Origin of the sequence: Pseudochelatococcus lubricantis (assembly GCF_042432495.1) — a bacterium.
GTDB lineage: Bacteria > Pseudomonadota > Alphaproteobacteria > Rhizobiales > Beijerinckiaceae > Pseudochelatococcus > Pseudochelatococcus lubricantis.
In genome coordinates, this window is sequence record NZ_JBHLXC010000007.1 from 56,222 (window position 1) to 284,457 (window position 228,236).

The window sequence follows — 228,236 nt, forward strand, 5'->3', positions numbered from 1 at the left end:
TCGCCGATGCGCTCAAGGAGGTGGGCGTGGCGATGGAGCGCGTGCCATCCAACCGCGGCTATCTGGGCGACCTCTATTCGCAGCTCGCGCGTCGCTACGAGAAGGCCGCCGTCTTCCACGGCGCCGGATCGGTGACGATCCTGACCGTTACCACGATGCCGGGCGGCGATGTCACCCATCCGGTGCCCGACAACACGGGCTATATCACGGAAGGCCAGTTCTACCTGCACGACGGTGTCATCGACCCGTTCGGCTCGCTGTCGCGCCTCAAGCAGCACGTCATCGGCAAGGAAACGCGCGAGGACCATTCGGCGGTGATGAACACCATGATCCGCCTCTATGCCGGTGCGCGGGAGGCCGAGCGCAAGCAGGCGATGGCGTTCGAACTTTCGGATTACGACGAGCGGCTGGTGCGGTTCGGCGGCCTGTTCAAGGAACGGTTCATGGACATCTCCGCCTCGCTCACGCTGGAGCAGGCGCTCGATCTCGGCTGGCGCACCATGGCCGAGTGCTTCTCGCCGGAAGAGCTGCTGATACGCCAGAATCTTCTTGACAAATACTATCCGCAAGCCGCCTGAGGGAGTCCCGGCCCATGGCGCAAATTCCCCTCAGCAAGGCGCAGCTGGCGCGTGAGAAGGACAGTCTCGCGGCGAGCCGCCGTTTCCTGCCCGCGCTCGATCTCAAGCGCCAGCAACTGATGGCCGAGCGCAACAAGGCGCGCGCCGCCAGCCGCGAGACGCGGGCGGCGGCCGAGCGGGCCGTGGTCGAGGCCGGCGCCGCCATCCCCATGCTGGCGGACCGGCGCATTGACCTGAAAGGGCTGGTGAAGGTCGAAGCCGTGCGCATCGGCGAAAGGAACGTCGCCGGCGTCCGGCTGCCCGTGGTCGAGGACATCACGATCACGATCCGCCCCTACGGCCGCTTCGCCCGTCCGCACTGGGTGGACGACGCGGTGCGCCGGCTGGCGGAGGCGGCGCGGCTGCGCATCGAGGCGGAGGTCGCCGAGCGCGGCGTCGCGCTGCTCGACAAGGCGGTGACACGCACAACGCAGCGCGTCAACCTTTTCGACAAGATATTGATACCGCAGGCGGAAAAGAACATCCGCCGCATTCTCGTGGCGGTGGGCGACAACGAGCGGGCCGCGGTCGTCGGCGCCAAGCTCGCCAAGAAAAAGCGCGAGGAACACAAGTTCGGGGGCGCGACTGGCGGCAGCGACGGGGAGGGCGGCGTATGAGCATCGTCCCCATGCGCCGTATCACCCTTTGCGGGCTGGTCGGCGAGAAGGAAGCGATCTTCGCCGGCTTGCAGGACCTCGGCGTCGTGCATCTCATTCCGCTGCGCCAGCCGGGCACGCTCGCGCCGGAGGACCCGGTGCTTCGCCGGCGTACGGAAACGGCGTTTCGCCATCTTGAGGAAGCGCCTTACAAGCTGCGCCCGTTCCGGCCCACGACCGATCTCGACCAGGCGGCGGTGGTCGAGGAGATCGTCGCCAACCGCGCCCGCCTGCGCCAGCTGCGCGACCGCCGCGACGCGCTGGAACAGCGGATCGCCACGCTGGAGCAATGGGGCGATTTCAGCCTGCCGCCGGTCGACGACATCGGCGGCCAGCGGCTGTGGTTCTATGCCCTTCCCATCAGCGAGCGGCCGGCGCTGAAGCAGGTGGAACTGCCGTGGCAAATCGTCGGCAAGGGGCCGACGACGCTTTTCGTCGCCGTCGTCTCGCCGGATGAGCCGCCCGTCGACGTGCTGCCGGTGCCGCGCTCGCGCACGGGCAGCGTGCCGCTGGGCGACCTGCGGGTGGGGCTTGAGGACACCGAGTTCGCGATCGAGGAAGCCGAGGTCAGGCGCGCGGAACTCACCCGCTGGCGCCTCGCGCTCGGCCTGCGTCTGGCGGACGCGGCGGACAGCGACGAGCGGCGCGCCGTCGCCGAACAGACCTACGACGACGAGCAGGTCTTCGCCCTGCAGGGCTGGGTGCCCGTGGACGCCGTGGAAAAGCTGGAGGAGTTCGCGCAGCGGCGGGGGCTCGCCCTCGTCGTCGAGGAACCGTCGCCGGCCGACCGGCCGCCGACGCTGCTGCGCCCGCCCGCGCAGGTGGCGAGCGGTGCCGACCTGACCATGTTCTACACAAGCCCGGCCTATCGTAGCTGGGACCCCAGCCTGATCGTCTTCGTGTCCTTCGCCGCCTTCTTCGCCATGATCGTGGCGGATGCGGGCTATTCCGCGATCATCGCGGTGCTCGTGGCCGTGTTCTGGAGCAGGCTCGGCAAGACCCCGGCGCTGAGGCGCGGCCGCGTGCTGCTGGCGACGCTTGCGTCCGTCTCCTTCGTCTACGGCCTGCTGGCCGGCTCCTGGTTCGGCCTGCATCCGCCCGCGGGCAGTCTGATGGCCCGGATCGCGGTGATCGACGTGCGCGATTTCGATGCGATGATGCACCTGTCGATCGGCATCGGCGTGCTTCATCTCACAGTGGCGCTCGGCACTGTCGCATGGGTGAATCGCGGCACGGGCAAGACGGTCACCGCGCTCGGCTGGATCGCGACCATCTGGGCGGGCTTTCTCATGTGGCTCGGCGAGGGGGAGACGGTGGCGACCTCGCTGACGTCGGTCGTGTTCCTCGGCGGTCTTGTCGCGGTTGCCGTCGGCGGGGCGATGGAGCAGCCCGGGAACGATGCTGCCGGCTGGGGCAAGCGTGCGCTCTCCGGCATTCTCGCGCTCACGGGCATCACCAAGATCTTCGGCGACATCCTCAGCTATCTGCGGCTGTTTGCGCTGGGGCTCGCGAGCGCGTCGCTCGCCGCCACGTTCAATTCGCTGGCGCTGGAAATGCGCGGCGACAACCCGGGAATCGGCACGCTGCTGGCGATCGTGGTGCTGGTGCTCGGCCATGGCGTCAACCTCCTGCTCGGCCTGATGAGCGGCGTGGTGCACGGCCTGCGGCTCAACTTCATCGAGTTCTTCAGTTGGGGGTTGACCGACGAAGGTTACCCCTTCCGTGCCTTCGCCAGACGGGCGGCCGCTGCGCCGTCCGTACACGCCAAATGAAAGAGGCAGTCAATGAACGAGTTCATCATCGCTCTCGGGTGGCTTGGCGTGTTCGCGCCGATGGGGCTTGGCGCGCTCGGCAGCGCCATCGGCGTGGCGCTGGCCGGGCAGGCGGCCATCGGCGCCATGCTGGAGACGGACAGCAACTACGGGCGCTATCTGGGTGTCTCCCTCATGCCGTCGTCGAACGTGATCTATGGCATCGTGGTGATGTTCTCGCTGCAGCAGCCGATCACGCCTGAAAACGGCGGGGCGCTGTTCGGCATCGGCTTCCTCACGGGTATCGTGCTGCTCTATTCCGGCATGTGGCAGGGGCGTGTGTGCGCCAGCGCCATCGCGGCCTCCAAGAACAAGCCGGAGATCTTCGGCCTGAGCCTTGCGCCGGCGGCGATCGTCGAGGGCTTCCAGGTGTTCGCTTTCGTCTTCGCGCTCGTGCTGGCGGGCAGCATCGCATCGTGATCCCGCAACGGGGAGGGGAGCCACATGGCTGAAAAGACAGGAGCGCAGCGCACGGCATCGGGCGTCGAGGCGCTGATCGCCCGCCTGCGGGATGAGGGCGTGGGTGCCGGCCGCACCGAGGCGGAGCGCATCGTCGGCGAGGCGCAGGTGCTGGCCCGCGCCACCGTCGAAGAGGCGGAGGAGCAGGCCGCCGGCATGCTGGAAAAGGCACGCCGCGAGGCCGCCAACCTTCAGCGCGCCGGCGAGGATGCGCTGAAGGCCGCCGCCCGCGATACCGTGCTGGACCTCAAGGACTATCTCTCGCGCCGTTTCGCGGGCGACGTCGCCAAGACGGTTTCCGCCGCCATGCGCGACGAGGAGCTGCTGAAACGCATGATCCTGGCCGTCGCCGGGCGCGTGCGGGAGGAGGCGGGCGTGGACCGCTCGCAGGAAGTGGTGTTCCAGCTGCCGCGCGCGGCCGTGGGGCTCGACGAATTGCGCCGCCGGCCCGAGGAGCTGAAGGAGGGATCGCTGACGCATTTCGCCGCCGCCTCCGCCGCCGCCATGCTGCGCGAGGGCGTGACCTTCGCGCGCGCGGACGACGATGCCGGCGGGCTGCGCATCCAGCTTCTGGACAGGGGCGTCTCCGTCGATCTCACGGATCAGGCGGTGGCGGACATGATCCTCGCCCATCTGCAGCCGCGATTCCGCGCGCTGCTGGAAGGCGTCGTGAAATGAACGGGTCGCGGGCGGACCCCTACGTCATGCTGGTGGCGAGCCTGCCCGATCTTGGCGGGTTCCTGGAGGCGCAATCCCCGCCGATAAACTGGCTTCAGATCGAGGAGCGGCTGGCGATGCTGACGCCGCAGGACCGGGCGCAGCTGGAGGCCATGGCCGGCATCATCGCGTGGGAGCGCATCCAGGCGGAGGACGAGGACGCGACCGTGCTTGCGCGCGCGGAGCAGGTGGTTGCCTCGCTGGAGAGCGACGTTCTGCGCGATCTGGTGCGTGACAGGCTGGAAATCCGCACCGTCATCGCCGCCCTGCGCCGCCGGCACGCCGGGGAGGATGCGCCCGCCGCCCATGTGCGCTGGGGCTACGGCCGCTTCGTGAACACGATCCGCGCCAACTGGAGCGACCCGGCTTTCGGCATCGCGCGCGCCTTTCCGTGGGTGGGGCTGGCGCGCGAGAAGCTGGAGAGCGGCGACACCGCCGGCCTCGAACGGGTGATCCTGCAGGCGGTATGGACCGCGGCCGGGCGTTACGCGGATGCGCATTCCTTCGATATCGAAGCCGTCGCCATCTATCTGCTGCGTTGGGCCATCGTGAACAACTGGGCGCAATACGACACCGCCGCCGCCACATCGCGCTTCACCCGCCTGCTCGACGAGGCGCTCGACGACGCCCTTCCCAACCGCGAGGCCGTGATATGACCGGACCAGTTTCCGCCGACAGCTCATCCCGCGTCGCGACGCCGACGGCGACCGTGGTCGCGGTGCAGGAGGACATCATCCGCCTGCGGCTGAACGACCCCGACGAGGGCCGCCTGGTGAAGAACGAGGTGATCTACATCCGTCCCGCCCGCGCGCCTGACCAGCGGCTGAAGGGCGAGGTGCTGCGCGTGCAGGGTGACACCGCCGACGCGCAGGTGTTCGAGAGCACGGTCGGCGTCGGCCTCGGCGACCCCGTTGAGCAGACTGGCCGCCAGTTGTCGATCCGCCTCGGCCCCGGCCTGCTGGGACAGGTCTACGACGGCCTCCAGAATCCGCTGGAAGGGCTGGCGGCAGGGCATGGCGTGTTCCTGCCGCGCGGCGTCGAGGTGCCGGGCCTCGACAGGGTAGCGAAATGGGCCTTCACCGCCACGCGGCGGGTCGGCGACAGGGTGAAGGCGGGCGACGTGCTCGGCCTCGTGCCGGAAGGGCCGATCACCCACAAGATCATGGTGCCGTTCGGTCTCGACGAGACGGTGACGATCGACTGGATCCGCGACGGCTCCATGACCATCGACGAACCGCTCGCGCGCCTCAAGGCGGATTCGGGCGCGAGCCGCACCATCACCATGGAGCAGGAGTGGCCCGTGCGCGAGGCGCTGCCGCGCCGGCTGCTGGCGAAGGGCTATTCCACCCGTCTCTATCCGCACGAGCCGATGGTGACGACCCAGCGCATCATCGACGCCTTCTTCCCCGTCGTGCAGGGCGGGGCGGCCTGCATCCCCGGCCCGTTCGGCGCGGGCAAGACGGTGCTGCTCAACCTCCTCGCCCGCCATTCCGATGTCGACGTGGTCATTCTCGTCGCCTGCGGCGAGCGCGCCGGCGAGGTCGTGGAGACGATCACCGAGTTTCCGCAGCTCACCGACCCGCGCACTGGCAACTCGCTGATGGACCGCACGGTGATCGTGTGCAACACGTCGTCGATGCCGGTCGCCTCGCGCGAGGCCTCGATCTACACAGGCATTACTATCGGCGAGTACTACCGCCAGATGGGCCTGCGCACCCTGATGATCGCCGACAGTTCGTCGCGCTGGGCGCAGGCCATGCGCGAGATTTCCGGGCGTCTGGAGGAAATCCCCGGCGAGGAAGCCTTCCCCGCCTATCTCGACAGCGCGATCAAGGGCGTCTATGAGCGCGCCGGCGTGCTCGCCACCAACGACGGCGACAAGGGGGCGCTGACCATCATCGGCGCGGTGTCGCCCGCGGGCGGCAATTTCGAGGAGCCGGTGACGCAGTCGACGCTCGCCGCCGTCAAGTGCTTTCTCGGCCTGTCCTACGACCGCGCCTACAAGCGCTTCTATCCGGCCATCGACCCGTTGCAGTCGTGGTCGCGCTACCGGCAGCAGCTCGAAGGCTGGTACACGGAGCACATGGGCGCCGGCTGGAGCGGGCAGGTGACCGAACTCATCGAACTGCTGCGGCGCGGCGACGAGATCGCCCGCATGGAGCAGGTGGCGGGCGAGGAGGGCATCAGCACCGACGACTTCGTCACCGCCGAGGCGGCGCGCTTCGTCGACATGGTATTCCTCCAGCAGGACGCCTTCGACCCGATTGACTCCTCGGCCTCGCCGGAGCGGCAGAAGGAGCTGTTCTCGCTCGTCTACTCCGTCGCCACCCGCCCCTACGGCTTCGAGGACAAGGACGCGGTGCGCCGCCATTTCACGAAGCTTACCGGCCTGTTCAAGAACTACAACTACGCCGCGCCCGGATCCAACGAGGCCACGCGCCTGCTCGACGAAATCGCGAAGCTCGACGCCGCCGCACCGGTTAGTTGACGCCTAAAGCGCGTTCCGATCAGATGCTTCCATCTGATCGGAACGCGCTTTAACATGAAGAAATTTTCCCGGCTCAATAACAAGAAAGGGGGAGAACCGTGTTCGATTCAGTCAGGCTGGAACACAAGCTGGGCAAGGAGGAGTTCAAGGAAATCGAGGCGCAGCTTCGTAACGAGCTGCTCGATGCCCAGCGGGAGATGCAGGAGCGCGGCACCCACAGCATCATGATCCTGATCAACGGCGCCGACGGCGCCGGGAAGGGCGAGGTGCTGAACCGGCTCTACGAGTGGCTCGACCCGCGCTATCTCGAAACGATCGGCATCGATATCCGCGACAAAACCAATAACGACTGGCCGAAGGAATGGTACTACTGGCGCGGCGTGCCGGCCAAGGGGCGCGTCGCCGCCGTGCTGGGCTCGTGGTATCATTTGATGTTGCGCGAGCGGGCGCTCGGCCATCTGAACCGCGAGGGTTTTCTCGGCTCCGTGGCGGTGGCGCGCGAGCATGAGACCATGCTGGGCCATGAAGGAGTCCGCGTGCTCAAGCTGTGGCTGCACCTCAATCCGGATGAGGCCGAGCGGCGCTATCGCAAGGCGCGCGGCAAAAGCGGCTTCGGCCACCCGCTGGTGCAGGAATGGGCGGACGTGCCGGCCGCCCACAACAAGAAGCGCCTGCATGAGGCCGCGAAGGAAGTGGCCCAGCTCGTCTCGCCGGATGCGGTGCCGTGGGTCGTCGTGCCCGCCGCCGACGCCCGCTACCGCGACGTTGCCGTCGGCCGGGCGCTGCTGGCCCTCATGCGCGCAACTTTCGCGGCTGCCGAACCGAAGGCTCCGGCCGAGGCGACGCCGGGGGCCGAGGTGCTCTCCCCGGTCGCCACACGGCCGCTGCCGCGCCCATCGATCGTCGGCGCCATCGATCTGACGAAGACCGTCGATCCGAAGGACTACAAGCACCGCCTCAGGGAGGATCAGCGCCGCATCTTCGAGCTGACCTCGTCCGAGGCGTTCCGCAAACGCGGCCTCGTCTGTGTGTTCGAGGGCAACGACGCTGCCGGCAAGGGCGGCTGCATCCGCCGCCTCCGGCAGGCGCTCGACCCGCGCGACTTCCGCGTGCACGCCGTCGCCGCTCCGTCCGACGAGGAACTCGCCCGTCCCTATCTCTGGCGATTCTGGCGCAACATCCCGCGCAGAGGCAGGACGGCTGTTTTCGACCGTAGCTGGTATGGCCGCGTGCTCGTGGAGCGCGTCGAGGGCTTTGCCTCGGTCGCGGACTGGACGCGCGCCTACGGGGAGATCAACGCCTTCGAGCGCCAGTTGACGCGCAACGGCTATATCGTCCTCAAGTTCTGGCTGGCGATCAGCCCGGAAGAGCAGCTTCGCCGCTTCGAGGAGCGTGCGGACACGCCCTACAAGCAGTTCAAGATCACGGATGAGGACTGGCGCAACCGCGAGAAGTGGGATCTTTACGAGGAAGCCGTCACCGACATGGTGGACCGCACATCCACGCCGTTCGCGCCATGGACGCTGGTGCCCGCCGTCGACAAGCGCTACGCACGTGTCACAGTGCTGAACACGGTCGCCGATCGCCTGGAACTCGCGCTGTCGTAGCGTTCCGGGTCAAAGAAGGACGGGTGGCAAGACGCGGTCACGGTCGGCCAGCAGGCGCGCCGTGGCGGCGTTCGCCTCGCCGGCCGCTTCCAGCAGGAGACCCATGTCGAGAGCCGAGCGCCCGGCGAGCGCGGCGACGAGGCCGGCGGCGAAGCAGTCGCCCGCGCCTGTCATGTCCGGCAGGTCGAGGCGGCGCGGCACGGGGGCGAGAGCTTCGCTCCGGCCGTCCGTGACCGTGACCGGGCCTGGCCCGTCCGTCAGCACGAGCCACTCCGCCCGCCCGCCGGTGACCCTCTCCGCCGCCGGCCACAGGTCGGGCGCGGCACGTGGCGCGAGGTCCGCCCGCGATCCCACCACGACGGTCGCGGGCATTGGCATGGCCTGTGACAGGGGAAACTGCGCCACGACCAGCGGCAGGCTTTCGAGCGCCGCGAGGCCGGCTTCGTCATAGGCCCGCGCGTTGATGTAGGCTGCGTCGAAATCCGCGTTCGCCGGCACCCGTATCGCGGGGCGGACGTGGCTGGCGGAGAAGACGATCGTCCGCTCGCCCTCTGGATCGAGAAGGATTTCCACAAGCTGCGTCTCACCCGCGACGAGCCGGACATGGCGCGTATCGATGCCCAGCCGGCGCAGCGCGGCGATGGCCGCGTGCCCGCCGGCGTCGTCCGTCAGCGCCGTGGCCAGTACGACGTCATGACCGAGGCTGCGCAGTGCGCTGGCTGTGTTGAAGCCGCCACCACCGAGCCGTGTTTCCCGCGTCTGCCAGTGGAGGCGCGCGCCGGACACGAGAGGCCTGTCGAGCCGCCACACCCGGTCGTGATGGACATGTCCCAAAACTAGTATTCTGGCCATTGCACGCCGCTCGCCGGTCGCATCGCGATTTTGCGTCCGGATGCCATGCCGGCAGGGCACCCGGGTGCAAGATACAGAACCCGGCGCGAGGAAGCGAGGGACCGGGAGGGCTTTTCGGCGAGGCACCCTCCCGATCCCGCTGTTTTCCGCCTCAGGCCGCGCCGCCCTTCGCGAGCGCCTGCTCGCGAATCTGGCTCAGGCTCTGGCGCGGTGTCAGCGCCTCGGGATCGATGCGGATTTCGATCAGCGCGGGCTTGCCGGACTGTTCGGCGCGTTCGAAAGCGGGGGCGAAGGCGGCGGTGTCCTCCACCGTTTCGCCGTGCAGGCCGTAGGCCCGGGCAAGGGCCGCGAAATCCGGGTTGGTGAGCTGCGTTCCGGAGACGCGCCCGGGATAGTGGCGCTCCTGATGCATGCGGATGGTGCCGTACATGCCGTTGTTGATGACGAGCACGATGATGCGCGCGTCGTACTGCGCCGCCGTCGCCAGCTCCTGCCCGTTCATCAGGAAGCAGCCGTCGCCGGCGAAGGCGACCACCGTCCGCGCGCGGTCGGTGAGCTTGGCGGCGATGGCCGCCGGCACGCCGTAGCCCATGGAGCCGTTCGTCGGCCCGAGCTGCGTGCGGTAGGTGCGGTACTGGTAGAAACGATGTGCCCAGGACGAGTAGTTCCCGGCGCCCGTCGTCAGGATGGCGTCGGCGGGCAGGTGCGCGCGCAGCCACGCCATGATGTCACCCATCTGCACGTTGCCGGGAACGCGCGGATGCGCGAGGTTGTCCAGATAGTCCGCGTTCGCCCCCCGCAGCCACGCCTCCCGGTATGACCAGTCGACGGGCGCGAGCGCCGCCGCGCGCCGGGCGAAGGCGCCGACGCTGGCGTTGATGGCAAGCGTCGGGTGATAGACGCGCCCCAGTTCCTCCGCGCCCGGATGCACGTGCACCAGCGGCTGGCGGGGCACCGGAATGTCGAGCAGCGTGTAGCCGCCCGTCGTCATCTCGCCGAGGCGGGCGCCGACCGCGATCAGCAGGTCGCTGTTCCTGACCCGCTCAAGAAGCCCGGGCCCGGCCGCGATGCCGAGGTCGCCCGCGTAGTGCGGATGCGTGTTGTCGAAGAGGTCCTGACAGCGGAAGGAGGCCGCGACCGGCAGGCCCGCCACCTCGCTGAAGGCGCGGATGTCGGCGACGGACTGCTGCGACCACCCGCCGCCGCCCACGACGACGAGGGGGCGCTGCGCCTGTTGCAGGTGTCCGTGCAACTCCTGCAACTGGTCGGGACCGGGATGGATTTCGGTGCGGACATAGGCGGGCGCGTCGCGCGCTTCCGCGAGATCCGTCAGCATGTCCTCGGGCAGCGCGACCACGACGGGGCCGGGGCGCCCGTTGACCGCGCGGTGGAACGCCTGGCTCACGAGTTCCGGAATCCGCTCGGCGGCGTCGATCTCCACCACCCATTTCGCCAGATGCCCGAACATGTGGCGGTAGTCGATCTCCTGAAACGCCTCCCGTTCGGCCTGATCGCGCGCGACCTGACCGATGAAGAGGATGAGCGGCGTCGAGTCCTGAAAGGCGGTGTGGACGCCGATGGAGGCGTTCGTCGCGCCCGGCCCGCGGGTGACGAAGCAGATGCCGGGCTTGCCCGTCAGCTTTCCGTAGGCCTCCGCCATGTAGCACGCGCCGCCCTCCTGCCGGCAGACGATCAGCTCGACGGCGTCGCGCGCGTCATGGAGGGCATCGAGCACGGCCAGATAGCTTTCCCCCGGCACGCAGAATGCGCGGTCCACCCCGTGAATGCGCAACGCATCGACGAGTATCTGCCCGCCGTTGCGCTTCCCTTTCGTTATGTTCATTGTACTGAAATCCCGAGATTGAGCGGAAACGACCTGGCCGTCCCGTCAGCGGTTGGCGTGAAAGCGGTTGAGAAAGCTCCGGAGCCGCTCGTTTTTCGGATGGTGCAGGATTTCGTCCGGCGTGCCAATTTCCGCCATGACGCCGTTGTTCATGAATCCGACGCGGGTGGAGACATCCGCCGCGAAGCCCATTTCGTGCGTGACGAGGATCATGGTCATGCCGTCGCGGGCGAGGTCGCTGATGACGCCCAGCACCTCTCCCACCAGTTCGGGGTCGAGCGCCGAGGTCGGCTCGTCGAACAGCATGATGTCGGGCTTCATGGCGAGGGCGCGGGCAATGGCCACGCGCTGCTTCTGCCCGCCCGAAAGCTTGGAGGGAAAGACGTCCGCCTTGTCGGCGAGCCCCACCTTCGACAGCAGGTCGAGCGCATGTTCGCGCGCCTCGCCGATCGGGATGCCCTTCGCCTGAACCGGCCCCTCGATGATGTTGTCGATCACCTTCATGTGCGGAAACAGGTTGAAGTGCTGGAAAACCATGCCGACATCGCGGCGCAGCGCGACGAGTTCGCGGTCGCGCGGCGGCGCGCCGGTCTGCGAAAAGCCGAAGCGGCGGCCGTTGATCTCCAGAAAGCCGTCCTGCGGCGTCTCCAGCAGGTTCATGCAGCGCAGGAACGTCGATTTGCCCGAGCCGCTCGCGCCGATGAGCGTGACCACCTCGCCGGGCGCGACCTTGAGCGACGCCCCCTTGAGAACGTGCAGGTTGCCGAAGGACTTGTGGATGCCCTCGGCGACGAGAATGGGCCGTTGCTGACCGTTCATTTGTGCGCTCCCATTCTGGCTTCGATGCGGTCCGCGACGAGCGTCAGCGGAAACAGGACGGCGAAGTAGAGCACGGCGATGACCGTATAGACCTCCAGCGGGCGGTAGCTCGCCGCCGTGATGACCGAGCCCTGATAGAGCAGGTCGCTCACCGCGACGACGGATACCAGCGATGTGTTCTTGAGCTGCAGGACCGTCTGGTTGATCAGGGAGGGGATCATCACCTGTACGGCCTGCGGCAGGATGATGCGCCGGAAAATTTTTCCCCGGCGCATGCCGATGGCCCTACCGGCCTCCCACTGTCCCTTGTCGACGGCCAGGATGCCGCCACGGAAGATTTCGGCATAGAACGAACCCGCATAGAGCGAGAGCGTGATGAAACAGGCCGTGGCCGCGGACATGTCCACGCCGATCAGCACCGGCAGCGCGTAATAGACCCACACGAGCTGCACCAGCAGCGGCGTGCAGCGGAACACCTCGATGTAGGCCCTCAGCAGGATGTCCAGCCAGCGCGCGGCGTTGAGGCGCAGTATCCCGACGACGAGGCCGATGGCCGCGCCCGCGGCGACCGTGACGAGCGTGTAGATGACCGTCGTGCCAAGCCCGTTCCAGATCAGCCCCCAATAGGGCTGAAGCGCCGAAAAATCCCATGAATACATATTGTGCGACCTGTCAGAACTGCACTTCAGGCGGCAAATCCGCAGCCGTCAGGCCAAGGATGGCGAAGCCTTCCAGCAGCCATTCCCGCGTCTGGCCGATGGAGCGGTTGTAGTCGGCCCATATGCTCAGGAAGCGGGCGAAGAACTGGTCCTTGTCCGCGCGCAGGGCGATATTCGTGGGCAGCGTGAGAACCGGTCGCGGGAGCGCGATACCGCCCAGGTTCGGGTTCTTCTTCAGCGTGGTGAGCGCGAGCACTGTCAGCGACACGTTGCAGTCCGCCCGGCCCGTGGCGACGGCGAGGATCGCCTCGTCGCGGTTCTTGAGGCTCGATATCGTGGCCTTGGGGGCGTAGCGGCGGGCGATCAGCTCGTGGGTCGAGCCCGTATCGACGGCGATCTTCACCTCCGGCTTGTTGAGGTCCTGCCACGTCTCCGGCTTGGCGAATTTCTTGCCGGTGATCACCATGAACGAGTGGACGAGAATCGGCGTGGTGAAGTCCACGACAAGCGCACGCTCCGGCGTGGGGTTCACCGCGAAGGCGAGGTCGATCTTGTTGCCTTGCAGGTCCAGCACCTGGCTGCCCCAGGTCGATTCCACGATCTCGATGCGCGCGTTGAGCTTGCTCGCGATGTCCTTCGCCATGCTGATGCAGGCGCCGGACCATTCTCCGCTGGCGAGGTCCTTGTGGAAGTAAGGCTCCTGCCCGACGATGGCGCCGACACGCAACACCCCCGTGCTCTTGATGCGTTCGAAGGTCGAGCCGCCGGACGCCGTCTGCGCCTCCGCCGGTTTCGATGCCACGGCGGCGGCGCCAGCACCCAGCGCCAGCGCGGTCAATATGTTTCTGCGATGCATGTGAACGGTCCCTCTGTTGCTTGTTGGCCCTGAAAGCGGCCGCGTCCGGGTTTGTCCGCGCGGAGGCGCCGCCGTTCGCCAGCAGGAAAATTATTCCTGCATTCAGGATGAAATTCAAGTCAGTATTTTAATCGCGGAGTGTTTTCCGCATGCGAAAGAATTATCGCGCTGCCTATTTTTCAGGCACGCAGTTCGCGTGCCGTTTTTAGCCTTGTCAATGAAATTCAGGAGTGTATACAAGTCTGAGCACTAAATGGACGCGCGATCGCCGATGCGAGGGAAGCCGGCCGCGCCGCCCCGGGCACCGGGGATGGAATCACAAGATGGAGAAGGTCTTGCAGAGGGAGAAGGTCTTGCGCGCTGTATTCGTGGATGCCAACGAAACCCTGTCGGCCGTCGTTGCGCGGCGCCTGCGTCCGGGGGATCTGTCGGTCGCGGTCAATCGTCAGCCCGCCATCACGCCCGCGGAGCTGCCCGGCGTGCTCGGCGATGCCGAAATCGCCATCATCGATCATACCCACCTGCCGACCGACGTCGCGCGCCAGTGTGCCGGTCTTCGCCATGTGGTGTTTCTCGGCACCGGGGCGCGCAGCTACATGAATGTGGAGGAGCTGGCGGAGGCCGGCATCGCGGTCCACACCATCAGCGGCTACGGCGACACGGCGGTGGCCGAATGCGCCATCGCGCTGATGTGGGCGGCTGCCAGAAGCTTCACGCTGATGGACCGTGAAATGCGCGCCGGCAACTGGTTGCGGACGGATGCCGTGCAGCTCACGGGCAAGACGCTGGGGCTCGTCGGCTTCGGCGGCATCGCCGCGGAGGTGGCGCGCATTGCCCTCGGCTCCGGCCTCCGGGTCGTGGCGTGGAACCGCTCGCCCAAGACCTTCCCCGGCGTCACCTTCCTGCCGCTCGACGAGGTGCTGGCACAGGCCGATGTGCTGTCGCTGCATCTGCTGCTGAACGACGAGACGCGCGGCCTCATCTCGCGCGAGAAGATCGCCGCTCTCAAGCCGGGCGTCATTCTCGTCAATACCGCGCGTGGCGCGCTGGTGGACGAGGAGGCGCTCGTCGATGCGCTGCGATCCGGCCATGTGCGCCATGCCGGCCTCGACGTGTTCACCGTGGAGCCGCTGCCGGCCGGGCATGTGTTCACCACGCTCGACAATGTCACCCTTTCCGCCCATTCCGCTTTCCGCACGCCGGAAGCGAGCGACAACCTCATCGACGCCGCGCTCGACCACTGCCGGCGCATCGTGGGCAGCGCGGCCGCAACAACCGGGGAACCATCATGACCGACATCGTCCGCATCGACGCCAACGCCCGGCGCAGCCGCGCCTCCGCCACCGACAGCCTCGTGTTTCTCGCCGGGCAGGTTGCTGACGACCGGGACGCCGACATTACCGCGCAGGCCCGGCAGGCGTTCGCCAAGGTCGACGCGCTGCTGGCGGCGGCCGGCACCGACAAGTCGCGGGTGCTGAGCGTCACCATCTGGCTGCAGTCGCTCGATGACTACGAGGCCTTCAACGCGGTGTGGGACGCCTGGGTGACGCCGGGCGCGCAACCCTGCCGCGCCTGCGCCGTCGTGGTGCTGGCGGACCCGGCCTGGCGCGTCGAGCTGATCGTGGTGGCGTCCCGCTGAAAGGCGCGGCGAAGGGAGTTGCTGTCATGAGCCTATCTGCTGCGGATGGTACGGCGCATTCCGCCACGGAGTTTCGGCGGGCGAAGCGCATTGGCGCCATCAGCGTGTCGGAAATCCTGCGCATCGGCGCTACCGCCGCTCAGCGCCGGCGCGAGGGGCGGCCGGTCATCGTGCTGGGTGCCGGTGAGCCGGACTTCGACACGCCCGACAACGTCAAGGCCGCCGCCGTGCGGGCCATCGGCGCGGGTGCGACGAAATACACCATCCTCGACGGTACGCCAGAACTCAAGGCCGCAATCGCCGCCAAGTTCCGCCGCGACAACGGTCTCGACTACGCGCTGGACGAGATCACCGTCGGCGCGGGCGGGAAGCAGGTCATCCACAACGCCTTCATGGCGACGCTCGATCCCGGCGACGAAGTGATTCTCGCTGCGCCCTACTGGACGTCCTACGCGGACATGGTGACCATCGCCGAAGGTGTGCCGGTCGCGGTGCCGGGACGGGAGGACAACGGCTTCCGCCTCGATGCCGCCGATCTGGAGCGGGCGATCACGCCGCGTACGCGCTGGCTGCTGCTGAACTCGCCATCCAACCCGAGCGGCGCGGCCTATAGCGAGGCGCAGTTGCGGCCGCTTCTGGAGGTGCTCCGGCGCCATCCGCATGTCTGGCTGTTGTCCGACGACATCTACGAGCATCTGGTCTACGATGACCTGCCGTTCGTCACCGGCGCCCAGCTCGAACCCGCCCTGCGGGAGCGGACGCTGACCGTGAACGGCGTGTCGAAGGCTTATGCGATGACGGGCTGGCGTATCGGATACGGCGGCGGCCCGCGGGAGCTGATTGCGGCGATGGCTGTGGTGCAGAGTCAGAGTACGTCCAACCCCTGTTCCATCAGCCAGGCGGCGGCCGTCGAGGCGCTGACCGGGCCGCAGGACGTCCTGGCGCAACGGCGCGAGGCGTTCCGCGTGCGGCGCGATCTGGTCGTCGAGCGGCTGAACGCCATCGAGGGCATCGCCTGCCGCCGGCCCGAGGGGGCGTTCTACACCTTCGCGAGCTGCGCCGGCCTGTTGGGCCGCCACACGCCGGACGGCACCGCGATCGACAGCGACAGCGCCTTCTGCCGTTATCTTCTCGACGCGGTGGACGTCGCGGTGGTGCCGGGGAGCTGCTTCGGCCTGGCGCCCTATTTCCGCATTTCCTACGCGGCGTCCGAGGCGAGCCTGCGCGAGGCCTGCGATCGTATCGCCGCCGCCTGCCGGGTGCTGTCATGACGCGGCATGTCGTCGTCATCGGCGCGGGCGCGATCGGCACGATCAGCGCGCTGGAACTGCTGCGGGCAGGGCACGCGGTGACGCTCGTCGATCCGGGCGCGGCGGGAGGCGAGCAGGCGGCAAGCTACGGCAACGCCGGCTGGCTCTCCGTGCAATCGGTCCTTCCGCCGGCCGAGCCCGGCGTGTGGAAGAAGGTGCCGTCCTATCTGGCGGACCCGCTGGGGCCGCTGTCGATTCGCTGGTCGTATTTTCCCCGCATCCTGCCGTGGCTGGTGAAGTACTTGCTGTCGGGCTGGACGCCGGCGCGCGTCCATGAAACCGCCCGGGCGCTGCGGCTGCTGCTGGCGGATGCGCCACAGCTGCATGGCATGCTGGCGGCGGAGGCGGGCGTCGGCCATCTCATCGAGCACAACGGCACCCTGCACGTCTATCCGTCGCGGGCCGCGTTCGAGGCGGACGGCTTCGCCTGGTCGGTGCGGCGCGCCAACGGCATCGCGTGGCAGGAACTGTCGGGCGATGCGCTGCGCGCCGAGGAGCCGGCCCTGCCGGCGCGTTACGGCTTCGCGGCGCTGGTGCCGGATGCCGGGCGCTGCCTCGATCCGGGCGCCTATATCGCCGCCCTCGCCACCCTCGCCGGGCAGCGCGGCGCGGTGCTGCGTCGGGCGAGCGCCTCGGGCTTTCGCTTCGAGGGCGAGCGGCTTGCCGCCGTGCGCACGGACGCCGGCGAAATTCCGTGCGACGCCGCGGTCGTCGCCGCCGGCATCCGCTCGAAGCCGCTCGCCGCCGCGCTTGGCGATTCGCTGCCGCTGGAGGCGGAGCGGGGTTATCACGTCACATTCGAGGGCGCGGCGACGGGCCTGCGGCGTTCGTTCATGGCCTCCGATGTGAAGATGGTCATCAACCCCATGGCCATGGGCCTGCGGGGTGCCGGGCAGGTGGAGTTCGCCGGCGTCGGCGCCGCGCCCGACTGGAAACGCGCCGGGATTCTGCGCGACCATCTCTCCCGCCTGTTTCCGGATGCCGATGCATCGAAGGCGAAGGTGTGGGTCGGCGACCGCCCGAGCATGCCGGACGGCCGGCCCTGCATCGGCCATGCCCGGCGTTGCAACGCCGTCGTCTACGCCTTCGGCCACGGCCATGTCGGCCTCGCCGGTTCCGCGCGCACGGGCCGGCTCGTCGCGCAACTCATCGATGGACGCGAGCCGGAAATTCCGGTCGGCCCCTTCTCGCCGGGCCGCTATCTCTGAGCGCGCCGCGCCGGGGGAGCCGGATGGCTCCCCGCAGTCACGAAAAGGATCATCGCGATGAATTCCCCTTCAACCACGCCGGCCGAGGCGCCGGGCGCACGGATTGCCCGGGGTGGCAAGGCCATTTATGGCGCGCCGCTGGGCATCCTGATGCTGGAAGCGCGCTTTCCCCGCATTTCCGGCGACATGGGCAACGGCACGACATGGCCGTTCCCGGTGCTCTACCGGGTGGTGCGCGGCGCGAGCCCGGAAAAGGTCGTGCTGAACGGCGCGGCGGGGCTGCTGCCCGATTTCGTCGAGGCGGCGCAGGACCTCGTCCGGCTGGGCGCGGAGGCGATCACCACCAACTGCGGCTTTCTCGCGCTGTTCCAGAAGGAACTGGCGGCGGCGGTCGGCGTGCCGGTCGCGACTTCCTCGCTGATGCAGGTGCCCTGGGTGCAGGCGACGCTGCCGCCGGGCAAGCGCGTCGGCGTCGTTACGGTCAGCGGATCGTCGCTGTCGCCAGCCCATCTCGCGGGCGCGGGCGTGCCGCTCGACACGCCGCTCGTCGGCACGGAGAACGGTCGCGAGTTCTTCCGGGTGCTCATCAAGGCCGAGAAGGATGATCTCGACATCGCGCTCGCCGAGGCCGACGTCGTGGACGCCGGGCGGCAGCTCGTCGCGAACAATCCGGATGTCGGTGCCATCGTTCTCGAATGCACCAACATGCCGCCCTACGCCGCCGCGTTGCAGGAGGCGGTGGGCCTCCCGGTCTATGACATCTATTCGATGATCACGTGGTTTCACGCCGGCCTGCGGCCCCGCCGCTTCTGATTCTCTCCCGCCACCTGCCGCCGCGCCGCCGTCAGCGCCGCGTGACGGCGGCGACGGGCATGTAGATCTGGGCGTAGCCTTCCTTGATGGAGGCGTTGATCTCGTCGAAGCGGCGGTCGATATGCGTTTGCAGCAAGGCCGCGCAGGCTTCCTCGTTACGCTCCTTGAGACTGAGGAGAACGGCGCGGTGTTCGGACTGCGTCTTGGAACGGTTGATGCGGTCCATGTCGATCCAGCGGACGAAGCGGATGCGCGCGTTGATGTTGCGCAGCACGCGCAGCATCTCCGCGTTGCCGGATGTCGCCATCAGCCCCTCGTGGAACTTTTCGTCGAGGGCGACGAGTTCCATCGTCGTCCGCTCCCCCGGATCGGGGCCGGTCGCATCCAGAAAGGCCAGCAGGTCGTCGATGTCCTCGTCGCGCGCCCGCTTCACCGCGAGCCGCACGGCCGCGACCTCGATCGCCTTGCGCAGTTCGTAGAGGTCGAAGATGTCGTGGGCGTCGAGTTCCCGACAGAAGAAGCCCTTGCCGGGCGAAAAGCGCAGGAAGCCTTCCGTCTTCAGCCGGTTGAGGGCCTCGCGCAGCGGGGTGCGGCTGACGCCGAGGCGTTTCGATATGTCGCCCTCGTTCAACCGCTCGCCGGGTTTGAACTCGAACTGGATCGCCATGGATTTAAGCTGCTCATAGACCCGGTCTACGATACTGTCCGAGCCAGGCTCGCCGGTTACCATACAGAATCTCCCTGCATTCAAGCCGGAATACCATACATCGTCCGGCCATGCGGGGGAAAGGACTAAAACGGATCGCAACTGGCGCCGGGCGGCGGCCGGCGGGCAGGGGAACGACGCAGGCAGGAGATATGCAGGAATGACCACGCAAACCGGGCGCACGGCGCTCGTCGATGAACTGATCGCCATCGCAGGGCCCGGCGCGGTGCTGACCGACGCGGCGGACATGGAACCCTACGCCGTCGACTGGCGGCGGATGTTCTTCGGCACGCCGCTTTGCGTCGTGCGTCCCGCCGCCACGCAGGAGGTGGCGGACATCGTCCGCGCCTGCGCCCGCCACGGCGCGGCCGTCGTGCCGCAAGGCGGCAACACGGGTCTCGCCGGCGGCGCCACGCCCGACGGCAGCGGCGGCGAGGTGGTCCTGTCGCTCCAGCGCATGGCGTGTATCCGCGCGCTCGATCCCGTCGGCATGACCATGGAGGTCGAGGCCGGCGCCATCCTGCAGACGGTGAGGGAGGCGGCGCTGGAGCAGGGCCGCATGTTCCCGACCGGCATCGGGGCGGAAGGCTCGGCAACCATCGGCGGCATCGTCTCCACCAACGCAGGGGGTGTGAACGTTCTGCGCTACGGCATGACGCGCGCGCTGGTCCTCGGCCTTGAGGTCGTGCTGGCGGATGGCACGGTGGTGAATGGCCTGCGGCGCCTGCGCAAGGACAACGCCGGCTACGACTGGAAGCAGCTTTTCATCGGCTCGGAAGGCACGCTCGGCATCGTGACGGCCGCCGTCCTGCGGCTCGTGCCGGCGCCGCAGCACAGCGTCACCGCGTTCATCGCCGTGCCGGACATCGACGCGGCGCTCGCCTTCTACAGTCTCGCCCAGAGCCGCATCGGCGACACGCTGTCGGCTTTCGAGCTGATTTCCGCCACGTCGGTCGGCCTGCAGGAAAAGCATTTCGGCCTCAAGAGCCCGGCCAGCGGCGGGCAATGGTTCATCCTGCTGGAAGGCGCATCCTCCCTCGCCGGGATCGGTGAGGCGGTCGAATCGCTGCTGGCGGAGGCGTTCGAGAGCGGCCTCGCCGTCGATGGCGTCGCGGCCGCCAGCCAGCAACAGGCGCGGGCGCTGTGGGAGATTCGTGAGCGCATCACCGAGGCCGAGGGCCGGGAAGGGCGCAGCGTCAAGCACGACATCTCCGTGCCTGTCACGGCCATTCCCGCCTTTCTGACCGACGCCGGCAAGGCGCTGGAGGAGCTCTCGCCGGCGCTGCGGCTCAACGTCTTCGGCCATCTCGGCGATGGCAATCTCCACTACAATGTCATCATGGCGGGGCCCGGCGACGACGGCGCGGCGATCAACCGCACCGTGCATGACGCCGTCCTGCGGCACGGCGGGTCCATCTCCGCCGAGCACGGGCTCGGGCAGTACCGCGTCGGCGAATGGCTGCGGACGAAGACGCCCGCCGAGCAGGCGCTCTCCGCCGCGCTGAAGCAGACGCTGGACCCGGCCGGGCTGCTCAATCCCGGCAAGGTCCTGCCGCGGCGGGATCGCGGCTGAGCGCTTTCCTGCGTTGGCCCGGGACGGTCCAAATTCTTCATGATATGGCGGTAAAGGCATCGCCGGGGCGCGGGTCATCCCGGGTTCCGGAATGCCGGGCGCCTGGAAGGGAGAAGACAATGGAAACAGCGCTGACCATCGCCGATCTGAAGGAACGGGCCCGCCGCAGGGTGCCGAAGATGTTCTTCGATTACGCCGATTCGGGCGCCTGGACGGAAAGCACCTACCGCGCGAACGAGGCGGACTTCGCCCGGATACGCCTGCGCCAGCGCGTGCTCGTGGACATGACGGACCGCTCGCTGGCTTCGGAAATGGCCGGCCAGCCCGTCGCCATGCCGTTGGCGCTGTCGCCCACGGGGCTGACGGGCATGCAGCACGCCGACGGCGAAATCCTCGCCGCGCAGGCGGCGGAGGCGTTCGGCGTGCCGTTCTGCCTCTCCACCATGAGCGTGTGTTCCATCGAGTCCGTCGCGGCTGCGACCACGAAGCCATTCTGGTTTCAGCTCTACGTGATGCGCGACCGCGATTTCATCGAGCGGCTGATCGACCGCGCGAAGGCCGCGAAATGCGGGGCGCTGGTGCTCACCCTCGACCTTCAGATTCTCGGCCAGCGGCACAAGGACGTGCGCAACGGCCTCTCAACGCCGCCGAAGTTCACCCCGAAGCACATCTGGCAGGTGGCGACCCGCCCGGCCTGGGCGTTCGAGATGCTGGGCACGAAGAACCGCACCTTCGGCAACATCGTCGGCCACGCGCGCAATGTCGGCGACATATCCTCGCTCTCGGCATGGACGGCGGAGCAGTTCGACCCACGGTTGTCGTGGGCGGACGTGGCGTGGATCAAGGAAAAATGGGGCGGCAAGCTCATCCTCAAGGGCATTCTCGACCCGGAGGACGCGCGGATGGCCGCTGATACCGGGGCCGACGCCATCATCGTGTCGAACCACGGTGGCCGCCAGCTCGACGGCGCGCGCTCCTCGATCTCCGCGCTGCCGGCGATCGTCGAGGCCGTGGGCGACCGTATCGAGGTGCACATGGACGGCGGCGTGCGCTCGGGGCAGGACGTGCTGAAGGCGGTCGCGCTCGGCGCGAAGGGCGCCTGGATCGGCCGGCCATTCCTCTACGGCCTCGGCGCCGGCGGACGGGCGGGCGTGACGCGGGCGCTGGAGATCATCCGGCACGAACTCGACGTCTCGATGGCGCTGTGCGGACGGCGGGACATCCGCACCGTCGACGCGGACATCATCGACCGCGCGCCGTGATGCCGTTGCCGGCTGCGCACTTTCCCGCAACAAGCAGCCGGCATTCATGACCGACAGTTAACCTGTTGTCACCGACGCATGCTAGTGACTCCCGACTCACCTTCGGGGGAATCCCCCGCTATTGCCTTCTCAAAATAAGGTTAGCGATATGTCGTTCTCTTCGTTTATCTCGTTTTTCCCGGCATTCCGTTTCGGCGACGCCGGCTCCAATGTCCTCACGGGTAGCTGGCGCAACGATCGGATATACGGCTTCGGCGGTGACGACGCTATCAGCGGGATGGAAGGCAACGACATTATTTCCGCCGGTCAGGGCAACGACATCATCGACGGCGGCGCGGGCAGCGACACGATCGACGGCGGCGGCGGCTTCGACATCGCCTACTACAGCGGCCATGTCGCCGACTACACCATCGCCCTCGGCCGCCAGCCCTTCCTGTTCGCGCGCCGCTACATCGTCACCGATCTCGCCAACGGCGATCAGGACACGCTCCAGAACGTCGAGGCGCTGCGCTTCGACGCGGACGACTACACGCTCTATCTCGACGGCCGCAACAACGCCGTGCTGGCGCGCGACGACGTGGGTGCGACCGGCGAGGACAGCGCGCTCACCATCCAGGCGGCCACGCTGCTCGCCAACGACTGGGACTACGAAGGCGACAAGCTCTCCGTCACCGCCGTCTCGTCGCAGAGCGCGGCGGGCGCCGCCGTGACGCTCGTCGGCGGCGTCGTCACGTACAACCCCGGCAACGTCTTCCAGTATCTCAACGTCGGCCAGACCGCGACGGATACCTTTACCTACACCGTCGATGACGGCAAGGGCGGCATCGACACCGCGACCGTGACGGTGACCGTCCATGGCGCGAACGACGCGGCTGTCGTGACGGGCGATCTCGCCGGCACCGTGACCGAGGCGTCGCCCGTCAACCCCGGCACGCCCTCGGCGTCGGGCCAGCTGACCTCCAACGACGTCGACAACGGCAGCGGCTTCCAGGCTGTCGCCGGCCGGGCGAGCGCCGCCGGCTACGGCGTCTACAGCATCACCGCGGACGGCAAGTGGACCTACACGCTCGACAACGCCAATGCCGCCGTGGACGCGCTGGACGACGGCGAGAGCCTGACCGACACCTTTACGGTGCTGACCGAGGACGGCACCGCGCAGCAGATCACCGTTACCATCAACGGCGTCGACGACGCCGTCGCCCCGCAGATCGCGCCCCGCATCAACGAGGTGCACTATGACAACGCCGGCACGGATACGGGCGAATTCATCGAGATCCGCGTTGCGGCGGGCGAGAGCGTGTCGAACCTGACGATCGAGCTTTACAACGGCAACGACGGTAAGGTCTACGATTCGGCCTCGGTCGCGAGCCTGACGAAGACCACCGACGGCACGTATGACTATTATGTCTGGTCGCTGCCGGCCAACGGCATCCAGAACGGCTCGCCGGACGGTTTCGCTCTGTCGCGCGGCAACCAGGTGATCGAGTTCCTGTCCTACGAGGGCAGCTTCAAGGCCGTGAACGGCATCGCCAACGGCCTGACCTCGATCGACATCGGTGTCGAGGAAGCATCCAACACGCCGGTCGGCCAGTCGCTGCAGCGCACGGGCGATGGCCCGACGGACTGGACCGGTCCGACGGAGAGCACCAAAGGCACCTCGAATGACGGCGTCGCGCCTCAGATCGCGCCCCGCATCAACGAGGTGCACTACGACAACGCCGGCTCGGACACGGGCGAGTTCATCGAGATCCGCGTCGCGGCGGGCGAGAGCGTGTCAGACCTGACGGTCGAGCTTTACAACGGCGCCAACGGCCGCGTTTACGGTTCGACGTCCGTTGCGGCTCTTACCAAGACCACTGACGGCACCTACGACTACTACGTCTGGAGCCTGCCCACCGATGGCATCCAGAACGGCTCGCCGGACGGTTTCGCGCTGTCGCGCGGCGGCAAGGTGATCGAGTTCCTGTCCTACGAAGGCACGCTCACCGCGACGGACGGCACCGCCAACGGGCAGACATCGACCGATATCGGCGTTCAGGAAGGTTCCAGCACGCCGGTCGGCCAGTCGCTGCAGCGCACGGGCGACGGCCCTACGGACTGGACCGGCCCGAAGGAGGCCACGAAGGGCGCGGCCAACGACGGCAACGGCGGTGAGCCCAACCCGGGCGAACCGCAGTCGCTGCTGATCTCGCAGATCCAGGGCACCGCGACCGCCAGCACCTATGAAGGCAAGTACGTGCTTGTCTCTGCCATTGTGACCTACACGACCGGCGACGGCTTCTTCCTTCAGGAGGAGGACTCCGACGCGGATGCCGACGTGCGCACGTCGGAAGGCATCTTCGTCTACACCGGCTCCGCGTCCGGCGTCGCCGTCGGCGATCACATCGATGTTTCCGGCACGGTCGCCGAGTACTACAACCTGACCCAGATCAAGGACGTGACGAAGATCGTCACGCTCTCGCAGCACAATGCCCAGCCGACCCCGGCGGTCATCGAGCTGTCGCCCGATTTCGTCGCCGACCTCGAACAGTACGAGGGCATGGCGGTCACGCTGAAAACCGGCACGAGCGAGCCGCTCACCATCATCGAGAACTACGATTTCGACCGTTACGGCGAGATCGTCGTCTCCGCCGGCGCGCAGGTGCAGCCGACGCAGATCTACAACCCGAACACGCAGCTCGACGAGATCAAGGCGCTGCAGCAGGACAACGCCAACAACCGCTTCAAGATCGACGACGGCAACTCCGCCCAGAACCCCACGCACTTCCCGTACGCGCCGGCCAGCACCGGCGACAACGGCAACGGTTACATCGATGCCGGTGATACGTTCACCGAAAACGGTCCCACGCTGCGCGTGGGCGCGGAACTGACCGGTTCCGTGTCCGGCGTGCTCACCTACAGCTTCGATGAGTTCAAGCTGCTGGTGAATGGTACCCTGCCGATCGATGAAGCCACCAACGGCGGCGCCCGCGAGCAAACGCCGGAGGACGTCGGCGGCAGGCTGACGGTGTCGAGCTTCAACCTGCTGAACTTCTTCACCACGCTCAACAACGGTTCCGGCAACGGCTCCGGCCCGAACAACCTCACGCCGCGCGGCGCGACGACCGAAGGCGACCTGCAGCGCCAGCTCGACAAGATCGTCGAGGCGATGCTGAAGATCGACGCCAGCGTCTTCGGTCTGCAGGAGCTGGAGAACAACGGCTTCGACAGCGACTCGGCCATCGTCGCGCTGGTCAACGGCCTCAACGCGAAGGCGCCGGCCGGTACGACCTACGCCTTCGTCAACCCGACCGCGCAGGGCTCCGATGGCTTCATCGGCACCGACGCCATCACCACCGGCCTCATCTACAAGACGAACGAGGTCAGCGTCGTGGCGAGCGACATCTACACCTTCGACGAAGGCGGCCAGCAGAGCACCCGTCCCGCCGTCACCGCCACCTTCGAGGAAGTCGGCACGGGTGAGCAGTTCACGGTCGCCGTTAACCACTTCAAGTCGAAGAGCGGCACCGGCACCGGCGCCGATGCCGACAAGGGCGACGGACAGGGCGCCTTCAACGCTACCCGTACCGCAACCGCCCACCAGCTCGCCGAGTGGCTCGATATCACCAACCCGGACGGTTACTTCGCGAAGCACGGCATCGTCGATCCGGACGCGCTCATCATCGGCGATCTCAACTCCTACGCGAAGGAAGATCCGGTCACCGCGCTGCGGAACGCCGGCTTCACGGATCTGATCGACGCCTTCATCGGGCAGGATCAGGCCTTCAGCTACCTGTTCAACGGCCAGCGCGGCACGCTGGATCAGGGGCTGGCGAACAACTCCCTCGCCGGGCAGGTCACGGGCGTGACCGAGTGGCACATCAACGCGCAGGAGCCCGACCTGCTGAGCTATTCCAGCCAGTACAAGGACCCGCGCTTCTACAACGACGACGTGTTCGCGACGTCGGACCACGATCCGCTGCTCATCGGCCTCGATCTCTCGGCGCCGTCGGTTTTCTACGCCTGATCGAAGGCGATCCGAACGTCCTGATCGCATAACCGCGGGGCGGCATCCGGCTGGAACGGATGCCGCCCCGCACCGTCTTCCACATGCGTTGCGGCATGGGCCGTTGCGTGCGGGCGGCGATGCTGCCAGAGTTGCGGCAATGCCATCGATCCATGGGCTTCGTCTCCGATGCGTCCAAGCAGCACCTTTCTGTTCAGCATTCTCCTGTCGGCCGCTGTCACCGCCGGCGGCTTACTCTCGCCCGCCATGGCGCAGGACAATGCCCGGCAGGAGGCAGCCCGCCGGCAGGCGGTTCTGAAAACGCTGCCCGGCGATGCCGCGCGGCGGCTGTTCGGGCAGGTGGAAACACCCTCGGGCGGTCCGGCGCAGGTCTACGGGTTTTACTCGAAGGGATGCGTCGCCGGTGCGGTCGAGCTGCCTGCCGACGGAGCGACGTGGCAGGTGATGCGGCCCTCGCGTAACCGCGCCTTCGGGCATCCTTCCCTGATCACCTTCATCGAGAAGATCGCGGCGGGTGCGCCGGCTGCTGCCGGCTGGTCGGGCCTGCTCGTCGGCGATATCGGCCAGCCGCGCGGCGGCCCCATGCTGACGGGCCACGCCTCGCACCAGATCGGCATCGATGCCGATATCTGGCTCACGCCGGCGCCCTCGCGCCGCCTCGCCGTCAGCGAGCGGGACAATCTGTCCGCGACCAATGTCGTCGCCGGTGACTGGAACGACATCGACCCCGGCCGCTGGACCGCCGCCCATCACAGGCTGCTGCGCTATGTGGCCGGCCGGCCGGAGGTGGCGCGCCTGTTTGTCAACCCGGCCATCAAGAAGGCGCTCTGCCGCGAGGCGGACGGCGATCGTCGCTGGTTGTCGAAGGTCCGGCCGGCGCCGGGCCACAACTACCATTTCCACATCCGGCTCGCCTGCCCGCGCGGCAGCGCCGCCTGCCGTAACCAGGACCCGCCGCCGGCCGACGACGGGTGCGGCAAGGAACTCGCCTGGTGGTTCTCGGATGAGGCGCGCCGGCCCAAGAAGCAGGCGCCGCCGCCTCCGCCGCTGCGGCTCGCCGACCTGCCGCCGCAGTGCCGCGCCGTGCTGGAGGCGCCCTGAACCCGGGCAGCTTGATCTCATTCAGGCCCTGTCCATAGTCACTGGAATCTGTCCTGTTTCAACGTAAACAGGACAGATTCTAGACGAAGTCGCTTCTCACCAGCCCGTGGCGCTGCAGCTTGTCGTAGAATGTCTTGCGCGGGATGCCGAGCGCGTCGATGGCGGCCTTCGCGTTGCCCTTGCTCTCCTTGAGCGCCTTGCGGATAAGCTCGGCCTCGTAAAGCTCCATCTGGCGGGGCAGGCTGAACTTCTCGTCGCTTTCCGCCTCGTCCCGCCACGCAGGGACGTCGAGCAGCCCGAGCGCGTACCGCTCGGCGGCGTGGGCGAGTTCCCGCACATTGCCGGGCCAGGGATGCGTGCTCAGAAACTCCCGCAATGCCGGCGTCACGTCGGGCGGCTCGATCCCGAAGCGCGCGGCGGCCCGGTTGAGGAAGTGCACGAAGAGCAGCGGGATGTCGTCGCGCCGCTCGCGCAGCGGCGGGATGGTCACGCTGACGACGTTGAGCCGGAAATAGAGATCTTCCCGAAAATCGCCGCGGACGGCGGGATCGCCGAGATCGATCTTGGCGGCCGCGATCACGCGCAGGTCGAGCTGGCGGCTTTCGTTGCCGCCGAGCGGCACGACCTCCCGCTTTTCGAGCACGCGCAGCAGCTTCGCCTGCGCGGCGAGGGGCATGCTCTCGATCTCGTCGAGGAACAGCGTCCCGCCGCTGGAATACTCGACGTGGCCGATGCGCTTCTTCAGCGCGCCGGTGAAGGCGCCTGCCTCGTGGCCGAAGAGTTCGCTCTCGATGACGTTTTCGGGCAGCGCGCCGCAGTTGAGGGCGACGAAGCGCCCCTCGCGCCGGCGGCTCCAGCGGTGCAGCAGTTCCGCCGCCACTTCCTTGCCGCTGCCCGTTTCGCCGTTGACGAGGACGTCGACATCGGCGATGGCGATCTGGCGCAGCGTCTGGCGCAGCCGCTCCATGACGGGTGTCTGGCCGATCAGCGGCACGTCCTCCTGCGCGTGGGCGGCGGCGTCGCGCAGCCGCCGGTTTTCGAGCACCAGCCGACGTTTCTCCACCGCGCGCTGCACGCTCTGCACGAGACGGTCGGCGGAATAAGGCTTGGCGATGAAGTCGTAGGCGCCCTTGTGCATGGCCTCCACCGCCATATCGATGTCGCCATGGCCGGTAATCAGGATGACCGGGATATCGGCGTCGATCTCGCGCAGGCGGCGGAACAGCTGGAAGCCGTCCATGCCCGGCATGCGGACATCGGTGACGACGGCGCCGGGAAAGCCGGCGTCGATGGCCGCCACCAGCTGCGCGCCCGTCTCGAACGGCCGGACGTCCAGCCCCGCCAGTTCGAGCGTCTGCACGTTCGCCCGCCTCACCTCGGCGTCGTCGTCGACGAAAGCCACGTCGATCCGCTCGCCCGCTTCCGCGTCACTCCGGCTCATGGTCTGTCCGTCCGCTCTGCTCCCGCGCGCTCTCGGCATCTTCGATACGCTTGAGATGAATGGTGAAACACGTTCCCCGCTCGGGGGAACTCTCGACATCGAGAGAACCGCCGAAAGCGGTAACGATGTCGTTGCAGATGACGTGGCCAAGGCCGAGCCCGTCCTGCTTGGTCGTGGTGAAGGGGGTGAACAGGCGCTGCATGACCTCGTCGGGGATGCCCGGGCCGTTGTCGCGGACGCTTAGCAGCACCTCGTTCTCCTGCGTGCGCCAGTCCAGCTCCAGCCGGCTTCCCGGCCTGCCTTCCATTGCCTCGATGGCGTTCTGCATGAGGTTGACGAGCACCTGCTCCAGCCGGATGCGGTTGCCGACGACCTTCACCTCCTGCGGCGGCATGTTGCACACCATCTCCACGCCCTGTTGCCGCAACCGGTTGTGCAGCAGCAGCAGCGCGCCCTCGATGGATTGCGTGACGGCGGTCGCCTCCAGGCCGCCGGTGCGCCGGCGCGCGAAGGCACGCAGGTCCTCCATGATGGTGCTGATGCGCTGCGTCAGCGAGGCGATGGCGGCGAGGTTCTCCCGCACGGCCTCGTTCCTGTTGCGCTGCAGCAGGACTTGCGCATTGTCGGCATAGCTGCGGATGGCGGCGGTCGGCTGGTTGATGTCGTGCGCGATGCCGGCCGACACCTGCCCGAGGATGGCGAGCCGGTTGGCCTGCGCCAGTTCTTCCCGCATCTCCTGCAGGCGGGTGACGGCCTCCTGCCGCTGCAGCACCTCCGACTGGAGCCTTTCGTTGGCCGTGCTGAGTTCGCGCGTGCGGTCGCGGACGCGCCGTTCCAGCTCGGCCCGCGCCGCCTCGCTCTCGGCGGCGCGCCGCTGGTTGCGGTTGTGGCGGTGCACGAGCCAGCCCGCCGCCGCCAGCAGCGGGGCGACGAGGGCGGTCGCGGTCAGGCGTCCTTCGTAGGCGGCGGCTTTCGCCTCCCGGTCCACGGCGGCGAGCAGGTGCAGCGTCCATTGCGTGGAGGGCACGGGAACGCGGGTCCGCAGGAATCGCGACGGCGCCGCCGCACCCGGCAGCAGCGCGGTAACGATGTCCGGCGTTCCGGCGGCGACGACCGGTGTGACCGGCACCGGCGTCAGCGGCGCATCGCCGAACTGCAGGCTCTTGCGCAGCGCCTGCTTGTCGCTCTCCGCAATCGTGGCGATCGTCCGGAAGCGCCACTCGGGAACCCGGGAAACCACGACCACGTCATGCGCGTCGCTGACGTAGGATATCTCGGGCGCGTTGCGCCAGTCCTCCTCCACCTGATCGAACTGCACCTTGACGACGACGACGCCCGTCACACCGCCAGGCCCCTCGATCCGGCGGGTGATGTAGAGGCCGGGCACGCGGCTGGCCGTGCCGAGCGCGTAATACTCGGCCGCGCCCCGGCCGAGGGCGTCGAGAAAATAGGGGCGGAAGCTGTAATCGTTGCCGACAAAGCTGATGGGCGTGCGCCAGTTGCTCGCCGCGAGCGTCAGGCCGCTCCTGTTCAGGAGATAGATGACGGATGCCCGCGTGCCTTCCGCGAGCGTCTCGAATTTGACATTGAGCGCCTGCAGCCGCGCGGGGTTCTCGTCGGCCAGCGCCGCCTGCACCTCGGCGTCCTGCGTCAGCACGAAGGGGAGGGACCGCTGCTTCTCCAGCACGGTGCGCAGGAGGGCGGCGTTGATCACCGCCGTGTGGCGGGCCCGGTCGCCGAGCGCGGCATAGGCGCGGGCACGGCCCCGCTCGCCGCCGACCGACAGCGCGGCGGCGAGCAGCAGGGCCGCCGCCACCGCGTAGACGACCCATACGAAACCCGGCCTGCCGCGCAGCAGGCCGAGCGGCCTGCGGGCCGCCTGCCGGAACGAGGTGACGAGCGAGCTGTCCATGGGCACTGTGCGAAATCTCGGACAATAGAACATCTACTGAGAGCGATTTTCCGCACAAATAGCAAGCGAATAATCGTGATTCTAGAAATTATATAACATTATCAGATACATAATACTCATTTTGTTTGTGGCGCGAAATTTGCTTTGGCCCTCCCGTGCCACGCAGGGACAGCGTTCTGCTCCGGTTGGAAGGAAGGGCAAGCTTTCTGTCGCTGTCACCCCAAGATAAAACAGGAGGAAATCTGTGAGTCCGATCCAGATTGCCGCGCCGGCCGCGCGCAAGACGAAAGTTCCGTTCTACGGCCATCTCTACGTTCAGGTTCTGGTCGCCATCGCCGTGGGCATCGCCCTGGGCCATTTCTCTCCCGAAATCGGCGCGGCGATGAAGCCGTTCGGCGATGCGTTCATCAAGCTCGTCAAGATGATCATCGCGCCGGTGATCTTCCTCACGGTTTCGACCGGTATCGCGGGCATGTCCGACCTCCAGAAGGTCGGCCGGGTCGCTGGCAAGGCGATGCTCTACTTCCTGACCTTCTCGACGCTGGCGCTCATCGTCGGCCTGGTCATCGCCAACGTCGTCCACCCCGGCAGCGGCATGCACATCGACCCGGCCTCGCTCGACGCCAAGGCCGTCGCGACCTATGCCGAGAAGGCCCATGAACAGAGCCTCGTCGGCTTCCTGATGGGCATCATTCCCTCGACGATCGTCGGCGCCTTCGCGTCTGGCGACATCCTGCAGGTGCTGTTCTTCTCCGTGCTGTTCGGCATCGCGCTCGGCATGGTCGGCAAGAAGGGCGAGCCGGTGCTGCACTTCCTGCAGTCGCTGACCTTCCCGATCTTCCGGCTGGTATCGCTCCTGATGAAGGCCGCGCCCATCGGCGCCTTCGGCGCCATGGCCTTCACCATCGGCAAGTACGGCATCGAGTCGGTCGTCAATCTGGCGATGCTCGTCGGCACCTTCTACCTGACCTCGCTGCTGTTCGTGCTGGTCGTCCTCGGGGCGGTGGCGCGCTACAACGGCTTCTCCATCCTCGCCCTCATCCGCTACATCAGGGAAGAGCTGCTGCTCGTGCTCGGCACGAGTTCGTCCGAGGCCGCGCTGCCGACGCTGATGGAAAAGCTCGAACGGGCGGGCTGCACGCGCTCCGTCGTGGGGCTCGTCATCCCCACCGGCTATTCCTTCAATCTGGACGGCACGAACATCTACATGACGCTCGCCGCCCTCTTCATCGCGCAGGCGATGGATATTCCGCTCTCGCTCAGCGACCAGATCCTGCTGCTGCTCGTGGCGATGCTCAGCTCCAAGGGTGCGGCAGGCATCACGGGCGCGGGCTTCATCACGCTGGCGGCGACGCTGTCCGTGGTGCCGGCGGTTCCCGTCGCCGGCATGGCGCTCATTCTGGGCGTCGACCGCTTCATGTCCGAATGCCGGGCGCTGACGAACCTCGTCGGCAATGCTGTCGCCTGCATCGTGGTCGCGCGCTGGGAGCGCGAGCTTGACCCCGAGAAGCTTGCGGCGGCGCTCGGCGGCGCGCCGGCTCCCGTTATTCAGGAGCAGCCCGCACCGGCCGTCCCGCGCGCCGGGGAGTGATCGTTCCGGCGGTCCGCCGGCTATTCCGCTGTAACCTGTGGCCTGCCGGCATCGGCAGGCCACTTGCTTTTGCGGGAGCGGTGGTGCCGGCCGTCACTGCTTCCGGAAGGCGTCCACCGCCGCGCGGGCGACGGCGGAGTCGTCCGAGAAGATCGCGTTGACGCCGGCCTTGAGATAGACGGTGATCTCGCCGATGCTGTCGCCGCGCGCCGTCTTGTCGTTGAGCGGCTCCTTCCGGAAGGCTGCGGGCAGGAAGTTGTTCTCCGGCCGCAGCGTCCAGATGACCACGGGCAGGCCCGCCGCGTGGGAGCGCTGCGCGAGGCCGGTCGGCTCGCCGTGCTTGCCGTCGACGACGGGAACGATCAGCGTCTTGTAGGGCGCCAGCATGTCGGCGTAGGTTTTGATTTCCTTCAGGCCGGCGTCGGTGATGAGGTCGTCGTAGGAGCGCTTTTCCTTGTCGCCCTGCGCGATGAAATCGTAGGGACGGCCCTCGCTGTCGATGAGCTGGGCGAGGCGCACGGGCGTCTGCGTCCGCAGGTCCTTCAGGTTGCCGACCTCGAACGACTGCACGATGACCGGCGCCGCCTTGTTGTTCAGGCCGTTCCTGTTCAGGATGTCGACGAGCGGCTTCTCCAGCGGCAGGCCGATGCTCCTGAAGAAGGTCGGGTGCTTCGTCTCCGGGGCGACGCCGATGGTGCGGCCGCGCTTCTGCGACTCGGTGCGGGCGAGATCGATGACCTCCTGGAAGGTCGGGACTTCGAACTGGTCGTTGAACTGCGTGTTGGCCGGACGGATCGCGGGGATGCGCTCACGGGCGCGCAGGGTCTTGAGTTCGGCGAGGGTGAAGTCCTCGACGAACCAGCCGGTGATCGCGGCGCCGTCGATGGTTTTGGTGGTCTTGCGGTCGGCGAACTGCGGCAGGTCGGCGACGTTGGTGGTCGCCTCCTTCACGCTGCCGTCGGCGTTGAGGATGGCGATGGCGTTCTCGTGGCGGGCAACGAGAACGCCGTCCTTCGTGATGACCAGATCGGGCTCGATGACGTCCGCGCCGTCCTCGATCGCCTTGAGATAGGCGGCGAGCGTGTGCTCCGGCCGCAGTGCGGATGCGCCGCGATGCGCGATCACCGTGGGCTGCGGCGGCCAGTCGGCGTCAGCCGCGCTTTCCCAGCGGTAGCCTTCGGCGGCGCTCGCAGCGCCCGGCAACCCGAACACGCTGTGCAGGCAGGCCGCGACCAGCGCAGCGGTTTTCAGATTGGCGGAAGTCTTCATCGTCTGTCCTCGTGATGGGGCGGATTGGCGGATCCATGCGGGCGACGATAAGCCTGGGCGACGTCCGGCTGATGACGTCGGGCCCGCAGGCGCAGCCGTTGTTCAAAGCATGGCAACCCGATGCATGTTCTACGTTTCGTTGAAACGCAAAATGGTCTATCTCTTTGTTTTGAAGCAATTTCGAACGCGAGAGCGGCGTCCGTCCATCTGAAGATATTGACCGGGGCGGGCTTCCTGCGTCCGCTGCGGGTCGGGAAATTCACCTATTTCAGGCGCGTCGAGACGGCCTTCGCCGCATTCGCGCGCGCCGTCGAGACCACCTGATACCGGCCGGATACAGGGCCGGGGGAGAGAAACGTCAATGAACAGCGAGACCGGCGCCGGCGCGGATGCAAGGGGCAGGAATGCGGATGCCTGGGGCGTCGTCGCCCTCGGCTTCATGACGCTCGCGCTGGCGTTCACCGTGCGGGGATCGCTGTCGCTCGCCATGCCGGTGTGGCAGGCCGAGTTCGGCTGGACGCGCGGCTTCATCTCCGGCATCGCCGCCGTGGCATTGCTGGTCATGGCGACGGTGGCGCCCTTCGCGGGCGGGCTGGTGGACCGCCGCGGTTCCCGCGCGCTCCTGATGGGCGGCCTGGCGGCGGTCGGCACCGGCGTCGTGCTCGTCGCTGCCGCCCGCCCGGATGCCGGGGCATGGCTGCTGCCCCTCGGCTTTGCCGGCGTCGCCTCCATCGGCTTCGGTACCATCGCCCAGCACGTCGTCGCCGCCGCCATCGCGCAGCGGGTCGTGCAGCGCCGAGGCCTCGCTGTCGGCATCGGCGCGGCCGGATCGACGGCTGGCCAGCTTCTGCTGATGCCCGTCCTTGCCTATTTCATGCAGAGCGGCGAATGGCGCCTGTCCTTCCAGTTGCTCGCGGTTGCCTGCTTCCTGCTCATTCCCGTGACGTGGTTCACCCTGCGCGCGCCCGGGGGTGCGGCGCCCCGCAATGCCTACAACGGCCGCGCGGGCGAGCACAGGAACATCCGCGACGATCTCGGCGCGCTCGTCCGAAGCCCGGTCTACCATGCCGTGTTCTGGAGCTTCGCCATCTGCGGCTTCACCACGACGGGCGTCATCGAAACCCACCTCATGCCCTATGCCGCGCTGTGTGGCTTCGGCCCGCTGCCGAGCGCCACCGCGTATGGCGTGCTCTCCGCGCTGAACCTCACCGGCATGATCGCCGCCGGCTGGCTGTCGGACCGCATGCACCGCCCGCAACTTCTGGCCATCATCTACATGGCGCGCGCCGCCGCCTTCGTCCTGCTGATGTTCGTGGCCGGCAACTATCCGATGCTCATCGTCTTCGCGGTCCTGTTCGGCCTGTTCGACTACTCGACCGTTCCGGTCACGGCGAGCTATCTCGCGAGCCGGCTGGGGATCGGCCGGCTCGGCCTGTCGATGGGCGTGCTCTCGGCGGGCCATGCGGTGGGCGCGGCGGCCGGCGCATGGGCAGGGGGCGCGGTCTTCGACGGAAGCGGCGGCTATGGCGTTCTCTGGATCGCCTCCGTCGCCCTCGCGGTTATCGCTTCGCTGCTGGTCGTCGCCCTCGGCGACAGCGAACGCGCCATGCGGCGAGCGCCGGCTGCCGCATAGCGCGTTCGCGCGGACATCCGGCGGGCACGGGCCTCTCCCCGTTTCCGCCGCGTCGCGCCTGCCGGCCTGCCGGCGTTTTCCTCTATCCCGGTGCGACGGTCACCCGGCGCTGGCGAGAGCGTCGCCGAGGACGGAGACGATTTCGCCGATCTGCTCACGCTCGACGATCAGCGGCGGCGACAGGGCGATGATGTCGCCTGTGACGCGGATCAGCAGGCCCTTGTGGAAGCAGTCCAGGAATACGTCATAGGCGCGCGCGCCTGCGGCGCCGGGCCGGGAGGCAAGCTCGATGCCCGCGACGAGGCCGATGGTGCGGATGTCGATGACGTTGGGCGCATCCTTCAGGGTGAAGATCGCGTCTTCCCATTCCTGCGCCAGCGCCGCGCCGCGCGTCAGCAGTCCCTCGCCGGCGTAGACGTCGAGCGTGGCGAGGCCGGCGGCGCAGGCGACGGGGTGGCCGGAGTAGGTGTAGCCGTGGAAAAGCTCGATGGCGGCTTCCGGGCCGGTCATGAGCGCGTCGTGCACGTCCCGCTTCACGAAGACGGCGCCCATCGGGATGGTGCCGTTGGTCAGGCCCTTGGCGGTCGTCACGATGTCCGGCGTCACGCCGAAATAGTCGGTGGCGAAGGGCGTGCCGAGCCGGCCGAAGCCGCTGATCACCTCGTCGAAGATGAGCAGGATGCCGTGCCGTGTCGCGATCTCGCGCAGCCGCTCCAGATAGCCCTTCGGCGGCAGCAGCACGCCGGTCGAGCCCGCGACCGGCTCGACGATGACGGCTGCGATGGTCTCGGCGCCGTGCAGCGCGACGAGCCGCTCCAGATCGTCGGCAAGCTCGGCGCCATGCTCGGGCAGGCCGCGGGTGAAGGCGTTGCGGTCGGGATCGTGCGTGTGGCGCAGGTGGTCGGTGCCCGGCAGCAGCGGGAACACGCGCCTGTTGTTGACCAGCCCGCCGACCGAGATGCCGCCGAAGCCGACGCCGTGATAGCCGCGCTCCCGGCCGATGACGCGCGTGCGCGTGCCCTGGCCGATGGCGCGCTGGTAGGCGATGGCGATCTTCAGCGCCGTATCGACCGATTCCGAGCCCGAGCCGGTGTAGAACACCCGGTCGAGCTTCGCTTCCGGTCCGCCGGGGGCGATGGCGGCGAGGCGTTCCGCGAATTCAAAGGCGATCGGGTGGCCCATCTGGAACGATGGCGCGTAGTCGAGCGTGGACAACTGCCGCTCCACCGCCGCCGTGATCTGCCGGCGGCCGTGCCCGGCGTTGACGCACCACAGACCGGCGGTGCCGTCCAGCACGCGGCGGCCGTCGTCCGTGGTGTAGTGCATTCCCTCGGCCGCGGCTAGAAGGCGCGGCGCCTTCTTGAACTGCCGGTTGGCGGTGAACGGCATCCAGTAGCTGTCAAGCGACGGCGTATTGGGGCGGGCGGTATCGCTCATGATGCTCTCCTCTTGCAGGTATCCCTCTGGCACCTGCGACCAGCGTAACCATGCCTGGAAATAGCCAACAAGTCCTTTTCTGTTGATTGCCAACATATTGAAATATATGGTCCGTTTCGGCGGACTGTTGCGATATGCGCAACGGCTGCAACACCTGGACGGGGATCGGACGTTGATCGAGGATCTCGGCGGCCGGCTGCGCTACGTGCGCCAGCTTCACAATCTGTCGCAGCGGGAACTCGCCAGGCGCGTGGGCGTGACGAATTCCACTATCTCGCTGATCGAATCGAATACGAGCAATCCGTCCGTGGGCGCCCTGAAGCGCATTCTCGACGGCATTCCGATCAGCCTCGCGGATTTCTTCGCCCTGCAGCCGGCAGCGCCGAAAAAGGCTTTCTACTGCGAGGACGAGATGGTCGAGATCGGCAAGGGGCCGATCTCCTACCGGCAGGTCGGCGAGAACCTGTTCGGCCGCGCCCTGCAGATCCTCAAGGAACGTTACCAGCCCGGCGCCGATACCGGCGTAATCCCGCTCGTACACGACGGCGAGGAAGGAGGGGTCATCCTGAGCGGGCGGCTTGAGGTGACGGTGGACGGCGAACGGCGGATTCTAGGCCCCGGCGACGCCTATTATTTCGAGAGCCGGCGCCCGCACCGCTTCCGCTGCGTTGGCCCGGTCCCCTGCGAGGTCGTGAGCGCCTGTACGCCGCCGACGTTCTGACGGAGTGGGACCGTGCGCTCCAGATTTTGTATTTTACCGCAACCTGCATTCAATTCGATGGATCGACTTGCAATTCGATGGATCGACTTGAATGCGAACCGCTCAAGGGCAACATGCAAGCCGGGCTGTGAGACCTTGCCGGGCGGATTGATCCCCGGCGGCTGCGCGCATCATGGAGGCGGCGATGGATGAAACGGCGACCCGGCAGGTGAGAACCTATGACGACTTCGACAGCATTCTCGACTTCGCGGCCTATGACGCGGTTCCCGACGACTGGCTGATCGGCATCACGGATGTGGTCGACTCGACTGCCGCCATCCGGCGGGGCGCGTATCAGGATGTCAACGTCGCCGGCGTATCGGTGATCGCCGCCATCGGCAACATACTGGGAAACTACGACTTCCCCTTCACGTTTTCCGGCGACGGCGCGGCCTTCGCCGTGCCGGACGGCGAGCGCGTGGCCGCCACCCGCGCGTTGGCGCAGGTCGTCGCCTCGGCACAATCGGATTTCGGCCTGCTCCTGAGGGGTGGGCTGATTCCCGTGAGCGATATCCGCGCCAACGGCCACGACGTCAGGATAGCGCGCTATGCGGCATCGGCCCGTGCGACCTATTCCATGTTCGCGGGCGGCGGGCTCAAATGGGCGGAAGCCGAGCTGAAGAGCGGGCACTATGCCATCGTCCCGGATGCGGCGACGCCAAGGCCGGACTTGACCGGACTGTCATGCGAGTGGACGCCGATTCCGAACCGGAACGGCACGATCCTGTCGCTGCTGGTGGAGCCGCTCGACAACACGGCCGGCGATGTATTCGCCGCTCTGGCGCGCCGCATCCTCGCCGTGTTCGCGGTGGACCCGCGTCGCGGCCATCCGCTGCCGGAAACGGTTCCCGCGTTGAAGGATGGGGACAGGCGCGTCGCCGCCGAGGAATGGCTGAGCATAGCCTCGAACTCCGACTTCAGGAAGTACGACGACCTCCTGCGTCTCACGCTCGACTGTTCGCAAGCGCAGGCGGACGCGGTGGAGGAGTTGCTTCGGGATGCAGCGGCGCGGGGGCAGGTGAGATACGGCGCGCACCGCCAGACGCACGCGCTGATGACCTGCCTGGTGCCGTCCACCGATCCGGCGGCGCACCGGCATTTTCTGGATGGCATGGATGGCGGATACGCCAGGGCAGCGGACATGCTGAAGGCCGGCAGGCGCCATTGAACGGAGAGACGGGTCGCCGCTACCGCCTGCTCCGCGCCCGCGCCCGGCATGACGTCGCGGCCGGGCCGTTCAGGCCACGCGGCCGAACCAGAGCAACGACAGGGTGCCGGCAAGCAAGGAGAACAGGGCGCCGATGCCGGCGAAGATGAACGAGATTTCTGTCAGTTTCTTCTCGCTGACGAGCTTGGCCGACAGCGATTTGTAGACCCGTGTCAGGTCGTCGGACGATTGCGCCTCGAAGAACTGCGCGTCGGTGGTGCGTGCTATGGTTTTCAGCGTCTCGATGTCGGGCTGGGTACGCATCCGGCGCCCTTCATAGTCCACCACATCGCCGGACGGCGAGCCGAAGCCCACGGTGAAGACCCGCACGCCATAGTCGGCTGCGGTCTGCCCGGCCTGGATCGGATCGGGGCCCGTGGTGGTGGCGCCGTCACTGAGAAGGATCACCACGGCGTTCCGGTACGACCCCGGCTCCACGGGAATGTGCTCGGGTTTTTCCTCGGCGGCGGTCTGCCCGTCCAGTGGCAGGCTCCGGTAGCCGGGCGGCCGGGCGTCGCCCGCCGGCGCGCCCGGCCGGGGATCGTTCTGGAGGGTTTCGAAGTCCTCGTCCGGGAAGATCGTGGCGAGCGATGTCAGCACGCCCGCCCCCACCGCCGTGCCGCGCCGCGTCTGGAAGCGATCGATGGCCTGATATAACGCCGTGCGATCGATGGTGGGCGTCTGCACCAGATAGGCCGCCGAGGCGAAGGCGACGACTCCGATCTGCACGTCCGCCGGCTGATCGGCGATGAACTGTCTTGCGGCATTCCGGGCTGCGACGATGCGCGACGGCGGGACATCCGCCGCGCGCATCGAGCCGGATACATCCACGGCCAGAATGATGGTGGCGCGCGAGGATGCGAGCGTCACCACCGCCGCGGGCCGCGCCACCGCCAGAATCAGCACGGCAATGGCGATGAGCAGCAGGGCGGGCGGCAGATGACGGCGCCAGCCCGGCCCCTTGCCCAGAGCCTGCTTGACCATGGCGAGGCTGGCATAGCGGACGGCTGTGCGTTTCCGCCGCCGCAGCATCAGGACATAGAGCCCGATCAGGATCGGAACCAGCAACAGCAGCCAGAGCATTTCCATCCAGATGAACGTCATGGCATCACCCCGTTCGGTTCGTTGCCCGCTTCGGTTCCCGTGCCGCGTGCAGCCGGATGCGCGGGCATCCCGCCGCCGAGCCGCGTCCGCGCCTTGCGCAGGTCGGCGAAACGCAGGATCGCGTCCGTCAGATCGTCGCCGGTGGAAAGCTCCAGAACGTCCGTCCCGGCATTCGAGAAGGCGTCGAGCAGGTCTTCTTCCGCCCGTGCCGCCTCGGCCGCGAAGCGCCTGCGAAAACCCCGGTCGCCGGTGTCGACGACCACCTGTTCGCCGCTTTCGGCATCCTGAAAAACCAGAATTCCGATGTCGGGCAGGGCCGTTTCCAGCGGATCGAGCAGCCGCACCGCCACCCCCTCGTGGCGCCGGCTCAGCTGATTCAACGCCGCTTCCCAGCCGGGCCGGGAAATGAAGTCGGACACGACGAAGATCAGCGACCGCCGCCCGATCGCCGCCAGCGCCCGGCCGAGGAACGCGCCGAGATCGGTCCCGGGCGCGCGCGGCAGGCGTGGATGGGCCAGAGTCCTGTCGAGCAGATGCAGCACGTGCCGCCTGCCGCTGCGCGGCGGGACGATGAAATCGTCGACGCCGTTGTAGAGGATCGCTCCGACCCTGTTGCCCTGCCGGGTGAAGAGCCGTGCGAGCACGGCCGTGAACTCGCACAGAACCTGCCGCTTGCTGACCTCGCCCGAGCCGAAATCCACCGAAGGGCTGAGGTCGAGCAGAAACCAGGCCGTGACCTCGCGGTCCTCGTTGAACACACGTACATGCGGCACCTGCGTGCGTGCCGTCACGTTCCAGTCGATGTGGCGCACGTCGTCATAGGCCTGATATTCGCGCAGGTCCGCCAGATCGAGCCCGAAGCCGCGGAACAGCGTGCGGTAATCGCCCTGCAGCAGCCCGTCGAGCCGCCGGATCACCGTCCATTCCAGCCGGCGCAGGACCGGTTCAGCTTGATGCGGCGACGCGGACATGGGCCTCCAACGGTTTTTCGGGAGCCGGAACGGCCTTCAGGATCCGGGAAACGATCTCGTCGGCGGAGACGGATTCGGAAAGCGCTTCGTAGGACAGAACGATGCGGTGGCGCAGCACGTCGGCCGTCACGTCGACCACGTCCTCGGGCAGCACGTAGTCGCGGCCGCGGAGAAAGGCGAGCGCCCGTCCCGCCGCGATCATGTTGATGGTCGCGCGCGGGGAGGCGCCGTAGAGGATCAGCCGGCCCAGGTCGCGGAGGCCGGCCTTACCCGGGTCGCGGGTCGCCGACACAACCCGCACCGCGAACTGGATGAGGGACGGATCGACATAGAGCGTGCGACAGCGGGCCTGCAGCGCGAGCAATTGCCGGGTGTCGGCGACCGGCGCCACGGCCTGCGCGGCGCCGGTGACGCGCGAGACGATGACGAACTCCTCCTCCTCGCTGGGATAGCCCACCAGAACCTTCATCATGAAGCGGTCGACCTGCGCCTCGGGCAGGGGATAGGTGCCCTCGGTCTCGATCGGGTTCTGCGTGGCCATGACCACGAACGGATCGGGTACCTTGCGGGTTTCGCCGGCGATCGTCACCTGCCGCTCCTGCATCACTTCGAGCAGGGCGCTCTGCACTTTCGCCGGGGCGCGGTTGATCTCGTCGGCCAGCAGCAGGTTGGCGAAGACCGGGCCGAGCGAGGTGGAGAAATCGCCCGTCTTCTGGTTATAGATGCGGGTCCCCACCAGATCGGCCGGCACGAGGTCCGGCGTGAACTGGATGCGCCTGAACGTGCCCTGGATCGCCTGCGCCAGCGTGTTGACGGTGAGCGTCTTGGCGAGGCCCGGCACGCCTTCGACCAGCAGGTGCCCCCCGGCCAGAAGGGCCACCAGCACGCGCTCCAGGAAATGGTCCTGGCCGACGACGACCTTTTTCACCTCGTACAGGATCTGCTCCATCTGGGAGGCGGCCTGCGGGGCGGAGGTCATGGCGGGTTGATGCAAGGCGGATTGATTCATGGTTCCTGCCGGTCCTGTTCTACAGCGGGGATTCTCCGAGTGCCGAGGCGGCGTTCTCGATAGGCACGGCAAAGCCGATGCCGACGAAGGTCCGCGCGCCGGAAGGGTTCAGAATGGCGGTGACGATACCCACCACCTCGCCGTCCGCGTTGACCAGCGGCCCGCCGGAGTTGCCGGGGTTGGCTGCGGCGTCGAACTGGATGAGATTGGTGATCGTTCGCCCGTCCCTCCCGGCGAACTGCCGCCTTAGGCCGGAGACCACCCCGGCGGAGGCCGACGGCCCGATGCCGAAGGGAAAGCCCACGGCCACCACATCGTCGCCGGGCCGCAGATTGGCGGTGGAGGCCAGCGTCGCCGGCATGAGATCGTCGGGCAGGGTGGAGGGGCGGATGACCGCCAGATCGTTTTCCGGCTGGGCGCCGACGATCGTCGCCTCCGATTCCGTGCCGTCCCGGAACGTGACCCGGAGCCGCGGGCCGCCGCGGGCAACGTGCAGATTGGTCAGGATCGTGCCCTGATCATCGATGACGACACCTGTGCCGATGGCGGTGAACTTCTCGTGGAAATCCCCGCCCGCGTCTTCCTTCGTGTCCGGAGCGGGCGGAGCGTCCGCCCGCGGAGCCTCGCCGCGCCCGGCCTCGTTCTTTGGCTTCTCGTCCTCCGGCTTCTCGTCTTCCGGATCGAAGCCGTTCACCTGCACCACCGCGCCGATGATCCTGGCATAGGCTACCGAACTCGCCGATGGCGGGCGCGGCCGCTCATCCAGCGCGAAATTGACTGCCGCATTCAGTTGCCGCTGGGTGAGACGTTGCGCCGGCGGTTGCAAGGCATGATAGAGGCCGACCAGCGCCAGCGTCGTCGCCACGCTGACAGTCACCAGCAGCTTGCCCTGATGGCGGCCGTAAAGCCTGGCCCACCACGCCGCCAGAAGCTGCCGCAGCGCCGGGCCTTCATCATCGGGAGGCGCGACATAGGCCGGCTCCACGTTTCCAGGCGCGGCCCACGGCATGCTGCCCACGCCGCGCGGCTTGCCGGATTTGCTATAGATCGGTCGCCTTTTCATGGCCGGGTCCCCTTATCGCTCTGAAAGTCGGGTGCCCTGAATGCGTCGTATGAGCGCAATACAAGTAAGCTAGAGTCGAAAGGCTCCTCTGCCAATAGAAAATACCGCAATTTGCGCAGTGCTCTCCTAAATGTGAGAGGCGCGTTACATGCGTGTTTTTTGAACAGCGTGCTGTTTATTCAATCATTTTCGGGCATGCTGTCGTCTCGTCGGAGAAGGCGGGTCTGAGCGATTGACCGGAGCCCGTCGCCGGGCCACATGACATGAAAGCGACCGCCGAATCCGGTTTGCCATCTTACTGTCAAAGAACGATCAAATTGACATAATCGGATCAAAAAAGCGCGGCCTCCAGCTTGTTCGGCCCGCCTTTTGTTGACAGGAGTTGCCCCTTCTTCAACTAGTGGCCGCTGTAGCGCTTGGCGGAGAAGGCTTTTTCTTCCTTCCATCCCCTGTTCCGGCGGGGGGCGCCCCCCGCAGCGAGATCGTAACCGATGTGAGGCGGCTATGGCGGATTTCAATCTGTTGGAGGGGAGTGACTGGGAGACGAAGCTCTCCAGCAGCCACGTGACCTACGCCCTCGTGCCGGAAAGCACGGCCGCCGGCAGCGCCGGGTATAAAACCGCCGAATGGAGCGCCTACCAGAAAAGCCGGGTCGCCGAGGCGCTGGCGCTGTTTTCGGCCGCGACCAATCTGACATTTGAACTCGTCGAGGACGACCAGAACGCAATCTTCCGTCTTGCGCTGACCGACGAAACGCACTTCACCGATCTGGAACCGTTCCACGTACCCGGCGGCGAGGACGACGGTCCCGGCATCCTTGGCAACGGCTTCCAGACCGATACACTGAACGACATCGCGCGCATGGCCTTCAGGGACTTTACCCCGGCACCCGATGCGATCGCCGGAATGGCGGAGCTGTACCCGGTTGCCTTCGGCAGGGCGTCCGAGCCCTCGGGACCGACCAGCCAGAGCAACACCGTCAACAAGGACGCGGCGTAGTTCGTCGCCTCCGGCGAGATCGCCGGCCGACCTTCCGCGCAGAAACAGGCGCGTTTTCGACAACACGATTGTTTCATGACAATGGGCTGCCGTTCATCCGGGCGGCCGACGGATCGCCTTTGTGCGGGAATCCTGACAAGTGATGTCAGAGCCGCAGGCTTTATCGGTTCCGGCTGGGCAGTATCCTCTTTCGCACGCGGATGGCCGGGAAACCGGGCTGCGCGGCCGGTAGACGGGGTGTCCGACGCCACGACTGCAACTGTCATTTTCTGACGATTATATACTGACAGTCAACCGGTGCGCTGACGTTCACATCGGGAAAGGGCGATCGGTGCGACTTCTGAACGACATGCCGGACGGGGAGTTCAACGAGGGCACCTTCGAGCTTCGTCTGCCCGGGCCAGGCCGCGCCGACGACCGGGCGCAGGCACTCGCCCGGCTGGTCGCCAGCGGGGTGGATAAGGACGATCCCGCCGGTGAAGCGTGCGCCGATTCGTTCATCGCCATCTTCTCCGTCCATCTGCTGCGCAAGCATCCGTCCGTGAAGGATCCGGGGCCTAGCCAGTTCAGCGGCGGGCTGTCGCCGGGCACGTGGCGGCGGGTCAATGACTTCATACACAGCCATCTGGGCGAGGCCCTGTCGCTGCAGCGCATGGCGGCCGTTGCCCGGCTGTCGTCCAGCCACTTCGCACGGGCGTTCAGGGAAAGCACGGGGAACTCTCCGCATCGGTATGTGGTCGCCTGCCGTCTGGCCCGCGCCCGCAAGTTGATCATCGACACGTTCATGCCGCTGGCCGAGGTGGCGAAGGCGTGCGGATTCTCCAGCAACAGCCATCTGACGGCGACGATGAGACAGGCCTGGGGCGTGACGCCGACGGACCTTCGAAGGCAGCGATAACATCGCTTCGCGATGCGCACGGCCCGCCGGGAAGCGGCCCGCCTGCGCGGCAGGTGTCAGATGCCGGCCGCCCCAATCTTCCGGCTGCCGGGAAGGCCGTTCCGCAGGTTGGCGCTCCAGACCTCGTCGGAGGAAAAATTCCACGGCGGCGGAACGCCGTCGCGCACCCGGTGCATGTCGCGCAGCTCCGCCGCCGGCATGCCGTCGTCCACCAGCCCCAGTTGCTGGAACAGGCTCAGCGCATAGCCGGGAACCCACCGCCGCACGTCATGCCACGGAACGGGCAGGAAGCTATCCGGAGCGAGGTTCATGAGCGTGGTCATGCAGCTTTCGCGGAGCGTCGAATAGAAGCGCGGGCGCTCGTGAAGCTCGTTGACGAACGTCAGCAGGCGGGTGAAATACGCGCGAATGGCCTCCGGGCTCGCGTGCATGGGGTAGATTTGAAGCTCGTCGGGAGGCGTCCGGGCGAGCCGCTGCCAGAGCAGATCGCGCTCGGTCGCGAGTTCGGCGAAGAGCTGTTCGTGCCGGAAAAGGCCGGCGAGCGGATCGAACCGGCCGCCTTTGACGCGCCGTGCCTCCATCGACACGACGACATGCCGTCCATCCGCAAAGCCGAAGGACAGCATGACGTGCGCCAGCGCCTTCACCGCGCCGAAGGGCTGGATGATCAGGTCAACGCCGTCGAGCTGCGAGAGATCGAAGGTGGCCGTGGTCCAGCGCACGTCCGACTCCTCGCCGGGACGATGGACCGCGTCCCTGAAATTGAAGATGGTCGCGCGGTTTCCCTCGATGACGGCGTGGGCGGTCCTGCTCTGGAGATCGACCCAGTCACGCTCGACGGGCTCCTTGGCGAGAAAGGCGGCCGTGAGAAGCGCGATGCTCCCCAGCGCAGCCGCCCGCCGGGACCGGCGCCACGCGCCGGGAGCGAACCACAGGGCGAGGATGGCGATGGGGAACAGCCAGCTACCCGCACTCCGCAGCCACTCAGGCCACGGAAGCCAGTAATGGATTGCCAGCGCGCCATAAAGGCTCGCTGCCGTGACGAGCACGCCGAGCGCGATATTGGCGGTTCGGGCCAGCAATCCCATCGGGTTCCCCTGTTGCTGCGCGCTGCGCCCCCGTCTCCCGGACGTCGGCACGGCTCATGCGGTGCAGACATTCGCCGTACAGACATTTGAAGCCATTTTCGTGACATGTCCATCGCCGGCGGATCCTTCCGGCAGATCCTTCCGGCAAGCGTCTCCGGCGAGTGCGGCTGTCCGCGTCCGAGGGGAAGCGGTTTTTCGGACGCCGCACCAGCCGGATGGCGGTCAGTACGAGGCGAACCTGACCGTCAGCGCGCCCTTGGCGGTCAGGCCGGCGCCTGCCTGGGAGTGGCGATACTCGGTGTATTGCTGGTCGAACAGGTTCTGGACGGAGAAGTCCGCCCGGACGTTCTCGTTGTACGCATAGGAGGCGAACACGTCGACGAGATGGTAGGCCTCGCTGGGCGTCGATCCGCTTTTCTTGGCCGCAAAGTATGTCCAGCGCGCGCCGACGGTGAGCTTGTCGTCGAAGAAGCGCAGGCCGACGGTGGAGCCGATCCGGGCGGGCGGTGCCGATGCGAGCGGGAGGTTTTCCGTGCGGTTCTTGCCGTTCGTCCGCGCGGCCGCGAGCGTGATGAAGCCGCCGCCCCAGTCGTAGGCCGCCTCCAGTTCCGCGCCCTCAAGCCTGGCCTTGGCGATGTTCTGGTACTGCTGGTCGTACAGCGGGATGCACAGCCGTGGCGAGTAGCGGCACACGCTTGCCGGCATGCCGGGAATCACGGGCGTGAGCTGCGGGGCGCCCACATCGACCATATCGATGTAATCGTCGACGTCGTTACGGTAGACGTTGATCTTGCCGCGCACCTTGTCGCCGGTCTTCAGCACGTCGTCATAGGAGATATTGACGCCGCCCTCGATATTGTGCGCCGTTTCGGGCTTCAGGTCCGGGTTGGGCAGGATGTCGAACGCCGGGAAGGGGTGCGTGCCGCTGATGAGCGTTTCGCTGATCGATGGCGCCCTGTAGCCTTCGGCGTAAGTGGCATAGAGTTCGATGCCCTGCACGGGCGTCACGCCGACGGTGATCTTGGGCGAAACCCTGTCGCCGCTGCTGCTGAACCCGTTCCCGTCGAGATCGTAGGAATCGAAACGCAGGGCACCGATGACGCGCAGCCAGTCGTTGTAGCGCAGCTCGTCCTGGATGAAGCCGCCGAAGAGGTTGCGCTTGCCGCCCGGCGTGAAGGCCGAACCGAAGCCGCCGGCCTGATCGGTGACCGTCACATCGTCCCACACGCCGTCGACGCCGAATGTCAGCGCGTGGTCGATCGGGCCGGTCGAGAAACGGGCGGTGTTGTGGATGTCGATGCCGTATGTCCCGAGGTCGAACGTGCGCCGCGATCCCGCATCCGCGTCGAACTGCTGGAAGGTGGAACTCGGCGAGAGGATCCGCTGCTCGTTCTTCGTCGCGGCGTAGTAGCCGCGCACGGACAGGTCGAGCCACGGAACGTCCGGGCGGGAGAACGTGTAGCCCAGCGTGTAGGTGCCGCTGGTGACGTGACTCCTGAACACCGTCGAGCTGCCGTTCTCGAACGTGTAATCCTGATAGAGCGCGGTGCCCGAGACGGTGTGGCCCTCCGCCGGGCGCACGTTGAACTTGAACAGGCCGGCGGAGAGGTCGGAGCCGGTCCTGTCGATGCGGTTGCCGTCGCCGTCGTTGTAGGGGCGCTTGTCGCGGAACACGAACTGGCCGTAGACATCCGCCGCCGTGCCGATGCGGAACCCGCCGGCTGTGCTGCTCAGGAAGCCCGAGCCGTTGGAGCCGTAGCCCGTCTTCTGCTCCGCGCCGTAGCGTTCGTTCTCGCGCAGAAGGTCGTCGATGCCGCGGGTGGTGAACGACGCCACACCGCCGATGGCGCCCGAACCGTAGATGTTTGAGACCGGTCCGCGGACGATATCCACGCTGCCGATCAGTTCCGGGTCCAGATAGAAAACACCGTTGGCGCCGTGGCCGCTGGTCTGGAAGTTCTGCCGCGCACCGTCGACGAGCACGTTCACGCGGCCGAAGTCCTGCAGGCCGCGGATGTTGATGGCCTGCGCCGGGTCGTCCTGGGAAAGCTGCACGGTGACGCCCGGCACGTTGCGCAGCAGCTCGCTGACCGAGCCGGACTGCTGCAGGGCGATGTCGTCGCGCGTCACCACGCTGGCACCGGCGAGCGTATCGACAAGGCGCTCGCGGGTGCGTGTCGCCACCACCGTCACGGTATCGAGCACGAGCGGCGTACCGACGTCCTGTTCGTCCACGGCGGCAGCGGGGGCGGCCGCTCCGGAGGTGTTGCGGGAGGCGTTCGTCTGCGCGTCGGCCCGCACGGACAGGGCGGCCATCGACACGGTCGCAAGCAGGGAAACTGCGGCAACGCGCAGCATGAAAACGGGTGAAGCCATCGGCAAGGCCTTCTTGATGAAGGGATTGTTGATTGAGGTTGTGCGGGGCGGCTGGCTGGCGGAGCGGAATCCACGCTGGCTTGCGATGACCTCGTCAAATATATCGTTTATTGTTATGCAATAGCTAAGTCAATTACACGCGATTTGTTTGGAATTCTTATAATAAAAATATCCAAACAAACATTGCAGAAGCTCGTAGAATGGAAATGTTATAGATAAAATGACCAGAGAAGAAGCCGGCATTAAGCTTGAGGCGGAGCATGAAGACGATGTTCTTGCGGCGCGGCAGCCGCACGGGCCGCAACCTGTGCCGCAGCCCGATCCGCCCGCCGAACGGGATTTGCGCGACATCATGGGAGATGCCCGGGAAGTTCTTCTGGTTCACAACGGAGAGCGGTACAGGCTGCGCATCACATCGCGCGGCAAGCTCATCCTGACGAAGTGAGCAGCGCACGCAGGCGCAAGCGTGTCTGCCGGGCGCCCGGCGCATCGCCGGCGGTTTCCGGGCCGGCGGCTATCCGGCCCTGTCTCACGGCATCGAGCGGCGGACGGAGAACCGGAGCCTCACCGCCGCCCTGTCTTGTTACCGACGCATGATCTTTTCGGGATCGTGCGTCAGAGTTCCTTCGCGATTTCCCGCAGCCGGTACTTCTGGATCTTGCCCGTCGAGGTTTTCGGGATCTCCGTGAAGATCACGGTGCGCGGGCACTTGAAGTGTGCCAGGTGCTTGCGGCAATGCGCGATGATGTCCTCTTCCGTCACCGTCTCGCCGGGCTTCAGGTCCACGTAGGCGATGGGCGTCTCGCCCCATTTCTCGTCGGGCCGGGCCACCACCGCGCAGGAGGAGACGGCGGGGTGCCTGTAGATCGCGTCCTCGACCTCGATGGAGGAGATGTTCTCGCCACCGGAGATGATGATGTCCTTCGAGCGGTCCTTGAGCTGGACATAGCCGTCCGGGTACATCACGCCGAGGTCGCCGGAATGGAACCAGCCACCTTCGAACGCTTCCTCGGTGGCGGGCCGGTTCTTGAGATAGCCCTTCATGACGATGTTGCCGCGGAACATCACCTCGCCGATGGTCTCGCCGTCGGCGGGCACCCTCTCCATCGTGACGGGGTCGATCACCGCAAGGTCTTCGAGGGCGGCGTAGCGCACGCCCTGGCGCGCCTTCTTCGCGGCGCGCGCTTCCTTGTCCAGTTCGTCCCATTCCGGCTGCCATTCGTTGACGACGGAGGGGCCGTAGGTTTCGGTCAGCCCGTAGAGATGGGTGACGGCGAAGCCGGCGTCCGCCATGCCGGCCAGCACCGATTCCGGCGGCGGCGCGGCGGCGGTGTTGAAAGTCACCGTCTGCGGGAATGTCCGCTTGTCAGCGGAGGGCACGTTGAGCAGCGCGGACATGACGATAGGCGCGCCGCACAAGTGCGTGACGCCGTGGTCGGCGATGGCTGCATAGATCGCCTTTGCCCGCACCCAGCGCAGGCATACGTGCGTGCCGGCCGTCAGCGCCAGCGTCCACGGGAAGCACCAGCCGTTGCAGTGGAACATCGGCAGCGTCCACAGATAGACGGAGTACCGCCCCATGCCAGCATGGATCGTGTTGGTATAGGCCATCAGCGCTGCGCCGCGGTGATGGTAGACCACACCCTTGGGATTGCCCGTGGTGCCCGAGGTATAATTGAGGGCGATGGCATCCCATTCGTCATCGGGCCGCGACCACACGAAATCCTCGTCGCCGGAGGCCACGAACTCTTCGTAGTCGAGGGTGCCGATGCGCTCGTGCCTGGGATAGGGCGCGTCGTCGCCGTATTCGGGATCGTCGAAGTCGATCACCAGCGGCTTCACGCTGGCGAGCGCGAGCGCCTCTTTCACCACGCGCGAGAACTCGCGGTCGACAATGAGCACCTTCGATTCGGCATGGTCGAGCTGGAAGGCGAGAATCGGCGCGTCGAGGCGCGTGTTGAGCGAGTGCAGCACGGCCTTGACCATCGGCACGCCGAAGTGCGCTTCCAGCATGGGCGGCGTGTTGGACAGCATCACCGACACGGTGTCACCCTTGCCGATGCCGAGCTTCGCGAGCGCCGAGGCGAGCCGGAGCGAACGGCGCCAGAACTCGCTGTACGTCCAGCGCGATGCGCCGTGGATGATCGCCACCTGGGAAGGGAACACCTTCGCTGCGCGTTCCAGATAGGAAATGGGCGTCAGCGGCTGGTAGTTGGCCGGGTTCTTGTCGAGGTCTGTCGCGTAGGGACTGGTCATGAAGTTTCCTCCTGATGGCCGCGATTATGCACATCGGCACGCCGGCGTCATTTGGCCGAAAGTTCGACAGCCGTATGCCGGATGCGTGCCGCGGACAGCCTTCCGGATCGTGCCATAAGTGGAGGAGCGCGCCATTATAAAAAATGGAGATTCCGGTTGCAGGCCGGCCGGTTGCGCCAGCCGCGCGAAGGGCCGCCATGCCGCGCGGGCCCGTCCGGGACGCCCGATTTTCGCGCCTGAACTTTCTGCGCTTGACTTGGAGTGCGCTCCAACCCGTAGCTTCCGTTGCGTCGTGACGAAGGCAGGGCTCATGAAGATCGGCGAACTGGCGAGGCGTTGCGGGCTGTCGGCCCATACGATCCGTTACTATGAGCGGATCGGGCTGCTGCCGCACGCCGACCGGGACCGGTCCGGGCAACGTGACTATGATGCCTCCATCCTGATCTGGATCGACTTTCTCGGCCGCCTGAAGGCGACGGGAATGCCGATTCGCGACATGCTGCGCTATGCGGCTCTGCGGGAGCGCGGCACCGGCACGGCGGCCGAGCGCCGTCTGCTGCTGGAGCAGCATCGCGAGCAGGTGCGCGCCAGGGTGGCCGAACTGCAGGACTGCCTTCTCGTCCTCGACACCAAGATCGCCGGCTATGCCGACACGGAACAAAGGATGCAGGAATATGACGCAACACCACCGGAGCGCCGGCGAAAGCCGGCTGGAACGCGGACAACGCGCGCTCGCTGAGATCGATGGCGAGGCGGGCGGCAAGGTCATTGCCGCCCTCGCCGATATCGCCCCTGACTTCGCCACCTACTTGCTGGAGTTCCCGTTCGGCGACATCTACAGCCGTCCGGGCCTCGACATCCGCGCCCGCGAGATCGCGACCATCGCCGCGCTCACGGCGATGGGGAACGCCGGTCCGCAATTGCGAGTCCATATCGAGGCCGGGCTGAACGTCGGCCTCAGCCGCTGAGAGATCACGGAGGTCATCATGCAGATGGCCGTCTACGCCGGTTTTCCGGCCGCGCTCAACGGCCTGTTCGCGGCGAAAGAAGTGTTCGCGCGTCAGGACGCGGAAAACGCGAAGCCGGGGGAGGCGGCCTGACGGCGGCATCGCGCCGCCAGTCGGCGCCGGTTGCTCCGGACGGAAGGGGCGGGATGGCGATGTCGTCCGATTGTTGTCGACAGGGAAGCGCGTTCTTCCAGTACTGAAGCTGCGTATTATTTCGTTTTCGATAGTGAACGACGGCAGCGCAGAATTGACGCCGTCGTCTTATCGCACGGCCCGGCGGCTGATGGACGGGCGGGTCTACCTCGCGCCCCCACGCGGGCGGACCGGAGGAAAATATCGTTGCCGGCGGGTAAAGAAAAAATGAGCCCGCGGCTTTCCGCAGGTGGGGGGTATTCCGGCTAGAGTTGCCCGATTCGGCGTCTCGGCGAGGAGACGGAGCGGCGGCATGGTCCCGATTCCTGTCGGCAGCTCCGGTTCCGTGCCGCGCACGCGGCAATCGCCTCATCGGCCCCCGGCATCCCGGAACCACACGGAACGATCATGACCGACAACCGCAACGCCCCGTCTTCCATCAGCCTCGAACACGACACGCCGGAACTGGCCGAGACCTACGACCGCACCAGCGACCGCCAGTTCGAGCACGGCAAGATCCTCGTCGCCAGCCTGAACCCGAAGCCGGGCGAGCATGTGCTCGACGTCGGCGCGGGCACCGGGCGCCTCGCCGAGCATGTCGTTTCCCTGACCGGTCCGTCCGGGCGCGTCGTCGCCGTCGACCCGCTGCCGCTGCGTGTCGAACTGGCGCGCAAACGCGGCCAGGGGCGGTTCGAGACGCAGGTCGCGCAGGCCGAGGACCTCTCCGCCTTCCCGGACGCCAGCTTCGATGTGGTCTATCTCAACAGCGTCTTCCATTGGGTGGAGGACAAGCCGCGCGCGCTGGCGGAAGCTCGTCGCGTGCTGAAACCGGGCGGGCGGCTGGGCCTGAATACCCAGAACCCTGACAGGCCGCACGAATTGCGTCAGTTCATCGCCGAGGCCATCGCCGCCACCGGCCTGCCGTTTTCCGCCGCCGAGGTGCAGCCGACTGTCGGCGTTCCGCAGGCGGAGCTGGAGCCGCTGATAACAGCCGCCGGCTTCAGCAATTATATCGGAACGCTATACAGCTTCACCGATTTTTACGACGGTGTGGATGCGCTGATCGCCTCGTCGACCAGCAGCTCCTTCGGCAACTTCCTCGCTGTGCTGTCGCCGGAGCAGCAAGCCCGTCTGCGCCGGGAGATCGAGCGGCTGATCGAGACGCGGCGCACGCCCGAGGGCTTCAGGTTCACCCGCCATCTGACCTTCGCCACCGCCCGGGCCTGATTCCCGGAGGCGGCGCCGGCGTGAACGGAGACTACGCCGCGGGGGCCTTCACCGCATAGGCGGCGAGGAAGACCCTCACGGCACTCGCCACCGTGGCGTCGATCGTGGCCGGCGCCGGCGCCGTGTCGCCGCCGAACATCAGTCCCTTGACGATGTTGCCCTGGCACAGGTTGAAGAACTGGAAGGCGGCCATCTCGCAGTCATCGATCCTGAGGCGGCCGTGCCGGGTCTGGTCGGCGAGCAGGTCGGCAAGGCGCCTGCCGCCCATGCAGGGGCCGGTCTCGAAAAAGGCCTGGCCGATGCGTGGAAATTTCTCGGCCGCGCCCATCACCAGACGCACCAGCCGGATGTGGTCGGGCCGCACCATCATGGTCATGAAGGACGTCCCGATCCGGCGCAGCAGGCCCTCGACATCCGGATCCCCGGGATCGAATTCGAACAGCCGCTCCGCGGACTGGCTGCGGTCCACCTTGACGAGGGCCTGGAACAGCTCTTCCTTGCTGTCGAAATAGGCGTAGATCGTCGCCTTGGAGACGCCCGCCGCGCGGGCGATCTCGTCCATGCTGGAGCCATCGAACCCCTTGTCGAAAAACACGCGCCGCGCGCCATCGATGATGTCGCGGCGTTTCTTCGATTCCGTGTCCGTGCGTCCGTCCGTTGCCGGAACATGACGAGCGGCGCTGTGGTCGGGTCTGTTCATGGATGCCTCTTCGTCCACTGAAATAAGGCGCCGGGAAGCCCCTGTCAAAATATTTGACTAAACCGTTCAGTTTGATATTGTCACCACCATCGTAGAACTGAACGGTTTAGTCAAGCTCCAGGCGGGAAGAGAACGGACAAATGGTGCAGGCAGACAAGGTGGAAGCGGTAGCGCGGCCGCAGGGGCGGGGGGCCGTGTCGCTGCGCGGCAGGCCGCAGGTCGATGCCGTTCCCGACGAAGTGCCGGACGCGGCGGCTGTCGCGCCGGTGAAGCGCCGCCCGCGCCGGCGGCTGGTGATCGCCGGCGTTCTCGTGGCGCTGCTGGCCGGCGGTGCCTGGTACGGGCGCGAGTGGTGGCAGGTTGGCCGTTTCCAGGTGTCGACCGACGATGCCTATGTCGGGGCCGATACTTCCGTGCTCGCGGCCAAGGTAGGCGGGCATGTCGTCAGCGTCGACGTCACCTCCAACCAGTGGGTGAAGGCGGGCGACGTGCTCGTGCGCATCGACGACGGCGACTACAGCCTCGCGCTGCGTGCGGCGCAGGACAAGATCGCCACGCAGGAGGCGGCGCTCGGCCGTTTCGACGAGCAGATCAGGGCGGGGCAGACCAATGTCGATCAGGCAAAGGCACAGCTCGCTGCCGCGAAGGCCGAGCTGACGCGCGCGAGCGTGGAATACGACCGCCAGAACCAGCTTGCCCGCTCCGACTTCGCGAGCCGCTCGGCGCTCGACAACGCGCGCGCCGCGCGCGACAAGGCGCAGGCGAATACGGATGCGGCGATCGCCGCCATCGCCTCGGCGCAGGCCGCCATCGCGGTGCTGGCGGCGCAGCGCACGGAGGCCGCCCGCCAGCTTGAGGAATATCGCACCGCGCGCGACAGGGCACAGCGCGACCTCGATTTCACCGTGGTGCGCGCGCCATTCGACGGCGTCGTCGGCAACCGGGCGGTGCAGGTGGGCCAGCTCGTGCAGCCCGGCACGCGCCTCGCGGCGCTGGTGCCGCTCGACGCCGTCTATGTCGACGCGAACTTCAAGGAAACCCAGCTCGGGCGCATCCAGCTGGGCCAGAAGGTGCATATCGTGGTCGACGCCTATCCGGATGAGGATTTCCAGGGCACGGTGCAGAGCATTTCCCCTGCTTCCGGCTCCGTGTTCAGCCTGTTGCCGCCGGAGAACGCCACCGGCAATTTCACCAAGATCGTGCAGCGTATTCCGGTGCGCGTGGCGCTCGATCCGGCGGCGACGGGCAAGCATGAACTGCGTCCGGGCATGTCGGTCACCGCGGTGGTCGATACCCGCACCGGTGGCCATTCGTGACGACGGGGAAGGGCGCTGTGTCCGGCGCCACGGCCCTCCCGGCCCAGCCGGCAGGATCGGCCCAGCTCGACGGAAGGCGGATGTTCGCCTTCTTTTGCATGGTGCTGGGCATGTTCATGGCGATTCTGGACATACAGATCGTCTCGGCCTCGCTCGCCGAAATCCAGGCGGGGCTCGCCGCCTCGTCGGACGAGATATCCTGGGTGCAGACATCCTATCTCATCGCCGAGGTGGTGATGATCCCGCTGTCCGGCTTCCTGTCGCGCGCGCTGTCCACGCGCTGGCTGTTCGTCGGTTCGGCCGCCGGCTTCACGGCCATGAGCTTCCTGTGCGCGACGGCGACGACGATCGACCAGATGATCATCTACCGCGCGCTTCAGGGGTTTCTCGGCGGCGGCATGATCCCGACCGTGTTCGCCTCGGCCTACGCGGTGTTCCCGCGTGAAAAGCAGCCCATCGTCGCGCCGATGATCGGCCTCGTCGCCACGCTTGCTCCCACCATCGGGCCGACGGTGGGCGGCTATCTGACCGACCTTTTCTCCTGGCACTGGCTGTTTCTGGTGAACGTGGTGCCGGGCATCTTCGTCATCATCGCCACGGCGACCCTGGTCGACTTCGACGAGCCGGACTTCGCACTGCTCGACCGCTTCGACTGGTGGGGCCTGCTGTTCATGGCCGGCTTTCTGGGCAGCCTCGAATTCGTGCTGGAGGAGGGCCCGACCAACGACTGGTTCGCGGATGAGGCGATCCTGTTCTTCACCGTCATCTGCGCCGTCTCGTCCATCGCATTCTTCGCCCGGGCGCTGACGGCGGCGGAGCCGGTGGTGGATCTGCGCGCATTCCTTAACCGCAACTTCGCCACGGGTTCGGCCTTCAGCTTCGTGATGGGCATCGGGCTCTACGGGCTGACCTATCTCTACCCCCTCTATCTCGGCCGCGTGCGGGGCTATTCGGCGCTCATGATCGGCGAGACCATGTTCGTGACGGGCATCTCGATGTTCCTCGCCGCGCCCCTCGTCGGGCGGCTGACGACGAAGCTCGACCCGCGCCTGATGATCGGCATCGGCTTCGCCGGGTTCGCGCTCGGCACCTGGCAGGTGACCGGGATCACCAAGGACTGGGACTTCTGGGAATTGCTCGTGCCCCAGATCCTGCGCGGCACTTCGCTGATGCTGGCCATGGTGCCCATCAACAATCTCTCTCTTGGCACGCTGCCCCCGGCCCAGCTCAAGAACGCCTCGGGCCTGTTCAACCTCACACGCAATCTGGGCGGCGCTGTCGGCCTCGCGCTCATCAACACGGTGCTGAACAACCGCTGGGATCTGCACCTCGTCCGCTTGCACGAGCATGTGCAATGGGCGAGCGCCACGGCCGTCGAGCGGCTGGGCAACATGGCGCAGGCCTTCGCCGGCCTCGGCTCGGACGCGCAGTCCGCCGCGCTGAAGCAGATGGCAGGGCTGGTGCGGCGGGAAGCGCTCGTCATGGCCTTCGCCGACGTCTTCTTCCTGCTCACCTTCCTGTTCCTCAGCCTCGTGATCGCCGTGCCGCTGATGCGCCGGCCGGCGCAGCCCGGTGCGGGCGGGGGCGGGCATTGACCGGCTTGGCGTGCCGTTCAGGCGTCCCGATCCGCGCCCCAATGCCGCGAGATGCGCGGCAGGCTGGTCTCGATCCAGTCCGCCAGATCGCGGACCTTCTCCGCCGCTTCCTCGCCGAGCGGCGTGAGGGTGTATTCCACATGCGGCGGCACGATCTTGTAGGCCTTGCGTTCGACCATGCCGTCGTTTTCCAGCCATTGCAGCGTCTGCGCCAGCATGCGCTCGCTGACGCCGCCGATCCGGCGGCGGAGATCGCCGAAGCGCAGCGTGCCCGACCGCAGCGCGATCAGGACCAGCACGCCCCAGCGGCTGGTGAGATGCCGGAGCACCTCCCGCGAGGGACAGGCCGCCGCCATCAGATCGCCGCGCACGAGCTTCTCGGACAGCGACAGCGGCCGTTGCGGCGCGGGGGTGAGACGATTGGCAGCGGAAGACATTCAAGCTAACCTTTTTGTGCGTACTTACGAAAAGTCACCGAAGGCGGTATATGACATGGATTACCCAACGCAACAAGGAGTTCGCCCATGACTATTGCCGTTACCGGAGCAACCGGCCATCTCGGCCGCCTCGTCATCGCGAAGCTGAAGGAGAAGGTCGCCCCTTCCGATATCGTCGCGCTGGTGCGCGATCCCGCCAGGGCCGCCGATCTCGGCGTCGAAGCCCGCGCGGCGGACTACGAGAAGCCCGAAACCCTGGAGAAGGCGCTCGCGGGCGTCGACAGGCTTCTGCTCGTTTCCTCGAACGCTATCGGCCAGCGTGCCGTGCAGCACCGCAACGTCATCGATGCGGCGAAGAAGGCGGGAGTGAAGGAGATCGTCTACACCAGCCTGCTGCATGCCGACACCTCGCCCCTGACCGTGCTGGCGGAGGAGCATGTCGCGACCGAGGCGGCGCTGAAGGCGTCGGGCATTCCCCACGTGATCCTGCGCAACGGCTGGTACACCGAAAACTACACCGGCTCTGTGCCCGGCGCGGTGCAGGCGGGCGTCTTCGCCGGCAGCGCGGGCGAGGGCCGGATATCGTCGGCGACGCGCGCCGACTACGCCGAGGCCGCGACCGTCGTTCTCGCGGGTGAGGGCCATGCCGGCAAGGTCTATGAACTCGCCGGCGACGACGCCTACACGCTCGCCGGCCTCGCCGCCGAAATCTCGAAGCAGACCGGCAAGGACATTCCCTACAGGAACCTGCCGCAAGCGGAATACGCCGCCGTTCTCAAGGGCGTCGGCCTGCCCGAAGGCCTCGCGGAGGCCATCGCGCTCTTCGACGTCGGCGCCTCCCAGGACGGGCTGTTCGACGACGGCCATCAGCTCTCGACGCTGATCGGCCGTCCGACGACGCCGCTCGCGGATGCTGTCGCGGCGGCCCTGAAGGCGTAGTACCGCGCGAAACATCGCGATGCCGGTCCCGGCCGTTCCGGCGGGGCCGGCATCGTCACACGGTTGTGAGATGTCCGGGGGGCGCGGCCAAGCTATCGGTCGGTGCGGAACGGACGCAACGGAGGCATGGTCCCATGAGCATCGTCGCCACGCGCAGGGCGCTTCTCGGGTTGGCTGGCGCCGCATCGCTGTCGGCGGCAATGGCCGGCGCCGTGCGGGCGGAGGGTGGAAGCTCCACCGCTTCCGCAGGGCCGGGCTTCGCGAACGGCACGCCTGTCAGCATTGGCGCGGCGGCGTTGCGGGTGCTCCGACGCGATACGATGACGGCCTTCTACCGCGATGCCATCGGCCTGTCGCTGCTGGCGGAGGCGGACGGCCGGTCGGTGCTGGGCGTCGACGGCATTCCCCTGCTGACGCTTATTGATGCACCGGATGCGTCGTTCGAGCCGCCGACGCAGGCGGGGCTTTTTCATATCGCCTTCCTGATGCCGGAGCGCCGTGATCTGGCGCAATGGCTGGTGCACGCGGCTTACACCCGCGTGCCGCTGTCCGGCTTCGCTGACCACAATGTCAGCGAAGCCGTCTATCTGGACGATCCCGAAGGCAACGGGCTCGAAATCTATGCCGATCGTCCCGCCGACCGCTGGGAGTGGAAGGACGGCGTCGTCACCATGGGCACGCATCAGCTCGACATGGACGCCATCCTCGACCTGACGACAACGGAACGGGACACCTACCGCGGTGCGCCCGCCGGCCTGCGCATCGGCCACATCCACCTGCGCGTCGGCGATATTCCCGCCGGGCGCGGGTTCTACGAAAAGGCGCTCGGCCTCGCGTCCACGCGGGGCGACCGGCGTGATGCGGCCTTCCTGTCCTCGGGCGGCTATCACCACCACGTGGCGCTCAATGTCTGGAACAGCGCGGGCGCCGGCAGGCGCGATCCGCGCAGCACCGGGCTCGACTGGTTTTCCCTGCGGGTACGGGAGGCCGCGATCGTCGAAGCACAGTCGGCGCGCCTCGCCGCTGGCGGTCTGGCCGTGACGCCGGTGGAAAACGGCGTGGAGGCGCTCGACCCCTGGGGAACGCGGGTGCGGCTGCTGTCCGGCGCGGCATGACCCGGCCCGCAATCCTCCTGATCCGGCCGACGGTCCCGGTCCGGCGAAGCGCGCCCCGGTGCATTCCCGTGCGGCCGCCGGCGGCGCGGCACGCCGGTGACGTCCGATGACGATGTCCTCCTCCCCGGTGTTGCCGTCTCACCTGACCTTGCGCAAGCTCCGGATCGCGACCGGGCTTGTCATGTTCGTCTTCATGACGACACACCTTCTCAACCATTCGCTGAACCTGATATCGCTGCCCGTGGCCGAGTCGGGGTTGCGATGGTTCGCGGCGTTCTGGGGTTCGGCGGCCGGCGGTGTGCTGCTCTACGGCGCGGTGCTGACCCACATCGGGCTGGTGCTCCATGCGCTTTACCGGCGCTGCAGCCTGCGCATGCGGCCGGAGGAAGCCTTTCAGCTCGTGCTCGGCCTGCTCATCCCGCTGTTCCTGATCGATCACGTGGTCGCCACGCGCGTCGCCCACGCCTTGCATGGCGAAAGGATCACCTATGAATCGGTGATCCGCTCGCTGTGGGTGACCACGCCGGTGTCGGGCGTGCGCCAGACGGTGGCGCTCGTCGTGGCATGGGCTCACGGCTGCATCGGCCTGCATTTCTGGCTGCGCTACCGCGACTGGTATCGGGATGCGTCGCCCTCGCTGCTCATGGGAGCGACGCTGTTGCCGGTGCTGGCGCTGCTCGGCTTTTCGGAAACCGGGCGCCTCCTCGCGCGGGCGCCGGCCCCCGTGTCGCCGCTGCCCGAACCGGGGGTGCTGGCGTCTGCGGACGCGGGCCTGCAGCTGGCGCGGTTGACGCTCTACGGCGCGTTCGGCGGCCTCCTCGCCGGCACGTTCGGGCTGCGTGGCCTGCGCCAATGGCGGGAGCGCGGCGCGACCATCGTGGTCCATTATCCGGGCAACCGCAATGTCAGGGTGCCGCGCGGTTTCACCGTGCTGGAGGCGAGCCGTGTCGGCCGCATTCCCCACTATGCCGTCTGCGGCGGCAAGGGCCGCTGTTCCACCTGCCGGGTGGAGGTGCTGGGCGATCCGGCCGCACTGCCGCCGCCGGACGAGCTGGAAAAGGCGACGCTGGAGCGGGTCGGCGCGCCGCCCGGCGTTCGCCTCGCCTGCCAGCTGCGGCCCGCGCACGACATCAGCGTAGCGCCCGTCCTCGTGCCGCACCGCAAGCGCAGCCGGCTGCTGGACGTCCGCGAGATGTCGCCGGGGCGGGAGCAGGAGATCGCGGTGATGTTCTGCGACATGCGCAACTTCACGGGCATGACCGAGAAACGCCTGCCTTACGACACGGTGTTCCTCCTCAACCGCTATTTCGCCCTCGTCGGGCAGGCGGTCGAGGAGAGCGGCGGGCGCATCGACAAGTTCATCGGCGACGGGGCGATGGCGCTGTTCGGCATCGACAGCACGCCGCGCGACGGCTGCCGCGCCGCCTTGCGGGCGGCACGCAAGATCGCGGAGGACATCGAGCGGCTGCATCGTGAACTCGGCCTCGAATTTCCCGCGCCGTTGCGCGTCGCCATCGGCATCCACGCCGGACCGGCCGTCATCGGCGTCATGGGCTATGGCCGCGCGCGCAGCCTTACCGCCGTCGGCGACACCGTGAACGTCGCGAGCCGGCTGGAATCCGTCGCCAAGGAGCGCAACGCCACGCTTGTCGTGTCCGAGCCCGTCATGCGCATGGCACAGGTCGACACCAACGGCCTTCCCGCCGATGTCATCCAGGTTCGCGGGCGCGCGAAGCAGCTGCGCGTCTTCGTCGATCCGCCTGTTTCGCCGCCCTGATGCGCCTTTTGGGCGGGCGGCTTCAGTTCCGCGAGAGCGCAACGACCGGGTCGAGCCGGGCGGCGCTGCGGGCGGGCAGGAAGCCGAAGGCGACGCCGATCGCGGTCGAGCACAGCAGCGAGGCGGCAATCGCCGTCGGAGAGTAGATGAGGCTGAAGCTCGAACCGAGGAGCTCGAACAGGACTCCGAAGCTCAGCGCGAGGCCGATGCCACCCAGACCGCCGATGAAGCAGACGACGATGGCCTCGATGAGGAACTGCTGCATGATATCGCTCTGGCGCGCGCCGACCGCCATGCGCACGCCGATCTCGCCCACCCGTTCGGAAACCGTGACCAGCATGATGTTCATCACGCCAATGCCGCCGACGAGAAGCGAGATCAGCGCGATGGCGGCGATCAGCAGGGTCAGCGTTTCCGTGGTGCTGGTGATCGTCTGGCGGATGTCGTCCGTGTTGAGGATGAAGAAGTCCCGGGTGCCGTGGCGGGCGGTGAGAAAGGCCGTCGCCGCCTGCTCGGCCACGGCGGTCGACACGTCGTCGCTGACGCGCACCGTGATGCTGCGCAGCGTCGTGTTCCCCAGGAGCCGCGTCTGCACGGTGGTGTAGGGCAGATAAACGGACGGGTTCTGGCTGGAGCCGAAGCCGCTCTGCTGCGGCAGCGTGACGCCGACGATGCGCGCCGGCATCTTGCCGACAAGGATGACCTGCCCCACCGGGCTGCCGGGGAAGTTCGCGAACAGGGCCTTGCGGGTGTTTTCGTCGATCACGGCGTCCTGCGCCATCTGGCGCACGCCGGCGGTGTCGAAGAACTGCCCTTCCGCCAGCTTCACGCCGCGGGCGTCGAAGTATTGCTCGCCGACGCCGTTGACCATCGCGTTGATGGAAACCGCGCCGAACTGCAGCAGGTCGTTCGTCGACACCGTCGGCGTGACGGCGGCGACGTAGGGCTGCGCGGCCAGCGCATGGGCATCCGCGACGACGAGCGTCGTGATCTTGCCTGAGCGCGTGTCGCCGAAATCCCTGCCCGCGAAAATCTCCAGCGTGTTGGTGCCGAGGCTGCTGATGTTGGCGAGCACCTGCTGCTGCGACCCCGTGCCGAGCGCCACCACGCAGACGACGGACGCGATACCGATGATGATGCCGAGCATGGTGAGGAAGGTGCGCAGCCGGTGTGCCCGCATCGACAGGAAGGCCATGCGGAACGCCTCGCGGAACCGGTCCGCGCCCGCCCGCCATGGCCGCCGCGGTCGGGCGCCGTCCTCCGGCGGGGCGGCAGGCGCCGGGCGCGCGTCCGTGTCCGGAGTGACTTCAGGCTGCGTCTGCCTGTCGGCGACGATGGCGCCGTCGCTGATCTCGATGATCCGTTGCGCGCGCGCGGCCACCGTCATGTCGTGGGTGACGATGATGACCGTCTTGCCGGTGGCGTTCAGCTCCTGCAGGATGCCGAGCACTTCCTCGCCGCTGCGCCGGTCGAGCGCGCCCGTCGGTTCGTCCGCCAGAATGACGTTGGCGCCGTTCATGAGCGCGCGGGCGATGGACACACGCTGCTGCTGTCCGCCCGACAGCTGCCCCGGCCGATGGTTCAGGCGGTCGGCCATGCCGAGGCGGCCGAGCAGTTGCGCCGCGTGCTTCCCGCGCTCCGCCGGTGACAGGCCCGCGTAGATCGCCGGGATTTCGACATTGCCCACCGCCGTCAGCTCCGGCAGCAGGTGGTAGCGCTGGAAGATGAAGCCGAAATGCTCGCGCCGCAGGGCTGCGAGCGCGTCGCTGTCGAGTTCGGACGTCTCCCGCCCGTCGATCCGGTAATGGCCTGCGGTCGGCCTGTCGAGGCAGCCGAGGATGTTCATCAGCGTCGATTTGCCCGAGCCGGAAGCGCCGACGATGGCCACCATCTCTCCGGCGCGGATCGTCAGGTCGATATCCTTCAGCACGACGAGCGTGCCGTCACCGGCCGGAAACTCGCGGCGCAGTTTTTCGAGGACGATGAGCGGCGCGCCGTCCGCTCCCGCGCTGCCGGGCCGTTGCGTGCTCATCGCGTCAGAACCCCATTGGCGAGGGCGGGCCGCGCCGGGCGGGCGTCGCGCTGGTGGCCGTCGCCGAATAGGTGCCCATCACGATCCGCTCACCCTCCTCAAGGCCGGAGAGTACCTCGGCCGTAATCTTGTTATTGAGGCCGATTTTCACCTGCCGCGTCGCGATCTGCCCGGAGGGCTCCAGCACCTGCACGCCATGAGTGCCGTCCCCGCCCGCGGCGCCGAGCGCCGTCGCGGGAATGGTGAGCGCGCCCTGCGCGCGCCCAAGCACGATGTGCACCTCCGCCGTCATGTAGGTGCGCAGCCGGCCGTCCGGGTTCGGGATGTCGAAGACGCCGTTGTAATAGATTGCCGTGGAGGCGGTCGAGGACGACGAGGACGCACTGCTGAGCGAGGTGCTGAGGCTGCTGTCGCTGGTGATGGATTCGGGGGCGGGCTCGATGCGCCGCAGGGTGGCGTCGTAGCGCCGGTCCGGCTCACCGAGGATGGTGAAGTAGACCGGCTGGCCCGGCGCGACCCGGACGACATCGGCTTCGGAAATCTCCGCCCGCACGGTCATTGTGTCGAGCTGCCCGAGAACGACGATGGTCGGGGCGGACTGGACGGCATTCACCGTCTGCCCCTCCTGCGATACGACGGCCAGCACCGTTCCGTCGATGGGCGCGGTGATGCGGGTGTAGCCGAGGTTGGCGCGCGCGTTCTCGACGGCGACTTCAGACTCGATAATCTGGGCGTCGAGGGCTTCGATCTGGGCGCGGATCACGCCGACGTCGGCCTGCGCCGTATCGAGATCCGCCTGCGAGGAGGCGCGCTGTGCCGCCATCCGGCGCTGGCGCTCCAGCGTGATCTCGGCGAGCTTGAGGCTCGCCTGTTTCTCGGTCCGCTGCGCGCGGACGTTCGCGAGCGCGGCCTGCGCGGTGCGTAGCGCGTTTTCCTGCGTGACCGAATCGATTTCCGCGATCAGGTCGCCCGCCTTCACCTGCTGCCCGAGTTCGACATGCAGCGTGGTGACCCGCCCGGACACCTGCGCGCCGACCGCGACCAGCCGCACGGGCTTGAGGATGCCGGTGGCGAGTACGGTCACCTCGATGTCCCCGCGCGTCACGGGCGCGGTCATCACGTTGGCGGATTGCGCGGCCGTCCGGTTTTTCTGCCAGAACCAGTATCCCGCGCCGGCGCCGGCGACGGTCAGCAGGAGGAGCAGGATTCTCGCGATCGTCCGCGCCCGGTTGCCAGCACTCATGAACGGCCCGGTTCCCACGAGGGGAAGGACGTGGCGGAGAAGGTCATGCGTGTGCTCCCGTTCCAGGCAAGTCGATGCGTGCGATCAGTCCGTGCGGCGTGTTTTCGTGCAGCGAGAGCCGCCCGCCGTGGGCGCGGGCGAGCGAGCGGGCGATGGCGAGGCCGAGCCCGAACCCCTGGCCGGAGCGCACGGGACGCTCCTCTTCCACTCGGCCGAACGGCTTCAGCGCGGCTTCCCGGCGGGCTACCGGGATGCCGGGCCCGTCGTCCTCCACCGTCAGCACGATGCCGTTGCCCTCGCCGTAGCGCAAGCGGACGACGACGTGGCGGGCGTAGCGCACGGCGTTGTCGACGAGGTTCGTCAGCACGCGGTGCATGTCGTCGAGCCGCCCGAGGCAGACGAGATGGTCCGGCCCCACATAGGTGACGGGATGGCCGAGATCCGAGAATTCGTCGGCGACGGTCTGCGCGATGCTGGCGAGATCGATGGTGGAGAGCGCGGCCTCCGCCCGCTCGTCACGGATGAACGACAGCGCCGAACGCAGCATGGCGTTCACCTGGTCGAGATCGCGCTCCATCTGTGCGCGCGCGGCCGCATCCTCGATGAACTCCGTCCGCAGCCGCAGGCGGGTGATGGGTGTCCGCAGGTCGTGGCTGACGGCGAGCAGCATCTGGGTGCGCTCGTCGACCAGTTCCTTGATGCGGTCGCGCATCCGGTTGAATGCGCGCGCGGCACGCTGAAGCTCTTCCGGTCCCTGTTCGGGCAGCGGCAGGTGCTCCCTGTTGACGTCGAAGCTCTCCGCCGCTTCCGTGAACCGGCGCAGCGGCGCCGTCACCGCCGTGATCGCCCAGACGGTCAGCAAGACGAGCACCGGCATGAGGAAGCCCAGCATCACCAGCAGACGGATCGAGACCGGCGGGGCCGACGGCCCTTCCGGCACGCCGGAGGCCGCCAGGACGATGCCGTTCGACAGCCGCAGCGCGATTTGTTCCGGCGCGTCGGGCGTCTCCGGACGGTGAAAGACGGCGACATCGGCGCCGAGGCGGTGGGCGATGACACGCGCAGGTGGCGTGTCCGGCGAAGCTGAGACCGCTGCCCACGGCGGCAACTGCATGGATACGATGAGCCAGGGATACTCCCGCGCCACAGCGACGGTGAGGGCGATGCGCGCCGCGCCGTCGGGAATGGTCTCGAACAGGCGGGCGATGGTGACGAGTTCCCATTCCCGGCGTTCGTTCTCATGCTCGGCGGGCGCGGGCACAAGAAGGAAGAAGGCCGCCGATATCACGATCTGCGACAGAATGACCGAGGCGATGATCAGCAGCGCGATCTGCCCGGCGATGCGGCGCGGATGGAAAACTTTCACAAAACCGGGAATCATTGCCGCTCCACCCTGGCGGCGAACATGTAGCCGCTGTTGCGCACGGTCTTGATGAAATGGGGGTCGCGCGGGTCCTGCTCCAGCTTCTGCCGCAGGCGGCTGATCAGGATATCGACGCTGCGGTCGAACGGCCCGGCTTCCCGTCCCCGCGTCAGGTCAAGCAACTGCTCGCGCGTCAGCACGCGCTGCGGACGCATGCAGAGCGCGAGCAGCAGGTCGAACTCCGCCCCGGTCACCGCAACCCGCGCGCCGTTCGGATCGGTGAGGTGATGCTGGCGCGCGTCCACCACCCAGCCATCGAACGTGTAGATGGCCATGTCCTTCCCGGCGAGCGCGCCGTCCTGCGCCGTGCGCCGCAGCACGGCGCGGATGCGTGCCATCAGTTCGCGAGGGTTGAACGGTTTGACGAGATAGTCGTCGGCGCCCATCTCCAGCCCGACGATGCGGTCTATCTCGTCGCCGCGCGCTGTCAGCATCAGCACCGGAACCGTGGAACCGCCGCGCAGGCGGCGGCAGATGCTGAGCCCGTCCTCGCCCGGCAGCATGAGATCGAGCACGATGAGGTCGATGCGGGCGTCGGCAAGGATGCGGTCCATGGCGCGACCGTTTGCGGCGACCGATGTCCTGAAGCCGTTCTTGTCCAGATAGCGGGCAATGAGCGTGCTGATATCCGGATCGTCCTCGACGACGAGGATATGAGGCTCGTCACTCATGTCCCGCACGGGCTCCTTCACTGCGAATGTTTGCACTGCGAATGCTTGCTTGCGGAACCAGTTAGCCCATTAGCGGAACCGAGGAAATCACAAATTTTTTTCCGGTTGTTTCCCGGCGCGCGGGGGAAACAACCGGAAACAATCGGAAACAAACACTCTTCCGGCCTGAATATGGGAGAAACAAACGCCGGCGATGGTGCGGCATCGCGAAGGAGTTTCGGATGCATGCACGTCTTCCGCTGCCGTCGTGGCGCGCCTGGAGCCAGATCGTGCCGCGCGGCCTGCCGCCCTATAACAGAACGACGAAAATGCTGATCGCGTTCGGCATACCGGGCCTTGCCGTCGTCGCCGTTGCCGGCGCTCTCTTCATGACGGCGAAGCGCGAGGCGCTCGACGGCTATACGCTCGTGCGGCTGCGGACCATCGAGGCGCAAGCCGAACAGATCGAGGGTGACTACATCCTGCTCGCAGGCGATTCCCACACCGAGCGGCTGTACCTGCCCACGCTCTGCGGCCTGCCGACGCTCAACGCCGGCCTCTCTGGCGCGACGCTCGACGACGTGTCGTCGGTGATCGCCGCAGCGAAGATCAGGCCGCCGAAGCTGACGCTGCTCACCATCGGCACGAACGAGGCCAATCTCAAGCGCAGGCCCGACGCCTACGATGCCGTCATCCGCTTCCGGCGGAATCTGGACAATCTGCTGTCCGTGCTGCGCTGGCGGTCGCGTCGGGTGGTCGTCTCGCAGATTCCGCCGTTGCAGGAGGGCGGGGCGGCGGCATTCTCCAGCTCCGCCATTGCCGCGTTCGACGCCGTCATCGGCAACACCTGCACGGGGGAGACATGCGCGCGCGTCGCGCTGTTTCCCCCCGCCGATGCCGGAAGCGAGGACGGCGCGCTCTATGCCATGGACGGCATCCACATCAACCGCCTTGCCGACAGGATCAACGTTCATGCTCGCGAGATATGCAGTAATTCAAATTAAATTTCGATTAAAACGAAATATTTAATAATGAAAATCAAATTCAGAAAAATATGAAAAATGACAAGGAGCAGCATATGTTGGATATACAGCTCATCAGCATCGCGGTCACATCGTTGATCGGATTCGTGAACGCGGTTCCGCCCCGCCTGATACTGCGGCGGCTAAGGATGGCGCGGGGCAAGGGAGAAGGCCGATGAAGACGGTGGTCGTCCTGATGCTGCTGGCCGGTTGCGATTGCGACGGCGTCGTGTGCAGGGACGTCCGCACGGTGTCGTCCGGCTGGTCGAGCGTCGAGGCCTGCCGGGCCGCGATCGGCAAACAGATCGCGTCGGAGCGCGCGTCCTATCCACTCGTGACAGCCCGCTGCACGGTGAAAACTCCCGGGAGCGCGCCGCTCCTGCTTTCGCATTACGGCGATCCGGCATCGCCTGCCGCCATCCCGCCCCTCGACGTTTCGCCGCCAGCCGGGCCCGCGCGGCCGTCGGGCACGCGGGAGCATGTCGTCGCCTTCCTTGACAGTTCCGTCGCGTCGGTCAGAGCCACGGTCGCGTCGGCCGGAGGCATCGCGGCGGGCGAACTGTTGAGCTGGCTACGCCTGCCGTTATAGGCGGCGGCACCTCCTACGGCGCGGCGAACTCCAGATCGAACCATGCACCGGGTTCGAGTGTGCGCGTGTCGAAGAGCTGCGCCCGTGCCGCGATCGTCGCCAGCGTTTCGGTATCGGGAACGCCCTCATAGGCACCCACGCGCGTCGAGACCACGGCGCGCCGTTGCCGTCCGTCGGGTGCGGTCTCGGGCAGCACCTTGTCGGTGACGACGGGCGGCGTGCCGTTCCTGCTGCCGTGATGGCTGACCTTGAGAAAATGCACGGGCCGCAAGAGCCCCCGACGGTCCATGATCTCCCAGCTTTTCTCTTCCGCATCGCCCGGAAACAGCAGGCGCCAGCCTTCCCATTCGAGTTCGATCACCACGCTCGAATTGTTGGCGGCCTTGTCGATGGTACGCAGATTGCCCGCCATGCCGTTCGAGCGGAAACGGACGAGATCGAAAAAATCGCCGGCGGAGACGCCGGCCGGCGGCGTGATCGTCTGCGCGGGAAAGGCGGTCGGCACGGCGTTGCCCGCCATGGCGCCGAACATGTCCGGCCCCAGCCGGCCGTAATAGATCGATGTATCCTCCTCCGGGGCGAGGATGCGCACCTGCGTGCGGCGGAACGGGTGGCTGCCGCCGACCGGCGCCTCACGATGAATATAGAGCGGATGGTCCGCGAGCTTGCGGATATGGTCGACGCAGTCCTTGCTGGCACGCGGGTTGTTGATGGCCAACAGCGCGGCGACGCCCGGCGGCACGGGCGCGGCGCTCTTGCGGAAGAACTTCGTCACGCTCCTGATGAGGGCGAGCGCGAGGGAACGTTTCTTCCGTGCCTCCGGAAAGCGCCGGTAATAGTCCTCCGCCGACGAGGCGGTCATCCATACCCGCGTCGCGCGCAGGGGAATATCGAGCTTCTCCGCACCGTACAGCAGCCCCTGGATATGGTCCATGTGCTCATGGGTCATCAGATAAAGGTCGACGGGCTTGCCGGCGAGTTCGTCCCGGATGTTTTCGAGCACCTTCCTGAAGACGGAATCGTCGCCGCCGGCGCCGGCGAGCGCGTTGCCGACGTCGATCAGCAGATGGACGACAGTCTCCTCGCCATTGCCGTCGATCTCGGGAATGCTGACCAGAATGGCGTCGCCGAACAGCACGTTGTAGATGCGGACCCTGAGCGCCTGCATGTCAATGGCCCCTCATATGCAGCATCTGCCCCATGGCGCGCAGCCGCAGCGTGCGGTTCTGGATCTGCACGTCCGGAGAGCCGATTTCCAGCAATCCCTTGTCGAAGCAGTCGGCCACGTAGGCCAGCCGCATGGCGTTGTTCGCCGCCGTCGCCTCCGCCTGCTGGGAGGGATGGCGCGGGCTCGTCGAGAGCAGCGCGCGAACCTCGCCGGTATCCCGGTCGATGACCAGCGTGCTGCCGTAGATGATGCTGATCTCATCGAAGAACCCGCCTCCCTGGTCGACCGTGCGGTTCTCCCGCCACGCCACCTTGAAGAGGCATTCGTGCGTCTCGGCCTCGCCGGTCGACCTGTAGACCGTCTTGACGACCGAGAGACGGGGGCGCACGTCGAAGGGCACGTTGGGCGGGATCATCAGCGCCTCGCGGTGCTTCTCGGCGAACTGGTAGGCCGACCAGTCACTGCGGACGAGCAGGTCGAGGTCGAGATCGGCGGGCAGCGCGAGCGTGGGCGGGGGCGAGACGAGTTCGCCGGCATCGGCCACGATGCCCCGGCGCACGAACTCCTTCCTGATGAAGGCGCGCGCATCGTCGTCATCGGGATTGGAGGCGGTATCGGCGGCGATCAGCGCCCGGCCGTAGTCGGCGAAGGAGATTTCGCCCGGCGGCAGATAATCCAGCCCGCGAAAGACGATGCGCTTGAACTTGTTGCCCGCGATGGCGAGCGCCCTGCCGGAGGCCTGGTAAAGCTCCTCGTCGCCGGGGCCGGCGGCCTGCCCGCCGTCCTCCTCTTCGAGGCCGCCCGCGCCCGCGGCGATCGCGCGCTTGATGTCGTCGTGCTCCTTCACCAGCAGCAGGTAGAGCGCACCCGACAGCACCTCGCTGATGTCGTGCGGGGCGTGCGACGCCGGTCGCCTTCCCGGGCCGCTGAAGGAGACGCCGCTGTTAAGATCGCGCAGCGGGCGCGCGTCGCCGGCGACCGCGGCGCCGAAATGGTTGGCGATCTCATTGAAGGCGCCGGCATTGCGCAGGTCGCCGCGCGACAACCTCAGCACTTCCAGCCGCAGCCGGCGCGTGCGGATGGCGAAGATGACGGCACTGAGATCGGCGATCGCCTCGTGCAGGCCCAGCGCCTGTGGCGACGTCGCGTCATAGAGATCGGGGGCGATGCCGTCGAGGATGGCGTGCGTCGTCTCGTGGGCGACGATGTCCGGCGACAGGCAGGTGTAGACGGTCGTGTCGGCGCCACTCACCGTCGCCTCGAAAAAGAAGAACTGCAGGCTGCGGGAATCGCGGTGGTAGAAGGCGTTCGCCATGCGGCCGGCGCGCGGCACGACGAGCAACTGCTCACCGTCGAACGCCCAGCGCAGCGGCCGGCCGAGCACGTCCGCCTCCTCGAACATCGCCATGGTCTTCATGACCGCCCCGAACACGCTGACCTGCTGGAAATCGGCGGCGTGCGGCCGCGTCGGATCCTTGATCCGGTAGCGGCCGAGCTTGGCGCCCTTCTTCGGCGGCACGAAGGGCGCACCGGCGTTGACCGCGCCCGTGTCGGGATCGATGTCGACGACGGCGACACGGCGGCAGACCGGTCCGTCGAGCATCGCCTCCGAGGCCTTGTAGTCCCATCCTTCCAGCAGGTCCCTGCCGTCGTCGGCGCTCACAGGGTCCCGCACCATGTATTGCAGCCGCACCTTGCCCGTTGCCGCGGTGTTTTCGGTCGCCATGTCCGTCTCCTGCCGATCCGGTCCTACTGGTCCGTGACGGCGAACTGGACCGCCGGCGAGTTGCCCGGCAGGCCCGTGAAAGCGGCCTGGAACAGCCCCGGCTGCCCGGCCGGCTCAAGGATCAGCCGAAGCTGGGGAACCGCCGGCCCCTTGTAGGCGACCGTGACCGGCGGGCCGAAGGGGGCGAAGGGCGTGGCGGGATCGTCGGTCCGCATGAGCGCGATTGTGCCGCTGATCTCGCCCGTGGGGGAGGGCGGCACGAGCAGCAGTTCGATCGTTTCCGATTTCTTCAGCGAGATGGCGTGCACCGACAGGTCGACGGCGGGCGCGACGCCCAGCGGCGGTGTGGGAGAGGCCGCGCCGAGCAGGCGATAGAACACCGGCTTGAAGGCGGTGGCGGTGAAGAAGCTCGCGTGCTCGCCCACCACTGCCTGCTTCTGCCCCAGCCGGGGGAACGCGCTCCACACCGGCACCGTGCCGTCGCCGGCGTCGTCCGATACGGTGATTTTCGGCTCGCCGTGGCCGAAGTTGATGCGCGTCGCCGTCTTGTGTCCCGTTCCCGCGAAATAGAAGTAGCGGACGTGCGCGGGCGCGGCCCCGCGGCCGAGTGTGTCGTGGACGTAGCGGGCCCGCTCCAGCAGCGCGGGATTGAGGCCGAGCGCCGCCGAGACCTGCGGGTCGTAGATATCGAGCGGGTCGAGCGTCTCGCTGGCGATGTTCCAGCACGCGGCTTCGCCGGGGGCCGGCAGAAGCTGGTAGCCGGACGGGTAGCGGGGGTCGTTCGCAAGGTCGCGGAAATCCGCCGCGCTGATGCCGAGCGTGCTGTCGAGGCCGAGAACGCGCGCCAGCGCCAGCGGCGCGCCGAGATGCGGCGTGGCGAGTGCCAGAAAGCTGCCGATCTTGCCGAACCAGGGCTCGGCATCATATTTTCCGGATTCGAGCACGAGGCGCGATATCAGCCCGCCCATACTGTGGGCGATGAGCGTGATTGACGTCGCGCCCTCGTCGTGGCGTTTCGCGATCGTCTCGGCCAGCTTGCCGGCCGTCGTTTCGAGGTCGAGGCGCCAGTCGTATGGAAAGATCGTCAGCTTCTTGTCGGCGCCGTCCTCCGGAAATCCGATTTCCGACAGCTGCCTGATCAGCGGACGGTAGAAATCGAAACACAGGACATTGCGGATGACGTCGCCGGCGACGAGATCGTCCCGCATCAGATCGGCCTTGCGTCTGTAGCCGAACTGGGTCTCCCACGCCGTCGGCGGCCATACCTCCTGTCCGTCCGGTGTGCTGAGGGCGGTTCCCATGATGCCGGGAACGAAAATGACGCTTTCCATGAGGTCCCCTGTTCCGTCTGCTCGCGTGACATTCTCTCGCCCGCGTGACCTGTCGGAGCCGGACAGGTGCCGCGCCCGGCCACTCACCCGCCGCATGCAGCGAGGCGCGCGCCCCGGCGCCGTCCGCGCGGGGTATAACAGCAGATATATACTGACAGTATGCCGATATGTATTATTACAAGGACCTGACTATCTTTTCACCGGAGGATGAAATTTATAAGACAGGGCGTCCCGTGCACTGTCGTTTGACAGAATTCCCATCCGGAAAAGCTTGGCCGCAAGTTTGATCTTGTCCCGACGCAAGCGCCAAGCGCTTTCTTGCGCCGGGACGATATTACCGGTCGAGCGACCGCGCCCGCTCCACCGGCGCAGCGGCGCGCGGCTGCGCTTTCGTGAGGATCATGCCGGCATAATGGAAGACGAAGGCCGCGATCGCGGTGGCTGGCGCGGAAACCTCCGCGTAGGGGCCGCCGGCCAGGTAAAGGGCGATGCCGAGCGCGGTCGCGGCAAACCAGGCAATCAGGCCGCAGGGCTCGAAGGCCGGCGCGTTGGCGACGCGGCCGGCCATAGCGTCGTCCGTCGCGCCCGTATGGCGTCGGCCGGCGATGTAGGCGAGGGCGACGGCAACCCAGGCGACCACGAAAATGCCCTGATAGGCGAGTGCCTGCAGCAGATAGCCGAAGACGTCCGCCAGCATCAGCACATAGACGACGGCGCCGACCGCCACGGCCCAGCCGATGCGCCCGAAGGGCAGCCTGCCGAGCGGCGACAGCAACGCTTCCATGTTGACGGCGGCGAGATAGTAGTTCGCCGTATTGATGCGCGTCTGCGTCACCCAGACGAAGACCAGCCCCCAGACGCCCATCAGCTTGAGCAGCGCCAGCAATACGGACACTTCCGAAATCGCCCCGTCGTTGGGGACGGAACCCACCATGAAGATGCCGAACAGGCCGCTGACCAGGAATGCCATCAGGTAGAACGGCACCCCGAAGTTGAAGAAGGCATGATAGTCTGCGTCTTCCTTGCGGCCGAAACGGGCATAATCGAAGGTGAACATCATGAGCACCCAGATGCCCATGTAATAGACGAAGCAGGACCACCAGCCGCCGGCGGGCGGACCACCGGCAGGGCCGAGGCGCAGCCAGTTGTCGCTGTAGCCGTATTCGGCGATGACAAGCCCCGTCGCCGTCACGAGACCGAGAAGGTAAACCGGCAGCAGCACGCCGTTGAACTTGTCGAGCCAGTTCTGGATGCTGCCAAAGATCAGCAACGCACTGTAGATAACGACGATGAGCGCCGCGACCTGATACGATATAGCAGGAAATACCGTATTGATCCCCACGGCGATGACCGAGCCCTCGAAAACCGCATAGTAGATGGCTGTCGCGCAGAAGATGAGCGTCGCGATGCTCGCGCCGATACTGCCGAAGAGGATGCGCGAGAACAGCGCCACCGACAGGCCGGTGCGGATGGCGAAGCGGCTCAGCACCGCGTTGATCGCGCCGTAGGTGATCACCGACAGCAGCATGCCGATTATGGCGTTCCATGTGCCGAAATTGAGCGCCATCGAGGCACCGACCACGATGTAGAAGACAGCGCTGCACACGGCCCACCAGGCCATGGTCAGCCCTGCCTTCGACATGCGTGCGTTCTCGGGCACGGCGACGGCCGAATAGTCGAGGGTGCCGGTCTCCCCTCTCTCCGTTGTTCCCTGATGTGCCATGATAGGTTCCCCTCGCATTTTGTCATGCGTCTGTTGTGTCGTTCCCGGTGGCGTATCGCCGTCTCGTGCGGGCCCTGCCGGGCGCCGCACGGTTGGCCGCCGTTCAGTGAGGAGCGCTCGCCGAATGGCGGGCGGACGCTATCAGCACGTAGCTGCCGCTTTCGTGCAGTTCTGCCGTCCAGCCGGGTTCGACGACGATGGTCGTCGTCTCCTCCTCGATGATGGCGGGGCCTTCGAGGCGGTCGCCGGCGCCGAGCAGGTTGCCGTCGTAGACGGGGGCGGGCCGGTATGCGCCGTCGCGCGAGAAGATGGCGTCGCGCACGCCCTTCTGCGCGTGCCCGGCGCCGCGCCCGGCGGCGAGCCTGTTCCTGCCCGGCTTGTCGACCACGCCGTACAGCGTGCTCTCGATGTTGACGACCTCGACGGTGTTGTTCGGCTCGCTGTAGGTGTAGAGTTGCTCGTGGCGGCGGTGGAAGGCGTCCTTCAGCCGGTCCACGGTGCTTGCATCGATGTCGAAGACGTCGACCTCGACCGTGCATTCGTGGACCTGTCCGACATAGCGCATGTCGAGGCTGCGGCTCATGCGGATGCGGCTGTCGTCGAAGCCGTCCTTGCGGAGCTGTTCCCGTCCGTTCGCTTCGAGTTCCTGGAACAGCCCGTTGATGCGGGCATAGGCGTCGCCGTTGTCGAGACGGGCGGGGCAGGTCGCCATGTGGTTGTATTTCATGTCGGAGATGATCTGGCCGAAGGCGCACAGGCCGGAGGCCAGTTTGGGGATCAGGATGCGATCGATGCCCATTTCGCGGCCGATCGCCGTGATGTGGGCGGCCGTCGCCCCGCCCGCGCACACGAGGACGAAGTCGCGCGGATCGTAGCCGCGCTCGATGGATACGCGCCGGATGCCGTTCACCATGTTGGCGTTGACGATGGTGAACATGCCGTAGGCGGCCTGCTCCAGGCTGATGCCGAGCGGCCCGGCGATGCGTGTCTCTATCGCAGCCCGCGCTCTGGCGACATCGAGCGGCAGCCGGCCGCCGACGAGGCCCTGCGTGTTGAGGTAGCCGAGGGCGAGATTGACGTCCGTGGTGGTCGGCTCCGTGCCGCCCCGGCCGTAGCAGGCCGGCCCCGGATCGGAACCCGCGCTTTGCGGGCCCATCTGCAGCAGGCCCATGTCGTCGATCCAGCCGATGGAACCGCCGCCGGCCCCCAGCGTCTCGACCTGGATCATGGGCACACCGATGCGGTAGCGCAGGAAATCGATGTTCTTGTTCAGGTTGGTGACGCCGTCGTAGGTCAGGGTGATGTCGAACGACGTGCCGCCCATGTCGACGGTGATGACGTTCCGGTAGCCGAAGGGCTCCGTCACGTGCAGCCCGGCGCGCGGCGCGGAGGCAGGGCCGGAGTTGATGGCGTAGACCGCGTGGTCGGCCACGAAGCCGCCCACCGCAAGGCCGCCGTTGGACTGGAAGTAGCGCACCGGCGCGCGGGCGCCGTGCGTGCGGAAATAGGCGTCTACCGCCGTCACGTAGCGTTTCAGGATCGGGGAGAGGTAGGCGTTGGTGACAGCTGTCGAGGTGCGGGTGTATTCGCGCACCTGCGGATAGAGATCGCTGCCGACGGTGAGCGCCACGCCCGGCATCATCTCGCGCACGATCGAGGCCGCCCGCCGCTCGTGTTCGGGCTGCAGCACCGACCAGACGAAGGAAATCGCCACCGATTCGATCCCCTCGCGCAGGAACAGCCGGCAGGCTTCGCGCACGTCCTCCTCCTCCAGCGGCACGCGGATATCGCCGTTCGAGAGCACGCGCTCCCGCACGCCCCGGCGCAGGTTGCGCGGCACCAGCATGACGGCCGGCGGGTATGTCGCGTCGTAGCGGTAGCCGTCTTCCTTGTGGCCGTTGCGGATTTCGATGGAATCCTCATGGCCCGCCGTGCAGATCAGCCCGGTGCGCGCGCCCCTGAACTGGATCAATGCATTGAGGCCGACCGTGGTGCCGTTGATGCACAGGTCGCTGTTCGAGATGATGTCCCGGATATCGGTGCCGAGGTCCTCGGCGATCAGCGCCAGCCCGTTCTCCATGGCGATGGTCGGGTCGGACGGGGTCGAGAGAGCCTTGTAGAGCCGCGTCTGGCCGGACTTTTCCGCCAGAACGAAATCCGTGAATGTGCCGCCGGCGTCAATGCCGAGCCTGTACTTGCTATCCATTGTCGCAATCCCTGCAAAAGTTCCGGTCACGCGCCGCGCAGGCGCTGCGTCGCCTCGATGTCGACGGCGAGCGTTTCGAGGTCGCTGATGACGACGCCGTAGTCCCGCTGCGCGCCCTCGACGGAAACGAGCCCAAGCCTGACGTCCTCCAGCACCCGGGTGACCGGCCGCTTCCGTGGATCGCCGTGGCCGCCGCCGCCGGGGTTGATGTTGGTGACGGTTTCGCCCGGCCCGATGACGCCGATGGTGTTGCGGCGCAGCGTCTCCACCTTGCCGCCGCGCTTCAGTTCGAGCCTGCCGACCTTCGTTTCCGTCATGGCGGAGGTGGCGCCGTCCGCCCCCAGCGCGGGGATGCGGCGGCCCTCGCCGAACATGATGAAGGTCATCTCGCCGTCGAGCGGCTCCACCTCCCAGGCCGTGCCGGAACCGCCGCGATGCAGCCCGGCGCCGCAACTGTCCGTCAGCAGCGAATAACGGTGAACGATGATGGGATAGGAGTGCTCCAGCAGCTCCACGTCGCCCGAGGTGAGCGCGCCGAAGCAGCATTCCGGCCCGCAGGCGTGCCAGCCGTCCTGATGCGGCGTCGCGCCTGCGCCGGAGATGATGGTGGCGAGCACCATCGTGACGTATTCCTCGTTGTGGCGCTTGTCCCAGCCGGCGATATTGAGGCCGTTGGCGTGGCCCCACGACGCGGCGACCTTGGAGGGCATCGCCTTCTCGAACGCGAGGCGGACGGCGTCCGTCAGCGTTTCCATCGGCGTCGTCGTGCAGTTCATGTGCGGCGCGGGCTCGCGGGCGTTGCAGAGCGTACCCTTCGGCCCCATGTCGACGCTGACGCAGCGGTAGAGGCCCTCGTTGTAGGGCGGCGGCAACTGGGCGAACATCATCAGGCCCAGATAGACGCCGGAATAGGAGTTGCCCTCGTAGGAATTGATGAAGTAGGGCACCTGCGGCGGGCTGTCGATGGCGATGCGGCAATTGTCGCCGTCGATCGTCACGGTGGCGGTGATGTCGAAATCGCCGAAGCCGTGGCCGGCGTCCTCCAGCACGGCCGTGCCGGTGTAGGTGCCGTCCGGCACGGCGCGGATGAGGCCGCGCATCTGCCGCTCGGCCATCGCCAGCAATTCGTCGATGCAGGCGTCGATCTGCTCCTCGCCGTATTTGTCGAGCATGCGGATGAGGCTGCGCTCGCCAACCTGGCAGGCGCCGATCAGCGCGTTGAAGTCCCCTTCCTGATCGCGCCGGGCGCGCAGGTTGGTGAGGATCAGGTTGATGACGTCCGTGCGCGGCTTGCCGCGATCCCAGATCTTGACCGGCGGGATACGCAGGCACTCGGCATAGATTTCCTTGGCATCGGGGTTGTAGCCGGCGGGAACCGGGCCGCCAATGTCCGTCAGATGCCCCTTGCAGACTGTCCAGTAGACGAGCTTGCCCTTGTAGAACACGGGCTTGTAGATACAGGTGTCGATGGCGTGGCTGCCGCCATAGGCGGGATCGTTGTGGATGATGAGATCGCCCTCGTGGATGTCGTCGCCGAAATAGGCGGCAATCACCTTCATGGCCGGGATCAGCGAGCCAAGGTGAATGGGAATGTCCTGCCCCTGCAGGATCATTTCCGGCCGGGCGTTGAAGAGCGCCGTCGAATAGTCGTGCGCCAGGTTGAACACGCTCGACCGCGCCGTCTTTTCCAGCGACAGTGTCATTTCGCGCTGGGTCGTTTCGAGAATCCCCCGGACGACGGAAAGCGTGATCGGATCCACGGCGCCGCCCTGTGCGGGCGGCTGTTTGTCAAATGATTGCTGCATTCTCCCACCTGTCGGAAAGGCGAGCGGAACCGTTGCCGCCGGTGCGGCTTTCCCCCGTTCCCGCTCTCGTTTGGTTCCCCGATCGTCAGGTTAGGAACAGTGGGGCGCCGCCGTCTTTGCGCGTCAGCGCATAAAATATTGTCGCCGGGCGCAACCGGGGCCTGCGTATTTGTCAGATCGGAAACTGATGCAATAATCAGGCATCAGGGGGAGGTCGTCGAATGGGAACACTCATCACGACAAACGGCGTGGACATGCGGAACAGAAGCGCCCACTGGCACCGGTCGGTGGCGCAGGCCTATTTTCCGCTCGATCTGAACTTCAAGGAACCGGATCGCTTCGGCGGCCGGCTGGACCAGTGGACACTCGGCAGCGTCTCGCTGTCCCGCCTGCGCTCGGAGGCGTTGTCCTATCACCGGCTGCCGCGTCACGTCGCCCGCGACGAGCTGGAGCATATCCTGATCACGATCCCGGCGAAGGCGGAGGTCTATTTCGCACAGGCGGGCCGGGAGGTGCACTGTCGCCCGGGCGGTTACATCCTCGAACGCAGCCACGAGCCCTACGAGTTCAGCTACGGCGAAAAGGCCGACCTGTGGGTGATGAAGGTGGAAGCGACCGCGCTCGCCGAGAAGGTGCCGGTGCCGGAGCGCTTTTGCGGGTTGCAGTTCAACGCCATCGACGGCGTTTCCGGGCTGTTCGTGGACATGATCCACCACATTCCGGAGCGTTTCGAGACCATGAACCTGGACTCGCGGCGCGCGGTGGGCTGCCAGCTCATCGATCTGCTGGCCCTGTCGGTCCATGCGGACGGGCGCACGCTGACGTCGGGCAGTTCGTCGGTGCGGGCGGCCCATGTCAGCCGGGCACAATACTTCATCCGCCAGAACCTCCACCGGCACGATCTGGGGCCGGAGTTCATCGCGCAGTGCTGCGGCATATCTGAGCGCTACCTGCATGAGCTGTTCCGTGATACGGACCGCAGCCTCGGGCAGTGGATCCGCGACACGCGCATCGAGGCCACCAAGAAAGACCTGTGCCTGCCGGGGCTGAAACTGTCGATCGCGGAAATCTGCTACCGCCGCGGCTTCAGCGATCTGGCGCATTTCTCCCGCACCTTCAAGCGCGCCGTCGGCTGTTCGCCGGGCGAGTACAGGAAGGCCGCGCTGGGCGTTTTCCCGCCGGACGGCCCAGCCTGACGCCATCATCTGATATCGTCTTCCGGCGCCCGTCCGGCGACGCGCCGGCGCGAGGCAGCGCGGTTCCGCCTCAAGGTCGCCTTCCAGCTTGTCAAGATCGGCGGCGTCGACTTTAACGGTGCAAGGTTCGCACGTGAGTCGTGGCGCGGCGTGTCCTTGAGGTCCGCGACGGAAACAGGCGGGGGCGCGATCCACCATGACGGCAAAGACCACCCAGCCGGGCGCCGGGCGCCAGCGCATTCCCGCCGGTATCTGGGCGCTCGGCCTGGTTTCGTTGCTGATGGACGTCTCCTCGGAGATGATCCATGCGCTGCTGCCCGTCTACATGGTCACCGTGCTCGGAACGTCGACCTTCGCCGTCGGCATCATCGAGGGTATCGCGGAAGCTACCGCCGCGATTACCAAGGTTTTTTCCGGCGCGCTCAGCGACTGGCTCGGCAAGCGCAAGTTCCTCGCCGCGTTAGGCTATGGCCTCGCGGCGATTACCAAGCCGGTGTTTCCGTTGGCGCCCTCGCTCGGCTGGCTCGTCGCCGCCCGCTTCGTCGACCGCGTGGGCAAGGGCATTCGCGGCGCCCCGCGCGATGCGCTCATCGCGGATATCGCGCCGCCGCACCTGCGCGGCGCCAGCTTCGGCCTGCGGCAGTCGCTCGACACGGTCGGCGCCTTCATCGGCCCGCTGCTTGCCATCGGCCTCATGTGGCTGACGGTGAACAATTTTCAGGCGGTGTTCTGGATCGCCGTCATTCCCGCCTTCCTGTCGGTTGCCGTCATGCTTTTCGGCGTGACGGAGCCGGAGCGGCCGCAGGCGCTGCGCAAGGTCCGCATGCCGCTGCGGCGCGACGAACTCGCCCGCCTCGGCGGGAGCTACTGGTGGGTGGTGGCGGTGGCGACGGTGTTCACGCTCGCCCGCTTCAGCGAGGCATTCCTCATCCTGCGGGCGCAGTCCATCGGCCTGTCGCCGGCCTTCGTTCCGATCGTGCTGGTGATCATGAGCCTCGCCTATTCGCTCTCGGCCTATCCGGTCGGCGTGCTGGCCGACCGCATGGACCGGGTGACGCTGCTGATCGTCGGCCTTCTGTGGCTCATCGTCGCCGACGGGGTGCTCGCCTTCACCGGCGGGCTTACGAGCCTCGTCATCGGCGTCGCGCTGTGGGGGCTGCACATGGGCTTCACACAGGGGCTGCTGGCCACGCTGATTGCCGATGCGGCGCCGGCGGAACTGCGCGGCACCGCGTTCGGCATGTTCAACCTCGTCACCGGCGCGGCACTGCTGGCAGCAAGCATCCTCGCGGGGGCGCTGTGGGAGGTGACCGGTCCGCAGGGCACCTTCCTCGCAGGGGCGGGCTTCGCCGCGCTGACCGTAGCCGGCCTGTTGTCCATCCGCGGCAGGCTTCGCGGGCCGAACCCCGCCTGACGCTGCCGCCGGCTCAGGCCGTTCGCCCGATATGATCCCTGAGGATAGCTTCGATTTCGGCGGTGTCGCCCGCCAGCAACCGCTCCCAGACGGGAGCGGCGATCTGCCGGACGTCGTATTCTATGACAACGGAAAGCGCCGCGACGTTGACCCGTATCGCATTCACGCCCTGAATCCGTTTCGTCAGCGCGATGAACGGTTCCGGATCGACGTCCGGCAGGCGCGCGAGCGCGGCGGCGGCGAGCTTCACCCTGATCCGCCCCGGCACGTGGTGGGCGATGGCGAGATGCCGGCGCAGCGCCATGAAGGGCGAGAGGTCGGGAAGCATGCGTCTGTGTCCTTGTTGCCGCGGCGGCGAAGGTTTTCGGTCCGGCTGCCGCCAGCGTATCGCCCGCCGGCCACGCCAACAAGGACGCAAATGCCGCAACGCTTCCGGCATCCGGATTCCGGCTTTGCTCATTGTTACAAAAATGATAGAAAAAACCTGTCGCAAAAAAGGCGGATTCTGCGTGGGCTTGAAACGACGAGAACGGGGATCGTGGGTTGCGCTGGTCGCGGCCTATCTGGTCGTCTTCCAGTCGCTTCTGAGTGCCTATGCCACCGGCGTCCTGGCCGCGCCTGCCGGGCCGGATGCCTTCGATCCCGTCATCTGCACCGCCCATGGCGCCGTGCAGGCTGCGGCGGACGACGACGGTTCGCCGGACGTCCACAAGGCGGCCAACTGCTGCCAGTGGGGTTGCGGCCTGCTCGCGGCGGCGCTGCCGCCACGCGAGGGAGCCGCCGGCGCGATTATCCGGGAGAGGCCCGGCGCGGCGGCATTCTTCCGTTCCCACATCCGTATTCCCGCATCCGGCCGGGAGGGCAGTCCCGGCAATCCGCGCGCGCCACCCGCGTCCGCCTGATCCCGGATCGCGCCGCCTCGCCGCAGCACATTCGCCCCTTCGCCGGGCGGTGCCGCGCGGGCGCGGCTGACTTCCTTTTCCGCGATAACGGCACCGCCCATCCATGCGGGCGGAGCGTGCGCCAGGGGACGATTGCGTCCTCGATCCAGAAATCCAGGAAACTGCCATGAACATCCTGAAATCCATCATCCCGGCCATCGCCTTGCTTGCCACCGGCGCAACGGCGGCCTCGGCCCACATCACGCTCGAAAACCAGCAGGCCCCGGTGCAGTCGACCTACAAGGCCGTGTTCCGCGTCGGGCACGGTTGCGAGGGCAAGCCGACGACCAAAGTGCGGGTGCGGATCCCCGAAGGCGTCATCGCCGTCAAGCCGCAGCCGAAGGCCGGCTGGACGGTCGAGAAGGTCAGGGGCGAGTACGCGAAGACCTACGACTATTACGGCACTCCCACGCGCGAGGGCGTGAAGGAGGTCGTCTGGAGCGGCGGCAGCCTGCCCGATGACGAGTACGACGAATTCGTCCTGCGTGCTTACCTGACCGGCGACCTCAAGCCCGACGCGACACTCTATTTCCCTGTCGTGCAGGAATGCCCGGACGGCGCCGCCGAGCGCTGGATCGAGATTCCCGCCGAGGGCAAGGGCGCCGACGACTACGAGCAGCCGGCGCCCGGCCTGAAACTCATCCAGAAGAAGTAGCGCCGCCGTAAGGGGGCGGGGGCGTTTCTTCGGAGGCGCCATCCCGCTCCCTCGCGCGGTTTCGCAACGACTTCTGACGGAGGCTCGAATGAACGGAAACGGCAGAACCGGAGCCGCCGGGCGGCGGCTCATGCTGCTCGTCCTGTCGGTGCTGTGCATCGCCGGGGCGCAGCTTGCGTCCATGGGCCATGCCCGGGCCCATGCCTCGCTGGTGCGCGTCGAGCCGGCGGACGGCGCGGTCATGGCGGAGGCGCCGAAGGCTTTCAGGCTGACCTTCAGCGAGCCCACGTCGCCGCTGGTGTTGAAGCTTATCCGGCCCGACGGCACCGGCGCCGTCCTCGACCGTTTCACGCTGCGGGATGCCACGCTCGATATCGACGCCCCCGCCGATCTCGGCCACGGCACCTATGTCCTGAGCTGGCGGATCGTGTCCGAGGACGGCCATCCGGTCGGCGGTTCGGCGGTATTCTCGATCGGCGCGCCCGGCACCTCGGCGGCTCCCGTGCCCGGCGACGCCGCCGACTGGCAGGTGCGCGCCGCTGTATGGGCAGCGAAAGTCGCGCTCTATGTCGGCCTGTTCATCGGCATCGGAGGAGTCTTCTTCGGCCGCTGGATCGGCGACGGCACCCACCGGGTGGCGCTGTGGAGCGTCTTCGCCGGCCTTGCCGCCGTGCCCCTCTCCGTCGGTTTTCAGGGGCTCGATGCGCTCGGTGTCCCGCTGGCGGACCTCGCCAGCCCGGTTGTCTGGGCAACGGGCTTCTCGACAAGCTACGGCAAGACGGCGTTCGTCGCCCTCGCGGCGCTCGTTCTCGCTGCCATGGCCGGCGTCGACCGGGGCGCGGCCGGCAAGGGGCTGTCCGTTACCGCGCTCGTCGTCGCCGGTCTGGCGCTCGCCGCCAGTGGCCACGCCAGCGCCGCTCATCCCCAATGGCTGACCCGTCCTGCCGTCTTCCTGCACGCCGTCGGCATCGCCTTCTGGGCGGGGGCGCTCGTGCCGCTGGGCGCCGCGCTGGCCTCGCCGATGCAGGGCGAGGGCAGCGCCGCGCTGCGCCGCTTCTCCCGCGCCATTCCCGTTGCCGTGCTGCCGCTCGTCGTGGCGGGCGCGCTGCTCGCCGCCGTCCAGCTGCGAACTCCGGAGGCCCTGTGGACCACGGCCTACGGCAAAGTGCTGCTGATCAAGCTCGGGCTGCTGGCTGCCCTCTTCCTGCTGGCGGCCGTCAACCGCTTCCGGCTCACCACCCCGGCCGCGCATGGCGACGGCAGGGCGACGGCGCGCCTGCGCCGCTCGATATACGCCGAACTCGCGCTCGTGCTGGCGATCTTCGCCGTGGCGGCCCTGTGGCGCTTCACGCCGCCGCCGCGCGCCCTCGCCGAGGCCGCCGCCGCGCCAGCCTCGGTCCATCTCCACGCGGACAAGGCCATGGCGGATGTCGCGATCGCGCCGGGCCGCGCCGGCCCCGTGCGCGCTTCCATCGCCGTCATGACGGGAGACTTCGGCCCGCTCGATCCCGCAGGCGTCACGCTCGTGTTGTCGAACCCCGCCGCCGGCATCGAGCAGATCAGGCGGCCGGCAACCCGTGACAGCGAGGGCGTCTGGCAAGTCGAGGGTCTCAACCTGCCTGTTGCGGGCCAATGGACCGTGCGCGTCGACATCCTCATCTCCGATTTCGAACTGGTGAAGGTCGAGGACAACATTGCGATCCGGCCCTGAGGCCGGCTGCATCCGATTTCGTGATCCGCCGCCGGCGGCGCTTGCGTATGCTCTGGTATATGCTGTGGCGACGAATCATGAGTCAGGGTCGTGTGATGAGCGAGTTTTCCTTCCATCAGGTCGATGTTTTCACCACGCAGCCGATGGCGGGCAACCCGCTGGCGGTTGTCGTCGGCGCGGACGGGCTGTCCGAGCGGCAGATGGCGGCCTTCGCGAACTGGACCAATCTCAGCGAGACGACCTTTCTGCTGCGGCCCGAGGATGAACGGGCGGACTATCGCGTCCGCATCTTCACGCCGCGGGGCGAGCTGCCGTTCGCGGGGCATCCCACGCTGGGCTCCTGCCATGTCTGGCTGGCATCCGGCGGCGTACCGAAGGGCGATCGGGAGATCGTGCAGGAATGCGCGGTGGGGCCGGTGCGCATCAGACGGGAAGACGACAGGCTGTTCTTCGCCGCGCCGCCCCTGCGGCGCTCGGGCGCGGTCGCCGCGGATGTCGTCGCGCACGCCGTTGCCGCGCTGCGTTTGCCGCCGGCGGCGGTCGCAGCCAGCAACTGGGTTGACAACGGGCCGGGCTGGCTGGGGCTGCTGCTGCGTTCGCGCGCGCAGGTGCTCGCCGTCACGCCCGACTATGCCGCCCTCGACGATCTCAAGATCGGGATCGCCGGGCCATGGGACCCGGCGCGCGACGGCGACGACGCGCAATACGAGGTACGCGCCTTTTACCCGCCGGCGGTCGAGGACCCCGTCACCGGCAGCCTGAACGCGGGTCTCGCGCAATGGCTGATTGGCGCCGGCATCGCGCCCGCGCGCTACGTCGCGAGCCAGGGCACGGCGCTCGGCCGGCAGGGGCGCGTGCATGTCGCGCAGGACGGCGCGGATATCTGGATCGGCGGCCACGTCGCGCCCTGCATCAGGGGTACTGTCGTACTGTGAGCGGAGCGGCTTTTCGGGCCGGACACGGAGACGCATCATGAAGAAGATCGGCTTTTTATCCTTCGGACACTGGCAGAATGCCAGGGGATCGCAGACACTGACGGGGCAGGACGCCCTGCTGCAGACGATCGAGCTTGCCGTGGCCGCCGAGGAGATCGGCATCGACGGCGCGTTCGTGCGCGTGCACCATTTCGCCCGGCAGCTCGCCTCGCCGTTTCCGCTGCTGGCCGCCATCGCCGCGCGCACCAGCCGTATCGAGTTCGGCACCGCCGTGGTCGACATGCGCTATGAAAATCCGCTCTACATGGCGGAGGAGGCGGCGATTGCGGACCTCATCGGCTCCGGCCGGCTGCAGCTGGGCATCAGCCGCGGCTCGCCGGAACCGGCGCTCAGGGGCTGGGAAGCCTTCGGCTATGCGTCGAGCGACGATTCGCGCAGCGCCGACATGGCGCGGGTGAAAACCGACACTTTCCTGCATGCGCTTTCCGGTGCGGGCGTCGTGCCGGCGGACCCGAAGATGACCGGCGGCAGCGGCAAGCTCGCCATCCAGCCCCAGTCGCCGGGCCTGCGGGAGCGCATCTGGTGGGGCGCAGGCACGCGCCAGTCCGCCGTCTGGGCGGCGGAGAAGGGCATGAACCTGATGAGTTCCACCCTGCTGACGGAGGACACCGGCGTGCCGTTCAGCCAGCTGCAGGCCGAGCAGATCAGGCTCTACCGTGAATCCTTCGCGGCAGCGGGCTGGGGGCGGGAGCCGAAGGTCTCGGTGTCGCGCTCGGTGCTGCCCATCATCGACGACACCGACCGGCTCTACTTCGGCGATGGCAGCGGCCGGGACACGCAGGATCAGGTCGGCTACATCGATGGCTATCTCAGCCGCTTCGGCAAGAGCTACATCGGAGCGCCGGACGCGGTTGCCCGCGAACTCGCGCGGGACGAGGCCGTGATGGCGGCCGACACGCTCCTGCTGACCGTGCCGAACCAGCTCGGCGTCGACTACAATGCCAAGCTGCTGCGGACGATTGCCGAGCATGTCGCCCCCGCCATCGGATGGCGGCCTCACGCCGCGTGAGGCCGGGTTCGTCCGTCACCACTGGCGACCTATCCGTCTCCCGGAGGCGCCCGGGCCCGACGTGGCGGCGTCAGGGTGTGCCGCCCTCCAGCATATCCTGGAACGTCTTGCGCAGATCACGCTTGAGAATCTTGCCCGCCGTGTTTCGGGGCAACTCGGGCAGGAAGATGACGCGCTTCGGCAGCTTGAACGGCGCGAGCAGCGGCCGCACATGGGCGATGAGGTCCTCCTCCGTCGTCTGGGCGCCCTGGCGCAGCACGACGAGCGCCGTTACCGCCTCGATCCACTTGGGGTCGGGGAGGCCGACGACGGCGACCTCCAGCACGGCCGGATGGGTGAACAGGGCTTCCTCGACCTCGCGGCTCGCCACGATGGTGCCGCCGGTCTTGATGATGTCCTTCACCCGGTCGACGACCGTGATGTAGCCTTCCTCGTCGCGGATGCCCACGTCGCCGGAGTGAAACCAGCCGCCCTCGAAGGCTTCCTTCGTTTCCTCCGGCTTGCCCCAGTAGCCGACCAGCAGCTGTGGCGAGCGGTGCACGATCTCGCCGGACACGCCGGGCGGCACGTCGTTCATGTCGGTGTCGACGATGCGGGTCTGCACGTTGTAGATCGGCCGTCCGGCGGAGGCCGGGCGTGCGTCGTGCTCCTCCGGACGCAGCACGGTCGCGAGCGGGCCGATCTCGCTCTGGCCGTAGCAGTTGAAGGTCTGAGTGCCGGGCAGGCGCTCGCGCAGCTCGTGCAGCACGGGCACCGGCATGATCGATGCGCCGTAGAAAACCTGCTTCAGCGACGACAGGTCCCGCTTGTCGAAGTCCGGCGCGCGCAGCAGGCTGATCCACACCGTCGGCGGCGCGAAGAACGAGGTGATGCGCTGTTCCTCGATGAGCTGCAGGCAAATCTCCGGCTTCGGCGCCTCGATCAGTACGGTGGTCGCGCCGACCAGCAGCTGCGGCATGGTGAAGACGTGCATCTGCGCGGAATGGTACAGCGGCAGCGCCGCGAGCGCGCGGTCCGCCGCCCGGAAACCGAGTTCGATGATGCAGCTTTCGTATTCGGACAGCAGCGAGCGATGGGTCATCATCGCGCCCTTGGGGGCGGCTGTCGTGCCGGATGTGTAAAGGAGTTGTACTACATCCGTGTCGTCGTTGGAGGCACCGATATCGGACGCGATCGCGACGTTCTCGTCGAGTGCGGTTGTGACGATGTCGAAATCGTCGCCGCCGGACAACGAGCCGATGACGGACAGTCCGACGATGTCGGCGACGGCCTCGCGGGCCTTATCCGCCAGGGCGGGATCGACGAAAAGGGCGCGCGCGCCCGATTGATGGACGATGTAGTGCAGTTCCCGCCCGACCAGCGCGTAGTTGATCGGCACATGGACCAGACCCGCGCGGGCACACGCCAGCCACAGGATAAGGAAGGCATCGGAGTTGCGGCCATAAGCGGCGACACGGTCGCCGGTTTCCAGGCCTGCCGCGAGAAGCCGCGTCGCCACCCGGTCGATCGCCCGGTCCAGCCCGGCAAAGCTCCATTGCCGGTCGCCGAAAATGAGCGCGGTCCGTTCCGGATAGCGGCCCGCCGCACGCTGGAATGCGTCGGAAATGGTGTTGCGTCGTGCGCGATCACCGATGTCCCGCACGGGCGACAATGCTGCACACATGGTTGGCGTCTCCCTGTCGTGGTTATCCCGCGCCATCCGGCCCGGGGCTTCCTTGTTCAAGCCGATATGATCGAAGGTGCCGGACATGTTCGGCGGTATTGCTGCAGGCCGTCCATGCCGCCACAGCGCGCGGCACCTCGCCTTTGTGTCCGGAGACTTGCGATTTCAGATGTTGCGCGAAATCAGTTCTTTCATGATTTCCGTCGTGCCGCCGTAAATGCGTTGCACGCGGCTGTCCGCGTAGAGGCGGGCGATCGGGTATTCCAGCATGTAGCCGTAGCCGCCGAAGAGCTGCAGGCAGGTGTCCACGATGGCGCACTGTTTCTCGGTGGTCCACCATTTCGCCATGGCGGCGGTGGTGACATCGAGCCCGCCATCGGCGAAACGGGCCACGCAGTCTTCGACGAAGACGCGGCCGATGGCGGCCTCCGTCGCGCATTCCGCCAGCCGGAAGGCCGTGTTCTGGAAGGCGCGCACAGGCCGGCCGAAGGCCTCGCGCTCCGCCGTATAGGCCTTCGTCAGCTCGATGGCGTAATCGATCGTGCCGATGGCGCCGATGGCGAGCATCAGGCGCTCATACGGCAGTTGCGCCATCAACTGGGCGAAGCCCGCGCCCTCCTGCGGGCCGAGGAGGTCGTGGCGGGGGACACGGCAATCCTCGTAGAACAGTTCCGCCGTGTCCTGCGCCTTCTGGCCGACCTTGTCCAGATTGCGCCCGCGCCGGAAGCCGGCGAGACCCTCCGTCTCCACGCCGAGCAACGACACGCCGCGCGCGCCGTCGTCGCCCGTCCGCACCACGGTGACGATGAAATTCGCGTTGATGCCGTTGGAGATGAAGATTTTCGAGCCGGAGACAACGTAGTCGCCGCCATCGGGCACGGCCCTCGTCCTGATTGCCTTCAGGTCCGATCCGGTGCCGGGTTCCGTCATGGCGATGGCGCCGATGAACTCGCCCGTCGCCAGCTTCGGCAGCCAGCGGGCCTTTTGTTCGGACGAACCGTAGGCCAGCACGTAATGGGCGGCGATCAGGTGGACATGCAGGCCGAAGCCCGTGATGCCCAGCCGGCCCAGCGCATCGAAGATGACGGTGTCGTGGAATATCGTCCCGCCGCTGCCGCCGTACTCCTCCGGCAGGGAGGAGCCGAGGATGCCGGCCTGCGCCGCCTTTTCCCAGAAGACGCGCGGCACGATGCCCGCCTTCTCCCATTCTTCCTGATGCGGCAGGTACTCCGCCGTCAGGAAGCGGATGACGCTTTCCTGAAGGAGGGCAAGTTCCTCGTTCCACCAGTCCGGTTTGCGTGTCATCGGCATTTCCTGCATGTCATCCGAAGCCGCAATCCGGTCACAGCCGCTCGAAAATGGCGGCGATGCCCTGCCCGCCGCCAATGCACATGGTCACCAGCGCGTAGCGGCCCTTGATGCGCTGCAACTCATAGATGGCCTTGGTGGTGATGATGGCGCCCGTCGCGCCCACCGGATGGCCGAGCGAGATGCCGGAGCCGTTGGGGTTGACCCTGGCGGGGTCGAAGCCGAGTTCCCGCGCCACCGCGCAGGCCTGGGCGGCGAAAGCCTCGTTCGATTCGATCACGTCGAGGTCGTCGACCGTGAGGCCCGTCCGCTCCAGCACCTTGCGGGTGGCGGGGATGGGGCCGATGCCCATCAGCTCCGGCTCGACGCCCGCATGCGCATAGCCGACGAGGCGGGCGAGCGGTTCGAGACCGTCGCGCTCGGCGCGGCCGGCCTCGGCCAGCACCACGGCTGCCGCCGCATCGTTGATGCCGGAGGAATTGCCGGCCGTCACCGTGCCGTCCTTCCGGAACACCGGCCGCAGGCCGGCGAGGCTGTCGGCGGTCGTGTCAGCGCGCACGTGCTCGTCCGTATCGAACACCGTGACGCCCTTGCGCGTGGCGATCTCGACCGGCACGATCTGCTCGCGGAAGTAACCGGACTCGATGGCCCGGGCCGCGCGCCGGTGGCTTTCGGCGGCCAGCGCATCCTGGTCCTGCCGGGTGACATGAAAACGTTCCGCGACGTTCTCGGCGGTGATGCCCATGTGGATCTTGTGCCAGGGATCGTGCAGGATGCCGAGCATGTAGTCGATGCTGCGGCTATCGCCCATTTTCGTGCCCCAGCGGACGTCGAGGGCGAAGTAGGGGCCGCGGCTCATCGATTCCGCGCCGCCGCCGATGGCAATATCGGCATCGCCGAGCCGGATGGCCTGCGCGGCGGAAACGATGGCCTGCAGCCCGGAGCCGCAGAGGCGGTTGACGTTGAAGGCCGGAACCTCCTTCGGCAGGCCGGCGTCGAGCGCCGCCACGCGGGCGAGGTAGGCGTCGTTGGGCTCGGTCGGGATGACGTTGCCGAACACGACGTGTCCGACCTGATCGGGCGCCACTTTCGAACGCTCCAGCGCCGCGCGCGTGACTTCGGTGGCGAGGCGCGTCATCGGAACGTCCTTCAGGCTGCCGCCGAATGTGCCGATGGCCGTACGGGCCGCGCCGACGACGACGATTTCGCGAGTCATATCCTTCCTCCAGTTGGTTCCGTTATGCCGATGCTAGAATCTTTCCTGTTTACGTTGAAACAGGACAGATTCTAGATTCCTTATTTTGAGCGAATTCTGATTGATCAGATGGAATCATCTGATCGGAACGCGCTCTAGGCCACTGCTACATTCCGTTGAAACGCAATTATGACCTATATAGTTGTTTTAAAAAAGCTTCTGACGCAAAGGCGGTGTCCGCTCCTGCTGAAATTGCTTTAGGCCGCGGCATGCATGCCGCCCCCATTTGCACGTCGTCTCAACGTGTGCACGTCGCTTCACCCGTGCAGCCGCACTGGCATTCACGTTGAAGCAGGCCCTTGATGCGATGCAGATCGGTGCGGGGACTTCATGCAACCTCCCTTGCCGCCTCCTCGTTCCATGGAAGGCGCCATGATGTGCAGCGGATATGCAGGGCTTGCCAGATGCAGGCCGTGTGGTGACGGGCACGATGCCCCGATCCCGACATGCCTGCGCATATCAGCGTTATTTTGACCGGCATATTAGCGAGCGGTGTCGACATCGCAGATGACAGACCTTGCCGAAATATATACATTTCCCGCCATATGGAACGTTACATGTCCGGCGGACGTCCCGCTGACCAGGCAATGATCGAGAACTGTCGCGACCCCGGCGCCGAAACGCGCACTATTCCCATCCGCTTCATGACGGAGATGCTGGCCTGCGCGTCTCAGCGCGGATCGGTGGATACGGCGCGTGCGCTGGCGACCGTCGGCCTTCCGCCGGACCTGCTGGGGCAGGAGGGCGCGCGCGTCACCGTGGCGCAGTTCGGGCAGCTCTACCGGTTTCTCGCCGGTGCGCTCGATGACGAATGTCCCGGTTTCTTCTCCCGCCCCCTCTATGGCGGCACGTTCAAGTTCCTCTGCCTCAACCTGCTGAACGCCGACAACCTGCGTGTCGCGCTCTACCGGTTCGGCCAGTATTTCCGGCTGATGCTGGACGACCTGCGCTTCGAACTAGGCCGCGAGGATCATCTGGGCAAGATAACCGTCGTCCAGCTCGCGCCGCCCGGTCCGCATCACGTGCTTGTGCACGAAGTGATGCTGATGCTGCTGCAGGGGGTGGCCTCCTGGCTCGTGGGGCGCCGGATCCCGTTCTGCCGGGCGGAGTTTGCTTTTCCCGCGCCCGAATACGCATCCGAATACGCCAACATTTATCCTGCGCCGGTATTCTTCGACTATCCGCGCACGGCTTACTATCTCGAACTCGGTTATCTGGACCTGCCGATCCGGCAGAGCAAGTCGACGCTGACGACCTTTCTGCGCAACGCGCCGATGGACTGGATTCAGGTCGCCGTCAACGAGAAGCGCATGACGCACCGCGTGCGCGACATCCTGAAGACGCAGCTCGGTTTCGCCGCCACAATAGAAAGCGCCGCGCAGGGGCTGCACCTTTCCATCCGCACGTTGGCGCGCCGCCTGGAGGAGGAGGGCACGCACTTCCAGGCGGTCAAGGACGCGCTGCGCCGGGATGTGGCGATCGCGCAGATCCTCAACACGAACATGTCCATCGCCAGTATCGGCGCGATGCTCGGCTTCGACGACCCTGCCGCCTTCAACCGCGCTTTCCGTAACTGGACGGGAAGCCCGCCGGGCAGCTACCGCAGGCGCGGCGTGAAACCGTCGCGGACGGACGAGGCGGCGGCGGGGCGCGACTGACATTCCTCGCCAAAATACCGGCATTTTCGGCCATCCCCTTTTCGGGGCCGGCGTCTTCGTTCTACCTTGCGGCAAATCGTGAGGCGCCCGCGTGACGATGCGCCGGCGCGAAACCTGTGCGACAAAAGCAGGATCGGGAGAAACGCATGACGGCCAGGGAGACGCCCGCCGACGGCGCGGGCGAACGCGACACGGCTGTGCTCTACGAAGCGCGTGACGGCGCGGCGTGGATCACGTTCAACCGCCCCGCGCAGCTCAACGCCTTCGACCTTGCGCTGGCGCAGGGCTTCCGCGAGGCGGTGACGCTGGCGCTTCGGGACGAGGACGTGCGCGTCATCGTGGTGCGCGCCGACGGGCGCAGCTTCAGCGCGGGCGGGGACCTCGGCTATCTGCAGGCGGCGCAGGACAAGCCCGGCGCCGCGCTCTCGCTGATCGAACCCTTCCACGCCACGCTGGGCGACCTCGCCCGCACACCGAAGATCGTGCTCGGCAGCCTCAAGGGAGCGGTCGCGGGCGGGGGCATGAGTCTGGCGCTCAATCTCGACCTGTTGATCGCGGCGGACGATTCCGTGTTCAATTTCGCCTATGGCCGCATCGGCACCTCGCCCGACTGCGGCGGCTCGTGGGCGCTGCCGCGCCTCGTGGGCCTGCGGCGCGCGCTCTCCATCGCGCTGCTGTCAGAGAGCATCGATGCGCAGGAGGCGCTTTCGCTCGGGCTCGTCAACAGCGTGGTGCCCCGCGAGGCGCTGGACGAGGAAACCGGCAAGCTCGCTGCCCGGCTTGCGCGTGGCGCGCCCGTCGCGCAAGGTCATATCAAGGCATTGCTGCGTGCCTCGCTCGATAACGGTTATGACGCCCAACTCGCCCGCGAGGCCGTGAGTTTCGCGGCCTGCGCGCGCACGCAGGATTTCGCGCAGGCGCTCGCCGCCTTCATCGACAAACGCAAGCCGGTCTTCCACGGCCGCTGAAGCGCCGCGCCGACATCGCGGACGACGGTATCACGAGAGGTTTCCATGGCCACGCAAATCGTATCTCCCTCCGTGTTCGGCGTGGATCGCGCCGGCATCCGCCGTGCCGCCGTGATCGGCGCGGGCTCGATGGGGGGCGGCATCGCCGCGCAGTTCGCCAACGCGGGCATCCCGGTCGATCTCCTCGACATCCCGGGCGGGGAGGGCGCCTCCCGCCACGCGCCGGCGCAGGCGGGCATCGAACGCCAGCTCAGGGCGGGCGGCTTCATGGACCCCGCCGTCGCCGCGCTGGTACGCCCCGGCAATACGGAGGACGATCTCGCCCGCCTCGCGGAGGCGGACTGGATCGTCGAGGCCATCATCGAGGATCCGGATGCCAAGCGCGCGCTTTATGCCCGCATCGATGCGGTGCGCAAGCCGGGCTCCATCGTCTCTTCCAATACGTCGACCATTCCGCGCGCCGCGCTGGTCGAGGGCACGGGCGACCGTTTTCGCGCGGATTTCGTCATCACGCACTTCTTCAACCCGCCGCGCGTGATGCGCCTCGTCGAACTGGTCTCGACCGCGGAGAACGATCCCGCCATCGTGGCCCGTGCGCGGCAGGCGTGCGAGATCGTGCTCGGCAAGACGGTGGTCGATTGCAACGACACGCCCGGCTTCATCGCCAACCGCATCGGCTGCTACTGGATGGCTGTCGGCGCGCTGGAGGCGCTGCGGCTCGGCGTGACGCCCGAGGAGGCGGACGCGGTGGCCGTGGCGCTGGGCGCGCCGAGAACCGGCGTATTCGGCTTGCTCGATCTCGTCGGCATCGATCTCGTGCCCCATGTCTGGGGCAGCCTGCTGAAGGCCTTGCCGCCGGGGGACGGTGCGCATGCCTTCGACCTGCCGGCCAGCGAGGTCATCCGCACGTTGATCGGGCGGGGGCTGTTTGGCCGCAAGGCGAAGGCCGGCTTTTACCGTCTCGCGGCCGACAGATCGCGCGAGGTGTTCGACCCCGCATCCGGTGACTATCGGCCGGAGCACCCCTGCGACCCGAAGAGCCTGCCCGGCGGCGGGCGCGATGTGGCGGCGCTGGTTGCGGACGACGGCAAGCTCGGCCGCTATGCCTGGAGCGTGCTGTCACACCTCATAGCCTATACCAGTGCCTGTGCCCCGGAGATCGCCGCCGACACGGCCGCCGTCGACACGGCCATCGCGCTCGGCTACGCATGGCGCGACGGTCCCTTCGCGCTGGCGCAGAAGGCGGGCCTCGTGGAAATCGTCGCGCGTCTGGAGCGGGAAGGGCGCGCCGCTCCCCCGCTGCTGCGGCGTGCGCGTGAGGCGGAAGGCTTCTTCAACGCCGCCGGCGCGCCGCTGCTGTCGGACGGGCAAGGTTACCGCGCGCAGGCGGATGCGGCAACCGGCATCGTCCGTCTCGCTGGCGTGAAGGCTGCGGGCCGCACGATCGCGGGCAACGAGGCGGCCTCCCTGCACGATCTCGGCGACGGCATCGCCTGTTTCGAGATTCACACCAAGCTCAACAGCCTCGCCCCCGGCGTGTTCGACCTCATCGAGGAGACGCTGGCGCGCGGGGGCAGGGATTTCAGCGCTCTCGTCATCGGCAATGACGATCCGCGCGCCTTCTCGGCGGGCGCGGACCTTGCATTCATCGCCTCGCTGGTGGAGGAGCAGGACTGGCGCGCGCTGGAGGCCTATATCGCGCGCGGGCAGTCGCTCTACCTGCAACTGAAATACGCGCCCTTCCCCGTGGTCGCCGCCACGCACGGTTTCGCGCTGGGTGGCGGGTGCGAGCTGACGCTGCATGCCGATACGGTCGTCTCCCATGCGGAACTCACCATCGGGCTGCCGGAGTTCAGGGTGGGCATCATCCCCGCCTGGGGCGGCACGACGCAGTTGCTCCTGCGTGCGCAGGCGGAGCACGCTGGCGACGCCGTATCGGCGGCGCGGCGGGCCTTCGACATCGTGACGGGCGCGGAAACGTCGCAATCCGCGCGCCATGCCTTCTCGCTCGGCCTGCTGCGGGCCGGCGACGGGATCGTGATGAACCGCGACCTGCTGCTCGCGGCAGCCATGCGCCGCGCGGCGGAACTGCGCGAGGCGGGCTATCGCGCGCCGGAGAGGGCGGCAATCGAAAGCGCGGGCAAGGCGGGCTATGACCGCCTTGTCGAAGCCGCCGGCGAGAAGCGCGACGGCAATGTCTTCACGCAGACCGATTTCACCATCGCCGAGGCGCTGGCGCGGGTGCTGACCGGCGGCGCCGACGCGCTTCTCGGCAGCGCGCAAACCGAGGAAACCCAGATGCGGCGTGAGCTTGAGGCCCTGCTGGACCTCGCCGCGAAACCGGCGGCGCGGGAGCGCATCCGGCACGTGCTCGCCACCGGAAAGCATTTGCGGAATTGACGATGACACGCCTACCGTGAGCCCGGCTCATCAAGGGGCGGTGAGGCGCCCGGGGTGTCCTGGCAAAACCAGCACGCGAGCGGTCGACGACCGGCAGCTTCGGTATCAGTCGATGTCCGTCACCGGACGGACGTCGACAGACTGGCGCGTCACCTGCCAGCCCGCGCTGCGCATGACGCCGCGCACGGGTGCGACATCCGCATAGTCGCGTCCTACGGCAACGGTTATGTGGTCCTCGCCGGCGGACGTGGCGTTGGTGGGGTCGTATTCCACGAACCCCGCCTCCCGCCCGCACCATGCGCGCACCCAGGCGTGCATGGCGTCCGCCCCTTCCAGGCGCGGCTGGCCCGGCGGCGGGTTGGTGCGCAGGAAGCCCGAAACGTAGCCCGCCGGAATGCCGAGCGACCGCAGGGCGATGATCATGATGTGGGAGAAATCCTGGCACACCCCTCGGCGCAGGGCAAAGGCGCCCGCGGCCGGCGTGTCGACGGCAGTCGCCTCCGGATCGTAGGCCATGGTCCGGTGCAGCGCCTCGCCCAGCGCGATCACGGCGGCGCTGGCGCTGGCGCAATGGCCGGTCACGTCGCGCGCGAAGGCGGCGATGGCTTCGTCCGGTGCGGCGCGGGCGGAGGGCGCGATGAAATGGTGCGGCGACAGCGGCCCGAGATCGCGGACGGCCGATAACTCGCCCGCGATATCCGCCAGCGCGGCCGGCGCACCGGGCGGCGAGGGCGCGGGCAGGCGTTCCACCCGGGCATCCATCTCGAACCGCATGTGGCTGACGGCGTCGCGGAAGGCGATCTCCACCATGTCGTTGCCGAAGAAATCCTGCCGGTTCAGCCATTCGTCCGGGCGCGGGACGACGGTGAGCCGACAAGCGCCGACGGATTGCCCGGCTGCGCCTCCCGGCGGCGTCAGGCACAGCACATGCCGGCCCGCCTCGACCGGGCGGGAGTAGTCGTAGCCGATCACGAGGCGTATGTCGTAGTGCATCGGTCCTATCCCAGATATGCGGTCGCCAGCAGGTCGGACAGGGCGCGGATGCGGGCGGCGACGTCGGCGAGCTGCGCGCTGTCGAGTTCGTCCGTCCCTGCGGTGGCGACATCGGCGCATAGCCGCACGACGGCCCGTTCCAGCGCCGTGAGCGGCGCGTCCGGCCCCGATCCCGGCAGCGCATCTATATGCGCGTCGAGCTGCCGAAGCTGGAACAGCACCGCCCGGGGGTTGAGCGGGTCGAGCGCCAGCAGGTCGATCACCGTGTCGCGGTTGGTAGCGACGGCGAAGCGGCGCCGGTGCGACATGACGCTGTCGCCGATCTCGACGAGCACGTCGAGCGCCCCTTCGGGTGCGGCAGGCTCGGCGAACCACGCCAGCGCGTCGACCATGGCCAGCGCCCGCTCCAGCGCGCGGCCCATGCTCAGGAAGCGCCAGCCCATCGACTGATACATGTTCTCGTGCACAAGGCCAGAGAAGCCGTTGATCTTGCGCAGCAGCACGCCCGTCATGCGCGCGGCGTCGGCGCCTGGCTCCGCGCGCGGCACGGCCTTGCGCAGGGTGCGGTCGAGGTCGTTGAGCGCCATCCAGCCATCAACGGAAAAGCGCTCGCGCACCTGCCCGGCGGCCGCGAGCGCGGAACCGACGGCGGCAGAGAGGCCCTGCGGAATGCCGCCGTCCGGCGGCGCGCCATAGATGCGCAGAAAGGCAGCCAGATGCCGCAGCAGCGCCGATTCCGGCAGGCCGGTCTCCACCAGGCGCACATGCCACGCGCGCAGCAGCCGGATGACGAACTCGGCCCGTTCGACATAGCGCCCCAGCCAGAACAGGTTTTCGGCGGCGCGTGAGGGCAGGTATGGCGTGGTGCGCTGCGCGCCGACCGTGGCCGAGGCGAGGAGCGTCTGCCTGTCGGCCGTGCCACGGCTCATCACCCACACATCCGCCGCCGCCCCGCCCCGCTGCATGGCGAGCGCCGCCGGATCGCCGGAGGCGCCGATGCGGGCGAAGCCGCCGGGCATCACGGCCCATCCCTCCTCCGTGCGCGCCAGAAACATGCGCAGCCCGAGCCGGCGCGGCCGCAGCCTGCCGTCGACGAACGCCGGCGTGGTCGACAGGGCCGCGGTCTCGTGCTCCAGGGTGCTGGCGAGCAGCAGCGGCTCGCCACGCAGCGTCTCGCAGATGCGCGGCAACAGCGCCGAAAAGCCGGGCATCTCGACAGCGCCCGAGCCCAGCGCGTTGACCATCGTCACACCGCCCCGCCGCACCGTGCTGACCAGGCCCGGCACGCCGATGCGCGATGCGTCGTTCAGCTCAAGCGGGTCCGTCCAGTCCGCATCGATGCGCCGCCACAGAACGGAGACGGGCTGCAGGCCGGAAATGGTGCGCACCATCACCCGCCCGTCGCGCACGGCGAGGTCCTCGCCCTCGACCAGCAGGAAGCCGAGGTAGCGGGCGATGTAGGCGTGCTCGAAGTAGGTTTCGTTGTGCCGCCCCGGCGTGAGGATGGCGATGCGGCCGCCATCGTTGCCCCGCTGCGCCTGCAACGCCTCGCGGAAGGCGCGGAAGAAGCCGGCCAGCCGATGCACGGGCGCGCGGGTGTAGATGTCCGAAAAGACGTGCGCCGTCGCTATGCGTGTCTCCAGCACGAAGCCGGCGCCTGATGGCGCCTGCGTGCGGTCCGCGAGCACGCGCCAGGCGCCGTCCGCCCCGCGTCCGAGATCGAAGGCCACGAAATGCAGGTAATGGCCGGACCGCGGCCGGACACCGGCGAGCGGGCGCAGCCATTCGGGGTTGCGCGCCACCAGCGTTGGCGGCAGCAGGCCTTCCGCGACGAGCCGGTTGCCGTCGTAAAGATCGGCCAGCACGGCTTCGAGCAGGTCGGCGCGCTGCTTCAGCCCCCGCGCGACGTGCTCCCATTCCGCCTCGTCGACCAGCACCGGGAAGTGGCTCAGCGGCCAGTCGCGCTCGACGGAGCCCTCGGCGCCGTACTGGCGGTGGAACATGCCAGTCTCGCGCACGTAGAGGTCGCCGCGCTCCATCCGCTGGGCGCGCTCCTGCGCGCTCATCCGCGCGATCCGGGACAGGAAGTCCCTCCAGATCGGACGCACCTCGCCGCGCCCGTCCAGCATCTCGTCCGGCACGCCCGGCTCGGGGCGGTAATGACGCAGCAGGCCGGCGAGGGGCTCCGGCGACGGATCGGTCAAAGCATCGGTCATGACGTCTTTCATGGGTTCCGGCAGACGTTTGCCGGCAAGTCTTGATCAGTCATGAGGCAGTCCTTCAGCGGGATGGAAACGATTACGCCCATTGAAGGAAAAGCAAGGTGCATGCCAGCGCCGGAGGCGCCCGTTTCCCGCCCTCACGAGCGCGGAAGGCGTGTTTCGCTGGCGCGCGAACGGGCAGAGGTCGGCCGATGCCTAGAAATAAGGCGGATCGGGAATGGCCATGTGCGCCGCCCTGAGCGCGGCAGACCAGCGGTCGCTGAGATCGCGGAAATAGGGATCGTCCGTCTCCACCCGGCGGGTCGTCTCGGGCGTGAGCGCGCCGCGCCGCACGGTGACGAGATCGAGCGGCAGTCCGACGCCGATGTTCGACCGTAAGGTCGAGTCCATCGAGATCAGGCCGAGCTTCAGCGCTTCGTGCAGGCCGGTGCCGAAAGTGATCGAGCGGTCGAGGATCGGCTTGCCGTATTTGTGCTCGCCGATTTGCAGGAAGGGAGTGTCCGGCCCGCATTCGATGAAGTTGCCGGCAGCGTAGACCATGAACAGGCGCATGTCCTCGCCGGCGACCTGACCGCCGAGCAGGAACGTGACATCGGCCGCGACATGGGCTCTGGCGAGCGCCGCGCCGAGTTCCGCGTTGAGCGTCTGGATAGCGCGGCCGACGAGCTGCGCGGCGCGGAACATGGATGGCGCGTCGATCAGGCGCTCGCGCTCACCCGTCTCGGGGTGGGGCAGGCCCTCTTCCAGCAGGCTGATCACCGACTGCGAAATGGACAGGTTGCCGGCGGTGGCGACCGCGATGACCTTCGCGCCCGGCACGGAGAACAGGCGCAGCTTGCGATAGGTGGAGACGTTGTCGAGGCCCGCGTTGGTGCGCGTGTCGGCGATCATCACCAGCCCGTCATCCACGCATATGCCGACGCAATAGGTCATCCCTGTCCGCTCCGAATCTGTCCCTGCGTTCTGATAGATGGCGGCGCACGTCATGCAAAGGGGTTTCCGTCCTGCGGGATGTTCAGGAGAGCAGATACTGGCGGGCGATGCCGTCGCCGAGCGCGTGGTTGCGGCCGATGAAACCGGTGACGAACTCGTGCAACCCCTCCTGGAAGACGCTCTCCATGCAGGAGGCCCGGAGATGGGTGAGCGTCGCCCCGGCAAGGCGCTGGCACTCTCCCTGCTGGCCATACGTCTCGGCGATCAGGTCGAAATGGCGCACGAGCGCTTCGTAGCAGCTCGCCAGCGAGCGCGGCATCTGGCGGTTGAGGATCAGGAGGTCGGCGATGAGCCACGGCTTGACGCTCTCCCGGTATACCCAGTGATAGGCCGTCAGCGCCGAGACCTCGCGCAGGATGGTGGTCCACTGGAAGTAGTCGAGCCCGCCGCCCACGGTTTCGTTGACGGGCAGCAACAGGTGATACTTGACGTCGAGAATGCGGGCGGTGTTGTCGGCGCGCTCGATGGCGCCGCCGATGCGGGTGAAGTAATAGGCGTCGTTGCGCAGCATGGTGCGATGCGCCGCGCCCTCGAACATCTGCGTGACGCCCTTCACCCAGGCGATGAAACGGGCGATCTCGTCGCGGTCCATGTCCTGCCGCGTGCTGCCCTTCAGCTCCAGCCACGCATCGTTGATCACCTCCCACATCTCGCTGGTCAGGGCGGTACGCACGGCGCGGGCGTTGTTGCGCGCTATCATCAGGCAATTGCTGATGGATGACGGATTGCCGGGGTTGAAGGCGATGAAATCCCGCACCGTCCATTCATCGACGCGGTCGTAGAGGCTCCTGAACAGGTTCGCGCCGCCTGTCGAGGCAATGGCGCCCTCCCACGCATTGCTGGCGCCGGCATAACTCGCGGGCAGCGACGTGAGCCGCGTGCAGGCGTCGAGAATACGGGCCTGAAAATCGGCCCGTTCGAGGTATCGGGCGCTCCAGTATATATTATCTGCCGTTCTCGATAGCATTATGACCCCCTGACGATGGAATTATTATATTATATAATAATTAAAAAATATACTTTTTTATAAAATAAAGGAGAAACGAATAATTATTTCTGATTATTTATTTTTAATTTAAGTTATTCATTCATCCGGCGCCGGTCAATTCTCCAGCACCCACGTATCCTTGGTGCCGCCGCCCTGGCTGGAATTCACGACGAGCGAGCCTTCCTTGAGCGCGACGCGCGTCAGGCCGCCCGGCACCACGCGGATGCCATCCGTTCCCGATAGCACGAATGGCCGCAGGTCGACGTGGCGCGGCGCGACACCCGAGGCGACGAAGGTTGGGCATGTGGACAGCGCCAGCGTCGGCTGGGCGATGAAGCCTTCCGGCGAGCGGCGCAGCTTCTTGCGGAACTGGTCGATCTCGCCCTGCGTCGCGCAGGGGCCGACCAGCATGCCGTAGCCGCCGGAGCCGTTCACTTCCTTCACGACGAGTTCCGACAGGTTGTCGAGCACGTAGGCAAGGGCTTCGGGCTCCCGGCAGCGCCAGGTCGGCACGTTCTTCAGCAGCGCCCCCTCGCCCGTGAAGAAGCGCACGATCTCCGGCATGTAGCTGTAGATCGCCTTGTCGTCCGCGATGCCCGTGCCGACAGCGTTCGTCAGGGTGACGTTGCCCGCGAGATAGGCGTCCATCAGCCCCGGCACGCCGAGCACCGAGTCCGGCCTGAAGGCGAGCGGGTCGAGGAAGTCGTCGTCGATGCGCCGGTAAATGACATCGACGCGCCTTGGCCCTTCCGTGGTGCGCATATAGACCGTGTCGTCGCGCACGATCAGGTCGCGCCCTTCCACGAGTTCGACGCCGAGCTTGTCGGCGAGGAACGAGTGCTCGTAGAAGGCGGAGTTGTATGGTCCCGGCGTCAGCAACGCGATGGTCGGGCAGGCCGGTGCCCCCGCCGGCGCCACGGATTGCAGCGTCGCCAGCAGCGCCTCGGGATAGACCTCCACCGGCGCGATCCGGTGGCAGGAGAAAAGCTCCGGAAACAGCCGCATCATCGCCTCGCGGTTCTCCAGCATGTAGGAGACGCCGGACGGCGTGCGGGCGTTGTCCTCCAGCACGTAGAACGCATCCTCGCCCACCCGCACGATGTCGATGCCCGCGATATGGACGTAGAGGTTGTGCGGCACCGTGCGGCCGGCCATCTTTGGCAAATAGGCGGGGTTGCTGTAGATGAGTTCGGCCGGCACGATGCCCGCCCGGATGCACTCGCCCGCGCCGTAAACATCCGCCAGAAAGGCGTTGAGCGCGGTGACCCGCTGCCGCAGCCCCCTGTCGAGCACCGCCCACTCGTCGCCTGTCAGGACGCGCGGGATGATATCGAAGGGGATGATGCGCTCGCCCGCCTCCGCCTCGCCGTAGACGGAGAAGGTGATGCCGATGCGCCTGAAGAACAGTTCCGCCTGGCTGCGGCGGATGGCGAACTGCTCGGGCGGCGTCGCGGCGAGCCAGCGCCGCAACTCGTCGTAGGGCGCGCGCGTATGGAGATCGTCACCGGGAAGGCCGTACATTTCATCGAACGCTGTCATGGCCATCGCATTCCCTCCGTTGTCGTCGCGCCGCCGAGCGCTGACGGAAGAGAGCGAAGCAAGAAGCGCGCCAGCCGTCCGGCTGCCTACCGGTCCGCAACGATCCTGACGACGGAGCCAAAAGGAACGCGGCACCTGCCCGGGATTTGGGCGGTCCGCCTGTTCAGGCAGCACCCGCGACTTTCGCGCCGCGCGGTCACTCGTCCCGAAGGGTTGGGAGGGGAGGCGGAATGTCGCTTTCCGTCTCAAGCGCGAGCAGCCATTTCTTGGTGTCGATCCCGCCGCCGAAGCCGGTGAGCGCGCCGCTGGCGCCGATGACACGATGGCACGGTACGACAATGGGCAACGGATTGGCGCCGTTGGCGGCGCCGACCGCGCGGCTCGCTGCCGGCCGGCCGATGCCTCGCGCTACTTCGCCGTAGCTGGCGGTGGTTCCCCACGGAATGCGCGTCAGTGCCTGCCAGACCTGTTTCTGAAACGGCGTGCCGACGGGTGCGAGCTGCAGGTCGAAGGCGTGCAGCTCCCTGCCGAAATAGGCGCGCAATTGCGCCCGTGCATCCATGAAGGCCGTATCGTCCCGCCGCCAGGACGCCTCCGGCGCGAACGAGCCCTTCCCGCGCGGGAAGCCGATCCGCGACAGCCTTTCCCCGTCTCCAACCAGAAGCAGGTTGCCGATGGGGCTTTCCAGAAAAGTGTAAAGGACGGTGGGCATCGGCTCGGTGGACATGGTTTGCTGAAATTGCTTTAGCGTGCGTTCTGATCGGCTGAAATCATATGATCGCCGAGCATTCGCTCAAAATCAGAAGCCAGGATCATGTCATCATTCTACAGAAACGATGACATGCCCGTCCAGGTAAATTCGCCCCCGCCGCGAAGCGGCGGGGGCGCGCATGCAAGGGCTCAGAGCGGGAAACGCAGAATGGCCGCAAGCGAGCCTTCGCCCGGGATGTCCGCGCGCCGCACGGCCAGCACCTTGCCGCCGCTGTTCAGCACCCGCACCGCGATCTCGTCGACGATACCGTAGGTGTCGGGGCCTTCCTCGCCGAACTGCACCTCGCCCGTGGCGTCGTCGACCGTGCCGTGCAGCACCTCGTCGATGTCCGCGAACAGTGTGTCGACCTGGCCGAAGGTTGCCGCCCGTGCCGCGTCGGCGACGTCGGTCGTGGCGCGCCGTTCCGCCTGACGGACGGCATAGAGCGCCTTTGCGGCCTCGATCTGCTCGGCATAATGCGCGTCGAGAATCGGGCGGGAGGCGTCCGCGAGCTGCGAGGGCGTCCAGCGGTCGGTGCTGTCGGCGATGCCCTGCGCCAGCAGGTGCGGGTAGGAGCTGACGGTGCGGTAGAGCGACGCCAGCGGCTCCGTGGCGGCGAGGATCAGCGGCTCGGAACTCCTCGACAGCAGCGGACGCAGCGCGGCATCCACCTTGCGGGAGTACTGCGTGAGCCGCGTCTTCTGCCCTTCCGAGCCATGGATGCGCTGGGAATGGGAGCGGTCGTTCAGGGTCGACTTGCCGGCGGCCGAGGCGGCGTCGCGCGGCAGGCCGTGCACGGAGACCGGCTGCGCGGGCAGGTCGGCGGACAGCTCGACCAGGCGCACGTCGTTTTCCGACAGCGACAGCACATAGGCCGCGTGCGGGAAAGTGATGGCGCGCAGAAGCGGCTTCAAATGCACGCGGTCGGAGACCTCAAGGATCTCGGAGAGCTTGTTGGCGAGGCGGAAGGTTTTCAACTGGTCGGGCGTCGCGATGACCGCAAGGCTGTTCGCCTGCTGCACCCAGAACTCGTCGTCGTCCTGCAGGTCGAGAAGCTGCTCCTCCAACGCGGCGAGGCGGCGCTTGTCGAACCCGGCGTCCCCAAGCTGGCGGCTCGCCGCCTTGATGAGATTGCCCAGCGCCACGCGGCTGGCGCCGACGTTCTGCGTCACCGGCGTCGTCGGCAGGTAGATCGAGACGACGGCATCGGCGCGCAGGGCGCTCAGGGTGCTGATGTCGGCAGGGGAGGGAATGTCGACGTAGAACAAGGTCAGTTCCTCTTGTTGGCTCATACGAGGTGGACAGCTTTTTCCGGGACGGGAAAACCAGTCAATGAGCATGAATATATTTTCCCGGATTATTTTCCAGATTTTTATTATTTTTCCTTCAACCGAATATATTGATCAGAATCAATTTTCTCGCGAACCTCTCAATATACCCGGATCGCTTTGATTCGTCTCCATTGTTTCAGCAGAATCGCGGCGTCATTGCCGATGAAATCTCCGTGGCCCCGGCGCAAGCTGGTGTCTGCACAACTGCACGCCGGTCGTTCAGATCCGTCCGTATTCAACAGTTAAGGTGGCTATATTCCAGCGTCATGATACCGTCGTTGCATGCTTTTAACTGCTCTCGACAGGCAGAATAGCCAGTCGAGGAGGATAACCCGTGCGATACATGCATAGCGTTTCTGTTCTGACAATTTCGTTGCTGATATCCGGTGCGTATCCTGCCATGGCGCAGACGGCGACCAACATCGGCGCCATCAACGCCCTGTCGCCCTTCAGCACCCTGCTGAACACACAGGCCGGGCGGGATGTGCTCGACCGCAATCTGGCGACGGCCATCGGCATCAACAACGCTTCGACCGATGCCGAGCGCGCGCAGGCGCTCAGTGACAACACCTTTGCCGGGCTGCTTCTGTCCGCCACCAACGGCCGTGTCGTTTCCGACAGCCTGGGAACGGCGTTGAACGGAGTCTTCAGCCAACAGGTCTACTTCTATCCTGATCCGAAATCGCCCTACATCGGCTACGGACTTCCCTACAACACCACGAACGTTTCGGCGGCCACGACAGGCCTGTTCTACGACGTTAACTACAACGCGGCCTTCTCCGATTCCGAAGCCGCCAAGACCTTCTTCGCGGACGGCACCGTCCATAACGAGCCCGCCCACGGTGTGACGCTGCCCGAAGGCGGGCGGTTCAACGTCTACGACCTCGCCTACAATCCGCCGGAAGAGACGCGGAACGCCATCGGCAACTCGCGTCCGTTCCAGGTGAGTTCCGGAAGCATCGAGCGCTTCAGCGGCGTCGACCTCCTCGGCCTGCCGGTCGATAGCGGCAAGGACATCCTCAACGCCAGCCTGAAGACGAGCCCCGCTTTCCCCAGCGGCCACACCACCTTCGGCTACTCGTCCGCGCTGCTGTTCGCCATGCTGGTTCCCGAGCGCTTTCAGGAAGCGCTGACGCGCGGCTCCGAGTTCGGCGACAGCCGTATCGTGCTCGGCGTCCATTATCCGCTCGACGTGATCGGCGGCCGCATCATCGCCCTGCAGAACGTCGCCCGCGCCATGCAGGAGAGCCCGGCGCTGTTCGTTGCCGCCAATGCCGATCTGCGCAAGCTGCTCGAAGGCGGCTGCGGCACTGACATCGCCACCTGCGCGGCGCGCGGCGCGCCCGACCGCTTCAGCGACAAGGCGGCGAACAAGGCCGACTTCACCTACCGCCTGACCTACGGCCTCGGCAGCGTCGGCCCCACCGATCGCGGGCCCGTGGTGCCGGAAGGCGCCGAAGTGCTGCTGTCCACGCGCTTCCCTTACCTCGATGACGGCCAGCGCCGCGACGTGCTGGCGACGACGGAACTGCCCTCTGGCGGCCCCCTCGACGACGGTTCGGGCTGGGCGCGCCTCGACCTCTTCTCCGCCGCCGACGGTTACGGCGCCTTCATGAGCAACGTGACGGTGACCATGGATGCCGCGAAGGGCGGCTTCAACGCCAGGGATTCATGGAACAACGATATCAGCGGCGCCGGCGGCCTCACCAAGGCGGGCACGGGCACGCTGGCGCTGACCGGGCAGAACACCTATAGCGGCCCGACCTACATCACCGGCGGTCTGCTGACGGTGGACGGCGCGCTTAAGAACTCGTCGGTGACCGTCGGGCGCGGCGCGGCCCTCAACGGCACGGGCTCGGCGGCGGGCCTCGCCGTCGGCAGCGGCGGCACCGTCGCGCCGGGTCATTCCATCGGCAGCTTCACCGTTTCCGGCAACGCGACGTTCTCCGCAGGCTCCTTCTATGTGGTGGACGTGAACGCGGCCGGGCTGTCGGATCATCTGGCGGTTGCCGGCAAGGCGACCATCGACGGCGGCCTGGTGCAGGTGCTGGCGGAAACCGGCAGCTACGACCCGCGCACCCGCTACACGATCCTGACGGCGAACGGCGGCGTGGCCGGCCGGTTCGAGGGCGTGACCTCGAACCTTGCCTTCCTGACGCCGTCGCTGTCCTATGGGGCGACGGATGCCTTCCTGACGCTGACGCGCAACGACATCTCCTTCGCCACCATCGCGCAGACCGCCAATCAGGCGGCGACCGCCGTGGGCGTGCAGAGCGCCGGGCCGGACAGCGCCATCTACAACGCGGTCGTCGGCCTCAGCACGCCGGAGGCGCTCGTCGCCTTCAACGCGCTCTCGGGCGAAATCCACAGCGCGGTGAAGACGGCCGCCATCGAGGACAGCCGCTTCGTACGCGATGCCGCGCTCGGCCGTCTGCGCGCGGCGCAAGACGGCGTCAACAGCGCGGCCGGCGTCGTGACCTACGATGCCAAGGACCAGCCGGTCGTCAAGGGCGCGCTGCCCGCGCCGACGCCGGCGTCCGCCAACGCGCCCTATGCGTTCTGGGGCCAGGGCTTCGGTTCGTGGGGCAAGACGGACGGCAACTTCAACGCCGGCGACATCGACCGCACGACGGGCGGCTTCTTCATCGGCGCCGACGCGCTTGTGAGCGACAACTGGCGCTTCGGCGCGCTCGCCGGCTACAGCCGCACCGAGGTCGATCTCGATGACCGCCTCTCGTCGGCGGACAGCGACAACTACCATCTCGGCCTCTACGGCGGCGGGCAGTGGAACGCTTTCTCGCTGCGCTTCGGCGGTGCCTATACGTGGCACGACGTGTCGGCGGACCGCTTCGCAACCTTCGCCGGCTTCAGCGATGGCCTGCGCGGCTCCTACGACGCTGCCACCGCGCAGGTGTTCGGCGAGGTGGGCTACCGGTTCGATGTCGGCGCTGTCTCGTTCGAGCCCTTCGCGGGTCTCGCCTATGTCAACCTGCACACGGACGGCTTCGTTGAGCGCGGTGGCGCGGCGGCGCTGTTCAGCAAGGGAGACGACACCGACGTGACCTATTCCACGCTGGGCCTGCGCCTGTCGGCGACGTTCGATCTGGGCAGTGTGAAGGCCACGGCGCGCGGCCTCGTCGGCTGGCGCCACGCCTTCGACGACATCACGCCGGAATCGACCTTCTGGTTCGGCCGGGGCAGTGCCTTCACCACGAGCAGCGTGCCCGTGGCGCGCGATGTCGCGGTGCTGGAAGCAGGCCTCGACGCCGCTGTCACCGACGCGGTGACGGTGGGCCTGTCCTATGCGGGCCAGCTTGGCGACGACACGCAGGACCACGGCTTCAAGGCCAATCTGAACTGGAAGTTCTGAGCCGACTCTCCTCCATCACTGTAACACAGAACCCCGCCCCCGGCCGCGATGGCCGGGGGCGTTGCGTATGGCGGGCAGCCGCCGATCTGTCCGCACCTGTTTTTATCAAGCAATTGCAATAATTGATGTCGACAGCCGCCGAGATGGTGCATCAACTAATTAACACAATAAGGATTCGATCCGAGGGAAGGATTAGACATTGCCGAAAATCACATATAAATTGAAACCATAAAAACGGGGCGAGGGGGAATCGGGACGTGGCAGAACGCCGGATGGCGCGCCTGTGCCCACAACAAGGGCAATGGCCTGTCATTTCATGGGGTGCCAGTTTTCGAGGCAGACGCACGGTGAGCGCAGCGCCGTTGGCGCGATTTTGCGAAGTACGAGCAGGGTGTCGGGCGCGGCCGGACCTACGGTCAGCAGCTGGCATCGCTTTTGCTTCGGAATTGGCTCCGGAGGACTGCGGCATCATCCGATCGCTGGTCACCCACGTCTGTTGAGCGTTTGAAACATGACCGGGCATTCCGGCTGGTCATGAAATGACAACAAAGGGGAACGAACCGATGGTACGTAAAACGGTGTTCGCGGCGGCTTCCGTCGCGGCGATGTTGCTTGCCGGCACGGCCTCCGCCAAGACCCTGATATACTGCTCTGAAGGGTCGCCGGAAGGCTTCGATCCCGCGCCCTACACGGCCGGCACGACGAACGACGCCTCCTCGAAGACGCTCTATAACCGTCTGGTGGAGTTCGAGAAAGGCGAGACGACCGTCGTGCCGGCGCTCGCCGAAAAGTGGGAGGTGTCGGACGACGGCCTTGAGTACACGTTTCACCTGCGCAAGGGCGTGAAGTTCCAGAAGACGTCCTTCTTCACGCCGACCCGCGAGTTCAACGCCGACGACGTGCTGTTCTCCTTCAACCGCCAGCGTCAGAAGGACAGCCCCTGGTATCAGTATACGTCCGGCGTCGCGTGGGACTATTTCGACAGCATGGACATGCCGAATCTCATCAAGGACATCGTCAAGGTGGACGATTACACGGTGAAGTTCGTTCTGACACGGCCGGATGCGCCTTTCGTCGCCAATCTGGCGATGGATTTTGCATCGATCCTGTCGAAGGAATATGCAGACAAGCTTGAGGCCGCCAACAAGAAGGCAGACATCAACCTCGCGCCGATCGGCACCGGGCCCTTCGCCTTCGTCGCCTACCAAAAGGACGCCGTCATCCGCTATGCGGCGCACCCCGATTACTGGGGCGGCAAGCAGCCGATCGACAATCTCGTCTTCGCCATCACCACCGATCCGGCCGTGCGCGTGCAGAAGTTGAAGGCAGGCGAGTGCCAGGCCGCACCCTATCCGCCGCCGGCCGACCTCGCGGGCCTGCGGGCCGATCCCAAGCTGAAGGTGGAGGAGCAGGCGGGGCTGAACATCGCCTATCTCGCCTATAACACCCGGATGGCGCCGTTCGACAGGCCCGAGGTGCGCCGTGCGCTTAACCAGGCGATCAACAAGCAGGCGATCATCGACGCCGTGTTCCAGGGTTCCGGGCAGGTGGCGAAGAACCCGATCCCGCCGACGATGTGGAGCTATAACGAAAGCACGGTGGACGACAAGTACGATCCCGAAGCCGCGAAGAAGGCGCTTGAGGCCGCCGGCGTCAAGGGCCTGAAGATGAAGGTCTGGGCGATGCCGGTGAGCCGCCCCTACATGCCCAACGCGCGCCGCACGGCCGAGCTGATCCAGGCCGATTTCGCCAAGGTGGGCGTCGGTGTCGAGATCGTCTCGATGGAATGGGGCGAATACCTCAAGAAGGCGGCGGAAGTGGACCGTGACGGCGCCGTGATCCTGGGCTGGACGGGCGACAACGGCGACCCCGACAACTTCCTCGGCGTGCTGCTGGGCTGCGCCGGCGTGGGCAACAACAACCGCGCGCAATGGTGCTACAAGCCTTTCGATGAGATCGTCCTGAAGGCCAAGACCCTTTCCGGTCAGGCCGAGCGCGCGAAGCTTTACGAGGAGGCGCAGGCGATCTTCAAGGAGCAGGCGCCGTGGGCGACGCTGGCGCATTCCACGGTCTTCCAGCCGTTGTCCACGAAGGTCAGCGGGTACAAGATGGATCCGCTCGGCTCGCACCGCTTCGACGGCGTCGATATCGCAGATTAAAGCAATTTGGGCATCAGAACCAAAAAGATGGGCCATTTCTACATCTCAACGAAGCATAGGAATGGTCTAGAGCGATTTCCGAGCACATGGAAACATCTGATCGATCAGAATTCGCTCAAAATCAGGAACCTGGAAGCTGCCCTGTTTCAACGTAAACAGGACAGATTCTAGAGCGCTTCCCGGCCAGGTGGAATTATCTGACCGGAAAGAAATCGCTTCACGGCCGGACGGCGGCATTCCGCCCGGGCCGCGTTCCGCGCGTGCTCCGTTGAGGTGTCTTCATGGTCCAGTTCATTGTCGGGCGTCTGCTTTATCTGGTGCCGACCCTGATCGGCATCACGATCGTGGCCTTCGGCTTCGTGCGGGTGCTGCCGGGCGATCCGGTGCTGCTGATGGCGGGCGAACACGGCGTCAGCCCCGAGCGCCACGCGGCACTGATGGCGCAATTCGGCTTCGACCGGCCGCTATGGGAGCAGTATCTCGATTACGTCACGGGGCTGCTGCAGGGCGACCTCGGCCAGTCCATCATCACCAAGGTGCCGATCGCCAACGAGTTTTTCTCGCTTTTCCCGGCCACGGTCGAATTGAGCGTCTGCGCGATCGTCGTCGCGATCGTCATCGGCATCCCGGCGGGGGTGCTTGCCGCCGTCAAGCGCGGATCGTGGTTCGACCAGACGTCGATGGGGATTGCCCTCGTCGGCTATTCAATGCCCATTTTCTGGTGGGGGCTGCTTCTGATCATCCTGTTTTCGGGCATTCTGCAGTGGACGCCGGTCTCCGGCCGCATCTCGCTGATCTACTTTTTCGAGCCCGTCACCGGTTTCATGCTGATCGATAGCCTGTTGTCGGGCGAGAAGGGCGCGTTTGCTTCCGCCGTCCAGCATCTCATCCTGCCGACCGTCGTGCTAGCGACGATTCCGCTCGCGGTGATCGCCCGTCAAACGCGCTCGGCGATGCTGGAGGTGCTGGGCGAGGACTACGTGCGCACGGCACGCGCCAAGGGGTTGTCGCCGCTCCGGGTGGTGGGCATGCATGCGCTGCGCAACGCCATGATTCCGGTTATCACGACCATCGGCCTGCAGGTGGGCGTGCTGCTCGCGGGCGCCATCCTGACGGAGACGATCTTCTCGTGGCCGGGGATCGGCAAGTGGCTGATCGATTCCATCTTCCGCCGCGATTATCCGGCCGTGCAGGGCGGGCTGCTGCTCGTCGCGCTGGTGGTCATGGCGGTCAACCTGACGGTCGATCTGCTCTACGGCCTTGTCAATCCCCGCATCCGTCATCGTTGAGGGCGCCGCCATGAACGACAGACCTTCCTTCGATACCGGCGCGGTTCCCGTGGCGGGAGAGGCGCCGAGGCAGCATGCGCTGGCCGGCTTCTGGTTCCATTTCAGCGAGAACCGCGGCGCCGTGGTCGGTCTCGCGATCATCGCCGCCCTCGTCCTGGTGGCGCTGTTCGCGCCGCTCATCGCCCCCCACGACCCGGGCGAACAGTTCCGGGACGCGCTGCTCGCGCCGCCGGCATGGCAGCAGGGGGGCAGTCCGCGCTTCCTGCTCGGCACCGACGCGGTGGGGCGCGACATCCTCTCCCGTCTGATCTACGGCTCGCAGTTCTCGCTCTTCGTGGGCGTGGTGGTGGTCGGCATCGCGCTTGCGGTGGGCGTGACGACCGGCCTGATCGCCGGCTATTTCGGCGGTTTCGCCGATGCGATGATCATGCGGGTGATGGATATCATCCTGTCGTTTCCCTCGCTGGTGCTGGCGATCGTCCTCGTCGCCGTGCTGGGGCCGGGGCTGACGAACGCCATGATCGCCATCGCGCTGATCCTGCAGCCGCATTTCGCGCGCCTCACCCGTGCGGCGGTGCTGGCCGAGAAGAGCCGCGAGTACGTCACGGCCGCGCGGCTCGCCGGCGCCGGGCGGTTGCGGCTGATGTTCGTCACCATCCTGCCGAACTGCCTTGCGCCGCTCATCGTGCAGGCGACGCTGTCCTTCTCCAACGCCATTCTCGATGCGGCGGCGCTCGGCTTCCTCGGCATGGGGGCGCAGCCGCCGACGCCGGAATGGGGCACGATGCTCGCGGAGGCGCGCGAGTTCATCCTGCGGGCATGGTGGGTCGTCACGTTTCCGGGCCTCGCCATCCTGATCACGGTGCTCGCCATCAACCTTGTCGGCGACGGGCTGCGCGACGCGCTCGACCCCAGACTGAAGAGGAGCTGACCGTGACGCTGCTCGAAATCAGGAATCTGACGGTTTCCTTCGATACGTCGAGAGGGCCTTTCCGCGCCGTCGACGGCATCGACCTGCATGTCGACCGCAGCGAGGTGCTCGCCATTGTCGGCGAGTCCGGCTCCGGCAAGTCGGTCGGCATGCTGGCGGTGATGGGGCTGCTGCCGCCCACCGCCACCGTGACGGCGGACCGCATGGCGTTCGACGGGCTCGACCTGCAGACGATCACGCCGAAGCAGCGGCGCCGGATCGTCGGGCGCGACATCGCCATGATCTTTCAGGAGCCGATCGCGAGCCTCAATCCGTGCTTCACCGTCGGCTTCCAGATCGGTGAGGTGCTGAGGCAGCATGCGGGCCTCGGCGGGCGGGCCAGCCGTGCGCGCACGGTGGAGCTGCTTGAGGCCGTTGGCCTCAACGACGCGCAGAAAAGGCTCGGCGCCTTTCCGCACCAGCTGTCCGGCGGGCAATGCCAGCGCGTCATGATCGCGATGGCGATCGCCTGCAATCCGCGGCTGCTGATTGCCGACGAGCCCACAACGGCGCTCGACGTCACCATCCAGAAGCAGATTCTCGACCTGCTGATGCGCCTGCAGGCCCAGCACGGCATGGGCTTGATCATGATCACCCACGACATGGGCGTCGTCGCCGAAACGGCGGACAGGGTCGTCGTGCAATACAAGGGACGCAAGATGGAGGAAGCGGACGTTCTGTCGCTGTTCGAGACGCCGAAAAATCCATATACGCGCGCCCTGCTGTCGGCCCTGCCGGAGAACGCGGCGGGCGACAGGCTGCCGACGGTCGGCAGCTTCCTCGACGGGCCGGCGGGAGGCGTATCATGACGGACGTTGCGCTCGAAGCGCGCGGCATCTGCCGCGACTATCATCTGAGCGGCGGCCTGTTCGGCGCGCCGCGCGTGCTGCACGCGGTGAAGAGCGTGAGTTTCCGACTGGCGAGAGGGAAGACGCTTGCCGTCGTCGGCGAGAGCGGTTGCGGCAAGTCGACGCTGGCGCGGATTCTCTCGCTGATCGATGCGCCGACGGCGGGTGAACTCTACATCGACGGCGCACGCATCGACATCGCGCGGGACGGGCTGACCCGCGACATGCGGCGCAAGGTGCAGATCGTGTTCCAGAACCCCTACGGTTCGCTCAACCCGCGCCAGAAGATCGGCGATGCGCTGATGGAGCCGCTGCTGCTCAACACGCCGCTGCCGGCGGCGGAGCGGCGCGAGCGCGCCATGCACATGCTGCGCAAGGTGGGCCTCGGGCCTGAGCACTTCAACCGCTATCCGCACATGTTCTCCGGCGGTCAGCGCCAGCGCGTCGCGATCGCCCGGGCGCTGATGCTGAGCCCCGGCCTTCTGGTGCTGGACGAGCCGGTGTCGGCGCTCGACCTTTCGGTACAGGCGCAGGTGCTGAACCTGCTGGCCGACCTGCAGGACGAGTTCAGCCTCACCTACGTCTTCATCAGCCACGATCTTTCGGTCGTGCGCTACATCGCCGACGAGGTGATGGTGATGTATTACGGCGAGGTCGTGGAGGCGGGCACGCGCGATGCCGTGTTTTCCGATCCGCAGCATGCCTACACGAAGAAGCTCTTCGCCGCGACGCCGCGCGCCGACGTCGCCTCGATCCGCGCTCGCGTCGAAGGCCGGCGCGGGGCGGCGGCGCAGGCGGTCTGACCGGCGGTTACGGGCTGGCGAAAGGCTCGGTCGGGCTTTTCGCGGGCTCAGTGAACCAGTCCGGGCCATCCTCGGTCATGCAGATGTGGTCTTCCAGCCGGATGCCGAAGGCGCCCGGCACCACGATCATCGGCTCCACGGAGAAGCACATCCCCGCTTCCAGCGCCATGCGGTTGCCGCGCACGATGTAGGGCGGCTCGTGAATGTCGAGACCGAGGCCGTGGCCCGCCCGGTGTGGCAGGCCGGGAAGCCGGTATCCGGGCCCGAGGCCGCCGGCCTCGATGACGCGCCGCGCGGCGGCGTCCAGCGCTTCAGCCGCCGCGCCGATCCGCGCGGCCGCGAACACGGCCTCCTGCGCCGCCCGCTCCAGCGCCCAGATGCGCGCCACGTCCGGCGTGGGCTCATCGAGCGTGTAAGTGCGCGTGAGGTCGGAATGGTAGCCATCGATGCGGCAGCCGGTGTCGACCAGAATGACGTCGCCGGCGTGGAGCGTCTGCTCGCCGTCCGCGCCATGGGGTAGCGCCGTCGCCTTGCCGAAGGAGACGATGCAGAACGACGAGCCCTCCGGCGCGCCAAGCGCGCGGTGCTGCTCGTCGATGAAGCGCACCGCCTCCGAAGCCCGGATGCCGGGTTTCATGAGGGCGTGTGCGCGGCGGTGGACTTCGAGCGTCAGCCCCATGGCGTGGCGGATGATCGCGATCTCTGCGGCGGACTTGCGCAGGCGCAGGCTCCGCAGCAGCGGCGCGCCTTCCACGATGCGCTCCGCTCCCAGCGCGGCGGCGAGCGGGTAAAAGGCGAACAGCGGCAGCGTGTCGTCCAGCGCCACCTTGCCGGCGGGTCCGGCCAGACTGGCAACGAGAGCGGCCGCGTCCTCGTGTTCCTCCCACGTCGCAATGTCACCCGCGACGTGTGGAAGGGTTTCGACGCGCGAACGCTCGAACCCCGGCACGATATAGACGAGGCGTGTCGGCAGCACCAGCGCGCCCAGCAGGCGCTCGCTGGGGTGCCAGACCAGCCCGGTGAAGTAGCGCATGCTCTCCGAGGCGCTGAGCAGCACCGCCTCCACGCCCGACGCCTGCATGAGGGTGCGCAGGCGTTCCAGACGCTGCGCGTATTCCGCCGGGGCGATGGGCGGCACGGGATGCGGCCAGTCCGCAGTCATGGTGTGTATCCTCACGTGGGCCGCAGGGCGACGAGTTCGTCGTGCAGCGGCTTTGGAATGCTCACCCCGCCGGCGAGGCTGCGCCGGCGCGCCTCGTAACGGCGCTGCGAGGGCAGGCGCGCGCCCTGTTCGACGATGGCGCCGAACATCTTTTCCGCCCGGTCGATGTGCCGGGGCGCATCCACGCCAAGGAACACTGCCGGATCGAGGGCGAGAATCAGTTCGCCGTGGCAGGGCGCGGCGCGCGCGCCGTCGTCGAAGGCCATGGATTCGGCGCTCGTCATGTCGCCGATGAGGGGGCCCGCCAGCAGCTCGATCATGGCAGCGAGGGCAGACCCCTTGTGCCCTCCGAAGGTGAGCATCGCCCCCGCGAGCGCGGCCTCCGCGTCGGTGGTGGGGTTGCCTTCGCCGTCGATCGCCCAGCCCTCCTGGAGCGGCTTGCCGGCGCGCCGGTGCAGCTCGATATCGCCGCGGGCGATGACGCTTGTCGCGAAATCGAACACGAATGGCGTGCCGTCGGGGCGCGGCCAGGCGAAGGCGATGGGGTTGGTGCCGAATACGGGTTTCGTTCCGCCGGCGGGCGCGACCCAGCTATGGCTCGGCGTGAGCGCCAGGGCGACGACGCCTTCCGCCGCGATGGCCTCCACCTCCGGCCACAGGGCGGAGAAATGGAAACAGTTGTTGATGGCGAGCGCCGCGATGCCCTGCCGGCGGGCCTTCTCCACGAGTTTCGGCCGGCCGAGCGCGAAGGCCAACGGCGAGAAGCCGAAATGCGCGTCGACCCGCACGACGCCCGGTGCGTGGTCGACCACGTCCGGCACGGCCTGCGGATCGACCTTGCCGGCGCGGATGGAGTGGACGACCCCGGGCAGCCGGTAAAGCCCGTGGGAATGGCACTCGTCACGCTGGCCGGCGATCACGACGTCGGCGATGGCCTGCGCGTGGGGTTCGGAAAGCCCGGCCGCGCGCAGGATGTCGAGCCCCAGCGCGCGGGCCTCGTCGAGCGAGAGGACGACGTGGTCGGTCATGGCGAGTTCTTCCTCCGGTCATTGTCGATGCATGGCTGCCGCGTCGGGCGTCATGCCGGCCGATTGTCGGCCAGATGTCGGACGGGCGTCAACCGGTACACGCCCGCCCCGCGGCGGCGGCGCCCTGCGCGGCGATTTTCAAGGCATCTTCACAGCACGGATTTGAGGAAGTCGATGGTCTCCGGCATCTGCGGGTTGCCGATGACCTCCCGCGCGGGGCCGATTTCGTGGATGACGCCCTTGTGGAAGAAGGCCACACGATCCGACACGTCGCGCGCGAAGCGGATTTCGTGGGTGACGAGGATCATGGTCATGCCTTCGTCGGACAGCATCCTGAGTGTATCGAGCACCTCACCCACGAGCTGGGGATCGAGCGCCGAGGTCACCTCGTCGAACAGCATGTAGTCGGGCGACATGGCCAGCGCCCGCGCGATCGCCATGCGCTGTTGCTGGCCACCCGACAGCTTCGAGGGATAGACGGAGAGCTTCTCGCCGAGGCCCACATGCCGGAGGTTCTTGGCGGCAATTTCCTCCGCCTCCCGCCGGCCCTTGCCGAGCACCTTGCGCGGCGCCAGCATCACGTTTTCCAGCACGGTGAGATGCGGGAAGGCGTTCCACTGCTGGAACACGATGCCGATCCTGCGTCGCAGCCTGTTGAGGTCGGTGCCGGGGGCATGCACGTCCGTGCCGTCGACGAGGATGCGCCCGCCCTGGATCGGCTCCAGCCCGTTGATGCACATCAGCAGCGTCGACTTGCCGGAACCCGATCCGCCGATGATGGACAGCACCTCGCCCTTCTGCACGGCGAGGCTGACACCCTTCAGCACCTCAAGCGGCCCGAAGGATTTGCGTACGTTTTCGATTTCAATCATTTTCGTGCCACCGCTTTTCAAGGCGCGCGCCGAGGCGGGCAACGGGAAAGCTCATCAGGAAGTAGATCAGGCCGGCGACGGAGAGCACGAGCAGCGGCTCCTGAAGGCGCGTCACCACGATCTGCGAGGCGCGCAGCAACTCGACGATGCCGATCCACAGCACCAGCGCCGTGTCCTTCATCACGCTGAGCACGAGGCCGATCCAGTTCGGCAGCGCCACGCGCAGCGCCATCGGAAAGACGATGTGCGCGAGATCCTGCCTGTAGGTCATGCCGAGGGAGCGCGCCGCGCGCCGGGTGGTGGCGGGAACGGCGAGGATGCCGCCGCGCACGATCTCCGAGCAGTACGAGGCCGTGTAAAGCGACAGCATCACGCAGGCCACCGTAAAGGCGGAGGCGTTCACCCCGATGATGGACTTGAACGAGTTCGCCAGCACGAACTGGATCAGCAGCGGCACGGAGCGCAGCACATCGAGCACGGCACCGAGCGGCGCGTTGAGCCACCACGGCAGCGTGGTGCGCGCCAGGCCGAACGCCATGCCGAGGATCGTGCCGCCCAGCATGGCCCAGGCCGTGATGGACAGCGTGACGCCCGCGCCCTTGAGCATGAAGAGGATGTCGTTCCATCCGAGGTTGGTTTCGAGCATCGCGTCCTCCCTCAGTAGCGGAACAGGCGCCAGGCCAGCAGGCGCGCCGAGAGGGTGATGAGTTTCGCCATCAGGTAGTAGATGACGGCGGCGAACAGGAAATATTCGAAGGTGCGGAAGGTGCGCACGTTCAGTTCCTGTGTCACGCCGGTGAGGTCGGTGTTGAGACCTACTGTCACGCCGAGCGATGTCATCAGCAATGCCCAGACCATCTGGTTCGTCAGCGGATAGAACACGATGCGGAACATCTGCGGAAGCACCACGAGGCGGAAGGCCTGCGTGGCGCCCATGCCGAGCGACCGGGCCGCGCGCGTCTGCGTCTCGGGAATGGCGTTGAGGCCGCCCCGGAACGATTCCGCCAGATAGCCGGCGTTGTTGAAGGAGATGCCGACGAGCAGTGAGGCGTAGGAGTCTAGGTGGATGCCGAGCGAGCCGAGGCCGAAGTAGGTCATGTAGACCTGAAACAGCGCCGGCGTGTTGCGGGCGAGTTCGACCCAGCCGGTGGCGAAACCGTAAAAGAGGCGGTTGTCCGACCGCCGTCCCAGCGCGAGCACGACGGCAATTGCCGTGCCGATCACGAGCGAGAGGACAGCTATCTGAAGCGAGACCAGAGCGCCTTCGAACATCCGGGGCAGCGCATTGAACGCCGGCCGCCAGTGAAAGGTATAGTTGAACATGGCGCGCTACCATTCCGTGGCCGCGTTTTCGGACCGGCCGGGCAAAACCGGTGCCCGGCCGGCGGCGATCGCATCAGTAGTAGACGCCGGGAACGGTCAGGCCGGGCAGGTCGCCGCCCACCCACTTGTCGAACAGTTCCTTATAGCGGCCCGTGCGCACCTGCTGATGCACGAACAGGTTGAGATAGTTGAGCAGGCCGTATTCCTGCCGCAGCGCGATCAGCGAAACGAAATCGGTGACGTAGCCGGAATCGCCGCCCACGACGAAGCCCTTGAATCGGCCGGACTTGACGGTGGCCTGCGCCACCGTGTTGGTGACGACTGTGGCCTCGATCTGGCCCTGCGAGAGCGCGAGGAAGACGTCGGCCTGCGTCTGGTAGCTGCGGAAGGATCCCTTGGAATCGTTCCACTTCTTGACATCGGCCTCAAGGGCGATGGCCTCGTAGGTGCCGGCGGTGGAGCCGACCTTGCGGCCCTTGAGCGATTCGTAGGAATCGATGTTGCTGCCCTCCTTCGTCAGCACCACCATCTTGAATGCGAAGTAGGGAATGGAGAAGCCGATGGTCTTGGCGCGCTCCAGCGTATCGGAGGTGGAGGCCACGCCGACATCCGCGCGTCCCGAAACGAGCGCGGGAACGCGGTCCGGGAAGGGCGTCTCGACGATCTCGGCCTCGACGCCGAGGATTTTCGCCAGATCGTTGCAGGTATCGACGTCGAAACCGATGGGGTTGTTGCTCTCGTCGCGCGAGCCCATGGGTGGGAAGTCGAGCGTAACGGCGCAGCGCAGTTTGCCCGATGCGATAATATCGTCAAGCTTATCGGCGTATGCCGGTGCGGCAATCGCGAGGCTTACGACGACGGCGAACAGTCCGGTCCTGAAATTCATCATATTTTTTCCCTTGCTCTGGAGTTTTTGAAGCTCCGGGAATGCGTGCCCCGGCGCCTGTTTGGCAGAATTTAGCATCTTTTATACTATTTCAACATCAAAATAGACCTTTCCACCAATGGTCTCGAACGCAGCCGAAGCCGCCGGGCGCGGTCTTCAGAAGCGTCCGGCCGAGAACGGCGCGATATCGATCGGCTGCGGATTGCCGTCGAGGAAGTTGGCGACGAGCTGCGCCGTCGCCGCCGCTTGCGTGAGGCCGAGGTGACCGTGCCCGAAGGCGTAGATCACCCGGCCGTCGCGGCTCGCCGTGCCGATGACGGGGAGCGAGTCCGGGATGGAGGGACGGAAGCCCATCCACCGCCGGGCCGGCGCGTCGGGGTTGAAGCCGGGCAGGAAGCGGCGCAGCCGCTGCGCGACGGCCAGCGTGCGCCTGTGGTCGGCCGGCGCGTCCAGCCCGGCGAACTCCACCGCCCCGCCGACCCGGTCGCCAATGGCGAGCGGCGTCGTGACGAAGCCTTCGCCCTCGAACATGACCGGCCGGCCGAGGCCGAATGTTCCCGGTTGATAGGTTGCGTTGTAGCCGCGTTCCGTGTCGAGCGGAACGGCATCGCCGAGTTGCGCCGCCAGCGGCCTGGACCACGCGCCGGCCGCGACAACCACCCGGTCGGCGCCGAGCGGCTCGGCGTCCGCAAGCCGCATGTCCACGCCATCCGGCGCAGGGACGATACCGTTGACCTGCCCCGATATGAAGCGCGCTCCCCGCCCGACGGCCTGGCGAAGCAGGTCTGCCGCCAATATCGCCGGATCGGAGACATGGCAGCCGGCCGGATAGAGGGCGGCGGCCTCCACGTTGCGCAGCGCCGGCTCGATCGCCGCGAGATCGCCCGGGCCGAGTTCTTGCACATCGATGCCAAGCGCACGCTGGCTGGCCAGAACGCCGCTCGCGCGGGCGAAATCCGCCCGGTTGCGCCAGACGGAGAGGATGCCCTGCTCGCGCAGGTGGTGGTCGAGACCGCGCTGCGCCAGCAATGTCTCCCACGCCGGCAGCGCGAGCGCGTTGAGGGAGCGGATGGCGTGCGATCCGGCCGCGATCCGGTCCGCGCCGGATGCCGCGAGAAAGCGCAGCAGCCACGGCACGAGCTGCGGCAGGTAGGCCGGCCGGATCGACAGCGGGCCGAGCGGGTCTGCCAGCCAGCGCGGCAACTGGCGCCACACCTTCGGCGACGCGAGGGGCATGATATCGAGATGGGCGATCCAGCCCGCGTTGGCGTCCGTCGCGCGGCCCTCGCGGCCTTCCTTGTCGACGATGGTGACATCGTGACCGCGGTCGAGCGCGGCGTGGGCGGCCGCAATGCCGACGATGCCGGCTCCGACAATGGTTACGCGCATGATCCCCCTTGCCTGCCTTCTGGCTCAACGAAGCAACGGATATGCCTGAAAGCGCTTCATTCCGATCGGTTACGACGAAACTTGCGCATCGACGACCTGGAACCCGTGGGCGAACGGGTCCCGCCCGTCGATCACGATTGTATTGAATCCCGTCACCCGCGCCCATCCTTCTATGGAGGGAATGATCGCATCGTGTTCGCCGACTTTCGCGCGTCCCTCGATGCGGCCGGTGAAGAGCGAGCCGATGATGCTTTCGTGCACGAAAGCCTCGCCCTCCCGCAAGGCACCGCGCGCCGCAAGATGCGCAATGCGTGCCGAGGTGCCGGTGCCGCAGGGCGACCGATCGATGGCCTTGTCGCCGTAGAACACCGCGTTGCGCGCCGTGCCGTTCGGCGTCTGCGGCCTGCCGGTCCACATCACATGGGTGAGGCGGTCGATGGCCGGGTTTTCCGGATGGGCGATCCGGTAGCGGGCGTTGAAGGCGCTGCGGATGCGCGGACTGAGGCGCAGGATATCGGAAGGCTCGATGTCCGCAACGTCCGTGTAGTTTTCCTGGGCCTCGATGATGGCGTAGAAATTGCCGCCGTAGGCGACGTCGACCGTGATCCGGCCGAGGCCTTCGATGTCGAGTTCGTAGCCGGTTCCGTAAAGGAACGATGGCACGTTGGTGATGCGCACGCTCTCGACGAAGGGGCCGTTCTGCTTGTAGCGCGCCTCGACGGGACCCGCCGGCGTGTCGAGCCGCAGCAGGCCCGGCGTGCGCGGCTGGATCAGCCCGTTTTCGAGGGCGATCGTCACCGTGCCGATTGTGCCGTGGCCGCACATCGGCAGGCAGCCCGAGGTTTCGATGAACAGCACGCCCGTATCGCAGTCCGGCCGGGTCGGCGGGTAGAGGATCGAGCCGGACATCATGTCATGCCCACGCGGCTCGAACATCAGGCCGGTGCGGATCCAGTCGTATGCGGCGAGGAAATGCTGGCGGCGCTCGAACATCGTCGCGCCTTCGAGCCGCGGTATGCTGCCGCCCGCGACGACCCGCACCGGATTGCCGCAGGTGTGACCGTCGATACAGAAGAAAGTGTGACGCGACATGGCTGCGCTCACTGTTCGAAAAAGGAACCATTCGGCGACAGGCGGGATGCGAACCCGCCGGTCTTCGGGATCGTTTCCGGCCGCGGCCGGTCTCGGCTCACAGGCCGGCGCCGGGCCATTCCGGATGGAACTGCCTTGTGACGGCCGGGGTGGCGCCTTGCTGGCCGGTCTGCGATGCCATTGTTTTTCTCCCTGGAAGTTTTCTTGAGCGACCATATTGTAGATTGTATAAAATATCCCGTGTCAAGCGAATCCGTCAATTCGTGGTATGCAGGCGTTTCCTCTCGCATCGGGCATATGATCGATGGCAGTCAAAAGCGGTTCGACAAAAAGCACTTCTGCGCGGACCAGCGCCCGCAACGCGGCGCAGCCGCCGCGGGCGTCCGCATCCCGGCTTTCCACACCTGAAGGGTCGCCTGCGGCCACCGCCGTGCCGGCAAGGCCGGTGCGCAAGACGCTGGAGCCACAGGACCATATCGGCCGCAGTGGCGGGCGAACTGCGCCAGCGCATCGTCGACGGCCAGTTTCCCGCCGGTTTCCAGTTGCGGCAGGATGCGCTGGCGGCGGAATTCGGGGTGAGCCGCATCCCGGTGCGCGAAGCGCTCATGCAGCTTGAGGCGGACGGGCTCGTCAAGATCCACCCGCATCGCGGCGCCATCGTCGTGGCGCTGTCTCCGGCGGAGATCCTCGAACTGTTCGAGCTGCGCGCCCTGTTGGAGCCGCGCCTGCTGCGCACGTCCGCGCCGCATCTCACACCCGCCGATTACGAGCGGTTGCGCGATATCCTGCACGAATACAGCGTGGAACTGCGCGCGAAGCGCGCCAGCCGTTGGGGCGAACTCAACTGCGCGTTTCACATGCTTCTCTACAGCCACGCCGGACAGCCGCGCGCCCTGGCGATCGTCGCCAATCTGCTGCAGGAATGCGACCGGCACACGCGCATCCAGCTTTCCTTCTCTGGCAATCCGGAGCGGGCGGAAGCCGAGCACGCCGGAATCCTGCGCCGGTGTGCCGACGGCGATATCGACGGCGCGTGCGCCCTGCTGGAGGAGCATATCGGGAGCGTCAGCCGGTCGCTGCTCGACCGGCTGGTGACGGATGCGGCAGCCGACGGCCGGCCGGCGGCGTAGCTCCCGTCGCCGATGCCGCCGTTACGCCGCACCCTGCAGGATATCGGCAAGGAGGGGCGCATCGATGTTGCCGCCCGACAGCACGACCCCGACTTTCCTGCCGCGCATCTTTTCCTTTTCCTGAAGCAGCGCGGCGAGGGCCGCCGCGCCCGCGCCCTCCGCCATGTTATGGGTGGCGGTGAACAGGATGCGGATGGCCTCGCGCACTTCGTCATCGCTGACGGCCACGATCCGGTCCGCGCCTCTCGCGTAGATGGCGAATGCCTCTTCCACGGGCGTCCGGACGGCGAGTCCGTCCGCAATGGTGTCGGCGGAGTCTGTCGCCGTGAGCCGCCCGCTCTCGAACGACAGCTTGGCCCCCGCGGCCTCGGTCGACACCACGCCCACCACCTTTGTCCGCAGGCCGAGCGCATCGCGCGCGGCGATCACGCCGCAGATGCCGGAGCCGCAGCCTACGGGCACGTAGACGGTATCGAGGTCAGTTGCGGCTGCGAACAGCTCCAGCGCATAGCTGGCGACGCCGCGCACGATCTCCCGGTGAAACGGCGGCACCGGGAAGAGATTTTCGCTTGATGCGAGCCGGGCGGCCGCGCCGCGCGCGGCATCGAAATCCGCACCGAAGGTGACGACATCCGCGCCGAACGCACGCATGGCCGCGTTCTTGCCGGGCGAGTTGCCGTGGGGCACGACGATGGTCGCCCGCAACCCGGCGGCGGTCGCGGCGCGCGCCTGGCTCTGGCCGTGGTTGCCGCGCGTGGCGGTGACGATGCCTTGCACGCCGGGCTGCGTGCGCTTCACCCAGTCGAGGAAGGTGATGCCGCCGCGCACCTTGAAGGCGCCCGTCGGCGTATGGTTCTCGTGCTTGACGATGACAGTCGCGCCGGTGCATTCGTCGAGGAGCGGCCAGCTATACTGCGGCGTGGGCGGCATGTGCCGGTAGACGAGGCTCGCCGCCTCGATGAGATCGTTTTTGCCAAACATGACGGTTTCCGGATAGGGTGTGTCTCGTGCCGAATGTGGCGTCGTGTCGTTGGCCGGTCTTTCAGAAAAATGACATCGAATGACAGGGCATCTCGTGGCGGGGCGGGCCGTCTCCCGGCGGGCGAGCCGGCGCGGTTGTTCGTCTGCGGCAGCGCGCGCCTCGAACTCCTGCCCGCCCGCCCCTACGAAGCCCGCTACGTGGCGGAGACGGACGGCGTCGGTTTCGCGTTCGATCTGCAGCGGGGTGTGCATGCTTTCGGCAGCGACCGGCCGAGCGCGTTCCACACGCGCCCCAACAGCGTGGCCTTCGTGCCGAGAGGCTGCGACGTCTATTCCCGTTCGCCCGAGGGCGGCGAATATCTCGTCGTGGCGCTGCAGTCGTCGCCTGAAACGCCGCTCGCGAACGCCGTACGTTTCACCGATGCCATTCTGCCCGCCGCTGTCGCGGCTGCGCATCGGCTGCGCGCCCGCCTGCTGGAGGAAGCCGTCGAGCCGCTGCTTGTTGAGGAGGGTGTGCACGACCTGCTGGAGCGAGTGGCGCTTCAGGCCTTTCCGGCGCCGTGCCGCCGCGCGGCAGAGCGCTGGATGACGCCGGCGCGGCTGCGCACCGTCAGCGACATGATCGAGGCGCGTCTCGACGGGCCGCTGGCGGTGGAAGACCTCGCATCCGCGCTCGGCCTTTCCGCCGGCTTCTTCACCCGCGCGTTCCGGGCGGCGACCGCGCGCAGCCCGCACAGCTATGTCATCGACCGCCGCATCGCGCGGGCGCGCCGGCTGTTGCTGACATCCCGCCAGGGGCTCGCCGGGATCGCCCTCGCGGCGGGCTTCTCGTCGCACGCGCACATGACGGCGACGTTCCGCGAGCGGCTTGGCATTTCGCCGGCAGAATTCCGGCGGCGGCACGCGCCGGATGGCGACGGGCGGCTCAGGTGATTTGCAGCGAGCCTCTGGCGTTCATCAGCAGATCGACCACGTCCGCAGCCGTGATGATGGTGTAGCACGGGTCCATTTGCGCGGCGTCGAGGCCGTTGTGAATCATGCAGGAACCGCAGATGGCGATGCGGCCGCCGCCGTCGAGGAACTTCCGCAGCAGGTCGCTGACGGGCTCGAAGGGCGCGCCGATGGCCATGCCCTGCGTCGCGTCGGGCTTGCCGAGTTGCACCGCCTCGACCATCAGGATGATGACGGCGCTGTGACCCTTCGTCAGCGCGTTCACCGCCATGGTGAAGGCGACGGTCACCTTCTCCGGGTTGCCTGCGCCATCGAAAATCGTGGCGACGAATTCGGCAGTTTTCATGATGCGTTGTCCTCGTCGGGCGTTGGAGCGCTGTCCGGCCGGTTATCTCCTGCATGGCCGGAATATTTGTTTCGTAATATATATTGCGTATTTTTGCAATCAAATATATGAAACAAAATCGGCAGTCACGCGAGGGAAGGAGCCACCATGTCAGCCGTCGAAAACCGCAATGTCGTTCTCGTGCAGGAAAGCGGTCACGGGCCTTATGGTCAGTTCGTCAGCATCGGTCAGCACATCATGGGTGCGGACGAGCCCGGCGCCGTGGGCGGGCACAATACGGGGCCGGACCCGTTCGAGTTCGTGCTCGCCGGCATCGGGGCCTGCACGGTGATGACGATCCGCATGTACGCGAACCGGAAGAAGTGGCCGCTCGACGACGTGCGTGTCTCGGTGCGTCACGTCCGCGCCGCCACGGGCGGCGAAGGCGGCGTGCGGCATGCGGTGGAGCGTACGATCTCCCTCACCGGCGCGCTGGACGACGAGCAACGCGCGGCGCTGATGGCGATCGCCGAAAGGTGTCCGGTCAGCCTGGCGCTGGAAACAGGCATGGAAATCACATCAATTGCAGGGTAAATAGGGAGGCGAACCGGGCCACAGCGTCATCGCTTGAGCGGTGCATCGAATTTTCCGGGAAACGGTATCCGTTTTCCGGTCTGATGTCCGGAGGGGATTTCTGGCGTTCCGTCAGCCGCTTCGATGGCCTCACGAACGCGCATCGGGTGAGAGAGACCATTATGGCGGCAGAGGCGCTGGCGCGCAGAAACATTCTTGTCCTTACGCTGGCGCAGTCACTCGGTGCGGCGGGGCCGCCGATTATCATCTCGCTCGGCGGTATCGTCGGCCAGATGTTGTCGCCCGACGCCGCGCTGGCGACGCTGCCGGTGAGCCTCTACAGCCTGGGCCTCGCCATGGGCACCATCCCGGCCGCCCTCATCATGCGCCGTTTCGGGCGGCGGAGCGGCTATCTGCTCGGCGCGGCCATCGGCGTGTTCTCGGGGCTGGTGGCGACGCTCGGCATCGTGCTGGCCGCCTTCGTGGTCTTCTGTCTCGGCACCTTCATGGCCGGTTTCTATGGCGCGTATGTGCAGAGCTACCGCTTCGCGGCGGCCGACGCGGCGACGGGCGCGCTCAAGGCCAAGGCCATCTCGTGGGTGATGATCGGCGGTCTCGCGGCGGCGGTGATCGGGCCGCAGCTCGTCATCTGGACGCGCGATGCCTTTCCCGCCGCGCCTTTCGCGGGAAGCTTCCTCAGCCAGTCGGCGCTGGCGCTGCTGGCACTGCCGGTGCTCACGCTGCTGCGCACGCCGCCGGCCTCGTCCGCGCCGGCGGGTGCCGCGCATGCCGCCAACGGCCGCTCGTTGCGCGAACTCCTGCTCTCGCCACGCCTGATGCTGGCTATCGCCGCGGGTATCGTATCCTATGCGCTGATGAGTTTCGTGATGACGGCGGCGCCGATCGCCATGGTCGGCTGCGGCTTCACGGTGGGGGAGGCGGCGCTCGGCATCCAGTGGCATGTGCTGGCGATGTTCGCGCCGAGTTTCGTCACCGGCAACCTCATGACCCGCTTCGGCAAGGAGCGGGTGACGGCACTCGGCCTGCTGCTTATCGCGGCTTCCGGCGCGGTGGCGCTGATGGGGCTGGAACTCGCCCACTTCTGGATTTCGCTCATCCTGCTCGGCGTGGGCTGGAACTTCGGCTTCATCGGCGCCACCGCCATGGTGACGGACTGCCACACACCGGAGGAACGCGGGCGGGTGCAGGGTGCCAACGATTTCCTGATCTTCGGCACGGTCGCCGCCGCCTCGTTCTCCGCCGGCACCCTGCTGACGGCCTCCGGATGGGAGATGATCAACTGGCTGGTGTTTCCGGCGGTCGCCCTCGTGCTCGTGCCGCTGCTGTGGCGGCTGCCCGCGGTGCGGGCGGCCTGACGGCCTATCTCACGACGGCGATGGCGAAGCCGTCCCATCCCTTGCCGCCGACGGTCTGGATCGCGCTCGCCACCAGACGGGGTTCGGCCGCGACCATGTCGAAGAACCGGCGAGTACCCTGCACGCGAGGGTCCGGGCTGTCTGGATCGGCGATTGCCCCGTCGCGCACGACATTGTCGCAGATGATGACGGTGCCGGGGCGGGAGAGCCTGAGCGCCCATTCGAGATAGGCCGGGTTGTTCTCCTTGTCAGCGTCGACGAAGACGAGGTCGAACGGCGCTTCCCCGGCGAGCTGCGGCAGGGTTTCGAGCGCCGGGCCGACGCGCAGGTCCACGACGTCCTGCAGGGCGGCCCTGCCGATATTCTCCCGCGCCACGGCGGCGTGCGCCGCATCGGCCTCCAGCGTCACCAGCCTGCCGCCCTCGCCGAGGGCGCGCGCCAGCCAGATCGTGCTGTAGGCACCGAGCGTGCCGATTTCCAGAATACGGCGCGCGCCGACCATCAGCGCGAAGATGTGCAGCAGCCTGCCCTGATTCGGCGCGACATCGATCGCCGGCAGACCGGCCGCCGCGTTGGCGCGCAGCACCTCGTCCAGAACCGGGTCGGTGGGAACGAGCCTGTCGATGAGGTAGTCGTCGACTTCGGTCCAGAGGTCCGTCATTGCGCCCATCCTGAATGCTGTGCCGCCGGCTGACGGCACGATAACGGATAGCATAATGCAGGTGCATCGTAGAGTGTTTCTGTCAAAGACAGAAACACTCCAGCATTTGCCCGTGGCAGAAATAGCTTCGCTTTTTCAACGCTTGAACGCCGCGCGGGCTCAAGAGTTTTTAGCTTTTTGATTCGATCAAAATGAGAAAAACTCTGACATATCTCGTCGTGAGGCCCGGTACTCTTGCGGCCCGATGCTCTTGCGGCCGGGCAGGCGAGGGGGCGGGCATCGCGCCGTCATCTCTCGCCGCCTTTCATGCAACCGTGCTCGTCAGGCAACCATGCTCGTCAGGCAACCATGCTCTTGCCGAATTCGCTGACCTGGCGGTCGAACAGCGCCTTGTAGGCGCCATCGGGCCGTGCCAGCAGGGCGGTGTGGCTACCTTCCTCAACCACGCGGCCGCGGTCGAAGACGAGGATGCGGTCCATCGCCCGCACGGTGGAGAGCCGGTGGGCGATGACGATTGTGGTGCGGCCCTGCATCAGCCGTTCGATCGCCTGCTGGATCAGCGCCTCCGATTCCGAGTCGAGGCTTGACGTTGCCTCGTCCAGAATGAGAATCGGCGCATCCGCCAGAAACGCGCGGGCGAGGGCGACACGCTGGCGTTCGCCGCCGGAGAGTTTCACGCCGCGTTCGCCCACCAGCGTGGCATAGCCCCGGGGCAGGCGGGCGATGAAGTCGTGGGCGTTGGCGAGCCCCGCCGCATGCGCGATCTCCGCCATCGACGCCCCCGGCCGGCCATAGGCGATGTTTTCGGCCAGCGAGCGGTGGAACAGCACCGGCTCCTGCTGGACGATGGCGATGTTCGCGCGCAAGCTCGACTGTGTCACCAACGCGATATCGATGCCGTCGATGGTGACGCGCCCGCCCGTGACGTCGTAGAGACGCTGGATCAGCTTGATGAACGTCGTCTTGCCCGAACCGGAGCGTCCGACGAGGCCGACTTTCTCGCCCGCCGCGATGGTGACGGAGAAGTCGCGGTAGAGCGGTTCGTCGTGGCCGGCGTAGTGGAAGGTGACGTCGTCGAAGACGATCCTGCCCGCGCCCACCCGTATCCCGCCCGCGCCGGCGCGGTCCTCGACGCCGTAGGGCAGCGCGTGCATGGCCACGAGTTCCTCCATGTCGTTGACCGAACGCTGGAGGTTGTGGACATGCTGTCCCACGTCGCGCAGATAGCCGTGCACCACGGTGTAGCTCGTCAGCACGAAGGTAACGTCGCCCGGCGTGGCGCGGCCCTGCGTCCACAGCCAGATGACGAAGCCGACAACGGACGCCTGCAGCGCGAGCAGCACGACATCCTGCGTGGAGCCCGACATGGTGCCGCGCACCCACGTGCGGCGGGTGCGTTTGCGCCATTTCATCAGCACCACGGCCAGCCGGTCGTCCTCGCGCCGTTCCGCGCCGAACGCCTTGACGACGGGATTGCAGGAGATGGCGTCCGCGAGCGCGCCGCCGAGGCGCGTGTCCCACGCATTCGCAAGCCGGGCCGCCGGGGCGACGAAACGCAGCGACAGGAACAGCGTCACGCCGACGTAGAGCACCGCGCCGGCGAGCACGACGAGCCCCATCGCCGGCCACCGCCACGCGAGCAGGATCGTCGTGCCGAACAGCACCACGAGCGAGGGCAGCAGCGCGATCAGGATGGTGTCGGTGAGCAGGTCGAGCGCCCACATGCCGCGCGTGATCTTGCGCACCGTGGAGCCGGCGAAGTTGTTGGCGTGCCAGTCCGTGGAGAAGCGCTGCAGGCGTGCGAAGGCATCCTGCGCCACCCGCTCCATCGTCGTCAGCGTCAGGCGGGTGATGGCGAGGAAGCCCAGATGACGGAATGCCACGGCCAGCACGCCCACAGCCACGATGGACGCCAGCGCCCCCGTGGCCACCTCTGTCGCATCCGGCCCGGCCCGCGCTATGGCATCGACGAGCTGCCCGGCGAAGACGGGCACGAACAGGTTGGCCGTCGTCATCAGCGTGATGGCCGCGACGATGGCGGAAACGGTGAGGGGCTGGCGTGCCCAGTGACCGAAAGTGAAGGCAAGGACGGCCCGGAACGGCTCCGGCCGCCTGGTGGAGGTTTGAACGGACATCGAATTCTTCGGCGCCGCGCGGTCGCCGACTCCAGATTGATCAGGGAAGCGTGGCGGGGCGGCGTACGACCGCCATCCGCGGAGGAAGCGTCTTGAAGGGATCAGGGGCCGGTACGCCCGCGCCTGCGGCGGGCCACGGCACGTTCCAACCTAGTGGAAGGACGGCCCGGGGAGGGCGACAACGGTCATGATTATCATCCAGCCCTCCCTGTCTCATCCGGAACCTGATGGCAGCAACAGGTGCCATATCATGCGCGCGCTGGCAAGCGGTTTGTTCGGCGCCGCTTGACATGAGCCGCTTGACACGGGAGCGGACGGGCGGACATATCGGATGTTGAAAACGGAAACGACGGCCATCCATTCATTCCGGATCGTGCATGAGCAAGCTTCCCGATCTCGAAGCCTGGGCGGTGTTCGCCCGCGTCGCCGAAGCCGGCTCGTTCGCCGGGGCGGCGAAGGCGCTCGGCATGTCACAGCCGACGGTATCGAAGGCCATCGCGCGCCTTGAGGCGCGCATCGGGACCGCGCTGCTGCACCGCACCTCCCGGCGCCTCGCTCTGACACGCACCGGTGAGGCGATGCGCGAGCGGGCTATGCGCCTCCTGGCAGAGGGCGAGGCGGCGGAGGCGGAGGCGGCGGACGCCGCCGTCAGCCCGCGCGGGCCGGTGCGGATTGCCGCGCCGATGTCTTTCGGCACGAAATATCTGGCGCCCCTCATTCCGGGTTTTCTGCGACGCTATCCGCAGGTGACGGTCGAACTGTCCCTCGACGACCATCAGGTCGATATCGTTTCCGGCGGTTTCGATGTCGCGCTGCGGATCGCGGCGCTGATGGACTCGTCCCTGCGGGCGCGCCGTCTGTGCACGGTGCGCCGGCCGCTCGTGGCGACGCCCGCCTATCTCGAAAAACACGGACGGCCCGGCCATCCGCGCGAGCTGGAGCAGCACGCCTGCCTGATCTACACCAACCTGCCCTCACCGGACGTCTGGCGCTTTCACCACGAGACGGAGGGCGACTGCGCGGTGGCCGTGCGCGGCCCCGTGAGGGCCAACAACGCGGACGCGCTCACCCCCGCCCTGCTGGCCGGGCAGGGGCTTGCGCTCCAGCCGGAGTTCATGGTCTGGGACGAGCTGGCGGAGGGGCGGCTGGAGGAAATCCTGCCCGGATGGGAGATCGGCGGTATCGCGCTCAACCTCGTCCTGCCGCCCGGCGGGCCGCGTGCCGCGCGCGTGACGGCGCTCACCGGCTATCTCGTCCAGTCGCTGGCCGTCGCGCCTTGGGCGCGGGGTGACTAGAATCTGTCCCGTTTACGTTGAAACAGAACAGATTCTCGTTTCCTTATTTTGAGCACGCTCTATCCGGATGTCGTCGCGCCGCCCCCGACTGTTGTCCGGAGGAAGGTTTCGACATCGCCAAGCTCGCTCTGCCGCACTTCGTGGCCGCCGGGGTGGATGCTGGTGGCGACGCTGCTGCCCTGCGCGCGGAAGAAATCGATCAGCGCCTGCGACAGTGGCCATGGGCAGATGGGATCGCGCTGGCCCGCCGTGATGAGGACGTCGAGCGGCGCGAGCCGCGCATCGGGCGCGGGCGTCCACGGAATGAGCGGGTGCATCAGCACCGCTCTGTTGAACAGCGCCGGCGCATGGAAGACGACCGACGCGAGGATGTTGGCGCCGTTGGAATAGCCGAGGCCGACCACGGGCGCATCCGGATGCGCGGCGCGATGGGCCGCGACGAATCCGGCCATCTTTTCCGTGCGCGCGGCGAGGTCCCGCATGTCGTAGACGCCTTCGCCGGTGCGTCGGAAGAAGCGGTTCGCGCCATGCTCTGAAACGTCGCCGCGGGGCGAGACGATGCCCGCCTCCGGCAGGATCTCTCGGATCAGGCCGAAGAACTGGTGCTCGTCCCCGCCGGTGCCGTGAAAGGCGAACACCAGCGGCGCGCCGGGGGCCGGGTCGTGACGCAGATGGGAATAGGCATCGAGGGACACGGTGGCCTCCATGGGATGCGAGACGGGGGCGGGGCCCGAAGGCCCCGCCAGTCAGTCTTCGAGAGGGGAGAGATGGGCTTCGATCTGCCCGCGCAGCTGCTCGTAGCGCACGGGCAGCTTCAGCGCCTCGCCGAGATGGGCCGTATCCTCGTCCCGGTCGAAGCCGGGTTCGTTGGTCGCCACCTCGAACAGCACACCGCCCGGCGTGCGGAAGTAGATCGCCCAGAAGTAGTCGCGGTCGATCACCGGCGTCACCTGATAGCCCGTATCCAGCAGCGCCTTGCGCACCTCCGCCTGTGCTGCCCGGTTCTCCACCGCGAAGGCGATGTGATGGACGGAGCCCGCCCCCAGATGTGCGCTGGAGGCCGAGGGCAATTCTTCCAGATCGATCCTGTCGGCGCCGTTGCCGCCGGGGATCGCGAAGCGGGTCAGGTTGCCCCGCGCGTCGACCTGCTCATAGCCCATGTAACGCAGCAGCTCGGCCGTGGCGCCGGCGTTGCGAAGGCGCAGGCGTGCGCCATGGAAGCCGCGGATCGCGGTATCCTCGGGCACCTCGCCGCCCGTCCAGGGCGCACGCGCATCGCCGTCCGTCTCGACGAGGGCGAAGGCGTCGTCATCGGGGCCGAGGAAGCGCAGGCGCCGGGCGCCGAACGCCTCGTCCCGCGCCAGTCCCGCCGCGCCGCTGTCCGTCAGCCGCTGCTGCCAGTAGCCGAGCGAGTCCCTCGGCACGGAAAACTCCGTTTCGCCGACCTCGCCGGTGCCGGGCCGTCCGGGCGCGATGTGCGGAAAGGGGAAGTAGGTCATCACCGTGCCGGGCGTGCCCACCTCGTCGCCATAATAGAGGTGGTAGACGCTGGGCTCGTCGAAGTTCACCGTCTTCTTGACGCGGCGCAGGCCGAGCGTCTTCGTGAAGAACGCATTGTTGCCGCTGGCGCTCGCAGCCATGGACGTGACATGGTGCAGCCCCCTGATCTGCTTAAGCATTCCGATCCTCCAGTCCCCGCGCCCCGCGCGGGCATCCCGGGCGCCCAATGCGCCGGTCTTTCGTTGACCGTGATTTGGGCATCAATCGGCATGTTTGAAACAGAAAGGATGGAAATGCATCGTTTCCGGAATTTGAGGGGTACTTGCGGGCCGTCCGCCGGCATACGGGCGGCCCGCCGCCTGTGACGCAGCTCAGATCCAGGTCATCAGTTCCCTGGTTTCGATGATCTCGAACTGTTCGGCACCGATCTTTTCGACCGCGCGGCCGTCCGAAAGGGCGTAGGTGACCTGCGTCTCGCCGGCCTCGCTGCCGGTGTGCGTCTCGACGACCGTATAGACGACGCCGGTGTCGCCCTGCGCGCGGAAAGTCTTGGTGCGTGTGGTCTCGCTCATGATATGGCTCCGGTTCTTATGGCGTCACGGGTTCCTGATCGTGATCGGCCCGATGGGCGCGACGTTGGGAAGCGTCAGCGTGACATTGGCCGCGTCGGCTGGCGGGGCGGCGAAGCGCGCCTTCCAGTCGCCGACTCGTGGATTCTTCGTCGGGTCGTAGTTGAACTTGAGCTTGAGTTCGTCGGGCGCCGCAGGCTTGTCGTTCTCGCGCAGAAGCGGAAAGCGCGTGTCGCCCGCCGACAGGTAGATGGCGCCGTCGGCCACCTTTTCATAGATGGTCTCGCCCGAATAGCCGGCGTAGTCGGTCTCGAAGCGCAGCTCCACCGCCACCGTGTCGCCCTGCCGGACGGCCTTGCGGACGGTGGCCCACGCCTTTCCGCTTGCGGTCAGGGGCCTGGCCTCCTCTGCAGCGTGGGCGGGCAGGCCGATGGCGAATGAAATCAGGACAGTGGCCAGAAGGCCTCGGCGGAAGGACATGATCGGTCTCCGGGGAAGGGGGAGGGCCGCTGCGGGCGGCCCTCGGCGGATGATGGACGCGCGGTTCAGCGCCGGAGGCGTCAGATACCCGCATCCTTCGCCGGCACCTCGATGCCGAAGGCATTCGCGGCGGCGCGGAACACGTCGGTGTTGTCGACGTAGACGCGGTTTTCCTCCGGCACGTTGTAGGCGGCGAGGCCCGCATCCTTCTTCGCGGCCTTCACGAAGTAGCCGGCGCCGACGCCGTGCGCGTAGAGCGGCACCAGTTCGCGCGTGTGGTTGTCCGTGTTCCAACGCACCAGCGGAAGCGCGCCCGCACCCTGGCTGATGATCGGGCTATAGGCGTTGACGTTGGAGTCGGGGCCCTGCAGCAGGCCGTTGCCGTGGTCGGTGGTGACGATGACCAGTGTCTCGTCCCACGAACTCTTGTTCTCGACCCAGTCGGCGACCGCCTTGACCGCATCGTTGAAGTCGATCTGCTCCTCGATCAGGCGCGGCAGGTTGTTGGCGTGCGCGGCCCAGTCCACGGCACCGCCCTCGACCATGAGGAAGAAGCCCTTGTCGTTCTTTTCGAGCATGTTGAGCGCACCTCTGGTCATCGTCGTGAGATCGGGGGTGTTCTCAAGCAGGTTGCCGGCGGTGACGCCCGGGCGGTTGAACTGCAGCGTCTGGATGTTCTGCGCCGTGCCGATCACCTTCGACTTGCCCTTGAGGTCGAGCTTGCCCTCGGCGAGCGCCTCGAAATCGGCCCTGGTCTCGATGTGGGCGTAGTCGGTCGTGCCGCCGGTCAGGCGCTCCCACGTGTCCTTTCCGCCGACGAAGCGGAAGGCCTTGTCGTCGGGGTTCTCTACGTGGGTGCCGTCGCCCTTGTAATACGGGTGGCCGCTGCCAAGGACCACGGTGGCCAGGCCGCTGTCGACGATTTCCTTGGCGATTCCGACGTAGTCGTTGCGGCTGACGTTGTGGGCGAGGAAGCCGGCGGGAGTGGCGTGCGACCACTCGACCGAGGAGATGACGCCGAGCGAACGGCCGGACCCGACCGCGTATTCGCCGATGTGCTTCAGCTTTTCGCCGGTGTTCGACCAGTTGATCGCGTTGTTGTAGGTCTTGGTTCCCGAAGCGAGCGCCGTGGCGGCGGCGGCGCTGTCGGTGAAGTCGGCGCGGGCGTAGTCATAACCGGCGAAGAAGCCGGGGAAGCTGCCCAGATTGCCCTCAAACACGCTGTCAACCTTTGTATTATCCCACAGCTTCTCCGGATTGAAGGTCACCGCCCCCTCGCGGGTGTTGGTCGGTGTGTTGGAGGTGTTGAGCGGATAGGTCGAGGCGAAGACCTTGACGTCGAAATCGTCATAGACCTCGTGGCCGAGCGCGCCGTGGCGGAAGAAGCTCGCCGCGCGCCACGTCTCGATGCCGGCGCCGTCCGTGATCATCACGATGACGTTCTTGGCCTGCGGGCCCTTGGCTTGCGTGCCCTGCGCAAGGGCCGGGGCCACCATGGCGGAGGCGAGGCAAAGGCCGAGCGCAATGTTCTTGAGAAGGGTCATGATCGGTCTCCAGAAGCGGGGATGGACAGTCCATCGCTGTGGTTTTCGTATCGTAATAACATTGCAGAACGAAGACGCCGGAGACGGATACTGAATATGCACTCCGCATCTTTATTGCAGTTAATTCGCAATTGCATTTTTGGAAGATGACGCTATCTTTGATGGAAGAGGAAGGCGGTGTGCGTCTTCCGGAGATTGAAGATCCGCACGATGAACGCCGTAACGCCCCAACTTGTCGCAAGGGATGGCCGCAAGCTGGCCCGTGAAAACGCCGAAAGCCCGTTCGCCATATCGGGGCTGACGGTGAGCTATGGGGGCCGGCCGGCAGTCCTGTCGGTCGATTTCGTGACGCCGCCTGGTGCGATGGTTGCAATTATCGGTCCCAACGGGGCCGGCAAGTCGACGCTGATCAAGGCCGCGCTCGGCATCGTGCCGCGCCTGTCGGGTGAGGTGACGGCGTTCGGCCTGCCACGCGAGAAGGCAATGGCGCGAATAGCCTATGTGCCGCAGCGCGCCAGCGTGGACTGGGACTTCCCCGCCACCGTCATCGACGTCGTCATGATGGGCTATTACCGCAGGCTCGGCCTGTTCCGGTTCGCGGGCACGCGCCTGCGCCGCAGCGCGCTCGCCTGTCTGGAGCGCGTGGGCATGGCGGCCTTCGCGGACCGGCAGATCGGTCAGCTCTCCGGCGGCCAGCAGCAGCGCGTGTTCATCGCGCGGGCACTTGCACAGGAGACCGATCTCTACATCATGGACGAGCCCTTCGCAGGCGTCGACGCGGTGACGGAGCGCGCCATCATCGCGGTTCTCAAGGATCTCAAGGCGGCCGGCAAGACCATCATCTGCGTGCACCACGATCTCGGCACCGTGACCGAATACTTCGACCACGTGCTGCTGATCAACGTGCGCCGTGTCGCCGCGGGCCCGGTCGACGAGGTCTTTACAATCGATAACCTTCAGGAAACCTACGGCGGACGGCTGCTGACGGTCGAGAACGCCGGTGGCGTGGCGCCGGCGTCGCCGCAGGCGCTGTGAACGGGGGAACGCAATGCTCGATGCCTTCGTTGCCGCGCTTCTTCTGCAAGCGGGCTACAACACGGCGCTGGTGACGGCGGGCGCCGCCGTGCTCGGCGCCAGCGCGGGCGCCATCGGCGCCTTCATGCTGCTGCGCAAGCGCTCGCTGGTGAGCGATGCCATCTCTCACGCCACGCTGCCCGGGCTGGCGCTCGCCTTCATCGTCATGGCGCTGGCGACCGGCGACGGGCGGTTCATGCCCGGCCTGCTCGCGGGCGCCGCACTCAGCGCCGGCCTTGGCCTCGTCGCCGTGGAATGGATCACGCGCCGCACGCGCCTCACCGAGGATGTCGCCATCGGCGCTGTGCTGTCGGTGTTCTTCGGCCTCGGCATCGTGCTGCTCACCGTCATCCAGGCGATGGACACCGGCCGGCAGGCGGGCATCAGCGGCTTCCTGCTCGGCTCGACGGCCGGCATGCTGCGCAGCGAGGCGGAGGTGATCGCCGTCGCCGCCACGCTCACCGGCCTCGCCATCTTCGTTCTGCGCCGGCCGCTGACGCTGGTGTGCTTCGATCAGGAATATGCCGCCACGCAGGGCGTCAACGTGCGGGCGACCGACCTTGCCACGATGGCGCTCGTGCTCGCCGTCACAGTCATTGGGCTCAAGGTGGCGGGGCTGGTGCTGATCGTGGCGCTCACCATCCTGCCGCCGGTCGCGGCGCGCTTCTGGACCAACCGCGTGGAGCGGATGGTGCTCATCGCCGCCGCCATCGGCGCTGTCGCGGCCTATCTCGGCGCGGTCGTCTCGTCGCTGGGGCCGGGGCTGCCGACGGGCGCGCTGATCGTGCTCGTATCGTTCGCGATCTTCCTGTTCTCGCTGGTGTTCTCGCCGCTGCGCGGGCTTCTCGCCGGGCAGATGACCACGCTCGCGCTGCGCAAGCGCGTGCACGAGCGTCAGGGCCTTCTGGCGTTGGCGCGCGACGAGCCGATCTACGATCCATTGACGCTCAAGGTGCTGCGACAGGCGGGCTATATCCGCGCGGACGGCGCGGCCACGCTCGAAGGGCGCTCGGCGGCGCTCGCGGCAACCCGCGAGGAAGCGCTGTGGGGCCTCTATCGCAAGCTGTTTCCCGACCAGGCCCTGAATGCCGACTACCACGGCCTCACCCCGATCAACGAGGCGCTGCCGCCGGATGTGGTGCGCGACCTCGAACAACGCTGCAACCTGAGGGCGGCCTGACATGGGCGCGGATTTCGTGATGCTGGGTCTGGTGCCGCTGGTGGTGGGCGTGCTCACCTCCGTGGCCTGCGCGCTGCTCGGCAATTTTCTCGTGTTGCGTCGGCAGGCGCTGATCGGTGATGCCGTGAGCCATGTGGTCCTGCCGGGCATCGTGCTGGCCTATCTCGCCACGGGCACGGTGGCTGCGGGCGCGATGCTTCTCGGGGCAGGGGCGGCGGCGATCGCCGCGCTGGTGCTGATCGAGATCGTCCGTCGCGCCGGGCGTATCGAGCCGGGGGCGGCGATGGGCGTGGTGTTCACGGCGCTGTTCGCGGCCGGCGTGCTGCTGCTCGAACAGACGGATACGGGCAAGGTGCATCTCGACGTGGAGCACGCGCTTTACGGCAATCTGGAGAGCATCGTCTGGTTCGCGGCGGACGGCTGGGGTTCCCTGCTCGACCCCGCTGCGCTGGCGGAGCTGCCGCCGCCCGTGTCGCGCCTGGCGCTGGCGCTCGCCGCCGTGATCGCCTTCATCGCCCTGTTCTGGAAGGAGCTGTTCATCGGCACTTTCGACCCCGGCTTCGCCGAGAGCGTGGGCGCACGCCCCGGCCTTACCGGTTTCGCGCTGGTGGTGATGGTGGCGGTTGTGGCGGTGATGGCGTTCGACGCCGTGGGCGCGATCATCGTCGTGGCCATGTTCATCTGCCCGGCGGGCGCCGCGCGCCTGATGACGGACCGGCTGCTGCCGCAGCTCGCATGGAGCGTCGCCTTCGCCACGGCTGCCGCCGTCGCCGGATACGTGCTTGCGGCCTACGGGCCGCTGTGGCTCGGCTTCGCGTCGAGCGTCAGCGCCGCCGGCATGATCGCCACGGTGAGCGGCGGGATTCTGGCGCTCGCCTGCCTTGTCGGCCCCAGGCGCCACCGCCGTGGTATGCAGGCGGCCGACGGCGGTGCTTGAAACCTGCGCGGAAGGGGCGTTATAGATCGAGCGGCGCGCGCGTGGGCGCGCCTCTTTCCCGGTGGGTCCCGTGATCGTCAGAACCTTCGATATCCGCGATGTCGCGCTCGTCATTCCCGACCGGTTCGGGGACGCGCGCGGCCATTTTTCCGAAACGTGGTCGGACCGGCGGTTTCGCGAGCAGGTGGCGGATGTCGGCTTCGTGCAGGACAACCAGTCGCTCTCCCGCCGCAAGGGCACGGTGCGCGGCCTGCACTTCCAGCGCCCGCCGGCGGGGCAGGGCAAGCTCGTGCGCGTGCTGGAGGGGGCGATCCTCGACGTTGCGGTGGACGTGCGCGCCGGCTCGCCCACCTACGGCCGGCACGTGGCCGCGCGGCTCGATGCGGCGGAGGGCGCGCAGCTCTGGGTGCCGGAAGGGTTCCTGCACGGTTTCTGCACGCTGGAGGACGACACGGTCGTCGCCTACAAGGTCACGCGCTATTACAGCGCCGAGCACGATGCCGGCGTCGCCTTCGACGATCCGGATATCGCCATCGACTGGCCGGTGACGCCGGCGGAAGCCATCCTTTCCGACAAGGACCGCAACCTGCCGCGCCTTGCCGATCTGCCGGCCCCTTTTGCGTGGACGGCGTGACATCATGACGCGCGCGCGCATCCTGGTGACGGGCGGGGCGGGCTTCATCGGCTCCGCCGTCTGCCGCCATCTTGTCCGCGAGACGCAGGCCGAGGTCGTCAACCTCGACAAGCTGACCTATGCCGGCAATCTCGCCTCGCTGCGGGAAATCGAGAACAGCCCCCGCTATCGCTTCATCCGCGCGGATATCTGCGACCGCGAGACGCTGGACGCGGTTTTCGCGCAGGTGCGGCCGGACGGTGTGATGCATCTGGCGGCGGAAAGCCATGTCGACCGCTCCATCGATGCCGCGCGCGACTTCATCGACACCAACATCGTCGGCACTTTCACCCTGCTGGAGGCCGCGCGGGCGTATCTGGCGAAGGCGGATGCCGCCACGCGCGACGCCTTCCGCTTCCTGCACGTGTCGACCGACGAGGTTTACGGTTCGCTCGGCGCGGAGGGGCTGTTCAGCGAGACGACACGCTACGACCCGTCCTCACCCTACTCGGCGTCCAAGGCGGCTTCCGACCATCTGGCGATCGCCTGGCAGCGCACCTACGGCCTGCCGGTGGTGCTGTCCAACTGCTCCAACAACTACGGGCCGTATCACTTCCCCGAAAAGCTCATTCCGCTGATGATCCTCAACGCGCTCGGCGGCAAGCCGCTGCCCGTCTACGGGGCCGGCGCGAACGTGCGCGACTGGCTCTTCGTGGAGGATCATGCGCGCGCACTGTGGCTGATTCTCAACGAGGGACAAGCCGGCGAGAAGTACAATGTCGGCGGGCGCAACGAGCGCACCAATCTTGAGGTCGTCCATGCCATCTGCGCCATTCTCGACCGCCTCGTGCCCGTCGGCGCGCCCCACGCGCAGCTCATCCGTCATGTGGCGGACCGGCCTGGCCACGACCTGCGTTACGCCATCAACGCATCGAAGCTGGAGACGGAACTCGGCTGGCGTGCGCGGGAGACGTTTGACAGCGGCCTTGAACGAACCGTGCGCTGGTATCTCGATAACGACTGGTGGTGGCAGCCGCTGCGGGAGAACGTCTATGCCGGGACGCGGCTCGGCCTGACAGGGGGAGCGGGCTGATGCGTATCGCCGTGACCGGACGAGACGGACAGGTCGCCACCGCGCTCGCGGAGATTTGCGAGAGGACGGGTGCGGCGCGCGGCATCGAGATCATCCGTCTCGGCCGGCCGGAACTCGATCTAGCCGAGCCAGGCACCGTTCAGGCGGCGCTCGCGCAGACGCGGCCCGATGCGATCGTCAACGCCGCAGCCTTCACGGCGGTCGACCTCGCCGAGACGGAGGCCGAGGCCGCCTTCGCCGTCAACGCGGCTGGCGCGGGCGCTGTGGCGGCGGCGGCGCGTGCGCTGTCCGTGCCGGTCATCCAGCTGTCCACGGACTACGTTTTCGACGGCAGGAAGCCGTCGCCCTATCGCGAGGACGACCCGACCGGACCTGTCAGCATCTACGGCAAGTCGAAGCTGGCGGGGGAACAGGCGGTGGCGGCGGCGACGCCCGATCATGTCATCCTTCGCACGGCCTGGGTCTATGCGCCCTACGGCAAGAACTTCGTGCTCACCATGCTGCGGCTTGCGGAAACGCGCGACGAATTGCGTGTCGTCGCCGACCAGCACGGCTGCCCCACCTACGCGCCCGACATCGCGGAGGCGCTCGTCGCCGTGGCCGCGAACCTGCTGGCGCGCCCCGGCGACGCCGACCTGCGCGGGATATTCCATCTCACCGGCGCGGGCGAGGCGACATGGGCGCAGCTGGCGGAGGAGACCTTCGCACTCGCCCGGCAGTTCGGCGGCAGCGGGGCAAGGGTGACGCCGATCACGACGGCCGAGTATCCGACGCCGGCGCGCCGGCCGCAGAATTCCCGCCTCGACGGCACGAAACTGGCGCAGCTACACGGCGTTCGCCTGCCCGATTGGCGGCAGTCGCTGGCGCGATGCGTGGCGCGGCTGTACGGCGCCGCTTGAAAACATTCCGCTTGACGGGTTTTCGAACCGAAAAAGTGGTATCCACTTTCTCTGAAAACGCTACGGAGAGTCGGCTTCATGAAGGGTATCGTTCTGGCAGGCGGCTCGGGAACGCGGCTGCATCCGCTGACGCTGGTGACGTCGAAACAGTTGATGCCCGTCTACGACAAGCCATTAATCTATTATCCGCTGAGCGTGCTGATGCAGGCGGGCATCCGCGAGATCCTGATCATCTCGACGCCTTACGACCTGCCGCTGTTCCAGCGCCTGCTGGGCGACGGCTCGCAATGGGGGCTGCAGTTCTCCTACGCCGCGCAGCCTAGCCCGGACGGGCTGGCCCAGGCCTATGTCATCGGCGCGGATTTCGTCGCCGGCGGCCCGTCGGCGCTCATCCTCGGCGACAACATCTTCTACGGCTCCGGGATGCAGAAACTGCTCGGCGAGGCGGCGCGGGAGACAGCAGGCGCCACCATCTTCGCCTACAATGTCAGCGATCCGGAGCGCTACGGCATCGTGTCGTTCGACCGGCAGGGCATGGCCGAGACCATCGAGGAAAAGCCGAAGCGGCCGCGCTCCAACTGGGCGGTGACCGGGCTCTACTTCTACGACGCGCAGGTGGTCGAGATCGCAGCCGGGCTCAAACCGTCGCAGCGCGGCGAGTTGGAAATCACGGACGTCAACCGCGCCTATCTGGAGCGCGGGCAACTGAGAGTGCGCAAGATGAACCGCGGCTATGCCTGGCTCGACACCGGCACTCACGACAGCCTCATCGATGCCGCTATGTTCGTGCGCACGCTGGAGACGCGGCAGGCACAGCGCATCGCCAGCCCCGAGGAAATCGCCTACAGAATGGGGCTGATCGACCGCGAGGCGCTGATCCGGCTGGGCGAGGCATTGGGCAAGAGCGGTTATGGCCAGTATCTCATCCAGATCGCCAACGAGGATTGAACGGGTGAGCGAAGGAGCAGGTCATGACAGAGTTTACACCACTGGCCTCCCTGATCGGCGGCGCGCTGATCGGGCTTTCGGCTGTGTTGTTGATGGCGCTCGAAGGGCGCATCGCCGGCATCAGCGGCATCGCCAGCCGGCTGCTGCCTCCCATCGATGAGCGCTTCGCGGCGCGCCTCGCCTTCATTATGGGGCTCGTCGCCGCGCCTTTCGCGGTGGAGGCTGTGACCGGCGAGCCCGTGTTGCAGACGGTGTCGTCGAATATTCCGCTCATGATCGCGGCGGGGTTTCTCGTCGGCTTCGGCGCGGTGCTTGGCGGCGGCTGCACCTCCGGGCACGGCGTCTGCGGCCTGTCGCGCCTGTCCGTGCGCTCGTTCGTCGCAACCCTCACCTTCATGGCGACGGCCTTTGTCACCGTGTTCATCCTGCGCCACGTCATCGGGGGGTAACGGGATGTCCGTTGTCATCAACCTGCTGCTCGGTCTGCTGTTCGGCGTCGGCCTCGTGATCTCCGGCATGGGCAACCCGGCCAAGGTGCTGAACTTTCTCGATCTCGCGGGAACGTGGGACCCCTCGCTCGCCTTTGTCATGGGTGGCGCGGTCGTCGTGGCTTTCGTCGGCTATCGCCTTGCCTTCCGGCGTGATCGGCCGTTGTTCGACGCTGCGTTTCACCTGCCGGCGAAAAAGGATGTCGACCGCCCGCTGGTGACGGGGGCGGCGCTGTTCGGCATCGGCTGGGGACTCGGCGGCTTCTGCCCCGGCCCCGCCTTCGTGGCGATCGGCCTGGCGCAGCCGGGCACGCTCGTCTTCGTTCCCGCCATGCTGCTCGGCATGTGGGCGGCGCGCAGGTTCGCGCAAAAGCTTGCGTGACCCTGCCATTAAGGCAGTTTGCACTCAAGTCGATCCATCGAATTGAGTGCAAACTGTTAATCTGAGCCTTACACGGCCGTATAACCGCCGTCGACGGTCAGCGCCGCGCCGGTGATGAAGCGGGCCTCGTCGGAGACGAGGAACAGGATTGCATTGGCGACGTCGATGGGCTCGCCCAGATGGCCGATGGGATGCTTGGCGCCCATCAGCTTGAGATAGGCTTCGAGCCCGCCCTCGCCGCGGCTGCCGAGTTCCTTCACGAGTGGCGTCAGGATGGTGCCCGGGTGCACCGAATTGACGCGGATGTTGTCGCGGCCGTAGACGACGGCGTCCTGTTTCGACATCAGCGTGACCGCGCCCTTGGCGGCATGGTAGGGCGTCAGCTCATGCGAGCCGATGAGGCCGTAGATCGACGACAGGTTGACGATGGCGCCGCCGCCGTTCTTCTGCAGATGCGGAACGGCGTGTTTGGTGGAAAAGAACACGCCTTTCACATCGACGGCGAATACCGCGTCCCACTCCGCCTCGGTGATCTCGTGGGTGGGCTTGTCCACGCCCGTGACGCCGGCGTTGTTGACGAGAATGTCGAGCTTGCCGAAGGCAGTGACGACAGCGTCCGTCGCCGCTTTGACCTCGCTTTCGACGGCGACGTTGACTTTCCAGAAGCGGGCGACGTTGCCCTCCGCCTCGATCAGGCGCACGGTTTCCTGCCCATCGGCTTCCGTCAGGTCAAAAATGGCGACATTTGCGCCATGGCGCGCCAGCACGAGCGCGGTCTCGCGCCCGATGCCGGCCCCCGCGCCGGTGACGATGGCAACCTTCCCGGCGACGCGGGCATCTGCGGCTTGCGTGGCATTGACGGACATGGCCGTGAACCTCCGATCGTACGCCCTCGGGCGCGGGTAGCAGGATCGGGTCAGGCTAGGGTCGGGTGCGTCATCCGGCAATGACGCCCGTCAAAAGGCCGGCGCGGCCGTCACTGCGCGGCGGTTGCGAAGGTGGGCGGCGTGGTGCCCAGCGAAACCCAGCGCGTGGGGTTGAGGTTCGCCTGCCGCTTCACGAAGCGATAGCCGGTGTCCGCCCAGTTCAGGATGCGGTTGCGCTTGTTGTCGAGCACGAAATCGCCGCGATCGGTGCGCACGGTCAGCACGGCGTGGCCGGCGTTCTCAAGGTCCCGCACCACGGTGATCATGAGGGCGGCGAGCGGCAGGCCCGCATCGTGCAGGAGCTTGCGCTTCATCAGGACGTAATCCTCGCAGTCGCCGTAGCCGTCGTCGGGCAGGTCCCACGATTCCGCCACGCCCCAGTGGTCTTCGTCGGACAGGGGGGAGACGGCGGCATTGACGTCGATGTTGATCTTGAGGATCAGCGCCCAGATGCGGGCGTCCAGCGCCACGCTGCCGGGGCGGTCGTCACGCACGCGGCAGGCGGCGGCGTTCTTGCGGCAGAATTCCTCCCAGCCGATGGGGTGGGAGGTGAGGCCCGTTTCCGTCTGCCACGCCTCCTGTGAGACGGGCGTCGCCGGCAGGCGCGTCTTCGCCTCTGCGTCGCCGGCGGCGAATGGCAGGACAAGCGCGAGACAGAGGGCGGCGGCCGCAGCGCGGAGGATGACACGGAACACGATGAAACCTCATCATTAACGTTCCGTTAGCTTTGATCATTGTCGCCGCCGAGGCAAGACAGGTTAACGTGCGTTAACCCTCTTCGTCCGGCAGCAAAGCCGGCGCATCGGGCGCGGACAGCTGCGGATTGACGCAATATTGCCTTATTCGTCAGCGTGTTGAGGCGATCGGCGGGCAGACGCTCCGCATTAACCTTAACGAAAGGTTGATGCCCCTGCATCCGCGCGCCGGGGCGTTCCCCACCTGCCGGCACGCCAGCGGCAGGCGGGAGATGTCAACCATCTCGACGATAAGCGTGGCCGGAGGCCGTTTCCAGCGGCTGCGTTTTGGCGTACAAGCCGCCATGTCGGAAGTTCCGGACGCGGCGCGGCCCGCCGCCCGGGCTTCAGCAGCCGAAAACCGCCGCCGAACGCAGGTGAAGGAGCCCTAGATGACTGCCATCGTTGATATCATTGCGCGTGAAATTCTGGACAGCCGCGGAAACCCGACCGTCGAGGTGGATGTCGTGCTGGAGGACGGCTCCATGGGCCGCGCCGCCGTGCCGTCCGGCGCGTCGACGGGCGCGCACGAGGCCGTCGAATTGCGTGATGGCGACACGGGCCGCTACGGCGGCAAGGGCGTGAAGAAGGCGGTCGAGGCCGTCAACCACGAGATTTTCGAGGCCATCGGCGGTTTCGAGGCGGAAGAGCAGGTGAAGATCGACGAGACGCTGATCGCGCTCGACGGCACGCCCAACAAGTCCCGCCTTGGCGCCAATGCCATCCTCGGCGTGTCGCTCGCGGTGGCGAAGGCGGCGGCGGAGGCTTCGGGCCTAACGCTCTATCGTTACGTCGGCGGCACCTCCGCCCGCGTGCTGCCGGTGCCGATGATGAACATCGTTAACGGTGGCGCCCACGCTGACAACCCGATCGACTTCCAGGAGTTCATGATCCTGCCGGTCGGCGCGGGTTCGATCCGGGAGGCGGTGCGTGTCGGTTCGGAGATTTTCCACACGCTGAAGAAGGCTCTGCACGCCGCCGGCCACAACACCGGCGTGGGTGATGAAGGCGGCTTCGCGCCCAATCTGCAGTCGGCGGAAGAGGCGCTCGACTTCATCGTCAAGGCCGTCGAGACGGCGGGCTACAAGCCCGGCGACGACGTGGTGCTGGGGCTCGACGTGGCCGCGACCGAGTTCTTCAAGGACGGTTCCTACGTCTACGCCGGCGAGGGCAAGACGCGCTCCGCCATTGAGCAGGTCGACTATCTGGAGAAGCTCGTCGGCCAGTATCCCATCGTCACCATAGAAGACGGCATTGCTGAAGACGACTGGGAGGGCTGGAAACTGCTCACCGACCGCATCGGCGACCGGGTGCAGCTCGTCGGCGATGACCTCTTCGTCACCAACGTCACCCGCCTGCAGCAGGGCATCGACAAGGGTGTCGGCAACGCGGTGCTGGTCAAGGTCAACCAGATCGGCTCGCTGACGGAAACGCTCGCTACTGTCGACCTCGCGCACCGCAACGGCTACCGCTCGGTGATCTCGCACCGCTCTGGCGAGACGGAGGATGCCACCATCGCCGACCTCGCCGTCGCGACCAATGCCGGCCAGATCAAGACCGGTTCGCTGAGCCGTTCCGACCGTATCGCCAAGTACAACCAGCTCATCCGCATCGAGGAAGAGCTTGGCCCTTACGCACAGTACGCGGGCAAGGCGGCGCTGAAATCCGGCGTGTGAAGCAGGGGCGGCGGGTTGCCAACGATGCAGCCCGCCGCTGCCGGCGGGCTGCTGCACCCTGTCTCGCACCTGTCGAACGGCCGGATAGCCGCCGCTCAGGTTGCTTCCGTCAATTGTCGTCCTCCCCGATGAGGATGAGGTGGTCCGAAAAGTCCCTGTCATCAGTGCGCACATTCAACGCAGGAGACGTGAGCTTGTCAGGTGAAGAATCCTGGAAGGCTGCCCTGCGGGTATAGTCTGTGCGGGCCTGGGTCTCCAGAGCGTTGTTCTCGTCCGATGCCCGTTCCTCGCGCCGCTCCACGGCGTGCTTGATGATGTCTGTAACGCCGCCGATCGCAAGGCCGCCCAGTAACAGGCCGCCGGCTGCAACCAACAAAGGGATGGCCGCGGGCGGGAAGAGAGCGAAGCTGACAAGGCCTGCAAGAGCCAACAAGGGAGTGAGCGTACCGGTTATCCGGGCGATGAAGTTGCCTATCTCGTGCATCAGCTGGTGAGCCCAGCCGCGCTGCTCCAGTGTCGGCTTGCCTCCCCCGGTCTCGATATTACCTTTCGCTGTTCTGGAGATGCCTTTGTCGGCGTCTGCAATGCCCGATTTCTGTACGGACATCGGCTGGAGCAAAGGTGTCGTTCGGATGTTGGACGCTGGCGCGATATCAGGCATAATATTTCTCCTTCGTAGATGGCTTTAATGAATACGTTCCGCTGCAGACCGGGCGCCCCCCTGTGAATGCTCCTAGAATCTGTCCCGTTTACGTTGAAACAGGACAGATTCTCGATTCTTACTTTGAACGAATTCTGATCGGAACGCGCTCTAGGGATAATGCCGGTGAAGCAGTTCGCCGACAGGCAAGGCGATGGTGACAACCTGCGCGTGTATCGGGATCAACGGACAGCGAATGTATGAGCGGCGTCGCTGTACTCTGTTTTGCGCCTGCCGACAGGGGGCGCGTCCTTTCGTTCAGGCCACTTCTGTTCAAATATAATGATTTTTTCAATAAGCATAACCTAAACATAAGGGATACAAAAACTAAAATTAATAAATAAAAATATAATTTATGCTAGTTATAATCCTCCCCGATGACGATGAAGCCGTCCGGCGTTTCGTTGTCGCCAGCTTGTATCGTCGAGACCAGTTTGTCTGGCGACAAATCCAGGTAGCCCACCTTGCGGTTATATTCGGCACGCGCCTGGGCCTCAAGGGCGTTGTTCTCGTCCGACGGCGATTCCTCGCGCCGCTCTACTATACACTCGATGATGTCTGTAACACCGCCGACCGCAAGGCCGCCCAGTAACAGGCCACCGGCCGCAATCAGCAAAGGGATGGCTGCGGGCGGGAAGATAACGAAACTGATGGCGCCTGCAAGAGCCAGCAAAGGACTGAACGTACCGGCTATCCGGGCGATGCCAACGGCTATCTCGCGCATCAGCTCGTGCCCCCAGCTGCGCTGTTCCAGTGTCGGCTTGCCTCCTCCGGTCTCGATATTGCCGTTCGACGTCCTGGAGATGCTCTTGTCGGTGTCCGCAATGCCCGATTTCTGCACGGACATTGGCTGGGCCAATGGAATGTCTTGCCTGGGGAGTGCCGCAATATCATGCATAGTATTTCTCCTGAATATATGAATGTAAAATCCATACTGTATATTATTGCAAATGCCGAAGTCTCTGTACTAAAAATCGTTCCGCAGAGTCAGACGGATATAATTGAAACATCGCCCTCATTCGAAGCCGCCGCAGCACCCGAAGGCGTTGGCGGATTCACTTTTCGCACCAGCCCGTGCCAGTCTTCAATGATGTTGACGGATCTCTCCAGAAACTTCTCGAACGCCTCCTGATCAAGGCCCACGAGGCTGATGGCATTGGCGTAGACGAGCATCTCACTCCTGGGATCGAGCCCCACGGAACCCGCTCCCAGCACAGTGGTGGCGAAATTGTTCACCAGCAGGGTGGTATAGAGCGCGGCTTCCCCGTCCAGCGGGATTCTGGCGATGACCGACGAAATCAACAGAAGTCGCTGTTCGTCGTTCTTGTGTATGCCGATCAGTGTATTGTCGACGGTCAACGCCATTGCGTCGTTGTCATCGAAATTCTTTTCAGGAAGACCAACTTTAACTAGGAAAGAATTGATAAGCAAAGAAGGATCGGCGATGATTGCCATGATACCTCACAAAGATAAAAATTACTTCATGATTTCTATGGCATCAGAAAATATGGAAAAAAATAATTTTGTCAATACGCCGAGGCGCCCGCCGGCCCGCAGGACCTTCGGTTCGGGAAAATCAGATGCGCCGGCAAATGGGCGGGGCCGCAGCGCCCGTCGTGTCAGGTCCGCGGCCTTGTCAGGCGAAGGGGGCCTACCGGCGGGCCGCCGCGATGCTTGCCCAGCCGAAGATGATCAGTCCCACCCAGATCAGGCCGAAGGCCACGGCCTGCACCGTTGAGAATGGCTCCCTGAAGCCGAATACGGCCACGATGAAGATCAGCGTCGGCCCCACATATTGCATGATGCCGATGGTCGAGAGCCGCAGCCGCCGCGCGCCCGCGGAAAACATGATGAGGGGCGCCGCCGTTATCGGTCCCGCCAGCAGCAGCAGAAAGATGTCGAAGCCGCTGCCGTCGCCGAAAGGAACGCCGCCGCCCGTCGACCACATCAGATAGCCGAGCGCCGGGACGGACAGCAGCAGCACTTCCAGCATGAACCCTTGAAGAGCCCCGACCGGCATCGTCTTGCGGCAATAGCCGTAGACGGCGAAGGACAGCGCCAGCACCAGCGACACCCACGGCAAGCCGCCGGCCTTGACCGTCAGCAGCAGCACGGCCGCCGTCGCCAGCGCCATGGCCAGGACCTGCGGCCGGCTCAGGCGTTCCTTGAGGAACACGACGCCGATCAGCACATTCATCAGTGGATTGATATAATAGCCGAGCGCGGCGTCGAGCGCGCGGTTCTCGGTAATCGCCCAGATATAGATGGTCCAGTTGGCGGCGATCAGGCTGGCGGTCATGCACGCCATGCCCACGATCCGTGGATTGGCGAGCGCCTGCCGCATCGCGCCGGAGCGGTCCGTCAGAAGCAGCAGCAGCCCGGCGACAGGTACTGACCAGATGATGCGGTGGGCGATGATCTCGAACACCGGAATATGCGTCATCAGCTTCATGTAAAGCGGCTGCAGTCCCCACATCACATAGGCAAGCAACGTGCAAACGAAACCTTGTAAGACCTCGGGCGACGGACGCGCGGCAATCGACGACTGGCTCATTTTTCCTCCCTGCGGCTGCGGGAGCGGGGTGACTTGCCGCCGGACCGCTCAAATCGCTTTCGCCAGTTACTCCAGCCGTTTCCGGGGTGGGAAAGCCAAGGCTCGCCGTCCGAAAACGCCGTGCGCAGTTTGCCGGTTCGGGCGTTGTGAGCAACCTCGGGAAGAAGCACGGCAGCCATGCGTTTCGCGGCGTCGACGCCGGCTTGTCGTTTGTCGGCGCCTCACGCGCCCGCGAGGCCGACGCCGCCGTAGATCGCGTCCGCGCGGGCAGCGAAGGCATCGGAAAACTTCTTGAACGCCTTGTCGAACACAGCGCCCATCAGTATTCCGAGTGTCCGGCTCTTGAACTCGTAGGAGATGAAAAAATCGACGATACAGGCGTCCGCCTCGTCGGCCGCGCGGAACGTCCAGCGGTTCTCCAGAAAGCGGAATGGCCCGTCGATATACTCGACGATGATGCGCAGCCGCGGCCGGTCCAGCGTCACGCGGGTGGTGAAGCTCTCGCGGATCGACTTGTAGCCAATGTCCATGTCGGCCACCAGCGTCTCGATGCCCTCGCCGCTGTTGATGCGCTGGCGTACGACAAGGCGCTCGCACAGCGGCACGAAGGAGGGATAGCGCTCGACATCCGCCACCAGGTCGAACATGGCGGCGGGGGCGTGGCCCACCCTGCGCTCGTTACGGAACGCGGGCATCGCTCAGTGGCCCAGCTGCGCCGCGCGCGCCGTCTTGAGGCGCGCGAAATCCTCGCCCGCGTGATGCGACGATCGCGTGAGCGGGCTCGACGATACCATCAGGAAGCCCTTGGCGTAGGCCGTGGTCTCGAACGCCTTGAACTCGTCGGGCGTTACGAAGCGGATCACCGGGTGGTGCTTGCGCGTGGGCTGCAGATACTGGCCGATGGTCATGAAATCCACTTCCGCGGACCGCAGGTCGTCCATCAGCTGCAGCACCTCGTTACGCTCCTCCCCGAGCCCCACCATGATGCCGGACTTGGTGAAGATTGTCGGATCAAGCTCCTTCACGCGCTGCAGCAGGCGGATGGAGTGGAAGTAGCGCGCGCCGGGCCGCACCTTGAGGTATTTCGACGGTACGGTTTCCAGATTGTGGTTGAACACGTCGGGCCGCGCCGCCGCCACCACCTCAAGCGCGCCGGGCTTGCGCAGGAAGTCCGGCGTCAGGATCTCGACCGTGGTCGCGGGTGAGCGCGCGCGGATGGCGTGGATGACGTCCGCGAAATGTCGAGCCCCGCCGTCGGGCAGGTCGTCGCGGTCGACGGAAGTGATCACAACATGCGTGAGGCCGAGCTTCTCGACCGCCTTCGCCACGCTCTCCGGCTCATTGGCGTCGAGCGGCAGCGGCATGCCCGTCTTCACGTTGCAGAAGGCACAGGCGCGCGTGCACGTGTCGCCCATGATCATGAAGGTGGCGTGCTTCTTCTCCCAGCATTCGCCGATATTGGGGCAGCCGGCTTCCTCGCAGACGGTGACGAGCTTGTTGTCCCGCACGATGCGGTTCGTCTCGGCCCATTTCGGCGAGCCCGGCGCCTTCACCCTGATCCAGTCCGGCTTGCGGGCGACGGGCTGGTCGGGCCGGTGGGCCTTCTCGGGGTGGCGCGCCTCCTGCTTGCGGGCACTGGCGGGCTCGCGCGCAGGCGCGTCGACATCGAGCTTGCGGCGGGGATCGCGGTTGAGAATATCCAGAACGACCGCCATAGCCGAAGACTCCATGCCTCATATCAGAAACGGCGAGAGCTTTGCCCCGCCGCATGCCAATGGCCTGCAATCAGGCCACAAACCGTCTCGAAACGCAATTCATCTAATCCGTGGCCCCGCCGGATGCAAGAGAGCCCCGGCAGGGCGTATCGTCACGTCATGCGCGCCTGAGCACGCGCACGATGAACAGCAGCACGACCGCGCCGATGGTCGACACGACGAGGCTCGGGAGAAAACCCGATCCTTGCCAGATGCCGAGCACGCCGAGCACGATCGGGCCGATGAAGGCACCGATCAGGCCGATCACGAGGCTCGCGACCAGCCCGCCGCCCTCGCGGCCCATGATGTTCTGGGCGATCCACCCGGCCAGCAGGCCGATAATGATCGCACCGATGATACCAACGCCCTGCATTTGCTTCTCCCCTTACTGAACGGACGGACCACGGATAAACGCCAAGCTTTGCGATACGTTCCACGATCCGCCTGTTTAATAGCGGGGGAGAATGACATCAGCGCATCAACATCATATATGAATGGCGCGCCCGTAGGCATCGAGCACGCTCTCGTGGATCGTTTCCGACAGCGTGGGATGCGGGAACACCGTATGCATCAGCTCTTCCTCGGTGGTTTCGAGGTTGAGCGCGATGACGAAGCCCTGGATCAGTTCGGTCACTTCGGCGCCGATCAGGTGCGCGCCGAGCAGGCGGCCGGTCTTCCTGTCGAAGATGGTCTTCACCAGCCCTTCCGGCTCGCCGAGCGCGATCGCCTTGCCGTTGCCGATGAAGGGGAAGCGACCGACGCGGATGTCGTAGCCGGCTTCCTTCGCCTTCGCTTCCGTCAGCCCCACGGAGGCGATCTGCGGATTGCAGTAGGTGCAGCCGGGGATCTTCGCCTTGTCGAGCGCATGCACAGGCAGGCCCTTGATCGCCTCCACCGTCAACGTTCCCTCGTGCTCCGCCTTGTGGGCGAGCATGGGCGGGCCGGCGACGTCGCCGATGGCGTAGAGGCCCGGCACGTTGGTGCGCCCCAGCCCGTCGGTGACGATGATGCCGCGATCCGTCTTCACGCCGAGCTTTTCGAGGCCGAGATTCTCGATATTGCCGACGACCCCGACCGCCGAGATGACGCGCTCCACCGTGACGGTCTCGTTGCCCTTCGGCGTCTCCAGCGTCGCGGTGACGCTATCGGCGCCCTTGTCGAGCTTCGTGACCTTGGTGCCGGTCAGCACCCTGATGCCCTGCTTCTCGAAGCGTTTGCGGGCGAGTTCCGCAATTTCGGCATCCTCCACCGGCAGGATCTGCGGCAGCACCTCGACCACCGTCACTTCCGCGCCCATGGTGCGGTAGAACGAAGCGAACTCGATGCCGATCGCACCCGACCCGACCACCAGCAGGGACTTCGGAATCGCGGGCGGTACCATGGCCTCGAAATAGGTCCAGACCAGTTTCCTGTCCGGCTCCAGCCCCGGCAGCACGCGCGGACGCGCGCCGGTGGCGATGATGATGTGCTGCGCCTTGTAGGTGCCGCTGCCCAGCGCGCCCTTTGGAGCATCATTCCGGGGCGCGTCCGGCGCGGCCGAGACCGTGACGGAACCGGGTGCGTCGAGCGTCGCCTCGCCCCAGATCACGTCGACCTTGTTCTTCTTGAGCAGGAAGCCGACACCGGTGTTGAGCTGCCTGGAGACGCCGCGCGAGCGCTCCACGACGGCCTTCGCGTCGAAGCCGACGTTATCGGCGCTGAGGCCGTAGTCCTTGGCGTGCTGGAAGTAATGATAGATTTCCGCCGAGCGCAGCAGCGCCTTGGTCGGAATGCAGCCCCAGTTCAGGCAGATGCCGCCGAGATACGAGCGCTCGATGACGGCGGTCTTGAAGCCGAGCTGCGCCGCGCGGATGGCGGTGACATAGCCGCCGGGGCCTGAACCGATAACGATGATATCGTATGCACTGGCCATAACAGCCTCATGAAATCCGGAAGGGACAGTGGCCGGGCAGGCCCGGCCATCACGGTTCGGGCGATCAGACGAGCAGCCCCAGCGGGTTCTCGATCAGCGGCCTGAAGGCAGCGAGCAGTTCCGCGCCGAGCGCGCCGTCGACGGCGCGGTGATCGGTGGAGAGCGTCACCGTCATCACCGTGGCGACGGCGGGGGCGCCATCCTTCACCACCACGCGCTTCTCACCCGCGCCCACCGCCAGAATGGTGGCGTGCGGCGGGTTGATGATCGCGGAGAAGTTCTTGATGCCGAACATGCCCAGATTCGAGACCGCCGACGAGCCGCCCTGATATTCCTCCGGCTTCAGCTTGCGGTTGCGGGCGCGCGCGGCAAAGTCCTTCATCTCGTTGGAGATGGTCGAGATGCTCTTGATGTCCGCGTTGCGCACCACCGGCGTGATCAGCCCGCCGGGAATGGCGACCGCGACGCCGACATCCACCACCTTGTGACGCAGGATGGCGGAATCCGTCCAGCTCACGTTGGCGTCCGGCACCTGCCTCAGCGCCAGCGCCAGCGCCTTGATGACGAAGTCGTTCACCGAGACCTTGTAGGCGGGCTTGCCGTCCTTGTCCTTCGGGGCCGCCGCGTTCACCTGCTCGCGCAGCGCCAGCAGCGCGTCTAGTTCCGTGTCGATGGTGAGGTAGAAATGCGGCACCGTCTGCTTCGATTCCACGAGCCGGCGCGCGATCGTCTTGCGCATGTTGTCGTGCGGGACTTCCTCGTAGGAGCCCGGCGCGAAAAGCTTCTTCACGGCCTCGTCCCCGGCCGGCGCCGGCTTCGGCGCAGCCTGCGGCGCGGGCGCGGGGGCAGGCGCCGCGGCAGCCTGCGGAGCGGCTCTGGTAGCGCCGCCGGCAATGGCGGCCTGCACATCGCGCTCGACGATGCGCCCGTGCGGCCCGGTGCCCGTCACCGCCGCGAGGTCGACGCCCGCCTCCTTTGCCAGCCGGCGCGCCAGGGGCGAGGAGAAGATGCGCTCGCCATGGGCGGCAGCGGCCGCCGCCGGGGCGGGCGCCACAGGAGCCGCAGCAGCCGGGGCCGATGCGGGCGCAGGCACCGCCGGGGATGCCGGCGCGGGGGCCGGAGCCGGAGCGGCCTGCCCGGCGCCGGCAGCGGCAACGGCGGCGACGTCCTCGCCCTCTTCGGCGATGAGGGCGATCACATCGTTGACAGGCACGTCGGCGGTGCCCTCCGGCACGACGATCTTGGCGAGCACGCCTTCGTCGACCGCCTCGACCTCCATGGTGGCCTTGTCGGTTTCGATCTCGGCGATGACGTCACCGGACTTGATGGCGTCGCCCTCTTTCTTCAGCCATTTGGCCAGATTGCCCTTTTCCATCGTCGGGGACAGGGCTGGCATCAGGATTTTGACAGACATTGACCTCTCCCGTCAGCGGTAGGTAACGGCCTTGACCGCCGCGATCACGTCATCGGCGGAGGGCAGGGCGAGCTTTTCGAGATTGGCGGCGTAAGGCATCGGCACGTCCTTGCCGAAAACGCGCAGCACCGGCGCGTCAAGCCAGTCGAAGGCGAATTCCTGCACGCGCGCGGCGATTTCCGCGCCCACGCCGGACTGCCCCCAGCCCTGCTCGACGGTGACCACCCGGCCCGTCCTCTTCACGGAAGCGATGACGGTGTCCGTGTCAAGCGGCCGCAGGGAGCGCATGTCGATGATTTCCGCCTCGATGCCTTCGGCCGCGAGCTTCTCGGCTGCCTCATGCGCATAGATCATGCCGTAGGACCAGGCGACGATGGTCACGTCCCTACCCGGCCGCGCGATGCGAGCCTTGCCGATGGGCAGCACGAAGTCGTCGAGCTTCGGCACCGGGAAGGAGTGGCCGTACAGGATTTCGTTTTCGAGGAAGATCACCGGGTTCGGGTCGCGGATCGCGGCCTTCAGCAGGCCCTTGGCGTCGGCCGCCGAATAGGGCGCCACCACCTTGAGACCGGGAACGTGGCTGTACCAGGAGGAATAATCCTGCGAATGCTGGGCGGCAACGCGCGCGGCCGGGCCGTTGGGGCCGCGGAAAACGATGGGGCAGCCGAGCTGGCCGCCGGACATGTAGAGTGTCTTGGCGGCGGAGTTGATGATCTGGTCAATCGCCTGCATGGCGAAGTTGAAAGTCATGAACTCGACGATCGGCTTCAGGCCCGTGAAGGCTGCGCCGACCGCGACACCCGTGAAGCCGTGCTCGGTAATCGGCGTGTCGATCACCCGCCGTGCGCCGAATTCCTGCAGCAGGCCCTGCGTGACCTTGTAGGCGCCCTGATATTCGGCGACTTCCTCGCCCATGACGAAGACATCGCCGTCGCGGCGCATTTCCTCGGCCATGGCGTCACGCAGCGCCTCGCGGACCGTCTGCGAGACGAATTCGGTGCCCTCGGGCACCTCCGGATCGGCGGCAGCCGCCGGCTCCGGCGCGCGAGGGGCGGCGGGAACGCGCGGCGCGGCGGGTTGCGGGGCGGGCGCAGCCTCGACGGGCGCGGGCGCCGCGGCCGGAGCGGGCACTGCCGCGGGCGCACCGGCGCCGGCGGCCGCGACCGCCGCGACATCCTCGCCCTCGGCGGCGATAACGGCGATCGGCGTGTTGACGGCCACGTCCTCGGTGCCCTCCGGCACGAGAATCCTCGCGAGCACGCCCTCGTCGACCGCCTCGACCTCCATGGTGGCCTTGTCGGTCTCGATCTCGGCGATGACGTCGCCGGACTTGATGGCGTCGCCCTCTTTCTTCAGCCACTTGGAAAGTTTGCCGCTTTCCATCGTCGGGGAAAGCGCGGGCATCAGGATATCTGTCGGCATGTTGGTTTTCCGGCAATCTTCTGGAATGGGATCAAGCGGTATTTAACCGGCAAACGGTTATGTTTGCCGGCCACCGGTTACTTGAGAACGTCGGTCCACAACTCGGACGGATCGGGCTCGGGATCGTTGGTGGCGAAATCCGCCGCCTCGTTGACGATCTCGCGCACCTTGGCGTCGATCGCCTTCAGTTCGCTCTCATCGATCTTCCATTCCTCGATCAGGCGGCGCTTCACCTGCTCGATGGGATCGTGCTCCTCGCGCATCCGCTGGACTTCGTCCTTGGAGCGGTATTTGGCCGGGTCGGACATCGAGTGGCCGCGATAGCGGTAGGTCTGCATTTCGAGCAGATACGGCCCCTTGCCGGAGCGCGCCCAGTCGATGGCGCGCTGGCCGGCCTCGTAGACGGCGCGGTAGTCCATGCCATCGACCTGCTCGCCCGGAATATTGAAGGAGGCGCCGCGCTTCGACAGGTCCGTCTGGGCGGACGAGCGCGTGATTGCCGTGCCCATGGCGTAGCGGTTGTTCTCGATCACGTAGACGACCGGCAGCTTCCACAGCTCAGCCATGTTGAAGCTTTCGTAGACCTGGCCCTGGTTGGCTGCGCCGTCGCCGAAATAGGTAACGGAAACCGCGCCGTCCTCGCGGTAGCTGTTGGCGAACGCAAGGCCGGTGCCGAGCGATACCTGCGCGCCGACGATGCCGTGGCCGCCGTAGAAATTCTTCTCGCGCGAGAACATGTGCATGGAGCCGCCCTTGCCGCGCGAATAACCGCCCTGCCGGCCGGTGAGTTCCGCCATGACGCCCTTCGGGTCCATGCCGCAAGCCAGCATGTGGCCGTGGTCGCGGTAGGCGGTGATGACCTGGTCGCCTTCCTTCTGCGCGATCTGCATGCCGACGACGACGGCTTCCTGCCCGATGTAGAGATGGCAGAAGCCGCCGATCAGGCCCATGCCGTACATCTGGCCGGCCTTCTCCTCGAAGCGGCGGATGAGCAGCATCTCGCGATAGGCGTCGAGGTCGAGGTTGTGGTTGAACAGAACAGGCGCCGGCGCGGACTTCGAGGCGCTTTCCTTCGCGGTGGCCGGCTTGCCGCGTCCGCGGCGCCCGGGCGCGCGCGCCGCCGTTTCCTGGCCCGTGCGCGTGGCGTCCGCGCGTGTCGATTTTCCTGCTGTACCCGCCATGCCGTATCCTCCCAGGCAATCTTGGTTAACGAAAGGGACCTTTCAGGACGATGTTTAACCCAGTGGCCACCGTTTGGCGAGACTCAAAAATGCGGGGAGATTAGGTTTTTTTGAAACTAACCATATGATAAAGCGACATTATTTTGAATTAACAAAAAACAGGTTAAATAACGCAGCGACAATTGACCGTCCTCCTGCGGGCGCAATGCGGGGCCGGGCACCGGAAACGCCCGTCCGCCCAGCGGGACGCAAGCCCCGGGCGTGCCCCGCGGCGCGTGCTCGCATCGGCCGCCTACGACGCGCTGCGCGTCGGGATGGTCCGCCGCAGGCCGAAAACCTGCCAGCGGCATATCGGATTGAAAGGCTTGTCGTTCCCCGCCCTTTATATCGTTATATCGTTGGCTTTGATGGTAAGCGAACGAGGCGGATTATCAAGGTCAAAGTGGCGCTGGACGGGCAATCGAATGCCGGCGGGCGCCCGCCGCGTGGCGGCAGCAGAAACGGGGCAGCAGTCGGCTGTCCCGAAATGCCCGTTTCCGGGAAAGGACCGTGGCCACTTGCAGCCGCTAAAGCAGTTTGCATTCAAGTCGATCCCTCGAATTGAATGCAAGTTGGGGTAATAAATAAAATTAGTGCGCGCCGTGGGAGCCCAGGAAGACGATGACGTCGTTGGCATGGACGTGGCCGAGGGTCTTGCGCGCCTCCTCCTCCAGGATGTCGGCGTCGATCTTGCCCTCGCGCACCAGCGCGGTGCGCCGGTCCCATTCTGCGTGCTCGGCCTTCAGCGCCTCAAGCTCGATGGCCTTCTCGAATATCTGCCGCTTGTATTCGCGCTTTGCCTCCAGCCCGCGCGCGCCGTTCTGTGCGTGGAACAGGAAATAGCCGACCACGGCCGCGGATACGGCGTACAGGAAGACGGGAATGAGGATGGCGCGCATGCGCTTGCGTTTGACCATGCGCCGATCCTATGCGCCCGTGGTTAACATCGATTTAACGAAATAAAATGCAAATATAAACATCGTTATGTACAGGACAGTAACGCGCATGCTATGTCATTTCGTGTGTGTTCGTCTGTGCATGTGAATCATCGAATGCATGAATATATAAATTTTGTTCAGTATAGAAGCCATATATAGAGGATATCTATGTCTGATTGGTCGGAAGGTTATGTAACTGAAATCGAATACACAGTCGGTTTCTATTCTGAGCTTGCGCCTCAACTGTTGCGGTTCGCGTTGTTGTCTCAGGGAGTCGGGGCGCCGCAGGGGCCGCTTTCCTATCTGGAGATCGGCTGCGGAAACGGGCTCACCGCCAATATCGTCGCCGCCGCCAATCCGGATGTCGACGTGACGGGCGTAGACTTCAACCCGGCGCATGTCAGGCAGGCGCGGGCGCTGGCCGAGGCGGCCGGCACCCGGAACGTGCGTTTCCTGGAGCGCAGCTTTCAGGATCTTGCCGGCGACGACACGCTGCCGGGCTTTGACGTCATCGCGCTACACGGCGTCTATAGCTGGGTAAGCGCCGCCAACCGCGGCCATATCTGCGAGATCATCCGCAAGAACCTGAAGCCTGGCGGCATCGTCTATATTTCCTACAACGCCTATCCGGGCTGGTCCGCGGGGGCGACGTTGCAGCGCCTTCTGCGCGATGGCGGAGCGCTGGGCGGCGGCTCCGTCGTGCAGCAGCTGCAGCGCGGGCTCGGCCTCGCCGGCCGCCTCCGGGAGCTGAATGCAACGTTCTTCACGGCCAACCCGGAGGCCGGGCGGGTACTCGACGTGCTGGGGAACCTCTCCGCGAACTATCTTGCCCACGAGTACCTGAACAGAGACTGGAACGCATTCTATTTCAGCGATATAGCGCGTGAACTGGGGGAAGCGAAGGTGGTGTTCGGCGCCTCGGCCAACCTCGCCCAGCATGCCGATCTGCTCAACTTCACCGACGACCAGCGCAAGCTGCTCGCCTCGATCCCGGATGTGACGGTGCGGGAACTGGTGCGGGACACGCTTCTCAACACGTCCTTCCGGCGCGATATCTTCGTGCGCGGAGCGGGCGTTCCGGCGCGCTCCGTGCAGCGGGAGTTGTGGAACGCCCAGCGCTTCGTGCTGCTGCAGGACCCGGCGGACGTGCCGCGCAAGATCACCGCGCAGGTGGGCGAGGTGACGCTGAACGCCGATGTCTACGAGCCCGTGCTGGCGACGCTCGCCAGGGGGCCGCAGACGCTCGGCGAGCTGATGCGGGACGAGGCGGTTTCGAGGCTTGCCTGGGAGCAGGCGGCGGAGGCGCTGCTGTTCCTCGTCATTCTCGGGGTGGTGCAGATCGCCCTGCCGGCGGACGGCGAGGCGAAACGCGCGGTGCGCACGAAAGCGATCAACGCCGCCATCGTGGCGCGCATCCGCGCGGGCGAGAACATTCATGCGTTCGCCTCACCCGTCACCGGTTCGGGCATCAGTGTCGATGGCCTCTCGCAGCTCTTCCTTGCCGCCCATTGGACCGGTGAGGCGGACAAGGTCGGCTACGTGCTCGCGCAGTTGAAAGAGAAAGGCCAGGTGCTGCGCAAGGATGGCTCTGCCGTCGAGGGTGACGAGGCCGCGCGCGCCCATCTGCAGGAGGCCCTCGGCGCCTTCGAGGACAAGACGATCAGGCTTCTGCAGCGCGTCGGCGTCGTCTGAGCGGGAAACCCGCCGTGCCGGAGCGTGTGGCGGGTTCTGCCGGGCTGGGGCCGCTCAGGCCGTCAGCGGCGTGTTGACGGCCTGCTCCAGCAGGCCGAGCGCCGCGGCCACCGACCGGAGGCGGATGGCGGCGCGGCCCTCGTCCGCAAAGCGATGGACGGTGTGCAAGGTCGGGTGTCCGCGCCGCGCCGCCGCGAAGTGCACCAGCCCGACCGGCTTTTCCGGCGAGCCGCCGGCCGGCCCGGCGATGCCGGTGACGGCCACGGCCACGTCGGCAGTGGGCAGCTTCCCCAGCACGCCTTCCGCCATCGCCCGTGCCACCGGCTCGCTGACCGCGCCGAAGTTCGCGAGCGCCGCCTCCGGCACGCCGAGGCTGACGTGCTTGACGGTGTTCGAATAGGTGACGAAGCCGCCCTCGACGACATCGGACGAGCCCGGCACCGCCGTCAGCAGGCCGCTGACGAGGCCGCCGGTGCAGGATTCGGCGGTGGCGATATGCAGGCCGCGATCCCGCGCCGAGGCCAGCAGGGCTTGTGCGCGCGTATAGAGCGCCGGCGAGAAGGGCAGGGCTGTCAACTCATCTTCGGTTAAATGGTGATCGTCCGTCATGATGCGTCTCCCTTGGAACGCTTTCCGATCGAATAGTATCATTTGATCGATAAGAATTTGCTTGAAATCAAGAAATCAGACGCCGGGTGCGTCGGTTGGATGGCGGTTGGCGGGCAGGCGGACGGTGGCGGCCGCCTGGGCGGCGATGCCTTCCCCCCGGCCGGTGAAGCCGAGACGCTCCGAAGTCGTCGCCTTGATGGAAACGCTGGCGAGCGGCAGGCCGGCGATGACGGCGATGCGGGCGCGGATCGCCTCACGGTGCGGGCCGACCTTCGGCGCCTCGCAGATGACCGTGGCATCGAGATGGTCGAGCACGCCGCCGCGCGCATGGAGCAGTGCCACTGCATGAGCGAGAAAACGGTCGGACGATGCGCCCTTCCATTGCGGATCACTCGGCGGGAAGTGGCTGCCGATGTCGCCATCGGCCAGCGCGCCGAGCACGGCGTCCGTGAGCGCGTGCAGCACCACATCGCCGTCCGAATGGGCGATGACGCCGCGCGCGTGGGGAATTTTCACGCCGCCGAGCCAGACATGGTCGCCGTCGGCGAAGGCGTGCACGTCGAAACCGGTGCCGGTGCGGGAGACGAGCGTCGCATCGCGCCGCAGATGCCGTTCGGCGGTGTCGAAGTCCTCGGGCCGCGTCAGTTTCATGTTGGTTGCCTCTCCGGGGAAGACATGCACGGGATGCCCGGCCCATTCCATGATCGCCGCATCGTCTGTGAATGAGTTCCGCCCCTCCGCCCGTGCCCGCTCGTGGGCCGCATGGAGTGGCGCGAAGGCGAAGGCCTGCGGGGTCTGCACGGCCCGCAGGCCGGCGCGTTCCGGCGTTCCGGTGACGCGCCCCGCCTCATCCACGATCTTGACCGTATCGGTGACGGGCAGGCCGGGAATCGCGGCGCCATGCGCCCGCGCCGCCGCGATCGCCTCCGTGATCAGCGCCGGCGAGACGAAGGGGCGCGCGCCGTCGTGGACGAGCACGATGGCCGGCGGCGTATCGGCGAGCGCGGCGAGGCCGGCATGAACCGAGGCCTGCCGCGTGTTTCCGCCGCTGACGGGCGCGAGCAGGCGGCGCGTATCTGGCAGGCAGGAGAGGCACATCTTATATTGTATGGCGTCGGCTTCCCCGATGACCGCCAGCACGCGGCCGATGGCCGGATGGGCGGCGAAGGCGCCGAGCGTGTGGGCGAGGACCGGCGCATCGCCCAGCGTCCGGTATTGCTTGGGCACGCCTGCCCCCGCGCGCTCGCCCCTCCCTGCTGCGACGACGATGGCGGCGATATCGGACATTCCTTGCGACCTGTCTTGCGGATGCGGGTTGAGCCGGGCTCTGCCGGCCATGACAGGTCTGATAGGACAGCCCGGCCGCGCTGGCAATGGCGGCCCGCGTGTTGAATGGAAGTGTTGAAATATGTTGCGTCGGCGGCCAAATGGCTGTTTTCCTGCTCCGCGATGACAAAATGGGACAATGATCAGGCGTTGGCTTCGCCCGTGCTCCGCCTGGGGCCGGTGGCGATTGCCGGACGCGCCTTTCTGGCGCCGATGTCGGGCATCACCGACGTCGGCATGCGCCGGCTTGCGCGCCGTTTCGGCGCCTCGCTCGTGGTGTCGGAGATGGTGGCGAGCGACGATCTCGCTTGCGGCGACGCCGAGGCGCGCACCCGCGCGGAGGGCGAGGGAGTGACGCCGCATGTGGTGCAGCTCGCCGGCTGCGATCCGGGCTGGATGGCCGAGGGCGCGCGCGTGGCGGAGGCGGCGGGTGCGCACGTCATCGACATCAATATGGGATGCCCGGCCAAGCGCGTCACCGGCGGCTGGTCCGGCTCGGCATTGATGCGAGACCTCGACCATGCGTTGCGGCTCGTCGAAGCCACGGTTGCGGCCGTTTCCGTGCCGGTGACGCTCAAGATGCGGCTCGGCTGGGACGAAGCGTCGCTGAACGCGCCGGAACTCGCGCGCCGCGCGGCGGCGTCAGGCGTGCGGATGGTCACCGTGCATGGGCGCACGCGCCAGCAGTTCTACAAGGGGCAGGCCGACTGGCGGGCCGTGCGGGCGGTTCGCGAGGCCGTGCCGGACCTGCCGCTCGTCGTGAACGGCGATATCGCCTCGACGGCCGACGCCCGCGACGCTCTCGAAGCCTCCGGCGCCGACGCGGTGATGGTGGGCCGCGCCGCGCTCGGGCGGCCGTGGTGCGTGGGGCAGATCGCCCGGGCGCTGGAAGGCGGAGACGCTGCGCCGCCGGCGCGCGGCGAACGGCTCGCCGGGGCGATCGAGCATTACGAGGCGCTGCTCGCCACCTATGGCCTCAAGGTCGGCGTGCGCCATGCGCGAAAGCATCTCGCTGCCTATGCGGACGACGCGCTGGGACAGGCCGCGCCGTGCGCGCGGACGCGGGAGATGCGCGCGCGGCTCGTGGTCAGCGAGGCGCCGGCCGAGGTCATCCAACTGTTGCGGAAGCTTTACACAGATGTCGATACATCCCTCGCCGCATGAGGAGGCGGGCATCCTTGCCATTCTGCCGCTGCCCGTGCTGGTGGTGGGGGCGGACGACCGCCTTGCCTATGCGAACTCCGCGGCCGAAACCTTCTTCGGCGTCAGCCTGCCCGTGCTGCGCCGCCAGCGCCTGTGCGATCTGGTGCCCTTCGGCTCGCCCGCGCTGGCAATGGTGGAGGAGGTGCGCGAGCGCGGCGCCGGCATCACCGGCTACCGGGTGGAGCTGGCCCTGACCCGCACGCAGGAGGAACGCATCGTCGACATCTACGCCGCCCCGCGCGGAAGCGGCGAGGACGGCGAGACCGATGCCGTGGTGCTGTTGCTGCAGGAACGGACAAATGCCGAAAAAATGGGCAGGCAGCTGACGCATCGGACGGCAGCGCGCTCATTGACAGCGCTCGGCGCGATACTGGCGCATGAAATCAAGAATCCGTTGTCGGGAATCCGCGGTGCCGCGCAACTGCTGGAAACGGCGGTGCCGGCCGAGGACCGGCCGCTCACGCGCCTGATCTGCGACGAGACCGACCGCATCGTGAAGCTCGTCGAGCGCATGGAAACGCTGGGCGAGGGCCGCCCGCTGGCGCGCGCGCCGGTCAACATCCACGATGTGCTCGACCACGTGGTGCGCCTGGCGCATTCCGGCTTCGCCCGCCATGTCAGGATCGTGCAGAACTACGATCCCTCGCTGCCGCCCGTGGACGGCAACCGCGACCAGCTCATCCAGGTGTTTCTCAATCTGGTCAAGAACGCGGCGGAAGCCATCGGCGAGGGCGCGGAAGACGGCGAAATCGTGCTCACCACGGCTTTCCGTCCCGGTGTGCAAATGCAGGTCGCGGGGCAGGAGCGGGTACGGCTGCCGCTGGAGATCAGTGTGCGCGACAACGGCCCTGGCGTGCCCGCGGACATGCTGCCGAACCTGTTCGATCCTTTTGTGACGACGAAGACAGGCGGAACTGGCCTCGGCCTTGCATTGGTTGCCAAGATTGTGGGCGAGCACGGCGGCATTATCGAATGCGACAGCGCCGCGCATCGCACCACGTTTCGGGTGCTGTTGCCCGTCGTGACCCTGCGTGACGGACGCGAGGCCACGGCAGCGCGGTGATGCCAATGTCGTGACGGCAGCGTCATGGCGGCAGGCGCAGGGCCAATGCGTAGTTTGAACGGGGAGCCATATGGGTCGCGGAACCATTCTCGTAGCGGATGACGACGCTTCCATCCGCACAGTCCTGAGCCAGGCGCTCACGCGCGCCGGCTATGACATCCGCACGACCGGCCATGCGGGAACCTTGTGGAACTGGGTGTCGCAGGGCGAAGGCGATCTCGTCGTCACCGACGTCGTCATGCCGGACGAGAACGCCTTCGATCTGCTGCCGCGCATCCGCAAGCTGCGGCCGGATTTGCCGGTCATCGTCATGAGCGCGCAGAACACCTTCATGACCGCGATTCGCGCCTCCGAGCGCGGAGCCTACGAATATCTGCCCAAGCCTTTCGACCTGAAGGAACTCATCACCATCGTCGGCCGGGCGCTGTCGCGCCCCCGCGGCATCGGCATCGCGCTGGGCGAGGAGGTGGAGGAGATCCCGCTCATCGGCCGTTCGCCGGCCATGCAGGATATCTATCGCGCCATGGCGCGCCTGATGTCGACCGACCTCACGGTGATGATTCTGGGCGAATCGGGGACGGGCAAGGAACTTGTCGCGCGTGCCCTGCACGACTACGGCAAGCGCCGCAACGGCCCGTTCGTGGCCGTTAACATGGCGGCGATCCCGCGCGATCTCATCGAATCGGAACTCTTCGGCCACGAGAAAGGCGCCTTCACCGGCGCGCATGCTCGCTCGCCGGGGCGTTTCGAGCAGGCGGAAGGCGGCACGCTGTTTCTGGACGAGATCGGCGACATGCCGATGGAGGCGCAGACCCGGCTGCTGCGTGTGCTGCAGCAGGGCGAATACGCCACCGTCGGCGGCAAGGCGCCGATCCGCACCAATGTCCGCATCATCGCCGCCACCCACAAGGACCTGCGCCAGTCCATCGAGCAGGGGCAGTTCCGCGAGGACCTGTTCTTCCGCCTCAACGTCGTGCCGCTGCGCCTGCCGCCGCTGCGCGAGCGCGCGGAGGACGTGCCGGACCTCGTGCGTCACTTTCTCTCCCGCGCCACCCGCGAGGGGCTCGCCCCCAAGCAGATCGACGCCGCGGCGATGGACAGGCTCAAGCGCTATCGCTGGCCGGGCAATGTGCGCGAACTTGAGAACCTCGTCCGTCGTCTCACCGCGCTCTACACGCAGGAGACCATCACGGCGCCGATCATCGACGCGGAACTCGATGTCGCGCCCGCGCCTGCGCCCGCTCCGGCGGAGGGCGTGGTGCAGGAGCACGATCCGCTCGACCTGTCGGGCGCCGTGGAGCGTTATCTCAAGCGATACTTCGATTCGCTCGGGGGCGCGCTGCCGCCGCCGGGCCTCTATCACCGCGTGCTGCGCGAGGTGGAGGCGCCCCTGCTCGGCGCGGTGCTCAGTGCCACCAACGGCAACCAGATTCGCGCGGCGGAACTGCTGGGCGTGAACCGCAACACGCTGCGCAAGAAGATTCGCGATCTTGACCTGCCCATCATCCGGCAGACGGCGCGTTGAGGCATCGGGTGGGAGAACGCGCACCTTTTTCAGAAGGATGACGCGCGAATAAAGACAAGGCGAGGCGGGGCGCTGCGGCGGTCTCCCGCGTCCGTTCGGGTATCACGGGAAGTAAGGAAACTGTATCCGGCTTTTCCAGACGGCGTTTCAGCCCGCCATCACGGGTCGCCGCACGGCTGCGCCGCCAAGGTGGTCAAGGCCAGGAAAACTGTCACAATCAGGAAGGGGAGAGTGTCACAAACAAAGGCTAACGTTCTGAATCTACGTTGATTCAATAAATAACGTCAAAGCTTTGAATGGCGGGAGTGACGGGGCTCGAACCCGCGACCTCCGGCGTGACAGGCCGGCGCTCTAACCAACTGAGCTACACCCCCGAGGCAGCTCACGTAGGTGAACTGCTGCGGTGGTTGTGACTTAAAGGCAGCGCCGTCGGGTGTCAAGCATTCTTCATAAAGAAACGATCCGGCCGGGATACCTGTGAATAAGTCTGCCGGCAAATTTTTATCGGCGGAGCCGGAGAGCGTGCAAGAGACCGGAGCGGACGCCCCCAGCCGGCCGGGGAAGGAGCATGCCCCGGCGGCGTCACGGCAAATCGGCAGGGGGCGCGGGCGCGGTCCTCAGATCTTCAGGGTGCGGTTTTCCTCGCGTCCGAAACCCTTGATTTCCAGGCGGTCGGAGTAGACTTCCACGATCGCGAAGGCGGTGGTCGTCGGCGTGTCGACCATGCCTTTGAAGTTCAGGAAGTGCTTCCCGTTGCGCTCGCCGTAATTGCCGGCGTGGTTGTGGCCGTTGAAATAGGCGACGACATTGCCGGAATTGCTGACAAGGTCGACGACGCGGTCGGCATCCCAGAGGTTGTGTTCGTTGGCCGGATAGACCGGATAGTGGTTGAGCACGATAACCTTCTCGTTGGCCGCGCTGGCCTTCCCGATGGTGTCCTGCAGCCACTGGAACTGCGTGTCGCTGAGCGAGCCGTTCCACGACTGGGCGTTCGCCGCGCCCTGCGCCTTGAGTTCGGCGAGGCGCTTGTCGGCAAGCTCGCGGCGCGGGTCGCCCTTCGGCGGCGCGAACGTGCTGACGTCATTGCCGTCAAGCACGATGAAGCGATAGCCACCGCCGGCGAAGTCGTAATACGCGGACGGCATGCCGACGGTGCGGACGACGGACTGCAGGTAATCCCCCGCGACGTCGAAATCGTGGTTGCCGAGCAGGAAGAGCTTTTCGTGCTTCAGCTTGTCATAAAGAGGCAGAATCGCCGAGAAGCTCTCCCAGTGACGATCGATGATATCGCCAAGGGTAACGACGAACTTGAGATCCTCACCGTTGAGGGTCTCGATGGCCTCGCTCAGTTTCCACAGGCTGTTCGCGTAGAAGCGGGTTTTTGAGGCATTGGGCGGGACCGGCGCGTACTGCGGATCGGCTACGACGCCAAAGCGGAACAGCGGTCCTCCGGACTGCGCGGCGGAGGAGGAGACGCTGAAACCGGCGAAGGGGGTCAAAAGGGCGGCTGCACTGCTCATCGTGATGACTTTGCGACGTGTAATCATGTTGGTAACTCCAGTCGGTTGTTGTCAACTGACCTCACTGGACTAGAACTTGTGAATTACACGGCGGTGACGCGCCGGCGTCGCGGCACGATTCCAGCCGCCCGCGGCATCGTCCGCACGCGCGGCAAAATCTTAAACGTCCGGTGTGCTTGCGGATCATGAGAGTGTCATTTATCGATCAATATACTGGCTCTCATCATGCAGAATCGGACATAAAATGTCGCTTTCCGACCGCGCCACGCCATTATCCATGCCGCCTTCCCTGACATGGTCTGCAACAGAATGCTCGCTTTATCGGCCCGGGGAGCGATTCGATTCGTGGCGTCTGTCGTGGGTGGCGGAAGAGGCGCGCCCGTCCGATCTCGCCGCCGTGGCGTCCTCCTCTGAAGCGCTGCGCCTCGTGTTCACGGCGTCGAAGACACGACGGGTGCCGGTGGGCGTGATCGGCCCGCGTGAGGCCTCCGACGCCGAGTACAAGCTGGCCGAGGCGGTCGGCCGCGCGCTCGGCGAACACGGCCTGCAGCTGCTCTGCGGCGGCAAGAGCGGCGTGATGGAGGCGGCCTGCAAGGGGAATCTCGAAGCGGGCGGCCTGCCCATCGGCCTCCTGCCCGATACCGAATGGCGGGAGAGCAATCCCTATGTCGCCATCCCCATCGCGACAGGCATCGGCCCCGTGCGCAATGCCATTCTGGCGCGCGCCAGCACGGTGCTCGTGGCAATCGGCGGCGGCTACGGCACCTTGACGGAAATGGCCTATGGCCTGCATTTTGATCGTCCAGTACTGGCGTTGGGCGATGCGCCCTTCGTCGAAGGGATTCTCGCCTGTGAGACGCCCGGCGACGTTATCGCGCACATCGCGCGCCATCTGCTGGACAACGCGCCGCGCGCAGCCTGAACGGCCCGGCAGGCCGAGCAGCCTGTAATGAATACGTCATGAAAGCATCGTCAAATTCGTATATGTAAGTTTTCGATCAATGTATATCCGGGGCGGTTCGTCGTGCCACAGCAATGCCTGACCGCCTGATCTTTTTTTCTGGTAGTTCCGGATAAAAAGGCGCGTCATACTTTTCTCGGAATGGTCTTGGCGGAGGCGATGCTTTGGGGCTGGTGACGCTTCTCTATCTGGTGTTTCTGGCCGCGCCCATCGCCCTGCTGCTCGTCGGCTCGGTGGGCGAGACATGGACGAACACCCTGCTGCCGAGCGGCTTCACCGGCCGCTGGTATGCGGAATTGCTGGCCGATCCGAGCTTTCGCCGCGCCTTTTTCGTCAGCCTGAAGGTCGTGGCGCTGGTGTGCGTGCTGAATGCGCTGATCGGCCTGCCGCTCGCCTATGCCATCCATGCGGCGGCGCGGCGCGGGGTGCGGCTTGCCGCCCGTCTCGTGTCGCTGTTGCCGATTGCCGTGCCTGAGCTGGTGCTGGGCTTCGGCTTCGTGCTGGTGTTTTCCTCGGATACGCTGCCATGGCTCGGCACGTTCTGGATCGTGGTCGCCGGCCATCTGGTGCTCACGCTGCCCTATACGGTCAATGCGCTGGTGGCGGACATGCAGCAGCTCGGCCTGCCCGCGCTGGAGCAGGCTGCGGCAGGACTTGGCGCGCCTTTCGGCTCGCGCTTCCTCGACATCGTGCTGCCGCTCCTCGCCACCAGCCTGACATCGGCGATGCTGACGGTGGCGGCGCTGTCGATCGGCGAATTCCAGCTGTCGAACCTCGTCTCGGGCTTCCTGTCGCGCACCTATCCGGTGGTGCTGCTGCAGGCGTTTTACGGCGCCACCGGCTTTGCCTGCGCCGCTACCGTGGTATTGCTCGTGCTTGCCGTGCTCGCCGCGCTGGCGACGGCGCTGACGGGACGGGCGGGCGGCTCCATGCGGGGGGCGACGTAGCATGAGCATCGAGTTCAGGGCGGTTTCCTATACCTATCCGGGCACCCGCATCGGCGTGTCGGATATCGATCTCGCCATCGCGGACGGGGAACTGCTCGCGATCATCGGCGCGTCGGGGTCGGGCAAATCCACGCTGCTCAAGCTGCTCGCCGGCTTCCTCGTGCCCGACAGCGGGCGGATCCTGGTGGATGGCAAGGATGTGACCGGCCTGAAGCCGGAGGACCGGCAGCTTGGCATCGTGTTCCAGAACTATGCGTTGTTTCCGCACATGAGCGCGGCGCAGAACGTCGCCTATCCGCTCAAGATGCGCGGCATCGGCCGGCCGCAGCGGCTGGAACAGGCGCGCGCGGCGCTGGTGCGCGTCGGGCTCGGCGATTTCACCGAACGACGGCCCGCGACGCTGTCGGGCGGGCAGCAACAGCGGGTGGCGCTGGCGCGCGCGCTCGTGTTCTCCCCGCGCGCCCTGCTGCTCGACGAGCCGCTGTCGGCGCTCGATGCGGCGCTGCGCGTCGGCATGCGCGACGAAATCCTGAAGGTGCAGCGCCAGGCTGACATCGCCACCCTGCACGTCACGCACGATCAGGAAGAGGCGCTGTCGCTCGGCGACCGCGTCGCGGTGATCGCGGGCGGACGCATCGCGCAGGTGGCGCCGCCGCGCGAGCTTTACGAGCGGCCGGCGACGCGCGCTGTCGCCGCCTTCGTGGGCGAGGCCAACCTGTGGCAGGGGCGCATCGCCGCGCCCGGCCGCGTGGCCCTCGCGAACCTCGATCTCGCCGCGGACACGGAGGGCTTCGCCCCGGGCGATGTCGTGACCGTGATGGTGCGTCCGGAGCGGATCGGCCCGGCGCCTGCAAGCGGCATCAACGTCTTCACCGGCGCGGTTGCGACCGACCGGTACCTCGGCCCCACCCGCCGCGTCGACTTCGCCGTCGACGGGGTGAACGTGAGGCTGCATACCCACGTTCGGGAGGCATTCTCGGCCATCTCGATCCCGCCGGACGCGATCCGGCTTCTGCCTGCGGATTGACCGCATACTGAAGAGGAACGGAAGATGAAGAACTGGCTGCTCGGAGCCCTGCTGGCCGCTCCGCTTGCTCTGGCCGCGCCCGCCCAGGCGTTTGAAGGCCCCGAACTCTACAAAGGCGAAAAGGCGCTCTATGAGGCCGCGCAGAAGGAAGGCATCGTCGTCTCCTTCGACACCGGCCCGACGTGGGCGAACTGGGCGGCGCAGTTCAAGGCGTTCCAGAAGCGCTACCCGGGCATCGAACTCGTGTACAACGACATCGGCTCGGCCACGACCGTGGTGACGCTCGACAAGTCGCGCAACCGCCCGCAGGCCGATACCGCCTATTACTTCGCGGCTTCGGCGCTGGACGCGGCGGCCAAGGGCCTCGTCGCCGACTTCAAGCCCGTGAACTTCGAGAAGCTGCCCGAGCAGTTCCGCCATCCGGAAGGCCAGTGGTTCACCATCCACACGCTGAACGTGGCTTTCCTCGTCAACAAGAAGCTCGTCAAGGACGTGCCGGAAAGCTGGGCCGACCTGCTGAAGCCCGAATACAAGAACAGCATCGTCTACCAGGACCCGCGCTCCACGGGCCAGGGCCAGGTGATCGCGTTCGCCGCGGCCTTCGCCAACGGCGGCGACGAGGACAACGTGCAGCCGGGCATCGACTATCTCGGCAAGCTGGCGAAGTCCGGCAACGTGCTGCGCAACGTCGGCACCACGCCTTACGCGCAGTTCGTCAAGGGCGAAATCCCGATCTGGATCGGCTACGAGAACGACGGCCTGAAGGCGAAGCACATCGACGGCCTCGGCGACGACATCGCTGTCGTCATCCCCAAGGAGGCTTCCGCCGCCGCGCCCTACGCGATCAGCCTCGTCAAGAACGGCCCCAACCCGAACGCCGGCAAGCTGTGGCTGAACTTCATCACGACCGACTTCGGCCAGGGCATCTTCGCCGAGGGCTTCGTGCGTCCTTCCGTTCCCGGCATCAAGCTGCCCGACAGCGTCGCTGACAAGCTGCCTTCCGCGCCGCAGATCCGCCCGCTCGACATCGCCAAGGCCACGGCCAAGAAGGCCGAGATCGACGCCGGCTGGGCGAAGGCCGTGCTCGGCCAGTAATTCCGGTCCATCCTGCCCGGCGCTCCGGCGCCGGGCAAACTCCGGGAACCCCGATGCCGCGACATATCGCCGCCCTGTTTTTCCTGCCCGGCACGCTCGTTTTCGTGCTGTTCTTCGCGCTGCCCGCGACCTCCATCCTGCTGGAGGCGGTGTCGGATGCGGGGAGCGCCGTGGCGCGGGTGTTCGCGGACCCGGTGTTCTGGAACGGCGTGCGCGGCAGCCTGCTGATCGGCACGATCGCGCCTTTCGTTTCCCTCGTGGTCGGCGTGATGGTGGCGATTGCGCTGTCGCGCCTCGCGCCGCGCCTGCGCACGGCGACGCTCGTCGCCATCACGCTGCCGTTGACCTTCTCCGGCCTGATCATTGCCTATGGCTTCATCCTCGTGTTCGGCCGCAGCGGTTTCGTGACGCTGCTGCTCGCGGAACTCGGCTTCGACCCCGCTGTCGTCGGGCAATTCATCTATTCGGTGTTCGGCCTCGGCCTGGCCTATTCCTACTATCTGATCCCGCGCGTGGTGCTGGTCGTGCTGCCGGCGATCATGAATTTCGACGCCACGCAGATCGCGGCCGCGCGCTCCATGGGCGCCTCCCGCCTGCGGGCGCTGGCGGGCATCATGCTGCCGCAGATCGCCCCCAGCCTCGCCGCCGCCTATGCCCTGACCGCCTCGGTGGCGATCGGCGCCTATGGCACCGCGCTCGCGCTGGTCGGCACGCAGGTGAACATCCTGCCGCTCGTCCTCTACAGCAAGATTTCGGAAACCGGCACCGATATGCCGGCCGCCGCCGTGATCTCCATCGTGCTGATGGCTATCTGCTCGGCCGTCATCGCGCTGGCGGAACTCATGCTCGGCCGTCGGTAGTCCGCCGGTGACAGCCGCCGGGAGCGTGGCATTGCTTCCCCTGTGCCGTGATTGAGATTTGCCATCGCGATTGTTTCCATCGACGGGGCGTCACCGTCCGCCAGCGCGGCCGTCCACATGAAAATGCGGGTGCTGATCTACCGCCAGGCCGCTGCATTACAGGGCGGATTCGCCACAAAAAGCGACCGTGGGGAGACCGGCGGTCCCGGCGATGCCGGCCGGTTGTCACATATCATTGTGAACAGGGCATTTCTCGTTCTTCTGATGCCGGAGCTTGTGATCCTGTTTCGCCATCACTATGATTTGATAAAGTCGGAATGGAATACGGGCGGATTGCGCGCAGCTGCGGTCGCCCTACGCGGAGCACGGACGAACATGGGCGCGCGACTACACGCTGAAACAGGGCATGAACTTTCGGCGCGTCAGGAAGAGATACTTACGATCGTCCATCATCAGGGCTTCGCCACCATCGACGCCCTCGCGCGCCATTTCGATGTTTCCACCCAGACAATCCGCCGCGACATCATCTATCTGGATGAGCAGCAACTGCTGCAGCGCTTCCACGGCGGTGCGGGCGTGCGGGAGACGACGGTCCGGCTGGGCTACGCCGAAAAGCGCGTCACCGCCGCCGAAGCCAAGGAGCGCATCGCGCGCCTTGCCGCGGCGCTCATCAAGCCCGGCGAGACGGTGTTTCTCGATGTCGGCACGACGGTCGAGGCCGTGGCGCGCGCCCTGCGTGGGCGTGGCGGCCTGAAGGTGTTCACCTCAAGCCTCGCCTCGGCGACGATTCTATCCGCCGAACAGGAGGCCGAGGTATTCGTGACCGGCGGCGTGCTGCGTGGGCCCGACGGTTCGCTGACCGATGAGTGGGCGCGCGAGGCCGTCTCCCGCTTCCGGTTCGATGTCGCGATCCTCGGCTTCTCCGGGATCGACGACGATGGTGCGCTGATGGACTTCGATCTGGGCAAGGTTGCCGTCAAGCAGGCGGTTGCGACACGTGCGAGCCGCATCATCGCTGTCGGCGAAAGCGCCAAGCTGTTGCGCCCGGCCATCGTGCGCGTGCTGGACGCGGACCGCATCGACACGCTGGTGACCAACGAGGAGCCGCCCCAGCTCGTCGCCGAGACGCTTGGCAAGGCCAACGTCGAGGTGCTGTTCCCGCCGGCCTGAATGTAGGGCCGGCAGCGGGCGGGCGCCGTTTCCGGCGCGGCCTGCCGGATGAGCGACGGGCAGGGCGGCGGCTCCGGTTTTCCGTTCGCCGCCCCGATGCCGTCGTGCCTTCGCCGCCTCTCAGTTGTCGAGGAAGCTGCGCAGCTTGCGCGAGCGCGAGGGGTGCTTCAGCTTGCGCAGCGCCTTGGCCTCGATCTGGCGGATACGCTCGCGCGTGACCGAGAACTGCTGGCCGACTTCCTCCAGCGTATGATCGGTGTTCATGCCGATGCCGAAGCGCATGCGCAGCACGCGCTCCTCGCGGGGCGTGAGCGAGGCGAGCACCCGTGTCGTCGTCTCGCGCAGGTTCGACTGGATGGCCGCATCGATGGGCAGGATGGCGTTCTTGTCCTCGATGAAATCGCCCAGATGGCTGTCTTCCTCGTCGCCGATGGGGGTTTCGAGAGAGATCGGCTCCTTGGCGATCTTGAGTACCTTGCGCACCTTTTCCAGCGGCATGGCGAGCTTTTCCGCGAGTTCCTCGGGCGTGGGCTCGCGGCCGATCTCGTGCAGCATCTGGCGCGACGTGCGCACGATCTTGTTGATCGTCTCGATCATGTGCACCGGAATGCGGATGGTGCGGGCCTGATCGGCGATGGAGCGCGTGATCGCCTGCCTGATCCACCAGGTGGCGTAGGTCGAGAACTTGTAGCCGCGCCGGTACTCGAACTTGTCGACCGCCTTCATGAGGCCGATGTTGCCCTCCTGAATAAGGTCGAGGAACTGCAGCCCGCGGTTGGTGTACTTCTTGGCGATCGAGATCACGAGGCGCAGATTCGCCTCGATCATCTCCTTCTTGGCCTGCCGCGCTTCCTTTTCGCCTTTCTGGACGAGAGCGACGATCTTGCGGAATTCGAGGATCTCCAGGCCCGTCTCGGTGGCGAGCACCTGGATTTCCTGCCGCAGTTCGCGGATGCGGTCCTTGTCGTGCGCGACGAATTCCTTCCAGCCGCGCGTGCCGAGCTTGGACACGCGCAGGATCCACTTGGGATCGAGTTCCGAGCCCTGATACTGGCGCAGGAAGTCGTCGCGGGTGACGCCGTAGCTTTCCGAAAGGCGCATCAGCCGGCCTTCGAGGCCGATCAGGCGCTTGTTGATGTCGTAAAGCTGCTCGACCAGCGCGTCGATGCGGTTCTGGTTCAGCGACAGCGACTTGACGTCGACGATGATGTCGTCCTTGAGCTTGCGGTACTTCCGCTCCTGCGCAGGCGAGAGCTTCAGGTTCTGCAGGCGGTTCTCGATGTCCTGATCCTGCAGGCGGCGCAGCTTCTTGTAATTGTCGGCGATGCGGTCGAACGTCTCCAGCACGCGCGGCTTCAGCTCGGCCTCCATGGCCGAGAGCGACACGTTGTTCTCGATGTCGTCCTCGTCGAGTTCGCCGTCGACTGCAGCCGCATCCTTGTCGCCGTCCGGCGCGCCGCCGCGCCCGGGCTGGGGCTGCGCGGGCGCGCGCCCGGCGCCGTCGGCGGCGATATCATCGCCGTCGCTCTCAACCTCACCCTCTCCGTCACCATCGATGTCGTCGGCCACGCCCCGGCCTTCCGGATCGGCGTAGGTGGCCTCCAGATCGATGATGTCGCGCAGCAGTACCTTGGCTTCGTTGAGTTCGTCGCGCCAGATGATGATGGCCTGGAACGTCAGCGGGCTTTCGCACAGGCCGGCGATCATCGCCTCGCGCCCGGCCTCGATGCGCTTGGCAATCGCGATCTCGCCCTCGCGCGAGAGCAGCTCGACCGAGCCCATCTCGCGCAGGTACATGCGCACCGGGTCGTCCGTGCGCTCGGCCGGCTCCGTCGTCTTTTCGGCCTTGACGGGCAGCGCGGAACGGGTGGCCTCGACGAGGTCGCCGCCCTCGATCTCGTCCTCGGACGCCTCGGTGTTCTCGGCGGTTTCCGGATCGGCTTCCTCGGACTCGATGACGTTGATGCCCATCTCGCTCAACTGCGAGAGGATGTCCTCGATCTGCTCGGAGGTGAACTCCTCGGAGGGCAGGACGTCGTTCAGCTCGTCGTAGGTGACGTAGCCGCGCTTCTTCGCAAGCTTGACCATGCGCCGCACGGCGGCGTCGCTGAGATCAAGCAGCGGGCTGTCGGCAGGCGCTTCGGCCACTTCCTGATTGTCGTCGCGCTCCGTCGTCTTCGTCGCCATGCCTATGCTCCACTCACACTGGCCGTCACCGCGTGGCGATCTCCGGCCCATCTCCCTGCCAAAACGTCCATGCGGCCCGTGCCGCGGGGGTCACGTAAGGCTGCGGCCACCGGCGAAAGAACGTCCTCTCCGAGAAGGCGCTTTCGCCGGTGCCCGTCCGCCAATATCCCCGTCCATGTCCGTCTTCGCGAAGGTTATCCCCAGAGAATCGTCGTCAACCGCTACTTATACCATCATACCGCAATATCCATAGCGGCCGGCGGAGTCCATCTCCCGCACAGGCAAGCCGTCCACCGGCCATCCGCACAGGCCGCCCGTCTATGAGGACGGGTCATCCTGCGCGGCGCCGGTATTCAAGGGATCGCCGTCCGCCTCCGCACCTTCGAGCGAGGTGACCTGCACCTGAATGTCCAGCAGCCAGGCCAGGTTGGCCTCACTGTCGTCCTCGGCCAACGCATGGGCGGCCGCCCTGAGTTCCGTATGTAGCGTTCGCGCGCGTCTTTGCAAGGTGACGGCCTGCCGAAGCGCGGTCGATACGTCGTCGATGGCGCTGTCGGGCGCCAGAATCCAGCGGTCGCCGGGCACGACGATGCGGACGAGGCCGGCGACGGTCTCGGCGAGGCCCGCCGCCTCGATTCGCTCGCGCACCGCACGCGGATCGGCGCCGCCGCTCGCGACGACGTCCACCAGCCGCGCGCGCAGCCGCCGGGAGAGCGGGCCGGAAAAGTCGAGCGCGGCGATATCTTCCGCGAACGTGTCGAGCAGCGACGTGTGGGCCAGCAGCCCCAGTACGATCAGCGCCTCGCGCGGCGATTCGTTGCGCACGGGTGCGAACATCGGATGACGCGCGAGTGCCGGGGAGGCGCGTGGCGCCGTCGCGCCGGCGAAAGCGCCGCCCTGCGGGTTGCTCCGCCCAGGCGCGCCGGGGCGCCAGCCGCCCGGCACGGCCGGGCCATTGCGCGGGCCTCCGAAACCCGCGCCTGCCCGTGGCCGGCTGTCGCCGCGGTCCGGGGAATGCAGCAGGCCGCGCAGGCGGTTCAGCATGTCGGCGCGGTAGTGGCGGCGGATGGTTTCGTCGGCGATGGTTGCTACCACGTCGCTCACGCGCCGTTCCAGTGCCGCGCGCCGTTCGGGCGTGTCGAGCGGGCCGAGTTCGCGTTCGCGCATCCACAGCATATCCGCGAGCGGGCGCGCCTGCCGCAGCACGGTGGCGATCGCCTCCGCACCGCCGGCGCGGACGAGATCGTCCGGATCCTGCCCCTCGGGCAGCAGTGCGAAGCGCAACGACTTGCCGGGCGCGAGCAGCGGCAGGGCTGTATCGATGGCGCGGAAGGCGGCGCGTCGCCCGGCCGCATCGCCGTCGAAACAGAGGATCGGCTCGTCCGCCATGCGCCATAGCAGCGTGACCTGATCGCCGGTGAGCGCCGTGCCCAGCGGGGCGACGGTATGGCCGAAGCCCGCCATGCTCATGGCGATGACGTCGACATATCCCTCGACCGCGATCACCGCGCCCGAGTCGTTCGCCGCCTTGCGGGCGTTGTGCAGGTTGTAGAGCACGCGCCCCTTGTGGAAAAGCGGCGTTTCGGACGAGTTGAGGTACTTGGCCTGCACGTCCGCGCTCATGGCCCGTCCGCCGAAGGCGATGACGCGCCCGCGCCGGTCGTGGATGGGGAACATCACGCGGTCGCGGAAGCGGTCGTAGGGAACGGCGGTGTCTTCATGGGCGATGAGTAGCCCAGCCTCGATCATCGCCTCGCGGGAGACGCCGCTGGCGGCCAGATGGTCGCGCAGGGCGAAGCGGTCGCCCGGCGCGTAGCCCAGACGGAAGGCGCGCCGCGTCCGCGTGCCGATGCCGCGCCGCTCCAGGTAGGCGCGCGCCTCGCGTCCGGCGTTGGCGTTCAGCGTCTCCTCGAAGAAGGCGGCCGCGCGCTCCACCACGTCGTAGAGGTCGTTGCGGCGCTCCTCCTCGCGCGTCATCTCGGGTGTCGACGCCGGCAACGGCACGCCCGCCTCCGCCGCCAGCCGCTCGACGGCCTCGGGAAAGGGCATGCCCTCGGTTTCCATCAGGAAGGCGAAGATGTCGCCGTGCTTGCCGGACGAGAAGCAGTGGTAAAAGCCCTTCTGGTCGTTGACGAAGAAGGAAGGCGTTTTCTCGGCGTTGAAGGGCGACAGACCCTTCCACTCGCGTCCGGCCTTGACGAGCCGCACCTTCCTGCCCACCACGGCGGACACCGGCAGGCGCGCCCTGATCTCATCGAGCAGCGAAGGCGGATAGCGCATTGTCTTTCAGTTCACCCGACAGCGATAAACGATCATCGTAGCCTGACATTGGGACATGGTCCGCCGCCAGAGTCACGGGCCGATGCGGGCCGCGCGGCGGCGGCCACGGTTATCCCCGTTATCCTCACGGTTTCCGGCCGGCGCCACGCCTGCCTCAACCCTGCGACAGCCGTGCCTTGACGAGGCCGCTGGCCTTGGCGAAGTCGAGACGGCCGGCGAAGCGTTCCTTCAGCAGGCCGACGACGCGGCCCATGTCCTTCACGCCGGCGGCGCCCGTTTCCGCGATGGCGGCGTCGATGGCGGCGGCGGTTTCCTCCTCGCTGAGCTGGGCCGGCAGGAAGGAGGCGATGATCGCCGCTTCCGCAGTCTCCTGTTCCGCGAGTTCGGGGCGGCCGGCCTCGGCGTAGATCTTCGCCGATTCCTGACGCTGCTTGATGAGCTTCTGCAGCAGGGAGAGGATTTCGTCCTCGCTGGCCGTTTCGCGGCCGGCGCCGCGCGCCTCGATATCCTTGTCCTTGAGGGCGGCCTGCACCAGGCGGATGGTGGACAGGCGCTGCTTGTCGCCGGCGCGCAGCGCTTCCTTGAGGGCGGTGGTCAGGCGTTCACGCATGGTCTATCCTCGTTATTCTGGTCCAGTCGGCGGCCGAAGGGCGGCCGAAAGGCGGCATTGACGACACGGCCCTTCCTTCTCTAAAGAACGGGCCGGAATGATGGATGGGCGGGAAGCCCTTCCCGGAGCCGGGATCGCATGCCCGCTTGGGCGCGGCATTACCCGGCGGCGTATGTCAGGACATGAAATGGCCCTGATAATTATGTCGACTGACACTCCGGATATCAACGAAGAGGCTTTAAACCGATCATGGCGACGCTGCAAGAAGGTAACCGGGAAAGCAACACGGACCGGGACGCACGGCCCGACGGCTGGCACGACGAGGCGGCGACGGCGCTGCTCGTGCTGGCGGACGGCACGGTGCTGGAGGGCGCAGGCTTCGGCGCGGCGGGGGAAGCCACCGGCGAGGTCTGCTTCAACACGGCGATGACCGGCTATCAGGAAATCCTCACCGATCCGTCCTATCTCGGGCAGATCGTGACCTTCACCTTTCCGCATATCGGCAATGTCGGCGTCAACGACGAGGATATCGAATCGCTGTCGCTCGCGGCCGGTAACGGCGCCAACGGCGTGATCGTGCATGCCCGCGTCACCGAGCCCGCCAACTGGCGCGCCACCCGCAACCTCGACCGCTGGCTCGCCGCGCGCGGCATCGTCGGCCTGTCGGGCATCGATACGCGCGCCCTTGCCATCCGCGTGCGCGAAAAGGGCATGGTGAACGCTGTCGTCGCCCACTCCCCGGACGGCACCTTCGACGTGGAAGCCCTGAAGGCGCGGGCCGCCGCGCTGCCGGACATGAGCGGGCTCGATCTCGTGCCCGCCGTCACCACCGCCCAGCGGCTCGACTGGGACGAGACGTCCTGGGAACTCGGCGAGGGCTATGGCCGGCGCGAGGGCGTGAAGCGGCGCGTCGTCGCCATCGACTACGGTGTCAAGCGCAACATCCTGCGGCTGCTCGCCGACCGGGAATGCGAGGTGATCGTGCTGCCCGCGGCCTCCACCGCGCGGGACGTGCTGGCGCTCGAACCCGACGGCATCTTCCTGTCGAACGGCCCCGGCGATCCTGCCGCGACCGCCGAATATGCGGTGCCGGTGCTCCGCGACCTGCTGGAGAGCCGCGTTCCGCTGTTCGGCATCTGCTTCGGCCACCAGCTGCTCGGGCTCGCCGCCGGCGGGCGCACGGTCAAGATGACGCAGGGCCATCATGGCGCCAACCATCCGGTGAAGGACGTAACGACCGGCAAGGTCGAGATCGTCTCCATGAATCACGGCTTCGCGGTGGACCGCGAATCGCTGCCGGATCATGTGAAGGAAACGCACGTCTCGCTGTTCGACGGCTCCAATTGCGGCATCGCGCTCACTGATCGACCGGCCTTCTCCGTGCAGCATCACCCCGAAGCCTCGCCCGGCCCGCAGGACAGCCATTACCTGTTCGACCGGTTCGTGGAGATGATCGACCGCGAGAAGGCGGCGCGGCGCTGACCGCATGCGCCGGATGTAGCGGGTTCCCCCGGAATTGGGGGTTCCCATGCCGGCGCGCAACGTGTAAACGACGCCTTTAAGTTTCATTCCAGACCGGCGATCCCGCCTGTTGTCCGTCGCGCCCCCGGGCCTGCGGCGGCGATGCGCGGGAATGCTGGCTCTCGTGCCGAATTCGCGGCTGCCGTTCAAGACGATCCAAGGTTTCTCCATGCCCAAACGCACCGATCTGTCCACGATACTCATCATAGGCGCCGGACCGATCGTCATCGGCCAGGCGTGCGAGTTCGACTATTCCGGCACGCAGGCCTGCAAGGCGCTGCGCGAGGAGGGCTATCGCGTCGTTCTGGTCAACTCGAACCCTGCGACGATCATGACCGACCCGGAACTGGCCGACGCCACCTATGTCGAGCCGATTACGCCGGAAGTCGTGGCCAAGATCATCCGGAAGGAGCGCCACAAGGTGCCGGGCGGCTTCGCCCTGCTGCCGACGATGGGCGGACAGACAGCGCTGAATTGCGCGCTCTCGCTGAAGAAGATGGGCGTGCTGGAGGAGTGCGACGTCGAGATGATCGGCGCCACCGCCGAGGCCATCGACAAGGCCGAGGACCGCGAGCTGTTCCGCGAGGCGATGACCAGGATCGGCCTCTCGACGCCGCTGTCGCACCAGGTGCGCACGCTCGGTGACGCGCTCAATGTGCTGGACGAGATCGGCCTGCCCGCCATCATCCGCCCCTCCTTCACCATGGGCGGCACGGGCGGCGGCATCGCCTACAACAAGGAAGAGTTCATCGACATCGTCGACCGCGGCATCGACGCCTCGCCCACCAACGAGGTGCTGATCGAACAGAGCGTGCTCGGGTGGAAAGAGTACGAGATGGAGGTCGTCCGCGACAGGAACGACAACTGCATCATCGTCTGCTCCATCGAGAACATCGACCCGATGGGCGTCCATACCGGTGATTCCATCACGGTGGCGCCGGCGCTGACGCTCACCGACAAGGAATACCAGATCATGCGCGACGCCTCGCTGGCGGTGCTGCGCGAGATCGGCGTCGAGACGGGCGGCTCGAACGTGCAGTTCGCGGTCAATCCCGAAGACGGCCGTATGATCGTCATCGAGATGAACCCGCGTGTGTCGCGCTCTTCCGCGCTCGCCTCCAAGGCGACGGGCTTCCCCATCGCCAAGGTCGCGGCCAAGCTCGCGGTGGGCTACACGCTCGACGAGATCGCCAACGACATCACGGGCGGCGCGATGCCGGCGTCCTTCGAGCCGACCATCGATTACGTGGTCACGAAGATCCCGCGCTTCGCCTTCGAAAAGTTCCCCGGCGCGGCGCCGACGCTGACCACGGCGATGAAATCGGTGGGCGAGGCCATGGCCATCGGCCGCACTTTTCCCGAATCGCTGCAGAAGGCGCTGCGCTCGCTGGAGACGGGTCTCACCGGCCTCGACGAGATCGAGATTCCCGGGTTCGGGCAGGGCGACGACCGCAACGCCATCAAGGCGGCGATCGGCACGCCCACGCCGGACCGTCTGCTGTTCGTGGCGCAAGCGCTCAGGCTTGGCCTCAGCCGGGAGGAGGTGCACGCTTCCTGCAAGATCGATCCGTGGTTCCTGGCGCAGATCGAGGACATCATCGGCCTTGAGGCGCGGGTGAAGGTGCATGGGCTGCCGCAGACGGCGAAGGCATTCCGGCAGCTGAAGGCGGCGGGCTTCTCGGACTCGCGCCTCGCGGTTCTCGCCGGCAGGACGGAGGCGCAGGTGCGCGCGGCGCGCCGGGCGCTCGGCGTGCGGCCGGTGTTCAAGCGCATCGACACCTGCGCCGGCGAGTTCGCCGCACCCACCGCCTATATGTATTCGACCTATGCCCCCCTCTTCGGCACCGCGCCGGCCGACGAGGCCTTTCCGTCCACGCGGGACAAGGTGATCATCCTGGGCGGCGGTCCGAACCGCATCGGCCAGGGCATCGAATTCGACTATTGCTGCTGCCATGCCTCCTTCGCGCTCCGGGCCGCGGGCTACGAGACCGTCATGGTCAACTGCAATCCGGAGACGGTGTCGACCGACTACGATACGTCCGACCGGCTCTATTTCGAGCCGCTGACGGGCGAGGACGTGCTGGAGATCATCGATACGGAACGGGAGCAGGGCCGGCTTCACGGCGTCATCGTGCAGTTCGGCGGCCAGACGCCCCTCAAGCTCGCCCGCGCGCTGGAGGAGGACCGGGTACCGATCCTCGGCACCTCGCCCGACGCCATCGATCTCGCGGAAGACCGCGACCGTTTCAAGCGCCTGCTGGAAAAGCTCGCCCTGCGCCAGCCGACGAACGGCATCGCCTTCTCGGTGGAGCAGAGCCGGCTCGTGGCGGCCGAGGTCGGCCTGCCGCTCGTCGTGCGTCCGTCCTACGTGCTCGGCGGGCGGGCGATGGCGATCATCCGCGACGAGGAAACGCTGAACGACTACCTGCTCGGCACGCTGCCGGCGCTGGTGCCGCAGGAGATCAAGGCACGCTATCCCAACGACAAGACGGGACAGATCAACACGCTGCTCGGCAAGAACCCGCTGCTGTTCGACAGCTATATCTCGGACGCGATCGAGGTCGATGTCGACGCGCTCGCGGACGGCAAGGACGTGTTCATCGCCGGCATCATGGAGCACATCGAGGAGGCGGGCATCCACTCGGGCGATTCCGCCTGCTCGCTGCCGCCGCGTTCGCTGCCGCCGGAGATCATCGCCGAGATCGGGCGCCAGACGCGCGAAATGGCGCTGGCGCTCCAGGTCGTCGGCCTGATGAACGTGCAATACGCCATCAAGGGCGACGAGATCTACGTGCTGGAGGTCAACCCGCGCGCCTCGCGCACGGTGCCCTTCGTGGCCAAGGTGATGGGCGAGCCCTTCGCGCGGATCGCGGCGCGCATCATGGCGGGCGAATCGCTGGCGAGCTTCGATCTCAAGCCGAAGGTTCTGCACCACATCGGCGTGAAGGAGGCGGTTTTCCCCTTCGCGCGCTTTCCGGGTGTGGACATCCTGCTCGGGCCGGAAATGCGGTCGACGGGCGAGGTCATCGGCCTGGACACGAGCTTCGGCGCCGCGTTCGCCAAGAGCCAGATCGGCGGCGGCACCAAGGTGCCGGTGGAGGGCACGGTGTTCGTGTCGCTGCGCGACGTCGACAAGCCGCGCATCCTGTCGACCGTCAACCTGCTGGTGGAACTTGGCTTTTCCGTCATCGCCACGGACGGGACGGCGCACTTCCTGCGCGAGCACGGCATCGCGGTGACGCGCATCAACAAGGTGCTGGAGGGACGCCCGCACATCGTCGACCTCATCAAGAACGGCGGCGTGCAGCTCCTGTTCAACACCACCGAAGGGGCGCAGGCGCTGGCCGATTCCCGTTCACTACGTCGCGCCGCCCTCTTGCATAAGGTGCCGTACTACACCACTCTAGCGGGAGCAATCGCGGCAGCCGAAGGCATCCGCGCCTGGAAGGGCGGTACGCTGGAGGTACGCGCATTGCAGGACTACTGGCCGTCGCCGGCGTGAGCGGGGCGGCGGGAGCGCTTTCCGGCCGGATGGAAGGTTCGGTCGGCCGGGAGGCGCGCCGGAACGATAGCGGGGAATGACGCGAGTCCGCCGGTGCGGATCGCCGCTCTCCAGACCCGATTTGTTTGACGCGGGGCGCCGTTCGAGCGCCCCTTGTTTACATGTGACGACGGAAACAGAGATAATGGAAAAGATCCCCATGACCGCCGCAGGCTATGCGGCTTTGGAGGTAGAACTCAAGCGCCGTCAGCAGGAGGATCGCCAGCGCATAATCGAGGCGATCGCCGAGGCGCGGGCTCATGGCGACCTGTCGGAAAACGCGGAATACCACGCTGCGAAGGAACAGCAGAGCCTCAACGAGGGCCGCATCCTTGAGCTGGAGGGATTCATCTCGCGCGCCGACATCATCGATGTATCGAAGTTGAGCGGCGACAAGATAAAGTTCGGCGCGACCGTCAAACTCATCGATGAGGACACCGAACAGGAAAAGGTGTATCAGATCGTAGGTGAGCCGGAAGCGAACGTAAGCCTCGGCAAGGTCTCCATCGCCTCGCCCATCGCCCGCGCGTTGATCGGCAAGGCTGTCGGCGACAGTGTCGAGGTGGTGACGCCGGGTGGCAGCAAATCGTACGAGATCGTCGACGTCGTCTTCAAATAGGGGCGTGCCGCAACGCCCCGTGGCTAGAGCGCTTTCCGATCAGATGGAATCATCTGATCGATAAGAATTCGCTCAATGAAAAATGCTCCAGGGGATTGGCATCATGAACGTGTTGTCGCGTCGGGCATTCGTAATGACGGGCGGGGCGGCAGTCGCCGCTGCGCTCGGCGGTTGCGCGGAATCGCGCGACGTGCCGCTGTCGGCCGCCGATGGGGCTGCGCTGCGGCTGCGCTCCGTGACGGTCGATACCGCGCCGCTCCGGGCGCTCGGCCTGACGCCGTGGGCCAATCTGGTGCAGGCCTCCATGCAGCCGGAACTCGACCGCCTGTTCGCCGGCCGCCTGGTTCCGCGTGACAAAGGGGCGGATCGGCTCGTGGCGCGCGTCGACAGCGTCAGCCTTTCCTCATGGTCGGGCGGCGGTGGCGGCGGCCGCTGGTACAGCGGCGGCGGCGACTCCGACTATATGGACGGCTATGCCGTCGTGATCGGGCCGGACGGCCGCGAACGTGCGCGTTACCACATCCTGCTCGCGCTGCCCTCCAGTTTCTCTGGCGCATGGTACCTGCCGGACATCGACAACCGGCGGATCATCGGGCTTTCACGCACCTTCGCGAGATGGGTTCGCGACAGGGTGCCTGGGCGCTGAAGGCAGCGTCCGAAGCGGCCGCGGCCGGTTTCCACCGGTGTTTGGAGGCGGCCGCGACAAAAAACCCCTACCGTACCGCTTCCAGCGGGATGGGCGGGGCGTCTTTGACCTGGGCGACTGTGAGCGCCGTGCGGACGTTGCGGACGTTGGGCAGGGCCGTGAGGTCGAGCACCAGCTTCTGGAATGAGTGCAGGTCACGCGCCACGCATTTCAGCAGAAAATCGATATCGCCGGATAGCGACCAGCACTCGCGCACGATCGACCAGTTGCGGATATGGCTCTCGAACTGGGCAAGGTCGGTGCCCGCCTGGCTCGACAACTGGACCATAGCGAAGCAGGTGATCTCGAAGCCGAGCAGCTTGCCGTCCAGCAGCGCCCGGTAGCCACGGATAACGCCCGCTTCCTCCAGCGCGCGCACGCGCCGCAGGCAGGGCGGCGCGGAAAGGCCGGCGCGGCGCGCCAGCTCGACATTGGTCAGGCGTCCGTTCGCCTGCAATTCCTTGAGGATCTTCCAGTCGGTTGCGTCGAGTTCGAGGGGCAAGCATCACATCCTTGATAAGCCGTCGCGTATCGCCGCACCTTTTAGCCGAGCCGGAGCGGTTCGTCGCGACAATAACGCATGTCCGGCGTCCTGTGCAGGCGGAGCAGGGGCTGTTGTGCGTCCCGCCCCCGGAAATGTCGCATCGTCGCGACGGCTGTCGATTCGCAATGGCTTCCGGAGTGTGTCGCAAGGCATCGGGATGCCGCCTTCCATGCCGCACGAAACAGGTTATACTGGGATACAATAGCAAAGCGCAATCAATACCCTATCACGATTCAAGCCCCATGTGCCGCACCGGTTCGATCTTGTCCCCATCTTGCCCCCTCCTGGATCGTCATGGCAGCCGCCGATAGCAGGCCCGCCGGAGGGGCGGCGCATCGCGAACCGGCGGCCCTTGGCGCCGGCGTATCCTGCTGGGTGCTGACCGACGGCAAGGCAGGGGACGAGTTGCAGTGTCTCGGCGTGGCGCGGGCGCTCGGATGCAGCGTGGAGGTGCGCCGCGTACATCCGCGCCCGCCGTTCGCGTGGATCATGCCGCGCGGCGGCATCGATCCGCGTGACGCGCCGGACCGTGCGGGCTCGCCGATCGCGCCGCCGTTTCCCGATATCCTGATCGCCTCCGGCCGGCGGGCGGTGGCCTATGTCCGGGCGATCAAGCGCGCGTCGCGCGGGCGCACCTTCACCGTGATCCTGAAGGACCCGCGCACCGGCGCGCGCGCCGCCGATCTCCTCTGGGTGCCGGCGCACGACCGGCTGCGCGGCGACAATGTGATCGTCACACTGACCGCGCCGCACCACGTGTCGCAACAGCGGCTCGCCGAGGCGCGCGCCGATCCGCCGGCGGCGCTCGCGCGCCTGCCGCGCCCGCGCGTGGCCGTTCTTGTGGGCGGCAACAGCCGCCACCACCGCTTCACCGATGCCGATGTCATGCGTTTTCTGCAACAGCTCGCAGCGCTGACGGCGGAGGGGGCGGTGCTGATGGCGACGACGTCGCGGCGCACGCCGGACAACCTCCGCGAGGGATTGCGCGCTCTGGTTGGGCGCACCGGCGGCTTCCTGTGGGACGGCCGCAGCGGGAATGCTGCGGATAATCCTTACATTGCCCTGCTGGCGCTGGCTGATTCGGTTGTGGTGACAGCCGATTCGGCCAATATGTTGGGAGAGGCGGCGGCGACTGGCGCACCGCTGCTGGTTTTCGAGCCCTCGGGAGGACACCGGAAACTTGAAGCGCTTCTGAACGGGCTGGAAAAGTGCGGCATCGCACGCCGGTTAAGGGGAAGGCTTGAAGGAAACGCATACCTGCCTTTAGATACGACGGTGACCGTCGCGGGTGAGATCGTCCGGTCCTACCACGCGCACCGGTCGCGCCTCGCGGGGCCAGCCGACGATAGACACCGAACGGAAAATCCATGACCACGCCCTCCGCATCGCATTCTCCCGCCGCCACGCCGATCACGCCCGTCAGGGGCGGCGCAACCCATGCGAAGTTGCTGATCATCGGTTCGGGACCCGCCGGCTACACGGCGGCGATCTATGCGGCGCGCGCATTGCTGGAGCCGGTGCTGATATCGGGCCTGCAACAGGGCGGGCAACTCACCATCACGACAGAGGTCGAGAACTATCCGGGCTTCGCCGAGCCCATCCAGGGGCCGTGGCTGGTCGAGCAGATGCGGCTGCAGGCCGAGCATGTCGGCGCGCGGCTGGCGTCGGACACGATCGTGTCGGCGGATCTGTCGGCGCGGCCTTTCAGGCTGACGGGCGACAGCGGCCATGTCTATACGGGCGATGCGCTGGTGATCGCCACCGGCGCGCAGGCGAAGTGGCTCGGCCTGCCATCCGAGCAGGCATTCCAGGGGTTCGGCGTCTCGGCCTGTGCCACCTGCGACGGGTTCTTCTTTCGCAACCGTGAGGTCGTGGTCGTGGGCGGCGGCAACACGGCGGTGGAGGAGGCGCTCTATCTGGCGCAGCTCGCCTCGCGCGTGGTGCTGGTCCACCGGCGTGATTCGCTGCGGGCGGAGCGCATCCTGCAGGACCGCCTCTTCGCGCATCCGAAGATCGAAGTCGTCTGGAACAACACGGTCGAGGAAATCGTCGGGCAGGAGCTGCCGCGTTCCGTCACCGGGGTGCGGCTGCGCAACCTCGTCACCGGCGAGGTGACCGAGCGGGCCGTCGACGGCGTATTCATTGCCATCGGCCACCGGCCGGAAAGCGGGCTTTTCGCCGGCCAGATCGATCTGACCCCCTCGGGCTACATCCGTACCGAGCCCGGCAGCACGCGCACCGGCGTGCCCGGTGTCTTCGCGGCGGGCGACGTGGCGGATGAGGTGTATCGGCAGGCGGTGACAGCGGCGGGGCTAGGCTGCATGGCGGCGCTCGACGCCGAGCGCTGGCTCGCCGCGCAGGATGCCGCGCCACGCGCGGAAGAGTGACCCGGTTTGCGCGGCGACGCGCGAGGGGGACCGGGAGAACAAGATAATGCCAGGGTAGGGGACGGGCCGTGGATTGGGACAAGGTACGGATATTCTATACCGTTGCGGAGGCCGGCAGCTTCACGCGGGCAGGCGAGGATCTCGGGCTGAGCCAGTCGGCGGTGAGCCGGCAGGTCAGCGCGCTGGAGAGGGAGCTGAAGGCGCCGCTCTTTCACCGGCACGCGCGCGGGCTCATCCTCACCGAGCAGGGCGAGTTGCTGTTCCGCGCCGCGCGCGACATGACCATGCGCCTCGAATCGACCCGCGCGCGGCTGTCCGAATCACGCGAGCGCCCGTCGGGCACGCTGCGGGTGACGACGACGCCGGGCCTCGGCACGCACTGGCTGACGCCGCGCCTCGGCGAGTTCATGGATATCTATCCCGACATCCGCATCGAACTGATCCTGACCGATGACGAACTGGACCTGTCCATGCGCGAGGCGGATGTCGCCATCCGCCTGCGCCAGCCCGTGCAGGGAGACCTGATCCAGCGGCGCCTGTTCACCGTGCATTTCCACGTCTACGCCTCGACGGAATATCTGAAGCGCTTCGGCCAGCCGGAGCGGCTCTCGGACCTCGATAACCATCGCATCCTGAGCTTCGGCGGCTCGGCTCCGCATTATCTGCTGGCGGTGCACTGGCTGGCGACGGCAGGCCGCGACACCAGGGACCAGCGCAACTACCACCTGCTCGTCAACAACGTCACCTCACTGAAGAAGGCGGTCGAGAAGGGTGCGGGGCTCGCCGTGCTGCCGGACTACATCGTCGAGCCGGGGCTCGGCCTCGTGCAGTTGCTGTCGGATGTCGAGATGCCATCGCTCGACAGCTATCTGGTATTTCCCGAGGAAATGAAGAACGTTGCGCGGGTGCAGGTGTTCCGCGACTTTCTGATCGGCAAGGCTCAGCGCTGGACCTATTGACATCCCGCTCCGCAACGCGGCATCAGACCGCCGCCTGACGTCGGTCCGCAGTCCGATGCCGGGTTCCGGCTGCATGTCGGCGGTGCTTTTCGGGCAGGCGACAGGCAGACGGAGCGTGTTGCTGCCCGAAAAGCGGGCGTTGCCGACCGCCGATCCATCATCTGGATTGATTATGCGCCACATGCATGCCTGTTATGTAGTCTGTTGCATTGCAAAAAAGCAGCAAAAGAGGCATCTTGTCTTTGGTTGAGACGGATTAGCTCCGCACCTCCTCCCGGCGTAGAGCTTGTTTCAACCGTTCCCCTCTGGAAGTTCCAGCAATGCTGGAGCTACTTTCAGGCCGAGTTCCCCTTGTGGAATTCGGCCTTTTTTTTGCCCAATCCACATAGTTACTCTTGTTACGGTTGCGCGCGCACCCAATGGCGTCGAGGCTGTTGCCTCGCGGCGGGTCGCCGCAACCATGGGGCGGCGTATGTCGGGCTGTGAAAACCGAGTTCAACATGTAAAATATAATTTTATGTTCAGTTCCGGTGTAATTTATGGTGAAATGAAAAACATCGACGCTCGTGGCGTTTTTTTGTGCGCTGCGGAATCGATGAGGCGCGTCCTGTGCATGGCGACCACGAACACGCTGGCAATTGCGTGGCGTGCGTCACATAAACGCGCCAAGTCAGGGACAGGCTGCTGTTCCGCGTGAAATGTAATACTGATGCCTTCGGCCCCCGACCGGTCCCGCGCGAGCTTTGCTCAGGCGCCCCACGGGCGGGCTGTACCTCAATGAGTCAGACGCATCTACATACAGTATAAATCAAATCCAGAAAAGATTGACGCCGCTGTTGCGTTTCAACGAAACAAAAATAGTCTATATTTTTATTTGAGCATAATATTTTTTAAAGCGCGAGACGTTCTGATGGAATCAGAGCATGCGCTCCAACTTTTGTATTTTACCGCAAATTGCATTCAATTCGATGGGTTCAATGCAAACTGCTCTATAGCATTTCGACATTTCATTGAAACGCCGAAATGCTATAAGTTTTTGATATTACGCGCTTTCTTCACGCAAACCGGTATCCACTTTGCTTGAAAACGCTTTAGGAGCGATATCCACTTGTCGGGATCATGCTCTAACGTGTCGGCTTCGTCGTTCGCCGTCCGCCCTTCTTGACGGTGGTCTTGCCCGGCCAGCCGCCCGTGGAGCGGGGCTGGAAATGCTCGGCGCCGAGTGGCACGGTTTCCCGGCCCGGCCCCATTTCGTCAAGCGTCGGTTTGCGGGCGCGGCCATCGGATGAGGGCGCCGGCGGCAGGTTGGCCTTCGCGCCGTATTTGCGCTCCCCGGCATAGGCACCGGCGCGATCCTCGACCTCGCGCTGGCGCGCCAGCGGGTCATCGGCGATGGCGAGTTCCGTGGCCTGCAGGCGTTTGATCTCGTCGCGCAGCCGTGCGGCGGTCTCGAATTCGAGGTCGGCGGCGGCGGCGCGCATGCGCTTGTCGAGATCGGCCAGCACGGCCTGGAGATTGTGGCCGACAGCGGTCGTCTCCGTCAGGCCCGTATCGATGGTGACGTGATCGCGTTCGTAGACCGATTCGAGAATGTCGCCGATACGCTTCTTCACGCTCTGCGGGGTAATGCCGTGCTCTTCGTTATAGGCGACCTGCCGGCTGCGACGGCGGTTGGTCTCCGCGATGGCGCGCTCCAGGCTGCCGGTGACGGTGTCGGCATAGCAGATGACGTGCCCGTCCGCGTTGCGCGCCGCGCGGCCGATGGTCTGCACGAGCGAGGTTTCGGAACGCAGGAAGCCTTCCTTGTCGGCATCCAGAATGGCGACGAGCGCGCATTCGGGTATGTCGAGGCCCTCGCGCAGCAGGTTGATGCCAACCAGCACGTCGAACGCGCCGAGCCGCAGGTCGCGGATGATCTCGATGCGCTCCAGCGTATCGATGTCCGAATGCATGTAGCGCACGCGCACGCCGTTCTCATGCAGGTATTCAGTGAGGTCCTCCGCCATGCGCTTGGTCAGCACGGTGACGAGCGAGCGGTAGCCTCTGGCCGCCGTGTCGCGCACCTCCCCGAGCAGGTCGTCAACCTGGCTGCGGGCCGGACGGATTTCCACGGGCGGATCGACGAGGCCGGTGGGGCGGATGACCTGCTCCACGAACACGCCGCCGGTGCGCTCCAGCTCCCACTTGCCCGGCGTCGCGGAGACGTGGATCGACTGCGGGCGCATGGCGTCCCATTCCTCGAAGCGCAGCGGGCGGTTGTCCATGCAGGACGGCAGGCGAAAGCCGTATTCGGCCAGCGTCGCCTTGCGCCGGAAGTCGCCCCGGTACATGCCGCCGATCTGCGGAATGGTGACGTGGCTTTCGTCGGCGAAGACGATGGCGTTGTCCGGCAGGTATTCGAACAGCGTCGGCGGCGGCTCGCCCGGCTTGCGGCCGGTGAGATAGCGCGAATAGTTCTCGATGCCGGCGCAGGAGCCGGTGGCCTCCATCATCTCCATATCGAACACCGTGCGCTGTTCGAGCCGCTGCGCTTCCAGCAGGCGGCCCATGCGCGTCAGCTCCTCGACGCGCCACTTCATCTCCTCCTTGATGCCCTTGATGGACTGGAGCAGCGTCGGGCGCGGCGTCACGTAGTGCGAGTTGGCGTATATCTTGACGAAGCCCAGATCGGCGGTTTTCTGTCCCGTCAGCGGGTCGAACTCGGCGATGGACTCCACCTCGTCGCCGAACAGCGAGACGCGCCACGCCCGGTCCTCATAGTGGGCGGGAAAGACTTCGATGACGTCGCCGCTCACCCGGAAGGTACCGCGGCTGAAATCGATGCCGGTGCGCTTGTATTGCAGGGCGACGAGATCGGCGATGAACTGGCGCTGCTCGATGCGCTCGCCCACCTTCACCGAAAAAGTCATCGCCGTATAGGTCTCGACCGAGCCGATACCGTAGATGCAGGACACGGAGGCGACGATGATCACGTCGTCGCGCTCCAGCAGCGCGCGGGTGGCGGCGTGGCGCATCCGGTCGATCTGCTCGTTGATGGACGATTCCTTCTCGATATAGGTGTCGGAACGCGGAACATACGCTTCCGGCTGATAATAATCGTAGTAGGAAACAAAGTACTCGACGGCGTTGTCCGGGAAGAAGCCCTTAAACTCTCCATAAAGTTGTGCGGCCAGCGTCTTGTTGGGCGCGAGGACGAGCGCGGGACGCTGGGTTGCCTCGATCACTTTCGCCATGGTGAACGTCTTGCCGGAGCCTGTGACGCCGAGCAGAACCTGATCGCGCTCATCTGCCTGCACGCCCTGCACCAGTTCGGCGATGGCCGTCGGCTGGTCGCCGGACGGCTCGAAATCTGACTGCATGCGGAAGCGGATGCCGCCTTCCGATTTCTCCGGTCTTTCGGGCCGATGCGGCTTCCAGACCTCGCCTTCCCTGATGAACGGGTTGCCGCCTTCCAGCAATTGCGTCAGCGCCGCCACCGTGGCGGATACGCCGGAGCCCTCCCCCGCGAGCGCCGCCGCGTTCGTCGCCGCCTCGTCCTTGCTGCGCCGGTGGCGCGGCCGTTGCTGCGGCGATGGCTCGCCGTCCTCCCGCGCGCCGGGGACGCGCGCCGCTGCTGCCGGATAGGCGACGGGGATAGCGTCAGCGGTATAGGCGCTCTGCGGCGCCTCCTCCAGCCCGCGATCCCTGTTCAGGGCGGGATTGAGCAGATCGGCGAGGAAGGGGTCGAGCGGCACGAGTTCGGGCTTCGACGCCTTCGCGCGCCCGCCGCTGCGGCGAGCGGGCTTCGCCGGCGCCGCTCCGGCAACGACGTCCGCGTTCGCCGGTGCGCCGGTCTCGCCGGCTTTTCCGGAGGTGTCGGATTTTCTGGGTGTGCGCGCCATGGCCCGAATATGGCGCGTCTTGCGTCCGGATGGAAGATGGCCGACCGCATTTCTGTGCCGCGTCCGGCATTGCGCGCGGGCTTCGGAGCAGACGGCATAAATTATTGAGCCGCCGCAAATTCCGCTCTTTGTCTTTGTATGACTTCACGAAATTCTGTCATCTTCGTTGATGCTGCATGTGCAATAGTCCTGTCCGCAATTCCTACCCGTCATCTCGATCAACTTGGGGCCGTTGATATGATTGATCTGTCCAACAAGCGCGCGCTCGTCGTGGGCGTCGCCAACGAGCATTCCATCGCATGGGGCATCGCCAGGGCGCTCCATGAGGCCGGCGCCGAGGTCGCGATGACCTATCTCAACGAGAAGGCCAAGCCTTACGTGCAGCCGCTGGCGGAATCGATCGGCGCGCCGATCTTCCTGCCGCTCGACGTGCGTAACGAGGAAGAGGCCGACGCGCTGTTCCAGCATATCACGGAGGAATGGGGCACGCTCGACACGCTGGTTCACTCCATCGCCTTCGCGCCGATGAAGGACCTGCACGGCCGCGTTGTCGACGCCTCGCTGGAAGGCATCGGCCTGTCCATCGACATCTCGGTCCACTCCTTCATCCGCCTGCTGAAGCGCTCGGAGCCGCTGATGAAGAACGGCGGGTCGGCGATGACCATGAGCTTCTACGGCGCCGAGAAGGTCGTCGAGCACTATAACCTGATGGGGCCGGTCAAGGCGGCGCTTGAGGCCACCTCCCGCGAACTCGCCTCCGAGCTGGGCCCCAAGGGCATCACCGTCAACACCCTGTCGCCCGGCCCGATGCTCACCCGCGCCGCCTCCGGCATCGGTGACTTCGACGACCTGATGAAGGTTGCCGTCGAACGCTCGCCCATGCGCCGCCTGGCCACCATCGACGACGTCGGCGCCATCGCCGCCTTCCTCGCCTCCGACCTCGCCCGCAACATCACCGGCGAGACGATCCATATCGACGCCGGCTACCACATCATGGGCTGAGCGATTTCCCGGGAGACGGCACCCGCTTTCTTCCCGGGAGACCCTGTGCGTCGATAAACAGACAGACCAGCAGGACAGCGGATGCCGAAGCGGTGTCCGCTGTCCTGTTTCTGTCGATAACGGAACGAAAAAACAGATGCACTTCAGGGGAGCGGCCATCGTGGCGCCGCATGCGGGGCGGAGGGCATCGGGGGCGGCATGTTTCCAGTGACGCATTTCGAAGGCCGGCCCCTGTAGCCGCGGCGCGTTCACTTATTTACAGCAAGCCTATTGTTCACACAGGTCGTGGCTGATATGAGCGCGTCGAACCTTGCGCGACTCCCTGTGGGTGTTCCATAACGTTGCGCGGCGGCGTCGCCCGGGCGGGCGTGCCGGATCGGTAGCACGCACGTTGGACCCTATGAAGGAAATGGCCGGATGAAACCCTCGATCAAGCTCGTCGCGGGCAACTCGAATCGCCCCCTGGCAGAGGCGATCGCCACTTATCTCGAAGTGCCGCTGGCGACATGCCTCGTGCGCCGCTTCGCCGATATGGAAATCTTCGTCGAGATTCAGGAAAACGTGCGCGGCGAGGATGTCTTCGTCATCCAGTCGACCTCCTTCCCGGCCAACGACCACCTGATGGAACTGCTCATCATGACCGATGCGCTGCGCCGTTCCTCGGCCAGGCGCATCACGGCGGTGATCCCGTACTTCGGCTACGCCCGGCAGGACAGGCGCTCGGCGGGGCGCACGCCCATCTCCGCGAAGCTTGTGGCCAACCTCGTTACCCGCGCCGGCGCCGACAGGGTGCTCACGGTCGACCTGCATGCAGGCCAGATCCAGGGCTTCTTCGACATTCCCACCGACAACCTGTTCGCCGCGCCGGTCATGGTGCGCGACATCCGCGAGCGGGTTGACCTGTCGAACATCATGGTCGTCTCGCCGGACGTCGGCGGCGTGGTCCGCGCCCGCGCGCTCGCCAAGCGCATCGATGCGCCGCTCGCTATCGTCGACAAGCGGCGTGAGCGGCCCGGCGAGTCGGAGGTGATGAACATCATCGGTCACGTCGAGGGCAAGAGCTGCATTCTGGTCGACGACATCATCGATTCGGGCGGCACGCTCTGCAACGCGGCGGACGCGCTGCTCGCCAAGGGCGCAAAGGAAGTCTACGCCTATTGCACGCACGGCGTGCTTTCCGGCGGCGCGGTGGCGCGCATCGCGTCATCCCGGCTGAAGGAACTCGTCATCACCGATTCCATTCAGGCGACGGAGGCGGTGAAGGTCGCGCCCAATATCCGCAGCATCACCATCTCGAACCTGCTCGGCGAAGCCATTGAGCGCACGGCGACGGAATCGAGTGTTTCCAGCCTGTTCGACTGATACCGGTTCTCGGTGCCTGAAAATGAAAAGCGCCGGTTTCCCGGCGCTTTTTTGATGACGGGTGGAAGGAATCAGGCCTGCTGGATGGCCGACACGAGCCAGTCGCCGCCACGCATGCGGCGGAAGGTCCAGATTTCCGTGGTCGTGACCGGCGTTGTCGGGTCACCGTCGACGATGGCGTTGGTGGCGCGGTCGAAGGTGACGTCACGCAGCGAGAACTTCATCGCGACCGTCGCATAATCGCTGTCACCCTCGCTCCACGCTTCCGCCAGATCGCCCTGCAGGAAGTTGACGTCCGAGACGCGGTTGATCACGCCGTTCGAGGCGTTCGCGGTCAATTCCTCCATCAGGTAGGAGGTGACTTCCGGCGTGGTCAGCCGGCGCAGCGCGGCAAGATCCTCGCGCGAGTAGGCGTCCTGCGTTTCCTGCAACAACCGCTCGAAGGCAGCGTAGTCGGCGCCCACGATCTCGACGGGCCGGCTGGCCGGAGCCGCACGCCCCTGCGAACCTGCTCCCGCCAGACCGAGCCCGCGGCCAAGTCCCTGACCGGGTCCCTGACCCGGGCCACCGGCTGCAGAGCGTGCGTGTATGTTGCCAGTGCCGCCCGCGGTGGCCTCCTGCCGACGCCGGAACCAGTTCATGGCAAGGCGCACCAGCAGGATGATCAGGCCGATCTGCAGCAGCAGGCCGAGGAACGAACCGAAACCTGAGAAACCGCCGAACAGGCCGGCACCCGACAACAGCCCGAACAGGCCCGCGCCCAGCAGGCCACCCATCAGCGCGCCGCCAAAGCCGCCGCCGAAGAAGCCGGGACGCTGCTGAGCCGCCGCTGCCGCGCCGGGCTGGCCGGCACGCGGCGCCTGCGCAGCGGCACCGGGGGCCGCCTGCGGTGTGGTGGAGCGCTGGATCGGCGCGGCGCCCGGCGCAGTGTTGGTGGGCGCGGGCGTGCTGTAAGTGCGCGTTCCACGGCTGCCGAAGCTGCCGCCCCGGCCCACGCGGGCTTCGGCGATTCCGGCCGTCAGGAGAAGGGCGGCGGCAACAGCGGCCAGAATACGGCCTCGGCGGGACAGGGACATCGGGATTTCACCTCCGGATTCGTGAATGTTTTTCAGGCCGGGCGCGGGTGCGTCGACCCATACACCCGCTATATGGGACAGACTGGCAGCTATTGAAAGTATCGTCGGTCAAATTATCGCGCGCGGCGATGAAGAAGTCCGTATAGCGCGATGCAATGGTAAAGGAGCGCTGACTCATGACCTGCGGCGCCATTGTCTCACGCGCGCTTTACGTTATCGTGTCATCGTGGCGCCCGTTTGCCGGATTGCCGATGGAGGAGAAGACATGCGTTCGCTGCGGATCTTTGCCGGCGTCGCCGACGGCCTCCTCGCCGCGATCCTCGCCAGCGAGGCCGACGGCGTCGTCCTCGATCTCGTCGGGGAGGACGCCCGCGCCGCCGCGTGCGCGGTCCTCAGGTGCGTGAACGCGGGCGGCGGGCGGCCGGCGATCTGGATGCGCGCCGGCGGCCTCCATCCGGACCCGTCGGATGACGACCTCGCCGCTGTCTTGCCGGCGCATCCCGCCGCTGTCGTACTGCCGGCGGTAGCCGGGCCGGAGGATATCGAGCAGCTCGGCGCCAGATTGCGCGTGCTTGAGGCGCGGCTCGGCCGGCCGGACGGCGAGACCCGCATCGTCGCCGTCATCGGTACGGCGGCTGGTGTGATGGCAGCCCCGCGCCTGCGTCCGCATCCACGGCTTGCCGCCTTCGTATGGGAGCCGTTCCTGCTGCCCGGCGCGGAAACGCCCGATGGCGATGTGTCGCGCCTGTCGCGCGGTCTGACGCTGCTTGCCGCAAGTCACGCGGGTGTCCCGGCGATCGATGCCTCCGCGCGCGCCGGGCAGGAGGACGCCGCTTTCCGGGAGGCTTGCCTGCGCGCGCGCCGAGATGGCTTCGCCGCCATGACGGCGCGGAACGAGGCGCAGGTGCATGTCATCAATGCGGTTTTCGCCGGCGACGGCGCACCGGACTGAGATCGACGCGGGACGGCAGCGGGCGTAGGTAGTGCGGCGGCGCACGACAGGACCATACGACACAGGAAATCCGGTCTTTGGCCTGCGTTTCATGCCTGGGTAACTTGACCCTGGTTACAACCGCGCTCATGGTTATTTCCTGTTCTTGATGATGTGGTATGGAAAAGGGCGTCGTCGGACGGACGGCGCGGTCTTGCGGCATTGATATTGCGTGAATGGGGGCTGTCATGCGTTCGCTTGTTGTTGCCGGAGCTTTCGCCGGCGCTGTTCTTGCCTCGCTGCTGGCGGGTGCGCCGGCTGTCGCCCGCGATGACGTGCGCGCCGAGGACCGGTTTCTGGCCTTTTCCGGCAATGTGCCGGCCTGCGACGATCCGCGCGTGCTGAGGCGAATCGCCAATCGCTTTGCCTTCCGCGAGGCGCATTTCTGGCAGTCGCCGCTGACCATCGAGGGCTTCGAGAGAGTACGCGACGTCGCACTGCGGCCTTGGGGTGACGCCTTCATTCCGCGCCGCTTCTGCACAGCGGTGTCGCAGATTTCCGACGGCCGCAAGCGGGTGGTCCATTATTCGGTGCGCGAGGCGCTGGGCCCCATCGGCATCGGCTCGGACGTGCAGTGGTGCGTTGTCGGGCTGGATCGCCACCTGTCATTCGCCCCCGCCTGCCGGGCGGCCCTGCCCTGATCCGACCCGGCGCAATGCTCCTGTCGGCTCGTCTCATCCCGCCGCCGTTGCGGACGGCGCGGCGCCTCCCGCTACTCGCCGCCCTCGCGTGCGCGCTGCCGCTTCTCGCCGGGGAGGCGCACGCGCAGCGTGTGGAACGGGGCGCGCGCCCCGGCGCGTTCGATTTCTACGTGTTGGCGCTGTCGTGGTCACCCGGCTTCTGCGAACTGGAGGGCCGCGCCGACCGGCGCGATCAGTGCGCGGTCGGCCGTAAGCACGGCTTCGTCGTGCATGGCCTGTGGCCGCAATATGAGCGCGGCTATCCGCGCGAATGCGCCGCGATGCCGCGCGTGCCCTCCCGCCAGGCCATGAACGTCGCCGCAGGCATCTTTCCCGAACAGGGGCTGGCGCGCCACCAGTGGCGGGTGCACGGCACCTGCTCCGGGCAGACCCCGGAGGCGTATTTCCGCGACACCGCGCGGGCGCGCGACAGGGTAACCATTCCGCCTGCGCTGCACGGCTTGCCGGGCGACCGTGTCGCCTCGCCGGCGGAGGTCGAGCGCGCCTTCATCGCCGCCAACCCGGGCCTGCAGCCGGACATGATTGCCACTGCCTGCCAGCGTGGGCGGCTGAAGGAAGTGCGTATCTGCCTGAGCCGCGACCTTTCCGGCTTCCGCGTCTGCCCGGAGGTCGACCGCAGCGGTTGCCGTGACCGGAACGTCACTATCGACGCGCCTGAGTAGGCGTGGCATGGGCGGTTGAGCGGACGCGCAAACTCTGCCATTGATCGTCCGCCATGAATTATCGCCACGCCTATCACGCCGGCAATTTTGCCGATTGCATGAAACACGCGCTCCTCGCGCGCATCCTTCTCTATCTGGGGCAGAAGGAGGCGCCGTATCGCGTCATCGACACCCATGCCGGCATCGGCCTTTATGACCTCGCGGGCATCGAGGCGGGCAAGACGCTGGAATGGCAGGACGGCATCGCCCGGCTCGCCGCGCCGCTGGCGGGGGAGGCCGAGGCACTGCTCGCGCCCTATCGCGCGGCGCTGGCGGATGTCGCGGCGCGCTTCGGCGCAGCCCGCTATCCCGGTTCCCCCATGCTGGCGAGCCTGCTGATGCGGCGGCAGGACCGCGCCATTTTCGTCGAGAAGCATCCCGCCGATGTGCACCTGCTGGAAGAGAACCTGGGGCGCGACCGGCGGCTCAAGGTGCTGGAGCTGGACGGCTGGACGGCGCTGAAAGCGATGATTCCGCCCGTCGAGCGGCGCGGCGTTGTGCTGATCGATCCGCCCTATGAGGTCGAGGGCGAACTCGCGCACCTTGGCCAGGCACTGGTGGAAGCGCGCCGCAAGTGGAGCGGCGGCATTTTCGCCGGCTGGTATCCCATCAAGGATCTGGCGGCGCCGGAGGAGCTTGCGGATTTTCTGCGTGCCGCGGGCGTGCCGAAAATCCTGCGGCTCGAAATGCTGATCGACCGGGCGGACGACGCCTCGCGTCTGAACGGTTCCGGCCTCATCGTCATCAACCCGCCGTGGACACTGGCGCACGAGGCGGAAATTCTGCTGCCGGCGCTCGCGGAGCGGCTGGCACGTGGCGATCGGGTCGGCTTTCGCTGCGACTGGCTGGCGGGCGAATAGGCCCTGCGACCGGGGTACCGGTACCAAAGCGCGCGCAGCCACATCGCTCGGGAGGCGCCTCGCGCCTGAAAATCCGCGCAAGACAAAAAAACCCGGCGGCTTGCGCCGCCGGGCTGATAGCTGATTGATCGCTGGCCCGCAAGGGCCGTTCAATCAGAACGAGTCGAACTTGTAGTTCAGGCCAGCGCGGACCACGCCGAATTCGGTGTCCTTGCGGTTGTCGTAGAGGGGCAGGAAGGCGTTGCGGTCTTCCTTGCCGAGGTTGACATACAGACCTTCGAGGCGCGCCGTGATGTTGTTGGTGATGGCGTACTCGAAGCCAGCGCCGAGCGTCCAGCCCGTGCGGGTGTCGCTCTTGTTCTGGTAGTAGGCGCCGTTGTAGACGAAGCCGTTGTCGTTGCCGCCACCGCCGTAAGCGAAGCCGCCCGTGCCGTAGATGAAGGCGCGGTCGAAGGCCACACCGAGGCGGGCGCGGACGGTGCCGAACCACTCGATGCCCGTGCTCGTGCCGCCGAAGTAGCCAGCAGCCGGGTTGTAGGCGAGAGCATAGTTGCTGTTCTTGCCCTTCAGGTCAGCGTAGTTGATGTCGGCTTCGAGACCGGCAACGAACTGGCCGAACTGGTAGTTGTAGCCGATCTGGCCACCACCCGTGAAGCCGCCGTCGTCGTTGTTGCCACCGTTGTAGTAGGTGGCACCGTTGTAGAACTTGTCGTCGTTGTTGCTGTTCCAGGCGTAACCGGCGTTCACACCGACGTAGAAGCCCGTCCACGTGAAGATCGGAGCCACAACCGGAGCGACCGGCTCGACCTGCCGGCTCGGAAGGTCAGCAGCAAAAGCAGCGCCCGAAGCGACCAGGCTGGCGACAGCAACGCCCGCAAGAAGAACCTTTTTCATCATTCACTCCTAAAAAACTGTCTTCTTCAAGCCGAATGGCCTTCAGCCATCCCTGAAGTTGCACAATACATACAGCAACTCGGGCAGGACGTCTGTGCCTTTCGTGCCACAGAGAAAACGCCAAAAAGGGCGGGAATGTGTCGACATAACGGAAACCAGGCCATGTTGCACCGGCCCCGCCATGTCGCCGGCTCAGGGAGCCTAACCGTAACCCATTGTTCGCGCAAGATGTTTCGAAGGATAAATCGCGGCTGTGGCATCATGTGCGCGATGTTCCCGCACATTGGATTCCAGATGCCGGAACTCTCTCGGTCTTTTCGCTTCGTGGGTTATAGATAACAGCGGGTTAACGGCGGAGACGTCGAATACATTTACTTGTATTCAACAAACGTCCGCCGTCCGCCGGCGGACGCGGACCATGGCCGGGGTGGACGCCGCGCGGGCAGGGCACGGCCCAGAGGCTTGCGATGGAAGGCACATCGTGTCAAAGCGAGGCGAGTGAGGTCCCGGGATCCATGACGCAACCGCCGCTGCCACTGTCCATTTTCATCATCGCCCGCAACGAGGCGGACCGCATTGGCCGCACACTTGCGGCGGTCGCCGATCTGAGTGACGATATCGTCGTCGTCGATTCGGGCTCCACCGACGCCACGCGGGAGATCGCGGCCCGGCACGGCGCACGGGTGATCCACAACGACTGGCCCGGCTATGGGCCGCAGAAGCGCTTCGCCGAGGACCAGTGCCGCCATCTGTGGCTGCTGAACATCGACGCGGACGAACTGGTTCCGCCCGATCTCGCCCGCCGCATCCGGGCGCTGTTCGACGGTGGCGAGCCCGACGCGGACGCCTACGAAATCCGCATCGCCGAGGTTTTTCCTGGCGAGCGCGCGCCTCATCCGCTCGCCTACACGCTCGCCCCTGTGCGCCTTTACCGGCGCGACAAGGGTCGCTATGCCTTGTCCACGGTGCATGACCGGGTGCAACTCGCGCCGGGCGCGAAGGTGAAGCGGCTCAAGGGCGCCATCCATCATTTCTCCGTGCGCTCCCTCGGCGACCAGCTCGCAAAGCTCAACAGCTATACCGATGCGCTGGCGCTTGATCTCGACAGCCGCGGCGCGAAGGTATCGGTGCTGCGCCTGTTCGTCGAGTTTCCGGCGTCGTTCATCAAGGCCTACATCGGCCGCCGCCATATCGTGCGTGGCATTTACGGCTTCATGACGGCGATGAACTTCGCCTATTTCCGCTATCTGCGCATCGCCAAGCACGTGGAACGGCGCATGCTCGCCCGCCAGAACGAGACTCAGGATCCGGAGAACGGCGGATGACGACAGGCGTCGCGCTCGTCACCGGCGGCACGCGGCGCATCGGCCGCGCGATCTCCCGGCGCCTGGCCGCGGCGGGCTATGCGGTCGCCATCCACTACCGCCACTCGGCGGCGGAGGCCGACTCGCTGGCGGCGGAGATCGCCGGCGGGGGCGGCCGCGCGGCGACGCTCCACGCCGATCTCGCGGATGCCGGCGCCGTTGCAACGCTCGTGCCCCATGCCACCGAACGGCTGGGGCCGGTAACGTTGCTCGTCAACAGCGCCTCTATCTTCGAGCCCGACGCCATCGCGGACCTCGGCCTCGGCCTGTGGGAAGAGACGTTCGCCGTTAATCTGCGCGCGCCCATGCTGCTGGCGCGCGACATGGCCGCAGGTGTGCCGGAGGGGCGGTATGGCGCCATCGTCAATATTCTGGACCAGCGCGTGTTGAGGCCCAATCCGCAGTTTTTCTCCTACACGCTGACCAAAAGCGCGCTCGCCACCGCCACCCGCACAATGGCGCAGGCGCTGGCGCCGCGCATCCGGGTAAACGGTGTTGCCCCCGGCCCTACCTGCGCTGGCGCCCGGCAGACGGCGGAGGACTTCGCCCGCCAGGCTGCCGCGACATTGCTCGGCCGCGGGCCGTCGCCCGGCGAGATCGCCGATGCGGTGCTCTATCTGGCGGGCGCGGCGAGCGTCACCGGTCAGGTGCTGGCGGTGGATGGCGGCCAGCATCTGCTCTGGCGCACCGCGGATGTGGACGGCATCCCCGAATAGTCGGCCTCAGGCTTTTCTCAGGGAGGTGAGAAAGGTGTCCGCCTCGCGGGCCAGGCTGCTGGCGTCGCCAGCGAGGCGCTCCGACACCGCGCTGACCTCGGCGCCCGATTGCGTGGCGTGCCCGGCGGCCTCGATCACCTCGTTCATGTTGGCGGCGATGCGCGTGGTCTCGTTTGCCGCCTGCTGGATGGAGCGCGAGATATCGGCGGTCGCCGCCAGTTGCTCCTGCACGGAGGTCGCGACGGAGCCGGCGATGGCGCTGATCTCGCCGATGGTGGCACCCACGCTGCTGATCGACGAGGCGGTTTCGGAAGCGGCCTGCTGGATTTCGGCGATGCGGGTGGCGATGTCCGCCGTCGCGTGTTCGGTCTGCGCCGCGAGAGACTTCACTTCCGTCGCGACGACGGCGAAGCCGCGCCCCGCGTTACCTGCGCGCGCGGCCTCGATGGTGGCGTTGAGGGCGAGCAGCCGGGTCTGCGCGGCGACGGCCTGAATGAGTTCCACCACCTCGCCGATTCGCCGCGCGACCTGAGACAGCCCGTCCACCGCCACGTTGACCTCCGTCGCCTGGGCGACTGCCTGCCGCGCGACCTCGGCCGAACGTTCGACGAGCCGGCTGATCTCGTCGCTGGTGGCGGAGAGTTCCTCCGTCGCGGCGGCGACGGTCTGGGTGTTGACAGAGGCGAGTTCGGCGGCCTTCGTCGACTCCTCGGCGTGCCGCTGCGTCACGGCGACGGTCTCCGTCACGGAGCGGGCGCTTGCATTGAGGGCGTCGATGGACTGCGCGACGCTGCCGACGATGTTTTTCACCGACAGGTCGAAGCCGCTCGCAAGCTGCGTGTCGTAGGCCTCCCGCACGGCGTCGAGATAGGTGGAGATGGCGATGTCCATATCGAGCATGACGACGCGATTGACCGCATCCGCCATCCGCCCGGCCCGCTGCCGTGCCGCCGCCGGCCGGAGGAGGCTGACGCTGGTGCGGGCGATGAGCGTGTTCAGATGATCGAGCAGGATCATGTAGCCGCCGATGTAGCGGGAAGGTTCGAGGCCGATGCGGCTGTGAATGAGGCCAACCCGCTGGACGGAGGAGACATAGTCCGCATCGAACCGGCCCGAGAACAGACGTTGCCAGTGCACGATCTGTCCGCGCCGCGCATGTCCGGCGGCGCTCTGCGCGGCTTCCGGCGTGGGGCCGAAAAGCTGCGCGACGTCGGGCCGGGCCAGAAGGTGCGCATAGAAGGCGTCCAGAATCTCCGGCAGAGCCCCCTCGATGATCGGACGAAGCTCCTGAAGTGTCGCCTTGACCTCGTCATCGATTCCCAGGAACGAGATGCGGTCGGATATGTCGATCATGTCTGTCTCTGTGTTTCAGGCTCTGTACTATTTGTTTTTTCTCAAGGTCAAGCAGGTAAAATTCGATAATATATTTAACATCAGTTTATAATATAATAATTATTTTTAGATGTATATTGTAAAAAAGCTACTCATCATCTTTCTGCTTGCCGATGGAGGCGACGAAGGCTGTGGCCTCCCGGTGCAGACGGTCGGCTTCGGTGTGCAGATCGGCGACGTTGCGCGTCACCTGCGCGCCGGCCTCGCCCGCCGCGTCGGCTGCGCTGACGAGGGCGCCGGCGCTTCTTGAAATGCGCGCGGTTTCATCGGCGGCGCTCTGGATGGAGCGGGTGATATCGCCGGTGGCGGCGACCTGCTCGTGAACGGATGCCGCGACGGCGCCCGTCAGCGTGTTGATCTCGTCGATCGTCGCCCGGATGCCCGCAATCGCGCTGACAGTCTGCGTCGATGCCTTCTTGATCTCGTTCATGCGCTCCGAAACATCGGTCGTCGCACCCTCGGTCCGGGCGGCGAGGGACTTCACCTCCGCCGCGACAACGGCGAAACCCTCGCCCGCCTCCCCGGCGCGCGCGGCCTCGACGGAGGCGTTGAGGGCGAGAAGATGCGTCTGCCCTGCGATGGTCTGGATCAGCTTCGCCACCTCGTCGACCCGCGCGGCGAGGTCCGCCAGCCCGTTCACGGCCGCCATCGCCTGCTCCGCCTGTTCCGTCGCCCGTCCGGTGACGCCGGCGGAGCGGTCGATCTGGCGGCCGATTTCGAGGTTGGTGGCGGACAGTTGTTCCGCCGCCGCGGCGATGGCGTTCGCGGTGGATGTCGCCTCGTCGGCGGAGCGCAGCGAGGCGCTCGCCCGCGCGCCCGTCTCCGCGATGCCGTCGGCGACGGCCCGGGCGCTCCGCGCCATCGCCTCGGTGGAGGACAGCAGGTCCCGCGTCACCCGGTCGATCGTTTCCTCGAATTCGTCGACGATGCGCCCGTCGAGCGAATCCCGGATGCCGTCCAGATAGCTTGAAATCGCGAGATCCATGTCGAGCATGACCGCGCGCCCGACGGCGCTTGCCAGCCGCGCGGTCTTTCCGGCGGCTTCGCGCGGGTGCAGACGGCTGAAATGCGTGCCGTTGACCATGGCGTTCAATTGTTCGAGCAGGATGAAATAGCCGCCGATATAAGCGGAGGGCTTCAGGCCGATGCGGCTGTGCACCGTGCCGATGCGCCGCGAGGAGGCGACGTAATCGGCCTCGAAACCGCCGGTGAAGAGCTGCTTCCAATGCGCGATCTGCGCCTGTTTCGCACGGGCGACGCCCGTCCGCTGCTGCTCGGGCGTCGCGCCGAACAGGGCGACGAGTTCCGGCCACCCGCCGACACGCTCGTAAAACGTGTCGAGCACCTGCGGAAGACGGGCCTCGATCTTCGGGAACCACTCCCTGAGAAGGGCGATCGTCGTATCGTCGATCTTCAGAAACTGTTTTTTCAGGGCCAGCGTGTTGCGATGCATGGGATGAAAACTCTGTTGAAACAGCTGTGCAATATTTCGGAAATCAAGGCGCTCTGAAAGACGTTAAAACAAACATATAATCATATTTTTTGAATAATTATTGATTTTTGAAAATATCATATTTCCTATTTCCTTCTTGTTTCTCTCTAAAGATAGAAAGTAAATCGGATAGAAAGGAATTTTACATGCGAAAATAATTCATTTCTGTGCTTTAACGGCGAATCATTTCGTTGAATTATCACGAGTTATTACGATAAAGCTATACGTAGAATTTCTTATATTTAATTTACTCTACCTCGTGAACAGCGTAGTACGTATAGATATCGCCAACGCCCGCGGTCGGAAGCTGCGCTCAAAGTCAGAAAATTATGTCTTTGAGGAACCGGAGCTTTTTCCGCCAAAGGCAAGCGCCGGAATGCCCCTCTTTCAGCGGAAACACTCGGCCAGGCGCGGATGAGGCGGGCTTGTCGGTCGGCGTATAGAGCGCCAGACGATCTGATGGAATCAGATCGTACGCTCTAAAGTCTATATTTTACCGCAGCTTGCGTTCCCGCAACTCGCACTCAATGCGATGGATCGACTTGAATGCAAACTGCTATGGTTGCCGTCACGCTTCCTGATGCAGCGCGATCGCGGCTATCAGACGGCCGTAATCGGTCTCGTTGCGATGCGTGGCCCGGCGATAGCTGTAGAAGCGGGCTTCGTCGCCATAGGTGCACAGGCCGAGATGCTCGAAGGTGCCGATGCCGGCGGCGGCGGCCCGCGCGCCGATGAAGCCGGGCAGGTCGAAGCGCGCGTGCCCTGCGCGATCCGAGAGGGCGAAGAACCGGCTGTTGCCGGGGTCGGCCTCCGTGAAACGGTCGACGAATTCCGGCCCCACTTCATAGGCCGTCTGGCTGATCGTCGGCCCCAGTGCCACGCGAATGCGTGCCCGTTGCGCGCCGAGCTGTTCCATGCGGTCGATGGTCGCCTCCAGCACGCCAGCGAAAGCGCCCTTCCAGCCCGCGTGTGCGGCGCCGATCACGCCCGCCTGCGCATCGGCGAACAGCAGCGGCCCGCAGTCGGCGGTGGCGATGCCGAGAATCACGCCCGGCCTGTCGGTCACCATGGCGTCGGCGCGTGGCCGCTCGTCCGCCGGAAACGGCGTTTCCACCGTCACCACATCCGCGGAATGCACCTGATACAGCGTGACGAGGCGCTCGGGAGCGAGGCCGAAGTGGCCCGCCATGCGCCGGCGATTCTCATCGACGGCCGGGCGCGCATCCGCCGAGCCAAGCCCGCCGTTGAGGCCCGTGTAAAGCCCGTCCGACGCGCCGCCGCGCCGGGTGAAAAAGGCATGCCGCAGGCCGGGCAGGGCGGACAGCGCCGCCGCTTCCAGCGCTTCCGGCCCCCCGGCGCCCGGGGGCGTATCGTTCTGTCCGCTCATGATGCCTCCTGTCGGGTGGGCCAGCAGCACGGTCCGATGTGAGCGGAACGCGCTCCGGTGCCGCTCGTCGTCGAATCGTCGTGCCTTCTGCCGTTTATCGGCCGGGCACGTTTCAAAACCGCTAAACCGGGGCGGATCCGGGATCGCGCGTCAGGGATCGTGCCGCCTGTCGAAGCCTGGCAGCAGCGGCATGGCCGGATGGGCCACGGCCATCACCTTGAACAACTGGCCCATGCCGCGCGTCTCCATATCGATGAGACGGGCGAGCGCCGTATCGATGGATGCCGCCTTGTCGGGCGCGCCCTCCCGCAGTGCCGCCGCCCGCTCGCGGATGCCGAGGTTCAGCAGGAACTCGCCCTGCGTCGTGGGGCCGTGAACCGCGCCGCCCGCCATCCGCGCGGCCTGCGCGAGGGCGGCGAAGTCGACATGCACGGTGACATCCGCCTCGCCCGGCGCATCGAGCACACCGGTGTAGCCGTGGTCGCGCACGGCCTGCAACGTTTCGCCGTAGCCGGTGCGCAGATGGCCGTAGTCGACGACGAGCAGCGCGCCGCCGTCGTGCGCGATGCGCTCCGTGATCTCGCGCATGGCGATGATCTGGCTGGCGGGAAACTCCATCAGCGCGCCCTCGGGCGCGTCGCGCTTCAGCGCGGGCTCCGGGGCCGGGGCGAGGCCGAAGGCGAGTTCGCCCTTCGCGTCGAGGCCGACGAGCCGCTCGAACCAGCCCTCGCGCCCGCGCACGTACTGGCGCACCGGCAGGCAATCGAAGAACTCGTTGGCGATGACGATGGTGGGACCGTCCGGCACCTGCGCGAAGGCGTCGTGCCATTCGGGCGCGAAGCCGGAATGCTCCAGCGTCGCCGCCTGCAGCCCGCGCAGCACGGGGCTCGTCTCGACGAGGTGCACCTCGATGGCGGCGTGGAAGGCCGGCAGGGCGCGGGCGGCGCGTAGCGCGTCCTTCATCAGCGTGCCGCGACCGGGGCCGAGTTCGACGAGGCGCACGCGCGACGGTTCGCCCAGATGGCGCCACGCCTCCGCCGCCCACAGGCCGATAAGCTCGCCGAACATCTGCGAGATTTCCGGCGCCGTTACGAAATCGCCGGCAAGGCCGAGCGGATCGCGGGTCATGTAGTAACCGTGGCGCGGATGGCCGAGGCAGAGCGCCATGTAAAGCTCCACCGTGATGGGGCCGTTGGCGGCGATGACGGCCTTCATTTCCCGCGCCAGCGGCGTTTCCGGCTTCGGCGTGTCGTGCGTGGGCGTGCTCATGCTGTTTCCTCTCCGGCGCGTGGCTCGCGGTCGAGAGCGCGCCGGACGAGCCACAGCCCGGCGATCAGCAACGGCAGGCTCAGCAGCATGCCCATGGTCACGCCGCCCTCCAGCGCGGAAACCTGCGTGCCGAACAGGAAACCGAGCTGCGGATCCGGCTCGCGAAAAAATTCGCAGGCGCTGCGCGCGATGGCGTAGCCTGCGGCGAAGACGCCCGTAACCAGCCCGGGGCGGCGGAAACCCGCCACCCGCACGACCGCCGCGACAAGCAGGAAGAGCAGCACGCCCTCCGCAAGTGCTTCGTACAACTGGCTCGGATGGCGCGGAACGGGCCCGCCATTCGGAAACACAACCGCGAACGGAAGGTCGGGCGCGGGCCTGCCCCACAGCTCGCCGTTGATGAAATTCGCGATGCGGCCGAAAAAGAGGCCGATCGGCGCCACCGTCGCCGCAACGTCGAAGAACGACAGAATGGGAATCTTCCGCGCCCGCGCCAGCAGCGCCATGGCGACGGCCGCGCCCGCGAGGCCGCCGTGGAAGGCCATGCCGCCCTGCCAGACGGCGAAGATCGACAGCGGATCGGAGAAATACTGGCCGGGGTTGTAGAACAGCACGTAGCCGAGCCGCCCGCCCAGCACGACGCCGAGCGCGACGTAGACCAGCATGTCATCGATATCGGTGACGGAGGGCCGGGGCACGCCGCCCCACAGCGATGCGGCGCTGACGAGGCGGCGCGCATATAGCCATCCGCCGACGAGGCCGGCGATATAGGCGAGCGCGTACCAGCGAATCGCGAAGGGCCCGATGGCGACGGCCACCGGGTCTATGGCCGGAAAGGCCAGCGCCATCACGGGCGCGGCGAGGGCGGATGCGGATATCGGCATGCTTGCTCCAGACTTGACGCTGCCACTGTCCCCGTCGGGCGCGGCGCGTCAAGCCCGGTGTTGCGCGAACGCCGTCAGTTGCGGCCGCTCTGGCCTTCCGGCTGATCGAGAATGACGCCGGACAGCGGCTCGACGAGGACGAGCTCGTCCCGCACCTCACGCACGCCGGGCACCGATTCGATCAGCACCTTCAGCGCCTCGCGCACCGTCGCGTCGAAGATCGTGCCGCGCAGCGTCACCACGCCGTCCTCGACGTCCGGGGTGGGGATGTAGGGCGGCGCCCACGGCTCGCGCGCGATGGCCGCGGTGATCTGGTCACGGATGGTCTGGTCGCTGGCGAGTTCCGTGCGACTCAGCTGCTTCGAGAGCGCCCGCAGCAGGTCGACGCGGCTGACGATGCCGACGAGCTTGCCGTTGGCCGTCACCGGCACGCGCTTGATCTTGTGCTTCTCGAACAGCGAGACGATGTCGGCAAGCGGCGTGTACTGGGTGACGGTGACGGGATCGGGCGTCATCACGTCCTTCACCCGGCGCGCGTTCGCCTCCACGTAGTCGGCGGCGGCCTTCGCCGGGCCGAGGATGAATTCGAGCCACCGGGTGCGTTCGCGCCGGGTGTCGAGTTCGGACCGGCGCAGGAAGTCACCCTCCGTGACGACGCCGACGAGATGGTTTTCGGCGTCGACCACGGGAAGGCCGCTGACCTTCTTTTCAAGCATCAACGCCACGACATCGGCGATGCGGTCTTCCGGCTTTACGGTGAGGACGTCGCGGGTCATGATATCGGCGGCTTTCACGGGAGTTCTCCAGTCATTCTTGGCAAGCTCGATTGGCAAGCTCGTTCTTGGCATGCTGGCGCAGCGATTGCGCCTGTATTTCATATTACCCCTAGCACGCCGGCCTGCACAGCCATTTGACGTGGCGCAACGCGCGGCAGCCACCCGCCGGGGTGCCCGTTTTGCGGGCATCCACGTTGAAACCCGTCCAGACTAGATGGAGCAAGAATCCCTGACAGCGCCTCGCGGGGTCGGCTGGCCGATGATTTTGGCCCCTGCCGCGTTGTCCATCCTGGCTGGCGCAACCGGCATCTACTGCGTTCGGCGCCAAGGGAAATCAGGTTGGCAGGATGACCAAAATTCCCCGACCATCCTCAACCATGAGGTTCCGTCAGGGGGGCTGGGCCGGCAAACGCAGGCTACCTGTAGCGCCTGTAATTGTTAATGTTCCGCTGTATTGTTCTGTCACGGTTTCCATGTATAACCGACCCCGATAGATTTAGACTTGATATATCGGGGGTTTCGGGTGTCGGGCTGGATTGGCTTTCAACACGAGAATGCCGCAGGGCGCGTCCATGAACGGGGCAGCGGGCGTCCGTTCCGTCGCAAGGCCATGGGTGCCTGTTTGCTGCTGCTGGCGCTGCCCCTGCTCGCCGCCTGCCAGCAGCAGGAGAAAGCCGCCGAGCGGCCCGCCCGCACGGTGCGCACGGTGACGGTGGAAGTCCGCGAGGCGGGCGATACCGTCACGCTCACCGGTCATGTCGAGGCGCAGGACGAAGCTGCGGTCGCCTTCCGCGTCGGCGGGCGCATGCTGGAACGGCTCGTCAATGTCGGCGACAGGGTGAAGGCCGGCCAGGTGCTGGCACGGCTCGACCGCCAGAACGCGCAGAACAACCTGCGTTCGGCCGAGGCGGCGCTGAGCGCGGCCTCCGCGACGCTGGCGCAGCACCGCAACACCTTCGAGCGCCAGCGCCATCTGCTCGACCGTGGCTTCACCACCCGCGCCAATTTCGACGCCGCGCAGCAGGCACATCTCTCCGCGCAATCGGCGGTCGACGACGCGACGGCACAACTCAAGATTGCGCGTGACAACCTGGATTACACGGAAATTCACGCCGATGCGGACGGCGTCATCACGGCGCGCGGCGCGGAGCCGGGCGAGGTGGTGCAGGCGGGGCAGATGATCGTGCGCATCGCCCGCGAAAACGGCCGCGACGCGGTGTTCGACGTGCCTGCGCAGGTGCTGCGCAACGCCCCGGCCGATCCGGTGATCAGGGTCGCGCTCAGCGATTCACCCGGCGTGGCGGCGGAAGGGCGCGTGCGCGAGATCGCCCCCCAGGCCGATCCGGTAACGCGCACGTTCGCCGTGAAGGTCGGCCTATCGAACCCGCCGGAGGCATTCCGGCTCGGTGCGACCGTGGTCGGCACGATGCGGCTCGACGCGGGCGCCGCCATCGAGCTGCCCGCTTCCGCGCTCACGGAATTCAACCAGCAGCCCGCCGTCTGGGTCGTCGACCCGGCGACGTCCACCGTCTCCCTGCGCAACATCGAGGTGCAGCGCTTCAATCCCTCGTCCGTCGCGGTCGCGAGCGGGCTCGACGAGGGTGAGATCGTCGTCACCGCGGGCGTGCAGGTGCTGCATGACGGCATGAAGGTGCGCCTGTCGGGTGCGCCGTCATGAAGGGGTTCAACCTTTCCGAGTGGGCGCTGAGGCACCGTTCGCTCGTCATCTATTTCATGATCGTCGCGGTTGCGGCCGGTCTGCTGTCGTTCCAGCGGCTGGGGCGCAACGAGGATCCGACCTTCGTCATCAAGACCATGGTCGTCTCCGCCGCGTGGCCCGGCGCCACCGTCGAGGACACGCTGCAGCAGGTGACGGAGCGTCTGGAACGCACCCTGCAGGAGACGCCGCGCCTCGACAACCTGCGCAGCTTCACGCGCGCGGGTGTGACGACGATCTTCGTCGACCTTGAGGGCGCGACGCCCGCGAACGAGGTGCCGGACATCTGGTACCACGTGCGCAAGAGCATCGGCGACATGGCGCATACGCTGCCGTCCGGCGTGCGTGGGCCGTTCTTCAACGACGAATTCGGCGACACTTTCGGCATCATCTACGGCTTCGAGGCCGACGGCTTCACGCATCGCGAGCTGCGCGACTACGTGGAGGAGGCGCGCTCGCGCCTTCTCAACGTGCCGGACGTCTCCAAGATCGAAGTGATCGGCGCGCAGGACGAGGTGATCTACGTCGAGTTCTCGATGGTGGATCTGGCACGGCTCGGCATCGACCGCCAGGCGGTGGTCGCGGCGTTGCAGAGCCAGAACGCGGTGCACCCCGCCGGCGTCATCGAGACGGGCGAGGAGCGCATCTCGCTGCGCGTGTCGGGCGCCTTCGAGGGCGAGCAGGACATCCGTTCCGTCAATATCGTGGTCGGCGACCGCATCATCCGCCTCGGCGACTTTGCGCGCGTGCACCGCGGTTTCGTCGATCCGCCGCAGCCCCTCTTCCGGGTGAACGGCGAGCCGGCCATCGGCCTCGGCATCGCCATGCGCGACGGCGGCGACATCCTGGCCATGGGCGCGGCAATCGCGCGCGTCATGCAGGACTACGAGGCGGAGCTGCCCATCGGCATCAACGTGGAACTCGTTGCCGACCAGGCCGTCACCGTCGATGGCGCCATCGCGGAATTCATGGAATCGCTGTGGCAGGCGGTGGCGATCATCCTGGCGATCTGCTTCCTGAGCCTCGGCGTGCGCCCCGGCCTCGTCATTGCGCTCGCCATCCCGATCACGCTCGCCATCGTCTTCTCGATGATGGAGCTTGCGGGCATCGACATGCAGCGCATCTCGCTAGGCGCGCTCATCATCGCGCTGGCGCTGCTCGTCGACGACGCCATGACGACGACCGATGCCATGATCACGCGGCTCGGCAAGGGCGACAGCAAGGAAGTGGCGGCGACCTTCGCCTTCAAGACCTACGCCTTCGCCATGCTCGCGGGCACGCTCGTCACCATGGCGGGCTTCGTGCCGGTAGGGTTCGCGGCGAGTTCGGCGGGCGAGTACACGTTCTCCCTGTTCGCCGTGGTCTCCATCGCGCTCATCGTCTCGTGGTTCGTGGCGGTCATCTTCACGCCGCTGCTCGGCATCGCGCTGATCAAGGCGCCGAAGCAGAGCAGCGAGCCGGCGAAGCCGAGCCGCATCGAGAGCGGCTACAAGACGTTTCTCGCGCTGGCGCTGAAGGCGCGCTACGTGACGATCGCGGTGACGATCGGGGCTTTCGCCCTCTCCATCCTGGCGCTGCCGCTCATTCCGAGCCAGTTCTTCCCCTCGTCCGACCGGCCGGAGCTGCTGGTCACCATGCGTCTGCCGCAATCGGCCTCGATCGCGGGCACGGAAACGCTGGTCAAGGAGTTCGAGGCGCTCATCAAGGACGACGAGGATATCGAGCGCTGGAGCACCTACATCGGACAGGGCGCGATCCGCTTCTATCTGCCGCTCGATGTGCAGTTGCCCAACAGCTTCATCGCCGAGGCAGTGGTGGTGGCGAAGGACGTGCCGGCGCGCGAGCGCCTGCGCGACAAGCTGAACGCCATCTTCGAGGAGCACTTCCCGCAGGTTGTCGCCCGCATCTCGCCGCTGGAACTGGGGCCGCCCGTCGGCTGGCCGGTGCAATATCGCGTGGTCGGCCCCGACATCGCTGAAGTGCGCCAGATCGCGCTGAAGCTTTCCGGCATCGTCTCCAGCTATCCGGGAGTCGAGAAGGTCAACTTCGACTGGATCGAACCGGCGCGCGAAATCCGCCTGCACATCGATCAGGATCAGGCGCGGCTGCTCGGGTTGTCCTCGCAGCAGGTGGCGGGCATCCTCAACACCGTCATCTCCGGCGCGGCGGTGTCGCAGGTGCGCGACGACATCTATCTCGTCAACGTCGTCATGCGTGCGGTCGACGAGGAGCGCGTGACGCCCGAGACGCTGCGCTCCCTGCAGGTCGCCGTGCCAGGCGGCCGCACGGTGCCCCTCAGCCAGTTCGCGACCTTCGAATACGACCAGCACTTCCCCATGGTGTGGCGGCGCGACCGCGTGCCGACGCTCACGGTGCAGGCCGACGTGGTGCAGGGCGGGTTGCCGGAGACGGCGGTCAACGCGCTCTCCGGCAAGATCGCGGAACTGTCGGCGACGCTGCCGCCGGGCTACCGCATCGAGGTCGGCGGCACGGTTGAGGAAAGCGCGGCCTCGCAGGCGTCGGTCGTTGCCGTGGTGCCGCTGATGCTGCTCATCATGCTGACGGTGCTGATGTTCCAGCTCCAGAGCTTCCAGCGCCTGTTCATCGTGCTGAGCGTCGCGCCGCTCGGGCTCATCGGCATCGTGGCGGCGCTGCTGCTGTCGGGCCGGCCGCTCGGCTTCGTGGCGATCCTCGGCATCCTCGCGCTGCTCGGCATGATCATCAAGAACGCGGTCATCCTGATCGGCCAGATCGAGGCCGAGCGCAAGGCCGGCAGGACGGTGCAGGAGGCGGTGATCGAGGCGAGCGGGCTGCGCTTCCGCCCGATCCTGCTCACCGCCGTTTCCACGGTGCTCGGCATGATCCCGATCGCGCCGACCGTCTTCTGGGGGCCGATGGCGTTCGCCATCATGGGCGGCCTGCTCGTCGCCTCGCTGCTGACGCTGGTGTTCCTTCCCGCGCTCTACGTGACGTGGTTCGGGCCGCAGACGCTGCTTGAGGACAAACCGGCCGCGCCCGACAGCGCCGGCGCCGCGACATAGGGGAAACGGTCATGGGACGGGGCACGGGCTTTCTGATCGGCGTGTGCGCCGTCATCCTCTCGCTGACGGGGCTGGCGGTGGCAAGCTCCATCTTCGCGCCGATCTTCTTCGCGGTATTCATCATCGCCGTTGTGTGGCCGCTGCAGAAGAGCCTGCAGGAGCGCGTTCCGCAACTGCTGGCGCTGGCGGTGACGCTGGTGCTCACCATCGTGGTCATCGGCGCGTTGCTGACGATGGCGGTGTGGGGCTTCTCGCGCGCCGGCCAGTGGATGATCGGCAACGCCGCGCGCTTTCAGGAACTCTATCTGCAGAAGGCCGAATGGCTGGAAAGCCACGGCATCGCGCTGGCCGGGATGTTCTCGGACCGCTTCGACGTCAACTGGCTCGTGCGCCTGTTCCAGAGCTTCGTCGCCTGGGCCAACAGCCTCGCGGGCTTTTCGGTCGTCACCTTCATCTTCGTGCTGCTCGGCCTGCTGGAGGTGGACGTGGTCGCGCGCAAGCTCACGCTCGCGGGGGACTGGGGCGTGCGGCTGCGCAATGTCTGCACGGAGATCGCCGAAAAATTCCGCCGCTACATGGCGGTACGCACGCTGATGAGCGTCATGACCGGTGTGGTGCTGTGGGCGTTCGCCACCGTGGCGGGGCTGGAACTGGCTGTAGCGTGGGGCGTGATCGGCTTTTCGCTGAACTACATCCCGTTCATCGGGCCGCTCATCGCCACCGTGCTGCCGACGCTGTTCGCCGTCGTGCAGTTCGAAAGCTGGGAGATGGCGGTAGCCGTGTTCGCGGGCATGAACGTCATCCAGTTTCTGATCGGCAGCTATCTTGAACCCCGCGTCGCGGGCAACGCGCTGGCAGTGTCGCCATTCATGGTGCTGTTCGCCGTGTTTTTCTTCAGTTTTCTTTGGGGCATCCCCGGCGCCTTCATCGGCGTGCCGGTGCTGATCGCCATCGTCAGCCTCTGCGACCAGTACCAGACAAGCCGCTGGGTCGCGGATCTTCTTTCAGGGAAGGATGAAGTATGAACTCCGCTGTATCCGGGGCCCACCGGGGCACGCACGACGATCCTCTCCTCATCGACCTCGCCTTTCAGGGGGGCGGTTCGCACGGCGCCTTCACGTGGGGTGTGGCGGAGCGCTTTCTCGACGATGAAACGTTGAAGATCGAAAGCGTCACCGGAACGTCGGCGGGCGCCATGAACGCCGCCGTCCTCGCCTACGGCTACACGCTCAACGGCCGGGAGGGTGCGAAGGCGGCGCTCGAACAGTTCTGGCGCAAGGTGAGCGAGGCTGCCCGTTTCAGCCCGCTGCAGCGCGCGCCCATCGACATACTGCTGGGCAACTGGACGCTCGACAACTCGCCGGGCTATGTCTTCTACGACCTCGCCAGCCGGCTGTTCTCGCCCTACGATCTCAACCCCACCAACGTCAACCCGCTGCGGGACATTCTGGAGGAGAGCATCGACTTCGAGCGGCTGCGCCAGTCGCCGATCAAGCTCTTCATCAACACCACGAACGTGCGCACGGGCCTGCCGCGGGTTTTCCGCAATCACGAACTCTCGTCCGACGTCCTGCTGGCCTCCGCCTGCCTGCCGCTGGTGCATCAGGCGGTGGAAATCGACGGCGACGCCTACTGGGACGGCGGCTTCTCCGGCAATCCGCTGCTGACGCCGATCGTGCGCGAGAGCGATGCCCGCGACACCATCCTCGTGCAGATCAACCCCATCGAGCGCCCGGGCGTGCCGAAGAGCGCGCGCGACATCCTCAACCGCCTCAACGAGATCGCCTTCAACGCGAGCCTGAAGAAGGAACTGCGCGGCATCGCCATGTTCCAGCGGCTGCTCCGCGACGAGGGCGAGCTCGAACACGTGACCTGGGTCGAGGCCTGGGCCGATATGCGCATCCACCGCATCGTCACGCCGCTGATGGTCAAGCTCGGTGCCTCCTCGAAGCTCAACGCGGAATGGGAGTTCCTGACGCTGCTGCGCGAGGAGGGCAACGTGCAGGCGGACGTTTTCCTGCGCGATCACCGGCAGGATATCGGGGTGCGGTCCACCTACGACCTCGACGGGCTGCTCGACAACCTCCTCGAACAGGTCTGAGCATCGGGGGCGCTCCCGCGCTTCGCCGAATCGCTCAATTCGCGCCAGTCTACAATACGACGCGCCTTCGGGGCGGAAAGCAATTTCCGCTCATTCTGAACGCGCGATAGGAGCAGACAATGAGCATTCTCGGTATCCTGATTGCCCTCGGCCTGCTGATCTGGCTCGCCTATCGGGGCTGGAGCATCCTTCTTCTCGCGCCTCTTTGCGCGATGATCGCGGCGCTGCTGGCGGGCCAGCCGCTGCTCGCCCACTGGACGCAGACATTCATGGGGAGCGCCGCCGGCTTCGTGGCGCAATTCTTTCCGATCTTCCTGCTCGGCGCGGTGTTCGGCAAGCTGATGGAGGCGAGCGGCTCGGTCGAGGCGATCGCCAACTACATGACGGAGAAACTGGGCACGAGCCGCGCCATCCTCGCCATCGTGCTGGCGGGCGCCTTCGTCACCTACGGCGGCGTCAGCCTGTTCGTCGCCTTCTTCGTGCTCGCGCCCATGGGCCACGCGCTGTTCAAGGCGGCGAACATTCCCCACCGCCTGATGCCGGCGGCCATCATGCTCGGCGCGGCGAGCTTCACCATGACGGCAATGCCCGGCACGCCGGCGATCCAGAACGCCATCCCCATGCCATTCTTCGGCACTAACGCCTTCGCCGCACCCGGCATCGGCATTCTGGCCTCGGCCATCATGCTCGGCTTCGGCCTGTGGTGGCTGAAGCTGAGGGAGTCGAAGGCGCGGCTCGCCGGCGAGGGTTACGCCTTTGCAGGCGTGTGCGAGGAGGTCGCCGTAGCCGCGGCCGCGGATGACGTGATCCGCGAGCGTGCTACAACCGCGCGGGAGTTCGACCCGGAGGAGATCGGCAAGGGCGGGAGGGTGAGCAAGTTGCCGCCATTCCATATCGCGGCGTTGCCCCTTGTGGTGGTCGTCGTCGTCAACCTGCTGATGTCGTTCGTCGTCCTGCCTAACATCGACGTCTCATATCTGGCGACGGATGCCTTCGGCAACACGACACTGTCGGCGGTGGCCGGCGTGTGGTCAGTCATCGTGGCCCTGTTCTTGGCCATCCTCGTGCTGGTGGCGATCAACTTCGCCCGCTTGCCGAGCATTCGCGCCACGCTGGACGCGGGTGCCAATGCCTCCGTGCTGCCGATCATCAACGTGGCGAGCCTCGTCGGCTTCGGCGCGGTGGTGGCGGCGCTGCCGGCGTTTAAGGCCGTGACGGACTGGGTGCTGAGCATCGAGGGTGGCCCGCTGGTGTCGCTCGCCATCTCCACCAACATCCTCGCCGCGCTCACCGGCTCGTCGTCCGGCGGCCTGACCATCGCGCTGGACGCGCTCGGCCCGACCTACATGGCGCTTGCGGCAGAGATCGGTCTCGATCCCGGTCTCATGCACCGCGTGGCCGTGATCGGCGCCGGCACGCTCGACAGCCTGCCGCACAGCGGTGCGGTGGTCACGCTGCTGGCTGTTGTCGGCACGACGCCGCGGGAGAGCTACTTCGACATCGTCATGGCGGCCATGGTCGGGCCGATCATCGCGCTGGTCGCCGTCGTCATCGTCGGTTCGCTGGTCGGCTCGTTCTGAGCCCTTTCGGAGCGTGATACAGGGGCCGCGCCACGCGCGGCCTTTTTTATGTGTCGAGGGGCTTGAATTGCCTGCATAATTCGCTAGAACAAACCATGATCGTTAACGGCGGGCGAGAGAGGCATGAACTGGTCCGGGCAGCAGGATGAGGCGTTGAACGCGGTGGCGCGCTGGCTGAGAACCGGCAACCCGCAGGTTTTCCGCCTGTTCGGCTTCGCCGGCACCGGCAAGACGACGCTGGCGCGCCACATCGCGGAGGGGGTCGACGGCGATGTCGTCTTCGGCGCCTATACGGGCAAGGCGGCCTCCGTGCTGCGCAGCAAGGGCTGCGAGGGTGCGGCCACGATCCACAGCCTCATCTACCGCTCGCGTACCAGCGAGGACGAGGACGCGCCGTCCTTCGTCCTCAACCGCCAGTCCGACGCCGGCAAGGCGGCGCTGATCATCATCGACGAGTGCTCGATGGTGGACGAGGAACTGGGGCGCGACCTGCTGTCGTTCCAGGTGCCTGTGCTGGTGCTGGGCGACCCGGCGCAGCTCCCGCCGGTGCGCGGCGGCGGCTTCTTCACCGAGGCCGAGCCGGACGCGATGCTCACCGAGGTGCACCGGCAGGCGCGCGACAACCCCATCATCCGCCTCTCCATGGCAGTGCGCGAGGGCGGCGAGCTGCCGCGCATCATGGAGGAGGGCACGCGCGTCATCACGCGGCGGGAGATCGACGCCGATCAGGTGATGCGCGCCGATCAGGTGCTCGTGGGCATGAACCGCACGCGCCGCCTCTACAACGGCCGCATCCGCGCGCTGCTCGGCTATCGCGATGCGTTGCCGGCCGCGGGGGAGAAGCTCGTCTGCCTGCGCAATAACAAGACGAAGGGCCTCTTCAACGGCAGCACGTGGTCGATCAAGGCGCTGCACGGCGAGGCGAAGGGCCTCATCAAGATGGAGGTCACGCCCGAGGACGAGAGCGCCCGGCGTGGCACCGACGTTTCCGTTCTCACCGAATTCTTCACCGGCGCCGAGGAGGACATTCCCTTCTCCGCCCGCCGCGACACGGACGAGTTCACCTACGGCTACGCGCTCACCGTGCACAAGGCGCAGGGCTCGCAATGGGACGAGGTGGTGTTGTTCGACGAATCGCGCGCCTTCCGCGAACATCGCGCTCGCTGGCTCTACACCGGCATCACCCGCGCGGCGGAGCGGCTGACGGTGGTGGCGTGACGGGAATTGAAGACAGGGTGGCGCCGAACCGGGTTCACCAACACAGGTTTAAAGCGTTTTAAAGCAAAGTGGATACCGGTTTGCTTGAAAACGCTATAGGCAGCTTGCGTCCAGCCCTCACCCCAGCGCCTTCTTCACCGCCTCGCCCAGCTCCTTCAGCCCGAAGGGTTTGGGCAGGAAGGTGAAGTTCTCGCCTTCCGGCAGGTTCTTCTCGAAGGCGTCCTCGGCATAGCCGGAGACGAAGATCACCTTGAGGCCGGGGAAGCGGCGGCGCAATTGCACGAGCAGCGTCGGGCCGTCCATTTCAGGCATCATCACATCCGACACCACGAGGTCGACGGGCGCGTCCAGCTTGTCGACGATGGCGAGGGCGTCCGTGCCGGATGTCGCCTCCAGCACCGTGTAGCCGCGGGTGGCGAGGGCGCGTGAGGCGAACTTGCGCACGGCTTCCTCATCCTCCACCAGCAGCACCGTGCCGCGCCCGGTGACGTCCACCGACTCGGACTGCTTCTCCTTCGCGGCGGGCAGCGGCGTTTCCGTGGCGACGTGGCGGGGCAGGAAGATGCGGAAGGTGGTGCCTTCGCCCACCACGCTGTCGCAGAAGATGAAGCCGCCGCTCTGCTGCACGATGCCATAGACCATCGACAGGCCGAGCCCGGTGCCCTTGCCGACTTCCTTGGTGGTGAAGAAGGGCTCGAAGATCTTGTCGAGCACCTCGGGCGGGATGCCGGTGCCCGTGTCCGAAACCTCGATCAGCGCATAGTCGGCGCGCGGCAGCGAGGCCTCGCTGTAGCCATAGCTGGCGACATCCTCCGCGCCGACGTTGGCGGTGGCGATGGTGAGCTTGCCACCGTCCGCCATGGCGTCGCGGGCGTTGACGGCCAGGTTGATGACGACCTGCTGGAACTGGTTGGCGTCCGCCTTCACCTCCCACAGGCCGTTGCCGTGGCGCAGGTCGAGTTCCACCCGCTCGCCCAGCAGCCGGCGCAGCAGCATGGACAGTTCCGCGAGTTCGTCGCCGAGCTGGATCACCTTCGGCCGCAGCGTCTGGCGGCGCGAGAACGCCAGCAACTGCCGTACGAGGGCGGCGGCGCGGTTGGCGTTCTGCTTGATCTGCATGATGTCCTGGAAGGACGGGTCTGTCGGCCGGTGATTGGACAGCAGCAGGTCCGAATAGCCGATGATGGCCTGCAGTACGTTGTTGAAATCGTGCGCCACACCGCCGGCGAGCTGGCCGACGGCCTGCATCTTCTGCGCCTGCGCGAACTGTGCCTCCAGCGCCCGCTGCTCCGTGGTGTCGAGCGCGTAGACGATGGCCGCCTCGCCGTCGAGTTCGCCGTCATCGATGCCGCTGAAGTAAAAGCGCGCCGAGCGCTCCGCCTGGCCGCTCGCCTGGGCCTGCGCGGATGCCTGCCCGGCGATGACGACATCGAGATGGGGGATGTCGCCGAGCCCCTCGGCGGCCTGATGCACGGCGCGCGCCAGGCCTTCACGGTCGCGCGGGGCGACGACGCCGAGGATGGTGCGGCGCGGGCCGCCGTCCGTCAGCGAGGCCGCGGCCTTGCCGCCGCCGAACAGGCGGGCGAAGGGGGCATTGGAGCGCAGGATCAGGCCCTGCCGGTCGACGGTGGCGATGGCGACCGGTGTGTTGTTGAAGAAGCGGGCGAAGCGCACCTCCGCCGCCCGCTGGCCCTCGGCGACGTCCTCACCGGGAGACCTGTTGAGCACCAGCGTGCGCGAGGGCGTCGGCCGCCCTTCCGCATCGAAGGCGATGCGATGGAAGAGGCGCACCGGCAGGCTCTGGCCGTTCCGCTTGCGCAGGTCGACATCCAGCGTCTCCGTGCGCTCCTCGCCGGCGGCGCCCGCGACGGAGCCGATGAGTGCGGCCGCGTTGGGCGGCACCACCTCGGACAGCGTCAGCCCGCCGGAGCCGACCTTGGCGAGATCGTGGTCGAGCCAGCGGGCGAGCGTCGCGTTCATGTAGACGATGTCGCCCTGCGCCGTCAGCGACAGGAAGCCCGCGGGCGCGTGGTCGAGATAGTCGATGGCGTGCTGGAGTTCGCGGAACACGGACTCCTGCCGCTCGCGGTCGCGCGTGATGTCGGCGACGCTCCACAGCGTGGCCCGGCGCCCGCCCGCCCGCGGCAGGGAGCGCACGCCGACCTTGAACCACAGCGCGTCCGGCTGCGCGGCCCGGTGTTGCTGCACCGTGGGGCGCGCAGGCTTCTGCACCAGTCGGATTTCCTCGCACGTCGTGCGCCCCTCGCGCGCCGCCTGCGCCAGGCGGTAGATCGCCTCCGCGATGTCGGCGGCGCCGTTGAACAGGCGCTCGATCGTGTGGGGGCCGGGCAGGTCGTCGCCCTTCAGGCGGTCCGCGAGGGCGAGATAGGCCTCGTTGGCATAGACGACATGGCCATCGCCCTCGACCACGAGCAGCGCCTCGGAGGCGGAATCGGCCAACGTCTTCGTGAGGTCGTTGCGCGCGCGGCCGGCCGGCTGCAGGATGCCGAGCGCCAGCGCGAAGGCGAGCGCCACGCCCAGCACGGCGAAGGCGGCGAGGATGACGAGGACCGCAGGCTCGCTCAGGCCCTGTCCGCTGTAGAACACCCAGCCCGCGGCGCCGACGAGCGCCGCGCCCAGCAGGACGAAGACGCCCGCGTGCCACGCCCGCCCTTCGGAACGGTCGATCGAGTTGTCCACGCGCGCTTCACTCATGCTGCGGATATTCCCTTGCCGCATGTTTCCGAATACCCGGCTCCCGCCACCTGTGTGCCGGGCCGCCGTTAAAAATCCGCTGCCACCATACAACACAATGCTCGTATCAGGCACGAACGCGCGCTTCAAATGGCCCTTCCGGCACGCTTGCGGCCGTTGTTCCAGGCTGTGAGCTTCCTGTTGCCCGAATCCCGCAGCTCCATGATAAATAGCAAGTGGATAATGAAGGATTTGCATCTCAAGCGTTAAATGCGATTTAACCGAGGGTGCCGAATCCGTTATGGTTCAGCTTGACGTATTTATTGCCGGAGATCCGGTGGTTCCGAGGCGGGGGAGACGCGAGCGTGCAGATATTCGGAAGCAATACGCCGGCAGCGATTCAATATCTGCTTGCCTTTGTGATCATTCTTGGCGTCATCGCGGTGTTCGCTGCGGTACTGCGCCGAATCACTGGCGGAAGGTCCCGGTTAAGCCTCGGCAGCAGCGGCGTCCGCCATCGCCAGCAGCGGCTCGGCGTCGTGGATGTTGTGGATATCGATGCGCAAAGGCAGCTCCTGTTGCTCCGGCGCGACAATATCGAGCATCTCGTTCTCATCGGCGGCCCCAACGACCTGCTCGTCGAGAGTGGAATCGGGCGCATCCAGTATCGCGTGCCGGGCCCGCCGCCCGCCCAGACCCAGCAGCCGCAGCCCCATCCGGCGGCGCAACCGCCGCTCGCCGCCGACCGTCCCGTCCGTACCGGCGAACCGGAACTGGGGCACGGCCCGGTGTCCGGCGAGGGCGCCGCCGCGCTTGATCTTCCGGTTTTCCCGCCGCCGGAGCGGCCCTTTCCGGAGGCGCCCGCGCCCGTCCGCAACGTGACCGCGCCGCGCCCGGTGACGACACCCCTGCCGCCGCCGGTTCCGCCCCCGCCGGCGAAGGACGCCGAGGGACGGCCGCCGGCCGTCGCGGCGGAGGAAGGCGTCGCCGGTATCCTCCCGCCCGCCGGTATCCTGCCGCCCACCTCGCCGGTGCCCGAGGAAGGCGAGACGACGATCCGGTCAATTTCCGAAACGGTCGGCAAGAAGGCGCTCGGCCATTTCAGCGCCGTGGCCCGCCAGCTTGAGGAAGCACTCAAGCGGCCGTTCTCGGCCGTTCGCCCGTCTCCCGCCGCTGGCGTCGACATCGATGCCGGAGCCACGGAGCGGGACGCCGACACTGGCAGCGAGGTCAAGGCGCAGGCCGTCCGTGAGGAGACTTCCGCGCCGCCTTCCGTGACCGTGCCGAAGAGCGAGCCTGCTCCCGCCCCGCAGCCGCCTGCTCCCCAGCCGCCCGTTTCGAATGTTCCGCTGTTTCCGTTCGAGCCGCGCCCCAAGGCGGAGACACCGCCGCCTCCGCCCCCGCCGATCGCCTCCCTCGGCATCCCGCCCGGACTTGGATCGTTCGGCGCGCCGCCACGCGCTCCCCGCCCGCCGCAGCCCACCGTGACGATCACGCCACCTGCTCCGCCGCCACCTCCTCCTCCGCCGGTGGAAAGAAGCGAGGCGCTGAAGGCGGCCGTCTCCGTGCCCCCGGTGGAGATCGCCCGGCCCGAGCCGGCCGCACCGCCGGTTCCGCCTCCGCCTCCGCCCTCCGAGCCGAAACCGGAGGCGCCCGCGCCACAGCCGGCTGCCCAGCCGACGCCTCCGCCACCCGCTCCCACTCCTGCCCCTGCCGCGCCGCCGCCGTGGTCGTCCGCGCCGGGCGGATCGTCGGTCGACCTGTCGTCGCTGGAAAATATCGAGGCCGAGTTTGCCCGCCTCCTCGGGCGCGCGCCCACCGCACCGCCCAAGAAAGACGAGTAACGCGGCGATCCCCCCTTCCGGGCTGGTCGCCCGTAGCGGGAACGGCCGTTCCGGAGCGTCATCGGGCTTCGTCTTGCCGTCCATCCATCAGCGCGCCGGGAAGCGATATTCGTTTCCCGGCGCGTTGCTTTGGCCTCAACCGCCGATGTTGTAGGCGGCGAGCGCCGCGATATTCACGATATCGACGTCTTTCGCGCCGAGCGGCACGATCTGCACGGGCTTGTTAAGGCCGACGATCAGCGGGCCGACGACCGTCGTCGCGCCGAGTTCCTGCAGCATGTGCGTCGAGATGGACGCAGAATGCAGCGCCGGCATCACCAGCACGTTGGCGGGTTCCTTCAGGCGGCTGAACGGATAGAGTGCCAGCAGTTCCGGGTTCAGGGCGACGTCGGCGCTTATCTCGCCGTCGTATTCGAAGCGCGCCCGCTGCCTGTCGAGGATGCGCACGGCCTCCTGCACATGGGTGGCGCGGTCGCCGCGCGGCTGGCCGAAGGTGGCGAAGGCAAGCAGCGCCACGCGCGGATCGTAGCCCAGCCGGCGCGCGACGCCCGCGGCCTCGGTGGCGATGACGGCCAGATCCTCCGCGCTGGGAAACTCGGTGATCGCCGTGTCGGCGATCAGCACGGTGCGCCCGCGCGTGATGGCGATGGAGACGCCGATGATCCGGTGGCCGGGGCGGGCGTCGATCACCCGCAGAACGTCCTCCAGCGCCGTGTGATAGTTGCGCGTGACGCCGGTTACCATGGCATCCGCATCGCCGTGCGCCACCATGGCGGCGGCGAAATGGTTGCGGTCCTGGTTGATCAGCCGCTGGCAGTCGCGCAGCAGGTATCCGCGCCGCTGCAGCCGCTGGTAGAGAAACTGCGTGTAGAGCCTGTTGTGCTGCGAGCGCGCGGCGTTGTGGATCTCGATGCCGGCGCGGCCGTCTATGTCGAGGCCGGCGGCGGCGGCCGTCTCGCGCACGCGCTCTTCCCGGCCCACCAGGATGGCGCTGCCGAGGCCCTGGTGCACGTAGGAGAGGGCGGCGCGAATCACGGCCTCCTCCTCGCCTTCCGCGAACACGACGCGCTTGGGGAAGCGGCGCACGCGCTCGAACACCGTGTTGAGCACGCTGACCACCGGATCGCGGCGCGCGGAGAGCTGCGTCTTGTATGCCGCCATGCTCCCGATCGGCTGGCGGGCGACGCCGGTCTCGGCCGCCGCCAGCGCCACCGCCGGCGGCACGACATGGATCAGGCGCGGGTCGAAGGGCGCGGGGATGATGTAGTCCCGGCCGAAACGCGGGCGCGCGCCATCATAGGCGGCGGCGACCTCGTCCGGCACATCCTCCCGCGCGAGCTGCGCCAGCGCGTGGACGGCGGCCGTCTTCATCTCCATGTTGATGGTGGTGGCGCGTACGTCGAGCGCACCGCGGAAGATGTAGGGAAAGCCCAGTACGTTGTTGATCTGGTTGGGATAGTCCGAGCGGCCGGTGGCCATGATGGCGTCGTCGCGCACCTTGGCCACTTCTTCCGGCGTGATCTCCGGGTCCGGGTTGGCCATGGCGAAGATGATCGGGTTGTCCGCCATGCTCGCCACCATCTCGGGCGTCAGCGCGCCCTTGGCCGAGAGACCGAAGAAGACGTCGGCGCCCTTGACCGCCTCGGCGAGCGTGCGCGCGTCCGTTTCCACGGCGTGGGCGGATTTCCACTGGTTCATGCCCTCGGCGCGCCCCTTGTAGATGACGCCCTTGGTGTCGCACAGGATGACGTTTTCGGAGCGGAAGCCGAGTCCCTTGGCAAGCTCCACGGAGGCGATGCCGGCCGCGCCCGCGCCGTTGACGACGAGCCGCGTGTCAGCGATGTCGCGGCCCGTCAGGTGCAGCGCATTGATGATGCCCGCCGCCGCGATGATCGCCGTGCCGTGCTGGTCGTCGTGGAAGACGGGGATGTCCATCAGCTCCTTGAGGCGCGCCTCGATGACGAAGCACTCGGGCGCCTTGATGTCCTCCAGATTGATGCCGCCGAAGGTGGGACCGAGGTAACGCACCGCGTTGATGAACTCTTCCACGTCCTGCGTGTCGACTTCGAGGTCGAAGGCGTCGATGTCGGCGAAGCGCTTGAACAGCACCGCCTTGCCTTCCATCACCGGCTTCGAGGCGAGCGCGCCCAGGTTGCCGAGGCCGAGAATCGCCGTACCGTTGGTGATGACCGCGACGAGGTTGCTGCGCGCGGTGTAGTCGTAGGCGAGCGCCGGATTATCGTGGATGGCGCGTACGGGCACGGCGACGCCGGGCGAATAGGCAAGCGACAGATCGCGCTGGGTGGTCATCGGCTTCGTCGCGATCACCTCCAGCTTGCCGGGGCGGCCGCGGGAATGGAAGTTCAGCGCCTCCTGGTCGGTGTAGGTCAGGCGGGTCTTCGGTTTGCGATCTGTCATTGTCGGGGATCTGCCTTGGGTCCGGAATTGTCTGGTGGCTTGAACTGTTTCAGATAAAACCATATCGGCCGTGACGGCGAGGCTCAAGCGCGGTTCTCCACCGTTTCGTGCATGGCCGCCTTGCGGGTCGGGATGAAAGCTTCGTGCGGGTCTGTTAACCTCGTGTCATGATCCGACTGTCTGCCGCTCCTTCTCCCGTGCCTCCCGTCGACGACGCTTCCGCCCGCCCGAATGCGGCGGAAAAGCCGTCGCCGATGATGCAGCAGTATATCGAGATCAAGGTCGCTCATCCCGATACGCTGCTGTTCTATCGTATGGGCGATTTCTATGAACTTTTTTTCGCCGACGCGGAAGTTGCCTCGCGCACGCTCGGCATCGTGCTCACCAAACGCGGCAAGCATCTGGGCGAGGATATCCCGATGTGCGGCGTGCCGGTGGACAAGGCGGAGGATTATCTGGAGCGTCTCATCGCCGCCGGTCACCGCGTCGCCGTGTGCGAGCAGACGGAGGACCCGGCCGAGGCGCGCAAGCGCGGCGGCAAATCCGTGGTGCGGCGCGCGGTGGTGCGGCTCGTCACGCCCGGCACCATCACGGAGGATCGCCTGCTGGAGCCCGGCCGCGCCAACTGGCTGGCGGCCGTGGCGCGCCGCCGCCTGTCGGAGCGCGAATGGGCCTACGCGGTCGCGGCCGCCGACATTTCCACCGGCCGCTTCACCGTGTCGGAAGTGGCGGGCATCGCCCTGATGGCGGAGATCGCCCGGCTGGAGCCGCGCGAGATCATCCTTCCGGATGCCATTCACGACGACGAGGGACTGCGCGCCTTCTGGCAGGAGCAGCGCGCCGCCGTTACGCCCGTGGCGCACGAGGGCTTCGATTCCGCCTCTGCCGCACGGCGGCTGCGGGAGTATTTCGGCGTGGCGGAGTTGGCCGGCTTCGGCCAGTTCAGCCCGGCGGAGCTGGCCGCCTGTGCTGCCGTCGTTGCCTATGTGGAGCGCACGCAGCTCGGGTCGCGCCCGCCGTTGTCGCCGCCCGCGCACGAGGCGGAGGGTTCGGGCCTCGCCATCGATGCCGCGACCCGCGCCAATCTCGAACTCACCCGCACCCTGTCCGGCGAGCGGGCGGGCAGCCTGCTCGCCGCCATCGACCGCACGTTGACGCCGGGCGGCGGGCGGCTGCTGGCGGAGCGCCTGGGCGGGCCGCTCACGGACCCGCCGGCCATCGCGGCGCGGCAGGATGCGGTGCAGGCACTCGTGGACGACATCGTGCTGCGGGAGCGCCTGCGCGCCCGGTTGCGCGCCGCGCCGGACATGGCCCGCGCCCTGTCGCGGCTGATGCTGGGCCGTGGCGGTCCGCGCGATCTCGCCACCGTGCGCGACGGTCTCGCCGCGGCGCGCGCCGTCGCGGGCGACATGGCCTCCGGCGCGGCCTCCGCCAGCCTGCCGGCGGAACTCGATGCCGCGCGGCGGGACCTCGATGCCCTCGATCCCGTCTGGGGAGAGGCGCTCGCCGCCGCCCTTGCAGACGACCTGCCGCTGCTGAAACGTGACGGCGGCTTCGTGCGCGCGGGCCATGACGCGGGCCTCGACGAGGCGCGCCTGCTGCAGGCCGATTCGCGAAAGGTCATCGCCGCCCTGCAGGCGCGCTATGCCGGGGAGAGCGGCTGCCGGCAGCTCAAGGTCAAGCACAACAACCTGATCGGCTATTTCGTCGAGGTGCCACAGGCGGCGGGCGAGGCTTTCGTGCGCCCGCCGCTCAACGAGACCTTTTCTCATCGCCAGACAATGGCGGGTACCATGCGCTTTTCCACCGTGGAACTCGGCGAACTCGAATCGCGGATCGCCTCCGCCGGCGGACGGGCGCTCGCCATCGAGCACGCGGTTTTCGACCGGCTGGCCGGCGCCCTCGCGGACCATGCGGAGACCATCAAGCGGGCGGCGGATGCGCTTGCCGTCGTCGACGTCACGGCCGCGCTCGCCGATCTTGCCGTCGATCTCGGCTGGACGCGGCCGCATGTCGACGCCAGCCTCGACTTCGCCGTGGAGGGCGGTCGCCATCCGGTGGTCGAGGCCGCGTGCCGGCGCAACGGCGTCGCCTTCGTGGCCAACGATTGCGATCTGTCGCCGCCGGGCGCCGCGAAATGGGGCCGCATCACGCTGATCACCGGGCCGAACATGGCCGGCAAATCGACCTTCCTGCGCCAGAACGCGCTCATCGTGGTGCTGGCGCAGATGGGAGCCTTCGTTCCGGCGAAGGCAGCCCGCGTCGGCGTCGTGGACCGGCTGTTCTCGCGCGTGGGCGCGGCGGACGACCTGGCGCGCGGGCGCTCCACCTTCATGGTCGAGATGATCGAGACCGCCGCCATCCTCAACCAGGCCGGCGAGCGTTCGCTCGTGATCCTGGACGAGATCGGGCGCGGCACCGCGACCTTCGACGGCCTGTCCATCGCCTGGGCGGCCATCGAGCACCTGCACGAGGCGAACCGTTGCCGGGCGCTGTTCGCCACCCACTACCACGAACTCACGGCGCTCGCCGACCGCCTGAAGCGCGTCTCCAACGCCACCGTGCGAGTCACGGAATGGCAGGGCGAGGTCGTCTTCCTGCACGAGGTCGTGCCAGGCGCGGCGGACCGCTCCTACGGCATCCAGGTGGCCAAGCTGGCGGGCTTGCCGGCAAAGGTCATCCACCGGGCGCGCGCCATCCTGAGCGAGCTGGAGAAGAGCGAGCGGGAAAAGCCGGTCAGCGCCCTGATCGACGATCTGCCGCTGTTCGCCGCCTTCAACGCGCCGCGCGCCGCCGCGACGGAGGTCCGGGCCGATCCGCTGCGGGAGGCGCTCGATACCATCGTGCCCGATGAGCTGTCGCCGCGCGAGGCGCTGGAGGCGCTCTACCGGCTGAAGGGCTTGCGCCTTGACGAAGCCGGTGAAAAGATAAACTGATCCTTCCGTTGTGCAGGTTCTCCGGCAAGGTTTTTTGACGAGAGGTTTTTTCCGGATGGCAAATGAAGGCATCTTTGTCGGCAAAAGCGACAAGCCGGAAACGTTGCTGCTGAAGCGCGCCAACCGGCACGGCCTCGTGACGGGCGCCACCGGCACCGGCAAGACGGTGACGCTGCAGGTGCTGGTGGAAGGTTTTTCCAACGCCGGCGTGCCGGTGTTCGCCTCCGACATCAAGGGTGACCTTTCCGGCCTCGCGGCGCCGGGCGACGGCGCGGCGCCCTTCATCAAGCGGGCCGAGGAAATCGGCGTCGAATACGTGCCTGACCGCTTCCCCGTCACCTTCTGGGACGTGTTCGGCGAGCAGGGCCATCCGGTGCGCGCCACCATCTCCGACATGGGGCCGCTGCTGCTCTCGCGCCTGCTCGATCTCAACGAGACGCAGGAGGGAATCCTCAACATCGCCTTCCGCGTCGCCGACGAGCAGGGCCTGCTGCTGCTCGATCTCAAGGACCTGCGCGCGCTCCTCACGCATATCGGGGAAAACGCACCGCAGCTCTCCATCGAGTACGGCAACATCGCGCGCCAGTCCGTGGGCTCCATCCAGAGGCGTCTGCTCGTGCTGGAGAACCAGAACGCGGAAAAGTTCTTCGGCGAGCCCGCGCTGGAGATCGGCGATCTCATCCGCACCGACCGCGACGGGCGCGGCGTCATCAACATCCTGGCCGCCGACCGGCTCATGAACAGCCCGCGCGTCTACGCCACATTCCTGCTGTGGCTCCTGTCGGAACTCTTCGAGCAGCTGCCCGAGGTCGGTGATCCCGACAAGCCGGTGCTGGTGTTCTTCTTCGACGAGGCGCATCTGCT

General features: G+C 66.7%; 188 protein-coding genes, 1 tRNA gene and 1 pseudogene (2 of these 190 running past the window's edge). 100 read left to right on the forward strand and 90 right to left on the reverse strand.

Features of this window, described 5'->3' with window-relative positions:
• The 8 genes from ACFFJ7_RS13880 to pap all read left to right on the forward strand — a co-directional run.
• Nucleotides 1–578: the final stretch of a V-type ATP synthase subunit B gene (locus tag ACFFJ7_RS13880; RefSeq protein WP_166952369.1), read on the forward strand. 781 nt of this gene lie to the left of the window's left edge; the window shows 578 of its 1,359 coding nt (coding positions 782–1,359); the start codon falls outside the window, past its left edge; its stop codon occupies nt 576–578.
• A 14-nt stretch (nt 579–592) separates the two neighbouring features.
• Entirely contained in the window at nt 593–1,234 is a 642-nt protein-coding gene (locus tag ACFFJ7_RS13885) for a V-type ATP synthase subunit D (protein WP_166952367.1), read from the forward strand.
• Nucleotides 1,231–3,045 (forward strand): V-type ATP synthase subunit I, encoded by a 1,815-nt coding sequence (locus ACFFJ7_RS13890; protein WP_377593075.1) that lies wholly within the window; start codon nt 1,231–1,233, stop codon nt 3,043–3,045. Before ACFFJ7_RS13885 ends, ACFFJ7_RS13890 begins: the two co-directional genes overlap by 4 nt.
• A gap of 12 nt (nt 3,046–3,057) precedes the next feature.
• Nucleotides 3,058–3,504: an ATP synthase subunit C gene (locus ACFFJ7_RS13895; protein WP_166952361.1), complete on the forward strand. Its 447-nt coding sequence runs from the start codon at nt 3,058–3,060 to the stop codon at nt 3,502–3,504.
• A gap of 24 nt (nt 3,505–3,528) precedes the next feature.
• Nucleotides 3,529–4,221: a hypothetical protein gene (locus tag ACFFJ7_RS13900; RefSeq protein WP_166952357.1), complete on the forward strand. Its 693-nt coding sequence runs from the start codon at nt 3,529–3,531 to the stop codon at nt 4,219–4,221.
• Nucleotides 4,218–4,916 carry a hypothetical protein gene (locus ACFFJ7_RS13905; protein ID WP_377593077.1) on the forward strand — a complete coding sequence of 233 codons (699 nt, stop codon included), beginning with the start codon at nt 4,218–4,220 and terminating at the stop codon, nt 4,914–4,916. The genes ACFFJ7_RS13900 and ACFFJ7_RS13905 overlap by 4 nt, the downstream gene beginning before the upstream one ends.
• Nucleotides 4,913–6,748, forward strand: a complete 1,836-nt coding sequence (locus ACFFJ7_RS13910) for a V-type ATP synthase subunit A (RefSeq protein ID WP_166952351.1) — start codon at nt 4,913–4,915, stop codon at nt 6,746–6,748. The genes ACFFJ7_RS13905 and ACFFJ7_RS13910 overlap by 4 nt, the downstream gene beginning before the upstream one ends.
• Before the next feature lie 98 nt (nt 6,749–6,846).
• On the forward strand, nt 6,847–8,355 hold the full coding sequence (pap, locus tag ACFFJ7_RS13915) for a polyphosphate:AMP phosphotransferase (RefSeq protein WP_377593078.1): 1,509 nt from the start codon (nt 6,847–6,849) through the stop codon (nt 8,353–8,355).
• Between the two features lie 9 nt (nt 8,356–8,364).
• Here pap and ACFFJ7_RS13920 read toward each other — a convergent pair whose 3' ends face one another.
• The 5 genes from ACFFJ7_RS13920 to ACFFJ7_RS13940 form a co-directional block, all read right to left on the reverse strand.
• Entirely contained in the window at nt 8,365–9,207 is an 843-nt protein-coding gene (locus ACFFJ7_RS13920) for a PfkB family carbohydrate kinase (RefSeq protein WP_377593079.1), read from the reverse strand.
• A 151-nt stretch (nt 9,208–9,358) separates the two neighbouring features.
• Nucleotides 9,359–11,050 carry a thiamine pyrophosphate-binding protein gene (locus tag ACFFJ7_RS13925; RefSeq protein WP_377593080.1) on the reverse strand — a complete coding sequence of 564 codons (1,692 nt, stop codon included), beginning with the start codon at nt 11,048–11,050 and terminating at the stop codon, nt 9,359–9,361.
• A 45-nt stretch (nt 11,051–11,095) separates the two neighbouring features.
• Nucleotides 11,096–11,869, reverse strand: coding sequence for an amino acid ABC transporter ATP-binding protein (locus ACFFJ7_RS13930; protein WP_208394187.1), 774 nt, complete (start codon nt 11,867–11,869; stop codon nt 11,096–11,098).
• Entirely contained in the window at nt 11,866–12,528 is a 663-nt protein-coding gene (locus ACFFJ7_RS13935; RefSeq protein ID WP_166952339.1) for an amino acid ABC transporter permease, read from the reverse strand. The genes ACFFJ7_RS13930 and ACFFJ7_RS13935 overlap by 4 nt, the downstream gene beginning before the upstream one ends.
• Nucleotides 12,529–12,541: 13 nt before the next feature.
• Complete coding sequence (locus tag ACFFJ7_RS13940) at nt 12,542–13,384, reverse strand: transporter substrate-binding domain-containing protein (protein WP_166952336.1); 843 nt, start codon at nt 13,382–13,384, stop codon at nt 12,542–12,544.
• A gap of 353 nt (nt 13,385–13,737) precedes the next feature.
• On the opposite strand from ACFFJ7_RS13940, the gene ACFFJ7_RS13945 reads away from it, so the two are divergent.
• Genes ACFFJ7_RS13945 through ACFFJ7_RS13965 form a run of 5 tightly spaced genes read left to right on the forward strand, consistent with a single transcriptional unit; the run spans nt 13,738 to nt 18,354 of the window.
• Entirely contained in the window at nt 13,738–14,676 is a 939-nt protein-coding gene (locus ACFFJ7_RS13945; RefSeq protein ID WP_377593374.1) for an NAD(P)-dependent oxidoreductase, read from the forward strand.
• Nucleotides 14,673–15,023, forward strand: coding sequence for a RidA family protein (locus tag ACFFJ7_RS13950; RefSeq protein ID WP_377593081.1), 351 nt, complete (start codon nt 14,673–14,675; stop codon nt 15,021–15,023). Before ACFFJ7_RS13945 ends, ACFFJ7_RS13950 begins: the two co-directional genes overlap by 4 nt.
• A 26-nt stretch (nt 15,024–15,049) precedes the next feature.
• The gene (locus tag ACFFJ7_RS13955; RefSeq protein WP_377593082.1) at nt 15,050–16,294 is read left to right on the forward strand and encodes a pyridoxal phosphate-dependent aminotransferase; all 1,245 of its coding nucleotides are present in this window, start codon (nt 15,050–15,052) and stop codon (nt 16,292–16,294) included.
• A complete protein-coding gene (locus ACFFJ7_RS13960) occupies nt 16,291–17,541 on the forward strand; it encodes an NAD(P)/FAD-dependent oxidoreductase (RefSeq protein WP_377593083.1) in 1,251 nt (416 codons plus the stop codon). Before ACFFJ7_RS13955 ends, ACFFJ7_RS13960 begins: the two co-directional genes overlap by 4 nt.
• 57 nt (nt 17,542–17,598) lie before the next feature.
• Nucleotides 17,599–18,354, forward strand: a complete 756-nt coding sequence (locus ACFFJ7_RS13965; protein ID WP_377593084.1) for an aspartate/glutamate racemase family protein — start codon at nt 17,599–17,601, stop codon at nt 18,352–18,354.
• 31 nt (nt 18,355–18,385) lie between these two features.
• Here the strand turns inward: ACFFJ7_RS13965 and ACFFJ7_RS13970 are convergent, their stop codons facing one another.
• Entirely contained in the window at nt 18,386–19,084 is a 699-nt protein-coding gene (locus ACFFJ7_RS13970; protein WP_166952320.1) for a GntR family transcriptional regulator, read from the reverse strand.
• 136 nt (nt 19,085–19,220) lie between these two features.
• Between ACFFJ7_RS13970 and ACFFJ7_RS13975 the strand changes: the two genes are divergently transcribed.
• The 4 genes from ACFFJ7_RS13975 (at nt 19,221) to mepA (ending at nt 27,002) form a co-directional block, all read left to right on the forward strand.
• Nucleotides 19,221–20,633, forward strand: coding sequence for an FAD-binding oxidoreductase (locus ACFFJ7_RS13975; protein ID WP_377593085.1), 1,413 nt, complete (start codon nt 19,221–19,223; stop codon nt 20,631–20,633).
• 119 nt (nt 20,634–20,752) lie between these two features.
• Entirely contained in the window at nt 20,753–21,895 is a 1,143-nt protein-coding gene (locus tag ACFFJ7_RS13980; protein ID WP_377593086.1) for an alpha-hydroxy acid oxidase, read from the forward strand.
• A 148-nt stretch (nt 21,896–22,043) separates the two neighbouring features.
• Nucleotides 22,044–25,901, forward strand: coding sequence for an ExeM/NucH family extracellular endonuclease (locus ACFFJ7_RS13985; RefSeq protein ID WP_377593088.1), 3,858 nt, complete (start codon nt 22,044–22,046; stop codon nt 25,899–25,901).
• Between the two features lie 168 nt (nt 25,902–26,069).
• Nucleotides 26,070–27,002 carry a penicillin-insensitive murein endopeptidase gene (gene mepA, locus ACFFJ7_RS13990; RefSeq protein ID WP_377593089.1) on the forward strand — a complete coding sequence of 311 codons (933 nt, stop codon included), beginning with the start codon at nt 26,070–26,072 and terminating at the stop codon, nt 27,000–27,002.
• Nucleotides 27,003–27,081: 79 nt separating this feature from the next.
• On the opposite strand, the gene ACFFJ7_RS13995 is transcribed toward mepA, so the two are convergent.
• Entirely contained in the window at nt 27,082–28,443 is a 1,362-nt protein-coding gene (locus ACFFJ7_RS13995) for a sigma-54-dependent transcriptional regulator (RefSeq protein ID WP_377593090.1), read from the reverse strand.
• On the reverse strand, nt 28,430–30,355 hold the full coding sequence (locus tag ACFFJ7_RS14000; protein WP_377593376.1) for a sensor histidine kinase: 1,926 nt from the start codon (nt 30,353–30,355) through the stop codon (nt 28,430–28,432). The genes ACFFJ7_RS13995 and ACFFJ7_RS14000 overlap by 14 nt, the downstream gene beginning before the upstream one ends.
• 253 nt (nt 30,356–30,608) lie before the next feature.
• Between ACFFJ7_RS14000 and ACFFJ7_RS14005 the strand changes: the two genes are divergently transcribed.
• Entirely contained in the window at nt 30,609–31,946 is a 1,338-nt protein-coding gene (locus ACFFJ7_RS14005) for a dicarboxylate/amino acid:cation symporter (protein ID WP_377593378.1), read from the forward strand.
• Between the two features lie 93 nt (nt 31,947–32,039).
• On the opposite strand, the gene ACFFJ7_RS14010 is transcribed toward ACFFJ7_RS14005, so the two are convergent.
• Nucleotides 32,040–33,215, reverse strand: a complete 1,176-nt coding sequence (locus ACFFJ7_RS14010; RefSeq protein WP_377593093.1) for a glycerophosphodiester phosphodiesterase — start codon at nt 33,213–33,215, stop codon at nt 32,040–32,042.
• Nucleotides 33,216–33,576: 361 nt separating this feature from the next.
• Here ACFFJ7_RS14010 and ACFFJ7_RS14015 point away from each other — a divergent pair, with 361 nt between their 5' ends.
• The gene (locus tag ACFFJ7_RS14015; RefSeq protein ID WP_166952289.1) at nt 33,577–34,848 is read left to right on the forward strand and encodes an MFS transporter; all 1,272 of its coding nucleotides are present in this window, start codon (nt 33,577–33,579) and stop codon (nt 34,846–34,848) included.
• A gap of 99 nt (nt 34,849–34,947) precedes the next feature.
• On the opposite strand, the gene aptA is transcribed toward ACFFJ7_RS14015, so the two are convergent.
• Nucleotides 34,948–36,285 (reverse strand): omega-aminotransferase AptA, encoded by a 1,338-nt coding sequence (gene aptA / locus ACFFJ7_RS14020; RefSeq protein ID WP_377593095.1) that lies wholly within the window; start codon nt 36,283–36,285, stop codon nt 34,948–34,950.
• A gap of 172 nt (nt 36,286–36,457) precedes the next feature.
• Here aptA and ACFFJ7_RS14025 point away from each other — a divergent pair, with 172 nt between their 5' ends.
• Together ACFFJ7_RS14025 and ACFFJ7_RS14030 are read left to right on the forward strand one after the other, a co-directional pair.
• The gene (locus ACFFJ7_RS14025; RefSeq protein WP_377593098.1) at nt 36,458–37,006 is read left to right on the forward strand and encodes a cupin domain-containing protein; all 549 of its coding nucleotides are present in this window, start codon (nt 36,458–36,460) and stop codon (nt 37,004–37,006) included.
• Nucleotides 37,007–37,190: 184 nt separating this feature from the next.
• A complete protein-coding gene (locus ACFFJ7_RS14030) occupies nt 37,191–38,213 on the forward strand; it encodes a DUF3095 family protein (protein WP_377593100.1) in 1,023 nt (340 codons plus the stop codon).
• Nucleotides 38,214–38,282: 69 nt separating this feature from the next.
• Here ACFFJ7_RS14030 and ACFFJ7_RS14035 read toward each other — a convergent pair whose 3' ends face one another.
• Genes ACFFJ7_RS14035 through ACFFJ7_RS14050 form a run of 4 tightly spaced genes read right to left on the reverse strand, consistent with a single transcriptional unit; the run spans nt 38,283 to nt 42,399 of the window.
• Complete coding sequence (locus ACFFJ7_RS14035; protein WP_377593102.1) at nt 38,283–39,356, reverse strand: VWA domain-containing protein; 1,074 nt, start codon at nt 39,354–39,356, stop codon at nt 38,283–38,285.
• Nucleotides 39,353–40,327, reverse strand: coding sequence for a DUF58 domain-containing protein (locus ACFFJ7_RS14040; RefSeq protein ID WP_377593104.1), 975 nt, complete (start codon nt 40,325–40,327; stop codon nt 39,353–39,355). The genes ACFFJ7_RS14035 and ACFFJ7_RS14040 overlap by 4 nt, the downstream gene beginning before the upstream one ends.
• Nucleotides 40,302–41,336 carry an AAA family ATPase gene (locus ACFFJ7_RS14045; RefSeq protein WP_446686881.1) on the reverse strand — a complete coding sequence of 345 codons (1,035 nt, stop codon included), beginning with the start codon at nt 41,334–41,336 and terminating at the stop codon, nt 40,302–40,304. Before ACFFJ7_RS14045 ends, ACFFJ7_RS14040 begins: the two co-directional genes overlap by 26 nt.
• Nucleotides 41,337–41,355: 19 nt before the next feature.
• Nucleotides 41,356–42,399: a S1C family serine protease gene (locus ACFFJ7_RS14050; protein ID WP_377593106.1), complete on the reverse strand. Its 1,044-nt coding sequence runs from the start codon at nt 42,397–42,399 to the stop codon at nt 41,356–41,358.
• Nucleotides 42,400–42,903: 504 nt separating this feature from the next.
• On the opposite strand from ACFFJ7_RS14050, the gene ACFFJ7_RS14055 reads away from it, so the two are divergent.
• A complete protein-coding gene (locus tag ACFFJ7_RS14055; RefSeq protein ID WP_377593108.1) occupies nt 42,904–43,398 on the forward strand; it encodes a hypothetical protein in 495 nt (164 codons plus the stop codon).
• 331 nt (nt 43,399–43,729) lie between these two features.
• Entirely contained in the window at nt 43,730–44,296 is a 567-nt protein-coding gene (locus ACFFJ7_RS14060; RefSeq protein WP_377593111.1) for a helix-turn-helix domain-containing protein, read from the forward strand.
• Between the two features lie 56 nt (nt 44,297–44,352).
• On the opposite strand, the gene ACFFJ7_RS14065 is transcribed toward ACFFJ7_RS14060, so the two are convergent.
• Nucleotides 44,353–45,384 carry an Lnb N-terminal periplasmic domain-containing protein gene (locus ACFFJ7_RS14065; protein WP_377593113.1) on the reverse strand — a complete coding sequence of 344 codons (1,032 nt, stop codon included), beginning with the start codon at nt 45,382–45,384 and terminating at the stop codon, nt 44,353–44,355.
• Between the two features lie 222 nt (nt 45,385–45,606).
• Complete coding sequence (locus ACFFJ7_RS14070; RefSeq protein WP_377593115.1) at nt 45,607–47,760, reverse strand: TonB-dependent hemoglobin/transferrin/lactoferrin family receptor; 2,154 nt, start codon at nt 47,758–47,760, stop codon at nt 45,607–45,609.
• A gap of 220 nt (nt 47,761–47,980) precedes the next feature.
• Between ACFFJ7_RS14070 and hemP the strand changes: the two genes are divergently transcribed.
• Nucleotides 47,981–48,205, forward strand: coding sequence for a hemin uptake protein HemP (gene hemP / locus ACFFJ7_RS14075; RefSeq protein ID WP_166952259.1), 225 nt, complete (start codon nt 47,981–47,983; stop codon nt 48,203–48,205).
• 170 nt (nt 48,206–48,375) lie between these two features.
• Here the strand turns inward: hemP and ACFFJ7_RS14080 are convergent, their stop codons facing one another.
• Nucleotides 48,376–50,016, reverse strand: coding sequence for an acyl-CoA synthetase (locus tag ACFFJ7_RS14080; protein WP_166952256.1), 1,641 nt, complete (start codon nt 50,014–50,016; stop codon nt 48,376–48,378).
• Nucleotides 50,017–50,326: 310 nt separating this feature from the next.
• On the opposite strand from ACFFJ7_RS14080, the gene ACFFJ7_RS14085 reads away from it, so the two are divergent.
• The 3 genes and pseudogenes from ACFFJ7_RS14085 (at nt 50,327) to ACFFJ7_RS14095 (ending at nt 52,382) form a co-directional block, all read left to right on the forward strand.
• The gene (locus ACFFJ7_RS14085; protein ID WP_377593118.1) at nt 50,327–50,755 is read left to right on the forward strand and encodes a MerR family transcriptional regulator; all 429 of its coding nucleotides are present in this window, start codon (nt 50,327–50,329) and stop codon (nt 50,753–50,755) included.
• Nucleotides 50,691–51,116: pseudogene (locus tag ACFFJ7_RS14090) on the forward strand (carboxymuconolactone decarboxylase family protein). Before ACFFJ7_RS14085 ends, ACFFJ7_RS14090 begins: the two are co-directional and overlap by 65 nt.
• Nucleotides 51,117–51,563: 447 nt before the next feature.
• Nucleotides 51,564–52,382: a class I SAM-dependent methyltransferase gene (locus ACFFJ7_RS14095; RefSeq protein WP_377593120.1), complete on the forward strand. Its 819-nt coding sequence runs from the start codon at nt 51,564–51,566 to the stop codon at nt 52,380–52,382.
• 31 nt (nt 52,383–52,413) lie between these two features.
• On the opposite strand, the gene ACFFJ7_RS14100 is transcribed toward ACFFJ7_RS14095, so the two are convergent.
• Entirely contained in the window at nt 52,414–53,082 is a 669-nt protein-coding gene (locus tag ACFFJ7_RS14100; protein WP_166952244.1) for a TetR/AcrR family transcriptional regulator, read from the reverse strand.
• Between the two features lie 140 nt (nt 53,083–53,222).
• On the opposite strand from ACFFJ7_RS14100, the gene ACFFJ7_RS14105 reads away from it, so the two are divergent.
• Together ACFFJ7_RS14105 and ACFFJ7_RS14110 are read left to right on the forward strand one after the other, a co-directional pair.
• Complete coding sequence (locus ACFFJ7_RS14105) at nt 53,223–54,398, forward strand: HlyD family secretion protein (RefSeq protein ID WP_377593122.1); 1,176 nt, start codon at nt 53,223–53,225, stop codon at nt 54,396–54,398.
• Between the two features lie 17 nt (nt 54,399–54,415).
• On the forward strand, nt 54,416–55,993 hold the full coding sequence (locus ACFFJ7_RS14110; protein WP_377593382.1) for a DHA2 family efflux MFS transporter permease subunit: 1,578 nt from the start codon (nt 54,416–54,418) through the stop codon (nt 55,991–55,993).
• 17 nt (nt 55,994–56,010) lie between these two features.
• On the opposite strand, the gene ACFFJ7_RS14115 is transcribed toward ACFFJ7_RS14110, so the two are convergent.
• Complete coding sequence (locus ACFFJ7_RS14115) at nt 56,011–56,430, reverse strand: winged helix-turn-helix transcriptional regulator (protein WP_377593125.1); 420 nt, start codon at nt 56,428–56,430, stop codon at nt 56,011–56,013.
• A gap of 87 nt (nt 56,431–56,517) precedes the next feature.
• Between ACFFJ7_RS14115 and ACFFJ7_RS14120 the strand changes: the two genes are divergently transcribed.
• The 3 genes from ACFFJ7_RS14120 (at nt 56,518) to ACFFJ7_RS14130 (ending at nt 60,261) form a co-directional block, all read left to right on the forward strand.
• Complete coding sequence (locus ACFFJ7_RS14120; protein WP_377593127.1) at nt 56,518–57,369, forward strand: SDR family oxidoreductase; 852 nt, start codon at nt 56,518–56,520, stop codon at nt 57,367–57,369.
• Between the two features lie 134 nt (nt 57,370–57,503).
• Complete coding sequence (locus ACFFJ7_RS14125) at nt 57,504–58,484, forward strand: VOC family protein (RefSeq protein ID WP_377593129.1); 981 nt, start codon at nt 57,504–57,506, stop codon at nt 58,482–58,484.
• 106 nt (nt 58,485–58,590) lie between these two features.
• Nucleotides 58,591–60,261: an adenylate/guanylate cyclase domain-containing protein gene (locus ACFFJ7_RS14130; RefSeq protein ID WP_377593131.1), complete on the forward strand. Its 1,671-nt coding sequence runs from the start codon at nt 58,591–58,593 to the stop codon at nt 60,259–60,261.
• Between the two features lie 22 nt (nt 60,262–60,283).
• Here the strand turns inward: ACFFJ7_RS14130 and ACFFJ7_RS14135 are convergent, their stop codons facing one another.
• From ACFFJ7_RS14135 to ACFFJ7_RS14150, 4 genes are read right to left on the reverse strand one after another with little or no spacing between them, the layout of a single operon-like run.
• Nucleotides 60,284–62,293 carry a MacB family efflux pump subunit gene (locus ACFFJ7_RS14135; RefSeq protein ID WP_377593133.1) on the reverse strand — a complete coding sequence of 670 codons (2,010 nt, stop codon included), beginning with the start codon at nt 62,291–62,293 and terminating at the stop codon, nt 60,284–60,286.
• Nucleotides 62,294–62,297: 4 nt separating this feature from the next.
• Nucleotides 62,298–63,536, reverse strand: coding sequence for an efflux RND transporter periplasmic adaptor subunit (locus tag ACFFJ7_RS14140; protein ID WP_377593135.1), 1,239 nt, complete (start codon nt 63,534–63,536; stop codon nt 62,298–62,300).
• 43 nt (nt 63,537–63,579) lie between these two features.
• Nucleotides 63,580–64,917 (reverse strand): ATP-binding protein, encoded by a 1,338-nt coding sequence (locus ACFFJ7_RS14145; RefSeq protein ID WP_377593137.1) that lies wholly within the window; start codon nt 64,915–64,917, stop codon nt 63,580–63,582.
• Complete coding sequence (locus ACFFJ7_RS14150) at nt 64,914–65,630, reverse strand: response regulator (protein ID WP_166952217.1); 717 nt, start codon at nt 65,628–65,630, stop codon at nt 64,914–64,916. The genes ACFFJ7_RS14145 and ACFFJ7_RS14150 overlap by 4 nt, the downstream gene beginning before the upstream one ends.
• A gap of 221 nt (nt 65,631–65,851) precedes the next feature.
• Between ACFFJ7_RS14150 and ACFFJ7_RS14155 the strand changes: the two genes are divergently transcribed.
• Nucleotides 65,852–66,613 (forward strand): SGNH/GDSL hydrolase family protein, encoded by a 762-nt coding sequence (locus ACFFJ7_RS14155; RefSeq protein ID WP_377593139.1) that lies wholly within the window; start codon nt 65,852–65,854, stop codon nt 66,611–66,613.
• Nucleotides 66,614–66,806: 193 nt separating this feature from the next.
• A complete protein-coding gene (locus ACFFJ7_RS14160; protein ID WP_166952211.1) occupies nt 66,807–67,220 on the forward strand; it encodes a hypothetical protein in 414 nt (137 codons plus the stop codon).
• A 13-nt stretch (nt 67,221–67,233) separates the two neighbouring features.
• On the opposite strand, the gene ACFFJ7_RS14165 is transcribed toward ACFFJ7_RS14160, so the two are convergent.
• From ACFFJ7_RS14165 to capB, 6 genes are all read right to left on the reverse strand, one after another.
• Nucleotides 67,234–68,388 carry a ComEC/Rec2 family competence protein gene (locus tag ACFFJ7_RS14165; protein ID WP_377593142.1) on the reverse strand — a complete coding sequence of 385 codons (1,155 nt, stop codon included), beginning with the start codon at nt 68,386–68,388 and terminating at the stop codon, nt 67,234–67,236.
• Nucleotide 68,389: 1 nt separating this feature from the next.
• Complete coding sequence (locus tag ACFFJ7_RS14170; RefSeq protein ID WP_377593144.1) at nt 68,390–70,114, reverse strand: gluzincin family metallopeptidase; 1,725 nt, start codon at nt 70,112–70,114, stop codon at nt 68,390–68,392.
• Between the two features lie 23 nt (nt 70,115–70,137).
• The gene (locus tag ACFFJ7_RS14175; protein ID WP_377593146.1) at nt 70,138–71,445 is read right to left on the reverse strand and encodes a lipase/acyltransferase domain-containing protein; all 1,308 of its coding nucleotides are present in this window, start codon (nt 71,443–71,445) and stop codon (nt 70,138–70,140) included.
• Nucleotides 71,446–71,779: 334 nt separating this feature from the next.
• A complete protein-coding gene (locus ACFFJ7_RS14180; RefSeq protein ID WP_377593148.1) occupies nt 71,780–73,168 on the reverse strand; it encodes a purine-cytosine permease family protein in 1,389 nt (462 codons plus the stop codon).
• A 103-nt stretch (nt 73,169–73,271) separates the two neighbouring features.
• Nucleotides 73,272–75,374 carry a caprolactamase subunit alpha gene (gene capA, locus ACFFJ7_RS14185; RefSeq protein WP_377593150.1) on the reverse strand — a complete coding sequence of 701 codons (2,103 nt, stop codon included), beginning with the start codon at nt 75,372–75,374 and terminating at the stop codon, nt 73,272–73,274.
• A gap of 26 nt (nt 75,375–75,400) precedes the next feature.
• A complete protein-coding gene (gene capB / locus ACFFJ7_RS14190) occupies nt 75,401–77,179 on the reverse strand; it encodes a caprolactamase subunit beta (protein ID WP_377593152.1) in 1,779 nt (592 codons plus the stop codon).
• A gap of 221 nt (nt 77,180–77,400) precedes the next feature.
• Between capB and ACFFJ7_RS14195 the strand changes: the two genes are divergently transcribed.
• Complete coding sequence (locus ACFFJ7_RS14195) at nt 77,401–78,375, forward strand: AraC-like ligand-binding domain-containing protein (RefSeq protein WP_166952189.1); 975 nt, start codon at nt 77,401–77,403, stop codon at nt 78,373–78,375.
• A gap of 196 nt (nt 78,376–78,571) precedes the next feature.
• The gene (locus ACFFJ7_RS14200) at nt 78,572–79,789 is read left to right on the forward strand and encodes an MFS transporter (RefSeq protein ID WP_166952186.1); all 1,218 of its coding nucleotides are present in this window, start codon (nt 78,572–78,574) and stop codon (nt 79,787–79,789) included.
• A 13-nt stretch (nt 79,790–79,802) separates the two neighbouring features.
• Here the strand turns inward: ACFFJ7_RS14200 and ACFFJ7_RS14205 are convergent, their stop codons facing one another.
• Nucleotides 79,803–80,117, reverse strand: coding sequence for a hypothetical protein (locus ACFFJ7_RS14205; RefSeq protein ID WP_377593156.1), 315 nt, complete (start codon nt 80,115–80,117; stop codon nt 79,803–79,805).
• Nucleotides 80,118–80,304: 187 nt separating this feature from the next.
• Between ACFFJ7_RS14205 and ACFFJ7_RS14210 the strand changes: the two genes are divergently transcribed.
• The 5 genes from ACFFJ7_RS14210 (at nt 80,305) to ACFFJ7_RS14230 (ending at nt 85,100) form a co-directional block, all read left to right on the forward strand.
• Entirely contained in the window at nt 80,305–80,691 is a 387-nt protein-coding gene (locus ACFFJ7_RS14210; protein WP_377593158.1) for a DUF2946 family protein, read from the forward strand.
• 172 nt (nt 80,692–80,863) lie between these two features.
• Nucleotides 80,864–81,385: a YcnI family copper-binding membrane protein gene (locus ACFFJ7_RS14215; RefSeq protein ID WP_377593384.1), complete on the forward strand. Its 522-nt coding sequence runs from the start codon at nt 80,864–80,866 to the stop codon at nt 81,383–81,385.
• Between the two features lie 88 nt (nt 81,386–81,473).
• The gene (locus tag ACFFJ7_RS14220) at nt 81,474–83,096 is read left to right on the forward strand and encodes a copper resistance CopC/CopD family protein (RefSeq protein ID WP_377593160.1); all 1,623 of its coding nucleotides are present in this window, start codon (nt 81,474–81,476) and stop codon (nt 83,094–83,096) included.
• A gap of 95 nt (nt 83,097–83,191) precedes the next feature.
• A complete protein-coding gene (locus ACFFJ7_RS14225; RefSeq protein WP_377593386.1) occupies nt 83,192–84,031 on the forward strand; it encodes a PhzF family protein in 840 nt (279 codons plus the stop codon).
• Nucleotides 84,032–84,068: 37 nt separating this feature from the next.
• Entirely contained in the window at nt 84,069–85,100 is a 1,032-nt protein-coding gene (locus tag ACFFJ7_RS14230; RefSeq protein WP_377593162.1) for an LLM class flavin-dependent oxidoreductase, read from the forward strand.
• Between the two features lie 70 nt (nt 85,101–85,170).
• Here ACFFJ7_RS14230 and ACFFJ7_RS14235 read toward each other — a convergent pair whose 3' ends face one another.
• The 3 genes from ACFFJ7_RS14235 to ACFFJ7_RS14245 form a co-directional block, all read right to left on the reverse strand.
• Nucleotides 85,171–86,763, reverse strand: a complete 1,593-nt coding sequence (locus ACFFJ7_RS14235; RefSeq protein WP_377593164.1) for an acyl-CoA synthetase — start codon at nt 86,761–86,763, stop codon at nt 85,171–85,173.
• Nucleotides 86,764–86,928: 165 nt separating this feature from the next.
• Nucleotides 86,929–88,068, reverse strand: a complete 1,140-nt coding sequence (locus ACFFJ7_RS14240; RefSeq protein WP_246225276.1) for an acyl-CoA dehydrogenase family protein — start codon at nt 88,066–88,068, stop codon at nt 86,929–86,931.
• Nucleotides 88,069–88,105: 37 nt separating this feature from the next.
• Entirely contained in the window at nt 88,106–89,287 is a 1,182-nt protein-coding gene (locus tag ACFFJ7_RS14245; protein WP_166952162.1) for an acetyl-CoA C-acyltransferase family protein, read from the reverse strand.
• Nucleotides 89,288–89,883: 596 nt separating this feature from the next.
• Between ACFFJ7_RS14245 and ACFFJ7_RS14250 the strand changes: the two genes are divergently transcribed.
• The 3 genes from ACFFJ7_RS14250 (at nt 89,884) to ACFFJ7_RS14260 (ending at nt 94,352) form a co-directional block, all read left to right on the forward strand.
• Nucleotides 89,884–90,984: an AraC family transcriptional regulator gene (locus tag ACFFJ7_RS14250; RefSeq protein WP_377593167.1), complete on the forward strand. Its 1,101-nt coding sequence runs from the start codon at nt 89,884–89,886 to the stop codon at nt 90,982–90,984.
• Between the two features lie 146 nt (nt 90,985–91,130).
• On the forward strand, nt 91,131–91,952 hold the full coding sequence (locus tag ACFFJ7_RS14255; protein ID WP_377593169.1) for an enoyl-CoA hydratase/isomerase family protein: 822 nt from the start codon (nt 91,131–91,133) through the stop codon (nt 91,950–91,952).
• A gap of 45 nt (nt 91,953–91,997) precedes the next feature.
• Nucleotides 91,998–94,352 carry a 3-hydroxyacyl-CoA dehydrogenase/enoyl-CoA hydratase family protein gene (locus ACFFJ7_RS14260; protein ID WP_377593171.1) on the forward strand — a complete coding sequence of 785 codons (2,355 nt, stop codon included), beginning with the start codon at nt 91,998–92,000 and terminating at the stop codon, nt 94,350–94,352.
• Between the two features lie 105 nt (nt 94,353–94,457).
• On the opposite strand, the gene ACFFJ7_RS14265 is transcribed toward ACFFJ7_RS14260, so the two are convergent.
• The 7 genes from ACFFJ7_RS14265 to ACFFJ7_RS14295 all read right to left on the reverse strand — a co-directional run bounded on the left by ACFFJ7_RS14265 (nt 94,458) and on the right by ACFFJ7_RS14295 (nt 103,130).
• Nucleotides 94,458–95,345, reverse strand: a complete 888-nt coding sequence (locus ACFFJ7_RS14265) for a transglutaminase family protein (protein ID WP_166952156.1) — start codon at nt 95,343–95,345, stop codon at nt 94,458–94,460.
• 5 nt (nt 95,346–95,350) lie between these two features.
• On the reverse strand, nt 95,351–97,561 hold the full coding sequence (locus ACFFJ7_RS14270; protein WP_377593174.1) for a circularly permuted type 2 ATP-grasp protein: 2,211 nt from the start codon (nt 97,559–97,561) through the stop codon (nt 95,351–95,353).
• Between the two features lie 201 nt (nt 97,562–97,762).
• Nucleotides 97,763–98,500 carry a proteasome-type protease gene (locus ACFFJ7_RS14275; RefSeq protein ID WP_166952150.1) on the reverse strand — a complete coding sequence of 246 codons (738 nt, stop codon included), beginning with the start codon at nt 98,498–98,500 and terminating at the stop codon, nt 97,763–97,765.
• A gap of 82 nt (nt 98,501–98,582) precedes the next feature.
• Complete coding sequence (locus tag ACFFJ7_RS14280; RefSeq protein WP_377593177.1) at nt 98,583–99,527, reverse strand: alpha-E domain-containing protein; 945 nt, start codon at nt 99,525–99,527, stop codon at nt 98,583–98,585.
• A 135-nt stretch (nt 99,528–99,662) separates the two neighbouring features.
• Complete coding sequence (locus ACFFJ7_RS14285) at nt 99,663–101,093, reverse strand: circularly permuted type 2 ATP-grasp protein (RefSeq protein WP_377593179.1); 1,431 nt, start codon at nt 101,091–101,093, stop codon at nt 99,663–99,665.
• 190 nt (nt 101,094–101,283) lie between these two features.
• Nucleotides 101,284–101,814, reverse strand: coding sequence for a methylated-DNA--[protein]-cysteine S-methyltransferase (locus ACFFJ7_RS14290; RefSeq protein ID WP_377593181.1), 531 nt, complete (start codon nt 101,812–101,814; stop codon nt 101,284–101,286).
• A gap of 173 nt (nt 101,815–101,987) precedes the next feature.
• Complete coding sequence (locus ACFFJ7_RS14295; protein WP_246225274.1) at nt 101,988–103,130, reverse strand: baeRF11 domain-containing protein; 1,143 nt, start codon at nt 103,128–103,130, stop codon at nt 101,988–101,990.
• Between the two features lie 439 nt (nt 103,131–103,569).
• Between ACFFJ7_RS14295 and ACFFJ7_RS14300 the strand changes: the two genes are divergently transcribed.
• From ACFFJ7_RS14300 to ACFFJ7_RS14325, 6 genes are all read left to right on the forward strand, one after another.
• Nucleotides 103,570–106,539, forward strand: coding sequence for an autotransporter domain-containing protein (locus ACFFJ7_RS14300; RefSeq protein WP_377593184.1), 2,970 nt, complete (start codon nt 103,570–103,572; stop codon nt 106,537–106,539).
• Nucleotides 106,540–107,102: 563 nt separating this feature from the next.
• Entirely contained in the window at nt 107,103–108,698 is a 1,596-nt protein-coding gene (locus tag ACFFJ7_RS14305; RefSeq protein ID WP_377593186.1) for an ABC transporter substrate-binding protein, read from the forward strand.
• A 281-nt stretch (nt 108,699–108,979) separates the two neighbouring features.
• Entirely contained in the window at nt 108,980–109,987 is a 1,008-nt protein-coding gene (locus tag ACFFJ7_RS14310; protein ID WP_166952134.1) for an ABC transporter permease subunit, read from the forward strand.
• A gap of 10 nt (nt 109,988–109,997) precedes the next feature.
• Nucleotides 109,998–110,918 carry an ABC transporter permease subunit gene (locus ACFFJ7_RS14315; protein ID WP_166952131.1) on the forward strand — a complete coding sequence of 307 codons (921 nt, stop codon included), beginning with the start codon at nt 109,998–110,000 and terminating at the stop codon, nt 110,916–110,918.
• Nucleotides 110,919–110,920: 2 nt separating this feature from the next.
• The gene (locus ACFFJ7_RS14320; RefSeq protein WP_377593189.1) at nt 110,921–111,766 is read left to right on the forward strand and encodes an ABC transporter ATP-binding protein; all 846 of its coding nucleotides are present in this window, start codon (nt 110,921–110,923) and stop codon (nt 111,764–111,766) included.
• Nucleotides 111,763–112,608, forward strand: a complete 846-nt coding sequence (locus ACFFJ7_RS14325) for a dipeptide ABC transporter ATP-binding protein (protein WP_377593191.1) — start codon at nt 111,763–111,765, stop codon at nt 112,606–112,608. Before ACFFJ7_RS14320 ends, ACFFJ7_RS14325 begins: the two co-directional genes overlap by 4 nt.
• Before the next feature lie 7 nt (nt 112,609–112,615).
• On the opposite strand, the gene ACFFJ7_RS14330 is transcribed toward ACFFJ7_RS14325, so the two are convergent.
• The 8 genes from ACFFJ7_RS14330 to ACFFJ7_RS14365 form a co-directional block, all read right to left on the reverse strand.
• Nucleotides 112,616–113,770: a M24 family metallopeptidase gene (locus ACFFJ7_RS14330; RefSeq protein WP_377593193.1), complete on the reverse strand. Its 1,155-nt coding sequence runs from the start codon at nt 113,768–113,770 to the stop codon at nt 112,616–112,618.
• An 11-nt stretch (nt 113,771–113,781) separates the two neighbouring features.
• Nucleotides 113,782–114,798: an Ldh family oxidoreductase gene (locus tag ACFFJ7_RS14335; protein WP_377593195.1), complete on the reverse strand. Its 1,017-nt coding sequence runs from the start codon at nt 114,796–114,798 to the stop codon at nt 113,782–113,784.
• 149 nt (nt 114,799–114,947) lie between these two features.
• Nucleotides 114,948–115,670 (reverse strand): amino acid ABC transporter ATP-binding protein, encoded by a 723-nt coding sequence (locus ACFFJ7_RS14340; RefSeq protein WP_166952107.1) that lies wholly within the window; start codon nt 115,668–115,670, stop codon nt 114,948–114,950.
• Nucleotides 115,663–116,316 (reverse strand): amino acid ABC transporter permease, encoded by a 654-nt coding sequence (locus ACFFJ7_RS14345; RefSeq protein WP_166952102.1) that lies wholly within the window; start codon nt 116,314–116,316, stop codon nt 115,663–115,665. The genes ACFFJ7_RS14340 and ACFFJ7_RS14345 overlap by 8 nt, the downstream gene beginning before the upstream one ends.
• 11 nt (nt 116,317–116,327) lie before the next feature.
• Nucleotides 116,328–116,993 carry an amino acid ABC transporter permease gene (locus ACFFJ7_RS14350; protein ID WP_377593197.1) on the reverse strand — a complete coding sequence of 222 codons (666 nt, stop codon included), beginning with the start codon at nt 116,991–116,993 and terminating at the stop codon, nt 116,328–116,330.
• A 73-nt stretch (nt 116,994–117,066) separates the two neighbouring features.
• Nucleotides 117,067–117,879: an ABC transporter substrate-binding protein gene (locus tag ACFFJ7_RS14355; protein ID WP_377593387.1), complete on the reverse strand. Its 813-nt coding sequence runs from the start codon at nt 117,877–117,879 to the stop codon at nt 117,067–117,069.
• Between the two features lie 156 nt (nt 117,880–118,035).
• Nucleotides 118,036–119,268 (reverse strand): NAD(P)/FAD-dependent oxidoreductase, encoded by a 1,233-nt coding sequence (locus ACFFJ7_RS14360; RefSeq protein WP_377593199.1) that lies wholly within the window; start codon nt 119,266–119,268, stop codon nt 118,036–118,038.
• 69 nt (nt 119,269–119,337) lie between these two features.
• Nucleotides 119,338–120,360 carry a 4-hydroxyproline epimerase gene (locus ACFFJ7_RS14365; protein WP_377593201.1) on the reverse strand — a complete coding sequence of 341 codons (1,023 nt, stop codon included), beginning with the start codon at nt 120,358–120,360 and terminating at the stop codon, nt 119,338–119,340.
• Between the two features lie 204 nt (nt 120,361–120,564).
• Here ACFFJ7_RS14365 and ACFFJ7_RS14370 point away from each other — a divergent pair, with 204 nt between their 5' ends.
• Nucleotides 120,565–120,768, forward strand: coding sequence for a hypothetical protein (locus ACFFJ7_RS14370; protein ID WP_377593203.1), 204 nt, complete (start codon nt 120,565–120,567; stop codon nt 120,766–120,768).
• Between the two features lie 77 nt (nt 120,769–120,845).
• On the forward strand, nt 120,846–121,490 hold the full coding sequence (locus ACFFJ7_RS14375) for a GntR family transcriptional regulator (protein ID WP_377593205.1): 645 nt from the start codon (nt 120,846–120,848) through the stop codon (nt 121,488–121,490).
• 21 nt (nt 121,491–121,511) lie between these two features.
• On the opposite strand, the gene ACFFJ7_RS14380 is transcribed toward ACFFJ7_RS14375, so the two are convergent.
• Nucleotides 121,512–122,471, reverse strand: a complete 960-nt coding sequence (locus ACFFJ7_RS14380; RefSeq protein WP_377593206.1) for a threonine dehydratase — start codon at nt 122,469–122,471, stop codon at nt 121,512–121,514.
• A 69-nt stretch (nt 122,472–122,540) separates the two neighbouring features.
• Between ACFFJ7_RS14380 and ACFFJ7_RS14385 the strand changes: the two genes are divergently transcribed.
• The gene (locus ACFFJ7_RS14385) at nt 122,541–123,404 is read left to right on the forward strand and encodes a helix-turn-helix domain-containing protein (RefSeq protein ID WP_377593208.1); all 864 of its coding nucleotides are present in this window, start codon (nt 122,541–122,543) and stop codon (nt 123,402–123,404) included.
• Here the strand turns inward: ACFFJ7_RS14385 and ACFFJ7_RS14390 are convergent.
• Nucleotides 123,397–123,768 carry a DsrE family protein gene (locus ACFFJ7_RS14390; RefSeq protein ID WP_377593210.1) on the reverse strand — a complete coding sequence of 124 codons (372 nt, stop codon included), beginning with the start codon at nt 123,766–123,768 and terminating at the stop codon, nt 123,397–123,399. The genes ACFFJ7_RS14385 and ACFFJ7_RS14390 overlap by 8 nt on opposite strands.
• 147 nt (nt 123,769–123,915) lie before the next feature.
• Here ACFFJ7_RS14390 and ACFFJ7_RS14395 point away from each other — a divergent pair, with 147 nt between their 5' ends.
• Nucleotides 123,916–124,341, forward strand: coding sequence for an OsmC family protein (locus tag ACFFJ7_RS14395; protein ID WP_377593212.1), 426 nt, complete (start codon nt 123,916–123,918; stop codon nt 124,339–124,341).
• A 161-nt stretch (nt 124,342–124,502) separates the two neighbouring features.
• A complete protein-coding gene (locus tag ACFFJ7_RS14400) occupies nt 124,503–125,696 on the forward strand; it encodes an MFS transporter (RefSeq protein ID WP_377593388.1) in 1,194 nt (397 codons plus the stop codon).
• Nucleotides 125,697–125,700: 4 nt separating this feature from the next.
• Here the strand turns inward: ACFFJ7_RS14400 and ACFFJ7_RS14405 are convergent, their stop codons facing one another.
• The gene (locus ACFFJ7_RS14405; RefSeq protein WP_377593215.1) at nt 125,701–126,357 is read right to left on the reverse strand and encodes an O-methyltransferase; all 657 of its coding nucleotides are present in this window, start codon (nt 126,355–126,357) and stop codon (nt 125,701–125,703) included.
• Between the two features lie 338 nt (nt 126,358–126,695).
• Nucleotides 126,696–128,492 (reverse strand): ABC transporter ATP-binding protein, encoded by a 1,797-nt coding sequence (locus ACFFJ7_RS14410; protein ID WP_377593217.1) that lies wholly within the window; start codon nt 128,490–128,492, stop codon nt 126,696–126,698.
• Between the two features lie 377 nt (nt 128,493–128,869).
• On the opposite strand from ACFFJ7_RS14410, the gene ACFFJ7_RS14415 reads away from it, so the two are divergent.
• Nucleotides 128,870–129,787 (forward strand): LysR family transcriptional regulator, encoded by a 918-nt coding sequence (locus ACFFJ7_RS14415; RefSeq protein ID WP_377593220.1) that lies wholly within the window; start codon nt 128,870–128,872, stop codon nt 129,785–129,787.
• A 59-nt stretch (nt 129,788–129,846) separates the two neighbouring features.
• Here ACFFJ7_RS14415 and ACFFJ7_RS14420 read toward each other — a convergent pair whose 3' ends face one another.
• The 5 genes from ACFFJ7_RS14420 to ACFFJ7_RS14440 form a co-directional block, all read right to left on the reverse strand.
• Nucleotides 129,847–130,482, reverse strand: a complete 636-nt coding sequence (locus ACFFJ7_RS14420; protein ID WP_377593223.1) for an alpha/beta hydrolase — start codon at nt 130,480–130,482, stop codon at nt 129,847–129,849.
• A gap of 51 nt (nt 130,483–130,533) precedes the next feature.
• Nucleotides 130,534–131,466: a ring-cleaving dioxygenase gene (locus ACFFJ7_RS14425; protein WP_166952052.1), complete on the reverse strand. Its 933-nt coding sequence runs from the start codon at nt 131,464–131,466 to the stop codon at nt 130,534–130,536.
• 192 nt (nt 131,467–131,658) lie between these two features.
• Entirely contained in the window at nt 131,659–131,859 is a 201-nt protein-coding gene (locus tag ACFFJ7_RS14430) for a hypothetical protein (protein WP_166952050.1), read from the reverse strand.
• A 24-nt stretch (nt 131,860–131,883) separates the two neighbouring features.
• Nucleotides 131,884–132,336 (reverse strand): hypothetical protein, encoded by a 453-nt coding sequence (locus tag ACFFJ7_RS14435; RefSeq protein WP_377593227.1) that lies wholly within the window; start codon nt 132,334–132,336, stop codon nt 131,884–131,886.
• 80 nt (nt 132,337–132,416) lie between these two features.
• On the reverse strand, nt 132,417–133,880 hold the full coding sequence (locus tag ACFFJ7_RS14440) for an alkaline phosphatase (protein ID WP_377593228.1): 1,464 nt from the start codon (nt 133,878–133,880) through the stop codon (nt 132,417–132,419).
• A gap of 210 nt (nt 133,881–134,090) precedes the next feature.
• Here ACFFJ7_RS14440 and ACFFJ7_RS14445 point away from each other — a divergent pair, with 210 nt between their 5' ends.
• From ACFFJ7_RS14445 to ACFFJ7_RS14485, 9 genes are all read left to right on the forward strand, one after another.
• On the forward strand, nt 134,091–134,915 hold the full coding sequence (locus ACFFJ7_RS14445; RefSeq protein ID WP_377593230.1) for a metal ABC transporter ATP-binding protein: 825 nt from the start codon (nt 134,091–134,093) through the stop codon (nt 134,913–134,915).
• A 13-nt stretch (nt 134,916–134,928) separates the two neighbouring features.
• A complete protein-coding gene (locus tag ACFFJ7_RS14450; protein ID WP_377593233.1) occupies nt 134,929–136,134 on the forward strand; it encodes a metal ABC transporter permease in 1,206 nt (401 codons plus the stop codon).
• Between the two features lies 1 nt (nt 136,135).
• A complete protein-coding gene (locus ACFFJ7_RS14455) occupies nt 136,136–137,071 on the forward strand; it encodes a metal ABC transporter permease (RefSeq protein WP_377593236.1) in 936 nt (311 codons plus the stop codon).
• Between the two features lie 70 nt (nt 137,072–137,141).
• A complete protein-coding gene (gene rfbC, locus ACFFJ7_RS14460; protein ID WP_343042552.1) occupies nt 137,142–137,705 on the forward strand; it encodes a dTDP-4-dehydrorhamnose 3,5-epimerase in 564 nt (187 codons plus the stop codon).
• 4 nt (nt 137,706–137,709) lie between these two features.
• Complete coding sequence (gene rfbB, locus ACFFJ7_RS14465; protein WP_377593239.1) at nt 137,710–138,777, forward strand: dTDP-glucose 4,6-dehydratase; 1,068 nt, start codon at nt 137,710–137,712, stop codon at nt 138,775–138,777.
• Nucleotides 138,777–139,676 (forward strand): dTDP-4-dehydrorhamnose reductase, encoded by a 900-nt coding sequence (gene rfbD, locus ACFFJ7_RS14470; protein WP_377593242.1) that lies wholly within the window; start codon nt 138,777–138,779, stop codon nt 139,674–139,676. Before rfbB ends, rfbD begins: the two co-directional genes overlap by 1 nt.
• 78 nt (nt 139,677–139,754) lie before the next feature.
• Nucleotides 139,755–140,624: a glucose-1-phosphate thymidylyltransferase RfbA gene (gene rfbA, locus ACFFJ7_RS14475; RefSeq protein ID WP_166952030.1), complete on the forward strand. Its 870-nt coding sequence runs from the start codon at nt 139,755–139,757 to the stop codon at nt 140,622–140,624.
• A 23-nt stretch (nt 140,625–140,647) separates the two neighbouring features.
• Nucleotides 140,648–141,073 (forward strand): YeeE/YedE family protein, encoded by a 426-nt coding sequence (locus tag ACFFJ7_RS14480; RefSeq protein WP_377593244.1) that lies wholly within the window; start codon nt 140,648–140,650, stop codon nt 141,071–141,073.
• Between the two features lie 4 nt (nt 141,074–141,077).
• Nucleotides 141,078–141,494 (forward strand): DUF6691 family protein, encoded by a 417-nt coding sequence (locus tag ACFFJ7_RS14485; protein ID WP_377593245.1) that lies wholly within the window; start codon nt 141,078–141,080, stop codon nt 141,492–141,494.
• Nucleotides 141,495–141,562: 68 nt separating this feature from the next.
• Here the strand turns inward: ACFFJ7_RS14485 and ACFFJ7_RS14490 are convergent, their stop codons facing one another.
• Together ACFFJ7_RS14490 and ACFFJ7_RS14495 are read right to left on the reverse strand one after the other, a co-directional pair.
• Nucleotides 141,563–142,360, reverse strand: coding sequence for an SDR family NAD(P)-dependent oxidoreductase (locus ACFFJ7_RS14490; protein WP_166952021.1), 798 nt, complete (start codon nt 142,358–142,360; stop codon nt 141,563–141,565).
• A 110-nt stretch (nt 142,361–142,470) separates the two neighbouring features.
• Nucleotides 142,471–143,115, reverse strand: coding sequence for a transglutaminase-like cysteine peptidase (locus ACFFJ7_RS14495; RefSeq protein ID WP_343042550.1), 645 nt, complete (start codon nt 143,113–143,115; stop codon nt 142,471–142,473).
• A gap of 431 nt (nt 143,116–143,546) precedes the next feature.
• Between ACFFJ7_RS14495 and eno the strand changes: the two genes are divergently transcribed.
• A complete protein-coding gene (gene eno, locus ACFFJ7_RS14500; RefSeq protein WP_166952018.1) occupies nt 143,547–144,830 on the forward strand; it encodes a phosphopyruvate hydratase in 1,284 nt (427 codons plus the stop codon).
• A 109-nt stretch (nt 144,831–144,939) separates the two neighbouring features.
• On the opposite strand, the gene ACFFJ7_RS14505 is transcribed toward eno, so the two are convergent.
• The 12 genes from ACFFJ7_RS14505 to ACFFJ7_RS14560 form a co-directional block, all read right to left on the reverse strand.
• Nucleotides 144,940–145,491, reverse strand: coding sequence for a hypothetical protein (locus tag ACFFJ7_RS14505; protein ID WP_377593249.1), 552 nt, complete (start codon nt 145,489–145,491; stop codon nt 144,940–144,942).
• Between the two features lie 397 nt (nt 145,492–145,888).
• Nucleotides 145,889–146,428: a hypothetical protein gene (locus ACFFJ7_RS14510; protein WP_377593251.1), complete on the reverse strand. Its 540-nt coding sequence runs from the start codon at nt 146,426–146,428 to the stop codon at nt 145,889–145,891.
• 89 nt (nt 146,429–146,517) lie between these two features.
• Nucleotides 146,518–146,985, reverse strand: a complete 468-nt coding sequence (locus ACFFJ7_RS14515; RefSeq protein ID WP_166952009.1) for a type III secretion system chaperone — start codon at nt 146,983–146,985, stop codon at nt 146,518–146,520.
• Between the two features lie 196 nt (nt 146,986–147,181).
• Nucleotides 147,182–148,084, reverse strand: a complete 903-nt coding sequence (gene rarD / locus ACFFJ7_RS14520) for an EamA family transporter RarD (protein WP_166952006.1) — start codon at nt 148,082–148,084, stop codon at nt 147,182–147,184.
• Nucleotides 148,085–148,305: 221 nt separating this feature from the next.
• Nucleotides 148,306–148,779, reverse strand: a complete 474-nt coding sequence (locus ACFFJ7_RS14525; protein WP_166952003.1) for a type II toxin-antitoxin system RatA family toxin — start codon at nt 148,777–148,779, stop codon at nt 148,306–148,308.
• A gap of 3 nt (nt 148,780–148,782) precedes the next feature.
• Entirely contained in the window at nt 148,783–149,799 is a 1,017-nt protein-coding gene (gene lipA, locus ACFFJ7_RS14530; protein ID WP_377593255.1) for a lipoyl synthase, read from the reverse strand.
• Between the two features lie 157 nt (nt 149,800–149,956).
• The gene (locus ACFFJ7_RS14535; protein ID WP_166951998.1) at nt 149,957–150,211 is read right to left on the reverse strand and encodes a GlsB/YeaQ/YmgE family stress response membrane protein; all 255 of its coding nucleotides are present in this window, start codon (nt 150,209–150,211) and stop codon (nt 149,957–149,959) included.
• A 111-nt stretch (nt 150,212–150,322) separates the two neighbouring features.
• On the reverse strand, nt 150,323–151,750 hold the full coding sequence (lpdA, locus tag ACFFJ7_RS14540; protein WP_377593258.1) for a dihydrolipoyl dehydrogenase: 1,428 nt from the start codon (nt 151,748–151,750) through the stop codon (nt 150,323–150,325).
• Between the two features lie 64 nt (nt 151,751–151,814).
• Nucleotides 151,815–153,164: a pyruvate dehydrogenase complex dihydrolipoamide acetyltransferase gene (locus ACFFJ7_RS14545; protein WP_377593260.1), complete on the reverse strand. Its 1,350-nt coding sequence runs from the start codon at nt 153,162–153,164 to the stop codon at nt 151,815–151,817.
• Between the two features lie 12 nt (nt 153,165–153,176).
• Nucleotides 153,177–154,586: a pyruvate dehydrogenase complex E1 component subunit beta gene (locus tag ACFFJ7_RS14550; RefSeq protein WP_377593262.1), complete on the reverse strand. Its 1,410-nt coding sequence runs from the start codon at nt 154,584–154,586 to the stop codon at nt 153,177–153,179.
• 77 nt (nt 154,587–154,663) lie between these two features.
• Entirely contained in the window at nt 154,664–155,767 is a 1,104-nt protein-coding gene (pdhA, locus tag ACFFJ7_RS14555; RefSeq protein ID WP_377593263.1) for a pyruvate dehydrogenase (acetyl-transferring) E1 component subunit alpha, read from the reverse strand.
• 629 nt (nt 155,768–156,396) lie between these two features.
• The gene (locus tag ACFFJ7_RS14560) at nt 156,397–156,723 is read right to left on the reverse strand and encodes an FtsB family cell division protein (protein ID WP_166951983.1); all 327 of its coding nucleotides are present in this window, start codon (nt 156,721–156,723) and stop codon (nt 156,397–156,399) included.
• A gap of 282 nt (nt 156,724–157,005) precedes the next feature.
• On the opposite strand from ACFFJ7_RS14560, the gene ACFFJ7_RS14565 reads away from it, so the two are divergent.
• Nucleotides 157,006–158,436, forward strand: coding sequence for a methyltransferase regulatory domain-containing protein (locus tag ACFFJ7_RS14565; RefSeq protein ID WP_377593266.1), 1,431 nt, complete (start codon nt 157,006–157,008; stop codon nt 158,434–158,436).
• 54 nt (nt 158,437–158,490) lie between these two features.
• On the opposite strand, the gene ACFFJ7_RS14570 is transcribed toward ACFFJ7_RS14565, so the two are convergent.
• Both ACFFJ7_RS14570 and ACFFJ7_RS14575 read right to left on the reverse strand, forming a co-directional pair.
• Nucleotides 158,491–159,045, reverse strand: coding sequence for a CinA family protein (locus tag ACFFJ7_RS14570; protein WP_377593269.1), 555 nt, complete (start codon nt 159,043–159,045; stop codon nt 158,491–158,493).
• Between the two features lie 75 nt (nt 159,046–159,120).
• Complete coding sequence (locus ACFFJ7_RS14575; protein WP_377593271.1) at nt 159,121–160,332, reverse strand: bifunctional 2-C-methyl-D-erythritol 4-phosphate cytidylyltransferase/2-C-methyl-D-erythritol 2,4-cyclodiphosphate synthase; 1,212 nt, start codon at nt 160,330–160,332, stop codon at nt 159,121–159,123.
• A 162-nt stretch (nt 160,333–160,494) separates the two neighbouring features.
• Here ACFFJ7_RS14575 and dusB point away from each other — a divergent pair, with 162 nt between their 5' ends.
• The 3 genes from dusB to ntrC all read left to right on the forward strand — a co-directional run bounded on the left by dusB (nt 160,495) and on the right by ntrC (nt 164,162).
• Complete coding sequence (gene dusB / locus ACFFJ7_RS14580; protein WP_377593273.1) at nt 160,495–161,535, forward strand: tRNA dihydrouridine synthase DusB; 1,041 nt, start codon at nt 160,495–160,497, stop codon at nt 161,533–161,535.
• Nucleotides 161,510–162,637, forward strand: a complete 1,128-nt coding sequence (locus ACFFJ7_RS14585; RefSeq protein WP_166951969.1) for a two-component system sensor histidine kinase NtrB — start codon at nt 161,510–161,512, stop codon at nt 162,635–162,637. Before dusB ends, ACFFJ7_RS14585 begins: the two co-directional genes overlap by 26 nt.
• 70 nt (nt 162,638–162,707) lie before the next feature.
• Nucleotides 162,708–164,162 carry a nitrogen regulation protein NR(I) gene (gene ntrC, locus ACFFJ7_RS14590; RefSeq protein ID WP_166951966.1) on the forward strand — a complete coding sequence of 485 codons (1,455 nt, stop codon included), beginning with the start codon at nt 162,708–162,710 and terminating at the stop codon, nt 164,160–164,162.
• 297 nt (nt 164,163–164,459) lie between these two features.
• Here ntrC and ACFFJ7_RS14595 read toward each other — a convergent pair.
• Both ACFFJ7_RS14595 and ACFFJ7_RS14600 read right to left on the reverse strand, forming a co-directional pair.
• A tRNA-Asp gene (locus tag ACFFJ7_RS14595) sits at nt 164,460–164,536 on the reverse strand.
• A gap of 243 nt (nt 164,537–164,779) precedes the next feature.
• On the reverse strand, nt 164,780–165,709 hold the full coding sequence (locus ACFFJ7_RS14600) for a metallophosphoesterase (RefSeq protein WP_166951963.1): 930 nt from the start codon (nt 165,707–165,709) through the stop codon (nt 164,780–164,782).
• A gap of 217 nt (nt 165,710–165,926) precedes the next feature.
• Between ACFFJ7_RS14600 and ACFFJ7_RS14605 the strand changes: the two genes are divergently transcribed.
• The 6 genes from ACFFJ7_RS14605 to ACFFJ7_RS14630 all read left to right on the forward strand — a co-directional run bounded on the left by ACFFJ7_RS14605 (nt 165,927) and on the right by ACFFJ7_RS14630 (nt 171,742).
• The gene (locus ACFFJ7_RS14605; RefSeq protein ID WP_377593277.1) at nt 165,927–166,604 is read left to right on the forward strand and encodes a TIGR00725 family protein; all 678 of its coding nucleotides are present in this window, start codon (nt 165,927–165,929) and stop codon (nt 166,602–166,604) included.
• A 212-nt stretch (nt 166,605–166,816) separates the two neighbouring features.
• Nucleotides 166,817–167,590, forward strand: coding sequence for an ABC transporter permease (locus ACFFJ7_RS14610; RefSeq protein ID WP_377593390.1), 774 nt, complete (start codon nt 166,817–166,819; stop codon nt 167,588–167,590).
• A gap of 1 nt (nt 167,591) precedes the next feature.
• Nucleotides 167,592–168,617 (forward strand): ABC transporter ATP-binding protein, encoded by a 1,026-nt coding sequence (locus ACFFJ7_RS14615; protein WP_377593278.1) that lies wholly within the window; start codon nt 167,592–167,594, stop codon nt 168,615–168,617.
• Between the two features lie 24 nt (nt 168,618–168,641).
• Complete coding sequence (locus ACFFJ7_RS14620) at nt 168,642–169,712, forward strand: extracellular solute-binding protein (protein WP_166951953.1); 1,071 nt, start codon at nt 168,642–168,644, stop codon at nt 169,710–169,712.
• 53 nt (nt 169,713–169,765) lie between these two features.
• The gene (locus ACFFJ7_RS14625; RefSeq protein WP_377593280.1) at nt 169,766–170,572 is read left to right on the forward strand and encodes an ABC transporter permease; all 807 of its coding nucleotides are present in this window, start codon (nt 169,766–169,768) and stop codon (nt 170,570–170,572) included.
• Between the two features lie 375 nt (nt 170,573–170,947).
• Entirely contained in the window at nt 170,948–171,742 is a 795-nt protein-coding gene (locus ACFFJ7_RS14630; protein WP_166951948.1) for a DeoR/GlpR family DNA-binding transcription regulator, read from the forward strand.
• A gap of 120 nt (nt 171,743–171,862) precedes the next feature.
• On the opposite strand, the gene rpoD is transcribed toward ACFFJ7_RS14630, so the two are convergent.
• The 3 genes from rpoD to ACFFJ7_RS14645 form a co-directional block, all read right to left on the reverse strand.
• The gene (gene rpoD, locus ACFFJ7_RS14635) at nt 171,863–173,929 is read right to left on the reverse strand and encodes an RNA polymerase sigma factor RpoD (RefSeq protein WP_166951945.1); all 2,067 of its coding nucleotides are present in this window, start codon (nt 173,927–173,929) and stop codon (nt 171,863–171,865) included.
• A gap of 318 nt (nt 173,930–174,247) precedes the next feature.
• Nucleotides 174,248–176,209 (reverse strand): DNA primase, encoded by a 1,962-nt coding sequence (gene dnaG, locus ACFFJ7_RS14640; RefSeq protein ID WP_377593283.1) that lies wholly within the window; start codon nt 176,207–176,209, stop codon nt 174,248–174,250.
• Between the two features lie 154 nt (nt 176,210–176,363).
• Nucleotides 176,364–176,819 (reverse strand): GatB/YqeY domain-containing protein, encoded by a 456-nt coding sequence (locus tag ACFFJ7_RS14645; protein ID WP_166951939.1) that lies wholly within the window; start codon nt 176,817–176,819, stop codon nt 176,364–176,366.
• Between the two features lie 249 nt (nt 176,820–177,068).
• On the opposite strand from ACFFJ7_RS14645, the gene carA reads away from it, so the two are divergent.
• The 4 genes from carA to ACFFJ7_RS14665 all read left to right on the forward strand — a co-directional run bounded on the left by carA (nt 177,069) and on the right by ACFFJ7_RS14665 (nt 183,146).
• A complete protein-coding gene (gene carA, locus ACFFJ7_RS14650) occupies nt 177,069–178,301 on the forward strand; it encodes a glutamine-hydrolyzing carbamoyl-phosphate synthase small subunit (RefSeq protein ID WP_166951936.1) in 1,233 nt (410 codons plus the stop codon).
• Nucleotides 178,302–178,509: 208 nt separating this feature from the next.
• On the forward strand, nt 178,510–181,842 hold the full coding sequence (gene carB / locus ACFFJ7_RS14655; protein ID WP_377593286.1) for a carbamoyl-phosphate synthase large subunit: 3,333 nt from the start codon (nt 178,510–178,512) through the stop codon (nt 181,840–181,842).
• Nucleotides 181,843–182,026: 184 nt separating this feature from the next.
• On the forward strand, nt 182,027–182,500 hold the full coding sequence (greA, locus tag ACFFJ7_RS14660; protein WP_166951931.1) for a transcription elongation factor GreA: 474 nt from the start codon (nt 182,027–182,029) through the stop codon (nt 182,498–182,500).
• Nucleotides 182,501–182,603: 103 nt separating this feature from the next.
• Nucleotides 182,604–183,146: a hypothetical protein gene (locus ACFFJ7_RS14665; protein WP_166951928.1), complete on the forward strand. Its 543-nt coding sequence runs from the start codon at nt 182,604–182,606 to the stop codon at nt 183,144–183,146.
• A gap of 67 nt (nt 183,147–183,213) precedes the next feature.
• Here the strand turns inward: ACFFJ7_RS14665 and ACFFJ7_RS14670 are convergent, their stop codons facing one another.
• Nucleotides 183,214–183,687 (reverse strand): Lrp/AsnC family transcriptional regulator, encoded by a 474-nt coding sequence (locus tag ACFFJ7_RS14670; protein WP_166951925.1) that lies wholly within the window; start codon nt 183,685–183,687, stop codon nt 183,214–183,216.
• Nucleotides 183,688–184,023: 336 nt separating this feature from the next.
• On the opposite strand from ACFFJ7_RS14670, the gene ACFFJ7_RS14675 reads away from it, so the two are divergent.
• The 3 genes from ACFFJ7_RS14675 (at nt 184,024) to ACFFJ7_RS14685 (ending at nt 187,075) form a co-directional block, all read left to right on the forward strand.
• Nucleotides 184,024–185,100, forward strand: coding sequence for a mitochondrial fission ELM1 family protein (locus ACFFJ7_RS14675; RefSeq protein ID WP_377593289.1), 1,077 nt, complete (start codon nt 184,024–184,026; stop codon nt 185,098–185,100).
• Nucleotides 185,097–186,116: a thioredoxin-disulfide reductase gene (trxB, locus tag ACFFJ7_RS14680; RefSeq protein ID WP_377593291.1), complete on the forward strand. Its 1,020-nt coding sequence runs from the start codon at nt 185,097–185,099 to the stop codon at nt 186,114–186,116. Before ACFFJ7_RS14675 ends, trxB begins: the two co-directional genes overlap by 4 nt.
• 68 nt (nt 186,117–186,184) lie before the next feature.
• The gene (locus ACFFJ7_RS14685) at nt 186,185–187,075 is read left to right on the forward strand and encodes a LysR substrate-binding domain-containing protein (RefSeq protein ID WP_166951916.1); all 891 of its coding nucleotides are present in this window, start codon (nt 186,185–186,187) and stop codon (nt 187,073–187,075) included.
• A 1,124-nt stretch (nt 187,076–188,199) separates the two neighbouring features.
• Here the strand turns inward: ACFFJ7_RS14685 and uvrB are convergent.
• Nucleotides 188,200–190,956 (reverse strand): excinuclease ABC subunit UvrB, encoded by a 2,757-nt coding sequence (gene uvrB, locus ACFFJ7_RS14690; protein WP_377593293.1) that lies wholly within the window; start codon nt 190,954–190,956, stop codon nt 188,200–188,202.
• A gap of 237 nt (nt 190,957–191,193) precedes the next feature.
• Between uvrB and fabI the strand changes: the two genes are divergently transcribed.
• Both fabI and ACFFJ7_RS14700 read left to right on the forward strand, forming a co-directional pair.
• On the forward strand, nt 191,194–191,958 hold the full coding sequence (gene fabI / locus ACFFJ7_RS14695; RefSeq protein ID WP_166951910.1) for an enoyl-ACP reductase FabI: 765 nt from the start codon (nt 191,194–191,196) through the stop codon (nt 191,956–191,958).
• A gap of 417 nt (nt 191,959–192,375) precedes the next feature.
• Complete coding sequence (locus tag ACFFJ7_RS14700) at nt 192,376–193,320, forward strand: ribose-phosphate pyrophosphokinase (RefSeq protein ID WP_166951907.1); 945 nt, start codon at nt 192,376–192,378, stop codon at nt 193,318–193,320.
• A 71-nt stretch (nt 193,321–193,391) separates the two neighbouring features.
• On the opposite strand, the gene ACFFJ7_RS14705 is transcribed toward ACFFJ7_RS14700, so the two are convergent.
• A complete protein-coding gene (locus ACFFJ7_RS14705) occupies nt 193,392–194,396 on the reverse strand; it encodes a TIM44-like domain-containing protein (protein WP_377593295.1) in 1,005 nt (334 codons plus the stop codon).
• A gap of 265 nt (nt 194,397–194,661) precedes the next feature.
• Here ACFFJ7_RS14705 and ACFFJ7_RS14710 point away from each other — a divergent pair, with 265 nt between their 5' ends.
• The 4 genes from ACFFJ7_RS14710 (at nt 194,662) to ACFFJ7_RS14725 (ending at nt 197,649) form a co-directional block, all read left to right on the forward strand.
• Nucleotides 194,662–195,348, forward strand: a complete 687-nt coding sequence (locus ACFFJ7_RS14710) for an aldolase/citrate lyase family protein (RefSeq protein ID WP_377593297.1) — start codon at nt 194,662–194,664, stop codon at nt 195,346–195,348.
• 227 nt (nt 195,349–195,575) lie between these two features.
• Entirely contained in the window at nt 195,576–196,028 is a 453-nt protein-coding gene (locus tag ACFFJ7_RS14715; RefSeq protein WP_166951898.1) for a hypothetical protein, read from the forward strand.
• Between the two features lie 14 nt (nt 196,029–196,042).
• Complete coding sequence (locus tag ACFFJ7_RS14720) at nt 196,043–196,750, forward strand: ribonuclease T2 family protein (RefSeq protein WP_377593300.1); 708 nt, start codon at nt 196,043–196,045, stop codon at nt 196,748–196,750.
• Between the two features lie 53 nt (nt 196,751–196,803).
• Nucleotides 196,804–197,649, forward strand: a complete 846-nt coding sequence (locus tag ACFFJ7_RS14725) for a 23S rRNA (adenine(2030)-N(6))-methyltransferase RlmJ (protein WP_377593303.1) — start codon at nt 196,804–196,806, stop codon at nt 197,647–197,649.
• 153 nt (nt 197,650–197,802) lie between these two features.
• On the opposite strand, the gene ACFFJ7_RS14730 is transcribed toward ACFFJ7_RS14725, so the two are convergent.
• The gene (locus ACFFJ7_RS14730; protein WP_343042549.1) at nt 197,803–198,543 is read right to left on the reverse strand and encodes an outer membrane protein; all 741 of its coding nucleotides are present in this window, start codon (nt 198,541–198,543) and stop codon (nt 197,803–197,805) included.
• A 515-nt stretch (nt 198,544–199,058) separates the two neighbouring features.
• Here ACFFJ7_RS14730 and ACFFJ7_RS14735 point away from each other — a divergent pair.
• Entirely contained in the window at nt 199,059–199,868 is an 810-nt protein-coding gene (locus tag ACFFJ7_RS14735; protein ID WP_166951885.1) for a glycosyltransferase family 2 protein, read from the forward strand.
• A complete protein-coding gene (locus ACFFJ7_RS14740) occupies nt 199,865–200,623 on the forward strand; it encodes an SDR family oxidoreductase (protein WP_377593306.1) in 759 nt (252 codons plus the stop codon). Before ACFFJ7_RS14735 ends, ACFFJ7_RS14740 begins: the two co-directional genes overlap by 4 nt.
• 6 nt (nt 200,624–200,629) lie before the next feature.
• On the opposite strand, the gene ACFFJ7_RS14745 is transcribed toward ACFFJ7_RS14740, so the two are convergent.
• From ACFFJ7_RS14745 to ACFFJ7_RS14770, 6 genes are all read right to left on the reverse strand, one after another.
• The gene (locus ACFFJ7_RS14745; protein WP_377593309.1) at nt 200,630–201,976 is read right to left on the reverse strand and encodes a protoglobin domain-containing protein; all 1,347 of its coding nucleotides are present in this window, start codon (nt 201,974–201,976) and stop codon (nt 200,630–200,632) included.
• Nucleotides 201,977–202,103: 127 nt separating this feature from the next.
• Nucleotides 202,104–203,468 carry a protoglobin domain-containing protein gene (locus tag ACFFJ7_RS14750; protein WP_377593310.1) on the reverse strand — a complete coding sequence of 455 codons (1,365 nt, stop codon included), beginning with the start codon at nt 203,466–203,468 and terminating at the stop codon, nt 202,104–202,106.
• 607 nt (nt 203,469–204,075) lie between these two features.
• Nucleotides 204,076–204,894, reverse strand: a complete 819-nt coding sequence (gene pgeF / locus ACFFJ7_RS14755) for a peptidoglycan editing factor PgeF (protein ID WP_377593312.1) — start codon at nt 204,892–204,894, stop codon at nt 204,076–204,078.
• A 150-nt stretch (nt 204,895–205,044) separates the two neighbouring features.
• On the reverse strand, nt 205,045–206,163 hold the full coding sequence (locus tag ACFFJ7_RS14760; protein WP_377593314.1) for a class I SAM-dependent methyltransferase: 1,119 nt from the start codon (nt 206,161–206,163) through the stop codon (nt 205,045–205,047).
• Nucleotides 206,160–207,047, reverse strand: a complete 888-nt coding sequence (gene lgt, locus ACFFJ7_RS14765; protein WP_377593316.1) for a prolipoprotein diacylglyceryl transferase — start codon at nt 207,045–207,047, stop codon at nt 206,160–206,162. Before lgt ends, ACFFJ7_RS14760 begins: the two co-directional genes overlap by 4 nt.
• Nucleotides 207,048–207,121: 74 nt before the next feature.
• Nucleotides 207,122–207,841, reverse strand: coding sequence for a CBS domain-containing protein (locus ACFFJ7_RS14770; protein WP_166951866.1), 720 nt, complete (start codon nt 207,839–207,841; stop codon nt 207,122–207,124).
• A 505-nt stretch (nt 207,842–208,346) separates the two neighbouring features.
• Between ACFFJ7_RS14770 and ACFFJ7_RS14775 the strand changes: the two genes are divergently transcribed.
• The 6 genes from ACFFJ7_RS14775 (at nt 208,347) to ACFFJ7_RS14800 (ending at nt 217,480) form a co-directional block, all read left to right on the forward strand.
• On the forward strand, nt 208,347–209,501 hold the full coding sequence (locus ACFFJ7_RS14775) for an efflux RND transporter periplasmic adaptor subunit (RefSeq protein WP_377593319.1): 1,155 nt from the start codon (nt 208,347–208,349) through the stop codon (nt 209,499–209,501).
• Nucleotides 209,498–212,581 carry an efflux RND transporter permease subunit gene (locus tag ACFFJ7_RS14780; RefSeq protein WP_166951863.1) on the forward strand — a complete coding sequence of 1,028 codons (3,084 nt, stop codon included), beginning with the start codon at nt 209,498–209,500 and terminating at the stop codon, nt 212,579–212,581. Before ACFFJ7_RS14775 ends, ACFFJ7_RS14780 begins: the two co-directional genes overlap by 4 nt.
• An 11-nt stretch (nt 212,582–212,592) precedes the next feature.
• Complete coding sequence (locus ACFFJ7_RS14785) at nt 212,593–213,606, forward strand: AI-2E family transporter (RefSeq protein ID WP_166951860.1); 1,014 nt, start codon at nt 212,593–212,595, stop codon at nt 213,604–213,606.
• Nucleotides 213,603–214,682, forward strand: a complete 1,080-nt coding sequence (locus ACFFJ7_RS14790) for a patatin-like phospholipase family protein (protein ID WP_166951857.1) — start codon at nt 213,603–213,605, stop codon at nt 214,680–214,682. The genes ACFFJ7_RS14785 and ACFFJ7_RS14790 overlap by 4 nt, the downstream gene beginning before the upstream one ends.
• A 119-nt stretch (nt 214,683–214,801) precedes the next feature.
• Nucleotides 214,802–216,262 carry a GntP family permease gene (locus ACFFJ7_RS14795; protein ID WP_166951854.1) on the forward strand — a complete coding sequence of 487 codons (1,461 nt, stop codon included), beginning with the start codon at nt 214,802–214,804 and terminating at the stop codon, nt 216,260–216,262.
• A 123-nt stretch (nt 216,263–216,385) separates the two neighbouring features.
• On the forward strand, nt 216,386–217,480 hold the full coding sequence (locus ACFFJ7_RS14800) for an ATP-dependent DNA helicase (RefSeq protein ID WP_166951852.1): 1,095 nt from the start codon (nt 216,386–216,388) through the stop codon (nt 217,478–217,480).
• A 117-nt stretch (nt 217,481–217,597) separates the two neighbouring features.
• On the opposite strand, the gene cckA is transcribed toward ACFFJ7_RS14800, so the two are convergent.
• Nucleotides 217,598–220,195 (reverse strand): cell cycle histidine kinase CckA, encoded by a 2,598-nt coding sequence (cckA, locus tag ACFFJ7_RS14805; protein WP_377593323.1) that lies wholly within the window; start codon nt 220,193–220,195, stop codon nt 217,598–217,600.
• Between the two features lie 344 nt (nt 220,196–220,539).
• Between cckA and ACFFJ7_RS14810 the strand changes: the two genes are divergently transcribed.
• Complete coding sequence (locus ACFFJ7_RS14810) at nt 220,540–222,018, forward strand: hypothetical protein (protein ID WP_377593325.1); 1,479 nt, start codon at nt 220,540–220,542, stop codon at nt 222,016–222,018.
• Between the two features lie 135 nt (nt 222,019–222,153).
• On the opposite strand, the gene ACFFJ7_RS14815 is transcribed toward ACFFJ7_RS14810, so the two are convergent.
• Entirely contained in the window at nt 222,154–224,436 is a 2,283-nt protein-coding gene (locus tag ACFFJ7_RS14815) for an NADP-dependent malic enzyme (protein ID WP_166951848.1), read from the reverse strand.
• Nucleotides 224,437–224,603: 167 nt separating this feature from the next.
• On the opposite strand from ACFFJ7_RS14815, the gene mutS reads away from it, so the two are divergent.
• Together mutS and ACFFJ7_RS14825 are read left to right on the forward strand one after the other, a co-directional pair.
• A complete protein-coding gene (gene mutS, locus ACFFJ7_RS14820) occupies nt 224,604–227,372 on the forward strand; it encodes a DNA mismatch repair protein MutS (RefSeq protein WP_377593328.1) in 2,769 nt (922 codons plus the stop codon).
• Between the two features lie 55 nt (nt 227,373–227,427).
• On the forward strand, nt 227,428–228,236 hold the 5' portion of the coding sequence (locus ACFFJ7_RS14825; RefSeq protein WP_377593330.1) for a helicase HerA-like domain-containing protein. 739 nt of this gene lie beyond the right edge of the window; 809 of the gene's 1,548 nt are visible here — the first part of the coding sequence; its start codon is at nt 227,428–227,430; its stop codon lies beyond the right edge, outside the window.

What these genes read in the sequence shown, in the direction of transcription:
- ACFFJ7_RS13885 (WP_166952367.1), top strand. Translation starts at nt 593, where the DNA reads ATGGCGCAAATTCCCCTCAGCAAGGCGCAGCTGGCGCGTGAGAAGGAC.
- ACFFJ7_RS13890 (WP_377593075.1), top strand. Translation starts at nt 1,231, where the DNA reads ATGAGCATCGTCCCCATGCGCCGTATCACCCTTTGCGGGCTGGTCGGC.
- ACFFJ7_RS13895 (WP_166952361.1), top strand. Translation starts at nt 3,058, where the DNA reads ATGAACGAGTTCATCATCGCTCTCGGGTGGCTTGGCGTGTTCGCGCCG.
- ACFFJ7_RS13900 (WP_166952357.1), top strand. Translation starts at nt 3,529, where the DNA reads ATGGCTGAAAAGACAGGAGCGCAGCGCACGGCATCGGGCGTCGAGGCG.
- ACFFJ7_RS13905 (WP_377593077.1), top strand. Translation starts at nt 4,218, where the DNA reads ATGAACGGGTCGCGGGCGGACCCCTACGTCATGCTGGTGGCGAGCCTG.
- ACFFJ7_RS13910 (WP_166952351.1), top strand. Translation starts at nt 4,913, where the DNA reads ATGACCGGACCAGTTTCCGCCGACAGCTCATCCCGCGTCGCGACGCCG.
- ACFFJ7_RS13920 (WP_377593079.1), bottom strand. Translation starts at nt 9,207, where the DNA reads ATGGCCAGAATACTAGTTTTGGGACATGTCCATCACGACCGGGTGTGG.
- ACFFJ7_RS13925 (WP_377593080.1), bottom strand. Translation starts at nt 11,050, where the DNA reads ATGAACATAACGAAAGGGAAGCGCAACGGCGGGCAGATACTCGTCGAT.
- ACFFJ7_RS13930 (WP_208394187.1), bottom strand. Translation starts at nt 11,869, where the DNA reads ATGAACGGTCAGCAACGGCCCATTCTCGTCGCCGAGGGCATCCACAAG.
- ACFFJ7_RS13935 (WP_166952339.1), bottom strand. Translation starts at nt 12,528, where the DNA reads ATGTATTCATGGGATTTTTCGGCGCTTCAGCCCTATTGGGGGCTGATC.
- ACFFJ7_RS13940 (WP_166952336.1), bottom strand. Translation starts at nt 13,384, where the DNA reads ATGCATCGCAGAAACATATTGACCGCGCTGGCGCTGGGTGCTGGCGCC.
- ACFFJ7_RS13950 (WP_377593081.1), top strand. Translation starts at nt 14,673, where the DNA reads ATGACCGACATCGTCCGCATCGACGCCAACGCCCGGCGCAGCCGCGCC.
- ACFFJ7_RS13955 (WP_377593082.1), top strand. Translation starts at nt 15,050, where the DNA reads ATGAGCCTATCTGCTGCGGATGGTACGGCGCATTCCGCCACGGAGTTT.
- ACFFJ7_RS13960 (WP_377593083.1), top strand. Translation starts at nt 16,291, where the DNA reads ATGACGCGGCATGTCGTCGTCATCGGCGCGGGCGCGATCGGCACGATC.
- ACFFJ7_RS13965 (WP_377593084.1), top strand. Translation starts at nt 17,599, where the DNA reads ATGAATTCCCCTTCAACCACGCCGGCCGAGGCGCCGGGCGCACGGATT.
- ACFFJ7_RS13970 (WP_166952320.1), bottom strand. Translation starts at nt 19,084, where the DNA reads ATGGTAACCGGCGAGCCTGGCTCGGACAGTATCGTAGACCGGGTCTAT.
- ACFFJ7_RS13975 (WP_377593085.1), top strand. Translation starts at nt 19,221, where the DNA reads ATGACCACGCAAACCGGGCGCACGGCGCTCGTCGATGAACTGATCGCC.
- ACFFJ7_RS13980 (WP_377593086.1), top strand. Translation starts at nt 20,753, where the DNA reads ATGGAAACAGCGCTGACCATCGCCGATCTGAAGGAACGGGCCCGCCGC.
- ACFFJ7_RS13985 (WP_377593088.1), top strand. Translation starts at nt 22,044, where the DNA reads ATGTCGTTCTCTTCGTTTATCTCGTTTTTCCCGGCATTCCGTTTCGGC.
- mepA (WP_377593089.1), top strand. Translation starts at nt 26,070, where the DNA reads ATGCGTCCAAGCAGCACCTTTCTGTTCAGCATTCTCCTGTCGGCCGCT.
- ACFFJ7_RS13995 (WP_377593090.1), bottom strand. Translation starts at nt 28,443, where the DNA reads ATGAGCCGGAGTGACGCGGAAGCGGGCGAGCGGATCGACGTGGCTTTC.
- ACFFJ7_RS14000 (WP_377593376.1), bottom strand. Translation starts at nt 30,355, where the DNA reads ATGGACAGCTCGCTCGTCACCTCGTTCCGGCAGGCGGCCCGCAGGCCG.
- ACFFJ7_RS14010 (WP_377593093.1), bottom strand. Translation starts at nt 33,215, where the DNA reads ATGAAGACTTCCGCCAATCTGAAAACCGCTGCGCTGGTCGCGGCCTGC.
- ACFFJ7_RS14015 (WP_166952289.1), top strand. Translation starts at nt 33,577, where the DNA reads ATGAACAGCGAGACCGGCGCCGGCGCGGATGCAAGGGGCAGGAATGCG.
- aptA (WP_377593095.1), bottom strand. Translation starts at nt 36,285, where the DNA reads ATGAGCGATACCGCCCGCCCCAATACGCCGTCGCTTGACAGCTACTGG.
- ACFFJ7_RS14030 (WP_377593100.1), top strand. Translation starts at nt 37,191, where the DNA reads ATGGATGAAACGGCGACCCGGCAGGTGAGAACCTATGACGACTTCGAC.
- ACFFJ7_RS14035 (WP_377593102.1), bottom strand. Translation starts at nt 39,356, where the DNA reads ATGACGTTCATCTGGATGGAAATGCTCTGGCTGCTGTTGCTGGTTCCG.
- ACFFJ7_RS14040 (WP_377593104.1), bottom strand. Translation starts at nt 40,327, where the DNA reads ATGTCCGCGTCGCCGCATCAAGCTGAACCGGTCCTGCGCCGGCTGGAA.
- ACFFJ7_RS14045 (WP_446686881.1), bottom strand. Translation starts at nt 41,336, where the DNA reads ATGAATCAATCCGCCTTGCATCAACCCGCCATGACCTCCGCCCCGCAG.
- ACFFJ7_RS14050 (WP_377593106.1), bottom strand. Translation starts at nt 42,399, where the DNA reads ATGAAAAGGCGACCGATCTATAGCAAATCCGGCAAGCCGCGCGGCGTG.
- ACFFJ7_RS14055 (WP_377593108.1), top strand. Translation starts at nt 42,904, where the DNA reads ATGGCGGATTTCAATCTGTTGGAGGGGAGTGACTGGGAGACGAAGCTC.
- ACFFJ7_RS14065 (WP_377593113.1), bottom strand. Translation starts at nt 45,384, where the DNA reads ATGGGATTGCTGGCCCGAACCGCCAATATCGCGCTCGGCGTGCTCGTC.
- ACFFJ7_RS14070 (WP_377593115.1), bottom strand. Translation starts at nt 47,760, where the DNA reads ATGGCTTCACCCGTTTTCATGCTGCGCGTTGCCGCAGTTTCCCTGCTT.
- hemP (WP_166952259.1), top strand. Translation starts at nt 47,981, where the DNA reads ATGACCAGAGAAGAAGCCGGCATTAAGCTTGAGGCGGAGCATGAAGAC.
- ACFFJ7_RS14080 (WP_166952256.1), bottom strand. Translation starts at nt 50,016, where the DNA reads ATGACCAGTCCCTACGCGACAGACCTCGACAAGAACCCGGCCAACTAC.
- ACFFJ7_RS14085 (WP_377593118.1), top strand. Translation starts at nt 50,327, where the DNA reads ATGAAGATCGGCGAACTGGCGAGGCGTTGCGGGCTGTCGGCCCATACG.
- ACFFJ7_RS14095 (WP_377593120.1), top strand. Translation starts at nt 51,564, where the DNA reads ATGACCGACAACCGCAACGCCCCGTCTTCCATCAGCCTCGAACACGAC.
- ACFFJ7_RS14100 (WP_166952244.1), bottom strand. Translation starts at nt 53,082, where the DNA reads ATGAACAGACCCGACCACAGCGCCGCTCGTCATGTTCCGGCAACGGAC.
- ACFFJ7_RS14105 (WP_377593122.1), top strand. Translation starts at nt 53,223, where the DNA reads ATGGTGCAGGCAGACAAGGTGGAAGCGGTAGCGCGGCCGCAGGGGCGG.
- ACFFJ7_RS14115 (WP_377593125.1), bottom strand. Translation starts at nt 56,430, where the DNA reads ATGTCTTCCGCTGCCAATCGTCTCACCCCCGCGCCGCAACGGCCGCTG.
- ACFFJ7_RS14120 (WP_377593127.1), top strand. Translation starts at nt 56,518, where the DNA reads ATGACTATTGCCGTTACCGGAGCAACCGGCCATCTCGGCCGCCTCGTC.
- ACFFJ7_RS14125 (WP_377593129.1), top strand. Translation starts at nt 57,504, where the DNA reads ATGAGCATCGTCGCCACGCGCAGGGCGCTTCTCGGGTTGGCTGGCGCC.
- ACFFJ7_RS14130 (WP_377593131.1), top strand. Translation starts at nt 58,591, where the DNA reads ATGACGATGTCCTCCTCCCCGGTGTTGCCGTCTCACCTGACCTTGCGC.
- ACFFJ7_RS14135 (WP_377593133.1), bottom strand. Translation starts at nt 62,293, where the DNA reads ATGAGCACGCAACGGCCCGGCAGCGCGGGAGCGGACGGCGCGCCGCTC.
- ACFFJ7_RS14140 (WP_377593135.1), bottom strand. Translation starts at nt 63,536, where the DNA reads ATGAGTGCTGGCAACCGGGCGCGGACGATCGCGAGAATCCTGCTCCTC.
- ACFFJ7_RS14145 (WP_377593137.1), bottom strand. Translation starts at nt 64,917, where the DNA reads ATGATTCCCGGTTTTGTGAAAGTTTTCCATCCGCGCCGCATCGCCGGG.
- ACFFJ7_RS14150 (WP_166952217.1), bottom strand. Translation starts at nt 65,630, where the DNA reads ATGAGTGACGAGCCTCATATCCTCGTCGTCGAGGACGATCCGGATATC.
- ACFFJ7_RS14155 (WP_377593139.1), top strand. Translation starts at nt 65,852, where the DNA reads ATGCATGCACGTCTTCCGCTGCCGTCGTGGCGCGCCTGGAGCCAGATC.
- ACFFJ7_RS14160 (WP_166952211.1), top strand. Translation starts at nt 66,807, where the DNA reads ATGAAGACGGTGGTCGTCCTGATGCTGCTGGCCGGTTGCGATTGCGAC.
- ACFFJ7_RS14165 (WP_377593142.1), bottom strand. Translation starts at nt 68,388, where the DNA reads ATGCAGGCGCTCAGGGTCCGCATCTACAACGTGCTGTTCGGCGACGCC.
- ACFFJ7_RS14170 (WP_377593144.1), bottom strand. Translation starts at nt 70,114, where the DNA reads ATGGCGACCGAAAACACCGCGGCAACGGGCAAGGTGCGGCTGCAATAC.
- ACFFJ7_RS14175 (WP_377593146.1), bottom strand. Translation starts at nt 71,445, where the DNA reads ATGGAAAGCGTCATTTTCGTTCCCGGCATCATGGGAACCGCCCTCAGC.
- ACFFJ7_RS14180 (WP_377593148.1), bottom strand. Translation starts at nt 73,168, where the DNA reads ATGGCACATCAGGGAACAACGGAGAGAGGGGAGACCGGCACCCTCGAC.
- capA (WP_377593150.1), bottom strand. Translation starts at nt 75,374, where the DNA reads ATGGATAGCAAGTACAGGCTCGGCATTGACGCCGGCGGCACATTCACG.
- capB (WP_377593152.1), bottom strand. Translation starts at nt 77,179, where the DNA reads ATGCAGCAATCATTTGACAAACAGCCGCCCGCACAGGGCGGCGCCGTG.
- ACFFJ7_RS14195 (WP_166952189.1), top strand. Translation starts at nt 77,401, where the DNA reads ATGGGAACACTCATCACGACAAACGGCGTGGACATGCGGAACAGAAGC.
- ACFFJ7_RS14200 (WP_166952186.1), top strand. Translation starts at nt 78,572, where the DNA reads ATGACGGCAAAGACCACCCAGCCGGGCGCCGGGCGCCAGCGCATTCCC.
- ACFFJ7_RS14205 (WP_377593156.1), bottom strand. Translation starts at nt 80,117, where the DNA reads ATGCTTCCCGACCTCTCGCCCTTCATGGCGCTGCGCCGGCATCTCGCC.
- ACFFJ7_RS14220 (WP_377593160.1), top strand. Translation starts at nt 81,474, where the DNA reads ATGAACGGAAACGGCAGAACCGGAGCCGCCGGGCGGCGGCTCATGCTG.
- ACFFJ7_RS14225 (WP_377593386.1), top strand. Translation starts at nt 83,192, where the DNA reads ATGAGCGAGTTTTCCTTCCATCAGGTCGATGTTTTCACCACGCAGCCG.
- ACFFJ7_RS14230 (WP_377593162.1), top strand. Translation starts at nt 84,069, where the DNA reads ATGAAGAAGATCGGCTTTTTATCCTTCGGACACTGGCAGAATGCCAGG.
- ACFFJ7_RS14235 (WP_377593164.1), bottom strand. Translation starts at nt 86,763, where the DNA reads ATGTGTGCAGCATTGTCGCCCGTGCGGGACATCGGTGATCGCGCACGA.
- ACFFJ7_RS14240 (WP_246225276.1), bottom strand. Translation starts at nt 88,068, where the DNA reads ATGACACGCAAACCGGACTGGTGGAACGAGGAACTTGCCCTCCTTCAG.
- ACFFJ7_RS14245 (WP_166952162.1), bottom strand. Translation starts at nt 89,287, where the DNA reads ATGACTCGCGAAATCGTCGTCGTCGGCGCGGCCCGTACGGCCATCGGC.
- ACFFJ7_RS14250 (WP_377593167.1), top strand. Translation starts at nt 89,884, where the DNA reads ATGTCCGGCGGACGTCCCGCTGACCAGGCAATGATCGAGAACTGTCGC.
- ACFFJ7_RS14255 (WP_377593169.1), top strand. Translation starts at nt 91,131, where the DNA reads ATGACGGCCAGGGAGACGCCCGCCGACGGCGCGGGCGAACGCGACACG.
- ACFFJ7_RS14260 (WP_377593171.1), top strand. Translation starts at nt 91,998, where the DNA reads ATGGCCACGCAAATCGTATCTCCCTCCGTGTTCGGCGTGGATCGCGCC.
- ACFFJ7_RS14265 (WP_166952156.1), bottom strand. Translation starts at nt 95,345, where the DNA reads ATGCACTACGACATACGCCTCGTGATCGGCTACGACTACTCCCGCCCG.
- ACFFJ7_RS14270 (WP_377593174.1), bottom strand. Translation starts at nt 97,561, where the DNA reads ATGACCGATGCTTTGACCGATCCGTCGCCGGAGCCCCTCGCCGGCCTG.
- ACFFJ7_RS14275 (WP_166952150.1), bottom strand. Translation starts at nt 98,500, where the DNA reads ATGACCTATTGCGTCGGCATATGCGTGGATGACGGGCTGGTGATGATC.
- ACFFJ7_RS14280 (WP_377593177.1), bottom strand. Translation starts at nt 99,527, where the DNA reads ATGCTATCGAGAACGGCAGATAATATATACTGGAGCGCCCGATACCTC.
- ACFFJ7_RS14285 (WP_377593179.1), bottom strand. Translation starts at nt 101,093, where the DNA reads ATGGCCATGACAGCGTTCGATGAAATGTACGGCCTTCCCGGTGACGAT.
- ACFFJ7_RS14290 (WP_377593181.1), bottom strand. Translation starts at nt 101,814, where the DNA reads ATGTCCACCGAGCCGATGCCCACCGTCCTTTACACTTTTCTGGAAAGC.
- ACFFJ7_RS14295 (WP_246225274.1), bottom strand. Translation starts at nt 103,130, where the DNA reads ATGAGCCAACAAGAGGAACTGACCTTGTTCTACGTCGACATTCCCTCC.
- ACFFJ7_RS14300 (WP_377593184.1), top strand. Translation starts at nt 103,570, where the DNA reads ATGGCGCAGACGGCGACCAACATCGGCGCCATCAACGCCCTGTCGCCC.
- ACFFJ7_RS14305 (WP_377593186.1), top strand. Translation starts at nt 107,103, where the DNA reads ATGGTACGTAAAACGGTGTTCGCGGCGGCTTCCGTCGCGGCGATGTTG.
- ACFFJ7_RS14310 (WP_166952134.1), top strand. Translation starts at nt 108,980, where the DNA reads ATGGTCCAGTTCATTGTCGGGCGTCTGCTTTATCTGGTGCCGACCCTG.
- ACFFJ7_RS14315 (WP_166952131.1), top strand. Translation starts at nt 109,998, where the DNA reads ATGAACGACAGACCTTCCTTCGATACCGGCGCGGTTCCCGTGGCGGGA.
- ACFFJ7_RS14325 (WP_377593191.1), top strand. Translation starts at nt 111,763, where the DNA reads ATGACGGACGTTGCGCTCGAAGCGCGCGGCATCTGCCGCGACTATCAT.
- ACFFJ7_RS14330 (WP_377593193.1), bottom strand. Translation starts at nt 113,770, where the DNA reads ATGACTGCGGACTGGCCGCATCCCGTGCCGCCCATCGCCCCGGCGGAA.
- ACFFJ7_RS14335 (WP_377593195.1), bottom strand. Translation starts at nt 114,798, where the DNA reads ATGACCGACCACGTCGTCCTCTCGCTCGACGAGGCCCGCGCGCTGGGG.
- ACFFJ7_RS14340 (WP_166952107.1), bottom strand. Translation starts at nt 115,670, where the DNA reads ATGATTGAAATCGAAAACGTACGCAAATCCTTCGGGCCGCTTGAGGTG.
- ACFFJ7_RS14345 (WP_166952102.1), bottom strand. Translation starts at nt 116,316, where the DNA reads ATGCTCGAAACCAACCTCGGATGGAACGACATCCTCTTCATGCTCAAG.
- ACFFJ7_RS14350 (WP_377593197.1), bottom strand. Translation starts at nt 116,993, where the DNA reads ATGTTCAACTATACCTTTCACTGGCGGCCGGCGTTCAATGCGCTGCCC.
- ACFFJ7_RS14355 (WP_377593387.1), bottom strand. Translation starts at nt 117,879, where the DNA reads ATGAATTTCAGGACCGGACTGTTCGCCGTCGTCGTAAGCCTCGCGATT.
- ACFFJ7_RS14360 (WP_377593199.1), bottom strand. Translation starts at nt 119,268, where the DNA reads ATGCGCGTAACCATTGTCGGAGCCGGCATCGTCGGCATTGCGGCCGCC.
- ACFFJ7_RS14365 (WP_377593201.1), bottom strand. Translation starts at nt 120,360, where the DNA reads ATGTCGCGTCACACTTTCTTCTGTATCGACGGTCACACCTGCGGCAAT.
- ACFFJ7_RS14380 (WP_377593206.1), bottom strand. Translation starts at nt 122,471, where the DNA reads ATGTTTGGCAAAAACGATCTCATCGAGGCGGCGAGCCTCGTCTACCGG.
- ACFFJ7_RS14385 (WP_377593208.1), top strand. Translation starts at nt 122,541, where the DNA reads ATGACATCGAATGACAGGGCATCTCGTGGCGGGGCGGGCCGTCTCCCG.
- ACFFJ7_RS14390 (WP_377593210.1), bottom strand. Translation starts at nt 123,768, where the DNA reads ATGAAAACTGCCGAATTCGTCGCCACGATTTTCGATGGCGCAGGCAAC.
- ACFFJ7_RS14395 (WP_377593212.1), top strand. Translation starts at nt 123,916, where the DNA reads ATGTCAGCCGTCGAAAACCGCAATGTCGTTCTCGTGCAGGAAAGCGGT.
- ACFFJ7_RS14400 (WP_377593388.1), top strand. Translation starts at nt 124,503, where the DNA reads ATGGCGGCAGAGGCGCTGGCGCGCAGAAACATTCTTGTCCTTACGCTG.
- ACFFJ7_RS14405 (WP_377593215.1), bottom strand. Translation starts at nt 126,357, where the DNA reads ATGACGGACCTCTGGACCGAAGTCGACGACTACCTCATCGACAGGCTC.
- ACFFJ7_RS14410 (WP_377593217.1), bottom strand. Translation starts at nt 128,492, where the DNA reads ATGTCCGTTCAAACCTCCACCAGGCGGCCGGAGCCGTTCCGGGCCGTC.
- ACFFJ7_RS14415 (WP_377593220.1), top strand. Translation starts at nt 128,870, where the DNA reads ATGAGCAAGCTTCCCGATCTCGAAGCCTGGGCGGTGTTCGCCCGCGTC.
- ACFFJ7_RS14425 (WP_166952052.1), bottom strand. Translation starts at nt 131,466, where the DNA reads ATGCTTAAGCAGATCAGGGGGCTGCACCATGTCACGTCCATGGCTGCG.
- ACFFJ7_RS14430 (WP_166952050.1), bottom strand. Translation starts at nt 131,859, where the DNA reads ATGAGCGAGACCACACGCACCAAGACTTTCCGCGCGCAGGGCGACACC.
- ACFFJ7_RS14435 (WP_377593227.1), bottom strand. Translation starts at nt 132,336, where the DNA reads ATGTCCTTCCGCCGAGGCCTTCTGGCCACTGTCCTGATTTCATTCGCC.
- ACFFJ7_RS14440 (WP_377593228.1), bottom strand. Translation starts at nt 133,880, where the DNA reads ATGACCCTTCTCAAGAACATTGCGCTCGGCCTTTGCCTCGCCTCCGCC.
- ACFFJ7_RS14445 (WP_377593230.1), top strand. Translation starts at nt 134,091, where the DNA reads ATGAACGCCGTAACGCCCCAACTTGTCGCAAGGGATGGCCGCAAGCTG.
- ACFFJ7_RS14450 (WP_377593233.1), top strand. Translation starts at nt 134,929, where the DNA reads ATGCTCGATGCCTTCGTTGCCGCGCTTCTTCTGCAAGCGGGCTACAAC.
- ACFFJ7_RS14455 (WP_377593236.1), top strand. Translation starts at nt 136,136, where the DNA reads ATGGGCGCGGATTTCGTGATGCTGGGTCTGGTGCCGCTGGTGGTGGGC.
- rfbB (WP_377593239.1), top strand. Translation starts at nt 137,710, where the DNA reads ATGACGCGCGCGCGCATCCTGGTGACGGGCGGGGCGGGCTTCATCGGC.
- rfbD (WP_377593242.1), top strand. Translation starts at nt 138,777, where the DNA reads ATGCGTATCGCCGTGACCGGACGAGACGGACAGGTCGCCACCGCGCTC.
- rfbA (WP_166952030.1), top strand. Translation starts at nt 139,755, where the DNA reads ATGAAGGGTATCGTTCTGGCAGGCGGCTCGGGAACGCGGCTGCATCCG.
- ACFFJ7_RS14480 (WP_377593244.1), top strand. Translation starts at nt 140,648, where the DNA reads ATGACAGAGTTTACACCACTGGCCTCCCTGATCGGCGGCGCGCTGATC.
- ACFFJ7_RS14485 (WP_377593245.1), top strand. Translation starts at nt 141,078, where the DNA reads ATGTCCGTTGTCATCAACCTGCTGCTCGGTCTGCTGTTCGGCGTCGGC.
- ACFFJ7_RS14490 (WP_166952021.1), bottom strand. Translation starts at nt 142,360, where the DNA reads ATGTCCGTCAATGCCACGCAAGCCGCAGATGCCCGCGTCGCCGGGAAG.
- eno (WP_166952018.1), top strand. Translation starts at nt 143,547, where the DNA reads ATGACTGCCATCGTTGATATCATTGCGCGTGAAATTCTGGACAGCCGC.
- ACFFJ7_RS14505 (WP_377593249.1), bottom strand. Translation starts at nt 145,491, where the DNA reads ATGCCTGATATCGCGCCAGCGTCCAACATCCGAACGACACCTTTGCTC.
- ACFFJ7_RS14510 (WP_377593251.1), bottom strand. Translation starts at nt 146,428, where the DNA reads ATGCATGATATTGCGGCACTCCCCAGGCAAGACATTCCATTGGCCCAG.
- ACFFJ7_RS14515 (WP_166952009.1), bottom strand. Translation starts at nt 146,985, where the DNA reads ATGGCAATCATCGCCGATCCTTCTTTGCTTATCAATTCTTTCCTAGTT.
- rarD (WP_166952006.1), bottom strand. Translation starts at nt 148,084, where the DNA reads ATGAGCCAGTCGTCGATTGCCGCGCGTCCGTCGCCCGAGGTCTTACAA.
- ACFFJ7_RS14525 (WP_166952003.1), bottom strand. Translation starts at nt 148,779, where the DNA reads ATGCCCGCGTTCCGTAACGAGCGCAGGGTGGGCCACGCCCCCGCCGCC.
- lipA (WP_377593255.1), bottom strand. Translation starts at nt 149,799, where the DNA reads ATGGCGGTCGTTCTGGATATTCTCAACCGCGATCCCCGCCGCAAGCTC.
- ACFFJ7_RS14535 (WP_166951998.1), bottom strand. Translation starts at nt 150,211, where the DNA reads ATGCAGGGCGTTGGTATCATCGGTGCGATCATTATCGGCCTGCTGGCC.
- lpdA (WP_377593258.1), bottom strand. Translation starts at nt 151,750, where the DNA reads ATGGCCAGTGCATACGATATCATCGTTATCGGTTCAGGCCCCGGCGGC.
- ACFFJ7_RS14545 (WP_377593260.1), bottom strand. Translation starts at nt 153,164, where the DNA reads ATGTCTGTCAAAATCCTGATGCCAGCCCTGTCCCCGACGATGGAAAAG.
- ACFFJ7_RS14550 (WP_377593262.1), bottom strand. Translation starts at nt 154,586, where the DNA reads ATGCCGACAGATATCCTGATGCCCGCGCTTTCCCCGACGATGGAAAGC.
- pdhA (WP_377593263.1), bottom strand. Translation starts at nt 155,767, where the DNA reads ATGGCGGGTACAGCAGGAAAATCGACACGCGCGGACGCCACGCGCACG.
- ACFFJ7_RS14560 (WP_166951983.1), bottom strand. Translation starts at nt 156,723, where the DNA reads ATGGTCAAACGCAAGCGCATGCGCGCCATCCTCATTCCCGTCTTCCTG.
- ACFFJ7_RS14570 (WP_377593269.1), bottom strand. Translation starts at nt 159,045, where the DNA reads ATGACGGACGATCACCATTTAACCGAAGATGAGTTGACAGCCCTGCCC.
- ACFFJ7_RS14575 (WP_377593271.1), bottom strand. Translation starts at nt 160,332, where the DNA reads ATGTCCGATATCGCCGCCATCGTCGTCGCAGCAGGGAGGGGCGAGCGC.
- dusB (WP_377593273.1), top strand. Translation starts at nt 160,495, where the DNA reads ATGACAAAATGGGACAATGATCAGGCGTTGGCTTCGCCCGTGCTCCGC.
- ACFFJ7_RS14585 (WP_166951969.1), top strand. Translation starts at nt 161,510, where the DNA reads ATGTCGATACATCCCTCGCCGCATGAGGAGGCGGGCATCCTTGCCATT.
- ntrC (WP_166951966.1), top strand. Translation starts at nt 162,708, where the DNA reads ATGGGTCGCGGAACCATTCTCGTAGCGGATGACGACGCTTCCATCCGC.
- ACFFJ7_RS14600 (WP_166951963.1), bottom strand. Translation starts at nt 165,709, where the DNA reads ATGATTACACGTCGCAAAGTCATCACGATGAGCAGTGCAGCCGCCCTT.
- ACFFJ7_RS14605 (WP_377593277.1), top strand. Translation starts at nt 165,927, where the DNA reads ATGTCGCTTTCCGACCGCGCCACGCCATTATCCATGCCGCCTTCCCTG.
- ACFFJ7_RS14615 (WP_377593278.1), top strand. Translation starts at nt 167,592, where the DNA reads ATGAGCATCGAGTTCAGGGCGGTTTCCTATACCTATCCGGGCACCCGC.
- ACFFJ7_RS14620 (WP_166951953.1), top strand. Translation starts at nt 168,642, where the DNA reads ATGAAGAACTGGCTGCTCGGAGCCCTGCTGGCCGCTCCGCTTGCTCTG.
- ACFFJ7_RS14625 (WP_377593280.1), top strand. Translation starts at nt 169,766, where the DNA reads ATGCCGCGACATATCGCCGCCCTGTTTTTCCTGCCCGGCACGCTCGTT.
- ACFFJ7_RS14630 (WP_166951948.1), top strand. Translation starts at nt 170,948, where the DNA reads ATGGGCGCGCGACTACACGCTGAAACAGGGCATGAACTTTCGGCGCGT.
- rpoD (WP_166951945.1), bottom strand. Translation starts at nt 173,929, where the DNA reads ATGGCGACGAAGACGACGGAGCGCGACGACAATCAGGAAGTGGCCGAA.
- dnaG (WP_377593283.1), bottom strand. Translation starts at nt 176,209, where the DNA reads ATGCGCTATCCGCCTTCGCTGCTCGATGAGATCAGGGCGCGCCTGCCG.
- ACFFJ7_RS14645 (WP_166951939.1), bottom strand. Translation starts at nt 176,819, where the DNA reads ATGCGTGAACGCCTGACCACCGCCCTCAAGGAAGCGCTGCGCGCCGGC.
- carA (WP_166951936.1), top strand. Translation starts at nt 177,069, where the DNA reads ATGGCGACGCTGCAAGAAGGTAACCGGGAAAGCAACACGGACCGGGAC.
- carB (WP_377593286.1), top strand. Translation starts at nt 178,510, where the DNA reads ATGCCCAAACGCACCGATCTGTCCACGATACTCATCATAGGCGCCGGA.
- greA (WP_166951931.1), top strand. Translation starts at nt 182,027, where the DNA reads ATGGAAAAGATCCCCATGACCGCCGCAGGCTATGCGGCTTTGGAGGTA.
- ACFFJ7_RS14665 (WP_166951928.1), top strand. Translation starts at nt 182,604, where the DNA reads ATGAACGTGTTGTCGCGTCGGGCATTCGTAATGACGGGCGGGGCGGCA.
- ACFFJ7_RS14675 (WP_377593289.1), top strand. Translation starts at nt 184,024, where the DNA reads ATGGCAGCCGCCGATAGCAGGCCCGCCGGAGGGGCGGCGCATCGCGAA.
- trxB (WP_377593291.1), top strand. Translation starts at nt 185,097, where the DNA reads ATGACCACGCCCTCCGCATCGCATTCTCCCGCCGCCACGCCGATCACG.
- uvrB (WP_377593293.1), bottom strand. Translation starts at nt 190,956, where the DNA reads ATGGCGCGCACACCCAGAAAATCCGACACCTCCGGAAAAGCCGGCGAG.
- fabI (WP_166951910.1), top strand. Translation starts at nt 191,194, where the DNA reads ATGATTGATCTGTCCAACAAGCGCGCGCTCGTCGTGGGCGTCGCCAAC.
- ACFFJ7_RS14700 (WP_166951907.1), top strand. Translation starts at nt 192,376, where the DNA reads ATGAAACCCTCGATCAAGCTCGTCGCGGGCAACTCGAATCGCCCCCTG.
- ACFFJ7_RS14705 (WP_377593295.1), bottom strand. Translation starts at nt 194,396, where the DNA reads ATGTCCCTGTCCCGCCGAGGCCGTATTCTGGCCGCTGTTGCCGCCGCC.
- ACFFJ7_RS14710 (WP_377593297.1), top strand. Translation starts at nt 194,662, where the DNA reads ATGCGTTCGCTGCGGATCTTTGCCGGCGTCGCCGACGGCCTCCTCGCC.
- ACFFJ7_RS14715 (WP_166951898.1), top strand. Translation starts at nt 195,576, where the DNA reads ATGCGTTCGCTTGTTGTTGCCGGAGCTTTCGCCGGCGCTGTTCTTGCC.
- ACFFJ7_RS14720 (WP_377593300.1), top strand. Translation starts at nt 196,043, where the DNA reads ATGCTCCTGTCGGCTCGTCTCATCCCGCCGCCGTTGCGGACGGCGCGG.
- ACFFJ7_RS14725 (WP_377593303.1), top strand. Translation starts at nt 196,804, where the DNA reads ATGAATTATCGCCACGCCTATCACGCCGGCAATTTTGCCGATTGCATG.
- ACFFJ7_RS14730 (WP_343042549.1), bottom strand. Translation starts at nt 198,543, where the DNA reads ATGAAAAAGGTTCTTCTTGCGGGCGTTGCTGTCGCCAGCCTGGTCGCT.
- ACFFJ7_RS14735 (WP_166951885.1), top strand. Translation starts at nt 199,059, where the DNA reads ATGACGCAACCGCCGCTGCCACTGTCCATTTTCATCATCGCCCGCAAC.
- ACFFJ7_RS14740 (WP_377593306.1), top strand. Translation starts at nt 199,865, where the DNA reads ATGACGACAGGCGTCGCGCTCGTCACCGGCGGCACGCGGCGCATCGGC.
- ACFFJ7_RS14745 (WP_377593309.1), bottom strand. Translation starts at nt 201,976, where the DNA reads ATGATCGACATATCCGACCGCATCTCGTTCCTGGGAATCGATGACGAG.
- ACFFJ7_RS14750 (WP_377593310.1), bottom strand. Translation starts at nt 203,468, where the DNA reads ATGCATCGCAACACGCTGGCCCTGAAAAAACAGTTTCTGAAGATCGAC.
- pgeF (WP_377593312.1), bottom strand. Translation starts at nt 204,894, where the DNA reads ATGAGCGGACAGAACGATACGCCCCCGGGCGCCGGGGGGCCGGAAGCG.
- ACFFJ7_RS14760 (WP_377593314.1), bottom strand. Translation starts at nt 206,163, where the DNA reads ATGAGCACGCCCACGCACGACACGCCGAAGCCGGAAACGCCGCTGGCG.
- lgt (WP_377593316.1), bottom strand. Translation starts at nt 207,047, where the DNA reads ATGCCGATATCCGCATCCGCCCTCGCCGCGCCCGTGATGGCGCTGGCC.
- ACFFJ7_RS14780 (WP_166951863.1), top strand. Translation starts at nt 209,498, where the DNA reads ATGAAGGGGTTCAACCTTTCCGAGTGGGCGCTGAGGCACCGTTCGCTC.
- ACFFJ7_RS14785 (WP_166951860.1), top strand. Translation starts at nt 212,593, where the DNA reads ATGGGACGGGGCACGGGCTTTCTGATCGGCGTGTGCGCCGTCATCCTC.
- ACFFJ7_RS14790 (WP_166951857.1), top strand. Translation starts at nt 213,603, where the DNA reads ATGAACTCCGCTGTATCCGGGGCCCACCGGGGCACGCACGACGATCCT.
- ACFFJ7_RS14795 (WP_166951854.1), top strand. Translation starts at nt 214,802, where the DNA reads ATGAGCATTCTCGGTATCCTGATTGCCCTCGGCCTGCTGATCTGGCTC.
- ACFFJ7_RS14800 (WP_166951852.1), top strand. Translation starts at nt 216,386, where the DNA reads ATGAACTGGTCCGGGCAGCAGGATGAGGCGTTGAACGCGGTGGCGCGC.
- cckA (WP_377593323.1), bottom strand. Translation starts at nt 220,195, where the DNA reads ATGAGTGAAGCGCGCGTGGACAACTCGATCGACCGTTCCGAAGGGCGG.
- ACFFJ7_RS14815 (WP_166951848.1), bottom strand. Translation starts at nt 224,436, where the DNA reads ATGACAGATCGCAAACCGAAGACCCGCCTGACCTACACCGACCAGGAG.
- mutS (WP_377593328.1), top strand. Translation starts at nt 224,604, where the DNA reads ATGATCCGACTGTCTGCCGCTCCTTCTCCCGTGCCTCCCGTCGACGAC.